General features: G+C 68.0%; 223 protein-coding genes, 3 tRNA genes and 1 riboswitch. Of the genes, 127 read left to right on the top strand and 99 right to left on the bottom strand.

The window, feature by feature from the left end:
• Nucleotides 1–208: 208 nt before the first annotated feature.
• Nucleotides 209–550, bottom strand: coding sequence for a hypothetical protein (locus ACSGDB_RS14000; RefSeq protein WP_434995473.1), 342 nt, complete (start codon nucleotides 548–550; stop codon nucleotides 209–211).
• Nucleotides 551–660: 110 nt separating this feature from the next.
• Nucleotides 661–1,194, bottom strand: a complete 534-nt coding sequence (locus ACSGDB_RS13995; RefSeq protein ID WP_434995472.1) for a hypothetical protein — start codon at nucleotides 1,192–1,194, stop codon at nucleotides 661–663.
• Between the two features lie 613 nt (nucleotides 1,195–1,807).
• Between ACSGDB_RS13995 and ACSGDB_RS13990 the strand changes: the two genes are divergently transcribed.
• Nucleotides 1,808–1,972, top strand: coding sequence for a hypothetical protein (locus tag ACSGDB_RS13990; protein ID WP_434995471.1), 165 nt, complete (start codon nucleotides 1,808–1,810; stop codon nucleotides 1,970–1,972).
• An 82-nt stretch (nucleotides 1,973–2,054) separates the two neighbouring features.
• A complete protein-coding gene (locus ACSGDB_RS13985; RefSeq protein WP_434995470.1) occupies nucleotides 2,055–2,537 on the top strand; it encodes a hypothetical protein in 483 nt (160 codons plus the stop codon).
• Nucleotides 2,538–2,702: 165 nt separating this feature from the next.
• Here the strand turns inward: ACSGDB_RS13985 and ACSGDB_RS13980 are convergent, their stop codons facing one another.
• Nucleotides 2,703–3,872 (bottom strand): IS30 family transposase, encoded by a 1,170-nt coding sequence (locus tag ACSGDB_RS13980; RefSeq protein ID WP_434995469.1) that lies wholly within the window; start codon nucleotides 3,870–3,872, stop codon nucleotides 2,703–2,705.
• 217 nt (nucleotides 3,873–4,089) lie between these two features.
• On the opposite strand from ACSGDB_RS13980, the gene ACSGDB_RS13975 reads away from it, so the two are divergent.
• Nucleotides 4,090–4,419 carry an antibiotic biosynthesis monooxygenase family protein gene (locus ACSGDB_RS13975; protein WP_434995468.1) on the top strand — a complete coding sequence of 110 codons (330 nt, stop codon included), beginning with the start codon at nucleotides 4,090–4,092 and terminating at the stop codon, nucleotides 4,417–4,419.
• On the opposite strand, the gene ACSGDB_RS13970 is transcribed toward ACSGDB_RS13975, so the two are convergent.
• Complete coding sequence (locus tag ACSGDB_RS13970) at nucleotides 4,393–5,064, bottom strand: class I SAM-dependent methyltransferase (RefSeq protein ID WP_434995467.1); 672 nt, start codon at nucleotides 5,062–5,064, stop codon at nucleotides 4,393–4,395. The two genes, ACSGDB_RS13975 and ACSGDB_RS13970, sit on opposite strands and share 27 nt — an antisense overlap.
• A 117-nt stretch (nucleotides 5,065–5,181) precedes the next feature.
• Here ACSGDB_RS13970 and ACSGDB_RS13965 point away from each other — a divergent pair, with 117 nt between their 5' ends.
• Nucleotides 5,182–6,630 (top strand): dihydrolipoyl dehydrogenase family protein, encoded by a 1,449-nt coding sequence (locus tag ACSGDB_RS13965; protein ID WP_434995466.1) that lies wholly within the window; start codon nucleotides 5,182–5,184, stop codon nucleotides 6,628–6,630.
• Between the two features lie 13 nt (nucleotides 6,631–6,643).
• On the opposite strand, the gene ACSGDB_RS13960 is transcribed toward ACSGDB_RS13965, so the two are convergent.
• Both ACSGDB_RS13960 and ACSGDB_RS13955 read right to left on the bottom strand, forming a co-directional pair.
• Nucleotides 6,644–7,300 carry a CDP-alcohol phosphatidyltransferase family protein gene (locus ACSGDB_RS13960; protein ID WP_434995464.1) on the bottom strand — a complete coding sequence of 219 codons (657 nt, stop codon included), beginning with the start codon at nucleotides 7,298–7,300 and terminating at the stop codon, nucleotides 6,644–6,646.
• On the bottom strand, nucleotides 7,293–7,970 hold the full coding sequence (locus ACSGDB_RS13955) for a TVP38/TMEM64 family protein (RefSeq protein ID WP_434995463.1): 678 nt from the start codon (nucleotides 7,968–7,970) through the stop codon (nucleotides 7,293–7,295). Before ACSGDB_RS13955 ends, ACSGDB_RS13960 begins: the two co-directional genes overlap by 8 nt.
• A gap of 95 nt (nucleotides 7,971–8,065) precedes the next feature.
• Between ACSGDB_RS13955 and ACSGDB_RS13950 the strand changes: the two genes are divergently transcribed.
• From ACSGDB_RS13950 to ACSGDB_RS13920, 7 genes are all read left to right on the top strand, one after another.
• The gene (locus ACSGDB_RS13950; RefSeq protein ID WP_434995462.1) at nucleotides 8,066–9,322 is read left to right on the top strand and encodes an ABC transporter substrate-binding protein; all 1,257 of its coding nucleotides are present in this window, start codon (nucleotides 8,066–8,068) and stop codon (nucleotides 9,320–9,322) included.
• On the top strand, nucleotides 9,319–10,269 hold the full coding sequence (locus ACSGDB_RS13945; RefSeq protein WP_434995461.1) for an ABC transporter permease subunit: 951 nt from the start codon (nucleotides 9,319–9,321) through the stop codon (nucleotides 10,267–10,269). The genes ACSGDB_RS13950 and ACSGDB_RS13945 overlap by 4 nt, the downstream gene beginning before the upstream one ends.
• 80 nt (nucleotides 10,270–10,349) lie before the next feature.
• Nucleotides 10,350–11,141, top strand: a complete 792-nt coding sequence (locus ACSGDB_RS13940) for an ABC transporter permease (protein WP_434995460.1) — start codon at nucleotides 10,350–10,352, stop codon at nucleotides 11,139–11,141.
• On the top strand, nucleotides 11,138–12,265 hold the full coding sequence (locus ACSGDB_RS13935; RefSeq protein ID WP_434995459.1) for an ABC transporter ATP-binding protein: 1,128 nt from the start codon (nucleotides 11,138–11,140) through the stop codon (nucleotides 12,263–12,265). The genes ACSGDB_RS13940 and ACSGDB_RS13935 overlap by 4 nt, the downstream gene beginning before the upstream one ends.
• Before the next feature lie 184 nt (nucleotides 12,266–12,449).
• Nucleotides 12,450–12,854 (top strand): hypothetical protein, encoded by a 405-nt coding sequence (locus ACSGDB_RS13930; protein WP_434995458.1) that lies wholly within the window; start codon nucleotides 12,450–12,452, stop codon nucleotides 12,852–12,854.
• Nucleotides 12,855–12,979: 125 nt separating this feature from the next.
• Nucleotides 12,980–13,678, top strand: coding sequence for a Crp/Fnr family transcriptional regulator (locus ACSGDB_RS13925; protein WP_434995457.1), 699 nt, complete (start codon nucleotides 12,980–12,982; stop codon nucleotides 13,676–13,678).
• Nucleotides 13,679–13,805: 127 nt separating this feature from the next.
• A complete protein-coding gene (locus ACSGDB_RS13920; protein WP_434995455.1) occupies nucleotides 13,806–14,348 on the top strand; it encodes a carboxymuconolactone decarboxylase family protein in 543 nt (180 codons plus the stop codon).
• Nucleotides 14,349–14,504: 156 nt separating this feature from the next.
• Here ACSGDB_RS13920 and ACSGDB_RS13915 read toward each other — a convergent pair whose 3' ends face one another.
• Nucleotides 14,505–15,962 carry a hypothetical protein gene (locus ACSGDB_RS13915; RefSeq protein ID WP_434995454.1) on the bottom strand — a complete coding sequence of 486 codons (1,458 nt, stop codon included), beginning with the start codon at nucleotides 15,960–15,962 and terminating at the stop codon, nucleotides 14,505–14,507.
• Between the two features lie 185 nt (nucleotides 15,963–16,147).
• On the opposite strand from ACSGDB_RS13915, the gene ACSGDB_RS13910 reads away from it, so the two are divergent.
• On the top strand, nucleotides 16,148–16,885 hold the full coding sequence (locus ACSGDB_RS13910) for a CDP-alcohol phosphatidyltransferase family protein (RefSeq protein WP_434995453.1): 738 nt from the start codon (nucleotides 16,148–16,150) through the stop codon (nucleotides 16,883–16,885).
• Nucleotides 16,886–16,922: 37 nt separating this feature from the next.
• On the opposite strand, the gene ACSGDB_RS13905 is transcribed toward ACSGDB_RS13910, so the two are convergent.
• The gene (locus ACSGDB_RS13905) at nucleotides 16,923–17,747 is read right to left on the bottom strand and encodes an alpha/beta fold hydrolase (protein WP_434995452.1); all 825 of its coding nucleotides are present in this window, start codon (nucleotides 17,745–17,747) and stop codon (nucleotides 16,923–16,925) included.
• A gap of 124 nt (nucleotides 17,748–17,871) precedes the next feature.
• On the opposite strand from ACSGDB_RS13905, the gene ACSGDB_RS13900 reads away from it, so the two are divergent.
• Entirely contained in the window at nucleotides 17,872–18,546 is a 675-nt protein-coding gene (locus ACSGDB_RS13900; RefSeq protein WP_434995451.1) for a haloacid dehalogenase type II, read from the top strand.
• 373 nt (nucleotides 18,547–18,919) lie between these two features.
• Nucleotides 18,920–19,657 (top strand): flavodoxin family protein, encoded by a 738-nt coding sequence (locus ACSGDB_RS13895; protein ID WP_434995450.1) that lies wholly within the window; start codon nucleotides 18,920–18,922, stop codon nucleotides 19,655–19,657.
• 184 nt (nucleotides 19,658–19,841) lie between these two features.
• Here the strand turns inward: ACSGDB_RS13895 and ACSGDB_RS13890 are convergent, their stop codons facing one another.
• Nucleotides 19,842–20,579 carry a mycothiol-dependent nitroreductase Rv2466c family protein gene (locus ACSGDB_RS13890; protein ID WP_434995449.1) on the bottom strand — a complete coding sequence of 246 codons (738 nt, stop codon included), beginning with the start codon at nucleotides 20,577–20,579 and terminating at the stop codon, nucleotides 19,842–19,844.
• A 184-nt stretch (nucleotides 20,580–20,763) separates the two neighbouring features.
• Nucleotides 20,764–21,336, bottom strand: coding sequence for a recombinase family protein (locus tag ACSGDB_RS13885; RefSeq protein ID WP_434995448.1), 573 nt, complete (start codon nucleotides 21,334–21,336; stop codon nucleotides 20,764–20,766).
• A 533-nt stretch (nucleotides 21,337–21,869) separates the two neighbouring features.
• On the opposite strand from ACSGDB_RS13885, the gene ACSGDB_RS13880 reads away from it, so the two are divergent.
• On the top strand, nucleotides 21,870–23,033 hold the full coding sequence (locus ACSGDB_RS13880; protein ID WP_434995447.1) for an ImmA/IrrE family metallo-endopeptidase: 1,164 nt from the start codon (nucleotides 21,870–21,872) through the stop codon (nucleotides 23,031–23,033).
• A gap of 2 nt (nucleotides 23,034–23,035) precedes the next feature.
• Nucleotides 23,036–23,506: a DUF4411 family protein gene (locus tag ACSGDB_RS13875; protein ID WP_434995445.1), complete on the top strand. Its 471-nt coding sequence runs from the start codon at nucleotides 23,036–23,038 to the stop codon at nucleotides 23,504–23,506.
• Nucleotides 23,507–23,511: 5 nt separating this feature from the next.
• Here ACSGDB_RS13875 and ACSGDB_RS13870 read toward each other — a convergent pair whose 3' ends face one another.
• Together ACSGDB_RS13870 and ACSGDB_RS13865 are read right to left on the bottom strand one after the other, a co-directional pair.
• Nucleotides 23,512–24,291, bottom strand: coding sequence for a DUF6602 domain-containing protein (locus tag ACSGDB_RS13870; protein ID WP_434995444.1), 780 nt, complete (start codon nucleotides 24,289–24,291; stop codon nucleotides 23,512–23,514).
• A 159-nt stretch (nucleotides 24,292–24,450) separates the two neighbouring features.
• The gene (locus tag ACSGDB_RS13865) at nucleotides 24,451–25,176 is read right to left on the bottom strand and encodes an SOS response-associated peptidase (RefSeq protein ID WP_434995442.1); all 726 of its coding nucleotides are present in this window, start codon (nucleotides 25,174–25,176) and stop codon (nucleotides 24,451–24,453) included.
• A gap of 330 nt (nucleotides 25,177–25,506) precedes the next feature.
• On the opposite strand from ACSGDB_RS13865, the gene ACSGDB_RS13860 reads away from it, so the two are divergent.
• The 3 genes from ACSGDB_RS13860 (at nucleotide 25,507) to ACSGDB_RS13850 (ending at nucleotide 29,432) form a co-directional block, all read left to right on the top strand.
• Nucleotides 25,507–26,454 carry a hypothetical protein gene (locus ACSGDB_RS13860; protein WP_434995441.1) on the top strand — a complete coding sequence of 316 codons (948 nt, stop codon included), beginning with the start codon at nucleotides 25,507–25,509 and terminating at the stop codon, nucleotides 26,452–26,454.
• Nucleotides 26,455–26,811: 357 nt separating this feature from the next.
• The gene (locus tag ACSGDB_RS13855) at nucleotides 26,812–28,062 is read left to right on the top strand and encodes a hypothetical protein (RefSeq protein ID WP_434995440.1); all 1,251 of its coding nucleotides are present in this window, start codon (nucleotides 26,812–26,814) and stop codon (nucleotides 28,060–28,062) included.
• Complete coding sequence (locus ACSGDB_RS13850) at nucleotides 28,059–29,432, top strand: DUF4041 domain-containing protein (protein WP_434995438.1); 1,374 nt, start codon at nucleotides 28,059–28,061, stop codon at nucleotides 29,430–29,432. Before ACSGDB_RS13855 ends, ACSGDB_RS13850 begins: the two co-directional genes overlap by 4 nt.
• 42 nt (nucleotides 29,433–29,474) lie before the next feature.
• On the opposite strand, the gene pxpA is transcribed toward ACSGDB_RS13850, so the two are convergent.
• The gene (gene pxpA, locus ACSGDB_RS13845) at nucleotides 29,475–30,206 is read right to left on the bottom strand and encodes a 5-oxoprolinase subunit PxpA (RefSeq protein WP_434995437.1); all 732 of its coding nucleotides are present in this window, start codon (nucleotides 30,204–30,206) and stop codon (nucleotides 29,475–29,477) included.
• A 159-nt stretch (nucleotides 30,207–30,365) separates the two neighbouring features.
• Complete coding sequence (locus ACSGDB_RS13840) at nucleotides 30,366–31,874, bottom strand: amidase (protein ID WP_434995436.1); 1,509 nt, start codon at nucleotides 31,872–31,874, stop codon at nucleotides 30,366–30,368.
• 137 nt (nucleotides 31,875–32,011) lie between these two features.
• On the opposite strand from ACSGDB_RS13840, the gene ACSGDB_RS13835 reads away from it, so the two are divergent.
• Entirely contained in the window at nucleotides 32,012–32,788 is a 777-nt protein-coding gene (locus tag ACSGDB_RS13835; RefSeq protein WP_434995435.1) for a FadR/GntR family transcriptional regulator, read from the top strand.
• Nucleotides 32,789–32,852: 64 nt separating this feature from the next.
• Here the strand turns inward: ACSGDB_RS13835 and ACSGDB_RS13830 are convergent, their stop codons facing one another.
• Nucleotides 32,853–33,365, bottom strand: a complete 513-nt coding sequence (locus ACSGDB_RS13830; protein WP_434995434.1) for a helicase associated domain-containing protein — start codon at nucleotides 33,363–33,365, stop codon at nucleotides 32,853–32,855.
• Between ACSGDB_RS13830 and ACSGDB_RS13825 the strand changes: the two genes are divergently transcribed.
• Nucleotides 33,364–33,543, top strand: a complete 180-nt coding sequence (locus tag ACSGDB_RS13825) for a hypothetical protein (protein ID WP_434995433.1) — start codon at nucleotides 33,364–33,366, stop codon at nucleotides 33,541–33,543. The two genes, ACSGDB_RS13830 and ACSGDB_RS13825, sit on opposite strands and share 2 nt — an antisense overlap.
• Here ACSGDB_RS13825 and ACSGDB_RS13820 read toward each other — a convergent pair.
• Complete coding sequence (locus ACSGDB_RS13820; protein ID WP_434995431.1) at nucleotides 33,540–34,259, bottom strand: FadR/GntR family transcriptional regulator; 720 nt, start codon at nucleotides 34,257–34,259, stop codon at nucleotides 33,540–33,542. The genes ACSGDB_RS13825 and ACSGDB_RS13820 overlap by 4 nt on opposite strands.
• A gap of 146 nt (nucleotides 34,260–34,405) precedes the next feature.
• Between ACSGDB_RS13820 and ACSGDB_RS13815 the strand changes: the two genes are divergently transcribed.
• Both ACSGDB_RS13815 and ACSGDB_RS13810 read left to right on the top strand, forming a co-directional pair.
• A complete protein-coding gene (locus tag ACSGDB_RS13815) occupies nucleotides 34,406–34,924 on the top strand; it encodes a gluconokinase (protein ID WP_434995430.1) in 519 nt (172 codons plus the stop codon).
• Nucleotides 34,925–34,964: 40 nt separating this feature from the next.
• The gene (locus ACSGDB_RS13810; protein WP_434995429.1) at nucleotides 34,965–36,365 is read left to right on the top strand and encodes a GntP family permease; all 1,401 of its coding nucleotides are present in this window, start codon (nucleotides 34,965–34,967) and stop codon (nucleotides 36,363–36,365) included.
• Nucleotides 36,366–36,514: 149 nt separating this feature from the next.
• Here the strand turns inward: ACSGDB_RS13810 and ACSGDB_RS13805 are convergent, their stop codons facing one another.
• On the bottom strand, nucleotides 36,515–37,216 hold the full coding sequence (locus tag ACSGDB_RS13805; RefSeq protein WP_434995428.1) for a LysR family transcriptional regulator substrate-binding protein: 702 nt from the start codon (nucleotides 37,214–37,216) through the stop codon (nucleotides 36,515–36,517).
• Between the two features lie 54 nt (nucleotides 37,217–37,270).
• Here ACSGDB_RS13805 and ACSGDB_RS13800 point away from each other — a divergent pair, with 54 nt between their 5' ends.
• The 4 genes from ACSGDB_RS13800 to ACSGDB_RS13785 all read left to right on the top strand — a co-directional run bounded on the left by ACSGDB_RS13800 (nucleotide 37,271) and on the right by ACSGDB_RS13785 (nucleotide 43,610).
• A complete protein-coding gene (locus tag ACSGDB_RS13800) occupies nucleotides 37,271–37,663 on the top strand; it encodes a DUF5997 family protein (protein ID WP_434995427.1) in 393 nt (130 codons plus the stop codon).
• A 102-nt stretch (nucleotides 37,664–37,765) separates the two neighbouring features.
• Nucleotides 37,766–38,569 (top strand): hypothetical protein, encoded by an 804-nt coding sequence (locus ACSGDB_RS13795; protein ID WP_434995426.1) that lies wholly within the window; start codon nucleotides 37,766–37,768, stop codon nucleotides 38,567–38,569.
• Nucleotides 38,566–40,191: a DNA polymerase Y family protein gene (locus ACSGDB_RS13790; protein WP_434995424.1), complete on the top strand. Its 1,626-nt coding sequence runs from the start codon at nucleotides 38,566–38,568 to the stop codon at nucleotides 40,189–40,191. The genes ACSGDB_RS13795 and ACSGDB_RS13790 overlap by 4 nt, the downstream gene beginning before the upstream one ends.
• Nucleotides 40,191–43,610, top strand: a complete 3,420-nt coding sequence (locus tag ACSGDB_RS13785) for an error-prone DNA polymerase (protein WP_434995988.1) — start codon at nucleotides 40,191–40,193, stop codon at nucleotides 43,608–43,610. Before ACSGDB_RS13790 ends, ACSGDB_RS13785 begins: the two co-directional genes overlap by 1 nt.
• Nucleotides 43,611–43,700: 90 nt before the next feature.
• Here the strand turns inward: ACSGDB_RS13785 and ACSGDB_RS13780 are convergent.
• Nucleotides 43,701–43,783: transfer RNA gene (locus tag ACSGDB_RS13780), tRNA-Leu, on the bottom strand.
• Nucleotides 43,784–44,100: 317 nt separating this feature from the next.
• Between ACSGDB_RS13780 and ACSGDB_RS13775 the strand changes: the two genes are divergently transcribed.
• Genes ACSGDB_RS13775 through pknB form a run of 7 tightly spaced genes read left to right on the top strand, consistent with a single transcriptional unit; the run spans nucleotide 44,101 to nucleotide 53,620 of the window.
• The gene (locus ACSGDB_RS13775; protein WP_434995423.1) at nucleotides 44,101–44,841 is read left to right on the top strand and encodes an FhaA domain-containing protein; all 741 of its coding nucleotides are present in this window, start codon (nucleotides 44,101–44,103) and stop codon (nucleotides 44,839–44,841) included.
• Entirely contained in the window at nucleotides 44,838–45,326 is a 489-nt protein-coding gene (locus ACSGDB_RS13770) for an FHA domain-containing protein FhaB/FipA (RefSeq protein ID WP_434995421.1), read from the top strand. The genes ACSGDB_RS13775 and ACSGDB_RS13770 overlap by 4 nt, the downstream gene beginning before the upstream one ends.
• A 2-nt stretch (nucleotides 45,327–45,328) precedes the next feature.
• Complete coding sequence (locus ACSGDB_RS13765; protein ID WP_434995419.1) at nucleotides 45,329–46,963, top strand: PP2C family protein-serine/threonine phosphatase; 1,635 nt, start codon at nucleotides 45,329–45,331, stop codon at nucleotides 46,961–46,963.
• A complete protein-coding gene (locus ACSGDB_RS13760) occupies nucleotides 46,956–48,386 on the top strand; it encodes an FtsW/RodA/SpoVE family cell cycle protein (RefSeq protein WP_434995418.1) in 1,431 nt (476 codons plus the stop codon). Before ACSGDB_RS13765 ends, ACSGDB_RS13760 begins: the two co-directional genes overlap by 8 nt.
• Nucleotides 48,383–49,825, top strand: coding sequence for a peptidoglycan D,D-transpeptidase FtsI family protein (locus tag ACSGDB_RS13755; protein ID WP_434995417.1), 1,443 nt, complete (start codon nucleotides 48,383–48,385; stop codon nucleotides 49,823–49,825). Before ACSGDB_RS13760 ends, ACSGDB_RS13755 begins: the two co-directional genes overlap by 4 nt.
• A complete protein-coding gene (locus tag ACSGDB_RS13750) occupies nucleotides 49,822–51,636 on the top strand; it encodes a protein kinase domain-containing protein (RefSeq protein ID WP_434995415.1) in 1,815 nt (604 codons plus the stop codon). Before ACSGDB_RS13755 ends, ACSGDB_RS13750 begins: the two co-directional genes overlap by 4 nt.
• Nucleotides 51,637–51,670: 34 nt before the next feature.
• Nucleotides 51,671–53,620, top strand: coding sequence for a Stk1 family PASTA domain-containing Ser/Thr kinase (pknB, locus tag ACSGDB_RS13745; RefSeq protein ID WP_434995414.1), 1,950 nt, complete (start codon nucleotides 51,671–51,673; stop codon nucleotides 53,618–53,620).
• Here pknB and ACSGDB_RS13740 read toward each other — a convergent pair.
• The 3 genes from ACSGDB_RS13740 to ACSGDB_RS13730 are packed head-to-tail and all read right to left on the bottom strand — an operon-like array spanning nucleotide 53,617 to nucleotide 55,259.
• Entirely contained in the window at nucleotides 53,617–54,273 is a 657-nt protein-coding gene (locus tag ACSGDB_RS13740; protein WP_434995412.1) for an aminodeoxychorismate/anthranilate synthase component II, read from the bottom strand. The genes pknB and ACSGDB_RS13740 overlap by 4 nt on opposite strands.
• A gap of 3 nt (nucleotides 54,274–54,276) precedes the next feature.
• The gene (locus ACSGDB_RS13735; protein ID WP_434995411.1) at nucleotides 54,277–54,438 is read right to left on the bottom strand and encodes a hypothetical protein; all 162 of its coding nucleotides are present in this window, start codon (nucleotides 54,436–54,438) and stop codon (nucleotides 54,277–54,279) included.
• A gap of 5 nt (nucleotides 54,439–54,443) precedes the next feature.
• Complete coding sequence (locus ACSGDB_RS13730) at nucleotides 54,444–55,259, bottom strand: class E sortase (RefSeq protein WP_434995409.1); 816 nt, start codon at nucleotides 55,257–55,259, stop codon at nucleotides 54,444–54,446.
• Between the two features lie 177 nt (nucleotides 55,260–55,436).
• On the opposite strand from ACSGDB_RS13730, the gene ACSGDB_RS13725 reads away from it, so the two are divergent.
• Nucleotides 55,437–55,685 (top strand): cell division protein CrgA, encoded by a 249-nt coding sequence (locus ACSGDB_RS13725; RefSeq protein ID WP_434995408.1) that lies wholly within the window; start codon nucleotides 55,437–55,439, stop codon nucleotides 55,683–55,685.
• 254 nt (nucleotides 55,686–55,939) lie between these two features.
• On the opposite strand, the gene ACSGDB_RS13720 is transcribed toward ACSGDB_RS13725, so the two are convergent.
• Together ACSGDB_RS13720 and ACSGDB_RS13715 are read right to left on the bottom strand one after the other, a co-directional pair.
• Nucleotides 55,940–56,578: a rhomboid family intramembrane serine protease gene (locus tag ACSGDB_RS13720; RefSeq protein WP_434995407.1), complete on the bottom strand. Its 639-nt coding sequence runs from the start codon at nucleotides 56,576–56,578 to the stop codon at nucleotides 55,940–55,942.
• A 242-nt stretch (nucleotides 56,579–56,820) separates the two neighbouring features.
• Nucleotides 56,821–57,363, bottom strand: coding sequence for a peptidylprolyl isomerase (locus tag ACSGDB_RS13715; RefSeq protein WP_434995406.1), 543 nt, complete (start codon nucleotides 57,361–57,363; stop codon nucleotides 56,821–56,823).
• A 165-nt stretch (nucleotides 57,364–57,528) separates the two neighbouring features.
• Here ACSGDB_RS13715 and ACSGDB_RS13710 point away from each other — a divergent pair, with 165 nt between their 5' ends.
• Nucleotides 57,529–58,464 (top strand): hypothetical protein, encoded by a 936-nt coding sequence (locus ACSGDB_RS13710; RefSeq protein ID WP_434995404.1) that lies wholly within the window; start codon nucleotides 57,529–57,531, stop codon nucleotides 58,462–58,464.
• A 91-nt stretch (nucleotides 58,465–58,555) separates the two neighbouring features.
• Here ACSGDB_RS13710 and ACSGDB_RS13705 read toward each other — a convergent pair whose 3' ends face one another.
• The 12 genes from ACSGDB_RS13705 to dnaA form a co-directional block, all read right to left on the bottom strand.
• Nucleotides 58,556–59,476, bottom strand: a complete 921-nt coding sequence (locus tag ACSGDB_RS13705; RefSeq protein ID WP_434995402.1) for a DMT family transporter — start codon at nucleotides 59,474–59,476, stop codon at nucleotides 58,556–58,558.
• Nucleotides 59,477–59,563: 87 nt separating this feature from the next.
• Nucleotides 59,564–59,636 (bottom strand) — tRNA-Ala (locus ACSGDB_RS13700).
• 39 nt (nucleotides 59,637–59,675) lie between these two features.
• Nucleotides 59,676–59,792 (bottom strand): DLW-39 family protein, encoded by a 117-nt coding sequence (locus tag ACSGDB_RS13695; protein ID WP_434995400.1) that lies wholly within the window; start codon nucleotides 59,790–59,792, stop codon nucleotides 59,676–59,678.
• Nucleotides 59,793–59,830: 38 nt separating this feature from the next.
• Nucleotides 59,831–59,904, bottom strand: a tRNA-Ile gene (locus ACSGDB_RS13690).
• 85 nt (nucleotides 59,905–59,989) lie between these two features.
• Nucleotides 59,990–60,517 carry a DUF3566 domain-containing protein gene (locus tag ACSGDB_RS13685; RefSeq protein WP_434995399.1) on the bottom strand — a complete coding sequence of 176 codons (528 nt, stop codon included), beginning with the start codon at nucleotides 60,515–60,517 and terminating at the stop codon, nucleotides 59,990–59,992.
• Nucleotides 60,514–63,183: a DNA gyrase subunit A gene (gyrA, locus tag ACSGDB_RS13680; protein WP_434995398.1), complete on the bottom strand. Its 2,670-nt coding sequence runs from the start codon at nucleotides 63,181–63,183 to the stop codon at nucleotides 60,514–60,516. Before gyrA ends, ACSGDB_RS13685 begins: the two co-directional genes overlap by 4 nt.
• A 142-nt stretch (nucleotides 63,184–63,325) precedes the next feature.
• Nucleotides 63,326–65,398, bottom strand: coding sequence for a DNA topoisomerase (ATP-hydrolyzing) subunit B (gene gyrB, locus ACSGDB_RS13675; protein WP_434995396.1), 2,073 nt, complete (start codon nucleotides 65,396–65,398; stop codon nucleotides 63,326–63,328).
• A gap of 200 nt (nucleotides 65,399–65,598) precedes the next feature.
• Nucleotides 65,599–66,219, bottom strand: coding sequence for a DUF721 domain-containing protein (locus tag ACSGDB_RS13670; protein WP_434995395.1), 621 nt, complete (start codon nucleotides 66,217–66,219; stop codon nucleotides 65,599–65,601).
• Nucleotides 66,212–67,504: a DNA replication/repair protein RecF gene (recF, locus tag ACSGDB_RS13665; protein ID WP_434995393.1), complete on the bottom strand. Its 1,293-nt coding sequence runs from the start codon at nucleotides 67,502–67,504 to the stop codon at nucleotides 66,212–66,214. The genes ACSGDB_RS13670 and recF overlap by 8 nt, the downstream gene beginning before the upstream one ends.
• Before the next feature lie 10 nt (nucleotides 67,505–67,514).
• Nucleotides 67,515–68,411, bottom strand: coding sequence for a phosphogluconate dehydrogenase (NAD(+)-dependent, decarboxylating) (gene gnd / locus ACSGDB_RS13660; RefSeq protein WP_434995391.1), 897 nt, complete (start codon nucleotides 68,409–68,411; stop codon nucleotides 67,515–67,517).
• A 64-nt stretch (nucleotides 68,412–68,475) separates the two neighbouring features.
• Nucleotides 68,476–69,600 (bottom strand): DNA polymerase III subunit beta, encoded by a 1,125-nt coding sequence (dnaN, locus tag ACSGDB_RS13655; protein ID WP_434995389.1) that lies wholly within the window; start codon nucleotides 69,598–69,600, stop codon nucleotides 68,476–68,478.
• Between the two features lie 486 nt (nucleotides 69,601–70,086).
• The gene (dnaA, locus tag ACSGDB_RS13650; protein WP_434995388.1) at nucleotides 70,087–71,547 is read right to left on the bottom strand and encodes a chromosomal replication initiator protein DnaA; all 1,461 of its coding nucleotides are present in this window, start codon (nucleotides 71,545–71,547) and stop codon (nucleotides 70,087–70,089) included.
• A gap of 414 nt (nucleotides 71,548–71,961) precedes the next feature.
• On the opposite strand from dnaA, the gene rpmH reads away from it, so the two are divergent.
• The 8 genes from rpmH (at nucleotide 71,962) to ACSGDB_RS13610 (ending at nucleotide 77,890) form a co-directional block, all read left to right on the top strand.
• The gene (gene rpmH / locus ACSGDB_RS13645; protein ID WP_022892375.1) at nucleotides 71,962–72,099 is read left to right on the top strand and encodes a 50S ribosomal protein L34; all 138 of its coding nucleotides are present in this window, start codon (nucleotides 71,962–71,964) and stop codon (nucleotides 72,097–72,099) included.
• A gap of 82 nt (nucleotides 72,100–72,181) precedes the next feature.
• Nucleotides 72,182–72,562, top strand: a complete 381-nt coding sequence (rnpA, locus tag ACSGDB_RS13640; RefSeq protein ID WP_434995387.1) for a ribonuclease P protein component — start codon at nucleotides 72,182–72,184, stop codon at nucleotides 72,560–72,562.
• Complete coding sequence (gene yidD / locus ACSGDB_RS13635; RefSeq protein WP_434995987.1) at nucleotides 72,556–72,921, top strand: membrane protein insertion efficiency factor YidD; 366 nt, start codon at nucleotides 72,556–72,558, stop codon at nucleotides 72,919–72,921. Before rnpA ends, yidD begins: the two co-directional genes overlap by 7 nt.
• 2 nt (nucleotides 72,922–72,923) lie before the next feature.
• Complete coding sequence (yidC, locus tag ACSGDB_RS13630; RefSeq protein ID WP_434995386.1) at nucleotides 72,924–73,886, top strand: membrane protein insertase YidC; 963 nt, start codon at nucleotides 72,924–72,926, stop codon at nucleotides 73,884–73,886.
• On the top strand, nucleotides 73,883–74,440 hold the full coding sequence (locus tag ACSGDB_RS13625) for a protein jag (RefSeq protein ID WP_434995385.1): 558 nt from the start codon (nucleotides 73,883–73,885) through the stop codon (nucleotides 74,438–74,440). Before yidC ends, ACSGDB_RS13625 begins: the two co-directional genes overlap by 4 nt.
• Nucleotides 74,433–75,101: a 16S rRNA (guanine(527)-N(7))-methyltransferase RsmG gene (gene rsmG / locus ACSGDB_RS13620; RefSeq protein ID WP_434995384.1), complete on the top strand. Its 669-nt coding sequence runs from the start codon at nucleotides 74,433–74,435 to the stop codon at nucleotides 75,099–75,101. The genes ACSGDB_RS13625 and rsmG overlap by 8 nt, the downstream gene beginning before the upstream one ends.
• A gap of 301 nt (nucleotides 75,102–75,402) precedes the next feature.
• Nucleotides 75,403–76,290: a ParA family protein gene (locus tag ACSGDB_RS13615; RefSeq protein WP_434995986.1), complete on the top strand. Its 888-nt coding sequence runs from the start codon at nucleotides 75,403–75,405 to the stop codon at nucleotides 76,288–76,290.
• Between the two features lie 241 nt (nucleotides 76,291–76,531).
• Nucleotides 76,532–77,890, top strand: coding sequence for a ParB/RepB/Spo0J family partition protein (locus ACSGDB_RS13610; protein WP_434995383.1), 1,359 nt, complete (start codon nucleotides 76,532–76,534; stop codon nucleotides 77,888–77,890).
• Nucleotides 77,891–80,395: 2,505 nt separating this feature from the next.
• Here the strand turns inward: ACSGDB_RS13610 and trxA are convergent.
• The 5 genes from trxA to ACSGDB_RS13585 all read right to left on the bottom strand — a co-directional run bounded on the left by trxA (nucleotide 80,396) and on the right by ACSGDB_RS13585 (nucleotide 85,970).
• Entirely contained in the window at nucleotides 80,396–80,722 is a 327-nt protein-coding gene (gene trxA, locus ACSGDB_RS13605; RefSeq protein ID WP_199278902.1) for a thioredoxin, read from the bottom strand.
• A gap of 27 nt (nucleotides 80,723–80,749) precedes the next feature.
• Nucleotides 80,750–81,772 carry a thioredoxin-disulfide reductase gene (trxB, locus tag ACSGDB_RS13600; RefSeq protein ID WP_434995985.1) on the bottom strand — a complete coding sequence of 341 codons (1,023 nt, stop codon included), beginning with the start codon at nucleotides 81,770–81,772 and terminating at the stop codon, nucleotides 80,750–80,752.
• A 203-nt stretch (nucleotides 81,773–81,975) separates the two neighbouring features.
• Nucleotides 81,976–83,619, bottom strand: a complete 1,644-nt coding sequence (locus ACSGDB_RS13595; RefSeq protein ID WP_434995381.1) for an ABC transporter substrate-binding protein — start codon at nucleotides 83,617–83,619, stop codon at nucleotides 81,976–81,978.
• A gap of 74 nt (nucleotides 83,620–83,693) precedes the next feature.
• Nucleotides 83,694–85,421 carry a murein biosynthesis integral membrane protein MurJ gene (gene murJ, locus ACSGDB_RS13590; RefSeq protein ID WP_434995380.1) on the bottom strand — a complete coding sequence of 576 codons (1,728 nt, stop codon included), beginning with the start codon at nucleotides 85,419–85,421 and terminating at the stop codon, nucleotides 83,694–83,696.
• 69 nt (nucleotides 85,422–85,490) lie between these two features.
• The gene (locus ACSGDB_RS13585) at nucleotides 85,491–85,970 is read right to left on the bottom strand and encodes an NUDIX hydrolase (RefSeq protein ID WP_434995379.1); all 480 of its coding nucleotides are present in this window, start codon (nucleotides 85,968–85,970) and stop codon (nucleotides 85,491–85,493) included.
• Between the two features lie 193 nt (nucleotides 85,971–86,163).
• On the opposite strand from ACSGDB_RS13585, the gene ACSGDB_RS13580 reads away from it, so the two are divergent.
• Both ACSGDB_RS13580 and ACSGDB_RS13575 read left to right on the top strand, forming a co-directional pair.
• Nucleotides 86,164–87,609, top strand: coding sequence for a CCA tRNA nucleotidyltransferase (locus ACSGDB_RS13580; RefSeq protein ID WP_434995378.1), 1,446 nt, complete (start codon nucleotides 86,164–86,166; stop codon nucleotides 87,607–87,609).
• Nucleotides 87,606–88,256, top strand: coding sequence for a histidine phosphatase family protein (locus tag ACSGDB_RS13575; protein ID WP_434995377.1), 651 nt, complete (start codon nucleotides 87,606–87,608; stop codon nucleotides 88,254–88,256). The genes ACSGDB_RS13580 and ACSGDB_RS13575 overlap by 4 nt, the downstream gene beginning before the upstream one ends.
• On the opposite strand, the gene ACSGDB_RS13570 is transcribed toward ACSGDB_RS13575, so the two are convergent.
• A complete protein-coding gene (locus tag ACSGDB_RS13570) occupies nucleotides 88,253–89,428 on the bottom strand; it encodes a DUF418 domain-containing protein (protein ID WP_434995376.1) in 1,176 nt (391 codons plus the stop codon). The two genes, ACSGDB_RS13575 and ACSGDB_RS13570, sit on opposite strands and share 4 nt — an antisense overlap.
• Before the next feature lie 467 nt (nucleotides 89,429–89,895).
• On the opposite strand from ACSGDB_RS13570, the gene ACSGDB_RS13565 reads away from it, so the two are divergent.
• The 4 genes from ACSGDB_RS13565 to ACSGDB_RS13550 all read left to right on the top strand — a co-directional run bounded on the left by ACSGDB_RS13565 (nucleotide 89,896) and on the right by ACSGDB_RS13550 (nucleotide 94,052).
• Complete coding sequence (locus ACSGDB_RS13565; RefSeq protein ID WP_434995375.1) at nucleotides 89,896–90,126, top strand: hypothetical protein; 231 nt, start codon at nucleotides 89,896–89,898, stop codon at nucleotides 90,124–90,126.
• A 186-nt stretch (nucleotides 90,127–90,312) separates the two neighbouring features.
• Nucleotides 90,313–91,560 carry a D-inositol-3-phosphate glycosyltransferase gene (gene mshA / locus ACSGDB_RS13560; protein ID WP_434995374.1) on the top strand — a complete coding sequence of 416 codons (1,248 nt, stop codon included), beginning with the start codon at nucleotides 90,313–90,315 and terminating at the stop codon, nucleotides 91,558–91,560.
• Between the two features lie 30 nt (nucleotides 91,561–91,590).
• On the top strand, nucleotides 91,591–92,361 hold the full coding sequence (locus ACSGDB_RS13555; protein ID WP_434995373.1) for a phosphatase: 771 nt from the start codon (nucleotides 91,591–91,593) through the stop codon (nucleotides 92,359–92,361).
• A 23-nt stretch (nucleotides 92,362–92,384) separates the two neighbouring features.
• The gene (locus ACSGDB_RS13550; RefSeq protein ID WP_434995372.1) at nucleotides 92,385–94,052 is read left to right on the top strand and encodes a formate--tetrahydrofolate ligase; all 1,668 of its coding nucleotides are present in this window, start codon (nucleotides 92,385–92,387) and stop codon (nucleotides 94,050–94,052) included.
• An 80-nt stretch (nucleotides 94,053–94,132) separates the two neighbouring features.
• On the opposite strand, the gene ACSGDB_RS13545 is transcribed toward ACSGDB_RS13550, so the two are convergent.
• The gene (locus ACSGDB_RS13545) at nucleotides 94,133–95,218 is read right to left on the bottom strand and encodes an inositol-3-phosphate synthase (protein WP_434995371.1); all 1,086 of its coding nucleotides are present in this window, start codon (nucleotides 95,216–95,218) and stop codon (nucleotides 94,133–94,135) included.
• Nucleotides 95,219–95,409: 191 nt separating this feature from the next.
• Between ACSGDB_RS13545 and ACSGDB_RS13540 the strand changes: the two genes are divergently transcribed.
• From ACSGDB_RS13540 to ACSGDB_RS13530, 3 genes are read left to right on the top strand one after another with little or no spacing between them, the layout of a single operon-like run.
• Nucleotides 95,410–97,029 (top strand): glycosyltransferase family 87 protein, encoded by a 1,620-nt coding sequence (locus tag ACSGDB_RS13540; RefSeq protein ID WP_434995370.1) that lies wholly within the window; start codon nucleotides 95,410–95,412, stop codon nucleotides 97,027–97,029.
• On the top strand, nucleotides 97,026–98,114 hold the full coding sequence (locus ACSGDB_RS13535; RefSeq protein ID WP_434995369.1) for a lipid II:glycine glycyltransferase FemX: 1,089 nt from the start codon (nucleotides 97,026–97,028) through the stop codon (nucleotides 98,112–98,114). Before ACSGDB_RS13540 ends, ACSGDB_RS13535 begins: the two co-directional genes overlap by 4 nt.
• Nucleotides 98,115–98,149: 35 nt before the next feature.
• Complete coding sequence (locus tag ACSGDB_RS13530; RefSeq protein WP_434995367.1) at nucleotides 98,150–99,589, top strand: phytoene desaturase family protein; 1,440 nt, start codon at nucleotides 98,150–98,152, stop codon at nucleotides 99,587–99,589.
• A gap of 3 nt (nucleotides 99,590–99,592) precedes the next feature.
• On the opposite strand, the gene ACSGDB_RS13525 is transcribed toward ACSGDB_RS13530, so the two are convergent.
• Both ACSGDB_RS13525 and ACSGDB_RS13520 read right to left on the bottom strand, forming a co-directional pair.
• Nucleotides 99,593–99,994 (bottom strand): DUF7793 family protein, encoded by a 402-nt coding sequence (locus ACSGDB_RS13525; RefSeq protein ID WP_434995366.1) that lies wholly within the window; start codon nucleotides 99,992–99,994, stop codon nucleotides 99,593–99,595.
• A gap of 72 nt (nucleotides 99,995–100,066) precedes the next feature.
• Nucleotides 100,067–100,852: a class I SAM-dependent methyltransferase gene (locus ACSGDB_RS13520; protein WP_434995365.1), complete on the bottom strand. Its 786-nt coding sequence runs from the start codon at nucleotides 100,850–100,852 to the stop codon at nucleotides 100,067–100,069.
• Between the two features lie 120 nt (nucleotides 100,853–100,972).
• Between ACSGDB_RS13520 and ACSGDB_RS13515 the strand changes: the two genes are divergently transcribed.
• Nucleotides 100,973–103,252: a putative bifunctional diguanylate cyclase/phosphodiesterase gene (locus ACSGDB_RS13515; RefSeq protein WP_434995364.1), complete on the top strand. Its 2,280-nt coding sequence runs from the start codon at nucleotides 100,973–100,975 to the stop codon at nucleotides 103,250–103,252.
• A gap of 102 nt (nucleotides 103,253–103,354) precedes the next feature.
• Complete coding sequence (locus tag ACSGDB_RS13510) at nucleotides 103,355–104,143, top strand: response regulator (protein ID WP_434995363.1); 789 nt, start codon at nucleotides 103,355–103,357, stop codon at nucleotides 104,141–104,143.
• On the opposite strand, the gene ACSGDB_RS13505 is transcribed toward ACSGDB_RS13510, so the two are convergent.
• The 3 genes from ACSGDB_RS13505 to ACSGDB_RS13495 all read right to left on the bottom strand — a co-directional run bounded on the left by ACSGDB_RS13505 (nucleotide 104,113) and on the right by ACSGDB_RS13495 (nucleotide 106,896).
• Nucleotides 104,113–104,457 (bottom strand): hypothetical protein, encoded by a 345-nt coding sequence (locus ACSGDB_RS13505; protein ID WP_434995361.1) that lies wholly within the window; start codon nucleotides 104,455–104,457, stop codon nucleotides 104,113–104,115. The two genes, ACSGDB_RS13510 and ACSGDB_RS13505, sit on opposite strands and share 31 nt — an antisense overlap.
• 206 nt (nucleotides 104,458–104,663) lie before the next feature.
• Complete coding sequence (locus ACSGDB_RS13500) at nucleotides 104,664–105,695, bottom strand: LLM class flavin-dependent oxidoreductase (RefSeq protein ID WP_434995359.1); 1,032 nt, start codon at nucleotides 105,693–105,695, stop codon at nucleotides 104,664–104,666.
• Between the two features lie 157 nt (nucleotides 105,696–105,852).
• On the bottom strand, nucleotides 105,853–106,896 hold the full coding sequence (locus ACSGDB_RS13495) for an SGNH/GDSL hydrolase family protein (protein WP_434995358.1): 1,044 nt from the start codon (nucleotides 106,894–106,896) through the stop codon (nucleotides 105,853–105,855).
• A 216-nt stretch (nucleotides 106,897–107,112) separates the two neighbouring features.
• Nucleotides 107,113–107,216: riboswitch (glycine riboswitch) on the top strand.
• A gap of 152 nt (nucleotides 107,217–107,368) precedes the next feature.
• Here ACSGDB_RS13495 and gcvP point away from each other — a divergent pair.
• The 4 genes from gcvP to ACSGDB_RS13475 are packed head-to-tail and all read left to right on the top strand — an operon-like array spanning nucleotide 107,369 to nucleotide 113,539.
• Nucleotides 107,369–110,212, top strand: a complete 2,844-nt coding sequence (gcvP, locus tag ACSGDB_RS13490; RefSeq protein WP_434995357.1) for an aminomethyl-transferring glycine dehydrogenase — start codon at nucleotides 107,369–107,371, stop codon at nucleotides 110,210–110,212.
• A gap of 7 nt (nucleotides 110,213–110,219) precedes the next feature.
• The gene (gene gcvT / locus ACSGDB_RS13485; RefSeq protein WP_434995356.1) at nucleotides 110,220–111,353 is read left to right on the top strand and encodes a glycine cleavage system aminomethyltransferase GcvT; all 1,134 of its coding nucleotides are present in this window, start codon (nucleotides 110,220–110,222) and stop codon (nucleotides 111,351–111,353) included.
• Nucleotides 111,350–112,723, top strand: coding sequence for an L-serine ammonia-lyase (locus tag ACSGDB_RS13480; protein WP_434995355.1), 1,374 nt, complete (start codon nucleotides 111,350–111,352; stop codon nucleotides 112,721–112,723). Before gcvT ends, ACSGDB_RS13480 begins: the two co-directional genes overlap by 4 nt.
• 6 nt (nucleotides 112,724–112,729) lie before the next feature.
• The gene (locus tag ACSGDB_RS13475) at nucleotides 112,730–113,539 is read left to right on the top strand and encodes a methylenetetrahydrofolate reductase (RefSeq protein ID WP_434995354.1); all 810 of its coding nucleotides are present in this window, start codon (nucleotides 112,730–112,732) and stop codon (nucleotides 113,537–113,539) included.
• An 11-nt stretch (nucleotides 113,540–113,550) separates the two neighbouring features.
• Here the strand turns inward: ACSGDB_RS13475 and ACSGDB_RS13470 are convergent, their stop codons facing one another.
• Both ACSGDB_RS13470 and ACSGDB_RS13465 read right to left on the bottom strand, forming a co-directional pair.
• Nucleotides 113,551–113,994: a MarR family winged helix-turn-helix transcriptional regulator gene (locus ACSGDB_RS13470; RefSeq protein WP_434995353.1), complete on the bottom strand. Its 444-nt coding sequence runs from the start codon at nucleotides 113,992–113,994 to the stop codon at nucleotides 113,551–113,553.
• 116 nt (nucleotides 113,995–114,110) lie between these two features.
• A complete protein-coding gene (locus ACSGDB_RS13465; RefSeq protein ID WP_434995351.1) occupies nucleotides 114,111–114,944 on the bottom strand; it encodes an alpha/beta fold hydrolase in 834 nt (277 codons plus the stop codon).
• A gap of 103 nt (nucleotides 114,945–115,047) precedes the next feature.
• Between ACSGDB_RS13465 and ACSGDB_RS13460 the strand changes: the two genes are divergently transcribed.
• Nucleotides 115,048–115,776: a response regulator gene (locus ACSGDB_RS13460; RefSeq protein WP_434995350.1), complete on the top strand. Its 729-nt coding sequence runs from the start codon at nucleotides 115,048–115,050 to the stop codon at nucleotides 115,774–115,776.
• 56 nt (nucleotides 115,777–115,832) lie between these two features.
• On the opposite strand, the gene ACSGDB_RS13455 is transcribed toward ACSGDB_RS13460, so the two are convergent.
• The 6 genes from ACSGDB_RS13455 to ACSGDB_RS13430 form a co-directional block, all read right to left on the bottom strand.
• The gene (locus tag ACSGDB_RS13455) at nucleotides 115,833–117,191 is read right to left on the bottom strand and encodes a NosD domain-containing protein (RefSeq protein ID WP_434995347.1); all 1,359 of its coding nucleotides are present in this window, start codon (nucleotides 117,189–117,191) and stop codon (nucleotides 115,833–115,835) included.
• A 73-nt stretch (nucleotides 117,192–117,264) separates the two neighbouring features.
• Nucleotides 117,265–118,257 carry a glycosyl hydrolase family 32 gene (locus tag ACSGDB_RS13450; protein WP_434995346.1) on the bottom strand — a complete coding sequence of 331 codons (993 nt, stop codon included), beginning with the start codon at nucleotides 118,255–118,257 and terminating at the stop codon, nucleotides 117,265–117,267.
• 27 nt (nucleotides 118,258–118,284) lie between these two features.
• Entirely contained in the window at nucleotides 118,285–119,364 is a 1,080-nt protein-coding gene (locus tag ACSGDB_RS13445; protein ID WP_434995345.1) for a LacI family DNA-binding transcriptional regulator, read from the bottom strand.
• Nucleotides 119,365–119,443: 79 nt separating this feature from the next.
• Entirely contained in the window at nucleotides 119,444–120,283 is an 840-nt protein-coding gene (locus tag ACSGDB_RS13440) for a carbohydrate ABC transporter permease (protein ID WP_434995344.1), read from the bottom strand.
• Nucleotides 120,280–121,134, bottom strand: a complete 855-nt coding sequence (locus ACSGDB_RS13435; protein ID WP_434995984.1) for a carbohydrate ABC transporter permease — start codon at nucleotides 121,132–121,134, stop codon at nucleotides 120,280–120,282. The genes ACSGDB_RS13440 and ACSGDB_RS13435 overlap by 4 nt, the downstream gene beginning before the upstream one ends.
• A 226-nt stretch (nucleotides 121,135–121,360) precedes the next feature.
• Nucleotides 121,361–122,704 (bottom strand): ABC transporter substrate-binding protein, encoded by a 1,344-nt coding sequence (locus ACSGDB_RS13430; RefSeq protein WP_434995343.1) that lies wholly within the window; start codon nucleotides 122,702–122,704, stop codon nucleotides 121,361–121,363.
• Between the two features lie 230 nt (nucleotides 122,705–122,934).
• Between ACSGDB_RS13430 and ACSGDB_RS13425 the strand changes: the two genes are divergently transcribed.
• The 14 genes from ACSGDB_RS13425 (at nucleotide 122,935) to dnaB (ending at nucleotide 137,125) form a co-directional block, all read left to right on the top strand.
• Complete coding sequence (locus ACSGDB_RS13425) at nucleotides 122,935–124,617, top strand: ABC-F family ATP-binding cassette domain-containing protein (RefSeq protein WP_434995342.1); 1,683 nt, start codon at nucleotides 122,935–122,937, stop codon at nucleotides 124,615–124,617.
• Between the two features lie 135 nt (nucleotides 124,618–124,752).
• On the top strand, nucleotides 124,753–125,970 hold the full coding sequence (locus ACSGDB_RS13420; RefSeq protein WP_434995341.1) for an MFS transporter: 1,218 nt from the start codon (nucleotides 124,753–124,755) through the stop codon (nucleotides 125,968–125,970).
• 34 nt (nucleotides 125,971–126,004) lie between these two features.
• The gene (locus tag ACSGDB_RS13415; protein ID WP_434995340.1) at nucleotides 126,005–126,994 is read left to right on the top strand and encodes an ATP-binding cassette domain-containing protein; all 990 of its coding nucleotides are present in this window, start codon (nucleotides 126,005–126,007) and stop codon (nucleotides 126,992–126,994) included.
• Nucleotides 126,991–127,836, top strand: a complete 846-nt coding sequence (locus ACSGDB_RS13410) for an ABC transporter permease (RefSeq protein ID WP_434995339.1) — start codon at nucleotides 126,991–126,993, stop codon at nucleotides 127,834–127,836. Before ACSGDB_RS13415 ends, ACSGDB_RS13410 begins: the two co-directional genes overlap by 4 nt.
• Before the next feature lie 156 nt (nucleotides 127,837–127,992).
• Complete coding sequence (locus ACSGDB_RS13405; RefSeq protein ID WP_434995337.1) at nucleotides 127,993–128,940, top strand: ABC transporter ATP-binding protein; 948 nt, start codon at nucleotides 127,993–127,995, stop codon at nucleotides 128,938–128,940.
• A gap of 2 nt (nucleotides 128,941–128,942) precedes the next feature.
• Nucleotides 128,943–129,827: an ABC transporter permease gene (locus tag ACSGDB_RS13400; protein ID WP_434995336.1), complete on the top strand. Its 885-nt coding sequence runs from the start codon at nucleotides 128,943–128,945 to the stop codon at nucleotides 129,825–129,827.
• A 32-nt stretch (nucleotides 129,828–129,859) separates the two neighbouring features.
• On the top strand, nucleotides 129,860–131,182 hold the full coding sequence (locus ACSGDB_RS13395) for a sensor histidine kinase (protein WP_434995335.1): 1,323 nt from the start codon (nucleotides 129,860–129,862) through the stop codon (nucleotides 131,180–131,182).
• The gene (locus tag ACSGDB_RS13390; RefSeq protein WP_434995334.1) at nucleotides 131,130–131,831 is read left to right on the top strand and encodes a response regulator; all 702 of its coding nucleotides are present in this window, start codon (nucleotides 131,130–131,132) and stop codon (nucleotides 131,829–131,831) included. The genes ACSGDB_RS13395 and ACSGDB_RS13390 overlap by 53 nt, the downstream gene beginning before the upstream one ends.
• A gap of 73 nt (nucleotides 131,832–131,904) precedes the next feature.
• Complete coding sequence (locus tag ACSGDB_RS13385; protein WP_434995333.1) at nucleotides 131,905–133,188, top strand: M18 family aminopeptidase; 1,284 nt, start codon at nucleotides 131,905–131,907, stop codon at nucleotides 133,186–133,188.
• 168 nt (nucleotides 133,189–133,356) lie between these two features.
• On the top strand, nucleotides 133,357–133,662 hold the full coding sequence (gene rpsF / locus ACSGDB_RS13380; RefSeq protein ID WP_043442549.1) for a 30S ribosomal protein S6: 306 nt from the start codon (nucleotides 133,357–133,359) through the stop codon (nucleotides 133,660–133,662).
• 60 nt (nucleotides 133,663–133,722) lie between these two features.
• Complete coding sequence (locus tag ACSGDB_RS13375; protein ID WP_434995332.1) at nucleotides 133,723–134,304, top strand: single-stranded DNA-binding protein; 582 nt, start codon at nucleotides 133,723–133,725, stop codon at nucleotides 134,302–134,304.
• Nucleotides 134,305–134,422: 118 nt separating this feature from the next.
• Nucleotides 134,423–134,662, top strand: a complete 240-nt coding sequence (gene rpsR / locus ACSGDB_RS13370; RefSeq protein ID WP_005273147.1) for a 30S ribosomal protein S18 — start codon at nucleotides 134,423–134,425, stop codon at nucleotides 134,660–134,662.
• Nucleotides 134,663–134,677: 15 nt separating this feature from the next.
• Entirely contained in the window at nucleotides 134,678–135,127 is a 450-nt protein-coding gene (gene rplI, locus ACSGDB_RS13365) for a 50S ribosomal protein L9 (RefSeq protein ID WP_104122022.1), read from the top strand.
• Nucleotides 135,128–135,748: 621 nt separating this feature from the next.
• A complete protein-coding gene (dnaB, locus tag ACSGDB_RS13360) occupies nucleotides 135,749–137,125 on the top strand; it encodes a replicative DNA helicase (RefSeq protein WP_043442540.1) in 1,377 nt (458 codons plus the stop codon).
• On the opposite strand, the gene ACSGDB_RS13355 is transcribed toward dnaB, so the two are convergent.
• Nucleotides 137,122–137,544 carry a MarR family winged helix-turn-helix transcriptional regulator gene (locus tag ACSGDB_RS13355; protein WP_434995330.1) on the bottom strand — a complete coding sequence of 141 codons (423 nt, stop codon included), beginning with the start codon at nucleotides 137,542–137,544 and terminating at the stop codon, nucleotides 137,122–137,124. The two genes, dnaB and ACSGDB_RS13355, sit on opposite strands and share 4 nt — an antisense overlap.
• 215 nt (nucleotides 137,545–137,759) lie before the next feature.
• Entirely contained in the window at nucleotides 137,760–138,614 is an 855-nt protein-coding gene (locus ACSGDB_RS13350; protein ID WP_434995329.1) for a DUF2382 domain-containing protein, read from the bottom strand.
• A gap of 426 nt (nucleotides 138,615–139,040) precedes the next feature.
• On the opposite strand from ACSGDB_RS13350, the gene ACSGDB_RS13345 reads away from it, so the two are divergent.
• Both ACSGDB_RS13345 and ACSGDB_RS13340 read left to right on the top strand, forming a co-directional pair.
• Nucleotides 139,041–139,415: a hypothetical protein gene (locus ACSGDB_RS13345; RefSeq protein WP_434995328.1), complete on the top strand. Its 375-nt coding sequence runs from the start codon at nucleotides 139,041–139,043 to the stop codon at nucleotides 139,413–139,415.
• Nucleotides 139,402–139,995 (top strand): cysteine hydrolase family protein, encoded by a 594-nt coding sequence (locus ACSGDB_RS13340; RefSeq protein ID WP_434995327.1) that lies wholly within the window; start codon nucleotides 139,402–139,404, stop codon nucleotides 139,993–139,995. Before ACSGDB_RS13345 ends, ACSGDB_RS13340 begins: the two co-directional genes overlap by 14 nt.
• An 84-nt stretch (nucleotides 139,996–140,079) precedes the next feature.
• On the opposite strand, the gene ACSGDB_RS13335 is transcribed toward ACSGDB_RS13340, so the two are convergent.
• From ACSGDB_RS13335 to ACSGDB_RS13325, 3 genes are read right to left on the bottom strand one after another with little or no spacing between them, the layout of a single operon-like run.
• Nucleotides 140,080–140,808, bottom strand: coding sequence for a DUF3618 domain-containing protein (locus ACSGDB_RS13335; RefSeq protein WP_434995326.1), 729 nt, complete (start codon nucleotides 140,806–140,808; stop codon nucleotides 140,080–140,082).
• A complete protein-coding gene (locus ACSGDB_RS13330) occupies nucleotides 140,805–141,257 on the bottom strand; it encodes a phage holin family protein (RefSeq protein ID WP_434995325.1) in 453 nt (150 codons plus the stop codon). Before ACSGDB_RS13330 ends, ACSGDB_RS13335 begins: the two co-directional genes overlap by 4 nt.
• Nucleotides 141,257–142,132: a hypothetical protein gene (locus ACSGDB_RS13325; protein ID WP_434995324.1), complete on the bottom strand. Its 876-nt coding sequence runs from the start codon at nucleotides 142,130–142,132 to the stop codon at nucleotides 141,257–141,259. Before ACSGDB_RS13325 ends, ACSGDB_RS13330 begins: the two co-directional genes overlap by 1 nt.
• A gap of 276 nt (nucleotides 142,133–142,408) precedes the next feature.
• Here ACSGDB_RS13325 and ACSGDB_RS13320 point away from each other — a divergent pair, with 276 nt between their 5' ends.
• The 4 genes from ACSGDB_RS13320 to ACSGDB_RS13305 all read left to right on the top strand — a co-directional run bounded on the left by ACSGDB_RS13320 (nucleotide 142,409) and on the right by ACSGDB_RS13305 (nucleotide 145,276).
• Nucleotides 142,409–143,290 carry a manganese catalase family protein gene (locus tag ACSGDB_RS13320; protein WP_434995323.1) on the top strand — a complete coding sequence of 294 codons (882 nt, stop codon included), beginning with the start codon at nucleotides 142,409–142,411 and terminating at the stop codon, nucleotides 143,288–143,290.
• Nucleotides 143,291–143,323: 33 nt separating this feature from the next.
• Nucleotides 143,324–143,785, top strand: a complete 462-nt coding sequence (locus tag ACSGDB_RS13315) for a DUF4383 domain-containing protein (RefSeq protein WP_434995322.1) — start codon at nucleotides 143,324–143,326, stop codon at nucleotides 143,783–143,785.
• Between the two features lie 199 nt (nucleotides 143,786–143,984).
• Nucleotides 143,985–145,016, top strand: a complete 1,032-nt coding sequence (locus ACSGDB_RS13310; protein ID WP_434995321.1) for an iron-containing redox enzyme family protein — start codon at nucleotides 143,985–143,987, stop codon at nucleotides 145,014–145,016.
• Nucleotides 145,016–145,276 (top strand): CDGSH iron-sulfur domain-containing protein, encoded by a 261-nt coding sequence (locus ACSGDB_RS13305; protein WP_434995319.1) that lies wholly within the window; start codon nucleotides 145,016–145,018, stop codon nucleotides 145,274–145,276. The genes ACSGDB_RS13310 and ACSGDB_RS13305 overlap by 1 nt, the downstream gene beginning before the upstream one ends.
• A 45-nt stretch (nucleotides 145,277–145,321) precedes the next feature.
• Here the strand turns inward: ACSGDB_RS13305 and ACSGDB_RS13300 are convergent, their stop codons facing one another.
• A complete protein-coding gene (locus ACSGDB_RS13300) occupies nucleotides 145,322–145,627 on the bottom strand; it encodes a MoaD/ThiS family protein (RefSeq protein WP_434995318.1) in 306 nt (101 codons plus the stop codon).
• Nucleotides 145,628–145,640: 13 nt separating this feature from the next.
• On the bottom strand, nucleotides 145,641–146,735 hold the full coding sequence (locus ACSGDB_RS13295) for a WD40/YVTN/BNR-like repeat-containing protein (RefSeq protein ID WP_434995317.1): 1,095 nt from the start codon (nucleotides 146,733–146,735) through the stop codon (nucleotides 145,641–145,643).
• A gap of 200 nt (nucleotides 146,736–146,935) precedes the next feature.
• On the opposite strand from ACSGDB_RS13295, the gene ACSGDB_RS13290 reads away from it, so the two are divergent.
• Nucleotides 146,936–147,382 carry a hypothetical protein gene (locus ACSGDB_RS13290; protein WP_434995316.1) on the top strand — a complete coding sequence of 149 codons (447 nt, stop codon included), beginning with the start codon at nucleotides 146,936–146,938 and terminating at the stop codon, nucleotides 147,380–147,382.
• Nucleotides 147,383–147,493: 111 nt separating this feature from the next.
• Here ACSGDB_RS13290 and ACSGDB_RS13285 read toward each other — a convergent pair whose 3' ends face one another.
• Entirely contained in the window at nucleotides 147,494–147,829 is a 336-nt protein-coding gene (locus tag ACSGDB_RS13285; protein ID WP_434995314.1) for a histone-like nucleoid-structuring protein Lsr2, read from the bottom strand.
• Between the two features lie 164 nt (nucleotides 147,830–147,993).
• Nucleotides 147,994–148,422 (bottom strand): DUF6325 family protein, encoded by a 429-nt coding sequence (locus tag ACSGDB_RS13280; protein ID WP_434995313.1) that lies wholly within the window; start codon nucleotides 148,420–148,422, stop codon nucleotides 147,994–147,996.
• 270 nt (nucleotides 148,423–148,692) lie between these two features.
• Between ACSGDB_RS13280 and ACSGDB_RS13275 the strand changes: the two genes are divergently transcribed.
• Both ACSGDB_RS13275 and ACSGDB_RS13270 read left to right on the top strand, forming a co-directional pair.
• Nucleotides 148,693–151,311, top strand: coding sequence for a LuxR C-terminal-related transcriptional regulator (locus ACSGDB_RS13275; RefSeq protein ID WP_434995311.1), 2,619 nt, complete (start codon nucleotides 148,693–148,695; stop codon nucleotides 151,309–151,311).
• 5 nt (nucleotides 151,312–151,316) lie between these two features.
• Nucleotides 151,317–151,730 (top strand): SHOCT domain-containing protein, encoded by a 414-nt coding sequence (locus ACSGDB_RS13270; protein ID WP_434995310.1) that lies wholly within the window; start codon nucleotides 151,317–151,319, stop codon nucleotides 151,728–151,730.
• 31 nt (nucleotides 151,731–151,761) lie between these two features.
• On the opposite strand, the gene ACSGDB_RS13265 is transcribed toward ACSGDB_RS13270, so the two are convergent.
• Nucleotides 151,762–152,778: a sigma-70 family RNA polymerase sigma factor gene (locus ACSGDB_RS13265; protein ID WP_434995309.1), complete on the bottom strand. Its 1,017-nt coding sequence runs from the start codon at nucleotides 152,776–152,778 to the stop codon at nucleotides 151,762–151,764.
• A gap of 135 nt (nucleotides 152,779–152,913) precedes the next feature.
• On the opposite strand from ACSGDB_RS13265, the gene ACSGDB_RS13260 reads away from it, so the two are divergent.
• From ACSGDB_RS13260 to ACSGDB_RS13235, 6 genes are all read left to right on the top strand, one after another.
• Complete coding sequence (locus ACSGDB_RS13260) at nucleotides 152,914–153,465, top strand: dihydrofolate reductase family protein (protein ID WP_434995307.1); 552 nt, start codon at nucleotides 152,914–152,916, stop codon at nucleotides 153,463–153,465.
• A 29-nt stretch (nucleotides 153,466–153,494) separates the two neighbouring features.
• The gene (locus ACSGDB_RS13255; RefSeq protein ID WP_434995305.1) at nucleotides 153,495–154,373 is read left to right on the top strand and encodes a DUF4031 domain-containing protein; all 879 of its coding nucleotides are present in this window, start codon (nucleotides 153,495–153,497) and stop codon (nucleotides 154,371–154,373) included.
• Between the two features lie 52 nt (nucleotides 154,374–154,425).
• The gene (locus tag ACSGDB_RS13250; RefSeq protein ID WP_434995304.1) at nucleotides 154,426–154,773 is read left to right on the top strand and encodes an iron chaperone; all 348 of its coding nucleotides are present in this window, start codon (nucleotides 154,426–154,428) and stop codon (nucleotides 154,771–154,773) included.
• 250 nt (nucleotides 154,774–155,023) lie between these two features.
• Entirely contained in the window at nucleotides 155,024–155,404 is a 381-nt protein-coding gene (locus ACSGDB_RS13245) for a hypothetical protein (protein ID WP_434995303.1), read from the top strand.
• Nucleotides 155,405–155,664: 260 nt separating this feature from the next.
• The gene (locus ACSGDB_RS13240; RefSeq protein ID WP_434995982.1) at nucleotides 155,665–156,357 is read left to right on the top strand and encodes an ANTAR domain-containing protein; all 693 of its coding nucleotides are present in this window, start codon (nucleotides 155,665–155,667) and stop codon (nucleotides 156,355–156,357) included.
• Between the two features lie 22 nt (nucleotides 156,358–156,379).
• Nucleotides 156,380–157,153, top strand: a complete 774-nt coding sequence (locus ACSGDB_RS13235) for a GAF domain-containing protein (protein ID WP_434995302.1) — start codon at nucleotides 156,380–156,382, stop codon at nucleotides 157,151–157,153.
• A gap of 21 nt (nucleotides 157,154–157,174) precedes the next feature.
• On the opposite strand, the gene ACSGDB_RS13230 is transcribed toward ACSGDB_RS13235, so the two are convergent.
• Together ACSGDB_RS13230 and ACSGDB_RS13225 are read right to left on the bottom strand one after the other, a co-directional pair.
• Nucleotides 157,175–158,239 carry a S1C family serine protease gene (locus tag ACSGDB_RS13230; RefSeq protein WP_434995301.1) on the bottom strand — a complete coding sequence of 355 codons (1,065 nt, stop codon included), beginning with the start codon at nucleotides 158,237–158,239 and terminating at the stop codon, nucleotides 157,175–157,177.
• Nucleotides 158,240–158,367: 128 nt separating this feature from the next.
• Nucleotides 158,368–158,724, bottom strand: a complete 357-nt coding sequence (locus ACSGDB_RS13225) for a hypothetical protein (RefSeq protein ID WP_434995300.1) — start codon at nucleotides 158,722–158,724, stop codon at nucleotides 158,368–158,370.
• A gap of 80 nt (nucleotides 158,725–158,804) precedes the next feature.
• Between ACSGDB_RS13225 and ACSGDB_RS13220 the strand changes: the two genes are divergently transcribed.
• The 6 genes from ACSGDB_RS13220 (at nucleotide 158,805) to ACSGDB_RS13195 (ending at nucleotide 165,599) form a co-directional block, all read left to right on the top strand.
• Nucleotides 158,805–160,166 (top strand): MATE family efflux transporter, encoded by a 1,362-nt coding sequence (locus ACSGDB_RS13220; RefSeq protein ID WP_434995299.1) that lies wholly within the window; start codon nucleotides 158,805–158,807, stop codon nucleotides 160,164–160,166.
• 169 nt (nucleotides 160,167–160,335) lie between these two features.
• A complete protein-coding gene (locus tag ACSGDB_RS13215; RefSeq protein ID WP_434995298.1) occupies nucleotides 160,336–161,205 on the top strand; it encodes a GAF domain-containing protein in 870 nt (289 codons plus the stop codon).
• Between the two features lie 135 nt (nucleotides 161,206–161,340).
• The gene (locus ACSGDB_RS13210) at nucleotides 161,341–162,639 is read left to right on the top strand and encodes a hemolysin family protein (protein WP_434995296.1); all 1,299 of its coding nucleotides are present in this window, start codon (nucleotides 161,341–161,343) and stop codon (nucleotides 162,637–162,639) included.
• 311 nt (nucleotides 162,640–162,950) lie between these two features.
• Nucleotides 162,951–163,562 (top strand): hypothetical protein, encoded by a 612-nt coding sequence (locus ACSGDB_RS13205; protein ID WP_434995295.1) that lies wholly within the window; start codon nucleotides 162,951–162,953, stop codon nucleotides 163,560–163,562.
• Between the two features lie 46 nt (nucleotides 163,563–163,608).
• Nucleotides 163,609–164,001 carry a hypothetical protein gene (locus ACSGDB_RS13200; protein WP_434995294.1) on the top strand — a complete coding sequence of 131 codons (393 nt, stop codon included), beginning with the start codon at nucleotides 163,609–163,611 and terminating at the stop codon, nucleotides 163,999–164,001.
• 47 nt (nucleotides 164,002–164,048) lie between these two features.
• Nucleotides 164,049–165,599 carry an AAA family ATPase gene (locus ACSGDB_RS13195; RefSeq protein ID WP_434995293.1) on the top strand — a complete coding sequence of 517 codons (1,551 nt, stop codon included), beginning with the start codon at nucleotides 164,049–164,051 and terminating at the stop codon, nucleotides 165,597–165,599.
• Between the two features lie 18 nt (nucleotides 165,600–165,617).
• Here ACSGDB_RS13195 and ACSGDB_RS13190 read toward each other — a convergent pair whose 3' ends face one another.
• The gene (locus ACSGDB_RS13190; protein ID WP_434995290.1) at nucleotides 165,618–166,163 is read right to left on the bottom strand and encodes a CGNR zinc finger domain-containing protein; all 546 of its coding nucleotides are present in this window, start codon (nucleotides 166,161–166,163) and stop codon (nucleotides 165,618–165,620) included.
• 88 nt (nucleotides 166,164–166,251) lie between these two features.
• Here ACSGDB_RS13190 and ACSGDB_RS13185 point away from each other — a divergent pair, with 88 nt between their 5' ends.
• The 3 genes from ACSGDB_RS13185 to ACSGDB_RS13175 all read left to right on the top strand — a co-directional run bounded on the left by ACSGDB_RS13185 (nucleotide 166,252) and on the right by ACSGDB_RS13175 (nucleotide 169,668).
• Nucleotides 166,252–167,226: an EamA family transporter gene (locus tag ACSGDB_RS13185; protein ID WP_434995289.1), complete on the top strand. Its 975-nt coding sequence runs from the start codon at nucleotides 166,252–166,254 to the stop codon at nucleotides 167,224–167,226.
• Between the two features lie 95 nt (nucleotides 167,227–167,321).
• Nucleotides 167,322–168,089, top strand: coding sequence for a hypothetical protein (locus tag ACSGDB_RS13180; RefSeq protein WP_434995287.1), 768 nt, complete (start codon nucleotides 167,322–167,324; stop codon nucleotides 168,087–168,089).
• 133 nt (nucleotides 168,090–168,222) lie between these two features.
• Nucleotides 168,223–169,668 (top strand): MFS transporter, encoded by a 1,446-nt coding sequence (locus ACSGDB_RS13175; RefSeq protein WP_434995286.1) that lies wholly within the window; start codon nucleotides 168,223–168,225, stop codon nucleotides 169,666–169,668.
• A 33-nt stretch (nucleotides 169,669–169,701) separates the two neighbouring features.
• Here ACSGDB_RS13175 and ACSGDB_RS13170 read toward each other — a convergent pair whose 3' ends face one another.
• From ACSGDB_RS13170 to ACSGDB_RS13160, 3 genes are read right to left on the bottom strand one after another with little or no spacing between them, the layout of a single operon-like run.
• A complete protein-coding gene (locus ACSGDB_RS13170; RefSeq protein WP_434995284.1) occupies nucleotides 169,702–171,951 on the bottom strand; it encodes a heavy metal translocating P-type ATPase in 2,250 nt (749 codons plus the stop codon).
• Nucleotide 171,952: 1 nt separating this feature from the next.
• A complete protein-coding gene (locus ACSGDB_RS13165; protein ID WP_434995283.1) occupies nucleotides 171,953–172,177 on the bottom strand; it encodes a heavy-metal-associated domain-containing protein in 225 nt (74 codons plus the stop codon).
• Nucleotides 172,178–172,207: 30 nt separating this feature from the next.
• Nucleotides 172,208–172,534: a metal-sensitive transcriptional regulator gene (locus ACSGDB_RS13160; protein ID WP_434995281.1), complete on the bottom strand. Its 327-nt coding sequence runs from the start codon at nucleotides 172,532–172,534 to the stop codon at nucleotides 172,208–172,210.
• Between the two features lie 141 nt (nucleotides 172,535–172,675).
• Here ACSGDB_RS13160 and ACSGDB_RS13155 point away from each other — a divergent pair, with 141 nt between their 5' ends.
• The 6 genes from ACSGDB_RS13155 to ACSGDB_RS13130 all read left to right on the top strand — a co-directional run bounded on the left by ACSGDB_RS13155 (nucleotide 172,676) and on the right by ACSGDB_RS13130 (nucleotide 176,868).
• Entirely contained in the window at nucleotides 172,676–173,335 is a 660-nt protein-coding gene (locus ACSGDB_RS13155; RefSeq protein ID WP_434995280.1) for a DUF305 domain-containing protein, read from the top strand.
• Between the two features lie 125 nt (nucleotides 173,336–173,460).
• A complete protein-coding gene (locus tag ACSGDB_RS13150; RefSeq protein ID WP_434995279.1) occupies nucleotides 173,461–174,114 on the top strand; it encodes a DUF3105 domain-containing protein in 654 nt (217 codons plus the stop codon).
• A 171-nt stretch (nucleotides 174,115–174,285) separates the two neighbouring features.
• Nucleotides 174,286–175,026 (top strand): GAF and ANTAR domain-containing protein, encoded by a 741-nt coding sequence (locus ACSGDB_RS13145; protein ID WP_434995278.1) that lies wholly within the window; start codon nucleotides 174,286–174,288, stop codon nucleotides 175,024–175,026.
• A gap of 228 nt (nucleotides 175,027–175,254) precedes the next feature.
• Complete coding sequence (locus ACSGDB_RS13140) at nucleotides 175,255–176,100, top strand: class II glutamine amidotransferase (protein ID WP_434995277.1); 846 nt, start codon at nucleotides 175,255–175,257, stop codon at nucleotides 176,098–176,100.
• Between the two features lie 143 nt (nucleotides 176,101–176,243).
• Nucleotides 176,244–176,720 (top strand): DUF6325 family protein, encoded by a 477-nt coding sequence (locus ACSGDB_RS13135; protein ID WP_434995276.1) that lies wholly within the window; start codon nucleotides 176,244–176,246, stop codon nucleotides 176,718–176,720.
• 1 nt (nucleotide 176,721) lies between these two features.
• A complete protein-coding gene (locus tag ACSGDB_RS13130; RefSeq protein ID WP_434995275.1) occupies nucleotides 176,722–176,868 on the top strand; it encodes a hypothetical protein in 147 nt (48 codons plus the stop codon).
• Between the two features lie 262 nt (nucleotides 176,869–177,130).
• On the opposite strand, the gene ACSGDB_RS13125 is transcribed toward ACSGDB_RS13130, so the two are convergent.
• Nucleotides 177,131–177,478: a histone-like nucleoid-structuring protein Lsr2 gene (locus tag ACSGDB_RS13125; RefSeq protein WP_434995273.1), complete on the bottom strand. Its 348-nt coding sequence runs from the start codon at nucleotides 177,476–177,478 to the stop codon at nucleotides 177,131–177,133.
• 310 nt (nucleotides 177,479–177,788) lie between these two features.
• Between ACSGDB_RS13125 and ACSGDB_RS13120 the strand changes: the two genes are divergently transcribed.
• The gene (locus ACSGDB_RS13120; protein WP_434995271.1) at nucleotides 177,789–179,060 is read left to right on the top strand and encodes a glycerophosphodiester phosphodiesterase family protein; all 1,272 of its coding nucleotides are present in this window, start codon (nucleotides 177,789–177,791) and stop codon (nucleotides 179,058–179,060) included.
• A gap of 169 nt (nucleotides 179,061–179,229) precedes the next feature.
• Here ACSGDB_RS13120 and ACSGDB_RS13115 read toward each other — a convergent pair whose 3' ends face one another.
• From ACSGDB_RS13115 to ACSGDB_RS13095, 5 genes are all read right to left on the bottom strand, one after another.
• Entirely contained in the window at nucleotides 179,230–180,075 is an 846-nt protein-coding gene (locus tag ACSGDB_RS13115; RefSeq protein ID WP_434995269.1) for an SGNH/GDSL hydrolase family protein, read from the bottom strand.
• Entirely contained in the window at nucleotides 180,065–181,420 is a 1,356-nt protein-coding gene (locus tag ACSGDB_RS13110; protein ID WP_434995267.1) for a UDP-glucose dehydrogenase family protein, read from the bottom strand. The genes ACSGDB_RS13115 and ACSGDB_RS13110 overlap by 11 nt, the downstream gene beginning before the upstream one ends.
• Before the next feature lie 15 nt (nucleotides 181,421–181,435).
• The gene (locus ACSGDB_RS13105) at nucleotides 181,436–182,566 is read right to left on the bottom strand and encodes a glycosyltransferase family 4 protein (protein WP_434995265.1); all 1,131 of its coding nucleotides are present in this window, start codon (nucleotides 182,564–182,566) and stop codon (nucleotides 181,436–181,438) included.
• A 266-nt stretch (nucleotides 182,567–182,832) separates the two neighbouring features.
• On the bottom strand, nucleotides 182,833–183,834 hold the full coding sequence (locus ACSGDB_RS13100) for an NAD-dependent epimerase/dehydratase family protein (protein WP_434995263.1): 1,002 nt from the start codon (nucleotides 183,832–183,834) through the stop codon (nucleotides 182,833–182,835).
• Between the two features lie 126 nt (nucleotides 183,835–183,960).
• A complete protein-coding gene (locus tag ACSGDB_RS13095) occupies nucleotides 183,961–184,977 on the bottom strand; it encodes a LacI family DNA-binding transcriptional regulator (RefSeq protein WP_434995261.1) in 1,017 nt (338 codons plus the stop codon).
• A gap of 121 nt (nucleotides 184,978–185,098) precedes the next feature.
• Here ACSGDB_RS13095 and ACSGDB_RS13090 point away from each other — a divergent pair, with 121 nt between their 5' ends.
• Genes ACSGDB_RS13090 through ACSGDB_RS13055 form a run of 8 tightly spaced genes read left to right on the top strand, consistent with a single transcriptional unit; the run spans nucleotide 185,099 to nucleotide 195,324 of the window.
• Nucleotides 185,099–186,397: an ABC transporter substrate-binding protein gene (locus ACSGDB_RS13090; protein WP_434995259.1), complete on the top strand. Its 1,299-nt coding sequence runs from the start codon at nucleotides 185,099–185,101 to the stop codon at nucleotides 186,395–186,397.
• Between the two features lie 9 nt (nucleotides 186,398–186,406).
• Nucleotides 186,407–187,432 (top strand): carbohydrate ABC transporter permease, encoded by a 1,026-nt coding sequence (locus ACSGDB_RS13085; protein WP_434995258.1) that lies wholly within the window; start codon nucleotides 186,407–186,409, stop codon nucleotides 187,430–187,432.
• The gene (locus ACSGDB_RS13080) at nucleotides 187,432–188,304 is read left to right on the top strand and encodes a carbohydrate ABC transporter permease (RefSeq protein ID WP_434995257.1); all 873 of its coding nucleotides are present in this window, start codon (nucleotides 187,432–187,434) and stop codon (nucleotides 188,302–188,304) included. The genes ACSGDB_RS13085 and ACSGDB_RS13080 overlap by 1 nt, the downstream gene beginning before the upstream one ends.
• Before the next feature lie 9 nt (nucleotides 188,305–188,313).
• The gene (locus ACSGDB_RS13075; RefSeq protein ID WP_434995256.1) at nucleotides 188,314–190,686 is read left to right on the top strand and encodes a beta-glucosidase; all 2,373 of its coding nucleotides are present in this window, start codon (nucleotides 188,314–188,316) and stop codon (nucleotides 190,684–190,686) included.
• The gene (locus ACSGDB_RS13070; protein WP_434995255.1) at nucleotides 190,683–191,939 is read left to right on the top strand and encodes an endo-1,4-beta-xylanase; all 1,257 of its coding nucleotides are present in this window, start codon (nucleotides 190,683–190,685) and stop codon (nucleotides 191,937–191,939) included. The genes ACSGDB_RS13075 and ACSGDB_RS13070 overlap by 4 nt, the downstream gene beginning before the upstream one ends.
• A 45-nt stretch (nucleotides 191,940–191,984) precedes the next feature.
• Nucleotides 191,985–193,514 carry an alpha-N-arabinofuranosidase gene (locus ACSGDB_RS13065; protein WP_434995254.1) on the top strand — a complete coding sequence of 510 codons (1,530 nt, stop codon included), beginning with the start codon at nucleotides 191,985–191,987 and terminating at the stop codon, nucleotides 193,512–193,514.
• Nucleotides 193,511–194,206: a ThuA domain-containing protein gene (locus ACSGDB_RS13060; protein ID WP_434995253.1), complete on the top strand. Its 696-nt coding sequence runs from the start codon at nucleotides 193,511–193,513 to the stop codon at nucleotides 194,204–194,206. The genes ACSGDB_RS13065 and ACSGDB_RS13060 overlap by 4 nt, the downstream gene beginning before the upstream one ends.
• On the top strand, nucleotides 194,191–195,324 hold the full coding sequence (locus ACSGDB_RS13055) for a Gfo/Idh/MocA family protein (protein ID WP_434995252.1): 1,134 nt from the start codon (nucleotides 194,191–194,193) through the stop codon (nucleotides 195,322–195,324). The genes ACSGDB_RS13060 and ACSGDB_RS13055 overlap by 16 nt, the downstream gene beginning before the upstream one ends.
• A 125-nt stretch (nucleotides 195,325–195,449) precedes the next feature.
• Here the strand turns inward: ACSGDB_RS13055 and ACSGDB_RS13050 are convergent, their stop codons facing one another.
• Nucleotides 195,450–196,283 (bottom strand): alpha/beta fold hydrolase, encoded by an 834-nt coding sequence (locus ACSGDB_RS13050; protein WP_434995980.1) that lies wholly within the window; start codon nucleotides 196,281–196,283, stop codon nucleotides 195,450–195,452.
• A 96-nt stretch (nucleotides 196,284–196,379) separates the two neighbouring features.
• Here ACSGDB_RS13050 and ACSGDB_RS13045 point away from each other — a divergent pair, with 96 nt between their 5' ends.
• On the top strand, nucleotides 196,380–196,958 hold the full coding sequence (locus ACSGDB_RS13045) for a TetR/AcrR family transcriptional regulator (RefSeq protein WP_434995251.1): 579 nt from the start codon (nucleotides 196,380–196,382) through the stop codon (nucleotides 196,956–196,958).
• A gap of 53 nt (nucleotides 196,959–197,011) precedes the next feature.
• On the opposite strand, the gene ACSGDB_RS13040 is transcribed toward ACSGDB_RS13045, so the two are convergent.
• Nucleotides 197,012–197,422: a RidA family protein gene (locus tag ACSGDB_RS13040; RefSeq protein ID WP_434995250.1), complete on the bottom strand. Its 411-nt coding sequence runs from the start codon at nucleotides 197,420–197,422 to the stop codon at nucleotides 197,012–197,014.
• Between the two features lie 81 nt (nucleotides 197,423–197,503).
• Between ACSGDB_RS13040 and ACSGDB_RS13035 the strand changes: the two genes are divergently transcribed.
• A complete protein-coding gene (locus ACSGDB_RS13035; protein WP_434995249.1) occupies nucleotides 197,504–197,902 on the top strand; it encodes a winged helix-turn-helix transcriptional regulator in 399 nt (132 codons plus the stop codon).
• Nucleotides 197,903–197,916: 14 nt separating this feature from the next.
• Here ACSGDB_RS13035 and map read toward each other — a convergent pair whose 3' ends face one another.
• Nucleotides 197,917–198,693 carry a type I methionyl aminopeptidase gene (map, locus tag ACSGDB_RS13030; protein WP_434995247.1) on the bottom strand — a complete coding sequence of 259 codons (777 nt, stop codon included), beginning with the start codon at nucleotides 198,691–198,693 and terminating at the stop codon, nucleotides 197,917–197,919.
• 67 nt (nucleotides 198,694–198,760) lie between these two features.
• On the opposite strand from map, the gene ACSGDB_RS13025 reads away from it, so the two are divergent.
• Nucleotides 198,761–199,060 carry a helix-turn-helix domain-containing protein gene (locus ACSGDB_RS13025; RefSeq protein WP_434995245.1) on the top strand — a complete coding sequence of 100 codons (300 nt, stop codon included), beginning with the start codon at nucleotides 198,761–198,763 and terminating at the stop codon, nucleotides 199,058–199,060.
• A 61-nt stretch (nucleotides 199,061–199,121) separates the two neighbouring features.
• Here the strand turns inward: ACSGDB_RS13025 and ACSGDB_RS13020 are convergent, their stop codons facing one another.
• Nucleotides 199,122–200,234, bottom strand: a complete 1,113-nt coding sequence (locus tag ACSGDB_RS13020) for an NAD(P)/FAD-dependent oxidoreductase (RefSeq protein WP_434995243.1) — start codon at nucleotides 200,232–200,234, stop codon at nucleotides 199,122–199,124.
• 91 nt (nucleotides 200,235–200,325) lie between these two features.
• Here ACSGDB_RS13020 and ACSGDB_RS13015 point away from each other — a divergent pair, with 91 nt between their 5' ends.
• From ACSGDB_RS13015 to ACSGDB_RS13005, 3 genes are all read left to right on the top strand, one after another.
• Nucleotides 200,326–200,910, top strand: coding sequence for a helix-turn-helix domain-containing protein (locus ACSGDB_RS13015; protein WP_434995241.1), 585 nt, complete (start codon nucleotides 200,326–200,328; stop codon nucleotides 200,908–200,910).
• Nucleotides 200,911–201,020: 110 nt separating this feature from the next.
• Complete coding sequence (locus ACSGDB_RS13010) at nucleotides 201,021–201,368, top strand: ArsR/SmtB family transcription factor (protein WP_434995239.1); 348 nt, start codon at nucleotides 201,021–201,023, stop codon at nucleotides 201,366–201,368.
• Between the two features lie 8 nt (nucleotides 201,369–201,376).
• Nucleotides 201,377–202,270, top strand: coding sequence for a cation transporter (locus ACSGDB_RS13005; RefSeq protein WP_434995979.1), 894 nt, complete (start codon nucleotides 201,377–201,379; stop codon nucleotides 202,268–202,270).
• Between the two features lie 99 nt (nucleotides 202,271–202,369).
• On the opposite strand, the gene ACSGDB_RS13000 is transcribed toward ACSGDB_RS13005, so the two are convergent.
• From ACSGDB_RS13000 to ACSGDB_RS12975, 6 genes are all read right to left on the bottom strand, one after another.
• Nucleotides 202,370–202,624, bottom strand: a complete 255-nt coding sequence (locus ACSGDB_RS13000) for a hypothetical protein (protein ID WP_434995238.1) — start codon at nucleotides 202,622–202,624, stop codon at nucleotides 202,370–202,372.
• Between the two features lie 60 nt (nucleotides 202,625–202,684).
• Nucleotides 202,685–203,203 carry a GAF and ANTAR domain-containing protein gene (locus ACSGDB_RS12995; RefSeq protein WP_434995237.1) on the bottom strand — a complete coding sequence of 173 codons (519 nt, stop codon included), beginning with the start codon at nucleotides 203,201–203,203 and terminating at the stop codon, nucleotides 202,685–202,687.
• Nucleotides 203,204–203,427: 224 nt separating this feature from the next.
• Nucleotides 203,428–203,700, bottom strand: coding sequence for a hypothetical protein (locus tag ACSGDB_RS12990; protein ID WP_434995236.1), 273 nt, complete (start codon nucleotides 203,698–203,700; stop codon nucleotides 203,428–203,430).
• Between the two features lie 94 nt (nucleotides 203,701–203,794).
• Nucleotides 203,795–204,349 (bottom strand): GNAT family N-acetyltransferase, encoded by a 555-nt coding sequence (locus ACSGDB_RS12985; protein ID WP_434995235.1) that lies wholly within the window; start codon nucleotides 204,347–204,349, stop codon nucleotides 203,795–203,797.
• Between the two features lie 30 nt (nucleotides 204,350–204,379).
• Nucleotides 204,380–204,982 (bottom strand): response regulator transcription factor, encoded by a 603-nt coding sequence (locus ACSGDB_RS12980; protein ID WP_434995234.1) that lies wholly within the window; start codon nucleotides 204,980–204,982, stop codon nucleotides 204,380–204,382.
• Nucleotides 204,979–206,319 (bottom strand): sensor histidine kinase, encoded by a 1,341-nt coding sequence (locus ACSGDB_RS12975; protein WP_434995231.1) that lies wholly within the window; start codon nucleotides 206,317–206,319, stop codon nucleotides 204,979–204,981. Before ACSGDB_RS12975 ends, ACSGDB_RS12980 begins: the two co-directional genes overlap by 4 nt.
• 113 nt (nucleotides 206,320–206,432) lie before the next feature.
• Here ACSGDB_RS12975 and ACSGDB_RS12970 point away from each other — a divergent pair, with 113 nt between their 5' ends.
• Nucleotides 206,433–207,437: an ABC transporter ATP-binding protein gene (locus tag ACSGDB_RS12970; protein WP_434995229.1), complete on the top strand. Its 1,005-nt coding sequence runs from the start codon at nucleotides 206,433–206,435 to the stop codon at nucleotides 207,435–207,437.
• A 37-nt stretch (nucleotides 207,438–207,474) separates the two neighbouring features.
• Entirely contained in the window at nucleotides 207,475–208,251 is a 777-nt protein-coding gene (locus ACSGDB_RS12965; RefSeq protein WP_434995227.1) for a hypothetical protein, read from the top strand.
• A gap of 130 nt (nucleotides 208,252–208,381) precedes the next feature.
• Here the strand turns inward: ACSGDB_RS12965 and ACSGDB_RS12960 are convergent, their stop codons facing one another.
• A complete protein-coding gene (locus tag ACSGDB_RS12960; protein ID WP_434995226.1) occupies nucleotides 208,382–208,675 on the bottom strand; it encodes a DUF4287 domain-containing protein in 294 nt (97 codons plus the stop codon).
• A gap of 185 nt (nucleotides 208,676–208,860) precedes the next feature.
• Here ACSGDB_RS12960 and ACSGDB_RS12955 point away from each other — a divergent pair, with 185 nt between their 5' ends.
• Nucleotides 208,861–210,024, top strand: a complete 1,164-nt coding sequence (locus tag ACSGDB_RS12955) for a glycoside hydrolase family 26 protein (RefSeq protein ID WP_434995225.1) — start codon at nucleotides 208,861–208,863, stop codon at nucleotides 210,022–210,024.
• 123 nt (nucleotides 210,025–210,147) lie between these two features.
• Here ACSGDB_RS12955 and ACSGDB_RS12950 read toward each other — a convergent pair whose 3' ends face one another.
• From ACSGDB_RS12950 to ACSGDB_RS12940, 3 genes are all read right to left on the bottom strand, one after another.
• A complete protein-coding gene (locus ACSGDB_RS12950; RefSeq protein WP_434995223.1) occupies nucleotides 210,148–210,600 on the bottom strand; it encodes a VOC family protein in 453 nt (150 codons plus the stop codon).
• Between the two features lie 239 nt (nucleotides 210,601–210,839).
• Nucleotides 210,840–211,202, bottom strand: coding sequence for a DUF2200 domain-containing protein (locus ACSGDB_RS12945; protein ID WP_434995222.1), 363 nt, complete (start codon nucleotides 211,200–211,202; stop codon nucleotides 210,840–210,842).
• A gap of 457 nt (nucleotides 211,203–211,659) precedes the next feature.
• Nucleotides 211,660–212,676 carry a CPBP family intramembrane glutamic endopeptidase gene (locus tag ACSGDB_RS12940; protein WP_434995220.1) on the bottom strand — a complete coding sequence of 339 codons (1,017 nt, stop codon included), beginning with the start codon at nucleotides 212,674–212,676 and terminating at the stop codon, nucleotides 211,660–211,662.
• Nucleotides 212,677–212,818: 142 nt separating this feature from the next.
• Between ACSGDB_RS12940 and ACSGDB_RS12935 the strand changes: the two genes are divergently transcribed.
• Both ACSGDB_RS12935 and ACSGDB_RS12930 read left to right on the top strand, forming a co-directional pair.
• On the top strand, nucleotides 212,819–214,063 hold the full coding sequence (locus ACSGDB_RS12935) for a sensor histidine kinase (RefSeq protein WP_434995219.1): 1,245 nt from the start codon (nucleotides 212,819–212,821) through the stop codon (nucleotides 214,061–214,063).
• Entirely contained in the window at nucleotides 214,051–214,722 is a 672-nt protein-coding gene (locus ACSGDB_RS12930) for a response regulator (RefSeq protein WP_434995218.1), read from the top strand. The genes ACSGDB_RS12935 and ACSGDB_RS12930 overlap by 13 nt, the downstream gene beginning before the upstream one ends.
• Nucleotides 214,723–214,857: 135 nt before the next feature.
• Here ACSGDB_RS12930 and ACSGDB_RS12925 read toward each other — a convergent pair whose 3' ends face one another.
• Entirely contained in the window at nucleotides 214,858–215,604 is a 747-nt protein-coding gene (locus tag ACSGDB_RS12925; protein WP_434995217.1) for a DUF998 domain-containing protein, read from the bottom strand.
• Between the two features lie 52 nt (nucleotides 215,605–215,656).
• On the opposite strand from ACSGDB_RS12925, the gene ACSGDB_RS12920 reads away from it, so the two are divergent.
• Nucleotides 215,657–216,262, top strand: coding sequence for a TetR/AcrR family transcriptional regulator (locus ACSGDB_RS12920; protein ID WP_434995216.1), 606 nt, complete (start codon nucleotides 215,657–215,659; stop codon nucleotides 216,260–216,262).
• A 118-nt stretch (nucleotides 216,263–216,380) separates the two neighbouring features.
• Here ACSGDB_RS12920 and ACSGDB_RS12915 read toward each other — a convergent pair whose 3' ends face one another.
• The 5 genes from ACSGDB_RS12915 to ACSGDB_RS12895 all read right to left on the bottom strand — a co-directional run bounded on the left by ACSGDB_RS12915 (nucleotide 216,381) and on the right by ACSGDB_RS12895 (nucleotide 219,994).
• Nucleotides 216,381–216,707 (bottom strand): transcriptional regulator, encoded by a 327-nt coding sequence (locus tag ACSGDB_RS12915; protein ID WP_434995215.1) that lies wholly within the window; start codon nucleotides 216,705–216,707, stop codon nucleotides 216,381–216,383.
• Complete coding sequence (locus tag ACSGDB_RS12910) at nucleotides 216,676–217,143, bottom strand: hypothetical protein (RefSeq protein WP_434995214.1); 468 nt, start codon at nucleotides 217,141–217,143, stop codon at nucleotides 216,676–216,678. Before ACSGDB_RS12910 ends, ACSGDB_RS12915 begins: the two co-directional genes overlap by 32 nt.
• Before the next feature lie 636 nt (nucleotides 217,144–217,779).
• Nucleotides 217,780–219,150 carry an APC family permease gene (locus ACSGDB_RS12905; protein ID WP_434995213.1) on the bottom strand — a complete coding sequence of 457 codons (1,371 nt, stop codon included), beginning with the start codon at nucleotides 219,148–219,150 and terminating at the stop codon, nucleotides 217,780–217,782.
• A gap of 83 nt (nucleotides 219,151–219,233) precedes the next feature.
• Nucleotides 219,234–219,500, bottom strand: coding sequence for a YrhK family protein (locus ACSGDB_RS12900; RefSeq protein WP_434995212.1), 267 nt, complete (start codon nucleotides 219,498–219,500; stop codon nucleotides 219,234–219,236).
• Between the two features lie 62 nt (nucleotides 219,501–219,562).
• Nucleotides 219,563–219,994: a hypothetical protein gene (locus tag ACSGDB_RS12895; RefSeq protein WP_434995211.1), complete on the bottom strand. Its 432-nt coding sequence runs from the start codon at nucleotides 219,992–219,994 to the stop codon at nucleotides 219,563–219,565.
• A gap of 460 nt (nucleotides 219,995–220,454) precedes the next feature.
• Here ACSGDB_RS12895 and ACSGDB_RS12890 point away from each other — a divergent pair, with 460 nt between their 5' ends.
• The gene (locus tag ACSGDB_RS12890; protein ID WP_434995210.1) at nucleotides 220,455–220,988 is read left to right on the top strand and encodes a hypothetical protein; all 534 of its coding nucleotides are present in this window, start codon (nucleotides 220,455–220,457) and stop codon (nucleotides 220,986–220,988) included.
• 168 nt (nucleotides 220,989–221,156) lie between these two features.
• On the top strand, nucleotides 221,157–221,687 hold the full coding sequence (locus tag ACSGDB_RS12885; protein ID WP_434995209.1) for a hypothetical protein: 531 nt from the start codon (nucleotides 221,157–221,159) through the stop codon (nucleotides 221,685–221,687).
• Between the two features lie 111 nt (nucleotides 221,688–221,798).
• Here ACSGDB_RS12885 and ACSGDB_RS12880 read toward each other — a convergent pair whose 3' ends face one another.
• Nucleotides 221,799–222,002 (bottom strand): hypothetical protein, encoded by a 204-nt coding sequence (locus ACSGDB_RS12880; protein WP_434995208.1) that lies wholly within the window; start codon nucleotides 222,000–222,002, stop codon nucleotides 221,799–221,801.
• Nucleotides 222,003–222,117: 115 nt separating this feature from the next.
• Nucleotides 222,118–222,352, bottom strand: a 235-nt coding sequence (locus tag ACSGDB_RS12875) for a hypothetical protein (protein ID WP_434995207.1), incomplete at its 5' end; no start/stop codon positions are given.

Raw genomic sequence — 222,352 nt, 5'->3', positions numbered from 1 at the left:
GATGACCGTCGACGATGCCTGCGTGATAACTGACCTCGGAGGTATACCCGATCGCCTTGCGGAGGGGAGCTTCAATCGTTCCGCCACCTGTGTCGTCGCTGTCAGCATCAGCAAAACTCCTGTGAGGTCGGCCAAAAAGAAACGGCAGATCAACGCCGGGGAACCGGCTACTCAGGCATCCCCTGTAGACACCGTCAGGGCAGAAGAATCAAGACCGAGTGGCCGCAGCGGAAACGCTCAAGAAGACCCCTTCAGCAGTGACACGATCGATGTCCTCGGCCGATTCGTACATGTGGTTCCCGAGTCCGGTTCCGTCGATCTCGATGTACCCCAGGCGTAGGAGCCGTTGCCTGCGTTCCGCAGGCAGCGCGGGGCTGTTGTCAAAGACCGACGCGATCGATCCTACGATGCTCCCGGTCGGCTCCGGTTGCTGACCTTCGGCGGTGACCGCCTCCGGGTCTCCCATCTTCACGCTGGCGATCGTGCCGATCTTGTGACCGGAGGCGGTAAAAACGTCCATCCCTTCGCGGACAGATCCGATGGTGTCCATGATGATCCTCTCGACGGTGACGGCCTGCGTCAGGTCCGTTGCTGGTCCTTCCAGGGCTGGAACAACCTCATATGGGGGTTCGCAGTGGTTGTGCGGTGTTGTGGGGGTGTTTAGGTGTCGGAGGCGACGGAGTCGTCGATCTCGGTGGCGTGGACGTAGGTCTTGCCGTCCCAGTCCTCGTAGAGTGCGTCGTCGAGGTCGACGCCGAGGTCCTCCTCGACGGTGACGAGGTCGAAGCCTTCCTTCACGGTCCCTGTGACCGCGACCGTGAGCTCGGTGCTGACCTCGGGCAGATCCTCGGGGTGCACGATCAAAAGCTCATCGACCGTGGTGTCATCGGTCCCGGCGATCGTGAACGCCGTGGGATCGACGACCTCGTTCACATCCGCGGACAGGGTCACTTCCTCACCCACGTGAGAGTCCTGGTCGTCATACCAGGCCTGGTCGTAGACGCCGACGTAGGCGTCGTCGCCCTCGGCGACCTGCTCGTTGTCCTCCTCGGCTGCCTCGTTGACGTCTTCGACGTCGGCGCCCTGCTCGGATCCGGCCGTGTCGCTGCACGCGGCGACGGACAGGATGGCTGCCGGTGCGATCGCCAGGGCTGCTGCCTTCTTCATCCACGTGCTCTTGGTCATTGTTCCCATGACTCCTCCTTAGGATCAGGTGGGGTCCGGCGGCGCCTTCCGGCCCTTCGTTGCGGTTGGGTTGTGTTCTACGCCAGAGCCCACGGTAAGCACGCTTAGAAGCCGGAATGGGGCGATCCGGGCCCATCAAGAGCGTTCGTTGCGAACGCGCAACCGCCCTGTAATCTGGCTGTGATCACCTGACCGGAGTCTGGCAATGAGCCGGGTGCGGCCCGGGAATCCGCAGACCAACAACCGGATCTCGCGCCCGCCAGGAACCCGCACATCGGGCGGTCACGATCGGATTGCGCCGGTTGCCCGACCCACCACACCCTGCGTACCGTCGATGAACAGCACGCTGTCCATTCCTGATGATCGCGTGCAGCTTCCACAGTTCAATGTTCTCCGCGGTGCCGGTGCTGCCCGTGATAACTCATGAAGAGGATTCCGCTGCTTTTCGCCGCGCGGGATGCCCACAAATCCACCGAGGAGGTAGGAGAGTGCGATGTCCACCCAGTCAACCGATACCCCGTCACCGGATCGTCCCCTCGATCAGAACGCAGCACCAGATGATCAGCGATCTCGGAGTGGTCGACGCTCCGGGAGTAGGCCTCACGGCCAGTAGAAAATGCCGGTGGCGATCCTCGTCGGCGCCGCCCTCAGTGCCGTGCTCGCCGCGATCAACGCACTGCAGCTGCAATCCCTCGAGCGCGCCCTGGGCGGGATTAAGACGCCCGACCTACAGCGGCAGGGAACACCAACGACGACAACCCGAAAACAAGGAAATAACGGCATCTGACAGCGGGTGACACGCCACGGGAACCCCGAGCAGAATTCTTGAGCAGACAGATTCCTTTTCACCATTCCTAGGAGGAAACCACATGACGACGCTTTCAGCCAGCACGATAACCAGCACCATGACGCAACGGCCGCAGTTCAGAGTTGCAGCATCGCTCGGCCTCGCCGCAGCTTTGGGCCTGACGGGCTGCTATTCCGCTGCGGAGGAGGACTGGGACGCCATCGCCTCCGGCGAAGACGGTGTGGTCGGTTCCGTCGAACTACGCAGCATCCTTCTGGTCGCATCGCAAGAAGGACAACCCGGGCGACTCCTCGGAACCCTCAACAACGAATCCGGGGAAGCCATCGACGTCACCATCAGTGACGACGACGAAGAAAGGACGATCACGGTGCCGGCCGAAGGCCAGTTCCCCCTCGACACGAACGAAGTCATCTTCGACACTGTAGGCGACGCACCGGGAGCCCTCACCACAGTCACGGCCGCCACCGCCGACGAAACAACAGATCTTCAGATCCCCGTCATGGACGGCACCCTCGAACGCTATGAGCCATACCTTCCTGACTGATGCGTCGGCCGTTCGTCCTGCACCCGCCAACTGCGAACCTGGACGTGACATACCAGAAACCGCCCTGGCCCGGCACGGTGACCCAGGGCTCAGCGTCGACAACGCCGCTGGCGGGCACATCCTGCCACCTCGGCGGTTCAGACGCCGTACGGCGGATTCTGGCGGTCATTGCAACAGGAGGTTTTCGATCAGTTCGATCGGCTTCTGGAACCCTAGTCTTTTCCGTGGCCGGTCGTTCAGTTCCTGTGCGACCCAGTCGAGGTCAGCTTCGCTATGAACACTCAGATCAGTGCCCTTCGGAAAGTACTGCCTTAACAAACCATTCGTGTTCTCGTTGATGCCACGCTGCCAGGGCGAGTGCGGGTCGCAGAAGTAAATCTCGATATCAGCGTCCATCTTCACCCGTTTCCAATCCATCATCTCGGCGCCCTGGTCCCACGTCAGAGAGTGCCGCAACGCCTCGGGCAGGGTCTTGATCTTCCGGGTCAGCGCGTCGCACGTCTGCTCGGCCTTGTACCCGTCGGGCAGGTGGACGAGCATCGTGTAATTGGTGCTCCGCTCCACCAGCGTCCCGATCGCGGACAGGTTCCCCTTCCCGATAATGAGGTCCCCCTCCCAATCGCCGGGTACGGCGCGGTCCTCGACGTCCTTGGGGCGCTCGGAAATGTTGATCATGTCCGGGACCCGGTTCTTACGCTGCCCGGCCTTCCGGCACGGCCGCCTCACCGCCCTGCCGGTGCGCAGGCACGCGGTCAGATCCCGTTGCAGGGCGCCCCGGGACTGCACGTACAGGGACTGGTAAATGGTCTCCGGTGACACCCGCATCTCCGTCTGGTCGGGGAACTGACGTCGTAGTCGCCCACTGATCTGCTCGAGCGAGTACTTCTTCCTCAGATCAGCTTCCACCCTCGCACGCAGACCTACGTTCGTATGCAACTTCGCCGGCTTCGGCCGCGACGCACGCTCGTACGCCAACACGTGCGCGGTCGTCGCCCGGTACGGGACACCGGGCCGGCTGTTCCGGGTCAGCTCCCTGGACACCGTCGACGCTGACACCCCGATGACCGCGGCGATCTGCCGCAACGACTGGCCCTCGGCACGCAGGACCGCGATCTCCTCCCGCTGCGTAAAGGACAGGCACCGGCCCTTCAGATCCCGGCCCCGCCGGGGCCGGACACCCCCGGCCTCGGCCAACACCCGACGCCCGGTCCGCCTGCTCGTCCCGATCGGAACAACAGCACCCGTGATGAACTCACCGGCCTGCATCCCGGCCCAGAACACCTGCAGCAGATCCGGTCTCATCAGGATCGAGTAACCCGCCATATCAACACCCATTCGCTAAGTGTTGCAATCACCGCAAGAACCCAAGGTGCCTTCTCAGGGCGGCTTGGTGTCCTGGGTTACAGAACGCGCCTTCAGCAGGCTCGTAGGGTGGGCTGTTGATCTAAGGCGGGGTACGACCTGTTGGTCGGCCCAGCCTCCCCGTCGGCCGGATCGGACCTGCGGTCGTCGTTCCGGTTCACGGCCCCTATCGATGAAGGAAGTCCTCCCGTTGATTCTTGAACATGCGACGCTGACGATTCACCCCGACGGCCATGAAGCCTTCCTTGCGGCGTATCCGCAGTTGTGGGCGCACCTCATGGAGTCAGCGGGCTGCCGGTCCGTGGACCTGTATCCGAGCGTTGACCGGCAGGACGTGTACCTGTTGCGTGTCGCGTGGGACACCCTTGAGGATCACACGGAACTGTTCCCTGCCAGCGAGCATGGTCGGGCGGTGCTGGCCATCCTGCAGGAGCATGTCGTGTCGGTCGGCGTGGTCCATTTCAGCGGGGTACCGGTCGATCTGTCGTCGTGGTCAGGGGCGACCGGTGCGGATTTGTAGGTGCCCGCCCCGGGCTGATGCCCTGGCGACGTGGGCGCAGTCGCGCTCGAGTCCTTGCCAGGGGTGGGCTGTGATGTCCGCGCCTCCCAGCCGGCACGCGAGGCGCGCCAGGGCAGTCATGCCGGGGATCCGGGTTGTCGGTTCCTGCATGTCCACCACGCAGATCGAACCCGAGGGCCCGGTGAGGCCCTTCATGGTCTCCCAGGCCGCCTCCCACGGGGTCATGAGCGACAATGCGTAGGTCGCCAGGGTGGCATCGGAGAGGGCCTTCCCTCCGTGGGATGTGATGGACGCGCTGAGGGATGCGGTCGAGGAGGTGGTCGCGTCGGCCTCGACGAGGATGATGTTCGCCCACCCGTGGCGGTCCGCTTTTCGTCGGGCCTGGGCGAGCATCTCGGCGCTGCGGTCGATCCCGATGATGGTCCCGGTAGGACCGATCCGGTCTATCAGGTGCGCGAAGTTCAGTCCGGTGCCGCAGGCGAGGTCCAGCACCTGATGGCCCGGGGAGAGGTCCAGGGATCGTATCCCGAGCACCCGGCCCGCACGGTAGACGGGCAGTTCTCCGGAGAGCAGGTCGTAGAACGGCGCGAAGCTGCTGTACTTCTCGGTGGATATCTTGGTGCGTTTCTTGGCGACGGGAATCACCCCCCTAGGACGTGGGTGCCGCGATCGGCACCGGAACGATCAGCTTATGGCTCACGGGGCACCGCTCATCACCCCGGGCACGGACCACGACGGCAAGCGAAGGGTTGAACCAGCATCATGGAAACCAGCAATCAGGTGATCGATCTTCTGGTCGTCGGCGGGGGTACGGCGGGGATCGTGGGCGCCAAGACCGCGTCCCGGCTGGGTGCCCGCGTCGTCTTGGTGGAGCGTGCCCGCACGGGGGGTGATTGCCTGTGGACCGGGTGCGTGCCGTCCAAGACGCTTCTCTCCGCCGCGACTGGGTCCGGCGGGGGCACGGGACCGATAGCAGCCGGCGGAGTCGGTAGCGAGGCTGGCTTTTCCGGTGTCAGGGCCAGGATTGCTTCGGCTATCGCTACGATCGAGCCCGATGATTCGCCGGCGTCCCTGGAAGCGGCTGGGGTGACGGTCCGCCACGGCGTCGCCCGTTTCACCGGGCCCGGCCGGGCAGAGATCGACGGGCAGCAGATCCGCTTCCATCACGCCCTCGTGGCCACCGGCAGCGATCCCGCGGTTCCCCCCATTCCGGGTCTGGACCGGGCGCCGGTCGTAACCTCCGAGACCGTGTGGGATCTGACAGAGCTGCCGCAGCACTTGGTGGTCATCGGTGGAGGGCCGATCGCCTGCGAGTTGGGGCAGGCCTTCGCCCGGCTGGGCGCGTCCGTGGTGATGCTGGTCCGCTCCCGGATCCTTCCCAAGGAGGACGCCGACGCCGCGGATATCGTCCGTTCCAGTCTCATCCGGGACGGTGTGCAGATCGTCGAAGGCGCCACGGTGGAGGAAGTCACCACCCCGGACGGCGCACGGGAAGCGGTGAGCCGCGTCCGGGTCGGTGATGGCAGGACTTTCCCCGCCGACACCATCCTCGTCGCGGCGGGACGGAAGCCCCGTACCGACGGGCTGGGTCTGGACTCGGTCGGTGTGGACCTCGACGAAAAGGGGTATGTGCGGGTCGATCATGCGATGCGGACCTCCAATCCGATGGTCTGGGCGGCGGGTGATGTGACTCCGAATCCGGACTTCACGCACCTGGCCGGCGTGTATGCGAGCACCGCGGCGTCCAACGCCGTCCTGGGAGTCCGTCGGTCCGTCAGCACCGTCATTCCGAGGGTCACCTACACCTCCCCCGAGGTCGCCGCCGTGGGCATCACCAGCGCCCAGGGTGCCAGCCAGCGCGTGTCCACGATCGAGCACGCGCACACGGACCGCGCCATCACCGAGGACCAGATCGACGGGTTCACCCGGCTGGTCCTCGACAAGCGGGGCAGGATCCTCGGCGGCACCATCGTGGGGCCGCGAGCCGGGGAGACCCTCGGCGAACTGACTCTCGCGGTCCACCAGAAGCTGACGACCCGCGATGTGGCCGGGGTGACCCACCCCTACCCGACGTACAACGACGGATTGTGGAACGCCGCGATTGCCGATGCCCGCACGGCCCTTGAGAACCGGGGGGTCCGTACGGCGATGTCGGTGCTGGTCCGGCTTACCCGCTGGCGTGCGACCCGTTCCTCCCTTAGGCGAGGGTGAGGTGCGGGGTGTGTCAGTCGAGGGCGCGGTATCCGGCGAGGATCCGGTGGGCGGCGCTGATGCAGACCAGCACGGCCCAGACCAGGGCTATCTGCCAGGCCAGGAAGGGCAGGATCAGCCACAGGCTGTGCACGATGACGGTCTCGGTTCCTTCGGCGAGGCCGCCCAGGAACGACAGGGACCGGCCGTCGTCGATGGTCCGTCCGGTCTTCTCCGCGATGGAGGAGAACGCGAGGAAGGCACTGCCGTTGATGTAGTAGGCGAACAGGACCAGGAGGAACGGTAACCATGGAGCATCGAAGCCGGCCGTCGCGCCGACGGCGACCCCTATTACCGTCGCCCCGTAGACGACGAAGTCGGCGCAGATGTCCCAGAATCCGCCCTGACCGGTGTCCGACATGTGGCGTGGTGCTCCGGCGTGAACCCGATCGGCGGCCGGGCGGGCGCGGCGCCGGGCCAGTGGCCCGTCGAGGCCGTCCGCCAACCGACACAGGAGCCAGGCGATGAGCGCGGGTACCCACAGTTGTGCTGCTGCCAGCCCGGCGCTGGCCAGACCCAGGACGAGGTTCGCGCCGGTGAGCCTGTTGGGGCTGATCCAGGGCACGTCGAGCAGAGCCGCGGCCCGCTCCAGCGCCGGGGCGAGGAGGCGGCGCAGTCGTGTGTCAAACATGGTGCGGCCCGCTCTTGTGTCGGGCCCGCACCGCGTAGATGATGCCGGCGAGGGTGAGGATGCCGAGGACGCCGGCAGCCAGTGTCGCGGGCCAGCCGAAGTCCAGGCCGTAGGCGCCCAGGGCGAGGAAGCTGACAGTGCCGGGCAGGATGCCGACCATGGTGCCCAGGATGTAGGGCCACCAGCCCAGGGCGGTGAGGCCGGCGGAATAGTTGATGGCAGTGAAGGGCAGGACCGGGACCAGACGCACCCCGACCACCGCGAGGAAGCCGCGCCTGCTGAGAATCTCGTCGACTTTCTGCACCCTGGTCCCGGTGAACTTCTCGACGGCCTCCCTGCCCAGGAGACGTCCGAGCCAGAACGCGGCGGTCGCCCCGAGCAGTGCGGCCCCGTACACGAGCAGCAGGCCGGGCAGGAATCCGAACAGCACTCCTGCCGCGACCGAGAGGACGCTCTTCGGGACCGGGGCGAGGGTCAGTGCCGCGTACCCGAGGACGAAACCGGCCGGACCCCACCACCCGGCCCGCTCGATCAGGGACCGCAGCTCATCGACGTCGGGCAGGGGCAGGGCTACGACGGCGACTGTCGCGGCGATGATGATGACGCCCAGCAGCAGAGCCCGCCGGAGCGGAGTCAGCCACGACTGGCGTGGTCCGGCATCCTGCTGCATGGTCTCCCGCCATAGATCCTCTGGTGCGGCCCGTCAGGGGCCGTACCCGCTTCGAAGAATACTGGAACCCATTCCACCCCAGCCGAGAAGGACCCATGAACCACCGACCCGCTCCCTCCTCCCGCAGCCGCCGGGCCGTAGCTGCCGTGATGGGCGCCGCCGCTGCCCTTGTGCTGGTCTCGTGCGCCGCTGAGCCCGCCGAACCCCCGGCCAGTTTCGGGTCGTTCGACGAGGTCCTCGCTGAGGCTGACGGTCAGACGGTCGATCTGTGGATGTTCGGCGGCGATGCGCAGGGCAACGCCTACGTCGACGACGTCCTTGCTCCTGCCGCAGCCCAAGAGGGAATCATCCTACGTCGGGTGCCTATCACCGACACCGCGGACGCGGTGAACCGGGTCCTGAGCGAGATCCAGGCCGGACGCACGGATGGTTCGGTGGACTTGGTCTGGGTGAACGGGGCGAACTTCAGCACAGGCCGGCAGGCCGAGGCGTGGCGGTGCGACTGGACCGATGTGTTGCCGAACATGGACCTGACCGATCAGGACGACCCGTTGCTGCTCAACGATTTCGGCACACCGGTGGATGGGTGCGAGGCGCCCTGGCATAAGGCGCAGTTCACGTTCTTCTACAACTCCGCGACCGTCACCGACCCGCCGACCACCCTTCAGGGGATCCTCGACTGGGCCACGGACCATCCGGGACGCTTCACCTACCCCGCCCCGCCCGACTTCACCGGGAGCGTCTTCCTGCGCGAAGTGATGCTCAGCGAGGCCGGCGGAGCAGAAAAGGTTCCTCTGGCCTACAGCGAGGAAGCATTCGACGAGCATGCCCCGGCGGCCCTGGACGCCCTGGACGAGGTCGCACCATCCCTCTGGCGTGCAGGCGCCACTTACCCGCGGGACGAACAGGCCCTGAACACCCTCTTCGCCGACGGTGAGGTCGACATCGCCATGACCTACGGGCCCGCGACCCTCACCGACCTGGTGGCATCCGGGGCGCTGCCGGACACGACGAAGGTCCTCACCCTCGGGGAAGGGACGGTGGGGAACGCGAGCTTCCTGGCGATCCCCGCCAACGCCTCCGACCCGGCAGGAGCGATGGTGGTCGCGAACCTTGCCTTGTCACCGGAACAGCAGGCGGCGAAGGCCGACCCGCGCACCTGGGGTCAGTTCCCGGTTCTCGACCCGGCCCGCCTCGACGCCGACCAGAAAGCCCTGTTCGATGACCTGCCGGCCTCCCCGGTGGTCCCTGCCTATGACGAGCTCTCCCGCAACGCCCACGGCGAACTCGCCGCGGACTGGGTCCCTGCACTGGATGAGGCCTGGCGCCAGGCGATCCCGGGCCCGCGATGAACCGCACACCCCCGGGCCATGGGCACCCCCGAGGCGCCGCGTCGGAAGCCGGCACCGACCATCCCGGCAACCGGACCCGCAGCCCCGCCGGTGATGCTGTCGGTGGGCGTGACCTGGCGTCGCGGCGGGCGGTGCTGCTTGCGCTGCCCGCGGTGGTGCCGGTGGTGCTGGTCCTCGGGGTCTCCCTCGTGGCCGCGTCGGCCCAGAGCCTGGGCTTGATGCCGTTCGTCGGCGCGCCGGAGTTCAGTGCCCGGGGGTGGAGGGGATCGTCCGGGGAACTGGGCCGTTCGGTCGCGGTGTCGGCGTATATTGCCGCCGCGTCCACGGTGCTGTCCTCGGCGATCGGCTTCATGATCGCCGTGTATGTCTTTGCCGCACCCCGCATGGGCAGGGTCGTGGCGGTTCTGAGCGCGGCGAGTATTCCTGTGCCTCACCTCATCGGCGCCGGCGCTGTGGGGTTGTGGTTGTCTGATAGCGGGTTCTTGCACCGGTTACTGGGCATGCCGGAGGCGTTCCCGGCCCTGGTCGGCGGGCCCTGGTGGGTTGCGGTGATCAGCGAGTACGTGTGGAAGGAGTCCGCGTTCGTGGCCCTGGTCGTGATCGGCAGCATGTCCCGGTCGATGACGGGCCTGTGTGATTCCGCCGCGACTCTCGGGGCCACAGCGTGGCAGCGCATCATCCACGTCGTGTTGCCCCTGTCGGCGCCGGCGCTCACGGTGTCGGCGCTGATCGTGTTCGTCTACACCTTCGGCGCCTACGAGAGTCCCTGGCTGCTCGGCGCCACGTCTCCGGAGACCTTATCCGTGCGCGCTGTGCGACTGTTCGGGTCGGTGGACTTGGACGCCCGGCCGGAAGCCATGGCCACGGCCCTGGTGTCCGTCGCCGCCGGCGCGGCGGCGATCCTTGCCGGGGTCGCTGTCCTGCGGTCCCGCAGGAACCTGCGATGACCCCCGGGGCGACACAGGTGACACCGCTGCTGACCGGGGTCCCGGCTGCTAGAGGGGACTCGCGCTGGGCCCCGAGGGGTGTGAGCGTGCAGGCCCGGCCGGTGGTGCGGGCCCTCCTCGGGGTCGTGCTGGTGCTTTGGGTCCTCGCGCCGATGCTCCCGATCCTGCTGTGGGCGGTTGCCGGGCAGTGGCGTGCGCCCGCCGTCCTCCCGACGTCGTATTCGTTGGAAGCCCTTGCGTCGTTGGGTGACCGGGCCACGATCGGGGCGGCACTGGCGTCCCTGGGGCTCGGGGCTTCTGTCGCCGTCGTCGCGACGCCGCTGGGTCTGCTGGGTGCGGTGGCCGCCCGGAAGCTATCGGGGCTGCGCGGTCGGGTGGTGGACCTGATCCTGCTCGCGCCCCTGGCGGTTCCCCCGTTCGCCCTGGTGATGGGCGCCAACACGACGCTGCTGCGCCTGCATGTGCCGCCGTTCGCCGGTGTTGTCCTGCTCCTGGCGGTGATCGCGCTGCCGTACACGGCGTTCATGTATCGCAGTGCCCTGGCCTCTTATGAGCGCCTGCTCGATGATGCCGCCCGCACCCTGGGTGCGCGCCCGGCCCAGGTGACCCGATACATCCGGATGCCGTTGCTCGCGGGGGCAACAGCCCGGGCGTTCTTCCTCGCCTTCCTCGTCGGCTGGGGTGATTATGTGGTGACACTGCTGGTAGGGGGCGGGCAACTCACTACCCTGCCGATGCTGCTCGGTGCCGCGGCATCATCCACCGGCAATGAGCAGCTCACCGCTGTCCTCTCGCTGGCTGTCATCGTCCCACCGGTCATGATCCTGGCCGTGCTCGGGTTGCCGGCCCTGACCCGAAAGGCGGCCGCATGAGCTCCGCACTCGAAATCCGCAATGTCTCGCGCTCATTCGGCGCAACGAACGTCCTCCAGGACGTGTCCCTGAGCGTGCCCCTGTCGGGCTGCGTCGGGCTGCTCGGAACCTCCGGCAGCGGCAAGTCGACGATCCTCCGGATCATCGCCGGACTCGAGGAACCCACCGCCGGACAGGTGCTCGTCGATGGACAGGACATGAGAGCTGTTCCGGTCGAGCAGCGCGGGATGGCCCTGGTCTTCCAGAAAGCGCTGCTCTTTCCTCACCTGAACGTGATCGACAACGTGGCCTTTCCCGCGCGCATGGCGGGCCAGCGGCGCGCCGAAGCCCGCCGGCACGCCATGGACTACCTCGAGCTGGTGCAGTTGGCGGACTACGCGCGCAGGCCGGTCGGGAAGCTTTCCGGCGGGCAGGAACAACGCATCTCCCTGGCGCGGGCGCTGGCCCGCAACCCGCGCATCCTGCTCCTCGATGAGCCTTTCGCATCGCTCGACGTGCAACTTCGCGAGGACATGTACGAGCTGATCCGGACCATCCGGGCGCAGCTGGCGCCCACCATCGTGCTGGTCACCCACGACCGGCAGGAAGCATCGATCCTCGCCGACTCCATCGCCGTACTCGACGACGGCCGGATCCTTCAGCACGGCACCGTCCACCAGCTCCACTACCAACCCGCGACGCAAGCGGTGAACCGCCTCCTCGGCGGCCTCAACGCGATCCCCGGCGAGGTGAGCGACGGTCGGCACCACTCGGTCCTCGGTCACCTCCCAGTCCAGGACGACGCCCCCGACGGCCCGGCTCTTCTGGTCGTACGTCAGGAAGCACTCACGCTCATCCCACCCGATGAGTCGGGACCATCAACCCTCAAGGGAGCTGTCTCCGCACTCACGTCCCTCGGCGCCCGCACCCTCGTCCGGGTCACCGTCTACTCCGGCGACTCCAACCCCCCGGCCCCGCCAGCCGGTCGGGGACCGCAGGATCCCGCCGTGGGAGGGGCCAGTACCTGGGATGAGGGGCCGGCGGCCACCCTCACCGTTGACGTCGCAGGGAACCCGCACCTGCTGCCCGGGCAGGTCGTCGGAGTAGGCCTACAGGACAACCGGGGGTGGGCGGTGCCCGCCTGACCGGGACAAGGTTGTGTGTGCCAGATTGCAGAACGCGGTGATGCTCCGGGCCTACCGTCGAAGGACACCAGCGACGAGGAAGGCACCCATCATGACTGCGTCACACAGCACCCCCCGGGCCAGCGGTTCTCCAGAGACCCCTTCCCCCTCAACATCCCCGTCGGCATCATCGGGACCGCCTCCCATGGGGCGGCGCCTTCTCGCAGGTGTTGTGGGTGGGCTCGGCGGCGGCGTCGTGTTCGGGGCCCTCATGGCCATGATGGGGATGCTGCCGATGATCGCGTCCCTGGTCGGTTCCTCCTCGGCGGTCGTCGGGTTCATCGTCCACCTGGTCATCTCGGTGATGATCGGGCTGACCCTCACCCTTCCCGGCGCAAGCCTGCTGACCCGGAGTCTGGTTGTGAGCGCCGTCGTCGGTCTCGTGTACGGGGCCCTGTGGTGGGTGCTCGGACCCCTGCTGATCATGCCGCTGATGATGGGCATGCCGATCCTGACCCTGGATGGGTCCTCGATGATGTCCCTGATGGGCCACCTGATCTACGGGGTTATTCTGGGACTGGTCGCCCACCTCGTCCTCCGGCGCCGGTGAGGCCCATGACACCGGTCGCACCCAGGGCCAAGCAGCGCCTGAATGACACATGCTCGACAACCGTCCTCTCCGCCGCCCGCACCCCGGCGAAAGGATGGGCGCCCCACGAACGGGAAGTAGACCCTTTGACCGAGACCGGCGAACCGTTCAGCTGCCTCAACGCCGTGGACATCTTCGCCGACCTCACCGCTCAGGACATGGCGGATTTGGACCGGATGTCACCGCCGAAACTGTTCAGCAGCGGCGAGCTGGTGTTCAGCCAGAGCCAGCCGGTCGCGGCCCTGTTCATCCTCAAGCAGGGCAGAATCAGGATCTTCCGGGTCGCCGAAGACGGCAAAACCCTCACGATCGCGATCCTGGAACCCGGCGCCGTGTTCGGCGAGATGCTCCTGGTCGGCCAGCAAATGTACGACAACTACGCCGAAGCGATTGAAGACTCGATTATCTGCCAGCTGAGCGCGTCGGACGTCGAGGAGCATTTCCTGTCCAACCCGAAAATCGCGGTGAAGATCTCCCGGCTCCTCGGTCAGCAAGTCGCACGCCTCGAGGACCGTCTGACGGACATGGCGCTGCGCCCTCTCGCCGCACGGGCCGCCTCGACCCTGCTCACCCTGGACGATGCCGCGCCGCGGGGCAGGTTCACGCATTCCCGCTCGGTGAACCTCACTCATGAACAGCTCGCCGGACTCCTGGGTGCCACCCGCGAAGCCACAAGCAAGACAATGGCCGACTTCGCCGCCCGCGGCCTGATCAGGCAAGGCCGCGGACGCATCACCATCAACGACACAGACGGCCTCCGCCGCATCTCCCGCAGCACCTTCTGACCCCCGCCACAAGCGACCAGCCGCACAACGAGCCGGCCCCGCTGACAATGCAGGCTGCCCCGAACCCACCCCAGGCCCGCCCTGCCCGAGTTTTCACCCGCACATCCCAAACAGCAAAGGAATGCCCATGACCCGCATCACCATCCACACCCCCGACACCGCACCCGAAGCCGTCCGCACCGAACTCGGTGCCCTCGCCCAGCAGTTCGGCAAAGTCCTCAACATCCATGGGGCGATGGCCCACTCCCCTGTGGTCCTGCAAAGCTACGTCGCTCTCCAGCAGGTCATCGGCGACTACGGCACCTTCGACGCCCGGACCAGGGAAGCGATCGCCCTCGTCGTCGGAAACGTCGATGAATGCAGCTACTGCCAGTCCGCGCACACCATGGGGGCGAAAGCCGCCGGGCTCACCCTGGAGCAGACCATCGCCATCCGGCAGGGCACCATCGACTTCGATCCGAAACTCGCGGCCCTGCTGGAACTGGCACGCCAGAGCACAGCCAACAAGGGTTCCGTAAAGGATGACGCCTGGCAGGAAGGCCTCGACGCCGGCTGGACCGACGTCGAACTCACCGAACTCTCCACCCACATCGCCCTGAACCTGTTCACCAACTACTTCAACCACCTCGTCGACACCGACCTCGACATCCCGGCCGCCCCGCACCTCTAAAGAGCCGCGCGTGCCCGTGCCGCCCCGTCCCGGAACGGGCACGCGCCCCCTTCCCCCGCCCAACACGCGGCCACCGATCAGCCACCGATCGGCCGCCCGAACGATCCCCACACGGAATCAGCCCGTGGGATCAGCTTGTGGGATCAGCCCGTGGGATTAACCTGTGGGATCAGCTTGTGGAGTTAGCCCCGGAAGAGCCCGGGATGGGCCTGTGGGGTCCTTGACGCGCAGTGGCAGCATCCGGCGCAGTTCCGCGTTGGCTCCCGGGTCCAGGACCGAGTGCTGGGTGCACGCAGGGACCAGCTGACCCGTGTCAGGGTGGCTCATCGTGTACATGCAGGCACCGAGCCGCTCTTGGGCCTCCCGCACCGCGGGCTCGTCACTGGTCTGTCCCTGCAGCATGAGTTCCCAGGCCGGCGCCACGACCTCGGCGTCCATGAAGTTGTGCACCACGAACGTCTTGATTCCCACGGACTGGGTCCGCCAGGCCCGCCAGAGGGCCCGGATTCCGCCGACCCTGCGGATCAGGCGCCGCCCCATCCCCGCGAGGATTCGGGCGTCGGCGGGATGCAGGATCAGCGCCCGCAGGACCTTCACCGCGAGAGTCCCCCGGCTTTGGCCACCGAAGGACATCCCGCCGTGGTGGGCCAGGAGGGTGTCTCGCGCTTTCAGGTCGGCCGGGTCCTCCGGGTCGATGAGGACCGCGAAACGCTCCCGTGCCAGGACGCCGGTGGTGTACCGGTTGCAGCGCGGGTCGCCGAACTGTGTGCCCTGCCAGGGGATTTTCTGCCCGGCGCCTTCCTCGATTTCTTGCCACACCTCATCGATGCCGACGCTCGTGAAGTCCTCCTTCCACCGCCTGTCGTCCCCCATGTAGGCGGCCGGCTGGAAGGAAAGCATGTCGTAGGGCATAGACAGCACCGCGCGTGTCACCTCCGCGACCTCGCCAAGGTTCGACGGCGTCACCGTCATGTTGTGGGCGAGATAGGAGTCGATGCCCTGATCAGCCCGTAGGTCAGTAAACATGTGCGCGAACTGCCGCCGGAACGGATCGAGCTCGGCTTCGCTGCGCGGCCGCGCCGCGCCTCGCCGGCCGCGCATCAGGGAATCGAAATGCGCGGCGAAGGACACCCTGTCGAACCGGCGCTCACCATCGGGGCCGAGGACAACCGCCAACAGGTACTCATAGTCGAAGTCGCCGTGCGTCATCGACATCGGCTCGCGGCCATAGGCGCGCATCATGGTCAGCGCCGCAGCATGGTCCTCCGGGGCAAGCAGACTCACCTCGCCCCCGATGAGCTGCGCGTGCGCCCTCGGACCCCGGATCAGCCGCAGGTACTCCATCTGCCGTTGCACTTCACGGACCGTGTGGTCGCCGTCGATCCGCACCTGGTTGGCGTCCGCGGAGTGATAGCACGGGCTGCAGGTGAGGTTGCATTTGGGGAACACACCGTGGGTACCCTCACACCCGACAGCGCTGCGGCCGAGTAACTGGTTCGGCGTCTTCACGCCTTCCGGGAGGGCTGCCCAGCGGGCGTCCATCGCCGCACGCGCCTCGGGGTGGACAGGGCGCGTGGCAAGTTCAAGGTTCGTCAGGAAACCGGTGATCGTCATGGCTGTCCTCCGCAGGATGAACAGACCGGCTCATGGCGCCTGCTACGGCCGGGTTCCGCTCAGCGTACGCCCCAGCCCCAACCCGTCGCCCGGGACGTGCCGGTATCGGCACGGGATGTTCCATGGCAGGGTCTAGCTCATCCGACGGTAACGGCAGGACAGAGGCGAAGGGCGGTCCAGCACTGGTGCAGAAGCTTCTGGGACGCCTCAGGAAGAATCCGTCTTCGGCCGGAGCGATCGCGCCACGGAGCCGTGCGGCGACCAATGACCTCCTTGCTCAGGCCAAGGACAGCGGCTGGCGCCTGGGCTCGTGGGTGCGGGTCCTGCGGGCGGCCGGGGACCGTTCCATCGATCAGGCCCGCACCCGGCCGCGGGCGCTAGTCGAGGTAACGGTCCTGCATCTTCTGGTCGCCGGGATCGCCGGTCGGCGAGGAACCATGTGGGCCCTCACCACATGGTTCCTCGCCGTGACGCACCTCGGCCTCCTCGAGGACCGTACGTCGCTGGGCCTAGCGAACACCCTCACCCTGCTCAGAGCCAACCTCCCCGCCATCGAGCACGTACTGGGCACGTGGGTGCCGGCCCTGGCGCTGGTCAGCGACTTCGTGGACGGCAAGCTGGCCCGCGCGACCGCCACCGTCAGCTCCTTCGGCCAGTACGCCGACTTCCTCTCCGACACAGCCCTCTGGACCTGGTTCAGCCTGCGGCACGAACCCAGTAGAACCGTGCAGCTGGCAGCCCTTGCGGCCTGGCTGGCACCGGTGATCGTCGTCCTTTCAGGCAGCGTCCTCCGAGGCCGGATGATCGACGTGCCACGAAAATGGTGGTTCAGGCCGGCCGCGACCGTCCAGGTCCTCCTCGGCACCCGAATGGCGCTCCGCTGGCTTCGCTCCCGCCCACTCTCGGATGGGCAGCCCCCTTGACCGGGAAGACGGTTCCCGCTGAGGCAACGGTTCCCATCTAACGGGTGAGGTGCTCGATGATGGCCGCTGCGACGGCGTGCGGGGAGTCCTCGGTCGGAATGTGTTTGCCATCCACGTCCACAAGGTCCGATCCCGGGATCAGCTCGACATAGCGATGGGCGAAGCTGATCTTCTGGAAATCGTCGTCGCGTCCCCACACCAGGCGCGTCGGCAGTGCCAGGTCCTGCAGGGCCGGCACCAGGTCCTGCGTGTAGCTCGGCTCGGCCGCGGCAGCCATCGCCGTCCACGACCGCACCCGTGCCGGGTCCCGCCACGGGGAAAGATAGTCCGCGAGCTCCTCATCCCTTAGTTCCCGCAGCACACTGCCGCGGGTCGAGGCCGTCCGGGCGTCGAGCATGTCCTCGACCGTCGTGGCAGCGCGCACCTGCGGGTCCCGGAATCGCTCCACCGCCGGTACCGGCCAGGAATCGAACATGACCGAGTTCATCAGGACCAGCCTGCGCACCCGCCCGCTGGTGGCGGCGATATGCTGGGCGATCCCGCCTCCGATATCGTGTCCGGCCAGGTCGAACTTCTCCAGCCCCAGGGCATCCGCAGCCTGAAGAACGGTGCGCGCCAAAGCCGGTACGGTTGCCTGCTCCACATTCAGCTCCCCACCACTGCCGCCGAATCCGGGCAGATCCAGCGCGATACACCGCGCCGCTTCCCCCAGGGCAGGCAGCACCGGTTGCCACACCCGGCTCCAGAAGGTGCCATGCAGCAGCAGAAGGGGAATCTCCGACGAGGTCCCGGCGCTCAGGTAGGACAGCATGGTGCCCTCCACGTCGATCCGGTCACGTCGCACTGGATTATTGCTCAGCATGCTGAATAGTGTAGGGGCCTACGTCCGTCCCGACAGCGTCCCCTATACAGCAACCGATAATCATGCGCGAGGACACCGCCAACGCCACCACATCGCTCCCAACGGGGGCTGGAAGGACCAGGGCATGACCATCACACCGTCCGTCATTATCTTCGATGTCAACGAGACTCTCTCCGACATGGGACCCCTCGCAGAGGCCTTCAGCCAGGCAGGCATGCCGGAGTCCCTCACCCGACCATGGTTCGCCGAACTACTCCGCGACGGATTCGCGCTCACTGCGGCAGGCGACAATCCCGACTTCGCTGACCTGGCCAAGGACACCCTCCACCGTCTGCTCACCCAAACCTCCGGCCCAGGAAATTATCAAAGACACGTCGACGACATTATGGGCTCGTTCACGAACCTTGCCCTGCACGCCGATGCGGCCCCCGGGATCACGGCGCTCAGCCGGGTCGCTGACCTCGTGACGCTGAGCAACGGCGCGACCTCCGTCGCGGAGTCGCTGCTCACCCGAGGGGGCGTGCAGAACGAATTCAAAGGGTTCCTCAGCGTCCAGGACGCGCCCCGATGGAAACCAGCCCGCGAAGCCTACGACTACGCAGCCATGGCGACCGGCCACGCCGTCGATGAGCTGCTCCTGGTCGCGGTGCACCCGTGGGACGTCCACGGCGCTCACGCTGCGGGATTGTGCACGGCGTGGATCAACCGTACGGGGGCTAGTTATCCCTCGTACTTCACAGCACCGGACATCGAAGCCGAGGATTTGGTAACCCTTGCAGGCACACTCACCGCACCGTGACGATAAACGGCAGCATCGCCGGCCATCACCATGCACGAGCGGGCACGAGCGGCATGACCTGTCAGAACCAGCACCACCCGATGCTCCGTCGCACAACGACCGGCGCATCAGCCGGCGCCAATCCGTCGCACCCCATTCCGATTTCGCACCGTCACGGCCTCGGATTTCCCTGTCGGGGTCACCGTTCTTTAGGTGTCGGTCGCGCGGATGCGCGACCGACACCTAAAGAACGCGCAACCTGGGGCTGTGTGTTCAAGATTGCAGAGGTGCCCTCAATAAGGCGCCTAGCGTCAGATAGGAAACACGGACGCACCGGGTTCCTTCCGGGTGAGCACCCGAAACGTACCCCCTCCCGCAGATAGGACCTGCCCGAATGACCGACCCTAAAAAGCCCACCCCTGACGACTCGGACTTCAGCGGACTGCGCGCTCTGTTCCTGAACTGCACGTTGAAGCGCAGCCCGGAACTGAGCCACACCTCGGGTCTGATCGACCTCAGCGCCAACCTGATGCGAGACAACGGCGTCCACGTCGATGTCCTGCGCCCCATCGACCACCCGATAGCGACCGGCGTGTACCCCGACATGACCGAGCACGGATGGGACCAGGATGCCTGGCCCGCCATCTTCGAACAGGTCGAGCAAGCCGACATCCTCGTTCTTGCCGGACCCATCTGGCTCGGGGACAACAGCTCGGTGATGAAGCAGATCATCGAGCGCCTGTACGCGATGTCAGGAGTGACGAACGCCCGGGGACAGTACATCTACTACGGGAAGGTCGGCGGCGCCCTGATCACCGGGAACGAAGACGGCGTGAAGCACTGCGCAATGAATATCCTCTACAGCCTCCAACACATCGGGGTCACCATCCCCCCGGCAGCAGACGCAGGCTGGATCGGAGAAGCCGGACCCGGACCGAGCTATCTCGACGAAGGCTCCGGCGGCCCACAAAACGACTTCACGAACCGGAACACCACGTTCATGACCTGGAACCTGCTGCATATGGCGCGCCTGTTGAAATCAGCCAGCGGCATCCCCGCCTGGGGCAACCTCCCCGGTGCGTGGAGCGACGGCAACACATTCGGACTGGAACCTAACCCCGAGTACCGGTAAACCATCCCGCCTAGCCTTCCCCACGCCGCGCGGGCCGCTCCGCCGGGCATGCCAATAGGTCGGCAATAAAAGCCTCAGCGAGCCGGTTGACGTTGGCGTGTCGTGAAGTGTTTCGGCCAACGCATGGACAGTGCCGGATTCCTGATGATGGCGGACGCTTATCCAGCTCACACCCACCAACCGCTTACTTCTTCTGACGCCGGCTGCCGCCGTGCCAGTCCTCCTGCTTCCCGGCACTGTCGGCGTCGACTCCGAGGGCAGGAAGCTGTGGCAGCTCGCGCAGGCTCCGCTTGAGCTCCGCGAACCCAGGGAAGCGTGCCAGAGCGACCACGTGATCCCACAGCTCGGCGGCCGACTCGTCCTCTGGCAGCCGACTGATCACCGGCCCGAAGAACGCCACACCGGCGGGCGGCTCGAAGTGGATGATATGCGTGCCCACATCCTTGCCCGTCAGCGCCAGCGCCTCCTCGGTTTCCCGGCGGATCTCGCCGTCCCACGACTCGTCGTCGAGAGCCTCCGCCAGCGCCAGCGGCAAGCCCACCTCGGCGAGGATAGGCTCCACAAACTCACGCGTCCCGCGCCGCTCCCGCACCTCCCCCTCGACCTGCTGGTTCACCGTGTCCGGGGCAGCCTCGAAGATGTGCGCCCCGAACGCGGCATACAACCCGGTCATCGATTCGCGGCCATGCTCCACACGGGCCCGGGCCGCCACCCGCAAAAGCCGAAGCCCTGCCGTGTGTCCGGCCTCGTATCCCGGGGGAAAGTGCGCGTCATAGTCGACCCCTGAGTTGATCAGACGCAACGAGATGAACCGCCAATCCACCGTGTAATCGCGATGCGCCTGCACCTGGCGCACCCACTTACTGGTCATCCAGGCGAACGGGCAGACAGGATCGAAATAGAAGTTGATGTCAGCGTTCACACGCCCACCTTCGCACCCGCCGATCGCCCCGTCCATCCGAACCGAGGTCAGGCCCCGACGTAGGCACTCGTGCATCTCCCCCTCGCAACGCCCACACCACCTTCAACCGATTCCGGGGCGTAGCTCAAAAATCACGGGTGATGCCACCCGGCGGCCTACCGCGGCCGCCGTGCCGCTGACCCCGTCAGGATGTGTCGTTGGTGTCAATACTGAGATACCGGTACACCGTCGCACGGCTCGAACCGATGATCTTCCCGATATCCGCCGGCGCCAGCCCCTGCGCCTTCAATTCATGGGCACGCTTCACCTTCACATGCTCGGCGGTGACCTCCCGCCGGCCGGCCTTCCGCCCATGCTCGGCGGCCACGGCCATGCCCGCTCTGGTCCGCTCCGCCAACTGGTCCCGCTCGAGCTGCGCGAACGCCGACATCACCGTCAACATGGCCCGCCCCATCGGACCGGTCGTACTGATCCCCTCGGTGACACTCCGGAAATGGACACCCCTCTCTTCGAGGTCATCGATCAGGGCCAGCAGGTTCCGGGTGTTCCGGCCCAATCGGTCCAGCTTCCACACCACCACCTCATCCCCCGCCCGCAGATGATCCAGGAGCCTATCCAGCTCGGGCCGACTCGCCCGCGTCCCGCTCACCCCGTGATCGGTGAAAACCCGGTCGCAGCCTGCCGCCGAGAGCGCTGCATGCTGCAGATCCGCGTTCTGCTCCAGCGTGCTGACCCTGGCATACCCGACACGTCCCACGCCGACTCCTCATACCCTCATCAAAGGCTGCTTTCCTCCTTTTTGAGAATACCCCGAGTGAGACACATTGCTGGGACGCGACGTGGTTGCTTACTCCCCCGCCAACGCTCGAGTTCACCGACCCGGTGGCGAGCTCTACCGTTCGTCCAGTCAAAGGATCCTTTGGTTGGACGCCCGGCGGGCAGCCGGTGGTGCGCACCGGCGCACCTGGAGCGGGTAACAAAACACGTCGCACTCCCCTCAAACAACGATGACGCTTCGCACGCGACTTATGCCCCACCTTCGAGTCTGCCTGCCTGTTGCACAACCAAGCTGTGCTCAACGAGTCGTTCTACGCACCCATCCCTACCGGGGTAAAGGAGCACACCATCTTGGTCAAAGACGTCAGCGGCGCCCGTCACGGTCCTGGGATGGTCTGATGAACCACGATTCGAAGCGCCCTTCCGCATGGCTCCGTCTAGGAGCGACTCGATCAAAACCGACGCGCGGCTGAAACTCGCCAGCGGACATGAAAGCCGCCTAGTATGACCATCATGACCAATGCAATCATTCAAGGGGACGTACTTGAATGGGCACTGGAAGATGCAGGCGTAGATCGCCAGGCAGTGCTGACAGGACTGCATCTCGCACGACGCGGCCCACTCAACGAACATCTCTCAGGCCCAATATCAGTGCCCCTAGATGTCCTCAAACAAATTGCGGAAATCACACACCGTTCAGCCTACTTCTTCGCACTGCCTCATCCTCCTGAGGAGCGAAGAAAGTCAGTAAAGCAGAACTTCCGAGCCCCCTCGTCGAATGACGGCACCCCCCGCCAGCTCAACCCCGAGGAGCGAGCCGCAGTTCGGTTAGCAAACCGGCGTCAAGAAATTGCTTCGAAGCTCAGCCGGGATCTCAATGCAAAACCAGTGGACCTTGCAAAAGTCATCGCGAACAACTCATCCCCTGAACGCGCTGCCGAAAGCGCAGCTACATGGCTTCAGTGGGATCGGCGGCAGCAATACACCGTCTTGAAGAGTAAAAATAAAGTGTTTGTTGCCTTAAGGCAGGCACTTGAATCCCGTGGGATAATGACGAACCTCGTGGCCGTGGAAGGCGACTCCTTCCGTGGATTCTCTCTTCATCACGATTACGCCCCCCTAATTTTCATAAACGCTAGCGTCAAGAGCCCAGCTTCACGGTCATTTACCTTACTACATGAACTCGCTCATCTCATGCGGGGAACCGACAAAGCATGTGACCGCACGGACCTCCAATCCCGGTCAAGCGAAGAGTCATGGTGCAATCGGTTCGCGGCAGCCTTCCTCTTGCCGGCCTCCGACCTATCAAGGTACTTAGAGAAAAACCTGAAGCAAACGTCTGTCCCAGCTGGCGATACGTATGCGCTCAAACGAATTTCCAACTACTTCAAAGTTAGCTGGTACTGCGCCGCTATCCGACTAAAAGAGCTCGGTTACGCTGATAATCGCTTAGTGGATTCCGTCTCTGGCGACTTTCAGGATCCTGAAGAACAAGGTAGGGCACCTGGTAAAACGCGCGCCGAAATCCGAGTTACAGAATATGGATATCGTTTTGCCCGCCTTTTCGGATCCGCTCTCTCAGAGGCCAAGGTTAGCCAATTAGAAGCCCGAAAGCTTTTTCGCTTAAATGGTGCCGAACTCGATCAGTTAATTAAACTCGGACGCGGGGCTGACTAACCGTGCCAACAACTTTTGTTTTGGATAGCTCAACGCTGGCAGCGTTTAACGAGATGCACGAAAACGACGAGACGGTTTTCGATATTCTTAACAAGTGGTATGACGAGGACGCAATAAGGTTCTGCGATCTGGTAAAAGACGAATGTCGAGCCGCCTTTCACTCTGAGAAAATTGCTGTTTGGGTCTCTCCGGCCTACCGCGGCATTCGGTCTAAAGTGCAACTTGCGTTTTCTGACTGCAGTGCCGTCTTGGAGGAGGTTCCCGAGCTTCTCGACGATGACCAAGACGAATCCGAAGCGCAGGGCCTACGCACAATGGCGCTTGCTCTCAAGCTGAGTCGCGAACAGCCAGATGACGTCGTCGTCGTTTCTGCCGAAACCATAATCCTCGAAGATCGGTGTTCCATTCCCGACGCTTGCTCGGCTCTGAACTTGAAATGCATTTCTCCTGCCGATTTTCTTGCAATGCCTTAGTAGCGTTAACTTGCGCTCGGCATTTGAGGGTCCAGACCTACCTTGTAGACGACTCGCTGCTGGTCAACAACCGCTAGGTACGGACCGAGCCACGAAATTTCGGCATGAGACGTTGCGCTAAGTACTTCGAGCGATTGTTTGATGAATGACAGCATTGCGGCCCCGTGATCAACGCGGACCTGCTCACCTTTGGGCTTGCTCACCGGCTTCCAAAAATTTCGGTCATTGATACTCGGAGATCCAAAAGGATAGGACACCTCCTCTCCAGCGGCAGGACGAATGGGCATCTGGATTTCGTACCCACCCTCAACATCGTCATTCCGCAAACCGAACATCGCGGAGTCGTTTACGAGAAAAAACTCTGGTCGATGGTTCTCGGGCAAATCGAAGAACCACTTAGCTATGTTCTGCGGACTACCGCCGGCTTTATGCGCAAAGACGGCCATAACAGGCCTAACCTTCATTTCACTCTTCAGGCCGTTAAACTTACTAACCTTGACGCCTATTTCAGTTACTTCAGAAGAGGTTAAAGTCGTCTTTACCTCAATTGCAAGCAGGATTGACTCAACTGGAAACAGCTTCTCGCTTGTTTGAGCAAACAGCGCCGGGTGAAGTTGATCAGAGACGACAAGAGCGTCGGTCTGTGGTGACACTCCGCCCTCTGAGTCGATCACCTCGCCGTCACAGACGCGCACTGATGCTGGCAGCACTCTGCCAAGCAGATTCCGGAAGGATTCTTCGTTCGCGGAGCCACGTTCCCCGTTATGAGTTATGAGGCCTGCCATGTCCTGCGACTCCTCTCGAAGGCGAGAAGCCACGGCGGACCAGTAGCGCTTTACCTTTTGGAATGAAGGCGTCGATGTTGTCGAGCTAGTCATCTCTTGAACATACTCGGCGGTATCGGTCCAGGCACACCTCTTTGGGGGCCGTCGATCCTCGGTTGATCACTGTGGGTTTTGGTTTGCTTCGATCAGATGTGGACCGTTGTTACGGACCGATCCGACCTGCTTGCCGACAATGCGTGGTATGAGGTTCGGTTCAGGGATGGTGTCGATGAAATGCTGGACCTGGTTTCGTTCGGTCATAGTCGGATCCAACCACTGATCCTGCAGATCCCTGGGCACGATGACCGGCATCCGTTCGTGGATGTGCCCGAGCGCGTTATGGGCGGCCCGGGTGAGGATCGTCGCGGCGACCAGCCACTTGTCCTCGGCGTCCTCGGCCTTGGTGGGGTCGGGCCAGAACTCGTACAGGCCGGCGAATCCCAGCAGCTGGTCCTCGTCCTCACCGTGGAGGTAGTGCGGGGTCTTCGTCCCGTCCTCGTTCTTCTGCCACTCGTAGTAGCCATTGGCCGGGATCAGGGCTCGACGCTTGGCGGCCGCGGTACGGAACGACGTTTTCTCCGTCACGGTCTCGCTTCGGGCGTTGATCATCTTCCCCCCGGCCTTCGGGTCCTTCGCCCAGACAGGCACGAATCCCCAGCGGGCTACTTCGAGGCGACGCACCAGCTCGCCCTCGCGCAGCTGCTCGGACACGAACGGGATTCCCTGCATCGGAGCCACGTTCCACGACGGCTTCAACTCGTCCTGGAACGTCTCGTCCACGCTGAACGCGTCATGAATAGCGGCCTTGTTCCCTGCGATCACGAAGCGTCCACACATGATCGTCATTCTGTCCTAGCGGGTACCTGAGCAGGACTGAGAGGTTGAGGGCTGGTTCGCCTCCTGCCCACATGGGCACGGCACAAGCTCCCCCACGCTCCGCTGCTTTTCCCGCACACATGTGGGCAGCAGAAACCAAAGGGCCCGCCTGCACACGCCCACTACGTCACCGACACAGGTAGCTCACCTCGAGCGAGCGGTGGCCGTGCACAGCCTCTAAAGGTGGCACTACGGCTCACAAGACTTCGACCGATAGCCGGTCAACCAAACTGTCGCGTACCACCTTGGATCCGTGACTCAATAAGGCAAGGAAGCACCGGTATCCGCTTAGATGAAGAGATGACTTCCTCCGCCTGGGACAACCTTGTCATTGAGACACAATTCGCGACAGAGCTGACCGTGACTGGGCTTCGGAGGCTCTGCGCCGTCCCTACGGGTGTTTCATCATGGCCATGGGGGCACCGGGACCTGAACTACGCAGTTCACGTCGGGATGCACTCGTACTCGTCGGGCCTTGAGCGCTTGTGCAAGCTGGCTATTGCTTGCAACGGGTATGCAACCGACGGAAAGTTTCCTAATGTCCGGAAGTACGGACACAAGATCGGCAAGCTGCTCGACGCCGTTGAGAAGCTGCCCCTGCCAGGTGGTGCTCCTCAACGTCAATCGAGCTACCTCGTTCGACCCTCCGATGCCCTCGACCCCAACCTCATGAACATGGTCGAGCGGTTCGCTAGCGGTGCCGGACGGTACGAACACCTCGACTCCCTGTGGAACGACGATGAGATAGCTACCTACAACGCATGGGCTGCACTTGCTGCCAAAGTATCGGTCCCCGAGGAAGTGCGCCGACTGATTTCGCTCAGAGACGCAGTAGCAGACGTCATTGAATCAGAGATGATCGAGCTCGAGCTCGAATCGACCGCAGAGGGTGTGTTGAAGGACCTCGAGCTCCCAATATTCGAGCCATCGGTTGGTGTGGCACTAGGCCTCTTCCGCAAGGTCCGGTGGGTATCCACAGTCCTCGGCACCTCCACTGACTACACCAGCCAGGGTCTTCCCATCCTCAACGAGGTTGTACAGCCAACCTTCGGTCTCCGATCCGCGGACTTCTTCAGCTCCCACATCGCTGGATTCTCCGACGACATGGTTATCGAGGAGGAATTGGGGGCCGCATACGAACGAATTGACGCACGAGAAACAGAAGCGGAAGGCGAGGAGCCCCGCGCGACCGCGATTATCGCCACGACGGAGGCCCCCGGAGGCTCCGCATTTGATGCGGAAGTCTGATCGTCGGCCCTGCCTCGTACTGTCCGGGGGGTGGGCCAGAACAAGAGGTACGCGGCAAACTAGGACGAGTTTGAATCGACGACGATCACGCGCGTATACCTGCGCGGGGTTAGTGTTCCCTCATCCTTGCTCCGGTCTGCCACTGGTCGTGCTTTTTGTGCGCAGGGCACGCAGACTGATCATGGGTCATCCCGCACCCCGCACTCGGACTCACTCGACCTTGCTGGTCAACGGCGCTGTGACAAGAACGCAGGTGGTTCATAAGTTCACTTTGGTCCTGTGTTGGATGCGGGAAAGTCCATCGTGGGGATTCACCCGTTGATAGTGTGGCCAAAGATTTCAATATGGAGGGGACCTGTGGCACGTCGACGAGGATTTTTTGCTGAGATTCAGCACCAGAACAGAGTTGCTGAGCAACGCCAGCGTGCCGCTGCTCGCCAGCAGGCAGCTGCTGTTCGTCAGTATGAGCAGGCGCAGAGGGCTGAACAGCGAGCGATTCTGTCGTTACAGCGTGCTTCTGAAGCTGAACGCAAGCAGTTCGAGAAGGAAGCGGCTGCGGCGCATGTTGCAGCGATGCAGGCTGAGGTTGAGCAGCTGAACTCTGCGCTCACTGACGCGTATGAGCGCGTTGACACTCTTCTCGCTGCAACTCTGCAAGTTGACGACTATGTGGACTTGGAAAGTCTGCGGAGGACAGTCGAGTACCCCTTTTTCGATCGCCAGGATCTACACGAGCTAACTCCTCGCCCGCCGGTGCTGCTTGATCCCGTGGAGCCTGTCTTTCAGGCCCCTCCAGCACCCACTGGGCTGTTCGGGAGGAAGAAGAAGCTCCTTGAACTCCAGATGCAGGCTGAGGAGGCGTTCGGCCGCGCCCATTTCCAGTGGGAGCAGGAGATGCGGAGAATTCCCGATCTGCGCCGCAAAAACGAGGAACAATACGCAGCAATGGAACAGCTGCGTCAACGCGCACTGAACGACGCCATCTCACGTCATAAGGCTGAATGCGCGCGCAGAGACCAAGAAGTTGCGGATCACAACGCTTCAGTCGATCAGCTCATCACTGATCTCAGCTATGGAGTGGTCGATGCTGTGCAGGAGTACATAGGCATCGTTCTTGCCAACTCCGTTTATCCGGAAGATTTCAGCGTCGACTACGATCCCAAGTACGACCCCGACACAGCCGAACTGTCGCTCCGAGTCCTCATCCCAACACCAGAAACCGTCCCCGCCATCAAGTCCTATCGGTATGTGAAGGCTAGCGATGAGATCGTGCCAGTAGCGCTTTCCCAGAAGGATGCTAAAGATCGGTACGCCGGCGTCGTGCACCAAGTAGCACTGCGAACTCTGCATGAGGTTTTCGAGGCGGACCGCCGCGGTCTTGTACAGAGCATCGCGCTCGAGGTTGGGGTCGAAACGGTTAACCCGGCTACCGGGCGGGAAACCTACATTCCCTTCGTCGCGGTCGGAGCGCCGAGGGACTCGTTCACTGAACTAGAACTCTCTGCAGTCGTGCCTTTGGCAACACTTGAGCATCTCGGGGCCGCCGTCTCCAAGAACCCACTGGGCTTAGTACCGGTCAACGGGTCAGGGGTTCGCCGCTCGTCATGACAGCCCCTAGCAACTCACTCATCTTCAACCCGCCGCCGGGCTGGCCTAAACCACCCCGTGGTTGGCGGCCGCCTGCTACCTGGAAGCCGGACCCGGCATGGCCTTCGCCTCCCGAGGGCTGGCAACTTTGGATCGCGGACGGGCCACAAGATTCCACCACGGAGAAATCAGAACCGGATGCTGCGGATGAGCGGCTGGACGTGGTGCCTTTGTCGGAGGAGTCCCGTCTCGCCCAGCTCGAGGCCGAGAACGCATCCCTGCGGCAACAGCTGTCCGACGCCACTGCAATGCCTAGTTCCTATGTCGAACTAGACGACAGCAAGGTGCTGCAGGAGGTAGGGATCTATCGATACCACCATCCCCTGGAGAACGCAGCGGCCTTCCGTGACCGTCTACAGCACATCGAGTCCCGGATCGCGGCACTTGTCCAAGCAGGTGAAGCTATCGTCAAATCAAACTCCTTCACCTTCGACAACTCCCTGGCCAAGGGACGCCGCATGTCCGATGACCTGGCCAAGCTCATGCTTCGTGCCTACAACGCGGAGGCTGACAACAGCATCAGATCCCTCAGGGTCGGCAATGTTGTCACCGCCAAACGCCGGCTTGAAGCGTCACGCGTTGCGATCGCGAAGCTGGGAAATCTGATGGAGATGCGCATCAGCGACCAGTTCCATCAGTTGCGCTTTGAAGAGATCGAGCTGACGGCCGACTGGCTGATGAAAAAGCAGGAAGAGAAGGAAGCCGAGCGAGAAGAACGAGCACGGCTACGTGAAGAAAAGCGTGTTGAACGCGAACTCGCGGAGGACCGTGCCCGACTCGATAAGGAACGCAGCCACATCCTCAACGCCCTCGAAGCAATCCGTGCTTCAGGCCAGGCAGATGAAGATCTAGAGCATCGGCTTGCCGCCATCGATGAAGCAATCACGCAAAACGACTTCCGCGCCGCAAACATCCGCGCTGGTTACATCTACGTCATCTCCAACCGGGGGGCCTTCGGAGATGACGTCGTCAAGATCGGCCTCACCCGCCGTCTCGAGCCCACTGACCGCGTCAACGAGCTCAGCGGAGCAGCCGTCCCGTTCCGCTTCGACATCCACACGTTGTTCTTCTCCGAGGATGCCGTCACCTTGGAAAACGAACTGCACAAACACTTCGCCGCCAGAGCACTGAACCAAGCCAACTCGCGCAAGGAGTTCTTCTTCGCGAGCCCAGCCGAGGTACGCGAGGTACTTCTCGAGAAAGTCGGGAACCTACTCGAGTTCACTGAACACGCAGAGTCCACTGAATACCTCCAGTCATACAACCGTTGGCCCCAGCGTTCGTCGCGGCAGGTCTCAAGTCCTGCTCCGGAAGCAAATCCTCAGCAGTGACGTCATCGGTCTTCATCGTCGCCAGCAGGCGATGTAGCGACCTCAAGGCTGAGTTCTGAGGATCTCGCTGATGATGTCACGGGCGATGCGGGCGTTGGCTGGTGCTGCCGGCAGGTCGGAGTGGATGCACACCGACTCGACGCGGACAGGCAGGTTGTTGCCCGTTGTTGTGGTGACGGATCCTGTGGTGACGGCGGCCCGGAGACGGTCGGCGAGCTCGTCGGGGGTGCGTTGCTTGCCGTGGCGTTCGACGACGACGATCCCGTCGTCCCCGTAGCTGAGGTCGGCGTAGAACTCGGCAACGAAGGGCACACCGCGGCGATGGGCTGTTCGTTCGTGGGCCGTCCCGGGCAGCCCGAGGACCGGGACGTCGTAGTGGAGTGCGACGTCGCAGAGGGCGTCCATCAGGTCCTCGTCGCGAGCCAGCATCCCGTAGAGGGCTCCGTGGGGTTTGATGTGGTGCAGGGATCCCCCGGCCGCGTCGAGGAACCCGACCAGTGCGCCGACCTGATACTGCACCAGGTCTCGGACTTCACTCTTGTCGAGCTTCATTTCGCGGCGTCCGAACCCGACGAGGTCAGGCAGACCGGGGTGAGCGCCGATCGTGACACCGTGTTCGCGGGCCGCGTTGATGGTCTGCCGCATGGTGGTCGGGTCTCCGGAGTGGAAGCCGCAGGCGACGTTGATGGTGTCGACCAGGGGCAGCAACTCTAGGTCGTTGCCGAAGGAGTGGATGCCCAGGGCTTCGCCCATGTCGGCGTTGACCGTAATCATCAAGAAGTCCATTTCTCATGCTGCAGTTCGCCCGTCGCCTGCGTTTGCGCCCTGCACGCGCCAGTCGCAATATCGGGGTATCGGGTAAGGGGACGCGCCGCGGGACCGGTGGGGGGCCTGGTCCCGCGACGCGCGTTTGTGGGGTCGCGCGCGGTGTGGCTAGTGCGCGACGGAATCCGGGAGGTGGCGGTGGCTGGCGACCTGCTCGAAGCCGTGCCCGACCCGGAAGAGGGTGCGCTCATCGTAGGGGCGGGCCAGGATTTCCATCCCGACGGGCAGCCCGGTTTCGGTGAGTCCGGCGGGGATCGTCATCGATGGCATCCAGGTCTGCGAGCCGATCAGGGTGTTCGTCGGGAAGTTCAGGGTGTTCCACTGCGATGAGTCGCATTCCTCCCGCGTGGGGGGCACGACCTGGACGGTCGGGTACACCAGTGCGAGGAGATTATTGGCTCCCATCAGGTTGACCACGGTCTTCATGTACGCCTCGCGTGCCAGGTACGCCGCGTAGAACGACAGGTCCGAGAACGGGTCATCCGGGCCCTCGCTGAGAGCCTCGAGCAGATCGAGCTTCGGGTGATACCGCTTCGACTCCATGATCTCGTCCACGGAATGCATGGGGGCATCTGGCATCCCCGCGAGGAACTGATCGATGTCGTACTTGGACTTGATCGTGTACATCGAGGTGCGGGCATTCCAGTCCTGCAGGTCCGGAATCTCCACGTCCACCAGAATCGCACCTGCTGCCTCCAGCTGCGCCAGGGCGGTTCGCATGACGTCGTTGACCGGGGCGGCGTACTTGTCCTCATCGGAGCCGAAGGCGTTGCGGACGACGCCGATACGGGCACCAAGAATCGCATCAGGCACCAACGCCGACAGATACGACTCCGCCGCCGGGGCGATCTCCGCGGCGTAGGTCAGCTCGTCCTCCGGGTCGAAACCGGTGATGACGTCGAAGACGCGGGCGACGTCGGCGACGCTGCGCCCCATCGGACCGATCGTGTCCTGCACACTCACCAGCGGGTTGCACCCCTTGCGGCTGATCAACCCCGGTGTGGAACGCACCCCCACGAGGTTGCAGAACGACGACGGGACGCGGACGGATCCACCGCAGTCCGTGCCGAGACCGACCGTTGCCAAAGCCGCCGCGATCGACGCCCCCGTCCCAGCGGAGGACCCACCCGGATCACGGTCGAGGTCGTAGGGGTTCTTCGTCAGGCCACTGCGCGAGGAATAGGTGAACCACGACGTCGCCCAGTCCGGCAGTGTCGTCTTGCCCAGGATGATCGCACCGGCTTCGCGCAGCTTACGAATGACGGTGGCGTCCTCGGCGGGCCGGTAGTCGGCAAAGACCTCGGATCCGAAGGAGGTCGGCATATCCGCAGTCTCCAGGCAGTCCTTCACCAGGATCGGAATCCCGTGCAGCACTCCAAGACCCTCCGGGTTGCCGGCCCGCTCCTTGTCCCGCTCGGCGGCCTGCTCCCGGGCATCCGGGGCCAGCGTCACGATGGAATTCAGCATTGGGCCCGCGGTGTCGAAACGCGCCACCCGATCCAGGTAGAAGTCCACGAGCTGCACGGCCGTGAGCTTCCCGGCCCGCATCGCGGCCTGCAACTCGGCGATACTCGCACTCTCAATCTCGAGGTCGAGCCTGCTGTCGGTAGTCTCCATGAGTGTCTCCTTGGACGAGGAACAAGGTGGATGAGGAAGAAGGGTGGACGACGAACAAGCAATCACAACGCAATGTCTGACATTGGAAGTATTACACGCAGGATATGCTGGCGGAAAGACTCTGGATGGAGAGAATTGTGAGTGATTTTGCGCCGACTCCGCTGGAGCGTCGGGACGCGTCCGGTCAGATCGCGCGTCAACTCAGGGAAGCCATTGCCGCAGGTACGTGGAGTCCAGGGGAACGGCTTCCCAGCGAACAGGAACTCGCCGCGGCGTTCGACGTGGCCCGGTCAACGGCCCGGGAGGGCATGAAACTCCTCTCGGCCACGGGTATGGTGACCACCTCGCGCGGCACCAACGGCGGCACCTTCGTCTCCCTTCCCGACGCGGACGAGGTCGCCGTCCAGCTCGGGGACGCGATCCGGTTGTGGTTCAGGGCAGGAAACGTCACCGTTCAGGACGTCGACGAGGCGCGCGCGATCCTGGAACTCCAATGCGTGGACCTGGCCGCCCGCCGACGAACATATGAGGACCTCGACGCGATCCTGCTGCCTGTCGAACGATCCCGCGACCACTCGATGGACATCGCGGACTGGCTCGACCTCGATCTCGAGTTCCACACCGCCATCTGCCGGGCAGCCAAGAACAAGATCCTCGAACTCGCCATGACTGCCGTGCACCTGAGCCGCCCCGCGACCAACAGTGTCTTCGTCGATCAACTCGACCGCTCCACCGTCACCGACCAGCACTACGCCCTGTATCAAGCCATCGCGGCCGGCGACCCAGAAGCAGCGACACACGCCTTCACCGCCCACGTCGATTACCTGGAACAGGTGCGCCTTACAGCACTGGATGACCGCAGCTCATCCTCCATCACCGTCGCGTCCCTCCCCGACATCCGCGAAACCCGGTAACAGCCCACTCCACGATCGTCCCGGCACCACTGGACCATGTGCATTGCTTCGCACATGGAGGAACTCACCCCGGCGAGGAATAACCGGAGTCAACCAACCGGGTTCGTTCACTCTCGCTGCGTGCGGCGTTCCAGCCAGGCAGGATCCCCCTCGAGCCGCAGGAGTCGGTCGAGGCACAACCCCCTTGCACTGCCAGATGCGTTGCCGACCCAGCCATACCGCGAGGACAGTCTCGTCCGGGTGCCGGTCGCGGTCGTAGATCGGGGAACCGACCCACCTCATCCCTGAATTGACGCACTTCGTTGAGGCGTCGATCCCACAGGACGTCGGCGTTACCCCTTCTGGTGCCGATCCACTCCTCCAGCGCATTCAGGGCTTCGATCCGGGCTGGGGTGAGAGTGCCGTCGTCGTGGTTCCTGCGCTGGTTCTCCACCCACCGATACAACACACGCGCCTCGTGGCTGTCGTTCTGCGCCGGGTCCCGGGTAATCTGCCGGTCGACGGCACGGATCACGCGCTTCACCGCGACCCGACACCAGGCGGCGATCACCGGCACGGGCACATCGACGGAGTACATGAGCAGCCACTCCTGCCGGCTCTCGCACCCCCAGCAGGCACTCGTCCCCGGGCACGGTCGGCTCACCCAGCTGCGCGGGAGCTCTCGTCATCACGTCGTCGACGCCTACAACGCGGCCCACCAGCCCCTGCAGGCGTGGCACTGCCTCCCTCGGCTGGCCCCCAGGCAGTACAGCTAGTCGATGGCCTCGCTCACCTCGGCGAGCAACGCTTCCATGCACGCCTCGGCCGTCGGCGCCTCGCCGGCCGCGATCGCGGACGCCACCTGCTCGTGCGTGCGCAGCGCATGCTCCTTCGGATGGTGCGGCATGAGGCCCTGCCGCGTCCGGCCCGAAAGGACCTCGGCGATCACCTCGCGCAGGGCGGCGAACATCTCGTTGCCGCTCGCCTCGAGGACGAGCGTGTGGAACGCGATGTCCACCTCCAGGAACTCCTCGAGCGATCCCGCCTCGCCCAGCCGTCGCAGGTCCGCCCCGAGCGCGGCGATCCGCAGCCGCTGCGCGCCGGTGGCCTGCCGGGCCGCAAGTGCCGCGGCGACGGGCTCGACGGCGCGGCGCAGGTGCGTCAGGGAACGGAACTGGTCTGCCCGTCCCGGGCCCTGGAGCCGCCACCTGATGATCCGGGGGTCGTAGACGTTCCACCGCTCGTGGCCCTGCACCACGAGGCCGATGCGGCGCTTGGGCACGATCAGGTTCATCGACTCCAGCACGCGCATGCAGTCCCGCACCACGGTGCGCGAGACCCCGAACTGCTGCTGCAGGCCCTCGATCGTCAGGCGCGTCCCCTCGGGCAGCACGCCGTCCGCGATGTCCTGGCCCAATGCGTCGATGATCCGCGTGTGGAACACCGCGGCTGCTCCCTCCGGTGATCGCGCGGGTCCTGTCTGCGACGTCATCGTCCTCCTCCCTGCGCCACCGGCCATCCGGCCGACCCCTAACGATAGAGCGATCGGGCATCCCCGAAAAGGTACTACCTTTGATTCGAAAGGTGTTACCTTTATCCGGATCGTGATCGTTCCGCCGCACCGACAAGGGAGTCAGCATGGATGCACAGCCACACCATGTGGTCGTCATGGGTATCTCCGGGTCCGGGAAGACCACCATCGCCACCCGGCTCACCGAACGGCTCGGCTGGGTGTTCGCCGAGGCGGACGACTTCCACCCCGCCGCGAATATCGCGAAGATGACCGCCGGATCGGCGCTCACGGACGAGGACCGCTGGCCCTGGCTGGAGTCCATGCGCGACTGGATGACCCTCCAGGCCCGGGCCGGCCGCAGCACCGTCGTCACCTGCTCGGCCCTGAAGCGTTCCTACCGGGACCTCCTCACCGGAGCAGAGGGCCAGGTGCGGTTCGTGCACCTGCTCGGCGACACCGACCTCATCCTCGAACGCATGAAGACCCGCAGCGGCCACTTCATGCCGGAATCGCTACTGCCCTCGCAGCTCAGCACGCTCGAGCCGCTGGAACCCGACGAGCCGGGCATCAGGATCCAGAACACCGGCACGCCCGACGACGTCGCGACCGCCGTCATCGACCAGCTCGACCTGCCCAGCAACTGACCCACCCCGCCAGATCCGCACCACTTTCAACGGAGAAAACATGCCCATCGAAGGATGGACCCAGAGCCTCACCGCCGGTCCGCTCCTCCTGATCGCCGCAGCAGCGATCCTCGCGCTGCTGTTCCTGATCATCAAGGTCCGCATCCACGCGTTCGTCGCACTGATCCTCATCAGCCTCCTCACCGCCTTCGCCACCGGAATCCCCACGTCGCAGATCGTGCCCGTGATGGTCAGCAGCTTCGGGTCGACGCTCGGCGCCGTCGCGCTGCTGGTGGGGCTCGGCGCGATGCTCGGCCGCCTGGTCGAGACCAGCGGCGGCGCGAAGGTGCTGGCCGACTACCTCATCCGGGTCTTCGGCGAGCACCGGGCACCCTTCGCGCTCGGCGTCGCCTCGCTGATCTTCGGCTTCCCCATCTTCTTCGACGCCGGCCTCGTGGTCATGCTGCCCATCGTCTTCTCCGTCGCCCGCCGCCTCGGCGGCGGCGTGCTGCGCTACGGCCTGCCCGCCGCCGGTGCCTTCTCCGTCATGCACATCTTCGTCCCGCCGCACCCGGGACCCGTCGCCGCCTCCGAGTTCTTCGGCGCGAACGTCGGCCTCGTCATCATGGTCGGCCTCGTTGCCGCAATCCCCACCTGGTACGTGACCTCCTACCTGTACGGCCTCTGGGCCGGCAAGAAGTACGTCCTGCCCGTCCCCGAGCTGCTGGGTACGGCTGACGCGCAGGCCGAGGCGAACCCGCCCAAATTCGGCACCGTCGTCGGGATCCTGCTGCTGCCCCTGGCGCTCATCTTCCTCAACACCGGCCTGAACACCCTGGCCCGCTCGGGTGCCGTGGACGAGAGCGTGACCGAGCAGGGCTGGTTCCAGTTCCTGCGGACCCTCGGGGAGACCCCGGTCGCCCTGCTGATCACCCTCCTCGTGGCGTCCTACGTGCTCGGCCGCCGTCGGGGGATCGACAAGACCGCGCTGGAGCAGACGCTGGAATCGGCGCTCGGCCCGGTCTGCTCCGTCATCCTCATCACCGGCGCCGGCGGCATGTTCGGCGGCGTCCTGCGGGCCAGCGGCATCGGCGACGCACTCGCCGACGTCCTCGGCGACCTCGGCATCCCGATCATCCTCGCGGGCTTCCTGATCGCCGCGATCCTCCGCATCGCCCAGGGCTCGGCGACCGTGGCCCTGACCACCGCGGCGGGCCTCATCTCCCCCGCGATCCTGGCGGGCGACTACAACGGCCTCCAGCTGGCAGCCCTCGTGGTGGCCGTGGCCGGCGGTTCCGTGGTGGCGAGCCACGTCAACGACTCCGGCTTCTGGCTCGTGGGCCGCTTCTTCAACATGGACGTCAAGACCACCTTGAAGACGTGGACCGTCATGGAGACGACGATCGGCGTCATGGGCTTCGCCATCGCCGCGTCCGTCTTCGCCCTCGCCTCGGCGGGCTGACGCACCACGGCGTCATCAGACCGGCCCGTCCCGCATCCGTGCGGGGCGGGCCGTCTGCGGGTGCTCCGGTGCTTCGGTGCGCAGATGTGGTGGGTCACCGCGTGGCACACCCACCACAACTGCGCACCGGGCGGGTTGCTACGGAGGGGTCAGCGCCGTTTCCCGCGGGACCCGGCGGGGCGCGCGGGTTTGCGCGGCGCCGGCTTCCCGGCCCCCTTCTGTGCCTTGGGGTTCCCGGCGGCGGCCTTCTTCGCGGCGGCCTTCTGGGACGCCGTCTTCTTCGGGGCCTCGCGCTGCGAGGGCTGCCGTGAACTCCGGGCCGTGCGTCCGCGCACGATGCCGATGAACTCCTCGACGTCGTCGGACGCGTCATCCACACGCCAGGCGATCCCGATGGTCGTCGCGGGAAGCCCCGGGACCGGGCGGTGGACGGCGTCCTTGCGGGCGTACAGGCGGGCGAGGGACATCGGCAGGACGACGACGCCGGCGCCGGCCGCGGCGACCTCCACGGCCGCCTTCGGACCGCCGCATGCTTCGATGTCGAGCAGGGATTCGCCCTCGAGCTCCGCGAGCGGCACCTCGTCGTAGAGGGACAGCTCGTTGTCGCGCGACATGACCGCGACGGGCTGCTCCTCGTAGAGGGGGATCAGGTGGATCCCGGCGCGCTCCACCGGCAGGCGGACGAAGACGACGTCGTCGGAGGCCTCCAGCAGCGACGTCAGGGCGTCGTCGTGCTGGTGGAGTTCGAGGTTCACCCCGGGATGCCGTTCCCGCCACCGGGCTACCCACTTCCCCGGCGTCACGCCCGGCACGAAGCCGACGGACAGGGTTCTGGGCTGGTCTGCGGGCATCTGATCACAGTAGCGCCTACCGGCGACGGCGAAGCGGACGGTTAAGCTGGGACCATGACTCCCGCGAAGAACCCCCAGACCCTGAAGCCCGCCACGGCGGCCAAGAAACTGGGAATCTACCTGCCCGCCGCCCCCTCCGACTTCCAGGAGACCGACCTGACGCGCGCGGAGTTCAACGAACTGCAGCAGACCCCTCCGGAGTGGCTCGCCGAGCTGCGCCGCACGGGCCCGCACCCGCGTCCCGTCGTCGCGCAGAAGCTCGGCATCTCCAACGGCGGGCTGGCCCGCGGAGGCCTCACCGATCCCCTGACGAGCGAGCAGATCACCGCCCTGCTGCAGGACCCGCCGGAATGGCTGGTCGCGGAACGGGCCACGCAGGCGGCCGTCCGCGCCGAGGCGGCGCGCGTGAAGGAACGCGATGCCGCGCGCAAGGCGCCCGACGCCTGATCACGCACCACACGGGAGAGGGTCCGGTCCGCCGTCCGCAGCCTCGCTCCGGACCGACGCAGGACGATTGACTTATTCGAACACCTGTTCGAATATTGACGAGTGACGCCTCCAGCTGCCGGTTATGCCCTCGACGGGGATGAGCCCTCCCCCGCCATCGGGCCGGCACGCTCGGGGGCGTCCGGTCGTCGGGGGGCCTCCACAGCGGACACCACCCTCGACCTCCAGGCCCGCATCAACAGCATGCAGGCCAGCACGCTGGACTCACGCCGCCTGCCCACGGTTCCGGCCCTCGCGCACATCCTGCCGGGCGGGGGCCTCCAGTCGGGGGGCTCCTACACCGTCCGCAACTCCACCTCCCTGGCCATGGCCCTGCTGGCCGGCCCCTCCTCGACCGGCGCGTGGTGCAGCGTCGTCGGCATGCCGGATTTCAGTGTGGAGGCGGCCCATGGTTTCGGCATCAACCTCGACCGCCTCATCCTGGTCCCCGATCCCGGCTCCCAGTGGCTCACGGTCACGGCGGCCCTCGTGGACGTCGTCTCCGTCATCCTGACCCGGGCCCCGGACCACCTGGCGCCCACGGAATGGGCCCGCCTCAAGGCACGTCTCCGACAGCGCGGGGCGGCACTCATCACCCTCGGCACCTGGAAGCAGAGCGACTCCACCCTCGGCGTGGCGGAGAGCGCGTGGGAGGGCCTCGGTTCGGGATCGGGCCACCTGCGGGCCCGGCGCCTGAAGATCACCGCGACCCAGCCCTCGGGGCGTCTCCGTCACGCCTACGTGGGACTCGCGGACCTGCAGGGCACCGCTCCCGCGACGTCGGGGCCCACCGCCCACGCATCATCCGGGTCCCTTTCCGGACCGGCGTCCACCCTGTTCGAACCACAGCTGATGAAGTCCTCATGACCGCCACCCCACCGGCAGCACCGGCAGCGCCCTCGTCGTCCCCAGCGGCGGCGCCTGCCACCCGGACCATGATGCTCTGGTGCCCCGACTGGCCGATCACGGCGGCCCTGCGCGAGCATGCACTGCCCGCCGACACGGCACTCGTCCTCGTGGACCGGGGGGAGGTCTTCGCGTGTTCCCCGGCAGCACGGCAGGACGGCGTGAGGAGGGGGCTGCGCATCCGGGAGGCCCAGGCCCGCAGCACGGGGCTCGTGTCCCTCCCGTACGACCCGTCACTGGACGAGCGCACCTTCGAGCCGGTGACCGCGGCCGTGGAGACGATCATGCCCGGCGTCCAGGTCCTCCGCCCGGGGCTGTGCGCCATCAGGGTCAAGGGCCCCGCGCGCTACTACGGCGGCGAGCGCGGAGCCGCCGCCGTGGTCTTCCGGACCCTCGCCGCCATCGGCCTCACCGACCTGCGGATCGGCATCGCGGACGGCCCGTTCGCCGCCGAACAGGCCGCCAAGGCCACCGACGAACTGGACGACGACGTCGAGCAGCTGGTCGTCATCCCGGAGGGCGGCTCGCCCTGGTTCCTCGGCAGCTACCCCTTGGAGGTCCTCGAACAACCGAAGCTCACCGTGCTGCTCAAGCGCCTCGGCATCCGTTCCCTCGCGGACTTCGCGGCCCTCAGGGCCTCCGACGTCCGCAACCGCTTCGGCGTCGAGGGTGCGCTCGCGCACCGGCAGGCCAGCGGACTCGACCACCGGGACGTCGTCGCCCGGAAACCCCCACCAGATCTCGATGCCGCCGCGGATTTCGAGCCACCCCTCGCCCGCATCGACCAGCTGGCCTTCGCGTTCCGCACCCGGGCCGGCGAGTTCGTGGACGGACTGCGGGAGGCAGGACTGGTCTGCACGGCACTGCAGGTCCGTCTCTCCACGGAGTCGGGCGAGGTCTCCGAACGCCGGTGGCGGCACCCGCGCTGGTTCGACGCCGACGACGTCGTGGACCGCGTGCGCTGGCAGCTCCAGGGCACCAACGCCTCGGACCACGGCCTTACCTCCGGGATCACGCGGGTCCACATCGTGCCCGACACCGTCGAGGACCTCGCCGACCACGCGGACGGCCTGTGGGGAACGGGACCCGACGAGGGGATCCACCACGGCCTGGCCCGCGTGCAGAGCATGCTGGGCCACGGCGCCGTCCTGACCGGGATCATCGCCGGGGGCCGGCTCCTCGCGGACCGCAGGGTCTTCATCCCCTGGGGAGACGCACCGGCGCAGTCCCCCGCGGCACGGGTCCGGGACCGCACCCAGCCCTGGCCGGGCCGCCTGCCCGGCCCGGCCCCGGCCACGGTGTTCGCCGACCCCGTACCCGCCGTCGTCGTGGATTCCCGGGGCAATCCGGTCGACGTCGATCCCCGGGGACTGCTGACCGCCGATCCCTCCTTCTTCAGCGCCGGGCCCGACGACGATCGACGGGCCGTGCACTCCTGGGCTGGCCCATGGCCGATCGACGAACGCTGGTGGGATCCCGAGGGGCGCGTCCTCAACCGGTTCCAGCTGGTGGACCACTCGGGATCGGCCTGGCTGCTGCTGCTCGAGGACCACGCGTGGTGGGTCGAGGCGAGCTACGACTGATGGGCTGGAACAACCCTCCCATCCCGTGGTCGGACTTCGAACGGGACCTCTCCGACACCCGGCCCGGCGTGCCGCCCGTGGGGGCCGACGGCGGTGACAGCCCCGCCTGGTCACGCAAGCGGCAGCCCTACACCGCCCCCGCCGACCTCCCGGCCCCCGAGGGGCCCGTTGTGCCGTACGCGGAACTGCACGTCCACTCCAACTTCAGTTTCCTCGACGGCGCCTCCAGCCCCGAGCACCTCGCCGAGGAAGGCCGGCGGTTGGGGCTCACCGGCATGGCACTGACCGATCATGACGGGCTGTACGGCGCGGTGCGCTTCGCGGAGGCCGCCGAGAAGTACCCCGGGATCTCGACCATGTACGGCACGGAACTCTCCCTCGGGCTGTCCCGTCCGCAGAACGGCGAGGCCGATCCGGAGGGGCAGCACCTGCTGGTCCTCGCGCGGGGATCGGCCGGCTACCACCGCCTCTCCACCGCCATCACCGAGGCCCAGCTCGACGCGGACGCCGAGAAGGGGAAGCCCCGCTACGATCTCGAGCGCCTCGCGGGGCATGCCGCCGGCCAGTGGATGATCCTCACGGGGTGCCGGAAGGGCGCGGTCCGCTCGGCGCTCGTCGCCGCGGGGGAGTCCGCGGCCGAGGCCGAGCTCCGGAGGCTCGTCGACCTGTTCGGGCGGGAGTCGGTCGCCGTCGAACTCGTCAACCAAGGCAACCCCCTGGACACGGCGCACAACGACGCCCTGAGCGCCGTCGCCGCCCGTGTGGGGCTGCCCACCGTGGCCACCAACAACGTGCACTACGCGACACCGGAGCAACACCGGCTCGCCTCCGCCCTGGCCGCGGTCAGGGCCCGCCGGAGCCTGGACCAGATGGACGGCTGGCTCCCCGCCGCCGGCGCCGCCCACCTGCGCAGCGGGGCGGAGATGGCGCGGCGTTTCCGGGACTACCCGGGGGCGGTGGAGCGCACGGTGGACATCGCCGCGGATCTCTCCTTCACCCTGCGCAGCGTCAGGCCCGGGCTGCCGACCATCGACCTGCCCGAAGACCACACCCAGATGAGCTATCTCCGGAAGCTCGTCTGGGACGGGGCCGACAGGCTCTACGGGAACCGTGCCGATGTCCGGGACCGCATCGAACGCGAACTCGACGTCATCGAGAGCAAGGACTTCCCGGGCTACTTCCTGATCGTCCATGACCTGGTGCACTACGCGCGCCGCAACGGGATCCTGTGCCAGGGGCGGGGATCGGCCGCGAACTCCGCGGTCTGCTACCTGCTGGAGATCACCGCCGTGGATTCCATCAAGTACCAGCTCCCCTTCGAGCGCTTCCTCTCGAGCATGCGCGACGAGGAGCCGGACATCGACGTCGATTTCGATTCGGACCGCCGCGAGGAGGTCATCCAGTACGTCTACCGGAAGTACGGGCGCTTCAACGCCGCCCAGGTGGCCAATGTCATCACCTACCGGCCCAAGTTCGCCGTCCGGGACATGGCGAAGGCCCTCGGGCACAGCCCGGGCCAGCAGGACGCCTGGTCCCGGCAGATCGAACGGTGGGGTGGGCTCGTCGCCAGCAGCGACCACGACATCCCGGAGTCCGTGGTCGGCCTGGCGCAGGAGGTCCTGAAATTCCCCCGCCATATGGGGATCCACTCGGGCGGCATGGTGCTCACCGACCGCCCCATCGGAGAAGTATGCCCGATCGAGCATGGAAGGATGGAGGGGCGGACGGTCCTGCAGTGGGACAAGGACGACTGCGCCTGGATGGGACTGGTGAAGTTCGACCTGCTGGGCCTCGGCATCCTCGCCGCGATCCAGTACAACTTCGACCTCGTGGAGCGGCATTTCGGGGAGAAGTGGGAGCTCCACACCATCCCCAAGGAGGAGCAGGGCGTGTACGACATGCTGTGCTTCGCGGATTCGGTGGGCGTCTTCCAGGTGGAGAGCCGTGCCCAGATGGGCATGCTCCCCCGGCTGCAGCCCCGGCAGTTCTACGACCTCGTCATCGAGGTGGCCCTCGTGCGCCCCGGACCGATCCAGGGCGGTGCCGTGCATCCCTACATCAAGCGGAAGATGGGCGAGGAGGAGGTCCGGTACATCCACCCCGACCTCGAGCCGGTCCTCGAGCGGACCCTCGGCGTCCCGCTCTTCCAGGAACAGCTCATGCAGATGGCGATGGTGGTGGGTGGCTGCTCCGGAGCGGACGCCGACCTCCTGCGCCGCGCCATGGGGTCCAAGCGCGGCGAGGAGCGGATCGATTCCCTCAAGGCCACGCTGTACGAGGGCATGGCCGCGAACGGGATCACCGGCGACGTCGCGGACACCATCTACAACAAGATCCACGCCTTCGCGAACTTCGGGTTCGCGGAGAGCCATTCGATCAGCTTCGCCCTGCTGGTCTATGTGAGCGCCTGGTTACGCCTGCATTATCCCGGGGCGTTCCTCGCCGCGCTCCTGCGGGCACAGCCCATGGGCTTCTACTCACCGCAGACCCTGGTGGCCGACGCCCGGCGGCACGGAGCCGTGGTCCTGCGGCCGGACATCCTGCACTCCGGGGTGCATGCCGACCTCGAGCCGCTCGAGGGCTACGAGCCCGCCGGTGATCCGTCGGCGCGCACCACCGGCCGGGACTGCTGCACGGAGGACGAGCAACCTCCGGTCGGGTACTTCGACCAGGACACACCGTTCGACTCGACCACGCACCGCCGCGACGGCAACTACGCGGTGCGGCTCGGACTGGCCGCCGTCGACTCCGTCGGCGTGAAGCTCGCCGAGAGGATCGTCGCCGAGCGGGATCGCCACGGACCGTACGAGGACATGCCGGACCTCGCACGCCGCACGGGTGCCACCGCGGGCCAGCTCGAGGCCCTTGCGGCGTCCGGCGCGTTCGAGTCGATGGGCCTGAGCCGCCGCGAAGCCCTGTGGAACGCCGGGCCGGCGTCGACCGAGCGCGAGGGCCAGATCAAGGGTACGGCCGTCTACATCCAGCCTCCCCTGATGCCCGAACTCTCGGACCTCGACAAGGTGGGTTCCGACCTGTGGTCCACGGGCATCACCCCCGACGACCACCCCGTACGCCATGCCCGCGCCCGGCTCGAGCGCCGGGACGTCCTGACGGCGCAGGAGCTCAGGGGGTTCGAGTCCGGCCGGCGGATCGAGGTGGCGGGAGTCGTGACGCACCGGCAGCGGCCCGCGACGGCGAGCGGGATCACCTTTCTGAACCTGGAGGACGAGACGGGACTGGTGAACGTCATCTGCTCGGTGGGGGTGTGGCAGCGCCACCGCCGGGTTGCCCGCGAGGCCAGCAGCGTGATCGTCAGGGGCATCCTGGAGCGGTCCCCGGAGGGGATCGTCAACGTCGTGGCGGACCGCATCGAGGTCCTGCAGCTCAGGGCGACCACGAAGTCCCGCGACTTCCGCTGACGGGTCCTGGACCCACCGCGGATGTCGCGGGACGCCGGATACGACGGAAGGGCCCCCGCCGAGCGGGAGCCCTTCCGTGTCGTCCATCTGTGCGCGAGGGGGGATTTGAACCCCCACACCCTTTCGGATACTGGCACCTGAAGCCAGCGCGTCTGCCGTTCCGCCACTCGCGCAATTTCGGGATTCCAACATCTGCACCCGGCAGGTGTTGTGAACAGCAGAGACCAGCATAACGGAGCCCGGCGGCAATTACCTAAACCGCCGCCGAGGCAGGCCCGGCGGCCGGGCACCTCCCAGCCGGCCACGGCACCCGATCGTTAGGACAAAGTAATCCTCGGGACCACTACCTGAAGCCCATTACCGGAGGCTCCAAGTAGTATCGGAGGGAACATGCCCGGCTGGACATTCCCATGACCCTGGCCGGGCCACGTCCCTCAGCACCCTGCTGACCGGGGCTCGGACACCTGTGCGACAGGGGAGGAGGCGGAAGATGGGCATTCTCGACAACGTGGAGCGAGGACTCGAAAAACTGGTCCGCGGAGCCTTCACCACCGGCACCCGCTCCCAGGTGCAGCCCCTCGAGATCGCCAGCGCCCTCCGCAAGGAACTGGACAACCGTTCCCTCGTCCTCGCGCAGGGCCGCACCCTCGCCCCCAACGTCTTCGCCGCCCGGCTGTCCGACTCCGACTTCGACCTCGCACAGCAGTGGGGCTCCGCCCTCGCCGAGGAACTGTGCGACGTCGTCATCGCCCACGTCAACAGCCAGCAGTACAGCCTCCAGGGGCCCGTGCGCGTCTCCTTCGAACACGATCCGGAGCTCCGGGCCGGCGTCTTCGAGATCGATTCCTCGATCGAGAAGCAGACCGCCGCGCCGCGCTCCCCCGGCCCTGCGGCACCCGCACCCCCGCGCCACCAGCCCACCCGGTACCAGCCGATCCTGAAGATGGACGGGCAGCGCTACTCGATCAATTCCGGATCCATCGTCCTCGGCCGCTCCTCGGAAGCGGACATCCTCGTCGATGACACCGGAGTCTCCCGGCGCCACCTCGAGATCCGCGCGCAGGGCGGCCGGATCTACGCCGTCGACCTCGGCTCCACCAACGGCAGCTACGTCAACGGGCAGCGGGTCGTCGGGCAGACCGAACTCACCGACGGGTCCATGATCACCATGGGGCGCTCACGCCTGACGTTCCACCTCCTCCCCTCGCAGGACGGGGCCGGCCACCGATGAGCGAAGCCGGAGAGCTCACCGTCACCCTGTTCCGCTTCGGGTTCCTGATCCTGCTGTGGGTCCTGGTACTCAGTACGGTCGGTGCCCTGCGCCGGGACCTCGCGGTCGGACGGCGCAACAGGGTCGGCGCGCCGACGGCCCGCGAGATCCGCAAGAACCCCGAACTCCTGCAGGAGCCGGCCCCGGCACGCACCGCGGCCCGGCGGCTGGTCGTCACGGAGGGCCCGCTCACCGGTACGACCCTCGACCTCGCGGCGAGTCCCATCCTCCTGGGCCGCGCCCAGGAGGCCACGCTGGTGCTCGAGGACGACTACGCCTCGGGCCGCCACGCCCGCCTCTTCCCGCAGGGCAGCCGCTGGTTCATCGAGGATCTCGGCTCCACGAACGGCACCTTCCTCGCCGGGGCCCAGCTGACGCGCGCACTGCCCGTCGAACCGAACATCCCCATCCGGATCGGTAAGACGGTCATCGAATTGAGGCCGTAGGAGTGCCGCTCGCCCTGAGGTTCGCGGCCCGCTCCGACGTGGGCAAGGTGCGGGCGAAGAACGACGACTCCGCCTACGTGGGCCGGTACCTGGCCGTCGTCGCCGACGGCATGGGCGGCCACGCCGGCGGCAACGTCGCCTCCGCCTCCACCGTCCTCGACCTGGTCCACCTCGATCACGGCGGGCACGACGGCGACGCCGGGACGCACCTGGCCGACGAGATCCAGACCGCGAACTCCCTGCTCTCCGAGCTCGTCGCCACCAATCCGCAGCTCGCCGGCATGGGGACGACGGTCACGGCGATCCTGCTCGAGGGACGCACCCTGCAGCTCGCCCACATCGGCGATTCGCGCGCCTACCGCCTCAAGGACGGCGTCTTCGAGCAGATCACCACGGATCACACGTTCGTCCAGCGCCTCATCGAGGAGGGGAGGCTCCGGCCCGAGGAGGCCGAGACCCACCCCCACAAGAACGTCCTCATGAGGGTCCTCGGCGACGTCGACGCGAGCCCGGAACTGGACCTCGCACAGTTCGACGCCGAGCCCGGCGAGCGCTGGCTGCTCTGCTCGGACGGCCTGAACGCCGTCCTGCAGGACCGCGCGGTGGAGCAGGTCGTGCGCGGGTCGGCGAGCATCCGCGAGTGCGTCGACACCCTCGTCGACCTGACGCTCGCGGGTGGCTCCCCCGACAACATCACCGTCGCCGTCGTCGAGGTCATCGAGGCGGACGACGACGACGCGTCGCCGCCGTCGTCCATCCCCCCGGCCCGGCAGGCCGCGGGTGAGCGCGACACGCCGACCGACCCGGGCGCGGACTCCCACCCGATCGACGGGAACGGCGACCTCCCCGGCGCGGCTATCCGCGCCGACGTCATCCGCCAGGACCTGCTCACGAGACCCCACATGCTCGTGGGATCGGCGGCGCTCGCGACCGAGACGGGCCAGATCCCGATCGTGACCCAGCGGTCCACGGAACGGCGCGCCGCGAAGATGCTGACCCACAAGGCGGAGCCGGAGGTGCCGGAGCGCGCCGAGGACGAGACCCCGGCGGGGAAGAAGCACTGGTTCCTCCCCGCGATCCTCGCCCTCATGACCCTCATCCTGATCGCCGTCGTCGGCCTGGGCTACACCTGGACCCAGACGCGCTACTACGTCGCGGACTCCGAGAACCGCGTGGCGATCTACACGGGCGTTCCCCAGCGGATCGGGCCGATCAGCCTCAGCGAGCTCTACGAGGTGACGGACATCCCCGTCTCCAACCTGCCCGAGTACCAGCGCTCCCAGCTGGCCACCACGCTCCCGGCGGCGAGCCTCGAGGAGGCCGAGCGGATCGTCGGCGACCTGCGCGGTCAGCTGCGTGCCGTCACGTGCGACCCGGCGCCCTCACCGACAGGGTCCGCCTCCGCGCGCCCGACCGCCTCGGCCGGCGCCCCCGCACCCTCCGCCTCGGCGTCCGGATCACCGTCGACCCGCCCGAGCGCCACGGCGTCCGCCGCGCCCTCGGCCTCCCCCTCGTCGTCCTCGGCCTCGGCCTCTCCCTCGTCGGGTCCCGCCGCAGCCGCGTCACCGCAGGCGACGGCGTCCGCCCCGTCGGCGTCATCCCCCGTCCTCGAATGTGAAGGTGCAGCAGATGAGTGATGTCCTGACCGTGCCCCGGTCGCGGCGCAACGTCGAGCTGCTCCTGCTCCTCCTCGCGCTGGCTGTCGCCGTCACCGCCAGCTACCTGGCGGGCGTGGACCGTGAGGAGGCGTTCAGCGAGTTCTTCTGGTCCCAGGCGCTGACCCTCACCATCATGAGCCTGTTCCTCCACATCGTCCTGCGGCTCCGGGCGAAGTATGCCGATCCGCTCATCCTTCCGATCGTGGTCGCACTGAACGGGATCGGCCTGGCCATGATCCACCGGCTGGATCTGTCGGCGATGCAGGCCAACCCGGACTTCACCCCCGTCGCGTCGCAGCAGGTCATGTGGACGGCCGTCGCGATGGGCGCCGCCGCCGCTCTCCTGATCCTGCTGCGGGACCACCGGCTGCTCAGGCGCTTCACCTACATCTCCCTGATCGTCAGCGCCGTCCTGCTCCTGCTGCCGCTCGCTCCGGCACCGATCGGACTGGAGATCAACGGGGCGAGGATCTGGATCTCCGTGGGGGTCGGCACCTTCCAGCCGGGCGAGATCGCGAAGATCACCCTCGCCATCTTCTTCGCCGGGTACCTCTCGACCAACCGGGACCTCATCCTGCTGGCGGGCAAGAAGCTCGGCCCCATCCAGTTCCCCCGCTTCAAGGACCTCGCCCCCATGGCGGCCGCCTGGCTCGTGAGCATCGGTGTCCTGATCTTCCAGCGGGACCTCGGCTCGTCCATCCTCTTCTTCGGCCTGTTCATGGTGATGATCTACGTCGCGACGAGCCGCGTCAGCTGGGTGCTGATCGGCCTGGCCATGATCGGCGTCGGCATCTTCGTGGCCCTCGAACTGTTCAGCCACGTCGCCCTGAGGTTCGATTCGTGGCTCAATGCCTTCTCCCCGGAGGTCTACGGCCGCGCGCCGGGCGGCAGCCACCAGGTGGTCCAGGGCCTGTTCGGCCTGGCCAACGGCGGACTCGCCGGGACGGGCCTCGGCGCGGGACGCCCCGACCTCGTCACCTATGCCAACAGCGACATGATCATCGCGGCCCTGGGAGAGGAACTGGGGCTCATCGGCGTCGTCGCCGTCGTGATGCTCTACGTGCTCCTGGTCTCCCGCGGCATCCGGGCGGCCCTCGGGACGAAGGACGGATTCGGCAAGCTCCTCGCCTGCGGCCTCTCCTTCACGATCGCCCTGCAGTGCTTCGTGGTCATCGGCGGCATCACGCGCCTGATCCCCCTCACCGGACTCACCACGCCGTTCATGTCGGCCGGCGGCTCGTCCCTGCTGGCAAACTGGCTGATCGTGGCCCTGATCCTGCTCATCTCCGAAGCCGCCCGCCGCCCGGCGCCGACGGCACCCATGAAGGACTCCTTCCCCGAAGCGCTCGGGGTCAACGGCAAACCCGTGAAGAAGCGGACCGCGAAGGCGGCGACCCCATGAACCAGGCCATCCGCAGGGCATGGGTCGTAGCCGTCAGCATGTTCGCCCTCGTGCTCGGGTCCCTCACCTACGTCCAGTTCTTCCAGGCCCAGGAGCTGAAGGACAACCCGTGGAACAGCCGCCAGCTGTACCAGGACTTCGGCCGGCAGCGGGGCGCGATCCTGGTCGACGGGCGTGCCATCGCCGAGTCCGTCCCCTCGAACGACGAGTTCAACTACCAGCGCGTGTACAACGAACCGGAGCTGTACGCGCACCTGAGCGGCTACTACTCGCTCTCCCTCGGGTCGTCGCAACTCGAGAAGGCGGAGTCGGAGATCCTCGCGGGAACCAGCAGCTCCCTGTTCTACGACCGGGTGGTGACCCTCTTCTCCGGCGTCGATCCCCAGGGCGCCTCCGTGGAGCTCACCATCGACCCGCAGATCCAGCAGCTCGCCTCCGACCTCATCCCCGACGGTCAGCGCGGCTCGATCGTGGTGATGGAGCCCTCCACGGGCAACATCCTCGCGATGGTCTCCAAGCCGTCCTACGACCCCAACCTCCTCGCGGGGCATGACACGGCGGTCATCGAACAGAACGCGGCGCGGCTCTCGGAGCAGCCGGGCCTCTCGATCTACACCAACCCGGCCACGGAGTCCCTCGTCTCCCCCGGGTCCGTGTTCAAGCTCATCGACGCCGCCGCGGCCCTCGAGTCCGGGGAGTACGACGCCGAATCGGAGATCCCGAATCCTCCCGCGCTCGAGTTCCCCGGCATCGAGTACACCCTGCCGAACTTCGTCTCGGGCGGCTGTGCGAGCAGGTCGACGGCGGACCTCGAGTTCGCGCTGGAGCAGTCGTGCAACACGCCCTTCGCGCAGATCGCGCTGGACCTCGGCGAGGATGCCATCCAGGAGCAGGCCGCGAAATTCGGCTTCGGCGAGGAGATGACCATTCCCACCAACGTGGTCGCGAGTACCTTCCCCTCGGACCTGACGGACCCCGAACTGGCGCAGTCCGCCGTCGGCCAGTTCGATACGCGCGTGACCCCGCTCCAGATGGCGATGGTATCCGCGGCGATCGCCAACGACGGCCAGCAGATGAAACCCCAGCTCGTGAAATCCATCCGGGCCGCGGACCTCGAGCTCATCGAGTCGCCCGAGCCGGAGTCGCTGCGCCAGTCGGTCAGCCGGGACACCGCGGACCAGCTCACGGAATGGATGGTCAACGTGGTGGACAACGGCACGGCCACGGGCGCCCAGGTCCCGGGTGTCCGGGTGGCCGGCAAGACAGGCACCGCGGAATTCTCCGCGACCGGCGACAACGCCTGGTTCACGGGCTTCGCTCCCGCGGACGACCCCCAGATAGCCCTCTCGATCGTGATGGAGAACGTGGACATCCCCACTGGTCAGCAATTGACCTCACCCAGTGCCAAGAGACTCATAGAGGCGGTGTTGAACAGATGAGGCCCACATCAGGCATCACCCTGGGCGGCAGGTTCGAACTGACCGAACGGATCGCCATCGGTGGCATGGGCGAGGTGTGGAAGGCCCGGGACCAGATCCTCGGCCGCGTCGTCGCGATCAAGATCCTCAAGGAGGAGTACTCGGGTGATCCCGCGTTCCTCAACCGCTTCCGGGCTGAAGCCCGCCACACGGCGCTGCTGAACCACGAGGGCATCGCCAACGTCTTCGACTACGGCGAGGAAGGCGGATCGGCGTACCTCGTCATGGAGCTCGTCCCCGGGCAGCCGCTCTCGGCCGTCATCGAGAAGGAACGGGTCCTCTCCCCGGACCGCACGCTCTCGATCGTCGGGCAGACCGCCACGGCCCTCGCCGTCGCGCATCGCCAGGGGCTGGTGCACCGTGACGTGAAGCCCGGCAACATCCTCGTGATGCCGGACACCCGCGTCAAGATCACCGATTTCGGCATCGCCCGGCTGGCCGACCAGGTGCCGCTCACTGCCACGGGGCAGGTCATGGGGACGGCGCAGTACCTCGCTCCGGAGCAGGCGACCGGCCAGCCGGCAACGGGCTCGTCCGACATCTACGCGCTCGGCGTCATCGGGTACGAGCTGCTGGCCGGACGGCGCCCGTTCTCCGGCGAGTCGCAGATCGCGATCGCCCTGGCGCAGGTCAACGACGCCCCGCCGCCGCTCCCGCAGTCCATCCCGCGCCCGGTCCGGGCCCTCATCGGCTCCATGCTGGCCAAGGACCCCGCGGATCGCCCGCGGGACGCCGAGGCCCTCGCACGCGCCGTCGACGCCATCCGCGCCGGTGATATCCGCGCCGCGGAGGCCGCCGTCCCGGGCCTGCTGTCCTTCGCCTCGGACTCCGGCGTCGAAACCGCAGCGATCCCGCGCCAGGACACGCAGGCGACGACGATGGTGCCCGCACCGTCGACGTCGGCCCTCCCCACGGTCGCCGCACCCGCCGCGGCCGGGGCGGCTGCGGGCATCGCCGCCTCGCGGGCCTGGTCGGACGACGGCGCCGATACGCCTCCGCCCGGCGAGCCGGTCCGCGACGAGGACGAGAACCGACGGAGCCCCTGGCTCATCCCGCTGATCGTGCTGCTCCTCCTGGCCCTCGGCGCCATCGCCTTCCTGGTCCTGCAGCCGCTGCTGACCGCTGACGGCGACCCCGCACCGGTGGAGACGAGCGCCTCCGCGACTCCCTCGCCCGCGCCCACCACGCCGTCGCCCACGCCGTCGCCCACCACACCCTCGCCGTCCCCGAGCACGACGGAGGCCGAGCAGGTGGTCATCACCCCGAGCCAGTACCTGGGCCGGCCCGAGGCGGAGGTCTCGGCCGAGCTCGGTGGCCTCGGGTTCCGCGTCGAGACCCAGCGGGAGCCGTCCGCCGAGTACGCCGCCGGGCTCGTGATCGGCGTCGCCCCGGTCGGCGCGCTCAGCCCGGGCGAGACCATCACCCTCACCGTGTCGGCGGGACCCGAACAGGTCACGATTCCCGCGGGGCTGCAGGGACGCACCGAGGCCGAGGTCCAGGCGGTGCTCGTGGACCTCGGACTGCGGCCCGTGAACGCCGGCAGCGAGGAGTCGACGGAACCCGAGGGAACCGTCCTGCGGACCAGCCCCGGACCCGGCGCCGAGGTGCCGGTCGACAGCGAGGTCAGCTACGTCGTCTCGTCCGGCCCTCCCCCCACGCAGCCGCCGGCCCCGCAACCGGAGGCTCCCCCGACGACGCCGGCGACGGCAGCGGCGGCGGCTCCCCAACCGGCGGATCCCACGCCGACGTCGACAGCCACCTCCGGCCCATGACCGGCGGCCGGGGGCGGCGCAGGGAGGCTGCGGCGTGACAACCACCGAGCGCGTCCTGAACGGGCGCTACGAGATCCGCGAGCTGATCGGACGCGGCGGCATGGCCGACGTCTACCGCGGCGTGGACCTGCGCCTCGGCCGCTCGGTCGCCGTCAAGGTGCTGCGCGAGGACCTCGCGCGTGACCCCCTCTTCCAGGCGAGGTTCCGGCGGGAGGCCCAGGCCGTGGCGGGGCTCAACAACCCGAACATCGTGGCGGTGTACGACACGGGCGAGGAGGAGATCCCCGACCGGCCGCAGCACGAGGTGCGGGTCCCGTTCATCGTCATGGAGTACGTGAAGGGCTTCACCCTGCGCGACCATGTCAAGGCCGGCGACCTCACCCCGGAGGACACCGTCGCCTACGTGGCCGCTGTCCTCGGCGCACTCGGCTACAGCCACCGCGCCGGCATCGTGCACCGCGACATCAAGCCCGCCAACGTCATGATCACGCCCGCCGGCTCCGTCAAGGTGATGGACTTCGGCATCGCGCGCGCCATCGCCGATTCACAGGCCACCATGACGCAGACCCAGGCCGTCCTGGGGACAGCGCAGTACCTCTCCCCCGAACAGGCACGCGGCGAGACCGTCGACGCGCGGAGCGACCTGTACTCCACCGGCTGCCTGCTGTTCGAACTCCTCACGGGCCGGCCGCCGTTCATCGGCGACAGCCCCGTCTCCGTCGCCTACCAGCATGTACGGGAGGCACCTCCGCTCGCGAGCAGCCTGAACCCCGAGGTCACCCCTGCCCTCGACTCGGTGCTCGCCAGGGCACTCCAGAAGGACCGCGACCATCGGTTCGTGGATGCCGACGCCTTCCGGAGGGCCCTGCTCGACGCCGGTCGCGGCGTGGTGCTCGCTGCGGCGGAGGACGCCACGGAGACCCTGGACGTCCAGGCGACGCGGGCCCGCCCTGCGGTGGTGGGGGCTGCCGCGGCAGCGGCCGGCGGACCGGGCACCCGTGCCATGGACAGGGTCACCGGTGACGGGCCGTCGGCCGGCGCGGGTGTCGAACCGGCCGGGGACGCCGACGACCGGCTGGACGTCCTGCGGGACCGGGGCGAGCCGGACCAGCGGGCCGAGCGGCACCGCAGGGCCTCCCGGGCCGCCTGGACCACCGTGTTCTTCGCGGCGGTGCTGATCGTGCTCGCCGCCGGCTACTTCGTGGTGACCTCCCTGAACAACCGGCCCGCGCAGGAGGCGACGACGGTCGGCGTCCCCGACCTGGTGGGCATGCCGGAAGCCGATGCGAGGGACGCCATCGTGGATGCGGGCCTCATCCCGTCCACGGACGAGGAGTTCAATGCGTCGGTCGACGCCGGGGACGTCATCTCCTCGGACCCGTCGGCGGGCGCATCGGTCGAGGCGGACTCCCGCGTGAACATCACGGTCTCGCGGGGGCCGGCGAACGTGGTGCTGCCCGAGTCCCTGGCCGGGCTCACGGAATCCTCGGCGCGGGACGCTCTCGAGGACCTCGGGCTGAAGGGTGGTGAGGTCACCGAGGAGACCAGCGCCGCCGTCGCACAGGGCAGGGTGATCACCACGAGTCCCCAGGCCGGGCAGTCCGTACCGGTCGGCAGCGCCGTGGACCTCGTGCTCTCCAACGGACGGGTGACGGTACCCCTGCTCACCGACCTCACGCTCGCCCAGGCGCAGGCCCTGCTCGAGGATCCGGCGGTCCAGCTCCCCTTCAGGGTGCTTGAGCTGGAGAACAGCGTCGTCCAGCCCGGGATCATCACGGCGCAGTCGGAACCGGCACGGTCCGCCGTCGCGCAGGGGACGGAGATCGTCCTCACCATCGCGAAGGCGCCGGCCCCGCCCCCCGTGGAACCGACGCCGGAGCCGACGGAGGATCCGACCGACCCGCCCAGCGACGAACCGGCCGACGAACCGTCCGGACCGCCGACGGAGCCCTCCGAATCACGGCCGACGGAGGACGACGACTAGCTGGACACCTGGCGGGCGATGAGCGGGCTGAGCCCGGCCGACGTCGCCGCTGCGCCCTCGAGGCCCAGGGACTCGAGCCAGTTCCCGAGCATCCGGTACCCGCCCTCCGTGAGGACCGATTCCGGATGGAACTGGACCCCGCACAGCGGGGCGCTCCGGTGCTCGAGACCCATGATGATCCCGCTGGCCGTCCGGGCCGTCACGGAGAGCTCGGCCGGGACGTCGTCGCTGACGGCCGCGAGCGAGTGGTAGCGCGTCGCCGTCACGGGGGAGGGGAGCCCGGAGAAGACACCGGTGGCGTCGTGCTCCACCAGCGAGGTCTTCCCGTGCATCAGCTCGGGCGCGTGGGTGACGGTTCCGCCGTAGGCCTCCGCGAGCGCCTGGTGCCCGAGGCAGACCCCGAGCATGGGCTTGCCGTTCTCGCCGCACCACCTGATCAGATCGACGCACACCCCGGCATCAGCGGGCGTCCCCGGACCGGGGGAGATCAGGACGCCGTCCCGCGCGGCGGCCATCTCCTGCGCCTCGGCGAGCGTGAGGTCGTCGTTGCGGACCACGGTCGTCTCTGCTCCGAGTTCCTGGAGATAGCCGACCAGCGTGTAGACGAAGCTGTCGTAGTTGTCGACGACGAGGATTCTGGTGGTGTCGGCCATGAGCTACGGGGAACCAATCGTTGAGTCGGTGAGCGGGTTGAACTGGGAGACCCAGGGAAACACGAAGAGCATCAGCACGGCGACCGCCAGAAGGGCCAGGATCACGCTGAGGACGATGCGCAGCCACCGCGGCCCCGGGAGGGCCCGGAAGATCCATCCGTACATGGTGACTATCCCCGTCCTGCGGCGCGGGCTACCTGCTCCGCGATCCCGGGCGGAGGTCCCGCGTCCCAGGGACGCCAGGACTCCAGTACCGAGTAAGCAATAATACGCTCCTGCGCCCCGAACCTCGGATTGCAGCTGGTCAGGGTGAGGATGCGGTCCACCGGCTCGGCCCCGGGATCCGTGGGTACCGGCGCGATCACGTCCGCCCGGTCCGGCAGGACGATCTCCGTGTTGCGGAAGACATACGTGTAGTAGCCGTCGCGCGTCTGGACGTAGATCCGGTCGCCCGGGACCAGCGTGTGGATCTGGTCGAGCACCTGCCCGTGTGTCTGGCGGTGCCCCGCGAGGGCGAAGTTCCCGACCGCGCCGGGAGCGCCCGTCCCGGGGTAGTGCCCCAGACCGAGGTTGTCGAGGACGTCGGGGCCGACACCGGCCGTGACCGGTCGTGAGTAGTCGGCACCGAAGCGGGGGATGTAGACGGCCCCGAACGTCCCGGTCAGGCCTGTCTGCGGAAGAACGACGGGGTCGCCGAAATCCTCCGGGCCGACCGCGTCGGCGCCCTGCACCGGGGACGCGGGGGCCTCCGCGATGGAGGGAGCGTCGGAGAAGAACTGCTCGAGCGCCTGGTCCTGCTTGACCCCGGCGTCGATGTTGGTCCACCAGAGCTCCCACCCGACGAACAGCAGGAGGATCACCCCTGCGGTGATCAGCAGCTCGCCGACCACCTGGGCAACCAGCTGGAACGGGGTGCGGCGGCGACGAGACGGCCGTTCCCCGACCGCACGGCCGTGCGGCCGGGCGTCGAGGGCCGACCTGACCATTACCGCTCCTGCCCTGGGGTTGCACGGGTATCGGACGGTTCTTGGCTAGAATCATGGGGATAACCGGGCCGCCGGACGTCGTTCTCCTTCAGGATAGCCTGCGGGTCCGGGCACTCACGGCGGCCGGTACGACCACCGGCGCAGCTGACCCCAGCCGTGCCCTGCCGAGGAGAAACCGTGCCCGAGTCGAAGCCCCGTAAGAGAGCCAGGTCCGCTGCTCCCGCCGTGAAGTCCTCGCAGCCGAAGCCGAACCCCGTCTGGTACAAGCCCGTCATGTTCGGCCTCATGATCGTCGGCCTGCTGTGGATCATCACGTTCTACATCTCCGAATCCCGGTTCCCCGTCGAGGCATGGGGCTCGTGGAACATCCTCGCCGGCTTCGGCATCGCGATCGTCGGCTTCCTGATGACGACCCGCTGGCGGTAGCAGCCGGGCCGGCGTCGACGCCCGAAGGGCGTCCACGCTGTGTACACACGGTGTGCAGAAAGTTATCCACAGCTGTGTACAGATTTGTTGATGGTTCAGGAACTGGCCCGAAATCCCGGGCGAGGCTTATCCACAGCTGTGGAATTACATGTGTGTAAGTTATCCCCGATGTGGATAAGTGGTGTGGACAACTGCGGGAGGGCCGGTGCACAACGCACCGACCCTCCCGAATCCGTCCCGTCCGACGTGCCTCGCTAGAACGGCAGGAGCGAGACTCCCAGCACGGTCAGCAGGACCAGGAGGACGACGACGCCTCCGAGCCCCAGCCACTGGAGCCGCGCCTGCTGCGGACCGCGTGGGACGTAGGCGATCACCGCGGCGCACGCAGCGCCGGCCACGAGCCCGCCCAAGTGCGCCTGCCAGGCGATCGAGGGGATCAGGAATCCCAGGGCGGCGTTGATCGCGATCAGGACGATGATCTGCCGGACATCCCCGCCCCGCTTCCGTTGGACGATGAAGAGCGCACCGAACAGCCCGAACACCGCACCGGACGCGCCGACCACACCCTGTCCGGGGTTCCCTGACAACAGCAGGACGCCGACGGAACCGCCGAGGGCGGAGATCAGGTAGAGGGCGAGGAACCGCGCCCGTCCCAGTGCGGGTTCCAGGACCTTCCCCAGGATGTACAGCGCGTACATGTTGAAGGCGATGTGGAGGAACGACCCCGGTGAATGGAGGAACGCCGCCGTCAGCATGCGCCACGGCTGGGCGGGGACCGCGCCCTCCACTCCGGCGGTGAAGAACAGCGCATAGATGAACGCGCTCGTCATCCCGGGCAGCACCAGCTGCAGGAGGAAGGCCACCAGGCAGATGCCGATCAGGGTGTAGGTCACAACCGTGGTGCCCCCGCGCGCGACGCCACCGAAAGCGGTCCGGTAGACCGGAGCGGCAGCCGCCTGCTCCCGCACGCAGTCCACGCACTGGAAACCGACGGCAGCGGGCCTCTGGCACTCAGCGCACGCGGGCCGCTCGCACCTCTGGCATCTCACATAGCTGACACGGTCGGGGTGCCGGGGGCAGACAGGGGCCTGCTGGCTTCCGGCGTCGGGCGCGGGGACACCGTAGGACATGTGGGTTAGAGCTGTTCCACGGTGATGCTCTTGATGACGACATCCTCGAGGGGCTTGTCGCGCATGTCGGTGGCGATGGAGTTCAGCTTCTCCACGACCTCACGCGACTTCTGATCGGTGACGTCACCGAAGATGGTGTGCTTGCCCTGCAGCCACGTGGTGGGCACGGAGGTGATGAAGAACTGCGAGCCGTTGGTGCCGCGGCCGCCCTGGGTGCCGGCGTTCGCCATCGCCAGCTTGTACGGCTCCTGGAAGGAGAGATCCGGGTTGATCTCGTCGTCGAACCTGTACCCGGGGCCGCCGGTGCCCTGGCCGAGGGGGTCCCCGCCCTGGATCATGAAGTCCTTGATGATGCGGTGGAAGATCGTCCCGTCGTAGAGGGGGGCGTTGCTCTCCTCGCCGGTCTGCGGGTGGGTCCAGGCGATCTCGCCGGTCGCGAGGCCGACGAAGTTCTTCACCGTCTTCGGCGCGTGGTTGCCGAACAGGTTCACCTCGATGTCGCCCTGGTTGGTGTGGATGGTCGCTTTTGCTGTCGGAATAGCAGTCATCAGGCCATTCTTCCACGCGGCATCTGACAATAAGCTGGGGCGGGGCCATTCCGCGCACAGTGAAACGACCGCCCCGGGGGTATCCGGTGCGCCCGACGGATAGCACCCTCTGCCCATGCAACGTAGGCTGATGAAAACGAGTAACCACCCCCCTTGGAGGTTTTTGTGAAGAAGAACGCACGCAGCACCCACGAACTCGAGGAAGGCGTCGCACTCGGACTGGCAGCCGCTGCCGGGCTGGCCGCCGCACGGGACTGGGCCACGCCCCGGGTCGACGCCGCCTACGGATGGGCGAAGCCCCGGTGGGAGAAGGGCATCGAGACCGCAGGCCCGGCCCTCCAGGACACCGTCCGCAAGGCCACGGAGGGAGTCTCCGAAGGCATCGCCGGTGGCATCGCGGTCGTCGCTCCGAAGATCCAGGGTGGCATCGACAAGGTCGGTCCGCGTATCTCCCAGGTCATCGACGACACCACCCCCAAGATCCAGGGCACCCTCGACAAGGCCGCCCCGGCGCTGACCTCGGCGAAGGTCAAGGTCGTCGACGACTACCTGCCGACCCTGTCGACGAAGCTGGGCGAGGCAGCGGACAACGCGTCGCGGTCCCTCGCCTCCACCCATGTGCCGCCCTCCGTCGAGAAGGCCGTCACCAGGATCACGGGTGACAAGAAGGCGGTCAAGAAGGCCCAGAAGCGCCTGGTGGCCGCGACCCTGCAGGCCTCGAAGGACCTGAAGAAGAGCGGGCGACGCAAGAAGGGCAAGGGCTGGCTGATCTTCGGCATCATCCTGAGCGCGGTCGTCGCCGGTGTCGCCGTCTGGCGGGCCTCGAAGCCCGTGGAGGACCCCTGGAAGACGCCGGCCCCGATCAAGGCGACCCCGGCCCCGGTCTCGAGCGAGAAGACCCGTGAAGCGAAGGAGGTCGTCACGTCCATCAAGGAAGCGGCCGATCGCGCCGCGAAGTCGGGCGACGCCGCGACGGGCGCAGCCAAGGACGACAGCAAGAACAAGACCGCTGACGCTGCCCAGACCGTCGCCGACAAGGCGAAGGAAGCAACGCAGGAGGCCAAGTCCTCGACCAAGCCGTCGGACGGCCCCAAGGCCTGACCCGAACCGCAGCACGAAGGAACCCCCAGCCCACCGGCCGGGGGTTCCTTCGTTTCTTATGACCGTCGGTTCATATAACCTCTGACGACTATTACTCGCCGCCCAGCCCGGGCGGATTGGTCATCCCCGGCTCTGCACCGACGGGCGAGAGCCGTGCCTTTCGCCGCTGCTGTCCCCGGATCACGACGGCGAGGCCCGCCAGGATGAGGACCAGGCCGCCGTAGGTCCCGAGGGGCAGCTGCTCGCCGAGGAAGACCGCCGCGAGGATGGCCGCTCCCGGGATCTCGAGCAGGATGATCATGGAGACGACGAGCGGGCTCATGACGGCCAGGAGATGGTTGAAGACGGAGTGGCCCATGATCTGGGCCAGCAGGGTCACGGCGAGGATCCCCGCCCAGGCGGCGGGGCTGAAGCCGACGATGGGTTGCCCCGTGGCAGCGCACAGGGCCAGGAGGATGACGGCGCAGGCTCCGTAGCACAGCGTGGTGTAGGTCCCTGTGGACATGGTCCGCCGGGCAGCCGCTCCGGCCATCTGGTAGACGCCAGCAAGGGCGCCCCCGGCCAGGGCCAGCAGGTCGCCGAGGAGCGCCTCCCGCGACAGCGAGAGATCGAACCCGGTGATGATGACCACGCCGACGAAGGCCACGCCGAGCCCCGCGACGACCGCCGCCTGCGGTCGTGATCCCAGCAGGGCGTTGAAGAGCGCGATCCATGCCACCTGGAGGCAGACGAGGGCCGTGGCGGCGGCAACGGACGTCAGTTTGAGCGCCGTGATGAAGCACGCGAAGTGGAGGGCGAGGGCCACGGCCGCGATGGCGAGCCGACGGTAGTCCTCCCGCGTCAGCGCAGCGAACTCGGCCCTCTTGGACACGGCCGCCGGAGCACCCATCAGCGCGGCACCGAGGAGGTTGCGCCAGAAGGCGATGGCCAGGACGGGCGCCGCCGTGGCAGCCATGATCGGTCCGGACGCCGAGACCCCGATGACACCGAGGATCGAGAGGAAGATAGTCACCCGGCAACTGTAGGGCACCGTGTCGTCCACCCGTCATCTGCCCCCGAACGCGAAAAGTCCCGGCCGATGGCCGGGACTTTTCTTCGGTGGAGGCACGGGGACTCGAACCCCGAACCCCCTGCTTGCAAAGCAGGTGCGCTACCAATTGCGCCATGCCCCCGAAATGAACGTCGTCCTGCCGGCGCGCCGTTCGGTGAAGCTAGACCACGTCGTCCGTCGCACTGCTCCAGACGTTCTTGCTCTTCTCGGAATCCCTCCACCGCTTGTACACGAGGACACTTACGGCAGCCGCTGCTGCGACGAGCAACTTCTTCACGACAGTCTCCTTGCAGTCCCTTGCGGGTGGTGGATCCGTGGGCGTACCAGGACTTGAACCTGGGACCTCTTCGTTATCAGCGAAGCGCTCTAACCGCCTGAGCTATACGCCCCGATGCCTCTTCGGGCCGAGATACGACTTTACAGTAGTGTCTCGGCATTCATCAAATCGCCCGGGGGCGCCGAAGAAGCCGGTCCCTAGTCGTCCGTGAGCGTGACGCCGATACCGCCGACGAGGGTGGACGAGATGTTGTACAGCACGGCCGACAGCATGGCGAGGGCGGTCAGGAGTACGACGTTCACGACGGCGATGATCGTCGCGAAGGAGAGCACCTGCGGCAGGGAGGCGAACTGACGGAGGTCGAAACCGCCGCTCTCGGACCCTGCGATCTCGCGGAGCAGCTCGTTCACGCCGTCGAAGATGCCGGTCAGGTCGAGGACCGTCCAGATCACGAAGGACGCGACGACCGTGACGATCCCCAGCGCGACGGACAGCAGGAAGGACATCTTCAGGACCGACCACGGATCGACCTTGCTGACGAGCAGCCGGGCCTTGCGGGCCTTGGCCTTCGGAGCCGGCTTCACGAGCCCTGGGCGCTGGGCGGGGCGGTTGGCCTGTCCCGCGGGCCGCTGCGGCGGGCGGGCGGGCGCATTCGTCCGCGGCGATCCCCCGGGCGTGCGCACCTGTCCGCTGGACGACCGCGGGTTGGTATTGGCCGAGCTCACTCGTTACCTCCGTATTCGGGCGACTCAGCGTCGGGCTCAGCCGTTTCCTCTGTCGACAACCGTACTTCATCGGCTGTGAACTCCGCAGGATCCTCCTGCGGGGTGACCGTTCCGATCAGGTCCACATCCGGGCTGGCCTCGGTCGGATCCTCGACGAGGCCCTCCTCGACGGCGACGCTGCGCTCACTGTTGCGGGCGACGGCGATGATGCGGTCGGTCTTGTCCGGCTTCGCGAAGATGACTCCCATGGTGTCGCGTCCCTTGGCGGGGACACCGGCCACCGCGGAACGCACCACCTTGCCACCACCCATGACCACGAGGACCTCGTCCTCCTCCTGGACGACGAGCGCCCCGACGAGGTCTCCGCGCTCCTCGGCCAGCTTCGCGACCTTGATGCCCAGCCCGCCGCGGCCCTGCACGCGGTAGTCGTCCACCCTGGTCCGCTTCGCGAAGCCGCCCTCGGTGACGATGAAGACGAACGAATCGTCGGTGACCACGTTCGCGGCCAGCAGTTCGTCGTCTGGGCGGAACTTCATGCCGGTCACACCCGAGGTGGCACGCCCCATGGGCCGCAGGGCGTCGTCGTCGGCCGTGAACCGCAGCGACTGCCCCTTGCGGGAGACGAGCATGATGTCGTCGTCGCCGGACACCAGCTGCGCGGAGACGAGTTCGTCGTTGTCGCGCAGGTTGATCGCGATCACGCCCGCAGTGCGGTTCGTGTCGTAGTCCTCGAGCCGTGTCTTCTTCACCAGGCCGCGCTTGGTCGCGAGGACCAGGTAGGGCGACTGCTGGTAGTCGCGCAGGTCCAGGACCTGGGCGATCGTCTCGTCCGGCTGGAAGGCCAGGAGGTTGGCCACGTGCTGACCCTTGGCGTCCCGCGCCGCCTCGACGAGCTCGTACGCCTTCGCGCGGTACACCCGGCCGAGGTTGGTGAAGAACAGGAGCCAGTGGTGGGTGGTCGTGACGAAGAAGTGCTCGACGACGTCGTCACCGCGCAACTGGGCACCCCTGATGCCCTTGCCGCCGCGGGCCTGCTGGCGGTAGTTGTCGCTCCGGGTGCGCTTGACGTATCCACCGCGGGTGATGGTGACGACCATCTCCTCCTCGGGGATCAGGTCCTCCATGCTCATGTCGCCGTCGTAGCCCATGAGGATCTCGGTGCGGCGGTCGTCGCCGAACTTCGCGACGATCTCCGCGAGTTCGGTACTGACGATGCCGCGCTGCACGTCCTCGGAGGCGAGGATCCGGTTGAACTCCGTGATCATCGACTCGAGTTCGGCGTGGCGGTCCTGGATCTTCTGCCGCTCGAGGGCGGCCAGGCGGCGGAGCTGCATGTTCAGGATGGCGGTGGCCTGCAGCTCGTCGATCGAGAGCAGCTCCATCAACCCGTCCCGTGCCTGGTCCGTCGTGGACGAGGCACGGATCAGGGCGATGACCTCGTCCAGGGCATCGAGGGCCTTCAGCAGACCGCGGAGGATGTGTGCCTCCTCCTCCGCCTTGCGCAGCCTGTACCGGGTGCGGCGCACGATGACCTCGAGCTGGTGGGTCACCCAGTGGCGGATGAACGCGTCGAGGCTGAGCGTGCGGGGCACGTCGTCCACGATCGCCAGCATGTTCGCGCTGAAGTTGTCCTGGAGCTGCGTGTGCTTGTACAGGTTGTTGAGGACCACCTTCGCGACAGCGTCGCGCTTCAGCACGATCACGAGGCGCTGGCCGGTGCGGCCCGACGTCTCGTCGCGGAGGTCGGCGATGCCGCTGACCTTGCCGTCCTTGACGAGCTCCGCGATCTTGATCGCCAGGTTGTCGGGGTTGGCCTGGTAGGGCAGTTCCGTGACGACGAGGCACGTCCGGTTCTGGATCTCCTCGACATTGACGACGGCCCGCATGGTGATGGAGCCGCGGCCCGTGCGGTAGGCGTCCTCGATGCCCTTGTGCCCGAGGATCTGGGCGCCGGTGGGGAAGTCGGGGCCCTTGATCCGCGCGATCAGCGCCTCGAGGAGCTCCTCCTTCGTGGCGTCCGGGTGCTCGAGGTACCACTGGACCCCGTCGGCCACCTCCCGCAGGTTGTGCGGCGGGATGTTGGTGGCCATGCCGACGGCGATACCGGAGGATCCGTTGACGAGCAGGTTCGGGAAGCGCGACGGGAGGATCGTCGGCTCCTGGTTCTTGCCGTCGTAGTTGTCCTGGAAGTCGACGGTCTCCTCGTCGATGTCCCGCACCATCTCCATGGCGAGCGGGGCCATTTTCGTCTCGGTGTATCGCGGGGCCGCGGCGCCGTCGTTGCCCGGCGATCCGAAGTTCCCCTGGCCGAGGGCCAGCGGGTAGCGCATCGTCCAGTCCTGGATCAGGCGCACCAGGGCGTCGTAGATCGCCGAGTCGCCGTGCGGGTGGTACTGGCCCATGACCTCGCCGACCACGCGGGCGCACTTGTTGAACGACCGGTCCGGCCGGTAGCCGCCGTCGAACATCGCGTAGAGCACACGGCGGTGCACGGGCTTCAGCCCGTCGCGGACGTCGGGCAGGGCCCTGCCCACGATGACCGCCATCGCGTAGTCGAGGTAGGACCGCTGCATCTCCGTCTGCAGGTCGACCTGCTCGACACGGTCCGTCAGGACCTCGCCCTCGAGGGGCTCGTCCGGTCCGTTGCCGGTGATCTCGTCACTCATGAATCAGTTCCGTTCGTGAAGGTGGGCCTTGCCTGCCGGCCGGGCTCAGGCGTGAGTGGCTCCGACATTCTGTGTAGGCGCTTCAATATCTGCGAGGAACGAGCAGATTTCGTTGCGCCGGCAGAATGCCGGAGACACACACCTAGATGTCCAGGAAACGCACATCCTTGGCGTTCTGCTGGATGAAGTTGCGGCGGGATTCGACGTCCTCGCCCATCAGGACGGAGAACACCTGGTCGGCGGCCGCGGCGTCGTCCATGGTCACCTGCAGCAGGGTGCGGTGCTCCGGATCCATGGTGGTGTCCCACAGTTCCGTGTAGTCCATCTCGCCGAGGCCCTTGTAGCGCTGGATCCCGTTGTCCTTGGGCAGCCGCTGGTTGTTCGCGATGCCCATCTTGATGACCTCGTCGCGTTCCCGGTCGCTGAACACGTAGTCGTGCTTCGCGTTGGACCACTTGATCCGGTAGAGCGGCGGCTGCGCGAGGTACACGAAGCCGTTCTCGATGAGCGGTCGCATGTAGCGGAACAGGAGGGTCAGCAGCAGCGTCGTGATGTGCTGGCCGTCCACGTCTGCATCGGCCATGAGCACGATCTTGTGATATCGCGCCTTGTCGACGTCGAAGTCCTCCCCGATCCCCGCGCCGAAGGCGGTGATCATGGCCTGGACCTCGCTGTTGCCGAGGGCACGGTCGAGGCGGGCACGCTCCACGTTCAGGATCTTGCCGCGCAACGGCAGGATGGCCTGGGTCTCGGGATTCCGCCCGCGGACCGCGGAGCCTCCGGCGGAGTCGCCCTCGACGATGTAGATCTCGGACCGCGCCGGGTCCTTGGACTGGCAGTCCTTGAGCTTGCCGGGCATGCCGCCGGATTCCAGCAGCCCCTTGCGGCGCGTGGACTCCCGCGCCTTGCGGGCTGCGAGGCGCGCTTGGGAGGCCTGGATCGACTTTCGGATGACGTCGCGGGCCGGCCCGGGATTGCGCTCGAGCCAATCACCGAGCTGGTCGGTGACCACCCGCTGGACGAAGCCCTTCGCCTCGGAGTTGCCGAGCTTCGTCTTCGTCTGGCCCTCGAACTGCGGCTCGGACAGCTTGACCGAGATGACGGCGGTCAGGCCCTCGCGGATGTCGTCACCCGTGAGGTTGTCGTCCTTCTCCTTGATGATGTTCTTCTCGCGTGCGTACTTGTTGATCAGCGTCGTCATGGCCGCACGGAAGCCCTCTTCGTGCGTCCCGCCCTCGTGCGTGTTGATGGTGTTCGCGTAGGTGTGCACGCTCTCCGAATACGCGGACGTCCACTGCAGGGCCACCTCGACGGCCATCCTGCGGTCCGTGTCCTCCGTCTCGAAGGCGATCACGTCGGGGTGGATCACGTCCACGCGCTTGGACGAGTTGAGGTGGCGGACGTAGTCGAGCAACCCGTTCTCGTACAGGTACACCACGGACCGGTGCTTCGGCTCCCCGTCGGTACCCTGCGCACTCTCGACCTCCGCGACCTCCTCGGTCTCCACCGCGTCGACGCGCTCGTCCGTCAGCGTGATGCGCAGTCCCTTGTTGAGGAACGCCATCTGCTGGAATCGTGCGCGGAGCGTCTCGAAGTCGAACTCGGTGCTCTCGAAGATCGAGTCGTCCGGGTAGAACGTCTGCGTGGTGCCGGTCTCGGACGTAGGCTCGCCCTTCCTCAGCTCGCCGACGGGCTTCCCGCCGTCCGCGAAGGACTGCCGCCACACGTGGCCCTGGCGCCGCACTTCCGTCTCCACGCGCTCGGAGAGGGCGTTGACGACCGAGATGCCGACGCCGTGCAGTCCGCCGGAGACCGCGTACCCGCCGCCCCCGAACTTGCCGCCGGCGTGGAGAATGGTCATGACCACTTCCACGGTGGGCCGTCCCTCGGTGGGGTGCATGTCCACGGGGATGCCTCGACCGTTGTCGACCACCTTGACGCCGCCGTCGGCCTGGAGCGAGATCTCGATGTGGTCGCAGTAGCCGGCCAGCGCCTCGTCGACCGAGTTGTCCACGACCTCGTAGACGAGGTGGTGGAGACCGCGTGGCCCGGTGGATCCGATGTACATGCCCGGTCGCTTCCGGACAGCCTCGAGACCTTCGAGCACCGTGATCTCGCTGGCACCGTATGCGTGCTCGGTGGCGGCCTCCAGGATCGGGGACTCGCCGTCGCCTACTTTCACGTCGCTTGCATTCAACTCGTTCTCGTGTGCCACAGGCGTAGACGGCTCCTCAGCTGGATCGACCAAAACAATCTTCCCTATTCTACCCTGCGGAGGGCCGCCGTCCGGCGCGAACACCCCCTCCGCGGCCAATAAACCCACACCAGACCGGACGGCAGTACCATCCGTGAGTCCGGATACGACCATGGGGACCCCGATTGCGCCACAGGCCGCTCAGCGCAGTCGGGTCCGGGTCATCCGTACGTATCCCTCGGGCCCCGACCCTTGACGGAGCGTCCACCCTTGCGCCAGCTCGGAGCGGCGGGGCCGATGACCGACAACCGGGTGACCACTCCCGGGCCGAGCTCGGCCTCGAACCGCTGCAGCACCTGCGGGGTGATGAGGCGCAGCTGGGTGGCCCAGGCCGTCGAATCACAGCGGACCAGCACGGTGTCGGCGTCGAAACTCTCCGGCACGCAGTGCGCCGCGATGTCGGCTCCGACGATCTCGCTCCAGCGCGACAGCACCGATCCGATCGCGACCGGCGATTTCCATCCCCGCTCGGCGAGCATCCGCGAGAAGACGTCGCCCACCCCCTCGGGATCCCTGCCTCCGTAGACCGGCTCGGGTGAGTACCGGCGGCGCGGCGTCTTCGCGGATCGCTTCGATGCCGCCTCCCGGGGCGTGCCCCTGGCCTGCGATGCGCTTCGCAACCGGTTGAGCAGGGCCTGCGGGGCATCCTGGTCGGGAAAGTCCTCGCCGCCGTCGGCCGGTGGAGCCTCGGGTCCCGGTGCGCCTTCGGGCGACCTCCGGCCGGCGCGCGGCGCGTCCGCTCCGTCCGGACGAGAACCAGTCCCGGGCGGCAGGTCAGACATCTATGCCCCCTTCGGCATTCAATCCTGCGGCGGCACCATCCCGGTCGGAGGGCCGGCCCGCAGTCCCCGGAGCGGCGTCGCCTCCCCCCGGGGAGCACTCCGCGATGGCGCCGGGCACCACCTTCAGCTGGCGCCCGGCGAGCCCGGCGGGAATGTCGTCCCCCACCGCGGCGGTGACGAGGACCTGCTCCGCGGACGCTACGATGGCAGCGAGTCGCGTGCGCCGCTGGGCGTCGAGTTCCGCGAAGACGTCGTCGAGGATGAGCACCGGGTCCCCGCCCGGCGTCCGGTCCTCCTCCAGCAGAAGGTAGTAGGACGCCAGCCGGAGCGCCAGGGCCATCGACCAGGTCTCGCCGTGGGACGCATATCCCTTGACAGGCATACTTCCGAGCAGCAGCGCGAGCTCGTCCCGGTGCGGGCCCACGAGGGAGATCCCGCGCTCGAGTTCCTTCTTTCGGTGCCGGAGGAGACCGGCGGTGAACAGCTCGACGAGTTCTCCCTGGTCGAGTTCCGCCAGGCCGTCGTCCGCACCGTTCCGACCCGGCTCGTCGCCGTCGTCCTCGGTGGACGGACCCGACAGCGGTGAGACGCTCGAGAGATAGCCGATGTCCGCCGCCTTGGAACCGTCCGTCAGCTCCTGGTAGGCACGCTGCACGTGGGGCCGGAGCTTGTCGACGAGGAGCAGTCGCGCGGACAACAGCCTGGCCCCGGACTCCGCGAGATGCTGGTCCCATACGTCGAGGGTGGCTTCGTGTGCCGTCGAGAACCGCCCCGCCGCACGAGCCGATTTGAGCAGGGCGTTGCGCTGCTTGAGCACACGCTCGTAGTCCGCCCGCAGCGCCGACTGGTGCGGTAGCAGCGACACCATGACCTCGTCCAGGTATCGGCGCCGCACCGACGGGTCGCCCTTGACCAGGGTGAGATCCTCGGGGGCGAAGAGGACCGTCTTCAGGATCCCTGCGGCGTCCCTGGCGCGCACGGGATTGGACCTGTTGATGCGCGCGCGGTTCCCGGCCTCGGCGTTGATCTCGACTTCCACGCTCGTGCGCTGCGCACCGCGGACCAGTCGTCCCCTGATGATCGCGCGCTCCTCGCCGAAGGCGATGAGGGGCTTGTCGGTGCTGACCCGGTGCGAGGACAGGGTCGCGAGATAGCCGATAGCCTCCACGATGTTCGTCTTTCCCACGCCGTTCGGCCCGACGAAGACGGTGATACCCGGCTCGATGGCCAGGTCGAGCTGCCCATAGCTCCGGAACCCGGTGAGCGAGAGGTGCTCAACGTACACCGGAACGCACTTACTCGGGCTTCGGTTGGGCGGGCCTGACGGCGTGCCCGCCGAACTGGTTGCGCAGCGCCGCGACCATCTTCATGGACGGGGAGTCCTCCTGGCGCGAGTTGAACCGGGCGAACAGCGCGGCGGTGATCGCCGGCGCGGGGATCGAGTTGGCGATGGCTTCCTCGACGGTCCATCGACCCTCGCCCGAGTCCTCGACGTAACCGGCGATCGTCGCCAGGCGCGGGTCCTCCTCCAGCGCCTTGACCACCAGGTCCAGCAGCCAGGACCGGACGACCGTGCCCTTCTGCCACGCAGCGAAAGTGCCGTGGACGTCCTTCACGATGTCCTTGGCCTCGAGGAGTTCGTAGCCCTCCGCGTAGGACTGCATGAGCCCGTACTCGATCCCGTTGTGGACCATCTTGGCGTAGTGTCCGGCGCCGACGTCGCCCACGTGGACGAAGCTCTCGGCGCGTTCACCCTCGGGGCGCAGAGCGTCGAAGATCGGGAGGGCACGGTCGATGTCCTCGTCGCTGCCGCCGGCCATCAGGCCGTAACCGTTCTCGAGCCCCCACACTCCCCCCGAGACGCCGCAGTCGAGGAACCGGATTCCCTGCTGGGCGAGCAGCGCGGCGTGGACCTGGTCATCGGTGAATCGGGAATTGCCACCGTCGATGATGAGGTCGTCCTCGGACAGGAGCCCCGAGAGTTCGGTGATGACGTCGTGCGTGACCGCGCCGGCGGGGACCATCACCCAGATGACGCGGGGGGTGGGCAGGGAGGACACGAGTTCTTCGAGGCTCGGCACGTCGGTGCGATCCGGAGCGCGATCGAAGCCGGTGACCTCGATGCCGTTCCTCCGGAGCCGCTCCCTCATGTTGAAACCCATTTTGCCGAGTCCGACGAGACCGATGTGCATGAACTCTCCTTCTGGTGATGTGACGGCCCGGCCGTCGGCCGGGTATGCCGACCTGATGGTCGGGCTACAGGTTGGGCAGCCGTACCGGCATCAGCAGGTACCTGTAGTCCGCCCGGTCCTCACCGGAGGCGTCTTCCTGGGCCGAGATCACCGCAGGTTTCGGCGGCGAGGTGAAGGAGAACCGCACGTACGGGCTGTTGAAGGCCCCGAGACCCTCACTGAGGTAGTGCGGGTTGAAGGCGACCGTGATGTCGTCGCCGTCGAGGGTGGCTTCGATCGCCTCGGAAGCCTGAGCATCCTCGCCGGTGCCGGCGTCGAGGGTCACCTGTCCTTCGGAGAAGGCGAGGCGGACGGGGGTGTTGCGTTCTGCCACGAGGGAGACCCGTCGTACCGCTTCCACGAGCGTGCTGGTCTGCACGGTTGCGTGGATCGGCGTGGTCGTGGGGAACAGCGACCTGATCTTCGGGTAATCCCCGTCCACGAGCAGCGAGGTGGTGCGGCGTCCGCCGGACTCGAAACCGATCAGTTCCGAGTTGTCGGACAACGCGATGTTCAGTTCGCCGGCCCCACCGAGGGTCTTGGCCACCTCGTTGAGGGTCTTGGCCTTCACGAGCGCACTCGTGGAGATGCCGGGAGTCGACGGTTTCCAGGCGACCTCGCGAAGCGCCAGCCGGTAACGGTCCGTGGCGAGCAGCGTGATGAGATCGTCCTCGATCTCCATCCGGACGCCGGTGAGGATGGGCAGCGTGTCGTCGCGGCTCGCCGCGATGATGACCTGGGAGACGGCCTGGGCGAAGGCGTCCCCGTCCACGACTCCGCTCACCGCAGGGAGTTTCGGGAGTTCCGGATATTCCCCTTCAGGCATAGTCGCGAGATTGAAGCGGCTGTTGCGGCAGGTGAGCGTGACCTTGGAGCCATCGGTGGCGACCTCGACGGGGGCCGAGGGCAGGCTCCGGCAGATGTCGGCGAGGAGTCGTCCCGAGACCAGGATGGTTCCCTCCTCGAGGACCTCGGCAGGAATCTCGAGGCGGGCCGAGATCTCGTAGTCGAAGCTGGCGAGGCTGAGCATGCCGGCTTCTGCCTTGATCAGGAGACCGGCGAGGACCGGGACCGGGGGTCGCGGTGACAGGGAACGAGCGGTCCAGGACACTGCCTCCGCAAGTACATCCCGCTCAACTCTGAATTTCACGGAGCAGTGCCGCCTTTCGCCAGATCAAAAAAACAGCCACCGGCGAATCGCCGGCGGATGGTCGGGTCCGATGCCTGGACGGATGTCCCCACGGCACGGGAACTACAACCCTACTGGGTCAAAGCTTAGCCGGATAGCAGGTCCGCGTAGCAGGGCCTCGGCAGGGGAGGGTGCTGGGCGAGCGGGACGTGGAATGTTATTTGACGAGCTTTTGAAGTTTAAGGTTCGTAGTGTTAATAACTGCTGTGGATTCTGTGGATAACTCTCCTGGCCGGTGGAACCGCGCGGATTTTGGCTGTGGACAAGGTGTGGGTCGGGCCGACGGCCCACAGGCCGGGCCTGTGGGCACGATCCTTGTGATTTAGCGGATCCACAGGTGGGCGGGTGGTTATCCTCAGGCCGGACCGTGATCGTCCCCCGGTTATCCACAGATGTGTCCACACCTGTTAATTACCGCAGCCGTCGACGGCAGGCCCGCCCGGGGGCCTACGCCTCCCGCTGCTTGTGCTTGATCCGGTTGGTGAGTTCGGTGACCTGGTTGAAGATCGCCCGGCGCTCGGCCATGAGCTCGCGGATCTTGCGGTCGGCGTGGATGACGGTGGTGTGGTCCCGTCCACCGAGCTCCTGCCCGATCTTCGGCAGGGACATGTCGGTCAGTTCACGGCAGAGGTACATGGCGATCTGCCGAGCCGTCACGAGGGTCCTCGTCCGCGACTTGCTGCACAGTTCCTCCATGCTGATCTGGAAGTAGTCGGCTGTCTGCGCCATGATCACCGTCGAGGTGATCTCCTGGGCGCCGTCGGCGGAGATCAGGTCCTTCAGGACGATCTCCGCGAGGTTCACGTCCACGGGTTGGCGGTTCAGGCTTGCGAAGGCCGTGACCCGGATGAGGGCACCCTCGAGTTCCCGGATGTTCGTGGCGATCTTGGACGCGATGTACTCGAGCACGTCATCCGGCGCGCTCAGGCTGTCACTGATCGCCTTCTTCCGGAGGATGGCGATGCGCGTCTCGAGTTCGGGGGGCTGGATGTCGGTCAGCAGACCCCACTCGAAGCGGGAACGCATGCGTTCCTCGAACCCGATGAGTTGCTTGGGTGGCAGGTCGGAGGTGATGACCACCTGCTTGCTGTGGTTGTGCAGCGCATTGAAGGTGTGGAAGAACTCCTCCATGGTCCGGTCCTTGCCGGAGAGGAACTGGATGTCGTCGATCAGCAGGATGTCCACGTTGCGGTAGGTCTGCTTGAAGCTCGACCCCTCGTCGTCGCGGATCGAGTTGATGAAGTCGTTGGTGAACTCCTCGGAGTTCACGTAGCGGACGCGGATCCCGGTGTAGAGGTGCCTGGCGTAGTGGCCGATCGCGTGCAGGAGGTGCGTCTTGCCGAGCCCCGAATCGCCGTAGATGAACAGCGGGTTGTAGGCCTTCGCGGGGGCTTCCGCCACTGCCACGGCGGCAGCATGGGCGAAGCGGTTCGAGGACCCGATCACGAAGGTGTCGAAGATGTACTTCGGGTTGAGCCGGCCGAACTCGTGCGAGTTGCTGGGCGGCGTCGGCGACGGTTTGGCTTCACCCTTCGGTTCCGGCGACGGTTGCTCGGCCGGCTCCTGTTCCGGAACGTCCTCGGCGACGGGGGTCAGCTCCGGATCGATGACGAACGCGCACTGGATGTCCTCGCGGAACACGTCGCGCAGCGCTTCATCGAGCGCTCCCTTGAGCTGGGTCTGCAGCACCTCGCGCGTCAGTTCGTTCGGGACCGCGATGAGCATCGTCGTCCCGATCAGACCCTGCGCCTGGGCGAGGACCATGAAGCCCCGCTGACGGGGAGTGACGCGGTCGTCCTGTTCGAGGGTCCGGATGACTTTACGCCAGGAGCTCCCGACGTCGTTTACCTCATCTGTACCCACGAACACCTCTCTTGGCTGTGCTTCCCGTCGAAGACCGTCCGTCATCCACAGAGTTGTGCACATGCCGTGGATAAACGGAGCAGAGCCAAGACTAGAGGATGGAAAGTACAGAAGATAGCGGACTGACGCGGATCCGGGCCCCGCGCCGGGAGCCCGGACCGGGCCCGTCGGGGGTGCGTGTAGGGTGTTTCGAGCACCAGTTGTCCACAGGGCAGTGGATTTCCCGTCCACAGGCCGCTCACGGCGAGTTTGACGCCCATCCGCGCTGTCCCCTACCGTTATGTAGTCCAACATGTCTGCATTTCGCATGCCATCACAGGTGTTCCCGGGTACTAAGAGGCCTCGGGATGTGACAGCTCTCCACGCGAGTGTCGGATGTACACCTTCATCGCGTCAGTCTGTTCTTCCCCCTTGTTGCAATGGGCCGGACGCATCTCAGATCGTTCTGGAGTAACTACAGTGAGCAAGCGGACTTTTCAGCCGAATAACCGCCGTCGTGCCAAGAAGCACGGTTTCCGTCTTCGCATGCGCACCCGCGCTGGTCGTGCCATCCTGTCGGCGCGCCGCGGCAAGGGCCGTACCGAACTCTCGGCATAAGCGGTCCCTCCCTCGCCATGCATCCCTCGGATGATCGCGTCGGCAAGGGTTTCCCTCCCTCGACGAGGATCAGGAAGTCCCCATGCTGCCGATGATCAACCGGGTGAGGACGGCGACGGATTTTGCACGTACCGTACGTTCCGGTGCCCGGTCAGGGCGCCGGAACGTTGTGCTATACGGTGCGAGGACCGAGGAGTCCGCCCCTTCCAGGGTCGGATTCATCGTCGGCAAGAACGTCGGGAACGCAGTCACGCGCAACCTCGTTAAACGGAGGCTGCGCCACTTGGCGGCGGAGTGGGTCGGAACGCACCCCAGTGGGTACGACGTCGTCGTCCGCGCCCTGCCGGCGGCCGCCGAGAGCGACTGGCCGACCCTGACCAAGGATTTCGGGAACGGCGTCTCCACGCTCGCCCGGAAGCTGAAGGACGCTGAACCACCGGGAAGGCGGGGCGGAGTATCGTGAGTGGGATCGCTCTCCGTGCGCTGCGTCTCCTCGTGGGGATACCGCGCCTGGTGGCGATCGGTCTCCTGATCGCGTACCGGAAGGTCGTCTCTCCGTTGTACGGGCCGGTGTGCCGGTTCTACCCGAGCTGCTCGGCGTACGCCCTCGAAGCCGTGACCGTGCACGGATTCCTGCGTGGGACGTGGTTCGCCTCGAGGCGTCTCACGCGATGCCACCCGTGGAACGCCGGCGGCGTGGATCATGTGCCGCCCGGTGGCAGGCATTTCCGCGAGGGCAGCGTGCCAGCGATAGTTGTGTTGAACCACCCGGTGATTCCGGCCGATGACGAGAGCCGCCCCGCGGCCCGAGGAGCAGACTGATTATGGGTTTTTTTGAGACGATCCTGGCGCCGTTCCGGTGGCTCGTGTCGTGGATCATGTTCATGTTCCACGAGGGCTTCACGTTCCTCGGAATGAACCCCGCATCCGGCTGGACCTGGGTGCTGTCGATCGTCGGCCTCGTCGTCGTCATCCGGGCCGCGCTCATTCCCGTCTTCGTGAAGCAGATCAAGGCGCAGCGCGGCATGCAGGCGCTCCAGCCCGATCTCCGCAAGCTCCAGCAGAAGTACAAGGGGAAGACGGACCAGCTCTCGCGTCAGGCGATGACGCAGGAGCAGATGGCCCTGTACAAGAAGCACGGGACGAATCCGTTCGCCGCATGCCTGCCGATCCTGATCCAGATGCCGTTCTTCTTCGCCCTGTTCACCGTTCTCAATGGGATCTCGCGGGCGAGTGAGGACAACGAGGGAATCGGTGCGTTGTCCCCGGAATCCGTGCGGGAGTTCGACGACGCCACGATCTTCGGGGCACCCCTCTCCTCGACGTTCCTCGGCAGCTTCGGTGCCGACGGGAACATCAGCGTCATCATCCTCTCCGTGATCATGATCATCGCCATGACTGCGTCACAGTTCATCACGCAGAAGCAGATCATGGCGAAGAACATGTCGGAGGAGGCCATGCAGAGCCCCTTCATGCGTCAGCAGAAGATCATGCTCTACATCCTTCCGCTGGTCTTCGGCATCGGTGGGATCAACTTCCCCATCGGCGTCCTGGTCTACTGGACCACCACCAACGTGTGGACGATGGCGCAGCAGTTCTACGTCATCCGCAGGATGCCGACGCCCGGGTCGCCCGCTGCCAAGGCACTCGCGGACCGGCGCGCCAAGAAGGGCCTGCCCATGGTGCCGCTCCTCGGGGAGCGGAAGACGGAACCGGCCGTCGAGACGGTCGCGGAGCCCCGTAGCCAGCGTGTACAGCCCCAGCGCAAGAAGAGGAAGAGGCGATGACGGTGGAGAACGAGGACCAGATCACCGGGAACGAGACGGAACCGGGCGACGACGCCGAGGCTCCCTTGGGCGGCAAGGCATCCCGGCTCGACGAAGAGGGTGACGTCGCCGCGGACTACCTCGAGGAACTGCTCGACATCGCGGACATCGATGGCGATATCGACATCGAGGTCCGCAGCGGCCGTACGTACATCTCGATCGTGTCCGAGGACGCATCCGACAGCGGGCTGGGCCTGCTCGTCGGACGCGACGGAGAGGTGCTGGAGGCCCTGCAGGAGCTGACGCGGCTCAGTGTGCTGACAGCCACCGACACCCGGTCGCGCCTGATCCTGGATGTGGACGGTTATCGCGATCGGCGCGGACGCGAGCTGACGAAGGCGGCGCAGGACGCCGTCGAGAAGGTCAAGGAGACGGGCGAGGACCTGGCGCTGGCGCCCATGTCCGCCTACGAGCGGAAGATCGTGCACGACGTCGTCGCCGATCTCGGGTTCGTGAGCGAGTCCGAGGGTGAGGGTCAGGCGCGGCACATCGTGATCTCCCCCAGCGATGACTGATACTCCCCGCCTCGACGCCGGAGGCCCCGAGCCGACGGCCGAGGAACTGTCGGCGGCTTCGGCCGTCTTCGGTGACAGGCTCCACCTCGCCCGCGGTTTCGTGGCCCATCTCGCCACGTCCGGGATCGAGCGCGGACTGCTGGGTCCGAGGGAGGTGCCGCGGCTGTGGGGACGTCACGTCCTGAACTGCGCGGTCGTGGCAGAACTGATGGACACGGATGCGTCGGTCGTGGATGTCGGAAGCGGGGCGGGACTTCCTGGTCTGGCCATCGCGATCGCGCGCCCCGATCTCCGCCTCGATCTCGTCGAGCCGCTCGAACGACGCGTCGTCTGGCTGAAGGAAGTGGTGGACGATCTCGCCCTGGGCAACGTGACCGTGCACAGGGCGCGCGCGGAGGAGATGGTGGGTACGCTCCACGGCGACTACGTCACGGCGCGCGCGGTCTCCGCCCTCGCGACGCTCGCAGGCTGGACCATCCCCCTCACCCGAGCCGACGGACAGGTCCTCGCAATCAAGGGACGCAGTGTTGGCGAGGAGATCGAGAAGGCCCGTAAGGTGATCCGCAGGCTCGGCGGGGGGACGGCGGAGATCGTCTCGGCCGGAGCCGCGATCCTCGAGGAACCCACGACGGTCGTTCGGATACCGGTCCGTCCTGTCTGAGGTCCGGCCCGTTCCTGGCCGTGCCGCCGTCCCGTGCGGTTCGGGTTATCCCGTTACCCTTATAGATAACGACGTCTGGCATGTGAGAGTGAGCTACTGAGTGACCATCAAGGACGCCCCCGCGAAGAAGTCCGAGCCACAGCTCGCGTCCGCGCGAGCCCTCGCTGTCGGGATGCGCGAGATCCAAACCGATGCGTTTGCAGATCCGGCGAACACCGGTGTTGTTTCACGTGAAACTCCCGCCGCCGTCGATGCCGTTGGGCCCACGTCGACGAAGAAGGCGACCAAGGGGAAGAGCGTGATGGAGGCGATGGATGATTCCTCCCCCCTCGGTCGAGAGCTCGCCAGCGAGACCAGACGTCGCGAGAAGCTGATGGGCAAGGAGCTGCCCCGGCCGACCAGCACGCGCATCATGACCATCAGCAACCAGAAGGGCGGGGTCGGCAAGACCACGACGACGGTCAACATCGCCGCGGCTCTCGCCACCGCCGGACTGCAGGTGCTGGTGATCGACATCGACCCCCAGGGCAACGCCTCCACCGCCCTGAACATCGATCACCACGCCGACGTCGACTCGATCTACGACGTCCTCATCGACGACGTCCCGCTGGGCGATGTGGTCGCCGTGTGCCCGGATGTCCCGAATCTCATCTGCGCCCCGGCCACGATCCATCTTGCCGGTGCGGAAATCGAGCTCGTCTCCCTCGTTGCACGCGAGCAGCGGCTCCGCCGGGCCATCGATGTGTACGCGCAGCAGCGTGAAGCGAACGGCGAACCACGCCTCGACTTCGTCTTCATCGACTGTCCTCCGAGCCTGGGCCTCCTGACGCTGAACGCCTTCGTGGCCGCCAAGGAGGTGCTCATCCCGATCCAGTGCGAGTACTACGCGCTGGAAGGGCTCAGCCAGCTCCTCAAGAACATCGAGATGATCCAGAAGCACCTCAATGCCGATCTGGCGGTCTCGACAATCCTCCTGACCATGTATGACGGGCGTACCAACCTGGCAGCCCAGGTAGCAGCCGAAGTGCGCGAGCACTTCCCCCAGCAGGTGCTGAAGGCGGTGGTTCCGCGCTCCGTGAGGATCTCGGAGGCGCCGAGCTACCAGCAGACCGTCATGACCTATGACCCCTCATCCAGTGGTGCCCTCTCCTACCAGGAAGCTGCGGCAGAGATCGCATCACGGTCCTGACCAGGGCCGATCACCGGCCCACCGGGCCCGCAAGACGTAGACCCGGAGTTCTGCTCCGAATCGTGGAAGGAATGATATGGCGGAAAAGCGGCGTGGCCTGGGACGCGGACTGGGTGCTCTGATTCCCAGCGCCCCCGCTGAGGAGATCCACGAGCAGAGCGAGGTCGAACCCGCACGGGTCAAGCCGCCGGTTCCGGACTCCGACGGCGGGACAGCACCCCGGAAGCAGGCGGGAAGGCCGGTGGATCTCTTCTTCGAACGGGTGACCGAGGACGACGTCGCCGAGCAGCCGCGGTCCTACTCGTCGGCGCTGCGTAGCGGGATCAACAAGAACGTGCTCGACGCGCAAACGAAACGAGTTGCAAAGGGTGCGCCGAAGAAGAGCACGACCAGCGCGCCGGCTGGGCGCGGAGCGCCGGCCACCCGTAACAGGAAGTCGACGGCGTCGGCTCGCTCTGCTGGGACCGATGCGACCGTTCCGGACGACGTCCTCCCGCAGGCTGGGCAGCCGACCCCTGCACCGTCCGTCCCCGCTCCCGTCGAAGGGGCGGGCGCAATATCGTCGCCCCCGGCAGGCGCCGGGCAGACGGCCGAGGAACTCAAGGGCTCGTCCGGATTGCCGGAATCCCAGGATTCGTCCGAGTCGGACACTTCAAACCCCGCCAAGGGCGCGCCTGATACCGATGCATCCGCGTCGACGGTCGACGTTTCACGTGAAACGCGCGATTCGTCGCCCTCGACCCCGGCTGACAGTGCGCCTGCCCAGGATGGCCTCGTAGCGGTACCTGGAGCCACGTTCGCCGATCTGTCGCTCGACAGCATCCACCCGAATCGCCGGCAGCCCCGCGTCGAGTTCAACGAGGACGAACTGGCGGAGCTGGTCCACTCCATCCGCGAGATCGGGGTGTTGCAGCCCGTGGTCGTCCGGCCGTCGAAGGAAGAGGGAGACGCCCCCTACGAGCTCGTCATGGGTGAGCGACGGCTCCGGGCATCTCGCGAGGCAGGGATGGACACCATCCCGGCGATCATCCGCTCCACGCTGGATGACGATCTCCTGCGCGACGCCCTCCTCGAGAATCTGCATCGGAGCGCACTCAATCCCCTCGAGGAGGCTGCGGCGTACCAGCAGCTGCTCGACGATTTCGGGTGCTCCCATGACGAGCTGGCCGGTCGGCTCGGGCGTTCCCGGCCGCAGATCTCCAACACATTGCGGTTGATGAAGCTGCCGCCGCTCGTGCAGCGTCGTGTTGCCGCCGGGATCCTTTCCGCAGGGCACGCCCGCGCGCTGCTCGGACTGGCGGATCCCGCGGAGATGGAGAAGCTCGCGCAGAGAATCGTCGCCGAGGGACTGTCGGTGAGGTCCACCGAGGAGGTCGTGGCCCTGAGCGGAGGATTGAGGCGAGCCAGCAAGCCCTCCGCCCCGAAGGATGGTGCGCGCCACGAGCGGCTGGACTACCTTGCGACCTCCCTCTCCGACCGCCTGGACACCAATGTAAAGATCACACTCGGCGCAAAGAAGGGTCGTGTAAGTATCGAGTTTGCCAGCGTCGATGATCTCAACCGGATCATCGGCGTACTGTCGCCCAGCAAGGACTCGTAGAGGGCAACCGGAGCTAAGAGGGGACCGTTTCACGTGAAACGGTCCCCTCTTTGTTTATAGGGGGCGTTTGCGCCGGGCGGATGTCGCCGGGTCAGGATGCACTCCAGAGGCGTCACGTGGCCAGCGGTGATCGATGCCTGCCTGCACGAGCCCTCCGGCCGGTCCGGGGATGGCGGCGCGGATACATATCAATGAGTGGCCCCATGCCAGGCGGCCCGCGGCGTGGTGCCTCACGCCGTGTGTAGCAGTCGCGCGGCCCCGGCGTCTGACACATGTAGCGCCAGCTTGAGAGAACCCGCGCTGCCGCTGTATAGCACGCCAACCGGGTTGCGCCAGTGTACTTTTGCCGGTCGACCGCGGTCGGAGTCGGCGTCAAGGACTGCCCTGACTCCTGCTTTGGAGTGGACACCCGGGCTGGCAGACAGCTACTACCTAGCGGTGGATTGTCGCGAGGACTTGGTTTCACGTGAAACTACGAGCCCACGGTCGGGTTCGCTCTGGTCCTTTCGCGGCCCTTTAGGCTGGGAAGACTCCTACGGCCGAACCGTTTCTCGACAGGATCATGGATTCCTTCTTTTAGGCCCCCGGCTGGGCGACGGACTCGCTGGTCCGCGTAGAAGCGCGGCTCCATTGGTAGACCGTGCGAAAACGGCTGAAGAGTCCCACGCGTAGGATCCCGTCCTGTTGCGTCCGAGAAGCCGGCGTTCCCGAATGTATGCTCACCGAGGGTACCCAGTGTCATCGAGCATGATGCGCACAGAGATCTCATGCTGATGAGCCGCACGTGCACGATTGGCCAGAAGCGGATCGTTTCACGTGAAACACAGACGGGTTACGTCCAGCCAACGTTGCCGCTGACGCTGGCCGGACGGTTGACCGTCAAGCGTCGAGGGTCGAGGGTCGAGGGTCGAGGGTCGAGGGTCGAGGGTCGACGGTGGACGGTAGAGGGTAGACGGTTGACGGTCGAGCATTGAGCGTTGAGCGTCGACGGTAGAGCGCGGGTCGCGGGCTGCAGATCGCAACAGGCTGACTAAGGACTGCAGATCGCACCCGGCTGACTGATCACCCTTCACCCCTACTGTCGACCGCGGATCCCTCCTGGCGGCGTAGGAATGTCGACGTTTCAGTGCTGCGTTGGGACGGCTTGCCGCCCGGGGCTGGCAGCGTCTACAGGACTATCGAGGAACAGAGGTGCGGAGCGCGGGGGCGCGACGGCGTGACCGCGCACGCTGCGTCAGTGAAGCTGTTGGTCATGGGAGACGCCGCCGTGGGGCACGCCGTGGAGGCATCGGAGGCTCGATCGCGCGCGCGTGTGCTGTCTTTGGGCTCGGAGCAAGACGTTTCACGTGAAACGATGGGCGCCGGTCGTGCAGGTCACGCTCGTCTCTATCCGATTAGTAGAGCCTGACGCGTGCAGCTCAGGAAGGAGCTGTGCCGATTGCCGAACTGAAGGGAGCGAGAAATCCTCCGGGCACGGGGGTGCCGGCCGTCCTCATGAATGGCAATAGATCGCGCGTGTTGGAGCCCGCACGTCCTGCAACGCGTTGTTCCACGTGGAACACGACCGGCGGTTTCTCCTTTCGAGCTCTATTAGAAAAGCGGTGCGCCGGAGTGTGGCCCTAGAATTCGATGAACTGGTAGCACGCGACACGGGCGTGGTCCGGCGATGTCATCTCGAAAAGGAGAGAGGTCGAGCGTCGAACTGAGAGTAGAGGTGTCGCTCACCAGGGCTGTGGCTGCTGCAATACCGGGGGTGCCGGCGGGTTGCGGGCGTCACTCATATCGGCCGGCCTCGCGGCACGGGTAGTGCCGTGCACCGCGCTTGACCGCGGGGCTGAGGAACAGAGGGTCTGCGCACGATTACTGCTGCAGCCCGCCGGGTGGTACCAGGGTTGGCTACACGATTGAATCAAACGATCCAATATGTCAGCCTCGGGATCCGACGGATAATCGTTGAGTGCGGAACGCGGGTCTCATCATCCGCGCCGCACTGAAGCGAAGAGCCCAAGCGAAGAGCGGGATGCTATTTTCTGTTGCCTACTAGTCCGGCTGCCGACTCGCAGCGCGGTGAGGTGATCCGTCCGCACGTTCGCCGGAGAACGGGCGGGGACTCGGCGGCCGGGCGACCCAGCCGGGAGAACCGGGGAGAAACTGTTGCGGCCCCCTCGCCTGGGACAGTTCTGCACCGGACGTTTCACGTGAAACGTGCATTGGACGGGCGGGATCGTCCGGTGCTGATCAATTCCGCCTTGCCCTCGGCAAGCCCTCGACGAGGACGGAGAGCGCCCCGGGAATCTCTGATCGGATCGCGAGGACGACCGGTGCGGAGGGGTGACCTGGGGAGCACTTGCCTGACCCCTCCCTAGGATCCTGGAACCCGGGTGGGAGGCCCCCGGCATCAAGCACCCGCGCCATACGGTGGCCGTCGTCGGCGATCATCCCGATCGAGTACACGACAAGAGGGGCCCGTCGGACGGATCCGACGGGCCCCTCTTCCACGCTTTCTCAGTTGATGAAAGCGGCGAACTCCTGCTCGAGGACCTGCTTCGGCTTGGCCCCGATGGAGGTGGCCGCGACCTCGCCACCCTTGAAGACATACACAGCCGGGATCGAGGTGATGCCGTACTTCGCGGCGATGGCGGGATTGTCGTCGACGTTGACCTTCACGACGTCGACCTTCTCGCTGTGCTCAGCAGCGATGTCGTCGAGGATCGGCGAGAGCATGCGGCAGGGGCCGCACCACTCGGCCCAGAAGTCCACGATGACGGGCTTGCTGGCCTGCAGGACGTCGGCGTCGAATGACGCGTCCGTCACATCCTTTGCGTTGCTCATTCTGTTGCTCCTTGGGTTGTTGATCGATCAGAGGGTGGCTGATTCGGAGACAGCTTCGGCCGGAGGGGTGGGCACCGTCGCCCCGGTGAGCACGGTGCTGACCGTGTCGGCCAGGTAGTGCTCCACATCGAGGGCGGCGACGCAGCCGCTGCCCGCTGCCGTGATCGCCTGGCGGTAGGTGGGATCAATGACGTCGCCTGCCGCGAACACCCCCGCAAGCGAGGTCTTGGACGTACGGCCCTGGACGGCGATGGTTCCCTCGTCCGTCAGGCTGAGCTGATCCTTGACCAGGTCCACGCGCGGGTCGTTGCCGATGGCAACGAAGATTCCGGTGACGTCGAGATCGCTCGTCGTCCCGTCGACGGTGCTCGCCACTTTGACCCCGGTGACCTTGTCAGCGCCGTGGATCCCGACGACCTCGGAGTTCCACAGGAAGCGGATCTTCTCGTGGGCGAAGGCACGATCCTGCATGATCTTGGACGCACGAAGGCTGTCGCGTCGGTGGATGACCGTCACGGAGCGGGCGAACTTCGTCAGGAACAGGGCCTCTTCCATGGCCGAGTCTCCGCCGCCGACCACGGCGATGTCCTGGTCCCGGAAGAAGAACCCGTCGCAGGTGGCGCACCAGCTCACTCCGTGCCCGGACAGCCGCTTCTCGTCGTCGAGCCCGATCTCGCGGTACTCGGACCCGGTGGAGATGATGACCGCGCGGGCGAGGAATTCCTCGCCCGTGGCGATGGTGAGCTTCTTGACCTCGCCGGAGAGCTCCGCGGAGACCACGTCCTCATAGAGGATCTCCGTGCCGAAGCGACGTGCCTGCTGCTCGAACTGTTCCATCAGCTCCGGGCCCATGACGCCGTCCGGGAAGCCGGGGAAGTTCTCGACGTCGGTGGTGTTCATGAGCTCACCGCCGGCCTTCACCGAGCTGGCGATCATGAGGGGCTTGAGGTTGGCGCGGGCGGTGTAGACCGCAGCGGTATACCCCGAGGGCCCGGACCCGACGATGATGACGTCGTGGATCTTGTGCTCACCATCGGAGGCATCTGCCACGGGTGTTTCCAGCTGGACCTCGGTGTGGGTTGTCACGTTTCCGGAAGACCTTCCTGTCTTTTCCTGCACTGATGCGGTGGTGCCGAACGCATTCCGCGGACACCTCCTCCAACGGGCCTGGAGGTGCCGTTATTCCGTCGAGGCGGGGCGCCGGAACGCGTCCGGGTGCGCGATCCGCAGGACCACGAACTGCGCGCCGTGGATCAGCTGACCTCGATCTCGGCGATCCTGAGCCCGAAGGGGAACTGGGCCTGGATGTTGGAGAGCCGGGGCAACTGGGTGAAATTGATGATCACGTACTGTCCCGTGACGGGACCGTCCGCGCCGGCGGGGATGGGAAGGCTCGCCGTCGGCGCGGTGAAGCCTCCCTGCGCGATCTGCTCGGCGCCGTCGAGCGTGGGCTGGTCGTTGACCAGGACGGAGAAGGTGCCGCCGGCTGCGTTCAACTGGTCGATGGTGACCTGGGTGATGGTGGATTCTTGCTCCAGCTCGACGACGAGAGCCAGGTTCGTGGCGAGTCCGCCGAAGGTGTCGCTCGCATACACCTGGTTTCCCCAGAACGTCGCAGGATTCCCATCGATGATCAAGGGCAGCGTGTTGTCGTTGCCGGCGTCGAGCCCGGGGTTGTCCGGCACGAGGCGGGTGATGCCCGCGATCACCGGACTCGCCGCGGCAGGTGCCGGCTCCGCCGTCGGTGCGGCCGGAGCCGTCGTCGGGGCCTCGGCAGGGGCGCTCGTGGACTGGACGGGTTCGTCCTCCGCGACGGGGCTGCTCCCGCCGAAGACGGACCCGAGATGCGTCGTCGCCAGGACGACGGCGACGACCAGGACGACGGCGAGTACCACCCCGACGAGGATCCGGCGGAAATTGCGTCCCTGGCCGTCGCCGTCGTCGTAGTCGTCCCGGTCTGCCCGCTGCGTCTCGTACTCGTCCTGATCATGGTGACCGGACGTGTCGTCGTCGGTGTCGCTGTAGGCGGACAGCGGGAACAGCGACGCGAGCCGGCCGGTCTGCCGCGGCTCGGAGGAAGGTCCGCCGGCGGAGCCCGGTCCGGTGCCCGAGGCCGTCCCGGCCGCCGTGGCGGCGCCGCCGGCGAGTCCCGCTCCCGTCGCGGCGCCGGCCGCGACGGCAGCGGGGCTCAGGCGCTCCGGCCCGTTCCCGTCGGTGGAACCGTCGCGCGGCTCCTCCCGGGACCCTGCGGCCGTGGCACCGCCCGGCCGCCGGCTCGGCATGGGCGGGACGCGATGCGTGGACGCCCGATGCTCGTTCGGGGGCTGCGCGGCGATCGGCTCGGCCGGGACGGGCGTCAGGTCCGACGTGTCGTCCTCCTGCGGATTCCCTCCGCCGCGCCGTCCGAAGCGCTGAGCCAGACCGGTCAGGAGCGAGGGGCGCCAGGGGCGGTGGTCGTAGTCGTCGTAGTGGTCGTCGTCCTCGTCCTCGTAGGTCTCCGGTTCCGTCGAGCGCGGCCGGCCGAAGATCTCCGACCCGAGCGTGTCGGTGAAGAACGGTTCGATGTAGGACGCCTCGGGGGCCGGTGCGTCCTGCTGGACGATGAGATCGAGCATGTCGGCGGCCGGTGCGCGATTGGTCACCAGGTAGGTGCCGGAGTCGGTGATACCGAGGTCGAGGACCTGGATGTTGGCGTCCCGGTCTCCCGTGGCCAGTTCGCGGGCACTCGTGGCCACCTGGCCGGCGTTGTCGACCGAGGCGACGAGGATGCTGACGGGCCGGTTGAGGACCTGGTCGACGCCGTCGAGCACGAGGTCCTTCTCAGCAGACGCCAGGACGTAAGCGGTCACCTTGTACCGGCCGCCCAGCACTGAACCGACGTCTACTGCTTCTGGCACGTGTTCCTCCCCGGAAACGCTGGCTGATTTTGTCCCATGCTACCGGTCGGTCGGTCCGTTTCCGGGTTGGCAGGTCAGGCGCGGCCCCGCCGGAAACGTGCAAGGAGCGGGTCCGTGAGCTCGGTGAGTTCGGTGACGCGCAGCAGTTTCAGCATCACGAGGTACACGGCGAACATGAGGGTCCCGCCGATCGCGAGCACCACGAACGCGTTCAGTTTCGACTCCCAGAGGAAGCCGTCCGCGCTGTAGCCGCCGAACGCCCAGCACAGCACGGTCCCGACGACGGCGGCCACGATCCCGGCGAGGGTGAGGCGGACATGGACGTCGAAGACGTGTCCGGCCCCGTAGGAGCCGATCTTCCGGGTGAGGAACACATGGCTGACGACGACGGCGATCACGTTGCCGAGGGAGTAGGCGACGGCGAGGACCGGCACGATCAGCTGCGGGTCGAACGTACTCGCGACCAGGGCGAAGCCGACCCCGACGACGGACAGGATCACCTGGATCCTGAGAGGTGTCCTGACGTCCTCGCTGGCGTAGAAGACACGGTTCAGGAAGAAGTTGGCGCTGAGGAACGGGGCGCCCACGGCCAGGATCGCGATGATCACGCCGTTGATGGCCGCGCTCTCCGGGGACTCGCTGAAGAGGACGCCGAGGGGTCCGGCGAACGTGAGCAGCGCCGCCGCGCCGAAGACCGTGGCCACGCCGATGACGCGCAGGCCCTGCGACAGGGTGGCCCGCACCGTCCGCAGGTCGCCGTCGGCGTGCGCCGACGAGAGCTGGTTGAACATGACCGTGGCCAGCGACAGCGCGATCACCGAGTGCGGCAGCTGGTACACCATGGCGCCGAACTCGAGGTTGGTGGAGCCCGGGATCTGCACGGGCGGGTCCTGGGCGAGGAACCTCTGACGGGCATCGGAGGCGATGGTCGCGACGCGCAGGTTCACGAGGTAGAGGCCGTTGCCGATGAGCATCGTCACGATCGTGACCGACGCGAGCTTGCCCGTCCGGCCGAGGCCCGTGCCACGGATCCCGAACTTCGGCCGCAGTCCCAGGTTCAGGCGCTTCAGCGGGACGAACAGCACGAGCGCCTGGATCACGATGCCCAGCGTGGTGCCCCCGGCCAGCAGCGCCGTGTGCTCCATCGTCCACGTCTCCGGCCGGTGCTGTTCCGCCTGCTCACCGCCCATGAGCGCGATGAAGACCACCAGGAAGGCGATGGACACCAGGTTGTTCACCACGGGCGCCCACATGTACGGGCCGAACGACCCATTGGCGTTGAGGATCTGACCGGTCACCGCGTAGATGCCGTAGAAGAAGATCTGCGGCAGGCACCAGAAGGCGAATGCCGTGGTGAGGGCGAGGTTGGCCCCCGTGAAGCTGGTGGTCACGCCGACGATGATCGGCGCGGCGAGGGTCACGAGGACGGTCAGCACGAGGAGGGCCGCGGCAGTGAGGGTCAGGAGCCGGCTGACGAAGTCCGCCCCCCGGTCCGGTTGCCGGCTGGCGCGGATGATCTGGGGCACCAGGACGGCGTTGAACACACCCCCGGCCAGCATCAGGTACAGGAAGTTGGGCAGGTTGTTGGCCGACGTGAACAGGTCCGAGACCTGACCCGTGGCACCGATCGCCGTCGCCAGCAGGGCAACGCGCACGAGGCCGAGGACCCGCGACACGAGGGTACCGGTGGCCATGATCGCACTCGCCCGGGCGGTGGAGCCGCCGCGGGGCGCCGAGGGATCGTCGCGGACCGGGTGACCGGGCTCCTGCAGGGGTACCGAGGCTGTGTTCGTGTCAGACATCGCTCCCCATCGTCTCACCGATGGGACGACGACGGCGTGCCGCCCGCATGCCCCGGTAATGCGGCGGAGTCAGAGGTGGCCGGGCAGGACCTCGCGGGCGAGGTCGGCGATGCGCCGTTCGTTGGGGAAGGACAGGCGGCGACCGAGATCCTGGAGGGGCACCCAGGCGACGTCCACCGCCTCGTGGTCCGGATCGTTCTCGATGGTGAGGTGTCCGCCCGTACTGATCAGCAGGTAGTGGTGGACGGTCTTGTGCACGCGGTGGCCACTGACCGTGAACCAGTAGTCGATGCTGCCGAGCGTGGCGACGATCCTGCCCTCGATGCCCGTCTCCTCGGCGATCTCCCGGACGGCCGCTTCCTCGTTGTTCTCCGAACCCTCGGGGTGCCCCTTGGGCAGGCACCATTCGAGGCGTCCGCCGCGGTTGAGGCGGGCGATGATGGCGACGTCGAGGGTCTCCTTCGACGCGTCGACCACGATGCCGCCCGCGGACACCTCCTCCACCGTGGGCAACTGGTGCTGCACGGCAGGCATACCCGTGGTTCCCATTGACACAGTCAACGGGGTGCGCTTCGGAGCACTTGGAACGGGTCGGTCCATGCAGACCACTCTAACGATCTTTTGGGCGGGGGCGATGACGGACCGGCCTGCCATCGGCCGGCCTCCACCGCGGCGTCACGGCGCCGTGCGGCCCGCTCCGCGGTGTGGGAAACGGGATCCGATCTGGCACCCTTAAGGGACTATGGCGCACCTGCTGGACACCTCGACCCTCACCGCACCCCTGCCTCCCGTCGTCCTCGAGATGGGCGGGCTCTTCGACGCCGCGGGTCACGAGCTCTCGCTCGTCGGGGGTCCGGTCCGGGACCTCTTCCTCGGCCGGATGTCTCCGGACCTGGATTTCACCACCGACGCCGACCCGGATTCGATCCTCGCGGTGGTCCGGCGGTGGGCGGACGCGTACTGGGAGATCGGCCGGGCGTTCGGCACGATCGGCCTCCGCAAGGACGGCCACCAGATCGAGATCACCACGTACCGCGCCGAGGCCTACGATCCGTCCTCGAGGAACCCGACGGTCGCCTTCGGCACGAACCTCCACGACGACCTGGGGCGCCGCGACTTCACGATCAACGCCATGGCCCTCCGGTTGCCGTCCCTCGAACTCGTCGACCCGTTCGGCGGCGTCCGGGACCTGCACGCCGGCGTCCTGTGCACGCCCGGCACGCCGTCGTCGTCGTTCTCCGACGACCCGCTGCGCATGATGCGTGCCGCGCGCTTCGTCTCCCAGCTGGGGTTGGCTCTCGCTCCGGAGGTGACGGAGGCGATGACGCGCATGGCCGAGCGGATCTCCATCATCTCCGCCGAGCGCGTACGGGACGAGCTGGTCAAGCTCGTCCAGGGCAAGGCGCCCGACGCCGGGATCGACCTGATGGTGGAGACCGGCCTCGCCGAGCACGTGATGCCGGAGGTATCCGCCCTGCGGCTGGAGACGGACGAGCACCACCGCCACAAGGACGTCTACCAGCACTCCCTCACCGTCCTGCGCCAGGCGTGCACCCTCGAGTCGGGTGAGGACGGCCCCGTCCCGGGACCCGACGTCGTCCTGCGCCTGGCAGCCCTCCTGCACGACATCGGCAAGCCCGCGACCCGCAGGTTCGAGCCCGGCGGTGCCGTCAGCTTCCGGCACCACGACGCCGTCGGCGCGAAGCTCGCCGCGAAGAGGCTGCGGGCGCTCAGGTTCGACAACGACACCATCAAGGCCGTCGCGCGCCTCGTGGAACTGCACATGCGGTTCTACGGCTACGGCGAGGCGGGCTGGAGCGATTCGGCCGTCCGCCGCTACGTGAGCGACGCCGGGCCCCTGCTCGAGCGGCTGCACCGCCTCACGCGCTCCGACGTCACCACCCGCAACCGGCGCAAGGCCGAACGGCTGGCGTTCGCCTACGACGATCTGGAGGCGAGGATCGCCGCGCTCGCGGACCAGGAGGAACTGGCCTCGATCCGCCCCGACCTCGACGGCGAGCAGATCATGGCGCTGCTCGGTGTCCGCCCCGGTCCCGTGGTGGGTCGCGCCTACCGGTTCCTCCTCGAGGAGCGGATGGAGAACGGCCCGCAGGACCCGGCCGATGCACGGATCAAGCTCCTCCAGTGGTGGAGCGAACAGCCCGAATCCCAGGAGAGCACCCCATGAAGCCGTTGTCAGGCGCCGCCGCCCCGGATCTCACCCCGTCCGGGACGCCCCTGCCCCGCCTCTGGCTGCTCCGGCACGGCGAGACGGAGTGGTCGAGGGACGGGCGCTACACGGGCCTGACCGACCTGCCCCTGACCGGACACGGGGAGGAGCAGGCACTCGCCGCCCGCGAGCACCTCCAGGGCGTCGACTTCGACCTCGTGATGACCTCCCCCCTGCAGCGTGCGGTCCGCACGGCCGAGCTCGCGGGTTTCCCGGACGCCGCGGTGCTGCCCTACGCCCACGAGTGGGACTACGGCGACAACGAGGGGCTGGTCAGCGCGACGGTCCGTGAGGACAATCCCGGCTACCTGATCTGGAACGACGGCGCGCCGAACGGCGAGACGCTGGCCCAGGTGGCGGAGCGGGCGGACCGCGTCATCGCCCGCGTCCAGGCCGGGTGCGGCACCGACGCCGACCGGGACCCGGGGGCGACGCCCGTGGAGAATGCGCTGCTCGTGGCACACGGCCACTTCCTGCGGATCGTCGCGGCCCGCTGGCTGCAGCTCAGCGGCATCGAAGGCCGCCGTTTCGTCCTCGGCACGGCCGCGGTCTGCGCGCTCGGCTGGGACAAGCACACGCCCGCCATCGTGCACTGGAACCTCTAACCGCCGTCGGGCCCGGCCGGAGGCCCCGATGGGCGCCGTGACGATCCTCGGACGAAGCGCCGGAGGGCCCACTCGAGCGGTCCGGTCCGGTACCTCGACAGGATGAGGCTGCTCGCGGCGGCCTGGGCGGCGAAGAGCACGACGACGACGACCACCACCATCACGGACGGGAGCCGGTCCATCAGGCCCCATCCGTAGCCGGTGAAGACGAGGCACAGCACGGCGGACTGGGCGAGGTAGTTGCTCAGGGACAGGCGGCCGGCCGGAGCGAGGACCGCCGTGACGGCGCGCCCTCCGCGTGAGCCCAGCACCAGCAGGAGGGACGCGGCGTATCCCACGGTCACCAGCGGTGACGCCACCACCGAGATCCCGGTGCCCAGGACGGACGCCGCACTGCCGCCGCCCCACACGTCGAGGCCGGCCGAGCAGGCCGAGCCGGCCAGGCCGAGCGGAAGCGCGAGCACGACGACGCGCCACAGGACCTTGCGCGGAGGCACCTCGGGCCGGAGGACGCCCAGCATCGCCAGGGCGGACCCCGCGAAGAAGGCCGCGAGGGCCAGCGGCCCCTGGAAGAACAGGACCGATGGAAGGACGACGCCGTAGGTCGCCGCATTGGCGGCGAGCGCATCGGCGGGGGACGCCGTCGGCCCGACCCGCGCGGCGGAGGCGTCGGTGCCCGCGGGGCCGAGCAGGAGCACCGCCACGACGACGAGGAGCAGGGCCATCCCCAGCGTGATCCCGGCCGCGAGGCCGAGGCGTGCACGCGGCGCGCTGGACGCGGCGGCGGCCAGGATCGCCCCTGCCAGCGCGTAGGTCAGGAGGATGTCGCCATAGAAGAGTGTCAGCCCGTGAACGACGCCGAGGACCGCGAGGAAGACGAGGCGCCGCGTCGCGAGCCGTTCCCGCTCCGCGCCGGCCGTCGCTGCGAGGACGACGGACCCGTAGCCGAACAGCAGCGAGAACAGCAGGTAGAACTTCCCCTCGAAGAACATCACGACGGCGAACCTGATCAGGCGGTCCGCCCCTGACACGGTGGACGGGTCCCGACCTCCCGCCAGATGGGAGGAGTCGGCGAAGAACCACACATTGACCATGAGGATCCCGAAGAGTGCGAATCCCCGCAGGGCGTCGACCTGCGCGACGCGGGAGCTCGCTGCCGTCCGTCCCGACATCCGATTCCCCCTATTCGCAAAATTTCCGGACAAATCGACCCGAAGGGCTATGCGTGTGCATATTCCATACGGTAGCTTTGTTCTCGTGCCATTGGGTCTTCCCAACTCGAACAGTTCCCTGCCGGAACCACGCGGGACCCTTCGGACGCAGGACCCTGGATCACTCGACGGAACGGAGGTGGAGATCGTGAATACCATGCTCGGCGGAGCCTTTGCCCGCCTCACCGATCCCGCCTTCGTCATCCGTCTCCATTAGGAAGCCTGCGCACCGGCGGTAGCCGGCTGACCCAGTATCACCCCGTGCCCGTGCGCGGCTTCCCCTCCTCTTTTTCTCAGGCAATGCCATCCGTGGCTTGTTTTGCCGAATTCCGTCCTGCCGAAAGTTCGTCATGCCCAATTCCCGGCCCATTCCTGCCCAATTCACCGACAATTCTTCCGTGATATCCCCGGTCCACGGTGAATTCATCATGACCGGATCGCTGACCCCTGTCCCGGACGTGCATCCGGCACAGGACCTCCAGGGTGTGCCGTCGCACCCGATGCCCGGCTTCCAGCACAGGAAGGAGGTGCGACGCATGCTGAGGAGATGGGGGAACAGCCTGTCCCTGTGGGGGAGGATCTGGGTCAGCCGCCCCCGTGACCCGTGGGAGGCGACGCAGCGGTTCACGCTGCCCCAGCACACCACCTACATCAAGTGACCGGCGCAGCCGTGCCGCGCCGACCGCACCGGGCGATCAGATCAGCGATCCCGGGTGCGGTCGGCGGCGGTCGGGCGCCCCGGCGCGTGTCCCTGCCGGTTCCCGGAATGAGGGGCACGAACGAGGCGTTATAGGGTCGTGAGGTTACGCGACCGGCCTTCCCGCTCCGGTCGGAAGGGAGATGGTGTGTCCGGCGTCAGGCGCGTGGCCATGCTGTCCCTGCACACCTCGCCTCTCGAGCAGCCCGGCACAGGGGACGCGGGCGGCATGAACGTCTACATCAGGAGCACGGCCCTCGAGCTCGCCGACGTCGGGATCGACGTCGAGATCTTCACCCGGGAAGCCGGTGAAGGACGCCCCCGGCGCGAGGTGCTCGCCGACGGCGTCGTGGTCCACCACCTCGATGCGGGACCCCGCCGCCCCATCCCCAAGGAAGCACTCCCCGGGCTGACCGACACCCTCACCGACGCCATCACCGAGGTCGCCGATCTCCTCGCGGACGGCCACTTCGACGTCCTGCACTCCCACTACTGGGTCTCCGGGATGGTGGGTCTCGCGCTCAGCCGCGAGATGAACCTGCCGCTGGTCCACTCCATGCACACCATGGCGAAGGTCAAGAACCTGCGCATGAGGGCGCTGAGCGCCCCGGAACCGGACGAGCGGATCGCCGGCGAGGAGGAGATCGTGGCAGGAGCGGCCCGGCTGATCGCCAACACGAGCACGGAGGCGTCCGAACTCATCTCGCTCTACGGGGCCGGCCCGGACCGGGTGGACGTGGTGGCTCCGGGCGTGGACCTGTCCACGTTCCACCCGGGCAACAGGGCCGCTGCGCGCGCCGCGCTGGCCTTCCCGCCGGAACAGTTCCACGTGGTGTTCGCGGGGAGGATCCAGAAGCTCAAGGGTCCACAGGTCCTCGTGGCCGCGGCCGCGGAACTGCGTCGCCGGCGGCCGGACATCCCGCTCGCCGTGAGCATCCTCGGCGCGGGAAGCGGCCCCGAGGCGCTCGCCCTCCAGCCCCTCATCGACACTGCCGGCCTCACCCGGGACGTGCGCCTGTACCCGCCCGTCACCGCCTCCCATCTCGCCCAGTGGTTCCGTGCCGCGGACGTGGTGGTCATGCCCTCCTTCAGCGAATCCTTCGGCCTCGTGGCGCTGGAGGCGCAGGCCTGCGGCACCCCGGTAGTCGCCGCCAACGTCGGCGGGCTGCCGCAGGCGGTGAGCGACGGGCGCAGCGGCCTCCTCGTGGACGGCCACTCCGCGAGCGACTGGGCGGATGTCCTGGAGCGACTGCACGACGACACGCACCTGTCGGAGACGCTGGGGCGCGGGGCCGCGTCCCATGCACTGGCGTTCGGCTGGCAGCGCACGGCCCTCCTGACGGCCCAGAGCTACCGCTCCGCCGTCGAGCGTTTCTCCACCGCGACCGCCCGCTGACGCCCCGCCGATGCACCCTAGGATGGAAGCGTGAATCCCGTTGAGCTCGCCGCCTACCTCGACTCCGTTCGCATCACCGGGCTGGTGGCCACGCCGCGGCAGGACAACCTGAAGCACCTGCGGCTCTTCCTCGAGCGCAACGAGCACCTCGAGTTCGGCGTGGAACACACCCGGGACTGGACCTACGACGAGCTCTTCGATCTCATGCACGAACGCGTGGGGACGAGCCCCGACCGGAACCACACCGAGGGTCAGGACACCATCGACGCCGGGAAGTGCGTCGATGCCCTGGACCGGTTCGCCGACCGGCTGGGGGCATCCGCCCGCCGGAAGGAGCGGATCCTCTTCGCGACGGGCCATCCGGCGGGCCTGCTCCCCGTCCATGCGGCCTTCGCGCGGGCTGTGGCCGCCGCGGGTGCCACGGTGGTCCAGGTTCCGGAGGGACGGCCGTTCGGCGCCGGTGACATCCGCCAGGTGTTCGGCGTCCTCGTGTGGCACCAGCACGGCGGACTCATGCACACGCACTACCCCGAGCCGATGCGCCTGAGCCTGGACACGCTCACCGGCGCCGGACTCGAGCTGCCGGACCTCGTCGTGGCCGATCACGGCTGGGCGGGCCACGCGGCGAGTGCCGGGCTGCCGACCCTCGGGTTCGCCGACTGCAACGACCCCGGGCTGTTCGTCTCGGAGGCGCAGGGCCAGATCGACGTCGCCGTCCCGCTCGACGACAACGTGACCCCGGGACTGTACGAGCCCCTCATCGACTACGTGCTCGGTCGGGCAGGCCTCCCGCGGGCCTGATCCGGCGCTGATAGGTTGGGCGCATGAGCGATCTTGAGATTGCCCGCGCCGCCGCGGTCAGGCCCATCGAGGCCATCTCCGACGCGGCAGGCATCCCGCGCGACGCCCTCGAGTTCCACGGCCGGTACAAGGCGAAGATCGACCCGCGCCTGCTGCCCGACGACGGCCGCGCCCCCGGGAGGGTGGTCCTGGTCAGCGCCATGAGCCCCACCCCCGCCGGTGAGGGGAAGTCCACCTGCACGGTGGGGCTCGCCGATTCGCTCGCGAAGGCGGGGCAGCGCGTGATGATCGCGCTGCGCGAGCCCTCCCTCGGCCCCGTGCTGGGCATGAAGGGCGGCGCGACCGGCGGCGGCTACTCCCAGGTGCTGCCGATGGACGAGATCAACCTGCACTTCACCGGCGACTTCCACGCCATCACCTCGGCGAACAACGCGCTCGCCGCACTGATCGACAACCACATCCACCAGGGCAACGAGCTCGGCATCGACCCGCGCCGCATCACGTTCAAGCGGGTCCTCGACGTCAACGACCGCGCCCTGCGCGAGGTGGTCATCGGGCTCGGGGGCCCCACCCAGGGAACACCCCGCCAGGACGGCTTCGACATCACCGTGGCCTCCGAGATCATGGCCGTGTTCTGCCTGGCCGCCGACCCCGCGGACCTGAAGGAACGCCTGGGGAACATCACCTTCGGCTACACCTACGACCGCCGGCCGCTGACCGTCCGGGACCTCCGGGTGGAGGGGGCACTGGCACTGCTGCTGAAGGACGCCCTCAAACCGAACCTCGTCCAGACCATCGCCGGGACGCCGGCCCTCGTGCACGGTGGTCCCTTCGCGAACATCGCGCACGGCTGCAACTCGGTCATCGCCACCCGGACCGCCCGCCGCCTCGCGGACATCGTCGTCACGGAAGCCGGCTTCGGCGCGGACCTCGGGGCCGAGAAATTCATGGACATCAAGGCCCGGGTCGCGGACCTCGCCCCCGACGCCGTCGTCATCGTCGCGACGGTCCGCGCCCTCAAGATGCACGGCGGGGTCGCCAGGGCCGACCTCGCGCAGCCCGACATCGATGCGCTCCGGGACGGGACCCCGAACCTCCTGCGCCACGTGCGGAACATCGAGAAGTTCGGGATCCCGCCCGTCGTCGCCATCAACAGGTTCGGCACGGACTCGCAGGAGGAGCTCGACTGGCTGCTCTCCTGGTGCGCCGGCGAGGGGATCGCCGCCGCCGTCGCCGACGTGTGGGGCCAGGGCGGGGGAGGCCCCGGCGGGGATGCGCTCGCGACCGAGGTCCTCGCGGCCCTCGAGCGGCCCGTCACGTTCTCCCACCTCTACCCGCTCGACCTCCCGGTCGAGGAGAAGATCCGCACCATCGTGCAGGAGATCTACGGCGCCGACGGCGTCGAGTTCTCCGTCCCCGCCCTGCGCCGGCTGAAGGAGATCGAGGCGAACGGGTGGTCGGGGCTGCCCGTGTGCATGGCGAAGACGCAGTACTCCTTCTCGGACGATGCCGGTCTCCTCGGCGCACCCAAGGGGTTCACCGTCCACGTCCGGGACCTCATCCCGAAGACCGGTGCCGGGTTCATCGTCGCGCTCACCGGATCGGTGATGACCATGCCCGGGCTGCCGAAGGAGCCGGCAGCGCTCCGCATGGACGTGGATGCCGACGGCAACGCCGTCGGGCTGTTCTGACACCGGGGCCCCCGGGCCCGACGCACGGGAGGCCGGGACGGTGATCCGTCCCGGCCTCCCGTGCGTCCGTATACGACCTGTCAGCGCTCGATGTCGCCGCGGATGAAGGCCTCGACCTTCTCGTGGGCGACGTCGTCGGCGTACTGCTCCGGCGGGGACTTCATGAAGTAGCTCGATGCCGAGAGGATCGGTCCGCCGATCCCGCGGTCCAGGGCGATCTTCGCCGCGCGGATGGCGTCGATGATGACGCCGGCCGAGTTCGGCGAGTCCCAGACCTCGAGCTTGTACTCGAGCGACACGGGGGCGTCACCGAAGTTGCGGCCCTCGAGGCGGACGAACGCCCACTTGCGGTCGTCGAGCCAGGCGACGTAGTCCGAGGGGCCGATGTGCACGTCGTTCGCCCGCAGCTCGGCCTTGACGTTGGAGGTGACGGCCTGGGTCTTGGAGATCTTCTTCGACTCGAGACGGTCGCGCTCAAGCATGTTCTTGAAGTCCATGTTGCCGCCGACGTTCAGCTGGTAGGTGCGGTCCAGCGTGACGCCGCGGTCCTCGAACAGCTTCGCCATGACACGGTGCGTGATCGTCGCGCCGATCTGGCTCTTGATGTCGTCACCGACGATCGGGACCCCGGCCGCGGTGAACTTGTCCGCCCATTCCTTGGTGCCGGCGATGAACACGGGCAGGGCGTTGACGAACGCGACGCCGGCGTCGATGGCGCACTGCGCGTAGTACTTCGCGGCGTGCTCCGACCCGACGGGCAGGTAGCAGACCAGGACGTCCGCCTTGGCGGCCTTGAGCTGGGCGACGATGTCGACCGGCTCCTCGTCCGACTCGACGATGGTCTCGCGGTAGTACTTGCCGAGCCCGTCCAGGGTGTGTCCGCGCTGGACGATCACGCCGGTGGGCGGCACATCGGTGATCTTGATCGTGTTGTTCTCGCTGGCGCCGATGGCTTCCGCGAGGTCGTGGCCCACCTTCTTGCCGTCGACGTCGAATGCCGCCACGAACTGCACGTCCCCCACGTGGTACTTGCCGAACTCGACGTGCATCAGGCCGGGAATGGCCCCCGTCGCATCCGCGTCGCGGTAGTAGTGCACGCCCTGGACCAGCGACGCGGCACAGTTGCCGACTCCAATAATTGCCACGCGAATGGGGTTCTGTCCCACAGTTCTCCTCGAAAGCCCGATGAATATGCCCCGACCGTCATCGCCTCGGGAGCGGTGGGCAGGGAATGCCAGTGTACGTTCAGTTTCCAACGCGGACGGATGCCGCCTCATTCCTCGATCGCGGTCGCGGGTGCGAACGCGTGTCCTGAACCGCCGCGCATCCACCGGTGCGCGGCGGTTAGGCTCGGGGGATGACCTCGGGCACGGGCCGGCGCGGCCCCCACCGCATCAGCGTCCCGAGCCGGTCCGATCCGGCCCTGCGTCCCCTGGTCGAAGGCATCGGGGGCCCGCTCGGGAGACGCACCGATCCCGGCCGGATCTCGCCGGGCTGGTTCACGGTGCAGCGGGTGCTCATCCTGATGACGGTCTGCTCGGCCGTCCTGGCCGTCGTCGCCAAGAACCCGTGCCGCGTCGAGGGGTGGTCCTCGCCGGACTACTTCTACCGCGCCTGCTACTCCGACTGGACCGAGCTGTACCAGAGCCGGGGTTTCGGGGAGGGCGTCCTGCCGTTCATCACCCCCGGCGCGCTGTTCGAGTATCCGGTGCTGCTCGGGCTGCTCGCGTCCGGGACCGCGGTTCTGGTGGACCTCGTCGCGGGCGGAGCGGCCGCGACGGCCTCCCGCCTCTATTTCGACGTCAATGCGGTCCTCCTCGCCGGGGTGTGGATCCTGACGGTCCTGTCGACCCTCCGCCTTGCCGGCCGGCGTCCCTGGGACGCTGCTGTGGTGGCCACGGCGCCCGTCATCGTCCTGTCCGGCACCATCAACTGGGACCTCTGGGCGGTGCTGCTCGCCACCGCCGGGATGCTGGCGTTCGCGCGTGACCGCCCGGTCCTGGCCGGGATCCTCTGGGGACTCGGCGCCGCGGTGAAGCTCTACCCGGTCCTGCTGCTCGGGGCGGTGCTGGTCCTGGCCGTCCGGACGGGGCGCTACCGGCCTCTCCTCGGTGCTTCGACCGGGACGCTCGCGGCATGGCTCGCCGTGAACCTGCCGTTCCTGCTGCGTGATCCGGCGGGCTGGGGCTATTTCCTCACCTTCTCGGAGACGCGCGACGCCGGTTTCTCCTCGGGCTGGTACGTCTACAACGCGCTCGCGCGCCGCGTCGGGGCCGCCACCCTCACCCCGGACGCCATCAATGCGGGCGCCGCCGTCCTCTTCGCGCTCGCCTGCGTGGGCATCGCGGTCCTCGCCCTGCGGGCGCAGCGCCGTCCCCGGCTCGCCCAGCTGGCCCTGCTCATCGTGGGTGCGTTCGTCCTCTGCAACAAGGTGTACTCGCCGCAGTACGCCCTCTGGCTCGTCCCGCTCGTGGCACTGGCGGTCCCACGGTGGCGAGTGGTCCTCGTCTGGCAGCTCGCGGAGATCCTCCACTGGGCGGCGGTCTGGCTGTACTTGGGTGGAATGACGAGCGGGGGCCCCGCCGAGAACAACCTGGGGCTCGGGACCTACTCTTGGGCGGTCCTCGCACACATGCTTGCCACGGCATACGTCATGGGGGTGGTGATCCTCGAGATCCTCGCACCGCACGACGACGTGGTGCGGCGCCTCGGCGTCGACGACCCCCAGGGCGGACCGTTCGACAGGATGCAGGACCGCTTCACGCTGCTTCCGCGCCGATCGTCGCCCCGGCGCCGGATCGCGGCGGGTCCGCGGACGGCGACGGATCCGGTGGGGGCTGCTCCGTTAGGCTTGCAGGACCGCGTGGACGCGATCGCCGTCGGCCGGCGGCGGGAACCCCCGGCCGGTGGACACCCGGACCCGCAGCGCACCCGATCATCGACCAGTGCAGGATCCCCAGTGAGAGACCCCCAGTGAACGCAGCACTCCTGACCTACAGCCCGCTCGACCGGCAGGCGTTCGACGCCCTCGCCGCCGCGCACCCCGCGGTGCTGATCCCGCTCGAGCAGACCCCGGACTGGGCCGACTTCGAGCGGGCCCTCGGGCGCACGCCGCTGGGCATCTGGGCCTATCGGGACGCCGCGGGCACGCTCGTCGCGACGGCCGGCTACGTGCACGTGGTGCGCCGCTTCCGGGAGTCCGTCGTCGTCGTCAACGGGCCGGTCTGGTTCGTGGAGCGGACGCCCGCGGCGGAGCGCCTGCTGATGGAGACGGTGCGCCGGCAGTTCCGCGACCACCCGACGGTGCACCCGCTCTACGTCCGCCTGCAGGTGGCCACCCTGCAGGCCCCCGCCACCGGTCCCATCGAGCACGGCTGGTACGAGCGCGAGATCGTCGTCGACCTCACGCCCTCCGAGGCCGAGTTGCTGAAGAGCTTCAGGCCGAACGCGCGGAACAGCATCCGGCGCGCCCAGCGCAACGGCATCGAGATCCGACATATTCACCGAGAGGAATGGAAGCGCGTCTTCGCGACCGAGCTGTACCCGATCATGCGGGAGACCGCGGAACGCGATGGCTTCGAGTCCTTCGACTCGTCCTACTACGAGACCCTGCTGACCGTCCTCGGAGACCACCTCCGCCTCCTCGTCGCCTATCGCGACGGGCACCCGCTGAGCTGGCTGATCACCACGGAGTACCGCGGCTACGCCGTCTACTATTTCGCCGGGAGCACGCAGGCGGCCCGCAGTACCTTCGCCCCCTACCTGCTCCTGTGGGAGGCGTTCAGGACGCTCAAGGCCGCAGGGAACACCGCGTGCGGACTGACGGGCATCGAGAGCGAGAACTACCCCTCACTGGCGAACGTCACGACGTTCAAGCGGAACTTCTCGAAGAACGTGGTGGTGGTACCCACCACCTACGACGTTCCGCTCGATGCGCGCCGCTATGCGGTGGTGGTCTCGCTGCTGGCGGCGCGGCGCAGGGGACCGGCCGCCGCACGGCGGGTCGCCGGGCGCGTGGCCGGCGTGGTCCGCCGGCGGGGCCGGACGGGCGCGGAGGCCTGACCGGCGGGGACCGCCCCCGCCGGAGAGAGGAAGCCATGGTTGATGTCGAGGTCGTCGGCGCCGGTCCCAACGGACTCGCGGCCGCCGTCGTCATGGCGCGTGCGGGCCTGTCCGTGCGGATCCACGAGGCCGCGCCGACCATCGGCGGCGGGTCCCGGTCCATCGAGCTCATGCAGCAGGACCACCTCCACGACTTCTGTTCGGCCGTCCACCCGATGGCCCTCGCGTCGCCGTTCTTCCGGTCCTTCGAGCTGAGCCGCCGCATCGGGTTCGCGGTCCCCGAGGTGTCCTTCGCCCACCCGCTCGACGGCGGACGGGCCGGCGTCGCCTACCGCAGCCTCGCCAGGACGGTCGAGGGCCTCGGCGCGGACGGGGAGGCGTACCGGCGGCTCCTGGAGCCGCTCAGCGACCGCGACCGGGACGTCCTGGCGTTCACCCTCAACCACGTGGTGCGCGTCCCGAAGAAGCCGGAGGCGGCCGCGCGGTTCGCGCTCGCTGTCCTCGACCAGGGGCTGCCGTGGTGGAACCGCCGCTTCAGCACCGACGAGGCGAAGGCCCTCGTCACGGGTGTCATGGCGCATCCCGTGGGCACCCTGCCCTCGCTGACCGGGGCCGGTGCGGGCCTGGTGCTGAACCTCCTGGCGCACACCGTGGGCTGGCCCATCCCCGTCGGCGGATCGCAGTCCATCGCCGACGCCCTGGCGCTCGACGTACGGCAGCATGGCGGGCAGATCGTCACGGACAGCAGGGTCGGAACACTCGCGGAGGTGTCGGACGCGCGGGTGGTGCTGCTCGACGTGGCCCCGAAGACCTTCCAGCGCATGTCCCGGGGGCGCCTCCCGGCCGCCTACGAGACGGCCCTGAACGCCTTCACGTACGGCAACGCCGCCTGCAAGGTGGATTTCATCCTGTCGGGGCCCGTCCCCTGGAGCCACCCGGAACTGCACCGCGCCGGGACCGCGCACCTGGGCGGGACGCGGGAGGAGATCGCCGCCGGCGAGCAGCAGGTCAACCGCGGCATCCACCCGGACAGCCCGTACGTGCTGCTCTCCCAGCCGTCGTCGTTCGACCCGACCCGGGCCCCCGAGGGCCGGCACACGCTCTGGACCTACTGCCACGTCCCGCGGGGTTCGACGCGGGACATGGCGGAGGCGGTGACCGCGCAGATCGAGCGGTTCGCGCCCGGCTTCTGCGACGTCGTCGTGCAGAGCCACACGACGACCGCGAGCGAGCTCGAGGGCTACAACGCCAACTACGTGGGCGGCGACTTCAGCAGCGGGGCGGTGAACCTCCGCCAGATCGTCGCCCGGCCCTTGCCGTCCCTCCAGCCGTGGGCGACACCGATCAAGGGGGTCTACCTCTGCTCGCAGTCCACGCCGCCCGGCCCCGGGGTGCACGGCATGGCGGGGTTCAACGCGGCGCGCCTGGCGCTGCGGCGCGAGTTCGGGCTGGGCGTGCCGGCCCTCGGGCTGTGACCCTCAGGCGCTCTCCGGACGCTCCTGTGCACCGCTCGTGGCCTGCAGCCAGGCGACCGCGAGGTGGCGCGAGGTGAAGAACCGCGTGGGACAGGGCGGGGAGTTCACGCCGAGGAAGAAATTGGCGATCATCCTGTCGACGGGGGACGAGCCCAGCAGGGCTATCCGCGACGCCGCGCAGGGGATGGCGAACACTGCCCGGGCCTCGCGCGTCACCGTCCGCGTGGTCTCCATGTCCACCAGCATGGGGTGGCCCTCCGCCCCGGCAAGGGTGTTGACCGCCAGCATGGCGGCCTCGGCGTCGGCGGCGGTGATGGTGCAGTCCCGATCCCACTCCAGGTGAAGGATGCCGTTCGGCAGGAGATCCAGGCCCGCCTTGCCGCCGTCGATCCGTTGTGCGGGCATGCGCGCCTCCTCAGCAGACCGCTGATGCCTCCCGGACCGGCCGGCCCGGGATCCACCCCGTGAGACCGAGGATCAGCGAGTCCCCATCGTAGCGAAATATCCGGGGATGCCCGTGGTCCCGTCGCCGCCCATCGGCACGGCCTCGATGGTCACCGGCCCGTCGGCCACCACCTGCCAGGCCTCCCCGGGGAACGCCGCGCGGCGTTCCTCCGCGCCGAACCGCCCGGGCACCGGAATACCGCCGATGGCCTTGCGCAGCGGAGGCGGGATGCTGCCCGGGGCGGCACCGAGGCTCTGCATGTAGGAGAGCGGGTTCCCGCGGTAGTCCGTCTCCGTCAGGAGCACATGCCCCCGCCGTCCCACGACGGAGTGCAGGGTCTGCGCCAGCTGGAGGCGCTGCGGGCCCCGCAGCACATGGAACACGCCACGGACGAACACGTTCATGTCCCCGAACTCCTCATGCAGGGCGGGGCCCGTGGCGGGGTCGGTCAGGTCGACCGTGCGGAAGGAGACGTCGGGGGCGTCCCCGGTCTCCTGCCTGGCCCGCTGCACGGCACTCTCCGCGATGTCGACGCCGACGGCGGCAGGGAAGCGGGGCGCCAGCCAGCGCGTCCACCGCCCGTTCCCGCAGCCGACGTCGAGGACGGGGAGGGAGAAGTCCATGGAGGCCTCCATGGCCCGCGCGTACTGCTCCGCCTCGCGGCCGATGTCCGTGTCCCAGAGCACCTCGCCCTGCGTGCCGGTCGCGCGGACCCCGCTCCAGTAGCCCTCCCATGCCCTCGCCGGGTCCCGGGGAGTGTGCCGCGCCAGGAGCGCCACCTCGGGCACCATCAGGAGTTGACGGATGATTCGCAGCATACGTCGAGGGTACAGATGGGCCGTCCACAACAGGACCACCCAAGGATTTCCACAGGATGCGGCGAAGGAGGGGCCGATCGGCCGACCGGGCGCGGCGGCCTGCCTATGCTGGCTCGTGCCATGAACGCCATGGCCACCAGGGAGGACGGACACTCGATGCGGCGGAACACGCCCCGCGCCGCCGACACGGACCGGGACGAGCTGCGGGGCACCGCACGGGTCCTCACCGCCGTGATGGTGGGCCTGCTCACCGTCTACACCGCGGGCCTCCTCGTGGGGGACCCGGAGACCTTCGAGCCGCTCTCCGACGGCTGGCTCTGCATCCTGACCGAACTCGCCGCCGTGGCCCTGTGCATCGGCGCCGTGGTGCGGACCCGCGGCACCGAACCGCAGGTGCTGCTCGGTACCGGGGCCGTCGTCGCCTACACCGCCGGCGACGCCTACTACGTCGCATCGCTCGGGGGTGCCGACTCCCTCGGGTTCACCTCCCTGGCGGACGTGCCCTACCTCGCGTTCTACCCGCTGATGCTCGGGGCCCTCGCGGTGGTGCTCGTGCGGAAACTGCGTGGTCTCCTGTGGCCGGTCCTCCTGGACAGCCTCGTCGGAGCGCTCGCCGCAGCCTCGCTCATGGCTCTGCTGCTGGCGCCGATCCTGCAGACCGGCACCGCCGGAGGGACGGTGTTCGAGGTGGCCGTCACGGTCGCGTACCCGCTCCTGGACCTGCTGGTGGTCACGGTGGTGGGCGGGATCCTGGCGGCGAAGGGCCTCGACATCGGGCCGCGCTGGCCGGTCCTCATCGCCGGGATGATCCTCTTCTCCGCCGCCGACGTCGCCTATGCGCTCGGTCTGGAGGACTACAGCGCCGGTTCGATCATCGATGCCGGCTGGGTGGCCGGGGTGGTGGCCGTGGCAGCCTGGGTGGACGGCGCGGCGGGAACCGGACCGGGGCACAGGAGCCGCGGCGTCCCGGAGCTCGCCGCACCCCTGGTGTCCACCGCGTCCGCACTCGCGGTGCTCGTGATCGGCTCCCAGCTGGACATCCCGCTACTCGCGGTGGTCTTCGCGGCCGCCTCGCTGGGCCTGGCGTCGGTGCCCCTCGCCTTCCGGAACCGCATGCTCGTGGCCCTGGCCCGGACCGACGAGCTCACGTCACTGCCGAACCGCCGTGCGCTGTTGACCGATGTCCCCGACCGCCTCGCCGGCGGCGGTGCCGGTGCGCTGTTCATCATCGACCTCGACCGCTTCAAGCACGTGAACGACGCCCTCGGGCACGACGTCGGGGACGCGCTGCTCGTGCAGGTCGGACGGCGCTTCCGGCGGCAGCTGGGCCCCGGCGACCTGCTGGCGCGCCTCGGCGGGGACGAGTTCGCCGTCTTCCTCGCCGACGCGACGGAGGACGAGGCCGTCGCGACGGCGCAGCGGCTGGGCGCCGAACTCGCCAGCCCCGTGGAGATCGACACCGCCGCACTGCAGGTGAGCGCGAGCATCGGGATCGCCCTGACGCCCCGGCACGGCACCGACATCAGCCTGCTGATGCGCAAGGCCGACATCGCCATGTTCCGGGCGAAGACGCAGCGTACCGGCTTCCACGTGTACGACACCACGGACGACGACGACGGCGAACTGCGGCTGCGCACCGTCCAGGAGATCCGCACGGCGCTCGCGGGGGACCAGTTCGAGCTGTACTACCAGCCCAAGTTCCGCCTGGCCGACCACGCGATGACCGGCGTCGAGGCCCTCGTCCGCTGGAACCACCCCACCCGCGGTCAGCTGCCTCCGAGCGCGTTCCTGCCACTCGCCGAGGAGGCGGGCCTGATGCCGCAACTGTCCTCGCTCGTCCTCCGCAGGGCCGTGCGGCGCGTCGCCCGCTGGCGCGCCGAGGGACTGGACGTCGTCGTGGCCGTGAACATGTCGGGCTCCTGCATCCTGCCGTGCCTCCCGCACGAGATCCTCGGCCTGCTCGAGCAGCACGACGTGCCGCCGTCGTGCCTCATGCTCGAGATCACCGAGGACGTCCTGATGTCCACACCGACCGGGACCGCCGGGATCCTCGCGCAGCTGAGGGCCGCGGGCGTGCAGATCTCGATCGACGACTTCGGCACCGGGTACAGCTCCCTGGCCTACCTCCGGGACCTCCCCGTCGACGAACTGAAGCTCGACCGCTCCTTCGTCACGGCGATGGGCGGCGACGCGCGGGCCGGCGCGCTCGTCGGGTCGATCATCGACCTCGCGCACAGCCTGGACCTCCGCGTTGTCGCGGAAGGTGTCAACGGCGAGGCGACCCGGGAGGAACTGCTGACCCGGGGATGCGACTACGGGCAGGGCTTCCACCTCGCCATGCCGCTCCCGGGGCCCGACGTCGGGCCCTGGCTGGCAGCACGCCTGGCGGTGAGTCGCTGATGGCAGCGATCCTTCGGCGCCGACGCGGGAACCGACCGGAAAGTGCGCAGCACGGGTCCGATGCACTCGGTCCCTGCATCGAGATCTGGCAGGGTGTTAGCCATGACGACTGACCCCGACGCGCGTGTGGCGCTCATCATCGAGGACGACGCCGATGTGCGCCAGTTGCTGGTCATGACGCTCGGCATGAGCGGCTTCACCACGATCGAGGCGGAGAACGGGCGCCAGGGCGTCGCCCTCGTGCGGGAGCGCAGGCCGGACCTCGTGACGCTCGACCTGAACCTGCCCGACATCGACGGCGTGGAGGTGTGCCGCCAGATCCGCCCGCTGACGGACGCCTACGTCATCATGATCACGGCCCGGCAGGACGAGATCGACCGCCTCATCGGCCTCGAGATCGGGGCGGACGACTTCGTGGTGAAGCCGTTCAGCCCCCGCGAGGTCGGGGCCCGCGTGAACGCCATGTTCCGCCGTCCGCGGACCACCGTGCGGAGCATCTCCCAGCCGCTGCTCGACGCGGAGGCGGGGGACCGGACGCCGACGTCGGTCACGCCCCCGGCCGCGCCGGAACCGCCGGAGGGGGTGCTGACCCACGGATCGCTCACCATCGACACCGAGGGGCGGATCGCCCTGCTCGACGGCGTCGAGGTGCCGCTCACCCGGATCGAGTTCGACCTGCTGGCCACGCTCGTCTCCGGGCCCCGCAGGGTCTGGCAGCGCGAGACCCTGCTCTCGCGTATCTGGGGCGACGGCTGGGTCAACGACCAGCACCTCGTCGAGGTGCACATCCGGAACCTGCGGAAGAAACTGGGCGAGGACACGAAGGCACCGCGGTTCATCCGGACGGTGCGCGGCGTCGGCTACCGGATGATGCCGCCCAACGCCGACTGAAAGTCGGTCGCGAGGCTCCGCAGCCGGGCGACCTCCGCCCCGTACCGGGCGGGCTCTCCGACGCTCTTCAGGGCGGTGGACGACGCCTCCGCGAGCCGGCATGCGCCCACCATGGCGGCGCTGGCGTGGAGGCTGAGCAGGGCGACGACGGCGTCGTCCGTGGCGTGGGCGGCGAAGGCCGTCTCCACGGCGTCGATCCGTCGGGGGAGCATCGTGGCGAACAGCTGCAGGAATTCCAGGGCACCCGGCGGGTCGGAGAGTTCCTCTCCGAGGTTCTCGAGTGTCCGCCGGTCGAGCGCGGGAAGCTGTGCCACGTCGGTCCTGTCGGTCGCTGGTCAGGAGCGGCTCCCGGTCGAGCTGCCCGCCGGCTCCGGTGGACGGACCGGAACCGGCGGGAGGACCGCGGAGGAGTGTGCTCCTGGGTTCCACTCTGACCGGCGCCGTTCAAACAGGCCGTGGTCGAAGTGCGAAGGAAGACCGAAGAAAAGGCGAAGACCGGCTCGTCCCGGACGGGGTCCGCCTAGGCGAGCAGCTCCCGGACCATCGGGATGACCTTGGTGCCGTAGAGCTCGATGCTGTGCATGAGTTTCTCGTGGGGCAGCGGCCCGGCGCTGTACTTCAGGTCGAACCGGTCGATCCCCAGCGTCCGTGCCGTCGCGGCGATCTTCCGCGCGACGGTCTCCGGTGAGCCCACGTAGAGGGAGCCGGAGTCGGCCTCGTGCTCGAATTCCTCGCGCGTCGTCGGCCCCCAGCCGCGCTCGCGGCCGATGCGGTCGCGCATGATCCGGTTGTCCGGCCACAGTTCCTCCCGCGCCTGCTCGTCCGAATCGGCGATGTAGCCGGGCGAGTGGACGCCGATGGGCAGCGTGGGCCGGCCGAGCTGGTTCAGGGCCCGGTGGTAGAGATCCACGTAGGGGGCGAACCGTGCCGGGTCGCCGCCGATGATCGCGAGCATGAGCGGCATGCCGTACCGGGCTGCCCGCACCACGGATTCCGGGCTGCCGCCCACGCCGATCCACGTCTTCAGGTGCCCGCCCTCGGTCTTCGGGTAGACCTCGTGGTTCGTCAGGCCCGGGCGGGTGCTGCCGGACCAGGTGACGGGCTGCTCGGTGATCAGCTTCGAGAACAGGTCCAGCTTCTCCTCGAACAGTCGCTCGTAGTCGGAGAGTTCGTACCCGAAGAGGGGGAAGGACTCGGTGAAGGACCCCCGCCCGAGGATGACCTCCGCCCGTCCCTGCGAGGCGGCGTCGAGCGTGGCGAACCGCTGGTAGACCCGCACGGGATCGTCGGAGCTGAGGACCGTCACGGCCGACCCCAGGCGGATGCGCGTCGTCTGCCCGGCGATCGCCGCGAGCACGGTCTCGGGCGCGGAGATGGCGAAGTCGTCGCGGTGGTGCTCGCCGAGACCGATGAAGTCGACACCCACCTGGTCGGCGAGGACCGCCTCGGCAATCACGTTGCGGATGACCTGCGGGTACGGGACGGGCGTGCCGTCCTCACCGCGGGTGACGTCCCCGAAGGTGTCGAGTCCGAGTTCCAGTTCGCGTGCCATGTGATGCTCCCGTGGTCGGTGTCCGGGCCCACCATGGGCCTGCTGATGGAACCCGCTGTCCCCGGCGCTTATTCCATGCAAACGCATCTATCGGGCGTGGCCCCGTCCGCCGCGGCGTCGGCCGGGCAGCGGCTCCGCGGCGGTACTGCCCGGTGAGCTACCGCCGACCGTGCTGCAGGACCTCCGCCGCGCGGTCCGCCCGGGCGATGCTCGCCGGATCGGCGAGGTCGACGCCGGCCCGTGCCGCCGCGGCCCGCGCTGCCGGCGACGTGAGGTCGGGCAGGACGAAACGCTCCGGGACGATCCGGGCATCCTGCGCGGCATGCGCACGCTGGTCCCGGGCCAGTGCGGGACCGGACCGTTCTGCGGCCTGCAGCGTCGCCGCGGTGACGGCCAGCGGGGCGCCGGTCAGCGCCGGGCCGACCAGGGGCGCGTAGCCGGCGGCATGGCCCGAGCGGTTGGGATGGTACGAGTCCGAGATGGGGCTGGAGAGGCCGTTCAGCCATTCGACGTCGTCGCACACCGCGTGCCCCTCGAACACGGCGGACGGGTCCCGGAAGGTGAATCCCGCCGCAGCAGCGGCCGTCGCCGTCGTCCGGTTGAGCAGGTCCGCCGTGGCGTTGAGGCGTGCCTCCTCCGTGGGTGAGAACCAGGTGGCCGCGTTGCAGTCCTCGCCGTTGAAGATCCGCGGGTACCCGGCCACGGTGACGGACGCCTGGGGCGCCCGGGTGCGGATCTGGTCGTACAGGGAGCCGAGACGCCCGGGGAGCTGGCCGGTGATGATGGCCTGGGCGCGGTCGATGGCCGCGGTGCAGTTGCTCATCCACGCGGGCTTGGCGCACTCGGTCAGGACGGCGACGAACGCGGCGTCGTTCCCGCCGACGCTCACGGACACGTACGACGTCGCCGGCGTCAACGCGCCCAGCTGAGCGGCCGCGACGTCGCTGATGGTGGCGCCGGAGCAGGCGCGGAAGTCCAGGGCGTACCCCCGGGCGCTCGCGATGAGGGCGGGGAACGCGTGGACGGAGCGCTGGCAGGTCGTCCCGTCCACCAGGTAGGCGCGCGTCCCGGTGCCCGAGGAGTACGAATCGCCGAGGGCGACGTAGGAGGCGGGCGCTGCCGTGGCCGGCGCCGCCGGCACCACGACGGCGGCGAGCAGGGCCAGGGAGGCGAGGGCGGAGCGGAGGCGCGGAATCGTCATTGATACTCCTGATGCGGATGAGACTGTCGTGGTCACGCTAGCCCGGAGGTGTCCGGCAGGGGGCGTTCCCGACGGCGTCATCCGCGGCACTCTTCCGCCGGAGCGGGGTGACGGGTAGGGTGCCGCCCCGGCGGCCGCGCCCTTTGCCTCCGCTCCGGCGCGCGCGGTAGGCTGTGGGGCGGCTCACATGCAGCGCCACCCAATTGAATACGCCACCGATCTGCAGCGGGAGAGTTCTGCTGGTGACCCACACACCGGCAGGCGCCGTAGGAGCAAATCCTCCCCAGGAATCTCTCAGGCGAAGGTACCGCTGCGGCTAGGCAACTCTGGAAAGCAGCCCGGACGGCGTCCGTGCTCACCGACGGTGCAAGCAGGCACGGAGCCTGCGGAAACTCTCAGGTCCCCTACAGAGCGGGGAGGAATCCGACCAGGCCCGCGCGCCCGCGCACCTCATCCGACGTACGGAGTTCCCATGACTGCCTCCCCCGACATCGCGTCGACCTTCGCCGACCGCCATATCGGCCCCCGCACCTCGGACGCCGGGCGCATGCTCGAAGTCCTCGGCTACCCGAGCCTCGACAAGCTCGTGGATCTGGCGGTCCCGGCCAGCATCCGACTCAAGGGTGCGCTGGACCTCCCGGGGGCCCTGAGCGAGACCGAGGTCCTGGCGCAGCTCCGCCGGATCGCGGGCCGGAACAGGACCGCGGTGCAGATGATCGGCCAGGGCTACTTCGACACCGTCACGCCCCCGGTCATCCGACGGAACGTCCTCGAGTCGCCGGCCTGGTACACGGCCTACACGCCCTACCAGCCGGAGATCTCCCAGGGCCGCCTCGAGGCGCTCCTCAACTTCCAGACCATGGTCCAGGACCTCACGGCCCTCGACATCGCCAACGCCTCGCTGCTCGACGAGGCCTCCGCCGTCGCGGAGGCCGTCCTCCTCATGCGCCGATCCGGGAAGAACAAGGGCCGCACGGTGATCGACGCCGATGCCCTCCCGCAGACCGTCGCCGTCGTCCGCGGCCGCGCCGAGGCCCTCGGGTTCGACGTCGAGGTGGCGGACCTCTCGGCGGGCCTGCCCGACGGCGACATCAACGGCGTGGTCCTCCAGCAGCCCGGCGCCTCCGGCGCCCTGCGCGACCAGACGGCCGTCATCAGCGCGGCGAAGGAGCGCGGCGCCCTCGTCACGGTCGCCGCCGACCTCCTCTCCCTGACCCTCATCACGGCGCCGGGAGAGCAGGGCGCCGATATCGCCGTCGGGTCCGCGCAGCGCTTCGGCGTCCCGCTCTTCTTCGGCGGCCCGCACGCTGCCTACATGGCGGTGCGCAAGGGCCTCGAGCGGATGCTGCCCGGCCGCCTCGTGGGCGTCTCGAAGGACGCCGACGGCGCCCCCGCGTACCGTCTGGCGCTGCAGACCCGCGAGCAGCACATCCGCCGCGAGAAGGCCACGAGCAACATCTGCACCGCGCAGGCCCTCCTGGCGATCGTCGCCTCGATGTACGCCGTCTACCACGGGCCGGAGGGGCTCACGGCGATCGCGCGCACCGCCCACCGGCGCGCCGTCGCCCTCGCCGCGGCGCTCGAGCACTCGGAGGCGACGGTGGTGCACGCCGCGTTCTTCGACACCCTCCTGATCCGGGTCCCCGGCAGGGCCGCCGAGTTCGCGGACGCGGCCGAGGCCGCGGGCTACAACCTCCGCCGCGTCGACGCCGACCACCTCGGGATCTCCTGCGACGAGACGACGACGCCGGAGCATGTCGCCGCCGTCGCCGCCGTCTTCGGCGGTACCGTCGGGGAGAGCGCGGGCGAGCGCATCCCCGCGGACCTGCACCGGACATCCGCGTTCATGACGCACCCGGTGTTCTCCCTGCACCGCTCGGAAACGGCGATGCTGCGCTACCTGCGCCGGCTCTCGGACCGGGACCTCGCCCTGGACCGCACCATGATCCCCCTGGGCTCCTGCACCATGAAGCTCAACGCGACGGTCGAGATGGAGTCCATCTCCTGGCCCGAGTTCGCGTCCATCCACCCGTTCGCGCCGGACAACCAGACCGAGGGGTGGCGCGAGCTGATCACGGACCTCGAGGACCGGCTCGCCGAGATCACCGGGTACGCCCGCGTGTCCCTCCAGCCCAATGCCGGCTCGCAGGGCGAGCTCGCGGGCCTCCTCGCCATCCGTGGCTACCACCGCTCGCGCGGGGACGAGAACCGGACCATCTGCCTCATCCCGTCCTCGGCCCACGGCACCAACGCGGCGTCCGCCGTGCTGGCGGGCATGAAGGTGGTGGTCGTGGGGACGGCGGCCAACGGCAACATCGACCACGACGACCTCCTCGCGAAGATCGAGCAGCACGCGGCGAACCTCTCCGCGATCATGATCACCTACCCCTCCACCCACGGGGTGTTCGAGGAGGACGTGCGCTGGGTCTGCGAGAAGGTCCACGAGGCCGGCGGCCAGGTCTACATCGACGGCGCGAACCTCAACGCGCTCGTGGGGCTCGCGCAGCCGGGCGAGTTCGGCGGCGACGTCTCCCACCTGAACCTCCACAAGACCTTCTGCATCCCGCACGGCGGCGGCGGGCCCGGCGTCGGCCCCGTGGCCGTCGCCGCGCACCTCGCGCCGTTCCTCCCCGGTGACGCGAACCGGGACATCGCGACGGACGGCGGAGAGGGTGGAGCGCCGGTCTCCGGGTCCATGTACGGCTCCGCGGGTGTCCTGCCGATCTCCTGGGCGTACATCGCGCTCATGGGCTCCGAGGGCCTCACCAGCGCCACGGCGCACGCCCTGCTCGCCGCGAACTACGTCGCGGCCCGCCTGACCGAACACTTCCCCGTGCTCTACACCGGGGTGCAGGGCCTCGTGGCCCACGAGTGCATCCTGGACCTCCGCCCGCTGACGGCGGCCACCGGGGTCACGGCCGAGGACGTCGCCAAGCGCCTCATCGACTACGGGTTCCACGCCCCCACGCTGTCCTTCCCCGTCGCCGGGACCCTGATGGTCGAGCCGACGGAGTCCGAGGACCTCGCCGAACTGGACCGCTTCGTCGACGCCATGATCGCGATCAGGGGTGAGATCGACCGTGTGGCGTCGGGCGACTTCAGCCTCGAGGAGAGCCCGCTCCGGCAGGCACCGCACACCGCGCGCGCCCTCGTCGCCGACGACTGGACGCAGGCCTACCCGCGCGAACTCGCCGCGTACCCGTTGCGCTCGCTGCACCACGACAAGTACTTCCCGCCGGTGCGCAGGATCGACGGCGCCCACGGCGACCGCAACCTCATCTGCTCCTGCCCGCCCATCGAAGCCTTCGAAGACTAGGAATCCCATGAGCGAGCAGAGCAAGCACACGGCCCTGTACACCCGCCACGAGGCGCTCGGGGCGTCCTTCACCGACTTCGGCGGGTGGCAGATGCCCCTGAAGTACCGGAGCGAACTCGAGGAGCACCATACGGTCCGCCGGGCCGCCGGGCTCTTCGACCTCTCCCACATGGGCGAGATCCTCGTCAGTGGCCCCCAGGCGGCCGCCTTCCTCAACTACGCCCTCGTCAGCAACCTCGCGGTGATCGCCGTCGGGAAGGCCAAGTACTCGTTGATCTGCACGGCCGACGGCGGGGTGATCGACGACCTCATCACGTACCGGCTCGCCGAGGACTCGTTCCTCGTGGTGCCGAACGCCTCCAACGCGGACGCCGTCGCCGAGGAACTGCGGCAGCGCGCCGCGGGCTTCGACGTCGCCGTCGAGGACCAGTCGGACACCACGGCCCTCGTCGCCGTGCAGGGCCCCACGGCCGAGGCCGTCCTCCTGGACCTCGCGCGCCCCGAGGACGCGGCGACCATCCGGGACCTGAAGTACTACGCGGCCGCCGAGGTGGAACTCGCGGGACTCCCCGTCCTGCTGGCCCGCACCGGGTACACGGGGGAGGACGGCTTCGAGATCTACGTCGGCACGAGCTTCGCGGTGCGCCTGTGGGACGCCGCCCTGGCGGCCGGTGCCGCCCACGGACTCCTGCCCTGCGGCCTGGCGGCCCGTGACTCGCTCCGCCTGGAGGCCGGCATGCCGCTGTACGGGCATGAACTCGGCCTCGACACGAACCCCTTCGAGGCCGGTCTCGGCCCCGTCGTCAGCATCAAGAAGGCCGACGACTTCGTGGGCCGGGACGTGCTCGAACCCCTCAAGGCCATCGAGCCCGCCCGTCGCCTCGTCGGTCTGCGCGCCGTCGGGCGCCGTTCCGCCCGCGCCGGGTACGACGTCGTCGTCGACGGCACCACCGTCGGGACCGTCACGTCCGGACTGCCCAGTCCCACCCTCGGCTACCCGATCGCCCTCGCCTACGTCGACGCCGCGCACGCCGCCGTCGGCACCGAACTGCAGGTGGACCTCCGCGGCCGTCCGGAGCCCTTCACCGTGACCCCCACGCCGTTCTACCGGCGTGAGAAGCCCGCCGGTGCACCGCAGTGACCATCAGCGCCTTCGACCTCTTCAAGATCGGGATCGGCCCGTCCAGCTCACACACCGGCGGCCCGATGACCGCCGCCTACCTGTTCACCGACCGGCTCCGCGCGGAGGGACTGCTCGACGGCGTGCACCGCGTGCAGGTCGACCTCTTCGGCTCGCTCGGCGTGACGGGCCACGGCCACGGCACGGTGAAGGCCGTGCTGCTGGGTCTGGAGGGCGACCAGCCGCATCTCGTGGATGCCACCTCGGCGGACGCCCGCGTGGCCTCCATCGGCGAGTCCCGGTCCCTCTGCCTCGCCGGTGAGCTCCGGATCGCCTTCGATCCGGAGACGGACGTGCTGCTGCATCGCCGCCAGCGCCTGGATTACCACACCAATGGCATGCGATTCTCGGCATACACCGGCGAGGGAGTAGTTATTCTTTCTCGGGAATACTTCTCGGTCGGGGGCGGATTCGTCCTGGACGAGGACGAGATCGGCTCGGAGACCGCTGCCGTGGAGCCCATCCCGGTGTCCCACCCGTTCGACACCGCGGACCAGCTGCTGGACCTCTGCCGGCGGACCGGTTCGTCCTTCTCGGACGTCGTCCTCGCCAATGAACTCGCCTGGCGATCGGAGGCCGAGGTCAGGGAGGGGCTGCTCGGGATCTGGTCCGTCATGCAGGACACCATCCGGCGCGGCACGACCACCGGCGGCATCCTGCCCGGCGGTCTGGGTGTCCGGCGCAGGGCTGAACGGCAGCGCCAGCTGCTCGAGAGGGTCGACGATCCGACCGACCGCCTCGGCACGATGGAGTGGGTGACGCTGTTCGCGCTGGCCGTCAACGAGGAGAACGCCGCCGGCGGCCGCGTCGTCACGGCACCCACTAACGGCGCGGCGGGCATCATCCCGGCGGTGCTCAAGTACTACGTGGACTTCGTCCCGGGGGCCGACGACGACGGCGTGGTCCGGTTCCTGCTCGCGGCGACCGCGATCGGCTCCCTGTTCAAGAAGAACGCGTCCATCTCCGGCGCGGAGGTGGGCTGTCAGGGCGAGGTGGGATCGGCGTGCGCCATGGCCGCGGGAGCGCTGGCCGAAGTGCTGGGCGGCACGCCGGAACAGGTGGAGAACGCCGCCGAGATCGGGATCGAGCACAACCTCGGCCTGACGTGCGACCCCGTGGGCGGGCTCGTGCAGATCCCGTGCATCGAACGGAACGCCGTCGGGGCGATGAAGGCCATCACCGCCGCGCGGATGGCCGTCCGCGGGGACGGGCAGCACCATGTCTCGCTCGACGTCGCGATCAAGACCATGCGCGACACCGGCGCCGACATGATGGACAAGTACAAGGAAACCGCGCGCGGGGGACTGGCCCTGAACGTCGTGGAGTGCTGAGCATCCGTGCCTGACCTGCCGGTCCGGATCGAGGTCGTCCCCGGCGCCGGCCTCGAGGACCGGCTCCGGGCCCACCTGCCCGCCCCCGCCGTCGTCACCGTCACCTGCCTGCCGCACCACGGCCCGGGCGAGACCGTGGACACCGCGGTACGGCTCGCGGAAGCGGGCTACACCGCCGTCCCACACCTGGCCGCGCGTTCGGTGGCCGGCCGGTCCGACCTCGCCGGGTATGTCGCGCGGTGCATGGATGCGGGGATCCGGGACGTCTTCGTGATCGGCGGGGACGCTGCCGACGCCGCCGGACCCTACACGTGGAGCGGGCCGCTCATGGAGGATCTCGCGGACCTCTCCGGCGGGACATTGCGCCAGGGCGTCGCGGTCTACCCCGAGGGGCATCCAGCCAGCACGGACGAAGAGCTTCTGGGGACGCTGCTCGCGAAGCAGGGTCTGGCGTCTTGGGGTGTCACGCAGCTCTGTTTCTCCCCGGACACCCTGCGCGCCTTCGTGCCGCGGCTGCGTCGCGAGGGGGTCACGCTGCCGGTGTGGGCGGGCGTCCCCGGACCGGTCCGCGTCGGCCGCCTGCTGCGGCTGGCCGGCACGATCGGGGTGGGACAGTCCCTCGGCTTCCTCCGGCGCTCGGCCGGCGGGGCCGAGACCGGGTCCGTGGTCCGGCAGCTGCTGTCCTCGGCGTCCTACGACCCTGCACCGCTGGTGGCGGCGCTCGACGGCGCGGGCTATGAGGGGATCCACCTGTACAGCTTCAACGACCTCGCAGGGCTCGCGCGATCAGGCCTGGCACGGCCGCACCGTGCGTGATGTCGAGGTCGTCAGACGGCGGTGACGACGGGCTTCTGCCGCTGCGGAGCGAGCTCCCCGATGATGCCGCGCAGGAGCCTACGGAGCTCGACGGATTCCAGCCCCTCACCGATCATCAGCGACCGCTCGATGTCCTCGGCCTTCGCGAGCGCCTCGATGCCGGCCTGGGTGATCGTGATGCGCTGGCTACGGCGGTCGACGCTGTCACGGATGCGGGAGATGAAGCCCTGGCGCTCGAGCTTCTCGATGGTCTTGCCGATCGTCTGGGCCTGCACGTGCACGGCGAGCGCGAGCTTGGCACCCGTCATGGTGCCCGTACGGGACAGTACGCCGAGGGTGGTGTAACCCGCATGGGTGATCCCGATGTCCAGCAGCCTCTCGTTCCACGCGTGATCCACGAGGCGTGCGGCGGTGGTGAGGAGGCGGCTGGTCGACCACTCTTCCAGTTCAGACATGCGATCTTCCTCCCGAAGACTTGGGGACACCCGTTGGTGCTGGGCCGCGCCGGCGAGGCGTGGTGTCGTCGCAGCCGATCGGAGGTCCGGGGACGGGATCGGCTGCCTTGTATCCACTATGCGCTGTGATGTTCAAGTTTTCCCGACGTCTCCTCCGAAGCTTCAGGCAAGAAAGTCGTGGAGGTCGTCCGCCCTCGCGTGCTAAAGGCGACGATCTCGGCCGCGACCCGGTCCGCCGCAGAATGCTGCACCACGTGCGGCTGGCCGGGGATCTCCACGAGTTCGCCGTCCTGGGCGCGCGCGACGAGCTCCTCGCACCACCGTCGTCGTGCCACGAGGTCCCGCCCGCCCCGCATCACCAGGACCGGGCACTGGAGGCGCTCGACGGCGCGCTCCAGCGGGTAGTCCATCATGGGGCGCACCTGGCGCAGGTACCAGCGCGTCCCGGTCTGCAGATAGTCCCGGCCCACGATCAGGTTGGCGGACGGGCTCTCGCGCAGCGTGTCGTGGGCGAGGGAGACGGCCTGCTGGAAGACAGTGCGGCGGAGCCGGTCCACCACCGGGCCGATCAGGACGACGCGCTCCGCCAGGGTCGGCGACTGCAGGGCGGCCTCCGTGACGAACTGCACGCCCATCGAGTGGCCGATCAGCGTGCACGAGCGGATACCGAGCAGACCGAGCGCTTCGACGATCAGGGCTGCATGGTCCTCGACGCTGAGCGGTGTCCGCGGCCGCGGGTCCGGCCCGTAGCCGGGGAGGTCCACGGCGTGCACGACGGCGTCGGCCGCGAGTTCGGCCCGCAGCCGGTCGAGGTAGTGGTGGGTCATGCCGAGTCCGTGCACGAGGACATAGGGGGCGCGCGGCGAGCCGGGGGACACGGGCCCCGGGGTGGTGCGGATTCGGAGGGTGAAGCGTCCCACCTGGACGGTCCGGAGCGTGGTCGGCTGCATCCGGGCAGTTTACGGCCACTTCTCGGTACTGCCTCGCGTGCGGCTCCCGGGGGCCGGGAAATCCTGGCCCCCGGGCGGCGGCATTCTGTGAAAGTCTTGATTCATGTCCGATGCCCCCTCGCAGCGCTCCGCGCTCGTCGTCGAGGACGATCCGGACATCCGCGCGTTGCTGGCGACGACCCTCCGCATGAACGGATTCGCGGTCCTCGAAGCGTCCACGGGGTTCGAAGGCCTGGCCGTCCTGAAGGAGCACCGGCCGGATCTCATCACCCTCGACCTGAATCTGCCGGACCTCGACGGCGTCGAGGTCTGCCGTCAGTGCCGGGCCGTCAGCGACGCGTACATCGTGATGGTGACCGCCCGGCAGGACGAGATCGACCGGCTGATCGGGCTCGAGATCGGCGCGGACGACTTCATCGGGAAGCCGTTCAGCCCGAGGGAGTTCTCGGCGCGCGTGTCCGCGATGTTCCGCCGCCCCCGTACCGGGCAGCCCGAGCGCTCCGAGGCGCCGCGCGACGACCTGCTCCGGCACGACGGGCTCACCATGGACGTAGAGGGGCGCATCGTGACCCTGGCGGGCCGGGAACTGGCGCTGACCCGCATCGAGTTCGACCTGCTCGCGACGCTCCTGGCCGGCCCGCAGCGCGTCTGGACGCGGGAAGCCCTCCTCGACCGCGTGTGGGGGGACGGATGGAGCCAGGACCACCACCTCGTCGAGGTGCATATCCGCAACCTGCGCAAGAAGCTGGGCGAGGACATGAGCAACCCGCGCTTCATCCGTACGGTCCGCGGCGTCGGCTACCGGATGATGCCGGCCGGCGCGGGGCGCTGAGCCCCACCACCGGAACGCCATCCCGCGGTCGAGCACCAACCGGTGTTCCACGGAGGTCAGGAACCGACTTGTGCCGCGCCCCACGCACCGATTGTGGGGGTGGCCCTGACGGCGTTGACGGTCCTGTCCGCGAGGATCTCGGTGTCGTTGCCGGAATCGAGGATGGTGTTTCGTGCGGACCCGGGGTCGACCAGGACCGTCGTGACAGCCCGGTCGTCCGAGTTCTCGGTTGTCAGCAGGGCGTCGACCTGTGCCTCGAAGCAGGACTCGCTCGACGCGGCACGGACGTCAAGCGACACCGCATGGTTGGTGGAGACGAAGTTGCCGGTCCCGGTGTTGAGCCGGATGATCACCGGCGTCGCGCCCGCCGGCCGGAGGTCCCGGGTGTCGATGACCTGGGAGAAATGGTTGCCGATGATCGAGTTGTTGCTGCCACTGATGGAGAGGAGTCCCTCGAGGTCGTCGCGGCCGTTGTCCACACCCTGGAAGGGCGTCCAGGGTTCCTGGTCCCGCAGGAAGTGGTTCGTGGCGACGAGGTTCTCGGAACTGTTCTCCCCGAGGATCAGCATGCCCGGGTAGAACGAGTGCAGGCGGTTGTTGGTGACGCTGGAACGCGTGACGCCACTGAGGTGGACGCTGCTCGCGCCCCGGGGGAAGACATTGTTCGCGGTGATGAGGAGTCCGCCGTGGTTCTCGGCGTAGATCGAGTGGCCCCTGGGGCCCGCCCCGATGAGGTTGTCGGTGATCTTCGAGGCCTGCCCCCAGCCGCGCAGCTCGATGCAGCTCCCACATTCGGCGATGAAGTTGTCATGGACCGAGAGCGCGTCTGCGTTGTGGATCGTGAGCGCGTTCTCGAGGTAGATGAAGCCCATGCCGTTGATGCGGAACGAGTCGTTGGCGCTGGCGACGTGGATGCCGGTCTTGCCGTTGACGTAGGTGTTCTCGGCCGGCACGTCCGATCCGTCCGCGGTGAAGTGCAACCCGTCGATGCAGAAGTCGACGAACTCGACCGAACTGATCCGCGGGCTCCCGCTCCGCTCGACGTGGAAGGCGGCGCCCCGGGAGCCTGGCCGGTCGAGGGGGAGGTCCACGATGACGCGGCTTCCGCCGGGCCACAGCTCATGGAGGTCCGGCCATTCGTCCGTCAGGGCGTTGAATCGGATGCTCGAGGACGTGAAGCCGTGTCCCATGCCCTGGATCCGAAGGAAGCTGATGTCGATCACCACCTGCGTGCGCAGGTGGTAGTCACCGGGCGGGATGGTGATCACCGCGCCGGGCTTCCCGCCGTCGTTGGAATCGGGGTCGGTCTGCCGGGCCTTGATGTCGGCGATGATGCTGTTGAGCACCGCACCGATGTCCTCGGAGGCGTTCCCGACCGGCCATGTGGTCACGTCGTAGCAGTTGTCGCTCGTCATGGGGTCTTCCCTCTGTTGTGTCGTGGTCGGTCGTTCGTCATGCCGGCGGCGAGGGCGCGCACCATCAGCGGCGCTACCGACGGACGACGTCGACGTATCGCCGATCTTCCGCAGGTGGGTGATGGGCACCCGTCAGGGTGAGTCTGCCGTCGACCCAGGACACCGGTTGCGGGTCGGTGATCCTGCCCACGAAAGCGCCCGCATCATCGGTGTTCTCGAACGCGAGCATCTGCCACCGGCCCGAGCGGTCCTGGATGAGCCGTCCTACGTAGAGGGACTGGTCGGCCACGAGGTACGCCTCCGTGATGTCGAACGGCCCGACCGGGCCCGGGGCGTTGACGGCCCAGATTCCGCCGCGTTCCTGCGCTGTCTGCCGTTCCGTGGCCAGCTCGGATCCGAGGCAGGAGAACAAGAGCACGGTCTGCCCGTCGATCACCTCGGCCTGCAGGACCTCGAGTTGCCCGAACCCGCTGTCGGGGCGGCTGAGCGGAGGGAGGACCTCCCAATGCGTCAGGTCGGGGGAGAACGCGTGCCCGACGACACCGCGCTGGTCGGGGCCACCCGCCGCGGCTCGTGCGGTGATGAGCATGTCCCACCCGGCGCCGTCCGCACTCCGGGCGACCCAGGGGTCGCGCCATGCCTCATCGGGCCATGAACGCTCGGCCAGTTTCTCGTAGTGCGAGCTGTCCGCCTCGAGCACCAGGTCCGTGCGGGTCCAGGTGAAGAGATCGGCAGAGGTGGCGCTGCCGATGCGCTGGATGAGTCCCTTCCCCTCCCGGTTCACACCGGTGTAGAACATGTGCCACAGTCCGGCGTCGTCGCGGACGATGGAGCCTGTCCAGGTGGCGAGGTCGTCGAACGCAGGTCCGTCGGATGGCACGAGGGCGTCGGCGTGCTCCTCCCAGGTGTACAGGTCCGTGGAGGTGGCGTGACCGATGGAGGCGCGCCAGTGCCGGCGGTCGGGGTCCTGCAGGGCCCGGGAGGCCTTGAGGAAGAAGAGGTGGTACCGGTCGCCGTCGTCGGCGAACCAGAAGTCCCACACCCAGGAGGAGCGTAGTTCGAACATGGGTGTCCCTATCTGATCGGTCTGTATCTAGTCGGTGAGTGCGGCGTCGCTGCCGCCAGGTGGTGAATCGTGGGGAGGTGCGACGGAGTCGCGCCGGACGAGCGGGCAGGCGAGGATCGTGGGTTTGTCGGCGAGGAGCTTCTCCTCGTCGTGGCCCTCGATGAGCCGGATGAGCGTCTGGACGGCCCAGGCTCCCATCTCGTAATGGGGGAGGGCGACGGTGGTGAGGCCCGGGTGCAGCCCTTCGGCGATGAGGGTCTGGTTGTCGAACCCGACCACCGACAGCTGCCCGGGGATGCTGAGCCCGAGTTCGTTGGCGGCCCGGTAGGCGCCCATGGCCATGCGGTCGTTGTAGCAGAACAGGGCCGTGGGGCGGCCATCGCGGGCCAGGAGTTCCATCGCCGCCTTGTATCCGCCTGCTGCCTCGGACTCCTGCGCCGCAACAAGGCTCGGATCATAGGTGATGGCTGCTGCCCGAAGGGCGTCCCTGTAGCCCTGGAGGCGCCCGTGGGTGGCGGGGACGTCGTCGGTGTTGGTGACGAACCCGATGCGGCGGTGTCCGGCGTCGACGAGCGCTGTGACGGCTGTCCGGGCGCCCCCTTGCTCGTCGGGGATGGTGCAGGGGACGAGCCCGGTCCTGTCCGTGGAGTCGATGAGGACGGCCGGGATCTCGAACAGACGCGGGGGCAGGGAGACGGCGCGGTGGTACATCGTCGCGTACAGGATGCCGTCCACCTGGCGTTCGAGGAGGGCATCGACGTCGCGCCTCTTGGACTGCGTGTTCGCGTCCTTGTCCGTGTTGATGATGACGAGGGTGTAGTCGTGCTTTCGCGCTGTCTCCTCGGCTCCCTTGATGATCATGCCGGCGTGCGGCGTGGTCGCGATGTCCTCGCTGAGCAGGCCGATCATCGCCGAGCGCTGGGTGCGCAGGCTCTGGGCCATCCGGTTGGGCCCGTACCCGAGACTGGCGGCGGCGTCCCGCACCTTCTTGCGGGTCTCGTCGCTGGCCCGGGCGTGGGGGGTGTCGTTGAGGATGTGCGACACCGTGGTCACGGACACTCCTGCTGCCGCTGCGACGTCCCGTATGCCGACCGTCTTTCGTGCCATGTGCGTCCCCTGTCGTAGTGGTGCTGATGCTATGCCGTGGTCCCGGTGCGAAGGCCGCCTGTGCAGCGGCCGCCCGGGCTCAGCCCTTGACCGCGCCGAGGGTGAGACCGGCGACGATGTGCCGCTGGAGGACCAGCGTGAGCAGGACCACGGGGATCGAGTACAGGGCAGCGAGGGCGGTCATGGAACCCCAGTCGAGGCCGAACTGGGTCTGGAAGTTCGCGATGACGATCGGGGTGGTCTGGGCCCTGACCGCGGTCAGGAGCAGGGAGAAGAGGAACTCGTTCCACGACGCGAGGAACGCGAAGATCGCCGTCACCGCCACGCCTCCGGAGACGACCGGCAGCACCACCCGGCGCAGCGCCCCCAGGCGGCTGCAGCCGTCGATCTTCGCCGCCTCGTCCAGTTCGTCCGGCACCGCGTCGAAGAAGCTCGTCATGAGCCAGATCGACAGGGGCAGGGACAGCGTGGTGTGCGCGATGGCGAGGGCGAACGAGGTGTCGGCGATCCCGAGGTCCCGGAACAGGGAGACCAGCGGGACGCCGACGACGATCGCCGGGACCATCCTGCAGACCAGGGCGACCAGGATGAAGACCTGCCCACCCGGGGTCCGGTACCGGGTGATGGCGTACGCCGCCGGCACCGCGAGGACGAGGGAGATGACGGTGCTGAGTGCCGCGGTCACGGTGCTGTTGATGAAGGAGGCGACCACGCCCTCGCGTCCGAGCGCGGTGGCGTAGTTCTCCAGCGTGAACTCGGAGCCGAAGACCGTCGCCGGCACGGCGATGGTCTCCAGGGGGGTCTTGAAGGAGGTCAGCAGCAGGTAGACGAAGGGGAAGCCGTAGAGGACGGTGACCACGACCAGCAGCACCCACAGGATGGTGCGGGCGGTCTTCCCGCGGACGACGAGGCCGTTCATGAGCGATCACTTCCTGGGCGCCAGATGGCGTAGACGGCGACGACGGCGACCAGCAGCATGCCCAGCAGGTACATGGTGCCCATGGCGCTGGCGAGGCCGGGATCGCCGAAGCGTACGAGGGTCCGGTAGACGAGCAGGGACAGCGTCTCGGTGCTGCCCTGTGGCCCGCCGTTGGTCTGGATGAGGATGATGTCGAACGCCCGCGCGGCGTCGATCCCCCGGATGATGAGGGCGACGGCGATGACCGGCCGCAGCAGCGGCAGGATGATCCTGATCAGGATGGTGGGATAGCCGGCGCCGTCGATCCGGGCCGCCTCCAGCAGCTCTCCCGGGACGTTCTGCAGACCCGCGAAGAGGATCAGGGTGATGAACGAGGTGGTCAGCCAGATGTCCGGCAGCGCCACGGAGAACAGGGCGATGTCGGGGTTGCTGAGCCACTGGATCTGGTCGGTCCTCTGCAGGATCCCGACGCGGCGCAGCAGTTCGTTGAGGATGCCGAAGTTGTCGATGAGCAGGAAGCGCCACAGCAGGCCGGCCACCACGGGCGCGATCATGAGCGGATACATGAAGATCGTCCGGAAGACCCGCGATCGGTCACCCAGCGCCGAGAAGAGCAGGGCCACCGCCAGACCGAGCGTGAACTCCAGGGACACGACGATCACGGTGTACACGAGGGTCCGCCACGCGGCGCCGGTGAACGCGTCGGAGGCGAGGGCTGCCGAGTAATTGGCGAGTCCGATGAACTCGCGCCCGCCGCCGAAGGGCTCGATGGCGTAGAAGCTGTCCCGGACGAACTGCACCAGCGGCCAGCCGACGAAGACGGCGAGGAATGCGACGGCGGGGAGCATCATCAGGGCGGCGAACCGCTTGTCGGTGAGGCCCTTCTTCCGGCGGGCCGGAGGAGGGGCGGCCGGCGACGACCCTCTGCTGGACGGGTCGGACGCCCGGCGTGACGGGGTCGGAGCCCGCTGATCGGTTGCGTGCACGAGGTGAGCCTTTGCTGGGAAGAATGCGGAGGCGGGGCTGTGAAGCGTGGGGCAGTGGTGGCGGGCCGAGGGCCCACCACCACTGCGCCGGTTACTGGACGATGGCTTCGATCTGCTCTTTGGCGTCGTCGAGCAGCTGCTGGTTGTCGGCGCCCGGTTCGAGGGCCTTCTGCAGCATCGGGATGAGCGCCGAGTCGACGATCTCCTGCCAGTTCTCCGTCGCGGGCCGCGGCTTCGTACCCTCCGCCGAGAGTGTCTCCACCAGGGCGTCGAAGTGCTCGTAGCCCGGCTCGCCCTCGTACTCCTCGAACGCCGAGACGCGGGCGGCCAGGCCCAGCGACGAGTCGATGCCCATGGCGTTGTTGTCGTAGGCGAACTGCAGGAACTCGTTCGCTGTCTCCTGCTTGTCCGTGGTCTTCGGGATGGACAGGTACCAGGGTCCGGGGACGCCGGCGACGCCGCCCGGCCCGCCGATCATCGGAGCGGCACCGATCTTCCCGGCGACCGGTGAGTCCTCGGGGGTCTGCGGGTAGGCGTGGGCCCAGAAACGCATCATCGCCGTCTCGCCCTGGTAGAACAGGTTCTGCGCGCCGGCCCAGTCGATCTGCGCGGCCCCGGGAGGGGAGACTTCCAGGTCGTTGTTGAGGCCCACATAGAAGTCGAGGGCTGCGAGGTGGTCGGCGTCGTTGACGGTCACCTCTCCCTCGGGGCTCAGGACCATGTTCTCCGCGCCGGACTGGGAGACGGTGGCGAGCCATTCGGTCTCTACGGCGCCCTTGACGTCGGTGCCGTAGAGGTCGATTTGCCCGTCACCGTCGGTGTCCCTGGTGAAGAACTTGGCGACGTCCTCATACTGCTCCCATGTGGTCGGAGGGGCGAGGTCGTAGCCGTACTCGTCCTTGAAGGCCGACTTCTCGGCCGGGTCCTCGAACAGGTCGGTGCGGTAGAAGAGGATCTCGGAGTTGGTCCAGACGGGCATGCCGACGAAGTCCTCCCCGACCTGCGCCTCCTCGACCAGGGCCGGGAAGAGATCCGATTTCACCTCGTTCGTGAACATGTCGTTGAGGGGTGTCACGGCGTCGGCGAAGGTGGACAGCCAGATCGCATCGAGGGCCGCCACGTCGAAGGACGTGCTGCCCGAGGAGAACTCCGTGTTGAGTCGGTTGTAGAGGCCCTCGTAGGGGAGCTCGACGAACGTGACGTCCGTTCCGGTTTCCTCCGTGAACTTCTCCGCGACGCCCGTGAGCTCGGCCTTGCCGCCCGCTTCGACCAGGACCGTCAGGGACTCGGAGCCCTCCGCGGACTGCTGCCCGCCACCGCCGGCCCCGCACCCGGCGAGGGTGAGGGCGGACAGGACGGCTGCTGCGGACAGGAATGTCTTCGTGGTGCTGCGTGCTGCTGCGCCGGACGGGCGCCGGATGGCGAGGTGCTGCATGACAGGGACTCCATTCTGAGCTTCATTGCTAGGGGTGTGACAAAACGTTTTGCCAAAACGTCTTGGCGGTAAGAGTAGGGAGATAAACCAGCAGCGTCAAGACCTGAAGATCTTCATCGTCGGGAATCTGCACGGACGGGACGCCTCGCATCCTGGACGAAAGGGGGGAAACCAACCGAGGTCCCTCCGACCGGCGGCGCCGGCTTGTCGTCGGATGAAACACTTGGGACGTGGCACATCTCGACGTATCCGGTATCGACTACTTCCTCTCCGACGGCAGGCAGCTGCTCAACGGGGTCGCCTTCAAGGTCGGCGACGGCCACAAGACGGCCCTGATCGGCCCGAACGGCACGGGCAAGACGACCCTCCTGCGCATCGTCGCCGGGGACCTGTCGCCCGACGAGGGTGCGGTCAGCCGGTCGGGGACGATGGGCATCATGCGGCAGTTCGTCGGTCAGGTGCGCGACGACTCGACCGTCCGCGACCTCCTCGTCTCCGCGGCGCCGCCCGTGCTCGCCGCCGCCGCGCAACGCATCGACGACGCCGAACTCGCCATGATGGAGGCCGACGACGAGCCGACACAGATGAAGTACGCGCAGGCGATCGCCGACTGGGGTGACGCGGGGGGCTACGAGCTGGAGACCACGTGGGACGAGGTCACGATGGCGGCCCTCGGTGTCCCCTTCGACCGCGCGCAGTACCGCGCGGCGTCGTCGCTCTCGGGCGGGGAGCAGAAGCGGCTCGTGCTGGAGGCCCTGTTCTCGGGTCCCGACGAACTCCTGCTCCTGGACGAGCCCGACAACTACCTGGATGTTCCCGGCAAGCGCTGGCTCGAGGCGAAGCTGCGGGAGTCGAAGAAGTCGGTGCTGTTCGTCAGCCACGACCGCGAGCTGCTCGCCAACGCGGCAACCCGCATCGTGACGCTGGAACCCGGGGTGCTCGGGGCGTCGTCGTGGACCCACGGCGGCGGGTTCGGGACGTACCTGAAGGCGCGCGAGGACCGCAACGCGCGGTTCGAGGAACTGCGCAAGCGCTGGGACGAGGAGCATCTCAAGCTCAAGGAACTCGTCAACATGTACAAGAACAAGGCGGCGTTCCGCTCGGACATGGCGAATCGGTACCACGCGGCGCAGACGCGGCTGGCGAAGTTCCTGGAAGCCGGCCCGCCGGAGGCCATCCCCCTCGAGCAGAACGTGTCGATGCGCCTGGCCGGCGGACGGACCGCCAAGCGGGCCGTCGTCGCCCAGAAGCTCGAGCTCACGGGCCTCATGAAGCCCTTCAGCAGCGAGATCTGGTTCGGGGACCGGGTCGGGGTGCTGGGCTCCAACGGCTCGGGCAAGTCGCACTTCCTGCGGTTGCTCGCCGCCGGCGGGACCGATCCGGACAAGGAGCACCAGCCCGTGTCCGACGTCGACATCGCCGCCGTGCCGCACGAGGGCTCCGTGAAGCTGGGGGCGCGCATCCGCCCCGGGTTCTTCGCGCAGACGCACTCCCGCCCGGACCTCCTGGGCCGGACCCTCGTGGACATCCTGCACCGGGGCGAAGAGCACCGCTCGGGGCTGGGCCGGGAGGCCGCGTCCGCCGTGCTCGACCGCTACGGGCTCGCCGCGCAGGCCGAACAACCGTACGACTCCCTGTCCGGCGGCCAGCAGGCCCGGCTGCAGATCCTGCTGCTGGAACTCTCCGGCGCCACCCTCCTGCTGCTCGACGAGCCCACGGACAACCTGGACCTCCATTCGGCGGAGGCTCTCGAGCACGCCATCGACGCGTTCGAGGGGACGGTCATCGCCGTGACCCACGACCGCTGGTTCGCCCGGAGCTTCGACCGCTTCCTCGTCTTCGGATCAGATGGCAAGGTCTACGAGACGAAAGAGCCCGTGTGGGACGAGGCCCGGGTCGTGCGCTCCCGGTAGGACGCATCGTCCACACGTCCTCCACACGTTGTCCACAGGGTTGTCCCCAACCGGTGGATAAGTAGCGGCCGACCCGGGGAGACGCGCGGACGACGCGTGTTTGGCATGCGCTGCGGTGCACCCTACGGTTGCAGCATGAAGTCCTCCGTCCGAGCCGCCATGCTCGCCACCTACGCGATCTTCGGACTCAACGGTCTCGTGTTCGCGAGCTGGGCCGCCCGGATCCCGGCCGCCTCGAGCACCCTCGGGCTCGGCTCCGGCCAGACGGGGACCCTCCTGCTCATCGGGGCCATCGGCTCGGTGCTGTCCCTGCCGCTGGCGGGCCTCGCCGCCGCGCGCTTCGGCACCGGCAACACGGTCCGTCTCGGGGGGACCGCGGCGGGGGTGGCCGCCATCGCCGTCGCGCTCGGCCTGCTCACCGTGTCGGTGCCGGTGGTCGCCGTCGGACTGTTCCTGTTCGGGAGCGGCATCGCCCTCTGGGACGTGGGTCAGAACATCGAGGGGGCCGACGTCGAACGCCGGGTCGGGCGGACCATCATGCCGCGCTTCCATGCCGCCTTCAGCGGCGGGGCCTTCGTCGGTGCCCTGATCGGTGCGGGACTGTCCGCGCTCGACGTCGCGCTCTCCACGCACCTCGTCGCGGTCGCCGTCCTCAGCCTCGCCGTGTCGCTGTGGACGCCCCGGTATTTCCTGCCCGAGACCGGCGGCGGCGAGGCTGCCTCCGGCACGGAGCCGGAGCGGCCCCGCAGCAGGGGCCTCGGCGCGTGGGGTGAGCCCCGGACGCTGCTGATCGGTCTCGTGGTGCTGGGCGCGGCGCTGACCGAGGGTGCGGCCAACGACTGGGTGGCGAAGGCCACCGTGGACGGACTGGGGACCACGGAAAGCACCGGCGCCGTCATGTTCGCCGTCTTCGTCGCCGCCATGACCGCGCTGCGCTTCGTCGGCGGTCCGCTCATCGACCGGTTCGGCCGGGTGCGGGTGCTCCAGGCCGGTCTGGGCTCCTCCCTCGCAGGGCTCGTGCTGTTCGTCGTCGCTCCGTCCGTCCCGCTGGCCGCCGTCGGAGCGGTCCTGTGGGGCGCGGGAGCGGCCCTCGGATTCCCGATGGGCATGTCCGCAGCGGCGGACGAGCCCGAGCACGCCGCGGCGCGGGTCTCGGTGGTGTCCACCATCGGGTACACGGCGTTCCTCGCCGGTCCGCCGCTCCTCGGCTTCCTCGGCGACGCCGTCGGGATCCGCACGGCGTTGCTCGCCGTCGGGGTCGCCGTGCTGGCATCCTTCCTCGTCGCACCGGTCGCCCGCGAGCGGACCCCCGCGACCGAAGCATTGCGGACAAGTCCTGACCGAATCCCCTAGGACGCATTCAGGACGAGGTCCTACGCTGTTCTGCATGGCGATCATCGAGGCAGAAGGTCTGAAGAAAACCTATTCGTCGAAGAGCGGCCCCGTGCATGCACTCGACGGCATGGATCTCTCCGTTCCCCAGGGGACGGTCAAGGCCCTACTGGGGCCGAACGGTGCGGGGAAGACCACCGTGGTCAAGATCCTCACCACCCTCATCCAACCGACGGCGGGCACGGCCCACATCGACGGCATCGACGTCCGCCGCAACCCGAAGGCGGCGCGCCGCATCATCGGCGTCTCCGGCCAGTACGCGGCCGTGGACGAGAACCTCACCGGGCTCGAGAACCTCGAGATGGTGGGCCGGCTGTACCACCTCGGAAATCGGGAGGCGCGACGCCGGGCGCAGGAACTGATCGACCAGTTCGAGCTGACGGAGGCCGGCAACCGCCCCGTCAAGGGGTTCTCCGGCGGCATGCGACGTCGGATCGACCTGGCCGGCGCGCTGGTCATCAACCCGAAGATCCTCTTCCTCGACGAACCGACCACGGGGCTCGATCCCCGGAGCCGGATCTCCCTGTGGGGCATCATCAAGGACCTCGTCAAGGACGGCACCACGCTGCTGCTCACCACGCAGTATCTCGAGGAGGCGGACCAGCTCTCGGACGACATCGCGGTGATCGACGGCGGCCGGACCATCGCGGAGGGCACCTCGGACCAGCTGAAGGCGCAGATCGGAGGGCACCGCGTGGTGGTGTCGCTCGTGGAGGCCGCCGACGCCGGCGCCGCGAGGGAGATCCTCGCGCGCCACGGTGAAGGCGCGCCCGTCGTCGGCGACGACGGGCGGAGTATCGAGGTGGCCGTCACCGAGGGCCCCCGGGCCCTCCAGTACATCCTCTCCGACCTCGGGGAGGCGGGCATCAGCCTGCATGACGCCGGCATGCGGCGCCCGAGCCTCGACGACGTGTTCCTGCAGCTGACAGGACACCGCGCGGAGGAGGCCGACCAGCCGGCATCCCAGAAGGAGACAGCAGCATGAGCGTCCTGGCACCCGAGGAACGGCGCACCGCCGCGGACCGGCCGTCCGACCTCGCCATGTGGTTCTCCGACGGGTGGACCATCACGAAGCGGAACCTCATCAAACTGAAGCGCTCACCCGACATGCTGGTCTTCGCCGTCCTGCAGCCCATCATGTTCGTGCTGCTGTTCAGCCAGATCTACGGTGGCTCCATCCAGGTGGAGGGCAGCGACTACACGCAGTACCTGATGGCCGGCATCTTCGCCCAGACGGTGATCTTCGGCTCCACGTTCTCCGGCTCGGCGATGGCCCAGGACCTCAAGGACGGCATCATCGACCGCTTCCGCACCCTGCCCATGAGCCCGTCGGCGGTCCTTGTCGGCCGGACCAACAGCGACCTCGTGCTCAATACGCTGTCCGTGACGATCATGATGGGGACCGGCTTCCTCGTCGGCTGGCGGATCAACACCTCACTCAGCAGTGCCCTCGCCGGCGTGGGCCTGCTGCTGCTCTTCTCCTACGCGTTCAGCTGGGTCATGGCACTGCTGGGCATGTCCGTGAAGAGCCCGGAGGTCATCAACAACGCCTCCTTCATGATCCTGTTCCCGCTCACCTTCATCTCGATCGCCTTCGTGCAGTCCCAGAACCTGCCGGGGCCGCTCGAGACGTTCGCGAACTGGAACCCGGTCTCCGCGCTGGTCCAGGCGGTCCGTGAACTGTTCGGCAACACCGGGACCGTCCCGACCCCCGATGTGTGGCCCATGCAGAACGCCCTGCTGACGGTGCTGATCGGGGCGGCGCTCATGCTCGTGGTCTTCGTCCCGCTCTGCGTGCGGAAGTTCGCGTCGATCAGCAGCCGCTGACGGGGCCGGGATCCCGCCGCCGGGTCGTCCTTAAGAGGTACTGCTCCGCTCCGCCCGGTCATCCCTGGGGGCGGTGACCCGCACCCGCCCCGGGCCTATCGTTGATGAGGGGACCGCGCCCGCGGCAGCCCGGACAAGCACGCAAAGGACGCAGCCATGATCGAGGCACAGGCCCTCTCGAAGCGCTACGGCGCGAAGACGGCGGTCGACGCCGTCTCCTTCACCGTCCAGCCCGGCAAGGTCACCGGCTTCCTCGGCCCGAACGGTGCCGGCAAGTCCACCACGATGCGCATGATCGTCGGGCTCGACAACCCGACCGGCGGGCGCGTCACCGTCAACGGGCGGCCCTACGCCCAGCACCGGGCACCGCTCCGGGAGGTGGGCGCGCTCCTGGACGCGAAAGCCGTCCACACCAAGCGCTCCGCCTACAACCACCTCCGGGCCATGGCGGCGACGCACGGCATCCCGAACAGCCGGGTCAGGGAGGTCATCGAGCTCACCGGACTCGGACCGGTGGCGAAGAAGCGGGTCGGCGGGTTCTCCCTCGGCATGGGCCAGCGCCTCGGCATCGCGGCGGCCCTCCTCGGCGATCCCCACACGGTCATCCTGGACGAGCCCGTGAACGGCCTCGACCCGGAGGGCGTGCAGTGGGTGCGCCACCTCGCGAAGGGGCTCGCGTCCGAGGGGCGGACGGTCTTCCTGTCCTCGCACCTCATGTCGGAGATGGCGCTGACCGCGGACCACCTGATCGTGATCGGCCGCGGCCGCATCATCGCCGACGCCCCCATCCAGTCCATCATCGACGGACAGGGCAAGGCCCGGGTCAGGGTGCGGGCGGACCGGCCCCAGGACCTGCTCGGCAGCCTCGCCGGGGAGGGCGTCAGCTCCCAGGTGCTCGAGCCCGAACTGGTCGAGATCACCGGGGTCGAGCCGCGCCGCATCGCGGAGGTCGCGCTCCGGGAGCGTGTCCTCGTGTACGAACTCACGCCCCTTCGGGTGTCCCTCGAGGACGCCTACATGGAACTCACCCAGACCGAGGTCGAGTACCACTCGCACGCCCTGCCCGGCGCCGGCGAGACCCCCGCACTCGTGGAAGGACGCTGATCATGGCAACCTCGACCCCTCCCGCCCCCGCCCGGCAAACGCACCGGCAGGAAGAGGCCGGTCCCGGCGTGAACTTCGGCCGCGTCCTGAAGTCCGAGTGGATCAAGGTGACCACCGTCCCCTCGACCGTCATCCTGATCGCGTCCACCGTCGTCGTGATGATAGGACTGGCGGCCCTCTTCGCCTGGGCGCTGTCGACGTCTGCCGAGGCGATCCAGTCCGCCGAGGTGCCGCCGGAGTTCCAGGGACCCACCGAGGGGCCGAACAGCCTTGCAGGCCAGGCTCTGACGGCGCCGTCGTCGGGCCTCGTCTTCGGCCAGCTGCTCATCGCATCGCTCGCGGTGGTGCTCATCGCCTCGGAGTGGACCACGGGGATGATCCGCTCCACCATGGTCGCCGTGCCGAAACGCACTCCGGCCCTCCTGGCCAAGACGGCGATCGTCGCGGTCGTCTCCTTCGTGGTGGGATTCGCCAGTGCCCTGATCTCCTATCTCGTTGCACAACCCATCCTCCGGGGACAGGACCTCGACTTCGCGCTCACCGATGACGGCGTCCTCGCGAGCGTCGTCAACTCCGGTACCTTCCTCGCACTCGTGGCGGTGATCTCGATGTCCATCGGCACCCTGCTGCGCAACACGGCGGGAGGCGTGGTGACGGCGGTCGGCATCTTCTTCGTCCTGCCGATCATCGTGCAGCTCATCTCGGGTCTCGCCGACTGGATCCCCGATGCAGCACGCTTCCTTCCGGGCGAGGCTGGGACGCAGATGGTCGCCGTGATGGTGGAGGACGACGCGCTGACCCAGCTCCAGGGCGGCCTGGTCATGGGGGTCTGGGCGCTCGTGCTCCTCGTCGTCTCCCTGCTCGTCACCAAGAAGCGGGATGTCTAGCACTCCCCGCCCGGCGTCGGTGACGCGCCCCGATGACTGACAGACCCTTGGTGGGGGAGACCGCGGAGCGAACGGCCGCGGTCTCCTTCACCGAGCTCAATGCCCGCCGGCTGGGCCCGTTCCGGCGGTTCTTCCGCGGCCATCCGCGTGCCATGGACGCCGTCGTCGTCGTGGTGTTCCTCCTGTTCGCCTTCCCCAACGCGCTGTTCGTCGTCCTCGACGACGAGAACTGGCTCGGCGTGGCCGGGGTGGCGCTGGCCGCCGCGGCGCTGGCGTTCCGCCGCGACCGGCCGCTGATGGTCCTCGCGTTCGTCGCTGTCCTCGACATCCCCATCAGCATCCTGACCGAGGGTGCCGGGAGCACCGGCGTGGCGACGATGTTCGCCCTCTACACCGTGGCCGTGGCCTACCCGCTGCGGCAGGCGCTCGCCGCCGCCGTGGTGGCGACCGTCCTGTCGGTGAGCGCCCTGTTCCTCATCCCGATCAGCACCTTCGGCGACGCACCGGGCGTGATCTGGCTCCTCAGCGGTTTCGTCGTGATGTTCCTGTCCATCGCCGTCGGCGCCGGCGTCACGGTGCGTCGGGACCGCGACCACGAGAGCGTCCTGCGCGAGTGGGCCGCCCGGAACGCCGAACTGGCGTCCGCCGGCGAACGCAACCGGATCGCGCGGGAGATGCATGACGTCGTCGCCCATTCCCTGACCGTCATGGTGGCGTTGTCCGACGGCGCCGCCGTCGTCATGAAACGCGATCCGGAGCGCGCGACGGCGGTCCTCGGCGAGTTGTCGGCCACGGGTCGCACGGCCATCGCCGACATGCGCCGCGTGCTCGGTGTCCTGCGCGCCGAGGCCGTGAGCGGGTCGCTCGAGCCGCTCCCGGCGTCGAGTTCACTGGCGCAGCTGCTGGACGGCTTCCGTGCTGCGGGACTGCCACTCAGGGTGACGACGACGGGGCCCATGCTGCCGGGCGATCCCGCCTTCCAGCTCACCGTGTACCGGATCCTGCAGGAGTCCCTGACCAACGTCCTGCGCTACGGCAAGGGCGTTACGCTGGTCGACGTCATGATCGCCCGGACCGGGGACGCGGTGGAGCTGCGCGTGGCGGACGACGGCCGCGGCACCATGGGGCCCGTGACCTCCCTCGGCTCCGGCCAGGGCATCGCGGGCATGCGGGAGCGTGCCGCCATCTACGCGGGCACCGTCGAATGCGGCCACCGCCCCTCGGGTGGCTGGCTCGTCGAGGTGCGGCTGACCGCCCCGGACGCCGCCGGCGGACCGGACAACCGACAGGGGGAAGAGAAGGATGACCGCGCAGCACAGCACGCCGGCCAGGCCCATCAGGGTTCTGCTCGCTGACGACCAGCCGCTCCTGCGGATGGGCTTCCGGCTCATCCTCGAGGGCGAGCCGGACCTGGAGATCGTCGGTGAGGCGTCGACCGGGGCCGAAGCCGTCCGGCTCACCGCGGAGTGCGCGCCGGACGTGGTGTTGATGGACGTCCGGATGCCGCAGGGGGACGGCATCGAGGCGACGCGGCAGATCACGTCCTCCGGGTCGTGTGCGCGCATCATCATCCTGACGACCTTCGACCTGGACGAGTACGCCTTCGCCGGCCTGCAGGCGGGCGCCTCGGCGTTCCTGCTCAAGGACGTGGCACCCGAGGGGCTGGTGCACGCGGTGCGCGTCGTCGCGAGCGGGGACGCCGTCGTCGCACCGCGCGTGACGCAGCGGCTCCTGGAGACCTATGTGCGGTCCCTCCCGCCGGTGCAGCGGACGACGCCGCCGGACCGACGCCTGGCCGAACTGACGCCGCGGGAACGGGAAGTGCTCGAGGCGATCGCCGAGGGCCTGTCCAACGCCGAACTCGCGGCCCGGTTCTTCCTGTCGGAAGCGACCATCAAGACGCACGTGCGGCGGATCCTGACGAAGCTGGAGCTCAGGGACCGCGTGCAGGCCGTGGTCTACGCCTATGAGAACGCGATCGTGGTGCCCGGGCCCGCGCACTGATGCCCGGCGTCACCGCGTCCCGGTGCGCCCGGACGCGGGCGTCGGTGACGGCGGTATCTGGTTGAATCGGGGGATGAGCCCAGCACCCGCGCACATCCAGGACCTCGGAGCCTATGTCTCGGCGTCGCCGTCGAGCTTCCACGCCGTGGCGGAGGCCGGACGCCGTCTCTCGGCCGCAGGATTCCGCCGCCTGGCGGAACAGGACCCCTGGGAGGGTGGCGCCGGCAGCTTCTTCGTCCTCCGCGACGGCGCCCTCATCGCGTGGACCGTGCCGACGGCGGCAGGTCCGACGACGGCCTTCCACATCCTCGGGGCGCACACCGACTCGCCGTCGTTCAAGCTCAAACCACGACCCACCACCGGGAAGCACGGCTGGCTGCAGGCCGGCGTCGAGGTGTACGGCGGGCCCCTGCTGAACTCCTGGCTGGACCGCGAGCTCGCGCTCGCCGGCCGGCTCACCCTCCACGACGGCACCGAGCACCTCGTCTCCACCGCGCCGATCCTGCGCTTCCCCCAGCTCGCGATCCACCTCGACCGCGCCGTCAACGACGGCCTGACCCTCGACAAGCAGCGCCACATGAACCCGGTCTGGGGCCTCGGCGATCCCGCGGGGGCCGATCTCCTCGGACTCCTCGCCGCGGGAGCGGGCGTCGACCCGCGCGAGGTCGGCGGGTTCGACGTCGTCGTCGCCGATACGCAGGACCCCCGCGTCTTCGGCGCACAGGACGAATTCTTCGCGTCCGGGCGGCTCGACAACCTCTCCTCCGTGCACGCAGGGCTCGCGGCGATCATCGGGACGTCGGCCGAGGGGGCCGAGCACGGGCCGATCGCGGTCCTCGCGGCGTTCGACCACGAGGAGGTGGGCAGCGGCTCGCGGTCCGGCGCGAGCGGTCCCTTCCTCGAGGACATGCTGCTGCGGATCTCGCTGGGCCTCGGGGCCGGGACCGAGGAGCGGCTGCGGGCCCTCGCGGCGTCGTTCTGCGTCTCCGCCGACGCCGGTCACGCCGTGCATCCCAACTACGCGGAGCGGCACGACCCGGCCAACCAGCCCATCCTCAACGGTGGCCCGCTGCTGAAGATCAACGCCAACCAGCGGTACACCACGGACGCGCCCGGCGCCGCGTACTGGGCGGCACTCTGCCGCGCAGCGGGCGTGCCGTACCAGGAGTTCGTGTCCAGCAACGTGATGCCGTGCGGTTCCACCATCGGGCCACTCACTGCCACCCGGCTGGGGATCCGGACGGTCGACGTCGGGGTACCCCTGCTGTCCATGCACTCGGCGCGTGAACTCTGCGGCGTCGACGATCCCGGGTACCTCGCGGAGGCCGTCGGCGCGTTCTTCCGGGGCGGCCGGTAGGGCGCCTGCCTGCGAATTCGCCCCGTCCGGTCCGTCCGGTAGGATTGGGGACGTCTGTGCCAGAGCCAGTCACCGGTCAGTACCGGGGACGGCGGCCGGACCAACGCAAAAGAACCTCCTGTTGCGGAAAGACCGCGACCGCTCAGCCCAGAGGAGGTGGGTTCACACATGCGTGCATATGAATTGATGGTAATCATCGACCCCGACGTCGAGGAACGCTCCATCGACCCAACACTCGAGAAGTTCCTGAATGTCGTCCGCAACGGCGGCGGCACCGTGGACAAGGTGGATATCTGGGGACGCCGGCGCCTTGCGTACGAGATCCAGAAGAAGACCGAAGGCATCTACGCCGTCGTCAACTTCACCGCGACCCCGGCCGTGGCTTCCGAGCTCGACCGCCAGCTGAGCCTCAACGAGACGATCATGCGCACCAAGATCATCCGCCCGGAGGAGCAGAAGGTTTCCGCCGAGTAATCTCGGTAGATCCCTCATCCATCCACCCCGCCCCGGCGGGAAGGAACTCAAGGAGGCACCATGGCAGGCGAGACAGTCATCACGGTGGTCGGCAACCTCACGAACGACCCCGAGCTGCGGTTCACACCGTCGGGATCGGCGGTTGCCAACTTCACCATCGCGTCCACTCCTCGTACGTTCGACCGCCAGACCAACGACTGGAAGGACGGCGAAACGCTGTTCCTCCGGGCGTCGGTGTGGCGTGAGGCTGCGGAGAACGTCGCCGAGACCCTGACCAAGGGAACCCGCGTGGTTGCCCAGGGTCGACTCAAGTCGCGGTCGTACGACACCAAAGAGGGCGAGAAGCGCACCGTCATGGAACTGGAGGTGGACGAGATCGGTCCATCCCTGCGCTACGCGTCCGCCAAGGTCACCCGCACCCAGCGCTCCGGCGGCGGGAACAGCGGTGGCTTCGGCAACTCGGGCAATTCCGGTGGCGGCTTCGGCGGCAATTCCGGCGGTTCGAACTCCGGCTCCGGCTGGGGTGGGGGCCAGCAGTCCCAGCAGCCCGCGGATGATCCCTGGGGTGCCCCTTCGGGAGCACCCTCGGGCGGAAACTCGCAGGGTTGGGGCAACGGCCCCGACTCGGAGCCTCCCTTCTAGGCACCCTCCAGGCAGGGGTTCCGCTCCCGGAACTCCTGCCGCAGTCGCCGACAGGTGACTGGCACGTCCCATCCCGCAGAATCGTTCTGCGGGCTCCACCATACAAAGGAGCACCACGATGGCTAAGGCTGAACTCCGTAAGCCCAAACCAAAGTCCAACCCCTTGAAGGCCGCTGACGTCACCGTCATCGACTACAAGGACGTAGCCCTGCTGCGTAAGTTCATTTCCGATCGCGGAAAGATCCGTGCCCGTCGCGTCACCGGCGTGACCGTCCAGGAGCAGCGCAAGATCGCTCAGGCAATCAAGAACGCCCGCGAAGTCGCCCTCCTGCCGTACTCCGGCGCCGGCCGCGGCTAGGGAAAGGGACACACTATGTCGAAGCTCATTCTGACCCAGGAAGTCACCGGACTCGGTGCCGCAGGCGACGTCGTCGAGGTGAAGAACGGTTACGCACGTAACTACCTTCTGCCCCGCGGTTTCGCCCTGATGTGGAGCAAGGGTGGCGAGAAGCAGGTCGAGTCGATCAAGGCTGCCCGTTCCGCCCGCGAGCACGCATCGCTCGAGGACGCCCAGCGCCAGGCCGCCGCCCTGTCGGCGAAGCCCGTCACCCTGACCGTCAAGGCGGGCGGCTCCGGCCGCCTGTTCGGTACGGTCAAGGCCGACGACGTCGCGAAGGCCGTCGAGGCCGCAGGCCTCGGCACGATCGACAAGCGCAAGGTCGAACTCCCCGCCCACATCAAGTCGGTCGGTTCGTACCAGGCCAACGTCCGTCTCCACGAGGACGTCGCTGCAGTCATCGATCTGGACGTCGTCGCAAGCTAGCACGCCGGACGGTCGACTCAGGAAGCCCCTGCCTCACGGCGGGGGCTTCCTGCCGTTGAGGCCGGATGATCGTCGATCCGTTCGAGGGTGCATGGTCCCTGATCCATACGCGCCGGCGACTGCCTCCGGGCGATCCGCGACACCCCGAGAGTGCATCGCACGGTATATGCCGCGGTCCGGCGCGGATCGCCGCGGGTCCTGGTCCTCCGCAAGGGTGTTGGTGCCGGCATATACGGAGTCTGCCGCAGGATCCACCGTGTCCGCGGCGTGGTTGTCAACAGCAGTCCTGTGGATGACCGAGGTCTCACCAGCAATATCGATCCACAGGGCGGGGACAACGTTTCCGCAGGTCAGAGCACCTTTTCTTGTCAAAACTCTTTCTTGTCCACAGGGTTGTCCCCATCCTGTGCACAAGACACGCCGTGCAATCCACAGCTTATTCACACTTACCCACACCCCCTGTTGATGCAGCGCTTTGCGGTGTTCCGGGAGGGGGCTAGCGTTGCGACAGATTCCCGAAAGTGAGGGTGTCGGGTGATAGGCCTGTTCCTGTCGGACCCCGCCCCGGGTATCCGGTCGACGCCCCGGCGCGACCGCTGACAGTACGAGAAAGGCCCTTCCGTGTCCCTGGCACATGCAGACTCATCATCGGACACCCGGAGCCCCGAATTCTCGCGCACCCCGCCCCAGGATCTCGTGGCGGAGCAGTCGGTCCTCGGCGGCATGATGCTGTCCAAGGACGCGATCGCCGACTGCGTCGAGGTGCTCCGTGGCCTGGACTTCTACCGGCCGGCCCACGAGAGCATCTACGAGGCCATCATCGACCTCTACGGTCGGGGTGAGCCGGCCGATGCCGTCACGGTCTCCGACGAGCTCACCAAGCGCGGTGAGATCTCCCGCATCGGCGGCCCGGCCTATCTCCACACGCTGATCCAGTCCGTTCCGACGGCCGCCAACGCGGGATTCTATGCCGAGATCGTCCGGGAGCGGGCCGTCCTGCGTCGGCTGGTCGACGCCGGCACCAAGATCGTGCAGCTCGGCTACTCGAACGACGGCGAGGTCGATGATCTCGTGAACGCTGCGCAGGCCGAGGTGTATGCGGTAGCCGAGCGCCGCACCGCGGAGGACTACGTGGCGCTCAAGGACATCATCGAGGGTACGGTCGACGAGATCGAGTCCGCGGGGCACAAGGGTGAGGGCATGACGGGTGTGCCCACGGGATTCTACGAACTGGATGAGCTCACGCAGGGCCTCCATGGCGGCCAGATGATCGTCGTCGCTGCCCGCCCCGCGATGGGCAAGTCGACGTTCGCCCTGGACTGGGCCCGATCGGCCGCGATCAAGCACAACATGACCACGGTCTTCTTCTCCCTCGAGATGGGCCGCAACGAGATCGCCATGCGCCTCCTCTCCGCCGAGGCCACCATCGGCCTGCAGGACCTCCGCAAGGGCACGATCAAGGACGAGCAGTGGGGGAAGATCGCCACGACGATGGGGCGCATGAACGACGCGCCGCTGTTCATCGACGACAGTCCGAACATGTCGCTGATGGAGATCCGGGCCAAGTGCCGGCGGCTGAAGCAGCGTCACGACCTCAAGCTCGTGGTGCTGGACTACCTGCAGCTCATGTCCTCCGGCAAGCGGGTGGAGTCGCGCCAGCAGGAAGTATCGGAGTTCTCACGCGCCCTGAAACTCCTGGCGAAGGAACTGAACGTGCCGGTGGTCGCCCTGTCGCAGCTGAACCGCGGATCCGAGCAACGGACGGACAAGCGCCCGCAGGTGTCGGATCTGCGCGAATCGGGATCGATCGAGCAGGACGCCGACATGGTCATCCTGCTGCATCGCGATGACGTGTACGACAAGGAGTCCGCGCGCGCGGGAGAGGCCGACGTCATCGTCGCCAAGCACCGTAACGGCCCCACCAAGACGCTGGTCGTCGGGTTCCAGGGCCACTATTCGCGGTTCAACAACATGGCCGCGGACGGCGGGGGCTACTAGTCCTTCTTGGGTCCGAGTTCCGCGATGACCGTCTTGAGGCGGTTGCGCAGGTCCTCGGACGCGAGGCCGTCCTCGGCCATCAGGTCGTGCTCGATGTTCTTCGCCCGCTCCAGCGCCTTCAGGCCGGCGGACGTGATCGTGATGCGCTGGCTGCGGCGGTCTGCCGAGTTCCGCAGCCGCGTGACGAGACCGCGCTTCTCGAGGCGGTCCAGGGTGCGCCCCACGGTCTGGGCCTGGACGTGGACGAGCTGGGCGAGGCGCACCCCGGTGAGGGTGCCCTCGCGTTCGAGGACTCCCAGGGTGGTGAGTCCGGCGTGGGTGATGCCGATACCCAGGAGCTTCTCGTTCCAGGAATGCTCGACGATGCGGGCTGCTGTGGTCAGCAGCCGGCTGGTCGACCAATCGTTCAATTCCGGCACGATTGCGTGTCCTTCCCCTTGGTCATCAGCGGCGGATCCGCCCGTTCCTGCTACGTACTGTGAACAACCATACCCGAAATGCGCAGCATGCTTACTATAATCCCCGCGCTGGGGGCCGATATCACATCCGTCGGCAGCTACGGGAGGCCGGCGGGCACGACCAAATGACAGGAGGACCCGGGGCGGTGCCCCGGGTCCTCCTGGCTCAGCACATGCTAGAGGTTGTTGCCCCGGCGGGTGCCTTCTTCGCCGTCGACGTCGATCTGCTCCTTGCGGACTTCCTCGCTGACGGTCTCGTCGGTGGTGACGGTCTCCTTGTCCAGGCGCACGCGCTCGACGGGGACCGCTTCCTTCTCGACGACGGGGCGCTCGGCGTGGAGGGTCACTTCGTGCTCCTCCTCGCTGATGGCCGGGCCGCCGAGTGCGTCGCCACGGTTGGCGTCCGTGATGGGCTCGCGCTCCACGCGGACTTCCTCGCGGCTGACGGGGACGGTCTTCGTCACGTTCTCGGTGGTGACGTACTTGCGCATGCGGGCACGCCCGGCTTCGCGGCGTTCCGTGCCGACGTGGAGCTGCTCCTCCGACCGCGTCATGGCATCGTCCGTGGTGGGGCCGGAGGTGTCGTGCCCCACGGTTCCACGGGCGTCGTCGTGGTCGGCGTGGCGGCCGCGGGTGTCGGTGTCGACGTCACGGTCGTTCAGGCCTGCGGTGCCCGTCGTGGTGCGGGTCGTGTCGGTGTAGTCGCTCGTGCCGCCGCCGATCTCGTAGTGGCGGTAGAGGCGATCCTCTTCCTCCGGGCTGAGGTTGCCGTCGGACTCGATGCGCGGGGCATCCTTCACCTGGTGCTTGGTGTAGGGGACCCGGACGTCGTGGCCCTCGACGTCGGCACCCTGGAGGGGCACGAAGGACTCGGAGGTGCCGAACAGGCCCGTCTTCGCCGTGACCCAGCTGGGCTCGCCGGTCTGGTCGTCGAGGTAGACCTGACCGATCGAGCCGATCTTCTCCCCGTCCGAACCGAGCACGTTGCCGCCGTTGCCGAGCATGGTGTCGATGTTTTCCTGAGTAATCATTTCCGTCTCCTTCTGAGTAATCTCACTGCGAGGGTATGGATTTCTCGGCTGTACGTTCCACCGGGAGGTTCCACCGGGGGCCAGGGCCCCCGAGACCACCGGCCTCTAGAGTAAGCACACTTAGTACCAAATGGGAAGCAGGCTTAGCGTTCGCGCCGGATCCGCCTGCGCCGTGGGTCGTCCTGTCGGGGGAGTGTGCCGACGCACGGCTTTCCCCGGGGGCGGTCGCTTCCGTATGATGGGCGAAGGTCCAGCCACCGGCCTACACCCTTCGAGTCGACCCCTGCGTGCGATGCGAAGGATCCGCTGCAGTCGTCAGGCTCGAGCGCCGGCAGGCCATTTCTCGACCCCCGATGACCCAGCGTCATCCTCAGCACCCGTCGCCCTGCTGCCGGCCGATTCGCCGAGCCCTGTGAAAGGGTACTCATGCCAGCATCACGTCCCCCCTACATCAATGAGGTCATGGTCGCCGCTGCGGACCTCGAGAACGCCGAATTCGAGCGCGACCGCCTGGTGATCGCCTGCGGCGAAGCCATCCGGCAGGCTCTCGCCACCGGCCTCACCCACGGGGAGATCGGATTGGCCGCCAACCTCACGGAGGTCGAGGTGAGACGCCTCGCGGAGGCTCCCGCCGGCGCCCCCGATGGCCTCGGCGGCCTGCCGTGCCCGCCCGTCGAGATCCAGGAGGCCTCGCTGATCACTCTCGATCCGTCGCTGGCGCACGGGTCGGACCGCAGCGGGGAACGGAAGTTCATCGACCTGACCGCGGACGCGGTCGGGGAGCCGGATGCCGCGATCTGATGCCGTGACCGGTGCGACAGCGAGCCGGGACAGGGCTGCGTTGCTGATCATCGACATGCAGAACGCCTTCTTCGAGGACGAAACCCTCGCAGGGCAGCAGGAGCGTCTCGTGACGGCCTGCAACGACCTGATCGACGCCGCACGCAGCGGACGCTCTCCCGTGATCCTGGTCCGGACCGAGCACCAGCGGGACGGGTCCACCTGGACCCGGTCCATGCTCGACGACGGCGAGGGCTTCATCTTCCACGGCAGCCGGCAGGCCGACTTCGTCGCGGACCTCCACGCGGGAGGGCTCGACGTCGTGACGAAGACCCGCGACAGCGCATTCTTCGGCACCGATCTCGCCGCGCGCCTCCGCAGCGCAGGTGTGGATCACCTCGTCCTCGCGGGGGTGTCGACGCACAGTTGTGTCGCGCAGACAGGAGCGGACGCCTTCGCCCACGACTTCCGGGTGAGCTATGCGCGCGACGCGCTCGGCAGCACGAACGAGCAGTACGCCGACGCGATGCTGGAGATCGTCTCCATGGAGTACCGCCAGCCCGTCCTCGACCGGGGGCAGGCGCGGGCGCTCTTCGCCTGAGGCGCGGGACCCGCCCGGGCGGACAGATGACAGCGGTGGCCATCGGATCGTATCCGATGGCCACCGCTGTCTGCGCGTGGACAGCTAGCGCTGCTGCACGTTCTGCTTGGCGTCCTGGGCGCTGCCCTTGACGTCGCTGGCGGCCTGCTGGCCCTCGCCCTTGACGTCCTTGACGGCATCCTGGCCCTCGTCCTTGACGGTCTGCACGGAATCGGCGGCCGATTCCTTCACCGACTGCACCGCTTCCTGAGCGGGTTCCCGGACCTCCTCGGCAACCTGCTTGGCCGCCTCGGTGACCTTGTCCTTGAGCGGGGCCACCTGCTCCTTGAGCTGCGAGGCCGCCTCCTGCTCCTTCTGGCTGGCAGGGATGAGCGAGCCCACGAGGAGCCCGGCGCCGAAGGCGATCAGGCCCGCCGCGAGGGGGTTGCCCGCGGCCTTGTTCGTGAGCTGGCCGGGTGCTCCCTGAACGGTGTGGCCGGCCTGGTGCAGCCTGTCACGCGCGGAGTCGGCGGCCGAGTGCGCGCTGCCGAGACCGCTGTCGAAGCCGGTGCCCGTCTTGTCCTTGGCGTGCCCGGCCTTGTCCTTGACCGAGTCCGTGACATTCCCGGCAGTGCCGAGCACGGAATCCTTGACGTCTTCGGCTTTACCCATGACGGTCTCCTTCACGTTGCTGAAGCTGTGCTTGACCTTGTCGGTCTGGCGCTGCGCAATGTTCGCCGGGTTCACCTTGTCGGCGATGGCGTCGACGTCGGTCCCCAGTTCGAGACGGGTGCGTTCGATATCTGCGCGGATTTCATCTGGCGTCTGGCTCATCGTGTGTGCTCACCTGGTTTCAGTGTCGACGGGATTTCCTTGACGGTCTCCGCTGTCTGGGGGAGACCCTTGACCTGCTTCATTTCCTTCTTGCCCATCAGTGCCAGCACTGCGGCGATGACGCCCCAGAGGACGGCCACGATCACCGCGGCCCAGCCGAGGGACATGATCTCGCCCAGCCCCCACATGAGGGCCAGTGACAGGAACAGGAGGACGAAGTGGCCACCGACGGCTGCGCCGGCGAACATGCCCGCACCCTTACCGGCGTTCTTCGCCGACTCGGTGGCCTCGGCCTTGGCCAGGGCCACTTCCTGGCGCATGAGCGTGGAGAGGTCCTTCGTCACCTCCCCGAGCAGTTCGCCCACCGATGCGTCGGCGGAGCGCTGCTCGGCCTCGGTCGGCAGGGGTGCGGCGGCCTGGTGGGCGCCGCTCGTGTATGCCTCAGCCATCAGCGCAGACCCCCGTCGTTCGGCAGGGTGCGCACGGGGGGAGTGCCGGGCGCGATGGTCGGGTAGTCGTCCGTCGGGTCGAAGAAGGCCGGGTTGGAGCCGGCGACGTGCTGTCCGCCGGTCGTCTCGCCGAGGCCGGCGGAAGCGGGGGTGCCGCTGTAGGCGTCCGAGTCGACCTGGCTGTATCCGGCGTAGGTGCCCGTCGTGCCGGTACGGGCGGAGGAGAAGTCCTGGCCCCGACCGGTGGTGCCGGCCGAACCGCTGGTGTCCTTGGTCCCGCGGGTCAGACGGCCGACGACGAGGCCGGCGCCCGCCGCGATGGCGAGGAAGGTGCCCGGCTTGCGGCGGGCGTAGGCCTTGACGTCCTCGAGGATGTCCGAGGCGTCGCGGTTCTCGAGCCAGCTCGCGGTCGATCCCGCACGCTGCGATGCCTGCTGCACCAGGCCCGAGACGAAGTGGTTGTCGGACTTGTCAGCCATCGACCGCAGTTCGTCGGAAACGCCACGAATGCCCTCGGTGAGCTTCTGCTGCTGGGTCCCGGCCTGGCTCTTGACCTCGGACGTCACGGTGCCGAGAAGGTTCTTCGCCTGCGCGCCGGCCTCGGCTGCGACGTTCTTCGCTTCCGAGGCGGCGGTCCCGGCAACGTCCTTGGCGTCGGCGGCGGCGGTGCCGGCGACGTTCTTCGCCGCGTCCTTGCCGTCCTGGCCCACCTTCTTGGCCTGGTCCTTCGCTGCGGACTGCTTGGAATCGCCCGAGTGGGTGCCACCGGTGAACTCCGTGGTGCCCAGCTCGTGGGTGCCGAGGTCCGCGGTGGACGACTCGGGCCCGGTGGTGGAGGGAACCAGGGGATCCTGCGGCCAATTCTGCGTAGTCATGGTTGTTCCTAACGTTGATATTGCCCTTACAGCGGATGCTCCATCGTGTTCTCGATGCGATGGTCCGGCGGTTCGTGCTGGACTTGTTCTTGAAGCTAAGCATGCTTAGCTTCAATCCCGCAAGCTCTGTGTCCAGAAATGAGCGGAAAACACAAGTAGGCTTAGCATCGTACTGAACGCGCCGACGCGCCGCTAGCGTCGACACGAGGGGACTTCCAGCGGTCGCTTCCCGAAGGAGCGGGTTCACCCGGAGGCCCCACGCCGAAAGGAGACCCCGTGTTCTTCCACAAGCAGGAACTCCAGTACAAGGCCAGCCCTGACAAGCCCGACGCCGTCTACGCGCGCAAGCTCCAGGAGGTGCTCGGTGGTCAGTACGGTGAGATCACCGTGGCCCTGCAGTACAGCTTCCAGGCCTGGAACGCGCACATCCCGGGCAAGTACCGGGACCTCCTCTTCGGGATCGGGGCGGAGGAGTTCGGCCACGTCGAGATGCTCGCCACGATGATCGCCCAGTTGCTCGAGAAGGCGCCGCTGGGGATCACCGAGGACGCCGTGCAGTCCGACCCGGCGATCGCCGCCGTCGTCGGCGGCACGGACATGCAGCATGCGATCGTCGCCGGCGCCGGGGCGCGGCCGGTGGACAGCATGGGCAACCCCTGGCAGGGCAGCTACGTGACGGCCAGCGGCAATCTCCTCGCGGACTTCACGGCCAACGCGAACGCCGAGATGCAGGGCCGGCTCCAGGTGGCGCGGCTGTACCACATGACCGACGACCACGGGATCCGGGACATGCTCTCCTTCCTCCTCGCCCGCGACACGATGCACCAGAACCAGTGGCTGGCCGCGGCCCGGGAGCTGCAGGAGTCCAGGATGGAGGAGCTCCCTGTGCCGAGCAACTTCCCCCTCAAGAAGGAGGAGCGGAGCGTCTCCTACCAGTACCTGAACTTCTCCGACGGCACGGCGGCCTCGGAGGGCAGCTGGGCCTCCGGTCCCACGCCCGACGGCAAGGGCGAGTTCACCTACCACGACGGCCCCACCACGAGCGCTCCGATGCCACCGGCCACGCACCCCGATGCGCGGTTCTACGGGACCACGGAGATCCCGAACACCGTCGAGAAGATGGCCGGAACCCTGCAGGACGAACTCAACCGCGAATAGACGTTCGCGGTCCACCCAGAGAAAGGCAGTCCCATGACGAACACGAACAACCGCACGGTGGACGCCGGTCGTACCACCCTGCAGCGCGCCGCCCAGGCGGTGGGCGTCGTCTTCCTGCTGGTCGGCATCCTGGGCTTCATCCCGGGGATCACCTCCAACTACAGCAGCATGATGGTCGCCGGACACCAGTCGGAGGCGCTGCTGCTCGGCATCTTCCAGGTGTCCATCCTCCACAACATCGTCCACCTGCTCTTCGGGGTCGCCGGTCTGGCGATGGCGAGGACCGCCTCCGGTGCCCGCACCTACCTGCTGGGCGGCGGCGTCGTCTACGCGATCCTGTGGATCTACGGACTGATCATCGACCAGCAGTCGGCCGCGAACTTCGTGCCGGTGAACAGCGCCGACAACTGGCTGCACTTCGTGCTCGCCGTCGGCATGATCGCCCTCGCGCTGATCCTGAGCCGCGACACCCGGACGAGCGCCAAGCGCGTCTGAGCCGTCCTTCCTCCGGGAGGGACGACACGCCTGAACGGCATGAACGACGACGCCGGATGGGCGGAGCCTCGGGGTTCCGCCCATCCGGCGTCGTCGCATGCCGGCAGGTACCGCGATCCCGTATCGCCGCAGACGCGAAGTATGCTTAGTATCATGCCCCGGACCCTCGGGGTACACCCGACCATCGAAGAGGTCCTCGATGAAACAGCCCTCGCCGCGCGGTGAACTCAGCGCGCTCGTCCTGTCCGTTCTCGCCGGCACCGTGGAGTCCGGGCAGGCCGCCCTCGCCCGGCTCGACGTCCTCGCCGCCGACGCGGTGTCCCGGACACCGGACATCCTCCAGGACGACGACCTCCAACTGTCCCTCTTCTGCCTGTACGAGCTGCACTACAGCGGCATCGACGGGGCGGGTGGCGACTGGGAGTGGGATCCGGACCTCCTGCGGGTCCGCCATCGCCTCGAGGTGGCTTTCGAGGGGAGGGTGAGGGACGTGACCGTCGTGGGAGCCCTCCCCGAGCCCACGAGCGAAGCGGTCTGCGCGGAGCTGTTCCGGATGACCGGTGAGGACGGCGGACCCAGCATGTCCCGCTTCGCGGCCAGGACGGCGACGCAGGACCAGCTGCGTGAGTTCCTCGTGCACAAGTCGATCAGCCAGTTGAGGGAAGCCGATCCGCACACCTTCGCGATCCCTCGCCTGTCCGGCCGTTCGAAGGCCGCGCTCGTGGAGATCCAGGCCGACGAGTACGGCAACGGCCTGCTGTCGCGCATGCATTCGGAGCTCTTCGCCCGGTCGATGCGCGGGGTCGGCCTGGACGACACCTATGGGGCTCACCTGGATGCGGTGCCGGCGATCACGCTGGCGTCCAACAACCTGATGTCGCTGTTCGGGCTCCGCCGCCGGCTCCGGGGTGCCAGCGTGGGACACCTCGCCGCCTACGAGATGACCTCCTCCCAGCCCAACCGCCTGTACGCCCGGGGCTTCAAGCGTCATGGCTACGGCGCCGACGTCACGGAGTACTTCGACGAGCATGTCGAAGCGGATGCCGTCCACGAGCAGGTCGCCGGACGGGACATGGCCGGCGGCCTGGTGGAGTCGGACCCGCGCCTGCTCGAGGACGTCCTGTTCGGGGCTGCCGCCGGCCTGGCGATCGACACCCTCATGACCGTGCACATCATGGACGCCTGGGAAGCGGGACGATCGTCGCTGCGGCCCGTGGCGGTGGCGGCCTGATGGCCGGGGACAGCGCGGCAGAAGCCTCCGAGGCGCGCGCCGACCACCCGCTGAACTCCGGCCCGGCCGCCCCCGTGTCCGTGGTGGCGTGCCCCGACGGTCCGCTGCTCGTCCGGGGCGACTTCACGCTCCTGGGCGCGGACGGGGAGGAACTGCCCCGCACACGGCGCACCGTCGCCCTCTGCCGGTGCGGGGCGTCGGTGCTCAAGCCGTACTGCGACGGCTCCCACAAGCTGATCGGATTCCGCTCCGAGCCGTGAGCCGTCCCGTCCGTTCCCGGACTGCGGCACGGCTGGGCCGGAACCCTAGCCGCCGGCCACGGACTGCATGATCATGACCGTCGCGCCGGCCGGGACGGCAGTGGCGAGGCCGTCCAGCCGGCGTACGTCCTCGCCGTCGACGTAGATGTTCACGTACCGTCTCAACGCGCCGGTCTCCTCGCGGATCCGCTGGTCGAGCAGGGGGCGTCCCTCGCCCAATCCGTCGAGCAGCGACGCCACGTCGCCGCCCTCGGCCACGCTCATGCGGACCGCGCTGCGCCCGTCGACGTAGGGGCGCAGGAGCGTGGGGATGAGGACGATGACGGAGGGCGCGGGGGGCGTCGTCGGCACGGGAACCACACCCTCAGCCGGGCAGGACGGCGGCGCGCACGGAGAGTACGTCCGGCAGATGGCTCGCCACTTCCTGGAAGGTGCGTCCCTCGTCCACGCTCGCGTAGACGGACCCTCCGCGGGTCCCGAAGTAGACGCCGGCCACCTCCGCGGTGTCGACGCAGGCGGCATCGCGCAGCACCGCGTTGTACTCCCTGTCCGGCAGTCCGGCGCCGCTGCCTTCCCAGGTGGCTCCGCCGTCGTCCGTCCGGTGTACCTGCAACCGGCCGTCGGGCGGGATGCGCTCGCCGTCGGCCTTGAGCGGGATGACCCACGCCGTGCCGCTCCGGTGCGGATGCGTGAGCATGACGAAGCCGAAGTCGGCCGGGAGGCCGTCGGCGATGGACTGCCAGGAATCACCGCGGTCGGTGCTCGCATAGACACCGTGGTGGTTCTGGGCGAACAGGCGGTCGGGGTCGACGGCGTCGCGCGCCACCTTGTGCACGCACTGGCCGAACTCAGGGTCGGGATCCGGGAGGAAGTACGCACTGATGCCCTGGTTGCGGGGTTCCCAGGACGCCCCGCCGTCGTCGGACCGGTACACGCCGCCCGTGCTCATCGCGACATGGAGCGTGTCGTCGGCCGGGCTCGGCAGGACGGTGTGCGCGGCCGCGCCGCCGAAGCCGGCCCCCCATTCGCTGCGATGCGGGTGGTCCCACAGGCCGCGGTTGAGAGCGAACGTGGTCCCGTGGTCGGTGGATCTCCAGACCGAGATCGGCTGGCATCCGGCCCACACCACACCGGGGCGGGACTCCGCGTCCGGCTGGATCTGCCAGATCCGCTCGAGGGCGGCACCGTCCTCCTCCCCGAAGCGGATGCCGCCCTCGACGGGTTCGGCCCAGGTCTCGCCGAGGTCGTCGGAGTGGGCGATGCAGGGGCCGAAGTGCCACGACATCCGGCCCGCGAACAGGCGGGTACGTCCACCCCTCGTGTCGATCGCGACGCTCGGGATCTCCTCCATCAGGAACATCGGCCCGGTCAGCGTCCATTGCCGTCGATCCGTGCTCGACGCGAGCCACAGGCCCTTCTTCGTGCCGATGGCGAGGAGCGTCGTTCCTGGTGCTGGCATGGTGTCCCCCGGTGCATGAGAGCGGCCCGACGGACCGCGCGTGTGATGCATGTCACTTGGGACCCTGCCATCGGCCACTCGTTTTGTACAGGGCCGGCTACCTCTTTTGCCGGCACTCCCGGGAACGGGTCGCGGCCCTGTGCCACAGTGGAATGGTGCGGTCGCTGGGGAGCGGATATCACGTCCACCTGGAGGCACCGATGCGTCAGATCGAGCTTGGCGACACCGCGCCGTCGCGGCTGTGCCCCGGTCCCGGGCATTCACCTTCCGCTCATCGACACTGCATCGGGAAGCACTGCGTCGAGGTGAACGACGGACTGCTCCGTCTCTGGTGGGCGCCGGACTCGCGCGTCACGCTCGCCGACGTCCTGGCTGCGTATGAGGGGATCCGCCGCCTGTCCGACGGATACGTCCTGCCGCTGGCCGTATATCTGCAAGGGATGGGCGGGATCGCGCCGGCCGCCCGGATGATCATTCTCGAATGTTCCCTGACGTCGCGCACGGCCTTTGTCGGCACAGGTCCGGTGGACCGGGTCATCGCCGCATTCCTGGAGCACGCGCGGTCGGAGACCCACTATTTCGAAAACGCCTCCGAGGCCGAGGCCTGGGCCCGTGGCCTATCCTCCGGGACGCGAATGTCGGGTTAGTCGCGGTCTTTCCCGGCACCGGGAGGAACGGCGCAACCCGCGTAGCGGAGTCCGCCACGAGAAATGCACCCCGGGCGTGCCGGCCGGCAGCACCCGGGGTGCGAGATCACCTCAGTGGCTCTCGTTGTAAGCGTCGATGATCGACTGCGTGATCCGCCCCCGCGAACTGGGATTGAACCCGTTCTCCTGCGCCCACTTGCGGATCTGCTGTGTGTCCTCGCGCTTCGAGCGGGAGGATGCCGATTTCTGGCCGGTGGATTGCTGCCTGCCGGAGGAGGCCTTGCGACCCTTGTCCACGTAGGTGGACAAAGCAGAGCGCAGCGATTCCGCATTCTGTGTCGTGAGATCGATCTCGTAATCCATGCCGTCCAGGGCGAAGCGCACAGTCTCCTGTGCTTCTTCACCGCTGAGGTCGTCGACCAATTGCACCTGTACCCGCTGGGCCATCATTTTCTCCTGTGTCGTCCGAAGTCCAGATAATCAGCCCCATTGTCTCGACTATAACCCGGCAGCGGCTGCGGGCGGAAGAAATTCCGACATTCCCAATTCGGACGTTATTGCACGAAAGTCAATTTCGACCCGCGGGCGTCGGTGTGCTATTCACGGGCTGGTCAGGTGGCTGCGGCGCCGTCGGCCCTGAACGCCCGGACCACCGCGTCGTGCGGCACGCGCTCGTGGAGGCGGGTGACACCGCCTTCGTCCTGGATGCGTTCGGACAGTCGACGGGCCCAGCGGTGCTCGAGGACGAGCAGCAGGCCCACCTCCCCGTTGTCGACGGAGCCGGCCGCGAGGGCGACGTCCCGGTCGCTGAGCAGGGTCAGCGGCGACGGGTGGGCCAGCAGGTTCTGCAGAGGGGCGGGGAGACCCTCGTCGACGTCCGCGAAGGACACGGTGCCGTCGGTCGCGCGGGCGATCATCACGATGTCGATCAGGGCCACAGCGCCGCTGTCGAGGGCTTCGTGCAGTGCGTCCACCGCCCAGAGGCTGCCGTCGAGGGTCGGCGCCGAGAAAACCAGGACGTCCACGGGGCCTATTCTCATGACTCCCCTCCCCGCCCGGCCGTCTCCTGTTCGTCCCTGCACCCGCTCCTGCACCCGCCGCTACTGCAGCTGATGCAATCCTCCGCCGGCTCCGACCGCGGATCGTCACCCGGGTGGGGTGACCGACCGGCAGGCCGGGGGACTTTGGACTCAGGCCGAAATCCTCGCGGGGGTGAACCCTTGGAGGTGGGCGCCCTCCGGTCGACTTTGCCTCACCCTGCTGCACGGGCGAGTCCGCGACAGGATTACCGCGCCGGAGAGGTGGCACGCATGAACATCATCATCAGGGCCAAGACGAGCGTCCCCGGGGCCGGTGTGCACGAGCTGGACCGCCCCAGGCTGATTGCAGGTCTCGACGCGTTCAGGGATGCCGGGTGCCGCGCCCTCACCATCGGCGCCGCCGCGGGGTCGGGGAAGACGACCCTTGCCGCTCAATGGGCACGGAAGCGGGTGGCTTCCGGGGATCACGTCGCATGGGTCTCCCTCGATCCCTCCGACGACATTCCGGAGCGTTTCTGGGGCCTCGTGACCGAAGCACTCGAACCCTCCGGCGGTCCGACGCGGGGCCACTGGACCTCACCCCCGCCGACGTCACCCGTTGCGCGGATCGGCTGGCTCGAAGCCGTCCTGGACCACGCGGGCGCGGAAGCCGTGAATTCCGTGCTGGTCCTCGACAATTGCGAGTACCTGCGCGACCCCGGGCTGCTCCTCGAGCTGGACTACGCGGTCCGGCGTGCGCCGCAGGGGTTCACCGTGGTCCTCTCCGGCCGCCAACTGCCGGAGCTGCCCTCGTTCTACCGGCTGGACCTCGACGGCGCCCTGGGGCGGGTCGCGCAGGAGGAGCTGATGCTGCAGCGGCGCGAGATCACGCGGTTGTTCGCCCCCGCGTGCCCCGACGTGGGCCTGCTTCTCGACGCGACCGAGGGGTGGCCCGCCGCCGTCGCCCTCGCCCAGGCGATGGGAGGTGACGACACCCCGGCTGCCGCCGTCACGCAGGAGCCTGCCTACCTTGACCGGCTGTGCGGGCAGCTGTTCCCGTCCTTCCCGGAGGAGGTCCGCACCGCACTCTCCGTCATGGCGCTGATCGAACCCTGCACCGTGGACGACCTGTGCAGCGCGCTTGCGAGTACGGACGCACCGCGCCTGTTCGACGCCGCGGTCCGGACCTCCGGACTCGTCGTGCCCGTGGCCCCCGGGTCCTTCCGGCTGCATCGGCTGTTGTCCCGCTGGCTCCTGGGCGGGGGATCGGACGCGGCCGCGATCGACCGCCCGCTCGTGCACGCCCGGATGGCGCGGCGTCGCCTCCGTCAGGCGCGGCACGCGGAGGCGCTCGCCCATGCTGGAAGGGCCGGTGACGCCGGACTGCTGCGTGACGTCGCCACCGTCTCGGGCCTGCACCTGTTGTGGAGTAACGACCTCGCGGCCCTGGGCTCCGTCCTGGATGACCTGATCACCGTCGAATCGGTGGAGCTCGGACTGCTCGGCGGCCTCCTGTCCCTCGCCAAGGGCGATCCGGGGGGCGCCCGGCTCGCGCTCGAACACGTCGACCAGGTGGATCAGCAGGGCGACCTCACCGCACCGTTCAGTGCGCTGCGCACCGGGCTCGAGGCGCACCTGATGGTGGCGCGGGGGCGCCCGGAGGACGCTGTCGAGCACCTGCGAGGGGTGCGCGTGACGGATCTGGCACCCGATGTCGGGCTCTTCGTGTCGAATGCCCTCTCGGGCGCGCTGATCGCAGCGGCCCGCCTGGACGAAGCAGCCGACGCCTCGCGGACGTGCGTCGCGACCGCCGATGAGCGGGACAACCCGGGTGCACGGCTGGACGCCCTGATCAACCGTGCGGCACTCGCCGCGGCGATGGAGGACTTCACGCCCGCGGCCCGCGATGCCCGGTCCGCCGTCCGGATGGGGGAGCAGCAGGGGCTGCGCTACAGTCCGCGGCTCCGGTCGGCCCACCTCGTCATTGCCTGGAGCGCGTACCATCGGCTCGACGACATCACCGCGCGCTTCCACAACGCCTTCGTGTTCAGTGCGGCACCGACCCCGCCGATGGTTGCGCACTCCGCCGCGAAGCTCCGGCTCATGCTGTCCTTCGCCTCGTCGGCGAAACCGGTCGAGGTGGCCGCGGCGCTGCTGGACAGGATCCGCTTCGACCTGGCACACGGCGCGCTGCCGCAGGACCTGGCCGTGTGCTCGCTGCAGGTCGCCGAGATGATGCTGTCCCTGCGCCGGGTGGACGACCTCGCGATGCTCAAGGTGGATCTGCGCAGATTCCAGGGCATCAGCGGGGAGTTGCAGGTCATCTCCGTCTGGGAGCACCTGCTCGCGGGACAGCTGAACCGCTCGCGGCAGCTGCTGACCCCCGTGACCTCCGAGTACGTGAAGTGCCAGAGCAAGGTCGGGATGACGGCCGCCCTCGCGATGCTCGCGCGGTTGGAGCTGCTCGAGAACCGTCCGTTCAAGGCCAGGGAGGCGCTGGACCGCGCCCTCGCCCTGGCCGCCGAGCGGGGGTCGGTGCGGGGACTCCGCTTCGCCGGCGAGAGTGTGCGGGCCGCGCTCGAAAGGGACCGGCACCATTACCCCCGCTTCGCGCGGGAGGTGGACCTGGTCGTCAACCAGCGGCGTCGGCCTGTCCAGGAGATCGCCGGCCCACCCCTCACCCCGCGGGAGATCGAACTCGTGGCGCTCCTGCCGACCTTCGCGACCGTCGACGAACTGGCGCTGGATCTGCAGATCTCCACGAATACGGTCAAGACGCACCTCCGCGGCATCTATCGCAAGCTGGGGGTCGGGACGCGGCGGGAAGCCATCGCGGCGGCCGACAAGCTCGGACTCCTGGCGCCCACGCCCGCACCGCTGCGCGTCCTGCGCAGTGCATTGGCACGTTGATCACCGTGGACCCCAACCTCTGGGACATCATGTGGGCGGTCTTCGCCGCGGCCGTCTTCGCCGCCTACATGGCCTTCCTCGTCATCGTCCTCATCGACATGTTCAGGAACGAGTCGCTCTCCGGCTGGTCACGCACCGCCTGGGTGGTCCTGCTGGTCCTCCTCCCGTTCCTGGGATCGCTCGCCTACCTGTTCGCCCACGGCCAGACGATGGCGTTGCGCAACGCCCGGGGCTACCGGCCCGATCCGGGCACCACGGGCGCAGCCCACGATCCGACGGCGCAGGTCGCCTCCGCGAACGAGCTGCTGCGCCAGGGTGCCATCACGCAGGAGGAATACGAGCACCTGAAGCGGCACTCCCTCCGGGAGGCATCCGGGACATTCCCGACCGATGCCCCACCCGGCCCGCAGGGCGGCTGATCGCTGCGGGAGACGGCGGTTCGACCGCGTCCTACTCCTCGGCGGACGGACGCTCGTCGATGACGGCGGGCAGGCCGAAGGCCTCGAACAGCTCCGGGTAGAGGAAGTTGTGGTGGCCGATGATGCGCTCTCCGTCGGTCTCGATGACCTGGATGGCCCACGGCTTCCACAGGCCGGGCTCCACGACATGGTAGTTGGCGAACCCGCCGGCACCGTTGACGCCCAGCGGGATCAGGCGCCCACCCCTGCAGACGCTGCCCTCGCCGACGAACCAGGCGCGGACGTCCGCCGGCCCGGACAGCCAGAGGGGGAACGGAGGCATGGACAGGACGACGTCGTCCCGCAGCAGCGAGACGAGCAGGTCCATGTCGTAGGCCTCGAAGGCCCTCAGGTACCGGGCGAGCAGGAGCTTGTGCGCAGGGTCTTCGAGGGGCATGCGCGGTGCGGGTGCCCGGTCGGCCATCGTCCTGCGCGCACGCTGGAGGGCGCTGTTGACGGACGCCGGCGTGACCTCGAGCAGTGCCGCGACCTCGGCCGCCGACCAGCGCAGCACCTCGCACAGGATCAGGGCGCTGCGCTGGAGAGGCGGAAGGTGCTGCAGGGCCGCCACGAACGCCAGGCGCACGGTGTCGCGGACCTCGGCGACGGCGGCGGGGTCGCCCGAGGTGTCGATCACCCGCTCGTCGGGGATCGGCTGCACGAAGACGCCCTCGGCGAGGGGAGCGCCCAGCACGGCGTCGGCGGTGCGCGTCGACGGGCCCAGGTCCATGGGCCGGGCGCGGCGCTGGGGGCTGCGGAGCATGTCGACGCAGACGTTGTGGGCGATCCGGAAGAGCCACGTGCGCAGCGTGGACCGACCGCCGAAGGCATCCTTGCGGGACCAGGCCTTGAGCATGGTCTCCTGCACCGCGTCCTCGGCCTCGGAGGCCGCCCCGAGCATCCGGTAGCAGTACCCGGTCAGTTCCCGGCGCGATGCCTCCAGGAGCTGCTCGAACGGCGCTGTCCCGGAGGCTGCGTCCTGCACGGGAGGGGAGGTGGACGGCTGCATGCCCCGAGCCTAGCCACGGCTACCCGCGACCGGGAGGGACGAGCCGGAAATTCTTTCCGCGGTCGATGACTCCGGGCCGGCCGCACCGTCTACCGTGAGACCACGTCCCGGCGAATCCCCCACCAGGAGCACCTCATGCGCAGACTCACGGCAGGCCTCTTCTCCTCCGTCGACGGGGTGGTCGAAGCCCCCCACCTGTGGCAGTTCGACAGCTTCGACCCGGAACTGGGTGCCGGCATGAACACGATGATCGAGCGGGTGGACACCGTCCTGCTGGGCCGGCAGGGCTACCAGGAGTGGGCCGAGTACTGGCCTCGGGTGGACGCCGCCGATCCGTTCGGCAGCTTCATCACGCCGGTACGGAAGTTCGTGGCGTCGCGCACCCTCGACGGTGAACTCGGCTGGACGAACGCGTCCCTCATGACCGCGCCCCTCGAGGAGTTCGTCGCCGACCTGAAGGGGACCGAGGGAGGGGACATCGCCGTCTGCGCCAGTGTCTCCCTCGTCCGGCAGCTCCTGTTCGCCGGGCTGCTCGACTCGCTGATGCTCATGATCCATCCCGTGGTCGCCGGTGCGGGCCGCCGCCTGTTCGAGCCGGGGGACCCCGTCACCCGGCTCGAGCTGCAGGAGACGGCGGTCACGAGCAGGGGCAACATCGTGGCCTCCTACGGCCTCCGCAGCGCCTGAGCCGCAGGGACGCACCTAGACTTCTGGTCATGGCCGTCCTGATCGATCCTCCGACCTGGCCCGCGCACGGAACCGTGTGCTCCCATCTGGTCTCGACGTCGTCACTCGAGGAACTCCATGCCTTCGCGGCGGCGGCAGGCATCCCGCGCCGCGCCTTCGACGAGGATCACTACGACGTCCCGGCCAGGCGGTACCGCGACCTCGTCGCGCAGGGTGCGCAGGAGGTCGCCGGGGCGGACCTGGTGCGCGCGCTGCTCGCCAGCGGCCTCAGGGTCCCGGCCCGACGGCGGGCGCCCAAGCTGCGCGCGGCGTTGATGAGCCGCTGGGAGACGCTCCTGCCGGAGACTCCGGGTCTCGGCGGGGAGCTGCTCGACCGCTGGGCCGAGGCGCACCGCGAGTACCACACCCCCGCCCACCTGCTGGCGGTCCTCGAGGCCCTGGACCTGCTGCTGGATCCTGCCGACGAATCCCTGCGCGGCGTCGTGCTCCTCGCGGCCTGGTTCCACGACGCCGTGTACGCGGGCAGTGCCGGCGCCGACGAGCGTGCGTCCGCGTCCCTCGCCGCGCGGCGCCTGCGCGGCATCGTGCCCGACGGCGCCGTCCGGGACGTCGAGCGCCTGGTCCTCCTGACGGCGACACACGACCCGGTGCAGGACGACCGCGCCGGCCACCTCCTGTGCGACGCCGATCTCGCGGTGCTCGCCGGCGCCCCGGAGGACTACGCCCGCTACGCTGCCGCCATCCGCGCCGAATACCGGCATCTACCCCGGGACGTTTTCACCGACGGGCGGCGTGCCGTCCTCCAGCGCCTCCTGACGCTCGAGCCCCTGTACCGGACGGCGAGGGCCCGGTCGGAGTGGACGGGGCGGGCGCGCGCGAACCTGGAGCAGGAGCTCGGGTCACTCTGACCCCGAGCCATGGGCCCTGGTCCGGCCCGGGCCGGACCCCTACGATCGCCGCATGGGATCCGTGGAGGACGCACTCGCCGCGCTGGACGCTCCGGTCCGGGAGTGCCTGTGCGCCGTGGTCGCGACAGCCCGGAGTGCCCGGCCGGACGCCGTCGACGGCGTGAGCTACGGTCTGCCCGCCCTCATCCTCGCCGGGAAGCCCCTGCTCGCCGTCGCCGCCACAGCCCGGCATCTCGCGCTGTACCCGTTCTCCCCGACGGTGATCGACGCCGTGGCGCCGCGGCTCGACGGCTTCTCCCGGTCGCGGGGCACCGTCCGCTTCACGGTCGATCATCCGCTCCCGGAGGAGCTGGTCCGGGACATCGTGCTCCTGCGCGGCCGCGAGATCGAGGGCTCGTAGCAGCGCACCGAGCCGGGGCGCAACCCCACCCCGGCGGAGGGAGACCGCTTTTCCGGCCGCGCATCCGATGCCACCATGAATGGATCGAGGATGACCGGCACCGCACGCCGGCCCCGTCCAGGCGGCCAGGAAGCCGGCCGCGCGGGAGCCTCGTCCCATCGCCGTCCCGGCGGTGGCCGATCGGCTTCCAGCCTCCGTCCGGGCCACCCGAAGGAATCTGCCAATGCAAGGTCTGCACACCCATACCGCGATGAGACACGCTGATCTCCCCCTGTTTCTGGTCTTCGACCACTTCCAGAACCTGGGCGGCGCCGTCGACCCTCTCGAGGTCGAGGGCTACCTCCACGGGCTGATGACGCTGCCCCCGGGCGATCGCGACGCGGTGACGCAGGCCGTGAACGAACTGCTCGACGATCTCGAGGCGACGGGCCACCGGGTCTGCTGCCGTGCGCCCTACGGTGCCGTCGACGGCGACGCCCTGATGCGCGCCGCGCTCGCCTACCCGTCGTGCAGGGTCCCCGCGCGCGGCCGGTGGCGACGGCCGCTCACCACGCCGGGCCGCCCCGCCGCGTCGGGTGGACGCCGGCCTCAGGGGCTGTCGTCGCTGCCGCCCCTGCGTCGGGACCGCTGACGCCCACCACAGAGTGATGTCGGCATCACGAGGACAGCGGTGTTCGGGGCTCCCCGTCGGTGCAGGTACGCCCGGGCGCGCGCCCCTGCCGTGACGGCGCCCGAACCGATCTTCTGTGGGTACTATTCTCTTGGTCGTTTAGCAGCAGGCGGCTTTCCACCTTCCCCGTGCCCGGCATCACGCGTGCCCGACAGGGGGTTGATGCAAAGGTTTGCCTGTTGGTCGGTTATCAGAAAGACAACGCTCCCGGAGTGCCGGGCATGCTGCAGGACATGGTCCTGGACAGCGACGACGTCGAGGAGTTCCTGACGAAACTCGTCACCGTCGCCGGTCGCAGCCTCTCGGCCGACGACGAGGTCCTGTGCGGCGTCACCCTGCTGCGGGCCCGCACAAAGACCACCGTCGCGAGCAACGGCCCGGCAGCCCAGAAGCTGGATGAGGTCCAGTACGAGTACGACGACGGTCCCTGCCTGCGCGCCGCACGCGAGGGCTCCGTGCAATACGTGTGCGATTTCCAGGCCGACGAACGCTTCCCGGAGTACAGCCGGGCGATCGCCGGGTACGGGATCCGGTCGGCTCTGGGCGTGCCCATCCCGCTCGAGGGCGCTGCGACGGCGGCCCTCAACTTCTACTCGCCGCTGGTCGACGCCTTCACGGAGGAATCCATCGCCGCCGCGTGCGCCTTCGCGGAGGAGGTCTCCACCTCGCTCCGTCTCGCGGTGCGCATCGCCGAACTGACCCAGTCCACCGCCGACATGCGCGCCGCGATGCAGAGCCGCACCACGATCGACCTCGCCGTCGGCGTGATCATGGGCCAGAACCGGTGTTCCCAGGATGCTGCCATGTCCATTCTCAAGGCGGCCTCCAGCGCCCGGAACATCAAGCTGCGCGACGTCGCCGCGTCGGTCCTGCAATCCCTGGGTCAGGGGCCGGCGAAGCTGCATTTCCAGTAGGCGGAGGGACCGGGGGGCGACCATGACCGAGCGGGCACTCATCAACGACGCGATGCGGCGATCCGGTCTGTCCACCGCCGAGGTGTGGATCCAGTACTTCGCGCTGGGCGGGTCGCTGTCGCAACTCGAGGTGGAGGCTTACGTCGAGGGTCGCATCGATCTCCCTCCGCTCGAACGGGAGATCCTCGCCGAGGCCGCGCAGGAGGGCCTGTGCCTCGATCCGCCGAGGGCCGACCCCCGGCGGGACGACGCCACCCCGTCCTTCATCCGGGCCCTGGGCGCGGCCGGCGCCGTCTTCCTCGAGGCCGAGGCGGCGGAGCGCGGGCGCCTCGATGCGCTGGAGCAACTGCACCTCCTCGACACCCCCGCCGAGGAGCGGTTCGATGCCATCGTGCGCCGGGCGGCGGACCGCTTCGGGTGCGAGATCGCGACCCTGGCCCTCATCGCGCAGCACCGCCAGTTCATCAAGTCGGCGGTGGGCGGGGCGCACCAGGACCTCGATCGGACGCAGGTGTTCTGCAACGCGACCATCCGGTCGACGGGCGCGCTCGTCCTGACCGACACCCTCGAGGACGAGCGCTTCCGGAGCCACCCCTTCGTCGCCGGCGCACCGCACATCCGCTTCTACGCCGGCTACCCCCTGCGGGGGCCGGGAGGCTGGCTGGTCGGGACGATCTGCGTCATGTCCCTCTCGTCCCGCCCGTTCACCGAGTCGGACCACCGGGACCTCGAGGCCCTCGCGCAGGAGATGCAGCACGAGGTGTATCCGGGCTGGAAGGCCTGGAATCTCCTCTGAGCCCGGGACAGCGGGCCGGCGTCAGGAGCCCGGCGGCCGATCGGCGAGCGTCACGTCCACCGTCTGCGTCTCGGAGCCACGCTGCACCTCGACCGGGACCGTGTCGCCCGGATCGTACTGGCGCAGCGTCGAGAGGAGGTCCTCTGCGGTGGCTATCTCCTCGTCCCCGATCCTCGTGATGATGTCGCCCGGGCGGATGCCGGCGTCGTCGGCCGGCCCGCCCTGCGGGACGGACAGGACCACCGCGCCCGTGGCGTCCTCGAGATTCAGCTGTTGGGCGATCTGGGGTGTGATCGGGCCCGGGACGACCCCCATGAACGCGTGGTCCGCGGTGCCGTCCTCCCGGAGTTCCTCCGCCACTTCGGTGGCCACGGCGGCGGGGATCGCGAAACCGAGGGCGACGGCGCCCTGCGAGGGCGGGATGTAGGCCTCGCTGATGCCCATGATCTCGCCCTGCCCGTTCACCACGGCGCCGCCGGAGTTGCCGGGGCTGATGGCCGCGTCCGTCTGGATCAGATCCACCAGGGACTGGCTCGTGGCCGCCGAGCCGGGGATCTCCCTGTGCAGCCCGGAGACGATGCCGGACGTCGCGGTGTTCGCGAAGCCGAGTGGCGAACCGATGACGACGGCGAGCTCGCCGATGCGCGGCAGCTCCTCCCGGAAGGTCGCGGCCGGCAGGTCGCTGCGATCGGCCTGCACGAGGGCCAGATCGGTGACGGGGTCCGTGGCGTCGACCGTCCCGGACACCCGCTGACCGTCGGCGAAGGCCACCTCGACCTCCTCGTTGCCCCGGACCACGTGCTCATTGGTGAGAATGAGCCCGTCCCCCGTGTAGATCACGCCGCTGCCGAGTCCCTCCTCGGTGAAGATGGTGACCACCGAGGGCTGGACCGCCGCGACGATGTCCGGGATGCCGAGGTCCTGCCCGACCCCCGGCCCGCCCCCGCTGGAGTCGGCGCCCTCGCCCTGCGTCTGCGTCGGGGCATCGGGGGCGTCCCCGCCGCCGTCCGTACAGCCGGTCACGGCCAGCAGGAGCGCGCACAGCAGGGCCGGCAGGGGAGCGGGGGTCCCGGTTCTCCGCGTCATGAGTGGGTCCTCTCTGCAGTCGACGGCCACCCGGCAGGCCCCGCCCGGTCGCTGCCTGACACGCTATGGAGCACCGCAGCCTCTCACAAGGGCCGAAAGAGCCCGTTGCGGCAGAGGGGATCCCCGGATCAGGAGCGCCCGTCGGTGCCCTGGTCCCGTCGGCGCAGCGGATTCTCACGCCAGTCCGCGCGGTCGGAGGGATCCGGGCCGTATCCGGGGCGCAGCAGCGGCTCGTCGGGGTCGTCCTCCGGGTTCGCCCCCCGGGGTGCGCCCGCGCGGTGGGTGAGCCAGTACCCCCAGCCGATGCAGGCCGCGGCGGCGAGGATGATCAGGAACCCGATGGCCAGGAGGAGCGGTGCCTCCGTGGGCGCGGGCGTGCCCGTGGAGTCGGCCCGGGCGAAGTCCGAGACCGCCTGGGGGACGAAGAGGGTGCTGACGAACAGCAGGCCGAGGCCTGTCAGGTACTGCTTGACGCCGAGTTTCATGATTTCCCTGGGTGTCCTTGCGGGCGGATCGCGGGCACTTCCAGCTTAGGCGCTGGCGTCCCTGCCCCTACGCTGGACGGGTGGACCGATCCCTGCCCAGCAACCGCCGGCTCAGCGGCAGTATCCTCCGGCTCGCCGTCCCGGCGCTGGGCGCCCTGATCGTCGAGCCGCTCTTCCTGCTCGCCGATGCCGCGATCGTGGGGCGCCTCGGCGTCGAGGAGCTGGCCGGGATGGGGCTCGCCTCCACGGTGCTGCAGACCGCCGTCGGTCTCATGGTCTTCCTCGCCTACTCCACCACGCCGGCCGTCGCACGTCTGCTCGGCGCCGGACGCCTGCCGGAGGCGCTCGCCGTCGGGCGCGACGGCGTGGGCCTTGCCGTCGCGCTCGGGATCGTCCTGTCCGCGCTCGGCTGGGCCACCGCGCCACAGCTCGCATCGCTGATGGGTGCCGACGGGGCGGTGCACACCTTCGCCGTCGACTATCTCCGCTGGTCGATGCCGGGGCTGACCGCCATGCTGGTGGTGCTCGCCGCGACCGGCGTGCTGCGCGGGCTGCAGGACACACGCACGCCGCTGATCGTCGCGGGCGCGGGGTTCGGCGTCAACATCGTGCTCAACTACCTGCTCGTCTACGGCGCCGGGATGTCCGTGGCCGGGTCCGCGCTCGGGACGAGCCTCGCCCAGTGGGGCATGGCGGCCGTCTACCTCGGCATGATCGTCCGCGCGTCCAGGAGGCAGCGGGTGCCCCTGAGGCCGTCCCTGCGCGGCATCCGGCGCACGGTCGGCGTCGGATCGTGGCTCATGCTGCGTACGCTGTCGCTGCGCGTGGCGATCCTCGCGACGGTGTTCGTCGCGACCGCGCAGGGGCCGCTCGGCCTCGCCTCGCACCAGCTCGTCATGACGGTCTTCACGTTCCTCGCCTTCGCCCTCGACGCCCTCGCCATCGCCGCGCAGGCCCTGATCGGCAAGGAACTCGGGTCCGGGAACCGGCCGCTCGCGGCGGCGCTCACGCGGCGCATGATCACGTGGGGCGTGGCGTTCGGCGTCGTCACAGGGTGCGCGCTCGCCGCCGCGGCGCCGTTCGTAGGGTGGATCTTCACCGCGGATCCGGCGGTCCAGGCGGCGTTCGCGGCCGGCCTGTGGGTGCTGGCCGCGTTCCAGCCGGTCTGCGGCCTCGTCTTCGTGCTCGACGGCGTCCTCATCGGGGCGGGCGACGCGCGCTACCTGGCGATCGCCGGCGTCGTGAACCTGATGGTGTACCTGCCGCTGCTCGGCCTCGTGGGGATGGCGGACCTGACGGGCGGAGCCGGCATCGTCTGGCTGTGGCTCGCGTTCGGTGGCGGCTACATGCTGGCGCGCGCGGCGACCCTGGGGTGGCGGATCCGCGATGATCGCTGGATGGTGACCGGGGCGACGCGCCGCGCGGTGGCGCGGGAGGTATAGCCCCTGCCCTGATCCTGTCGACCTGGCCTGGTCGGTCCTCGCCCCCCGCCCGGTTGTCCACTTCGGCTCGCAGGCCGGGCGCGACGCACGCGCATCGGGTGCAGGGGCTAACGTGAGGGATGACCGGCGGTCGTCCGGCCGACACGGGCATTCTTGGGGGAGCGGCATCATGATCAGCGAGGACGTGCAGCAGTGGATGGCTGTCCAGGCCCTCCGGACCACGGATTTCGATGCATCGTCGGTATGGGACACCTACGCGGGTCTCGGCGGCGCGTGCGACGTCCAGGAGGTGGTCACCTACTTCGAGGGCGGGGGCACCCTCCCTGCCCCGGATCGCGACCTGGTGGCCCATGCGCTGAACGAGATGATCGACGACGCCGGGCTCGCGGTGGACGGCGCCCACTACAGCACCGATGAGATCGCGGACGGGTCCGGTTTCGGGGACAACCTCCGGGTCCTGGAACTGGATCCCGACGGGCACAGGTTCGACCGCCCTGCCGCGACCGCGCCGTACGGGATCGCCGGGGACGGTGAGGACATCGACGGCGTCTCGGAGCAGGAGGACGACGACGAGTACCGGCGATGCCAGGCCCTCTACGAGACGGGGCTGCTGGACATGGGGGCCGAAGACCGCTTCGATCGCTACACGAAGCGGGCCCGCGAGCATTTCGGCGTGAGCTCCTCCTCGATCGCGCTGATCACCGAGGACCGGCAGGTCATCAAGTCCGTCGCGGGCCCGATCGGACAGGACCTCCCCCGGGAGATCGCCCTCTGCGCTCGCACCATCGAAGCCCCCCAGGCCCTGGTCATCACGGATGCCAGGACCGACCCCGAGTACCGTGAGCATCCGCTCGTCGTCGACGGCCCCCGTATCGGCTTCTACGCCGGCTACCCGATCACGACCGCCGACGGATGGCGGATCGGGACGCTCTGCCTCATCGACGACCGCCCGCGGTCCTTCAGCGACGACGACGCGCTGTACCTCCAGCGCATGGCGCTGGACCTCCAGATCGAGATCTGGGTCGGCCCCACCGGCTGAGACGCCGGGTGCCGCCGGGTCGACCGCACTGCATCTTCTTTCCTAGAGTGGACTCATGACTCGCTCTTCCGAGACCTCGTCCGACTGCGATAGACCCGGCGCCCGGCGGCTGCCGGGCACGTCCGGAAGCGTTCGATGAGCGGAGAGCTGCTGGTCAACATCGCGCTGGTGGTGGTGTTCGTCCTCATCGGTGGCGTGTTCGCCGCGACAGAGATGGCCTTGGTGACGCTGCGCGACAGCCAGGTCAACGCGATAGCGCAGCGGGGCAGGCGGGGCGAGAAGGTCGCCGCACTCGCCCGCAACCCGAACAGGTTCCTGTCCGCGGTGCAGATCGGGGTGACGGTCGCCGGGTTCGCCTCGGCCGCCTACGGAGCCGCGTCCATCGCCCCGTCCGTCGCGCCGCTGCTGGTCTCGCTCGGCTTGAGCGCATCGGCCGCACTGACGGTCGCCACGATCCTGCTCACACTGGTGGTCGCCTACCTGTCGCTCGTGCTCGGCGAGCTGGCACCGAAGCGGCTCGCGATCCAGCGCAATGCCCAGTTCGCGTATGCGGTGGCACCGGTCCTGAACGGTTTCGCGCACCTCATGCGGCCGGTGATCTGGCTGCTGTCCGTGTCCACGAACGCGGTGGTCCGGCTCCTCGGCGGGGACCCGAACCAGCGGAGCGAGGAGATGACGGAGGAGGAACTCCGCGACATCGTGACCACCCACGAGGGACTGCCCGAGGACGAGCGCCGCATCCTCGACGACGTGCTCTCGCTCCGTGACCGGCAGATCAGCGAGGTGATGCGCCCCCGGCCGGAGGTGGTGGCCGTCAACAGCGGCCAGTCCGTCGCTGAGGCCATCGCGCACATCGAGGGGCTACCGTTCTCCCGCTACCCGGTCGTGGATCAGTCCATCGACGACATCACCGGATTCGTGCATGTCCGCGACCTGTACGACGCCGCGTCCCAGGATCCGGACGCACCCCTGGAGCAGGTCCTCCGCCCGATCCCCTACCTGCCCGCGACCGCCCGGGTCCTGCCGACCCTCACGAAGCTCCGTGCGCGGAACACCCACATCGCGGTCGTGATCGACGAGTACGGCGGCACGGACGGGATCGTCACCCTGGAGGACCTCGTCGAGGAGGTCGTCGGGGAGATCTTCGACGAGTACGACACCGACGCGGCGCCCCTCAAACTGGCGGAGGGCGGAGGCGTCGTCGACGGCAGGCTGAACCTGCAGGACTTCGCCGAGGCCACCGGCATCGACCTGCCGCGCGGGACATGGGACACGGTCGCCGGTTTCGTCCTCGACCGCCTCGGCCGGCTCGCGGCGGAGGGGGACATCGTGGAGGTCGACGGCGTCACGCTCCAGGTCACGAGCATCGACCGGCGGCGTATCGCGGAGCTCCTCGTCATACCGCCGGACGCTCCGGCATCGGACGACCGCTGAGTCCTTCGTGCCGAAATCCCTCCGGGGCCGGCTGCTTGACGACCGGAGGGACTCCCACGTTCGTGCACGAGGCCCGTCGGTGTAGTCCGGCTGAAGCCCGCGGACGGATCCGAGGACGGCGTCGGGGGTCGTCCAAGTATGTGCGTCCGAGCAGTGGGTATGCCCGGCAACCCCCATCAAGATCTGCCGTGTTTAACCCTGCGAAAGCTGGTACGGGATCCTCCGGCGGTGCCGACCGGGAGGCGGTGCAGGACTAAACTTGGGACACGCCGGAGACCGCCCGGCCCCGCAATCCTCCAGAGAGGCCCCCGATGGCTGCCGCATCGCCCGCCCCGGCCGTCAGGCCCGACCCCGCCGAGTTCACGGTGTGGAAGCCGTTCCTGGCGCGCGCCGTGGTCAGCGGCGTCTTCGGCCTGATGACGATCTTCTGGCTCGAGCCCTCCACCCTCTCGATGTGCATCATCGGCGGGTCGTACTTCCTGGTGCTCGGCGCCGTGTATCTCTGGACGCACCGTATGGCGCACTGGGGGAAGCGGTTCGGAGTGCCTGCGGCGATCGGCGCCGCAGCACTCCTCGGGGCCGGCGTGGTCAGCCTCGCCCTCCGCACCGACGCGGGCTTCGCGATCGCCGGTGCCGTCGCGCTCGTCGTCGCGGGAGCGGCCGAGCTGGTCCGGGGGCTCGCCGGGCGCGGGCACGTCGCGGCGCGGGACCTCGTGGTCGTCGGCGCCGTCGGCCTCGGCACGGGCGGCATCCTGCCGTTCGTCGAGCCGCTCGGCGCACACGCTCTGCTCGGTGTCACCGGTGGCGGGGCGCTGCTCACCGCCGTCGTGCTGGGCATCGCGGCCCTGAGCTACCGGCACGATTCAGCGCTCAGCGCACCCCGGCGCTCCGGAACCCAGGGCGCGCCGGACCCCGTAAGCTAGGGGCTCTACGCTTCGTAGAAGATTCGCATCACCGGAAGGAGTGCCCGTGGCCAAGCGCCAGCCGGGGAAACCCACCCAGGGACGGTTCCGCTACGGCATCAAGGCGCCCCTCGTCTTCTCGGCTGCCCTGGCCGTGGTGGCCGGGGTCGCCACGGCGATCTTCGCCACGGGCGGCGGATCCAACGAGCTGCGGATGGGCCTGGGCCTGACGGCGGCCGGCATCGCCTTCATCGTCTCCCTCGTGATCTGCGCGATGCTCATGATGGCGGAGACCCCGAATGCCGAGCACCTCAGTCAGGGCTCCGGGGTCAACCGGTCCTCCGCGCGGCCGGACCCCAAGGGTCCGTCCGCGAAGGACCCGGCGGCGCAGGGTCCCTCCGCTTCCGGCAGCGACGACCGGCCCCGGTACGGGGAGCGCCTGCCCACGCAGGATTCCTGACCGGAACGCCTGCCGCCCCTGCTTGACGGCGCTGTTAGCCTGCCCCCATGGGCGACGATGCGCGGGCATTCATCAGGGACTTCGGCACGATGGTGCGCCTCGCGCAGGAAGCGCAGCCGCACCACGCCCGCGGGAGGGAGCTCGTCGAGACCCTCGCAGCGCACCTCGACGCGGACCCGGGCAGCCTCCCGGTGGTGGTCGAGGAGGTCCCGGCACACCGTTTCGTGGACGCTGACATCATCCTCTCGGCGCTGACCCGGCAGGGACGGTGCGTGGGGATCGGCGGCGGTGACCAGCGGCACCACATGTCCCTCGGCGACATGATCCAGCAGTCGGAGCTGTACCCCAACTTCCCGCTGTCCCAGCCCGACTACGCGAACCTGCCCGTCGGCCCGGACGAGCAGCGGCAGGCGATCGCGCTCGGTCTCCGCCTGTTCCACCGCGAGGGCGTCCCCGTCGCTCTTCTGCAGCGCAGGGCCGAGCCCCGGTACGGCCGGCAGGTGGCCTCCCTGGAGGTCCTGTGCGCGGACTCCGACGCCGTCACCGGCCTGCTGGCCGAGTTCCGACGGCGGATGCAGCGCGAGAGCGTGATGAAGGGTCAGGTCCTGTCGCTGACCACCGAGGACTTCGGGCCGAGCGCCGCCGGGATCACCTTCCACCGACGCCCCACCCTGGCGGCTGCCGACGTCATCCTCCCGGACGGCCTGCTCGAGCGCGTCAGTGAGCACGCGCTCGGTATCGCGTCGCACCGCGAGTCGCTCGTCGCGGCCGGCCAGCACCTCAAACGCGGCATCCTGCTGTACGGTCCCGCCGGCACCGGCAAGACCCACACGGTCCGGTACCTGCTGAGCGCGAGCGAGGGCACCACGGCGATCATCCTGTCCGGCGGCACCCTCGCCCACATCGCCGAGGCGGCCCGGACGGCCCGCGCCCTGCAGCCGTCGATCGTCGTCCTCGAGGACTGCGACCTCATCGCCGAGGACCGCAGTTTCGGTCACGGGCCGCAGCCCCTGCTGTTCGAGGTGCTCGACGCCATGGACGGGCTCGACGACGACGCCGATGTCACGTTCGTCCTGACCACCAATCGCGTGGACATGCTGGAGCGCGCGCTCGCGCAGCGTCCCGGGCGTGTCGACCTGGCCGTCGAGGTGCCCCTGCCGGCCGAGCACGAGCGCGCCGAACTGCTGCGGCTGTACGCGCGGCACCTGCCGTTCGGTGCGGAGGCCATCGGATCCGCCGCGGGCAGCACCGCCGGCACCACGGCGTCCTTCACGCGGGAGCTGGTGCGCCGGACCGTCCTCGCCGCCGCGCTGCAGGGCGAGCCCGTGGCGGACGTCCACCTGCTCGCCGCCGTGGACGGGCTGATGGCCGACGACGCGTCGCTGACCCGGAGCCTGCTCGGCAGCGGCGGCCCGGAGCCGGCCGTGGACGTCCCGGTGTCACGTGCGGCGTCGTTCGGGTGGGGGCCGGGTGCGGCGTCGTACGCGGCCGCCCAGCAGGCCCCATCGGGCCCGGGGTTCGCCGACGGCGGGTATTCGGAGGACGGCTTCCCCGATGACGGCGTGGAGGACATCGGCGGCATCGACGGCAGGGCGTGACCGCCGCGGGGCCGCCGGTCAGGCGGTGCTGGCCTTCCGCGCACGGTACGCCTTCACGTGCGTGCGGTTCGCGCAGTTGCCGGTGTCGCAGAAGCGCTTCGAGCGGTTCCGGGTGAGATCGAGCACCACTCCGTCGCAGTCCTCGGCCGCGCAGGAGCGCAGCCGGTCCAGCTCGTGCCCACGGATGACGTCGGCGAGGGCCATGGCCGCCTCCGTCGCCATCCGCTCCTCGAGCGGGGCCTCCGGCGCGGTGGCGTGGAGGTGCCAGTCCCACTCGTCGTGTCGGACCAGCTGGGGGAGCGCGTTCGCCCGGCGGAGGATCCCGTTGACGAGTCCGACGGCGTCCTCCTCCTCGGCGAACCAGATGACCTCGAGTTCGGCACGCAGCGCGCGCACCGCCCTCAACTCGGCGTCGGTGTGGGTGCGGGATCCGCTGAACCGCTGCTCCTCGAGGAACCGGTCGAGCCCCTCGGGCGTGGCCAGGGGGTCGAGGTCATCCTTCGCGGTGTTGATCAGGGCTGCGGCGGAGGCGAGCGCCACCTCCGTGTCATAGGTGAAAGACATGTTGACTCCTGACATCGCGCCGGTCTAGTGTCACGACCATAACCACTCGTCACCCCTGACACCAAGCATCGAACCGAAGGGAGAGGTCGTGTCCCTGCGTCCCGCCGCCGGCCTCTGGATAGCGCTCGTCTCCGCCGCGACATTCGGCGTCTCGGGCCCGTTCGCGAAGTCCCTGCTCGAGATCGGCTGGAGCCCCGGCGCCGCCGTCGGGCTGCGGATCGGAGGTGCCGCCGTCGTGCTGCTCGTCCCCGCGCTGATCGCCCTGCGCGGGCGCTGGTCCACCCTGCGCGGCAACGCGCTGACGATCGTGATCTACGGGACGACGGCGATCGCGCTCTGCCAGCTCTTCTACTTCAACGCCGTGCAGCGCATGTCCGTCGGGGTGTCGCTGCTGCTCGAGTACCTCGCCCCCGTGCTGCTCGTCGGATTCCTCTGGCTGCGCTCGCGGAAGGCCCCGCACGCGCTGACGATCATCGGGTCCGGAACGGCGATCCTCGGGCTCCTGCTGGTGCTCGACCTGGCGGGCGATGCCCGGCTGGACCCCGCCGGCGTGCTGTTCGGTCTCGCCGCCGCCGTCTGCCTCATGGTGTTCTTCCTGATGTCCGCGCGGGTGGACGAGACCCTGCCGCCGATCGTCATGGCCGGCGGCGGCATGGTGGTGGCGGCCGGCACCATCCTGGTGCTGGGACTGACGAACATCATGCCGTTCCGGTTCGTGTTCTCCGACGTCCGGCTGGCCGGGGGCACCTACAGCTGGGTGGTCCCCGTGGCCGTCCTCGTCCTCGTCGCGACAGTCGCCGCCTACGTGACGGGCATCCTCGCGGCGCAGCGCCTCGGCTCCAAGGTGGCGAGTTTCGTGGCCCTCACCGAGGTGATGTTCGCGGTGCTCGCGGCCTGGCTCATCCTCGGTGAGCTGCCCCGGCCCGTGCAGCTGGTCGGCGGGCTGCTGATCGTCGTCGGCGTGGTGTGCGTCCGGGTGGACGAGGTGCGGTCGGCGCCCGGAGGCGGGCTCGAGGCCGCGCTCGACCAGCCCAACCCCGTCGAGCCGCTGCCGCGCCCATAGGTGGTCCGGGAACTCCCGCCCCGCCGTCGTCGGTTGAACCTTTCGTGGCGCCGGCTCTTCCGGCTGCTGCCGGACAACGGGAGGACGCGCACGACGTGGACAGCACAACAGGACAGGGCCGGGGACGCCGGGGCAGGACGCGCCGGCTGCTCCCGGGTCTTCTCCTCCTCGTCGTGCTCGCGGCCACGCTCGCCCTCGTGATCCCCGGCCTGCTGAGCGGCCTGCGGGCCGCAGGCGGCCCGGTGCTCGGGGGAGCGGAGTGCACGGTGACGACGTCGGAGGGGCAGGTGGGGCTCACCCGGGACGAGGCGCAGCGGGCGACGACGGCGGTGGCACTCACGGCGCGCGGGGTGCCGGCCCCGGACACCGCCGGGATCGACGCGGCGGCCCTGCAGCGGCTCGCGGAGGGGCCGGCCGACGACGCCGGTCCCGTCCTGGCCTGCCGCGGCTCGGGGGCTGCCGACCTCCCGGTGCAGGAGCTGACGGCCACCGGCCTCACACCCCGCGCCCAGGAGGTCCGCGACGCGCTGGCCGGGGTGTTCGGGGAGCAGAGCCTGGGCGGGTTCGCCCCGGGCGGCGTCGGGCAGGGGCACGGGGCGGAGTCCACGCACTACGACGGCCGGGCGATCGACGTGTTCTTCCGCCCCGTGACCGAGGAGAACCGGCGCGCCGGGTGGCAGGTGGCCCACTGGCTCGTCGCCCACGCCGAGGACCTCCACATCCAGTACGTCATTTTCGACGACCGGTTCTGGAGCGACCACAGTTCCCGGGCCCAGTGGGGCAACTACGACGCCCCCGCGCCCGCCAACGAGATCCTCCGGCACCTCGACCACGTGCACGTCGACGTGCACCGCGGCGGCTGACCGGGCAGGTGCGGGCCGCCGCGGCGGGCGGGCAGATCCGTGGGAACGCCGCACCGGGTCTGGGCCGCCGCGCCGTGTGCACGGTGGGTCCGCACCCTTCAGGCCGTCGCCGCCCGTCAGTACACTGGGCCGCATGACCGGGCAGGATCCGGCCCCGGAAGGGGCCGCTGCGACCTCCCAGGACGGCGCGGCACCCCGCGACGACGTGACCGCGCGCCCGCCGCGGGCCACGCCCCTCCGCAGTCCGGCCGAGCGGAACCGCACCTTCCTCGGCATCCTGGTGAACACCGGGCTCGCGAACATCACCACGAGTTACCTCTGGTTCGCCCTGACGTTCTGGGCGTACCTGGAGACGCGCAACGTGATCGCCACCGGCGTGATCGGCGGTGCGTACATGCTGCTGATCGCCCTCTCCAGCATCAGCTTCGGCACGTTCGTGGACCGCTACCGCAAGCTCTCCGTCATGCGCTTCGCGGGCGGTGTCACCCTGGTGATGTACGCGCTGGCCGGCGGCGTGTTCCTGGTGACGCCCGCGGCCGACCTCCTCGACCTGCAGCAACCGTGGTTCTGGGTCTTCACCCTGATCATCCTGATCGGTGCGGTCGTGGAGAACCTGCGCAACATCGCGCTCTCCACGACCGTGACCATCCTCATCGAGCCAAACCGGAGGGCCAACGCCAACGGGCTGGTCGGCATGGTGCAGGGCCTCATGTTCATCATCACCTCGGTGCTCTCCGGGCTGTCGATCGGGCTGGTCGGCATGGGCTGGACCATCGTCGTCGCCCTGGCCCTGACGGCGCTCGCCTTCGCCCACCTGCTCGCGCTGCACATGCCCGAGGAGGTGCGCGCGGCGGCGTCGGACGCGCAGGGCGGGTTCGACCTGCGCGGCTCCGTCGCCGCGGTCCTCGCGATCTCGGGGCTGTTCGCGCTCATCATCTTCTCCACGTTCAACAACTTCGTGGGCGGCGTCTACATGGCGCTGATGGACCCCTACGGCCTCGAACTGTTCACCGTGGAGCTGTGGGGGACCTACTTCGCCCTCGGTGCCACCGGGTTCATCCTGGGCGGCCCGCTGATCGGCAAGTTCGGCCTCGGGTCCAACCCGCTGCGCACGATGCTGGTCGCGGTGGTCGTGATGGGGGTGATCGGTGCGGTGTTCACGCTCCGGGAATGGGGATGGCTGTACGTCCTCGGCATCTGGCTCTACCTGGTGCTGGTGCCGTTCGTCGAAGCCGCGGAGCAGACCGTCATCCAGCGGGTGGTCCCCCTGCCCCGGCAGGGACGCGTGTTCGGCTTCGCCATGGCGTTCGAGTCCGCGGCGGCGCCGGTCACCGCGTTCCTCATCGCGCCGATCGCTCAGTACTGGATCATCCCGTACGCACGCTCCGCGGAGGGCGCCTCCCGTCTGGCCCCCCTCCTGGGCGAGGGGACCTCCCGCGGCATCGCACTCGTGTTCCTGGTGGCAGGGATCATCCTCATCGCCGCCGCCCTGCTCGCCTTCCTCACGCCGGTCTACCGCCGGGTGTCGGCGTCCTACGCGCGCTCCGCCGCCGAGACCCCTGCGGCCGCGGCACCGTGACGCGCAGTCACGCGCTGCACCGCGGCCGGACGGCTACCGTCCGAAACGCCGCAGCCGCAGCGAGTTCGCGACGACGAGCACGGAACTCGCGGCCATGGCCGCCCCCGCCAGCATCGGGTTGAGCAGGCCGAGCGCTGCGACGGGGATGCCGACGGCGTTGTAGAAGAAGGCCCAGAACAGGTTCCCCTTGATGGTGCGGAGCGTGCGGCGGGAGAGTTCGATGGCCTGCGCCACCTGCTCCAGGCTGTTGCCCATCACCGTGAGGTCCGCTGCCTCGATGGCGACATCCGTGCCCGACCCCATGGCGATGCCGAGGTCCGCCTGCGCGAGCGCCGCGGCGTCGTTGACGCCGTCACCCGCCATGGCGACGGTGGCCCCGCCGGCCTGCAGTTCCCGCACGGCGTCCACCTTGCCCTCGGGGGAGACCCCCGCGCGGACGTCGGCCGCGTCGATCCCCACCGCGGCGGCCACCTGCAGGGCGACGACCCGGTTGTCCCCGGTGAGCAGGACGGGCCGCAGACCGAGTTCGCGCAGCCGGGCGATCGCGGCCGCCGAGCCGTCCTTGACGGTGTCGGAGAGCGTGATGAGGCCGACGACGTCGTCCCCGATCGCCACCCAGACCGCCGTCCGCCCGGCGTCCTCCGTGGCCGTGAACGTGGACCGCTGGTCCTCGGACGGCCGGATCCCATGATGTTCCAGCCACCCGGCGCGCCCCACGGTGACGACGACGTCGTCGACCTCGCCGCGCACGCCGCCTCCGGGCGCGCTCGAGAAGGCCTGTGCCCCGGGCAGCCGGCCGCCGACCGTGGCGTGCTGCGCGATGGCCTGTGCAATGGGGTGCTCGCTCGCGGACTCCACGGCTCCGGCGACGCGCAGGAGGTCCTGCGCCGGCACCGCGCCGAGCACGACGACGTCGTCCACCGCCATGGTGCCCGTGGTGACGGTGCCGGTCTTGTCCAGCACGATGGTGTCCACGGTGCGGGTGTCCTCGAGGACCTGCGGGCCCCGGATGAGGATGCCCAGCTGGGCGCCGCGGCCGGTGCCGGTCAGGAGCGCGGTCGGAGTGGCGAGGCCGAGCGCGCACGGGCAGGCGATCACCAGCACGGTCACGGACGCCGTGAAGGCCGCGTCGAGGTCGCCGGTCAGGACCATCCACAGCACGAACGTCAGGACCGCGATCCCCAGGACCACGGGGACGAAGACCGCGCTGATGCGGTCCGCGAGCCGCGCGATGCGCGCCTTCCCGCTCTGCGCCTGGCTGACGAGCCGCCCCATCTGGGAGAGCACGGTATCGGAGCCCACACGCGTCGCCTGCACCACGAGCCGGCCCGAGGTGTTGATCGTTGCACCCGTCACGCTGTCGCCGGGGCCCACCTCGACGGGGATGCTCTCGCCCGTGAGCAGGGCGGTGTCCACCGCGCTGTGCCCCTCGGTGACCGTGCCGTCGGTTGCGATCTTCTCCCCCGGCCGGACGACGAACGCGTCCCCGGGGATCAGCGCGTCCGCGGGCAGCATGACCTCGGTCCGCTCGCCGTCCACCGAGCGCAGCACGCGCGCCTCCTTCGCACCGAGGCTCAGGAGCGATTTCAGGGCGTTGCCGGCGCGCTGCTTGGCGGACGCTTCGAGGAAGCGCCCGAGCAGCAGGAAGGTGACGACGACGGCGGCCACCTCGAAGTAGAGGGAGTGCTCGGTCATGTCCATGCCAGCCATGCCCGCGTGCTGCGTCAGGGCCGGGTCGGCGAAGAGCTGCCCGGCCGAGAACAGGAACGCCGCGGTGACGCCGATGGAGACGAGCGTGTCCATGGTGGAGGAGAAGTGCCGTGCATTGATGGCGGCCGCGCGGTGGAACGGCCACGCGGACCACGTCACCACCGGCAGGGACAGCGCGAAGACCACCCAGCCCCAGTTCGCGAACTGCAGCCCGGGGACCATGGAGATCAGCAGTACCGGGACGGACAGGACGGCGGCGACGACCAGGCGGGCGCCGAGGCGCGAGGGCGCGTGATCGTGCGCGTCCCCCTCCGGGTGCTCGGGGTGGACCACGTGAGCGCCGTAGCCCGTGGCCACCACCGTGTCGATCAGGTCCTGGTCGCTGACGGTCGCGGGCACCCGGACCACGGCGCTCTCCAGTGGCAGGTTGACGCTCGCCTCGACGCCGTCGAGCTTGCCGAGCTTCCGCTCGACCCGCCCGACGCACGATGCGCAGGTCATGCCCTGGATGGAGAGCTCGACGACGCGATGCTCCTGCTCGGTGCCCCGGGCGGGGGCCTCCCGCGTGACCATGTCAGGACCCGGCGGGCACCACGGTGTAGCCGGCCTCGGCGACGGCGTCGTCGATCGAGGCGGCATCCAGCGGTGTGGAGGAGGAGATGGTGGCGGTGGAGGTGCCACCGTTGACGAGTTCGACGTCGACGGTCTCGACGCCGGGCAGTCCGGACAGCTCGCTCGTCACGGCGCTGACGCAGTGGCCGCAGGTCATGCCGGTGATGTTGACGGTGGTGGTGGTCATCATGTTCTCCTCGGTGGGTGGTTGATCGGTCTAGCGCAGGAGGCGGCCGATGGCGGCCGCGGCCTCCTGGACCTTCTCCTGCACGGCATCGTTGTTGCCGGAGAGTTGGGAATCCTGGGCGGCGCCGACCACGCAGTGCGCGATGTGCTCCTCGAGCAGTCCCATCGAGACGGCGTGCAGCGCCTTGTTGACGGCCGCGACCTGCGTGAGGATGTCGATGCAGTACTTGTCCTCCTCGACCATCCGCGCGATACCGCGCACCTGGCCCTCCACGCGCCGCAGCCGTTTGAGGTAGGCGTCCTTGTCGGCCGTGTAGCCGTGCTGCGCGGTGTTCTCCGCGTTCGTCCCGCTGGTCATGAAGTGGCTCCTCGCATACGGTTCACGATACCCTTGGGGGGTATAAGCGGCCAAGTCCCACCGTTATTCCTGCGTGGAGGAAACGCCCAGCAGGATGCCCTACGGTGGCTGACCGGAACACTATTCGACCCAAGGACATCCATGACCCTCTCGCTGCCGGGCTGGCAGAAGCGAGTTCTCCTGGTCCTCGCCGGGATCGCCGTCGTCGCACTGTTCGGTCTTGCCTTCACCGCGGGCCGCGTCTCGGCCGGGCCCTCCTATCCGGACGCCGACAGCGCTGATGCGGGGTTCGCCCGGGACATGCAGGTGCACCACAACCAGGCCGTGGAGATGTCCATGATCGTGCGGGACAACGTCGAGGACGAGACCCTCCGCTCCATCGCCTACGACATCGCGCTGACCCAGCAGCAGCAGGCGGGGCAGATGTACGCCTGGCTCGAGGAGTGGGGGCTGCCGCAGAGCGACCCCCAGCCGCGCATGGAGTGGATGGCGGACGCGGGAGACCATGGCGGGATGGACATGGGGTCGGGGGCCGAGGCCGGCTCCATGCTCACCCCGGACGGACTCATGCCGGGCATGGCGACCGAGGCGCAGCTCGACGAACTGCGCGCCGCGCGCGGGGAGGACGCCGAGCGCCTGTACCTGCAGCTCATGATCACCCATCACGAAGCAGGCGTGGACATGGCCGCAGCGGGCGCCGAGCTCGCGGAGACGGAGCAGGTGCGCACGCTGTCCACGAAGATCCAGTCCGGCCAGCAGGCCGAGATCAACCTCATGCAGACCATGCTCGACGCCCTGTAGCGCCGCCTGCCCGGCCGCCCCGCAGGGCGGTTCAGGGACGGACGGCACCCGCCGGTACATTTGGTTCCGGCGCTCACCGACCAGCGGCGACCGCCGCAGCCACCCCAGCACCGGAGGACAGCTCGTTGAACAAGAAACGGTCTCAGGAGAACCAGGACCGCCAGGCGCGCCTGGCCGCCATCCAAGCCCAGCAGCGGGCGGGTGAACGCAAGCGCAACGCCCTCATCTTCGGCGGGATCGGCGCGGTCATCCTGGCGATCATCATCGCGGTGACCCTGGTCATCGTGAACCAGGTGCAGGACACCCGGGAGCGCGAAGCCCTGGCGTCCCAGCCGATCGAGGGGGTCCAGGAGTACCCGGACGTGACGTTCGAGCACGTGGACGGACCCGTGGAGTACGAGCAGTCGCCGCCCGTCGGGGGGGACCACAATCCCATCTGGACCAACTGCGGCGTCTACACCGAGCCCCTCCCCAACGAGAACACCGTCCACTCGCTCGAGCACGGTGCCGTCTGGATCGCCTACGACCCGGAGATCGGCCAGGCCGAGATCGACAAGCTGACCGAACTGGTCGGGTCGCGCTCCTACGTGCTGCTCAGCCCCTTCCCCGACCTCGAATCGCCCGTGGCCGCCAGCGCCTGGGGTCTCCAGCTCGAGGTCGACTCCGCTGACGACCCCCGTCTGGCCACCTTCCTCACCAAGTACATCCAGGGCGAGCAGACCCGTGAACCGGGGGCGGCCTGCTCCGGTGGCCTGACGCCCGCGGGCCTCGCCTCGTAGGCACGGACCACCGAGGACGGCGCGGCGGGGCCACGGTCCTGCGGCGCCGTCGTCGTTCCATGCCACATCACCGTTTTCACCAGATCCGTTGCCCCGGGCGGTGGGCACTCCGGTACCGTTGCGAGGTGGGCCGCGCATCGGCGGCCCGAAGGACCGGAAGGTATCCCTGTCGTGACCGACCAGCAGATTCTCGGTGAACTGTCCCTGCCCGGCATGCTGCAGGACATGGTCCTGGACAGCTCGGACATCAACGAATTCCTCGACGGCCTGGCGCGGCTCGCTGCGGACACCCTGTCCGGCCCGGACAGGAATGTGATGTGCGGTGTCACCCTGCTGCGCAGCCGCTTCACGGGGACGGTGGCCAGCAGCAGTGAACAGGCGAAGCTCATGGACGAGGTCCAGTACGCGTTCGACGACGGACCGTGCATCCGGGCCGCCCGGGACGGGCAGGTCTACAGCGTCGACGACTTCCTCCAGGAGGAGCGCTTCGGCGACTACACGGCGGCCATCGCCGGGCACGGCATACGGTCCGCCATCGGCGTGCCCATCCCGCTCGACGGCCACGCGGCCGCCGGACTGAACCTGTACGCGGCGCGGCCGCACGCGTTCGACGACGACGCCATCGCCGCGGCGGTGCAGCTCGCCACCGAGGCGTCCAGGTTCCTCCGCATGGCGGTCCGGGTGGCCCACCTCACCGACACCGGCGAGCACCTGCGGGCCGCTATGAGCTCACGCACCACCATCGACGTGGCCGCGGGCATCATCATGGGCCAGAACCGGTGCAGCCACGAGGCGGCCATCACCATCCTGAAGGCCGCGTCCAGCGGACGGAACGTCAAACTGGCGGAGGTCGCCGCCGCCGTGATCACCTCGATCGGCCAGCAGCTCCCGGAGACACACTTCGTCTCCTGATCCGGCGTGCTTCGGTGTGCCTGATCCAGCGTGCGCCTGCGGGTCCTGCAACGGGACGACCGCCCCTCCGCCCGCTGGTCGAGGTCACCCCGCGGGGGTGACGCGCCGCGCGGGGGCCGGCTCTGAGGATAGGGACGGACGTCTCCAGCATGACCGGGACGGTGGAGGCGGACCGGTGAACCGGCTCCGGCCCGGTCGGCACTTCCCGCCCGACCCGAAGGAGACGACATGTGTCGTTGGCTAGCGTATTCAGGTTCCCCCGTGCGCCTGGAGGACCTCCTCTACAAACCCACGAACTCCCTCGTCATGCAGAGCAAACGCTCCCGCATGGGAGCCGAGACCACCAACGGGGACGGGTTCGGCGTCGGCTGGTACGGTAACGGGCCCATTCCCGGCGTCTTCCACAGCACGGAACCCGCCTGGCACGATCGCAACCTGCGTGAACTCGCCGGGCATGCCGTGGCGGGCCGGATCTTCGCCCATATCCGCGCCACGACCGGCACCGCCGTGCAGCAGACGAACTGCCACCCGTTCCGCCACGGCCGGTGGCTCTGGATGCACAACGGGGTGCTCACGGACTTCCCGAAGGTGAAGCGCGACCTGGCCATGGCCGTCGAGCCCAGCCTCTATCCCGAGATCGAGGGGTCCACGGACTCGGAGCTGTTCTTCCATCTCGCGCTCAGCTTCGGCCTGGAACGGGACCCGCGGGCCGCCGTCGCGCAGGCGGTGGGGCTGATCGAGGACACTGGTCGACGCCACGGCATCGACTACCCCATCCAGATGACCGTCGCCACCACCGACGGCGACACCACCTGGGCGTTCCGCTACTCCAGCGAAGGCAACTCGCGATCGCTCTTCCACAGCAGCGACATCGCGACGCTCCGCCATCAGTACCCGGACCACCCCCTGCTCCACGAACTCTCGGACGATACGCGCCTGGTGGTCTCCGAGCCCCTGGGGGACCTCCGCGGCGCGTGGCGCGAAGTACCGGACGCCACGTGCGTCGTCGTGCACGGGGGCGAGCAGGAGATGTATCCGTTCACGCCGGAGCTCCCGGTCGCCGCGACCGTCTGAGGCGCCCCGGGCGTCCGGCCGCCGGTCGCAGGCACGCGGCGGTCACCCCGGGTGGGTGACGCGTCGCCTGCGGCCCGCGCACAGGATGAGACTGCGGCGGTCCGTCGGACCGCCCATGACACTGAGAAACGGAGGTCGCCAGCATGGCTGAGACGTTGGATGAACTAGGGCCGGTGGACTGGCTCGTCGTGGAGTTCCCCGGCCCCGACTTCGGCAAGGGCCAGATAGCCCCGATCCTGGACGACCTGGTGAACCGTGACCTCATCAGGATCCTCGACATGACCTTCCTCCGGAAGAACGCGGACGGTGCGCTCGAGACGGCGGAGATCTCCGACCTCGACGAGTCCGAACTCGGCGCGGTGCGCATGGCCGAGTCCGACCTCGCGATGGTGCTCTCCGAGCAGGACGTCATGGACCTGGCCGAGACGATCGAGCCCGGCCACTCCGCCGCAGTGCTCGTCTGGGAGAACCAGTGGGCGGCACCGTTCGGTTCGGCCGTCCGCAAGGCCGGTGGACAGCTGGTGGCCAGCGGTCGGATCCCGACCCAGGCCGTCATCGCCGCCTTCCAGGCCGACGAGGCCGACGCGCAGTCAGCCGAAGACCTGAAGGAAGGAGCCTGACATGCCACTCGCAGCTCGACGCAGGCGCAGGACCGCCGCCGCCGTCGGTGGGGCCATCGTCGTCGCCCACGGAATCAACCGTCGCGGGGACCGCCGGGAGGATCGGAGGGACGACCGCAGGGACCGGCGCGAGGACCGCCGCGACTGACACCGCGGCCGTCATCACTCGTAGTACCCCGCGGATGCCCTGTGCGGTGCACACGACCCTTCCGGGTCAGGCGCACCGTACGGGGCGTCCGCTTGCCCACGTCTGTGGGAGCGTCCGCCCGGCAGGACCCGATGGACACGGGGGCACGCCGTATGGATCCCCGACGTCTTCGCCCGGCGGGGCAGTCCCGCCGCCTGGACCGAAGGCCTCCTGCTGGCCGCTGACCGTCATCCCCCGGCCCTGACCCCGGTGGGGGAAGACTTCAGTGTGCCGCGTGATAAGCGTCGACGATGGACTGGGAGATTCGGCCGCGTGCGCTGGTGGAATGTCCGTTGTCCTGCGCCCACTGGCGGATCCGCTGCGTTTCTTCGCGCTTGGACCTACTCGAGGTCGGCCCTGCTGATGCGGTGGCTTTGCCGCCCTGTGCGCGGCGGCCCGTGGCTTTACGGGCTTTTTCCGCGTATTCGGTGAGGGTGGCACGAAGTGTCCGGGCATTCTCGGTAGTCAGGTCGATCTCGTACTCGGTGCCGTCGACGCCGAATCGGACGGTTTCCTGGGCGGCTTCTCCGGTGAGGTCATCGACGAGTTCGACCTGTACGCGCTGTGCCATTATCTGGTGACTCCTGAAATTGTTGACAGTGAATTACTGAATCCCCGGTGGTCGATTCTATCGCAGGACGAATATGTCCTGCACGTGCGCGCATTACTCGAATACCACTAACCCATTACCTGTGGCCCTCGGCGAGTTGATTATCAGCCGATGCGTGTCACCCGGCCGGGACACCTCGGGAGTTGTTACTCGAGGTAACGGTGACTTTCACTGGTCGTTCATCCTCCATTGGGGGGCGGGTCGGTCAGGGACGCTTGGCTCGAGGTGAGCGGTCATCGCTTGCGTGTCCTCGACCTGAAGGGATCCACCCATGCCTCGTCTTGCCAGTTCCGCCCGTCCAAGCCGTTCGACTACTGCAGCTGCCGCCGTCGCGGTCGGGCTCTCGTTCCTCGCTGTTCCCGCTTACGCCGTCCCGGTGGGTGTGGTCACCGAGGCGGTAGAGGAGCCCGACCCCGCCCGTGATGGCAAGCACCAGGCTGGTCCGGTCCTGGTGGGGCACCGGGGCGCGGCGGGGACGGCGCCGGAGAACACGGTGGCGGCGTTCAAGGATGGCCGGGCCTCGGGTGCTGACTTCTTCGAGATCGACGTGCAGCTCAGCGCCGACGGTGTCCCGTTCCTCTTCCACGACAACACCCCGGCTCGTACGACGAATGTCGAGGAGGTCTTCCCCGGCCGCGCGGGTGACCCGATCACGTCCTTCACGTGGGCCGAGCTCCAGCAACTCGACGTCGGTTCGTACTTCGACGGCCGCTTCATCGGTGAGAAGATCCCGCATCTCGACGATGCCGCAAGGGTGGCCACCCGCACCACGGGCGTGTACATCGAGATCAAATCGCCGGTGAACTCGCCCGGCATCGAAGCACTGGTGGCCGAGGAGCTGAGTACCGATGCCGCGTGGCGGAAGCTGGTCGACGCGGACAAGGTGCAGGTGCTCGGCTTCGACGAGTCCTCCAACCGCAGGTTCGCCGCGCTCGCACCGGACGTGGAGTTGCAGCAGCTCACCGGTGGGATCCCGGGGTCCGAGGTGCTGGCCGAGTGGGCCACCTTCGCGGACTCGGTCGGGGCGAACTATCGTGGCCTCACTGCCGCCGATGTCGCGCGGGTCCAGGACGCGGGCCTGGTGATGGGCGTCTACACCGTGAACTCGCCGGAAGCCGTGCAGTCTGTCGTGGATCTCGGCGTCGACGTCGTGACCACCGACTTCCCGATCCAGAACAACCGCTACCTGCGCGGGATCCCGGTCTTCCCGGGGGCGGCCGTGGAGATCAGCGGGGCCGTGAACAACCCGGCGGGCGATGACGTCCTGCCCGACGCCGGTGAGTACGTGAGCCTGCGTAACGTCTCCGCTTCCGCGGTGGACGTCAGCGGATACTTCCTCCGGGATGCTGCGAACAACATCCTGCGCGTGGGCAAGGGCTACGTCCTGCAGCCCGGTGGTGAGCTGCGCGTCCACACCGGTCCGGGCACGAACACACCGACTGCCTACTTCAACGCGATGCCCGCCTCGGTGCTGAACAACACCGGGGACTCGCTGGGGCTGTGGACGCCGGAGCTGCGTCTGGTGGACGTCTACGCTAACTGACGACCCGCACCAGCGGACTCGGCGGGTCCCGGTCGAAGCCACTTGAGCCTCCGACCGGGATCCGCCGAGGCCCTGGGCGGGAACCCCACCCGACCCGCCAGGCCAGTGCAAGTACTTGTTCCAGGCTGGTATTCGTCGTGTGCGGCGGACGATCGCCCTGTCGGAGATGTCACTTCCCGGGTGCGTCGTGGACGGCGCGGGATTTCACCAGTCGGCGGAGGCCACCCTTGGGGGGAACCAGGACCGGCGCGGGCCAGCGGGGCTGCAGGGTGTCGCCAAGCGTCACGCCACGGATCTTCCGGTGGACGAGGGGTATCACCCAGTCATTGACCCAGCGGCGCTGTGCCCGTTCCCACTGCAGCAGGGTCTGCGATGGTGGTGGCTGCCAGTCGAGCAGGTTCATGGAGTGTCCGACGCCCAGGATGTCCAGGACCCGGGATGCAAGGTACTTGTGGCCGGCCTTCGACATGTGGAGGCGATCCGGCGCCCACATGCGCGGATCGCGGTACGCCTCGAAACTCCAATAGTCGACGAGGACGGCGTCGTACTGATCCGCGATGCGGCGGACGCCGTCGTTGTACAGATGATTCCGTCGTCGGAAGACCCGTAGAGCCGGGGTGACGTCGACGTCGTACCCGGTGAAGAGGAGCAGCGTCGCTCCGGTTCCCGAGAGGGTTGCGACCAGTTCCTCGTACTGCTGGAGCACGTCGGTGATGCTGGTTCCCGGGTCGAGGACGTCGTTGCCACCGGCGTAGAGGGTGATGAGGGTGGGGTTCATGGCCAGAGCCGGTTCGAGTTGCTCTGCCATGATCTGCCGCAGGCGCTTGCTGCGGATCGCCAGGTTCGCGTATTCCCAGCCGGGCCGGTCCTTGGCCAGCTTGTCCGCGACCCGGTCGGCCCAGCCGCGGACCCCGTTGGGAAGAAGCCTGTGGGGGTCCCCGACGCCCTCGGTGAATGAGTCGCCGAGGGCCACGTACCGGCCGGCCGGCCGGATCGCGCTCGGATCAGACCGCAACGTTCGCTCTGACGGTACCCGCCGTGGTGATGCTGCCGGCGTGGCGGCCGATGCCCCGGTAGTCCCACCCGGCGGAGCGCCAGGCGTTGGACGGGAGGGCATTGCGTCCGTCCAGGATTGCTCTGCGGGAGACCACTGCCGCGGTATCGCTGGGATCGAGTGCACGATACTGCGGCCAGTCCGTGAGCAGGATCGTGAGTTCGGCCCCGCGCAGTGCCTGCACAGTGTCTGCCTCGAAGTGCAGCTGCGGGTAGTTCAGGCATGCGGTGGGAAGGGCCTGCGGATCGGTGATGGTCACCGCGGCGCCGGACCGGGCCAGCTGGAGCGCGATGTCGATGGACGGTGAGTCCCGGACGTCGTCCGTGTGCGGTTTGAACGCGGCGCCGAGAACCGTGATCCGGCGTGCCGACAGGGCCCCTCCGCACATGTGCCTGGCCAGGTCGTGGATCCGCCGCCGCGCCTCGGTGTTCATGTCATCCACCAGGCCCAGCAGTGCCGCGAGGGAGTGGGCGTCGGCGTCATGGGCCTGGGCGCGAAGTGACCGGATGTCCTTGGGCAGGCAGCCGCCACCGAACCCCGCACCCGCGTTCAGGTATTTCCCACCGATGCGGGGATCAAGGCCGATCGCCCCGGCCAGCGCCGAGACGTCAGCACCGACTCCGTCGCAGATCTCGGCGATCCCGTTCATGTAGGAGACCTTCAGCGCCAGGAAGGCGTTCGCCGCCGACTTGGCCAGCTCCGCCGTCGTGAAACCGGTGACGAGGCGGGCAACGCCTGCCGCCAGCAGCGGCGCGTACACCTCGTCCAGGACTCCGGCCGTACGGGCTCCGGCGGCGCCCTCCGCGACCCCGTAGATGAGCCGGTCCGGGTGCAGGGAATCGTCGACGGCGGTGCCCTGACGGAGGAATTCGGGGTTCCAGGCCAGATCGGCGCCGGTCCCGGCAAGCAGTCGCCGGAGCGTTGCACTCGTGCCCGCGGGGACGGTCGATTTGCCGGCCACGACCGAGCCCTCGCGGAGGTGCGGGGCCAACGCTTCGACGGCGGAGAAGACGTGGGTGAGGTCGGCGTGATGAGTGGTCTTCTGCTGCGGCGTGCCGACGCACAGGAAGTGGACATCGCAGTCGGCGACCTCGGCGACGTCCGAGGTGAACCGAAGGGTACCGGCCCGCCGACCGGCGTCGAGCAGCGGGGTGAGGCCGGGTTCGAAGAACGGTACGCCACCGCAGGAGAGCTGGTGGATCCTGTCCCGGTCGGTGTCGACGGCGGTGACGTCGTGGCCCAGTGCGGACAGGGCTTCTGCGTGGACGGTTCCGAGATAGCCGCAGCCGATCACAGATATTCTCATGGGGTTTCTCCTAGGTCACAGGCGGAGCAGGGCATGGTCGGAGATGGTCTCCTCGTAGTGCTGGATGAGCGCTTCGCAGAGCACGGGCCAGGTCCGTCCCTGGACGCTCGCCAGGGCAGCCGCCGAGAACGCGGCGCGTTTCGCGTCGTCGCCCACGAGGTCGATCACCTGGTGGCGCAGCTGCGCGAGGTTCCCCGGGTCGTACAGCCAGCCGGTGCGGGACGGGTCCACCAGATCGACGGGTCCACCCCGCCCCGTGGCCACGACGGGAACACCGGAGGCCATGGCCTCCTGGATGGTCTGGCAGAAGGTCTCCAGCTCGCCGGGGTGGATGAACAGATCCAGGCTGGCGACCGCGGTGGCAAGGTCCTCCCCACCGAGGAACCCCGTGAAGTGTGCAGTGGGGAGGGCGGACTCGAGATCCGGGCGGAGGGGGCCGTCACCGATGATCACCAGGCGGGTGTTCTCGATGCCCTCCAGGGCGCGCAGGTCATCGACCTGCTTCTCGGCGGCAAGCCGGCCCACGTACCCGAGCAGCTTCTCGCCGTGTGGTGCGGTGCCCGCCCGGAAGGACCGGCTCCGCTTGCCAGGATGGAACCGGGAGGTGTCCACGCCGCGCCGCCACACATGGATGTGCGGGATGCCGTGTGCCTGAAGCTGTCGTACCGCGGATGTCGAGGGCGCCAGGGTGCGGGTCGCACCGCAGTGGATGTTCTCCACCCTCTGCCATGCCCAACTCTCCAGCAGGGGCAGCCCGTAGCGCGCTGTGTACCCGGGGATGTCCGTCTGGTAGACCGCGACCACCGGGATGCCGAGGCTCGTGGCCGCGCGCAGGGCACGCCAGCCCAACTCGAACGGGGAGGCGAGATGAACGATGTCCGGTGCGAAGTCGGCCAGGATCCGCCGAACCTTGCCGACACCCCCCACGGCGACGCGCACGCTGCTGTAGCCCGCCAGGGGAACGGACGGCAACCGCACGACGCGGACCGTGTGATGCACACCGGATTCATCACCGGCCGCGCTCGCGGGTGCGATCACCAGCACCTGGTCCCCACGGCTACTGAAATGGTCGAGCATTCTCTGGATCGAGTGGGTGACCCCGTTCACGGTCGGCAGGAAGGTCTCGGCGACAATCACAATCCTCACGCGAATCACCCTCCCACCCGCGGTTGATCACACGGTGTCGGGCAGGCATCCGGCCACGGACCCGTCGATGAACGGCAGAACACGGTGAGCCCGGTGTGCACTGCACACCGGGCTCGCATCCCACCGCCGCTGCGGGGGACGAACTCTGTCTGTTCTCTTGTCTTGCCTGGCCGACATCACCGACGTAGAAGCGGTCATGCGCTGAAACACGGGCCTCGTGGGGTCGGTCTCATGCACACGAAACTGCTGGGAGCGCGGCCGGGGTGTCAGAGAGGACGCGGGGCGTATGCGTCGGCGAGCCGGTCCATGAGGGCGTCCATGGGTGCATTCACTGTTCGGCGTGCCGGGTCCGCGTCATGCCAGGCGATCATTTCGCGCGCGCCCTGACTGAAGGGAATGCTGGCGGTGAATCCGGGAACGAGTGAGCGGATTTTCGTATTGTCGAAAATCATCGTATGGGACTTGTCGCCCAACAGGCCTGCGCCCCACTCGGGGTCGGCTTCGGCGATTGATTCTGACGCGACATGGATCAGGGCGGGGTCCGGGACGCCGGCAGCTGCCGCGACCAGGGTATAGATCTGGTTCCACGAGGGTGTCTCCTGGCCGGTGATGTGCACCGCTTCACCGATCGCGGAGGTATTCCCCAGCAAACCTGTGAAACCTCGTGCGAAATCACGGCTGTGGGTGATCGTCCACAACGAGGTTCCGTCTCCGGGCACGATGACGGGTCGCCCGGCGCGCATGCGTTCGACAACTGTCCATCCCCCGTCGAACGGGATCAGCGTCTCGTCGTAGGTATGGGAGGGGCGGACGATCGTGATGGGAAATCCCTCCTCGCGGTAGGCCGCAGTAAGGAGGTCCTCGCAGGCGATCTTGTCACGCGAACACTCCCAGAAGGGATTCTTCAACGGGGTGGATTCCAGTACGGGCATATGTGTAGGCGGTGTCTGATATGCCGAAGCGGAACTGATGAAGACGTATTGTCCGGTGCGTCCGGCGAATATTTCGATGTCCTGCTTCACCTGCTCCGGAGTGAAATTGACCCAGCTGACGACGCAGTCGAAGTTGTGACCGGTGATGGCGTCGAGGACGGCCTGCTTGTCCCGGGAATCTGCGACGAAGGTGGTGACGCCCTCGGGCGCCGGACGCAGGTCGCTGATCCCGCGGTTGAGCAGATAGACGTCCATGCCTGCTTCTACCGCCTGTTTCGTGCAGGAGGCGCTGATGATTCCGCTACCGCCGATGAAGAGTACTTTCAAGCCCTGCATGGTTTTCTCCTGGTGGTTCGTTCGACCCCGCCCGCTGTGATCTCGCCAACCATACGCCGCGGAAAGAGCGGAACGGGGATGACCAGGGCGCGGTCGCGACTCCAGCTGTCATCCGCCGGTGCCCCATCAGTCCGCAGCCGGCGCGGCGGTACTGTCGCGGACGACGAGCCGCGTTGCGAGGTCCATCCGGGGGATGGTCTTGAGGGTGCTCTCACTCATGCGGATCACGAGCCGCGCCGCTTCCTCCCCCATCGCCGTGAGCGGCTGATGCACGGTTGTCAGCGCAGGGCTGGACCACTGAGCGAGCTGCAGATCGTCGTAGCCGACGATGGACAGATCCACGGGCACCCGGAGCCCGAGGGTTCTGGCGGCCTCGATGACACCGAGTGCCTGGAGATCGCTTCCCGCGAAGATCGCTGTGGGACGGTCGGGCAGCGTCAGGAGTTCGAGAGCGATGCTGCGGCCACCGTCGACCCGGAAGTTGCCGAACCGCACGAAGCGTTCGTCGATCTCGATACCGGCCGTGTTCATGGCGGACCGGTATCCGTCGACGCGGGCGAAGGAGCACATCATGTCGTCGCGACCGGTGATCGCTGCAATCCGTGTGTGTCCCAGTTCGATGAGATGGCGAGTGGCGACGAGGCCTCCGGACCAGTTCGCCGACCCGATCGCCGGGACGTCCGGGGCCGGATCGCCGGCCGGGTCGATGATCACGAACGGAATGGCACGGGATTGAAGGGTTGCCTTTGCTTCGGCCGCGAGATCGGCGAAGACGAGCACCACCCCGACCGGGCGTCGGCGGAGAACCCCGGTGATCCAGGCCGAGGACGGGGAATGGCGGTCACCCGACTCGGTGAGTACGACGCTCAAATCGTTGGCACGGGCGACATTTTCGACGCCCCGGATGATCTCCATGGCCCAGGCTGTCTCGAGTTCAGGGAACACGAGCTCGATCAAGGAGTCCCTGTTGGGCAGGCCAGGGCGTCGTTGGTACCCGTGCTTGTTGAGGAGCTCTTCGACCCTCGTCCGCGTCTGCGCGGACACGTCCGACCGTCCGTTGAGGACCTTGGAGACCGTGGAGAGCGAGACCCCGGCCTCATCGGCCAATTCGTTGAGTTTGACCTTGCGACTCGAGTCGATCATGAGGATCCAATCCTTATTCATCACGGGAAACACTTGCGTCTCACCGGGGCGCCACTGTTACGCTCACCACACACTATGCGTCTTCGGCGAAAATGTCGAAACTTTCGAGAGGTGTTCAACGATGAACAAGCACAGCATGAAGAAGCTGCTGACCGTTGGGGCGGCGACGGCAATCGCCCTCGGCGGTCTGTCGGCGTGTGGCTCCGACGGTGGAGCAGCAGAAGGCGGCGACGTCACCATGACGTTCTGGCACAACTCGACGACGGGCGCCGGCAAGGCGCACTGGGAGGACACGGTCGCAGCGTTCGAGGAGGCGAACCCCGGCGTCACGATCGACATCCAGTCCATCCAGAACGAGGAGATGGACGGGAAGCTCCAGACGGCGCTGAACTCCGGCGATGCACCCGACATCTTCATGGCGCGCGGTGGCGGCAAGCTTGCGGATGTCGTTGCGGCCGGACAGGCCATGGACATCACGGATTCCATCGACGACGCCACCAGGGCCGCTGTGCCCGAAAGTGTGTTGGACGCCTTCGCGGTCGACGGCAAGATCTACGGAATGCCGACCGCCTTGCTGCCCGGCGGCATCTACTACAGCGAAGACCTCTTCGCCGAAGCGGGCGTCGAGGGAACACCGACGACCCTCGACGAGCTCGGTTCTGCCGTTGACAAGCTCAAGGGTGCAGGGATCGACCCCATCGCCGTCGGCGCGAAGGATGCCTGGCCTGCAGCGCACTGGTACTACTTCTTCGCGGTTCGCGCCTGCTCGCAGGACGTTCTCAACACGGCCGCCGAAACCATGGAGTTCGACGACCCGTGCTGGCTGGAGGCCGGCAACAACCTGCAGGAATTCGTCGACACGGAGCCGTTCAACAACGGATTCCTCACCACCTCGGCGCAGCAGGGTGCGGGTAGCTCGGCTGGACTCCTCGCCAACAAGAAGGCAGCCATGGAGCTGATGGGGGCATGGAATCCCGGTGTCATCGCTTCGCTGACTCCTGACGAGAAGCCTCTGGCAGACCTGGGCTGGTTCCCGTTCCCCGAGGTCGACGGTGGCGAGGGTGAGCCCGGCGCCATGATGGGCGGCGTCGACGGATTCACGTGCTCCGCTCAGGCCCCGAAAGAAGAGTGCACCGCGTTCCTGAACTTCTTCATGCAGCAGGAGCACCAGGAAGGCTACGCGGAAGCGTTCCAGACGATCCCCGCCAACCAGGACGCCCAGGCGGCTGTGACCGACCCGGCCCTCCAGTCGATCCTCGAAGCGTACAACGACGCACCGTACGTGACGGTGTGGCTCGACACCCTGTTCGGACAGAACGTCGGAAACGCGCTGAACAAGGGTGCCGTCGACCTGTTCGCCGGTCAGGGCACGGCTGAGGACATCGTCTCCGCTCTGAACGACGCAGCGGCCAAGGGTTAGCAGCAGATCATGATTGAACCTGCAGGGGGTGCTCCGTTGTTGACGGACCAGCAGCCGCCGCGGGGCACGGTTACGGCAGGGGATGGCGCTCGCGCGGCGTCCCCTGCCGCGCCGCGGCCCAGACGGCGTCCGACGGACTGGCGCAAGCGCCTCGAAATCACCCTTCTCGCCGGGCCGGCGATCGTCGTCTTCGTCAGCTTCGTGATCTTCCCGGTCGTCCTCGCCGGCTACTACGGTTTCTTCCGATGGAAGGGCTTCGGGCCGGCTACCGACTTCGTCGGTTTCGAGAACTACATGATCATCTTCCAGGACAGCGCATTCCACGATGTGCTGCGCCACAACGGGTTCATCCTGGTGCTCTCCCTGGTCCTCCAGGGACCCATTGCGATCGTCCTCGCGCTCCTGCTCAACCAGAAGATCCGTGGCCGCTCGCTGATCCGCGTGCTCATCTTCGTCCCGTACATCATCTCCGAGGTCATCGTCGGGATCGGCTGGGGTCTCATGCTGCAGACGTCCGGTTCCGTCAATGGGCTGCTCGAGAACATCGGGTTGGGAGCTTTCCAGAGAGACTGGCTCTCTGATCCGAGTATCGCCATCTGGTCCCTGATGGTGATCATCTCGTGGAAGTACATCGGCTTCGCCGTCATCCTCTTCCTCGCCGGCCTGCAGAGCATCCCGGACGAATTGTTCGAGGCGGCCGCGATCGACGGCGCCAGCTACTGGCAGATCCAGCGCACCATCACGCTGCCGCTCCTCGGGCCGACCGTGCGGATCTGGGCGTTCCTGTCGATCATCGGCTCGCTGCAGTTGTTCGACCTGGTCTTCATCATCTGGGGCCAGTACGTGGCTTCGACTGCCGGGACCTCGACCATGGCGACCTACATGGTCGCCAACGGGCGCACATCGGGCAACTTCGGCTACGGCAGTGCTGTCGCCGTCGTCATGTTCCTGATCTCCCTCGTCATCGCATTGATCTACCAGCGGTTCGTTCTTTCACGCGACACGGCCGGTGCCCTCACAGAAGGAAAGAAGTGATGACTGTTCTCGAAGCTCCCGCGCGCCTGCACAAGAAGCGTCCACCGAGTGACCGCCAGCAGTGGGGCAGCCCGGCGACCTACTTCATCGCCTTCGTCTTCATCGCACTCTGCCTCGGACCCGTCATCTACATCATCCTCGGCGGGTTCCGCGACAACTCGCAGATCACCAATTCGCCCGCGGGATTCCCGGACCCGTGGAACTTCGACAATTACGCCGAGGTGCTCGCGAGTCGCACCTTCTGGCAGCAGGTCGGCAACTCGGCGATTGCCGGGATCGCCACGACCATCGGTGTGGTGATGCTCGGCCTGATGGCGAGCTTCATCCTCGCGCGATACAGGTTCGCCGGTCGCGGAGCGATGTATTCACTCTTCGCCGCCGGGCTCATGTTCCCGATGACCGTGGCGATCACGCCGCTCTACATCCTCGTCAGGGACCTGGGCCTGATGAACAGCCTGGCCGGCGTGATTCTCCCGCAGATCGCCTTCGGCCTGCCGGTGACGATCATCATCCTGGTGCCGTTCCTCAAGGCCATCCCCGACGAAATCGAAGAGGCGGCGTCGATCGACGGCACCAGCCGGCTGGGCTTCTTCTTCCGGATGGTCGTTCCCCTGTCGCTGCCGGGCGTGGTGACGACGGGCATCCTTGCCTTCGTGGCGAGCTGGAACAGCTATCTACTGCCGCTGTTCATTCTCGGTGACCAGGCGACGTACACCCTGCCGCTCGGCGTCCAGGCGTTCGCTTCGCAGTATTCGGTGGACACGGCGAAGGTACTCGCCTTCACCTCACTGTCCATGATTCCGGCACTGATATTTTTCACGCTGTTCGAGCGTCGCATCGTCGGCGGACTCACCGGCGCCGTCAAAGGTTAGGACTTCCCCTTGAGCACCACGATATCCACGACGACCACGCCGGCATGGCACGACGTGACCGCATCCGCTTCCGACCGCGTCGAGGCACTCCTCACCGAGCTCACGCTCGAGGAGAAGATCGCCCAGCTGTTCGGCGTCTGGGTCGGCGCGTCCAATGAGGGCGGGGACGTTGCGCCGCATCAGAACGACATGGACGACGTCGTCGACCTCGATGCGCTCCTGCCGAACGGGCTCGGCCAGTTGACTCGGCCGTTCGGATCGGCTCCGGTCGACCCGGCGCTGGGGGCGCTGTCCCTCCTCCGCAGCCAGCGCCGGATCGCGGCATCCAACCGGTTCGGCATCCCGGCTGTTGCACATGAAGAGTGCCTTGCCGGCTTCGCCACCTGGGGGGCGACCGCCTATCCGGTGCCCCTCGCCTGGGGGGCCTCGTTCAATCCCGGACTCATCGAGCGGATGTCACACCGCATCGGGTCCGACATGCGCTCGGTCGGCATCCACCAGGGCCTTGCCCCGGTGCTCGACGTGGTGCGGGATGCGCGCTGGGGTCGCGTGGAAGAGACCATCGGTGAGGACCCGTATCTGATCGGCACGATCGGAACGGCGTACGTCCGTGGCCTCGAGTCCGCAGGGATCGTCGCGACTCTCAAGCACTTCGTCGGATACTCGGCGTCGAAAGCCGGCCGGAACCTCGCGCCGGTCTCGGTCGGTCCGCGTGAACTCGCTGACGTGCTGCTCGTCCCCTTCGAAATGGTCATGCGGGACGGCAAGCCGCGTTCGGTCATGCACTCCTACACCGACATCGACGGCGTGCCATCCGCGGCTGACGAGTCGCTGCTCACAGGAGTCCTGCGCGACACCTGGGGTTTCGACGGCACCGTCGTGGCCGACTACTTCGGGATCGCCTTCCTGAAACTGCTCCACGGCGTCGCGGATTCGTGGGGGGAGGCCGCTGCTCTCGCGCTCACCGCGGGCGTGGACGTCGAACTGCCGACGGTGAAGACCTTCGGTGCGCCGCTGGCTGAGGCGGTCCGGTCGGGCGACCTGCCCGAGGCGGTCATCGATCGCGCCCTCCGGCGTGTGCTGCGCCAGAAGGTCGAACTCGGACTGCTCGATCCCGACTGGGATGCCACGCCCGAAGCGCTGCGCAACGTCGACGTTGACGACGCGGAAGGCATCCGCGGCACCGTCGACCTGGACAACGCCGGTAATCGGGCGGTCGCCCGCGAGATCGCCGAACAGTCCATCGTGCTTGTGAGCAACGATGGGACCCTCCCGCTCGCCGCCCCACGCCGGATTGCCGTCGTCGGGCCGACGACCGACGACCCCTTCGCCGTCCTCGGCTGCTACTCGTTCCCCGCGCACGTCGGCGTGCAGCATCCCGACACACCCCTCGGCATCGAACTGCCCACCCTGCTCGAGAGCCTCCGCATCGAGTTTCCCGAAGCCGACATCGAATACGTGCCGGGCACGACGATCGACGGAGGGGAAACCGCCGGCATCTCCGCAGCGGTGGATGCTGCAACGCGGGCGGACGTCGTCATCGTCGCCCTCGGCGACCGGGCCGGGCTTTTCGGCCGCGGCACCAGTGGTGAGGGCTGCGACGTCGAGTCGCTCCGTCTGCCCGGTGCCCAACAGGACCTTCTCGACGCCGTCCTGGCAACATCGACCCCTGCGGTCGTCACTCTGCTCGCGGGACGACCGTACGCGCTGGGATCCGCTGTCACGGGCGCCGGCGCGATCGTGCAAGCGTTCTTCGCAGGAGAAGAGGGAACCGCCGCGCTCTCCGGCGTCCTCTCCGGACGTATCAATCCGAGCGGACGCCTGCCCGTCAGTATCCCCGCCTCAGAGGGGACGCAGCCGTCCACCTACCTGGCTGCTCCCCTGGCGCGATCCAACGGAGTGTCGAGCATCGACCCGACCTCGGCCTTCGCCTTCGGGCACGGGATCGGGTACACGACCTTCGAATGGAGCGCAGGCCAGCACGGGCCGGGTACGGTCGGGGTCGACGGCACGGCGACCCTCGGCCTCCGTCTCCGCAACACCGGGGACCGTTCTGGGACGGAGATCGTCCAGGTCTACGTCCACGATCCGGTCGCGTCAGTGGTGCGCCCGGTGCAGCGTCTGGTCGGTTTTCAGCGCGTCGACCTGGAGCCGGGCGAATCCGTCGAGCTCTCGATACACGTTCCCGCAGATGTCACCGGCTTCACCGGCCGACACGGTGAGCGGATCGTCGAACCGGGAGAGGTCGTCCTCGGACTCGGAGCGTCGAGCACCAACATGCGGATCACGCACTCGGTGCAGCTCTCCGGTGACGCCCGCGTCGTGGGCTTCGACCGGGCTTTCCACCCGAGTTTCAGCGAGATCGCACGGAACGCCTCATGAGTGTCGATCACCGCCGGGTGACCGCGCAGGTCACCGTGCTGGACGCCGTCGGCAACCCTGTGCGCAACGCGGATGTCACTGTCGAACAGCAGCGTCATGACTTCGCTTTCGGCAACATCGGTTTCGACTTCATGCCGCTCGCCAACGGGGAGACCGCGCAGGATGCCGCGGCGGAACCTGTCTTCGGCGGGGCAGGGCTCGCCGGCCTGCCGGAGCTGGAGACGATGTGGCTCGGCCTCTTCAACACCGCGACCCTTCCGTTCTACTGGCGGGGATTCGAGCCGACCCGTGGCAAGCCCGACACCCGAAGGCTTCTCCGGACCGCCTCGTGGTTCGCCGAGCACGGAGTGACGCTGAAGGGGCATCCGCTCACCTGGCACACGCTCGCGCCCGAGTGGCTCACCGGTCTACCGGTAGCGGAGATCGAGCGACTGCAACGCGAGAGGATCCGCCGCGAGGTGACCGACTTCTCCGGGGTCATCGACACGTGGGACGCCATCAACGAGGTGGTCATCATGCCCGTGTTCACTGCGGAGGAGAACGGCATCACCCGGCTTGCGCAGAGCATCGGTCGCGTGCCCATCATTCAGCTCGCGTTCGAGGAAGCCCGCGCCGCGAACCCTTCGGCGACGCTCGTCCTGAACGACTTCGACCTGTCGAGCGACTACGAAGCTCTGATCGAGTGCGTGCTCGACGCGGGGATCGCTGTGGACGCGATCGGCCTGCAGACGCACATGCATCAGGGGTACTGGGGAGAAGAGACCATGCTCGCGATGGTCGACCGATTCGCCCGCTTCGGGCTGCCCCTCCATCTGACCGAGACGACTCTGCTGTCGGGGCACCTCATGCCGCCGGAGGTCGTCGACCTCAACGACTATCAGATCCCATCCTGGCCATCGACGCCCGAGGGCGAGGCCAGGCAAGCGGACGAGATCGTCCGTCACTATCGCTCACTCGTGGGCCACCCGGCCGTGCAGGCCATCACATACTGGGGGTTCACCGACGACGGAGCGTGGCTCGGCGCGCCGGGCGGGCTTGTCCGCGCCGACGGCACGCCGAAACCCTCGTTCGACGCACTGCGGTCGCTGGTCAAGGGCGAATGGTGGCTGCCGCGAACGTCGATGCGCACGGATGATGACGCACGCTTGTCGATCACGGGATTCTTCGGTGACTACGTGGTCACGCGCGACGGTCAGAGTGCGCCGTTCTCGCTCTCGCGGGAGCGTGAAACGGACACCGTCCGAATCCGCTGACTCCGGCGTGATCGCGCCACACCTAACTATGGACAGGATCATGTTGTGACCGATGCCCGTATTGTCATCGAGCGTTCGGCGGTCGTCGCACCCCTGAATCGCAGGATCTTCGGTTCGTTCGTGGAGCACCTCGGCCGGTGTGTGTACGGCGGGATCTACGAGCCGGATCATGCGACCGCCAACGAGGACGGGTTCCGGCTCGACGTGGTCGAGTTGGTCAAAGAGCTCGGCTCGACGACGATCCGCTACCCGGGCGGCAACTTCGTCTCCGGCTACCGGTGGGAAGACGGCGTGGGCCCACGCGATCAACGCCCGGTACGCCGTGACCTCGCCTGGCATGCCCTGGAATCGAACCAGGTGGGCATCGACGAGTTTGCCCGCTGGTGCAAACTCACCGGATCCGAGTTGATGATGGCCGTGAACCTCGGGACCCGCGGGATCGACAGTGCCCTCGACCTCCTGGAATACGCCAACCACCCATCAGGAACGGCACTGAGCGACCAACGGGTCGCCAACGGTGCTGTGGAGCCCTACGACATCCGCATGTGGTGTCTCGGGAACGAGATGGACGGACCCTGGCAGACCGGCTACATGAGCGCCGACGCCTACGGTCAGATCGCTGCCCGCACTGCACAGGCCATGAAAGCGGCGGACAAGACCCTGGAACTCGTAGCCTGTGGATCCTCCGGCTCCTCGATGCCCACCTTCGGCGACTGGGAGCGCATCGTGCTCGAACACGCCTATGAACACGTGGACTACATCTCCTGCCACGCGTACTACCAGGAGCGCGGCGGCGACCTCGATTCCTACCTCGCCTCGTCCTTGGACATGGAGTACTTCATCCAGGCCGTTGTCGCCGCCGCCGATCACGTCAAACACAAGCTGCGCAGCGACAAGACCATCAACCTGTCCTTCGACGAGTGGAACATCTGGTACCTCGACGAGCACCAGGCTTCCGGCGAAGTCGACGACCAGTGGACTTATGCGCCCCGCCAACTCGAGGACGTCTACTCCGTCGCCGATGCCGTAGTGCTCGGCAACCTCCTGATCACCCTGCTCAAGAACCACGACCGAGTCGCGTCTGCGTCCCTGGCGCAACTCGTCAACGTCATCGCGCCGATCAGAACCGAACCGGGTGGTGCTGCATGGCGCCAGAGCACCTTCTTCCCGTTCTCGGTCACATCACGCCTGGCCCGAGGTGAAATCCTCCGCCCAACCATCGAGGTGGACACCTACGAGACCTCCGTCTACGGCCGCGCGCCCCTCGTCGACGCCGTGGCGACAATGGATGTAGGGGCCGGCTCGTCGGCGGTGTTCCTCGTGAACCGCAGCCGGACCGAATCGATCGAAGTCTCGATCGACGTCACCGATCTCGACGCCACCACGATCACCGAGGCGCTCACCCTGCACGATGACGACGTCTATGCGAAGAACACGTTCGAGGACCAGAACCGGATCGGCCTCAAACCACTCGACGACATCTCGCTCGACGAAGGGACGCTCACGGTGACACTGCCGCCCGTGTCATGGTCAGCCATCAGCCTCGATCAACCGACCACGGAAGAAGCACCATGAGCAGCAAGGAAGCCCTCGTCGTCCGGGGCGGATGGGACGGGCACCAGCCCGTCGAAGCCACGGACCGATTCATCCCGTTCCTCCGGGAGCACGGCTTCACCGTGCGGATCGAGGGGTCCCCGAAGATCTACGCCGACGCGGACTACTTGCAGACCGTGGACCTGATCCTCCAGTGCAACACCATGAGCACCATCGAGAAGGACGAGTTCGCGGGACTCCGGGCGGCGGTCGAAGCGGGGACGGGACTGGCCGGCTGGCACGGCGGGATCGCCGACTCCTATCGCAACGAGTCGGACTACCTCCACCTGATCGGCGGGCAGTTCGCCTGCCACCCCGGCAAGCACCCGGACGAGCGGATCGGCGAGCAGTCCGACAACTACGTGCCGTACCGCGTCACCATGCTCCCGGTCGCCGCGGAACACCCCATCACCCAGGGAATCGGGGACTTCGACCTCGTGACGGAGCAGTACTGGGTCCTCGCCGACGACTACATCGACGTGCTCGCGACAACGACCCAGGCGGTCCGCGAGTGGGACCCCTGGCACCGTCCCGTGACATCCCCCGCCATCTGGACCCGCCAGTGGGGCAAGGGCCGTATCTTCGTCTCGACCCCGGGCCACCGCGTCGAGATCCTCGACGACCCGAACGTCCGCACCATCATCGAAAGGGGTTTGCTGTGGGCGAGCCGCTGAACGTCGGAATCATCGGCTGCGGAGCGATCGTAGCCCAATACCTGAAGACCCTGCCGGCCCTGCCGTCGGTGAACCTCCGGGCCGTCGCCGACCTGGATTTCGGCCGCGCCGAGGCCGTCGCGGCGTCCCAGGACGGTGTGCGCGCGCTGACCGTGGACGAACTGCTGGCCGACCCCGGAATCGACACCGTCCTGAATCTCACGATCCCCGCGGCGCATGCGGAGGTCGCCACCCGTGCGATCGCCGCCGGCAAGAACGTCTACGGGGAAAAACCCCTGGCGGCGAACACGGACGAAGCCAGAGAAGTCCTCGCGGCCGCCGCGGAGGCCGGGGTCCGCGTGGGATGCGCACCGGACACCGTCCTCGGCACGGGCATCCAGACCGCCCGCCATGCCATCGACAACGGATTGATCGGGCGACCGATCTCCGCGACCGCCACCATGGTCACCCCCGGCCACGAGCGGTGGCACCCCGATCCGGACTTCTACTACGTCCCCGGAGGCGGGCCCCTGTTGGATATGGGCCCCTACTACGTCACGGCGCTGGTCACGCTCCTGGGCCCGGTCACCTCCGTGATCGGCGTCGCGAGCCACACCCGCTCGGAGCGGACCATTGGCAGCGGCCCGCGGGAGGGCCAGACCGTACCCGTCTCCATCGACACGCACGTCACCGGCGTCCTCGCCCACGCATCAGGAGCCCTCTCCACCCTCGTGATGAGCTTCGACGCCGTGCAGTCGCGATCCTCCAACATCGAGATCCACGGCGAGCAGGCCAGTATGACGGTCCCCGACCCGAACTACTTCGACGGGGAGGTGTCCGTGTGCAGTCTCGGAACCAGGGCGAATGACAAGGAGATCGGGTGGGACATCCTTCCCATCAGCGCCGGTTACCTCGACGCGGGTAGGGGCTACGGACTCGCCGACATGGCACTGACGCCGCCCGGTGAACGGCACCGAGCCAGCGGGGAACTCGCCTACCACGTCCTCGACATCATGGAGTCTCTCCTGAAGGCGGCGGCCGAGGGCGCCTCGGTGCCGGTCCTGAGCACCGCGGAACGGCCCCCGGCGGTCCCCCTGGTCTCGCTGACGGAGCCGGTGCCCGCCAGGGCGGACGCCTAGTCACCGCTCGGTGGGTTGGTCGGTGCCTGTGTCCTCGTCCTCCCGTACGCGCGGGTTCTCCGATCCGGTCACGTCGCCGAGAGGGGCGCCGAGGTCTGAGTCGACGCCCCTCGTGGCTTCCGGGTCTACTTGGCGAGGAAACGAAGCAGGATCTCGTTGATCTCGGCGCCGTGGGTCCAGAGCATGCCGTGCGGGGCGTCCTCGATCTCGACGTACTCGGCCGAGGGCAGGCGCTTGGTGAACTCGCGGCCGGTGGAGTCGATCGGGAGGATGCGGTCGTCGGTGCCGTGCACGATCAGGGCAGGGACGGTGACCTTCTCGACGTCGTGCCGGAAATCGGTCAGCCAGGAATCGACGACGGCGAACGACGCGTACCAGGAGGCTCCCGTGGCGACGTTCCAGGCGTTGCGCAGTGCTTCCTCGCTGAGGCGGTTGCCGAGGAAGTTGTCCGTGTTGAAGAAGTCGTTGTAGAAGTTCGTGAACCAGGCGTACCGGTCCTCGATGGCGGCGCTCCGGATGCCGTCGAACACCGAGGCGGGGACGCCGGTCGGGTTGTCGTCGGTCTGCAGCAGGAACGGCTCGAGGGAGGCGAGGAACACGGCCTTCGCCACGCGGGCCTCCCCGTAGGTGCCGATGTAGCGGCCCACTTCGCCGGTTCCCATGGAGAAGCCGACGAGCACGGCGTCACTGAGGTCGAGGGTCTCGAGGACCGTGTTCAGATCCGCTGCGAAGGTGTCGTAGTCGTAGCCCGTCGTCGGCTTGCTCGACTGTCCGAAGCCACGGCGATCGTAGGTGATGACGCGGTAACCGGCGGTGAGGAGCGCCGCGGTCTGCTTTTCCCACGAGCCGCCGTCGAGGGGATAACCGTGGATGAGGACGACGGGCTGTCCCGTGCCGTGGTCCTCGTAGTAGAGCTCGATGTCCGTGCTGTTCTCGGTGCCGACCTTGATGAAGCCCATGTGCGTGGTCCTTGTCTCGAGCGGGGAGAACGTTCGTTCTCCCTCGGTGATCACATCGTATAGAACGATCGTTCTCCTTACAAGTAGAATGGGCCCATGAGTATTTCCGAGGTCCGTACCCGCATCGTCGCCACCGCTGACGAGCTCTACAACGCCAAGGGGATCCAGGCGGTCGGCATGGATGAGTTGCGCACTGCTGCCGGCGTCTCGCTCAAGAAGCTCTACCAGGAGTTCCCGTCGAAGAGCAGCATCGTCATGGCGGTGTTGGAGCGTCGGCACCGGTCGTGGACGGAGGGCCTGGCCGCGGAGGTCCGTGCAGCGGACAGTCCGCGGGCGCGGCTTCTGACGGTCTTCGACTTCCTGGCACGGTGGTTCGGTGAGGACTCGTTCCGCGGCTGCGGCTTCATCAACAGCTTCGCCGAGCTCGGCGCCGTGAGCCCGGAGGTCGCCGAGTACGCACGGAAGCACAAGGAGTCCTTCCAGCACTACGTCGGGGATCTGGCCGAGGCGGCGGGGGCGCCGCCATACCTGGCACCGCAGCTGTCCATCCTCGCCGAGGGCGCGCAGACGACGGCGGCGATCGCCGGTTCCCCGGAGGCGGCAGGTCAGGCGCGCTGTGCCGCGGAGGTGCTCATCGACGCCGCGCTGCGGGAAAGGGCAGGGCGTGTGGCCTGAGGGGGGTCGGGCCCCTCGTGCACAGCAGAGCCGAACGTCACGATCCGGTGGTGTCACTCGAGGACGGCAGTGGCCTCTACCTCGACGAGCACGTCGGGTTCGAAGAGGTGGTCGACGCCGATGAGTGATGCGGGGGGCATCGGGAGGGGTAGGCCGACTTCGTCCGCTACTGCACTGACGCCTGACATGAACGCCTCGATCTTGTCGGGACTCCAGTCGGTCACGTAGAAAGTGAGACGAACGACGTCGTCGAATCCCGCCCCGGCGCTCATCAGGCCCCGGTGGGTGTTGCGAAGGGCGTGGGAGACCTGGCCGGCCAGATCGCCAGGGGCCACTGGAGTCCCGTCGGCTGTCCGGGCGGTCTGGCCGGCGATGTGCACGTGACGGGTGCCGGTGGCGATGGCGACGTGGTGATAGGGGACGGGCTGCATGAGCGTCGCGGGGGAGGAAAGGTGGATGGTCATCGGTAGCTCCTGGGTGCGAATGGCTGGTATCCAAGAGATACTCGATGGGTGGAAGTGCCTTCAACGAAACCAGGTCTCGTGATGGATACCAGCAGCTCAGCGTCGGAGCGGTTCGAGACCGACGCTCCGCACCGAGACCTCCTTGATCAAGTGCTCGACAAGTGGTCTCTTCTGGTCCTCAACGAGCTGTGTGAGCGGCCGTTGCGCTTCAGCGAACTGAGGCGCATCATTCCGGCGGTGACGCAGAAGTCGCTCACTGCGACGCTGAGGCGACTCGAGCGCAATGGCATCATCGAACGCGTTGTCCTCGGCACCCGCCCCGTGATGGTGGAGTACAGGATCACCCCGCTGGGCAAGACCCTGCGGCCCCCGGTCGAGGCAATCCTTGAGTGGGCTGCCCGGCAGATGCCACTGATCGAGCAGGCCCGTCGCCGCTTCGACGATGAACTCGACGGCCCGGACGGCGGAACGTCACGCTGAGGAGCGACCCTTCCTCAGTCTCGCGTGGGGAGGGTGAGGATCTCGGCTCCGTCGGTCGTGATGGCGATCGTGTGCTCGCTGTGCGCGGTACGGCATCCCGTCGCGCTGCGAAGCGTCCACCCATCGGGATCGGTGACGAGCTCGGCTGTGTCCGCCATGACCCAGGGCTCGAGGGCCAGGAGAAGGCCCGGGCGTAACGTGAAGCCGCGGCCCGGCCGGCCCGTATTGGTGATGTGGGGGTCCTGGTGCATGGTCGATCCGATGCCGTGACCGCCGAACTCGGTGTTGATCGGATAGCCCGCCGCGCTGAGAACCACGCCGATGGCGTGGGAGATGTCGCCTGTGCGAGCCCCCGGCATTGCGGCCGCGATACCGGCGCTCAGCGCCCGTTCGGTTGCATCGATCATCGCAAGGCTCTCTGCCGGTGCAGAGGTGCCCACGATGAAACTGATGGCTGCGTCCGCAGCGATCCCCCGCAGTGAGACGGCGAGGTCCAGTGTCAGCAGATCACCGTCAGCGAGGGTGTAATCGTGAGGCCGTCCGTGAAGGACGGCGTCGTTCACCCCTGTGCAGATGTAGTGCCCGAACGGCCCCCGCCCGAAAGGCGGCGCGTAGTCGACATAGCAGGACTGCGCGCCCGCCTCGACGATCATGTCCCGGGTCCACCGATCGAGGTCCAGAAGGTTCGTGCCTACGGTGCTGCGGGTCTTCATGGTCTGGAGGATGTTCGCCACAAGTGCCCCCGTGTCTCTCGCCCGGGAAACCTCCGCGGGAGTCAGAATCTCGATCACAGAAGCATGCCTCTCTCATTGACCAATTGTTATACCGGTAAGACTATCCCGGTATTATAATCGTGTCATGGTCAGACTGCCTCACACTCCTGCCGACATCGAGCGCGGGGAACGACTCGGCGCACTCCTGCGGCGCACCAGGGCGGATCGTTCCATTCTTCACATCGCCTTGGCAGCAGGTGTGTCGCCGGAGACCCTTCGAAAGATCGAGACCGGGCGGGTGGCGACTCCGGCGTTCTCGACGATCGCCGCAGTCGCCGACGTCCTCGGTCTCTCCCTCGATGCCCTGTGGGCCGAAGTCAACACCCCGGAAAGCGACGATTCTGTGGGGTCGGATCAGAAACTGAGCGCGAGGTTGGCCTCGTGACCTACGTATTCCACCAGCTCCACGGATGACCAGCCGGCCTCCGTCCTAGCAGCCGCGCCGCTCAACCAGCACCGCGTACCTCTTCCCGACGCTTCGACCCGGTGGACGCGGAGGCGCCCATGGCCGAACCGTCGTCCATCCCATGGCGCCGGACACCGAGGACGCGCTCCGAGACGCCGGCCTCGGACGATGCCGAGAAGGGTCCGCGGTATCCATCGAGGGCCCAGGCGGTCTCCTCGGCGACCAGGTCGGCGTTGATCGCTGCACCTGCGATGGTGCCTTCGGCGGCGGCGACGACCACCTGGGCAGAGAGATTCGAGACATTACCCGCGACGTATACCCCGGGTACCGCGGTGGACCCCATCGGCCCCTGGGCGATCGAGTGTCCCATGCCGGACGGGTGATCCTGGGGCTCGAGACCCAGCGGTTCGAGCAGACCCCCGCGGGCCTCCATCCGCGTCCCGACGGCGAGGGCATCCAGGTCGAAGGTCCGCCCTCCCCGCAGTGTCAGCCCGGTCAGGACCCCGTCCAGCTGGTCGACGGAGGCGACCGCGCCGTCCACCACCCGGACCGACCGGGCGGCCAGGGTGTCCCACTCCTCGTTCGTCGGGGTCACCGTGTCATTGAGGAACAGCGTGATGTGCTCCGACCACTGCCGGAACAGGAGCGTCTGGTGGATGGACATCGGGCCCGTCCCGAGGACGCCGATGCGCTGCGCGCGGATTTCGTACCCGTGGCAGTTCGGGCAGTGCACGACGCCGGACCCCCACTGCTCGCGCAGACCGGGAATCGCCGGCATTTCGTCCGCGAGGCCCGTAGCGAGGAGCAGGCGCCGCCCGATGACGGTCCGCCCGTCGGCGAGGAGCGCCGAGAATCCGTCGGCGACGCGCCGGACCTGCGTGGCCTCGGCGCGGACGAGCGTCGCTCCGTAGGTTTCGGCTTCGGCGCGACCGGCTGCGAGCAGCGCCGCGGGGCCGATGCCCTCGCGGGTCAGGAACCCGTGGACGCCCTGGGCGGGGGCATTGCGCGGTTGCCCCGAGTCGAGGACGACGACGGAGCGGAGGGCGCGGCCCAGCGTGACCGCTGCGCTGAGGCCCGCGGGTCCACCGCCGATGACGACGACGTCGTACCGCTCCCGCAGGGTGTGATGAAGGGTGTGATCAAGGGGTGGCATGGTGGTTCTCCTTCTGGTGTGGCGATGCTCCAGCTTCGGATGACTCCCACACAAACGGCAATCTATCTTGCCGGTATGGCAAGATTGGATCATGACTGCAGACCTGGAAGCGGTGCTCGATGCCGTCGGCCCCCGCCTCCGCGCCCTGAGGGTGCAGCGCAGCCTCACGCTCGGCGATGTGTCCTCGGCGTCCGGGATCTCCGTGAGCACGCTGTCACGGCTGGAATCCGGCCGACGGCGCCCGAACCTCGAGATCCTCCTGCCAATCGCTCGGGTGTACGGGGTACCGCTCGACGATCTCGTCGGAGCCCCGCCGACCGGCGACCCCCGTATCCACCTCCGCCCCATCGAGTACCACGGGGTCACCGCCATCCCACTCACGCGCCGTCCCGGGGGCATGCAGGCGTTCAAGATGGTGCTCGACGGGAAGGCGCGCGGCACCGAACCGGATCCGCAGATCCATGAGGGCTACGAGTGGCTGTACATCCTCAATGGCTCCCTCCACCTCGTCCTCGGCGCCAACGACTTCGTGCTCGGGCCGGGCGAGGCTGCCGAGTTCGACACCCGCACCCCCCACTGGTTCGCGAGTGCGGACGGGAAGCCCGTGGAGTTCATCAGCCTCTTCGGGCGGCAGGGCGAGCGGATGCACGTCAGGGCTCGGCCGAAGCGCACCTAGGCGTGTGACTGACGGAGGTCTATGACAGGGGTGGCGAGCAACGCGCCCTGCGGCCTCAGTGGTACCTCGAACTCCTTCGGTTGGTACACGGGAATCTGTACTGTTGGGGGATGGACACTCTTACTCATCACTCGGTGCTTGCCCTGTTCGGGTACGCCTTGTCGGATCCGGTGCGGGCTCGGGTCCTGTTGGCGCTGCGGGACGCACCGTCGTACCCGGGTGAGCTGGCCGAACTGGCTGGGGTGAGCAAGCAGCGTCTATCGAATCACCTGACCTGCCTGCGGGGTTGTGGGCTGGTCGTCGCCGTTCCTGAGGGTCGGCGGGTACGGTACGAGCTCGCGGACCGGAAGCTCGGTGACGCCCTGACCGCGCTGCTCGACGTCGTGGTCGTCAGCGAGGCCGAGTGCTGCTGCACCGCCCGGGAGAACCATGTCGACGGGAAGGTCTGTTGTGGATGAGCACTCCTATGTCACCCGCACCGGTGCCGTTGGCGCCCTCGACCCCGGTTCCAAGCACAGAGCGGCGTGCGGTCCTGTCCCGGCGGATCCGACTCTTCGTCGCCGCCACGATCACCTACAACATCGTGGAAGCCGCGGTCGCGATCAGCGCCGGCATTGTGGCGTCCTCGAGTGCCTTGATCGGCTTCGGGCTGGACTCGATCGTCGAGGTGCTGTCCGCGGCAGCCGTGGCCTGGCAGTTCGCCGGCCGCGATCCGGAAGGCCGAGAGAAGACCGCACTACGGCTGATCGCGTTCTCCTTCTTCGGTCTGGCCGCGTTCGTGACCGTCGACGCCGTCCGCACCCTGCTCGGTGCGTCCGAACCCCAGCACTCGCTGGTGGGCATCGTCCTGGCGGCGGTGAGCCTGGCGGTCATGCCTGTCCTGTCGTGGGCACAGCGCCGGGCCGGCCGGGAGCTCGGGTCACGCTCCGCCGTTGCGGACTCCAAGCAGACCCTGTTGTGCACCTACCTGTCCGGTGTCCTGCTGGTCGGTCTGCTGCTCAACAGCACCCTCGGCTGGTTCTGGGCCGACCCGATGGCCGCCCTCGTCATCGCCGCCGTCGCCATCAGGGAAGGCCTCGAAGCGTGGAGGGGTGACTCCTGCTGCGCACCATCGTCCGCATACCTCGACGCCGACAAGAGCGGTGACACGGGCGGGAGCACCGTGAGTGGTGGCGCGGGCTCGTGCTGCAGCAACGACGCCGTGACAGGCCCAGCGGTGACTCCCTCGAGAGCCCCTGAGGGAGCTTCGCGACTCGGCCTGACGTCACGCCCCGCCGAGCACAGCGCTACCACGAGCACTACAGAAGACGCAGCATCGAGAACAGCTGACGCGTCCTGCGCCTGCTGCACACACGGCTAGGGCCTTCGAGCAGCGTTCTGTTGCTGAGGGTTCGTGGCAGTGTCGATGCTGTTGCGTCGTGGGGTGCCGCGGCCGTCTCTGACCCGGAGTGGTGCTGCGTCAGGGGGCGGTGTCTTCCTGGGAGGCGTCGAGGTCGTACTCGGCGGTGGTCCCGTTCGTGCTGTAGGGCGCCATGAGGCGCGGGGGGAGTTCGTCGATCAGTTCGTTGACGGCGTGGGCAACGAGGTCGCGTTCATGCGTGGGCAGTTCTATTGATCCGTTGAGGTAGGCGTCGATCTCGAACTCGCCGGCGGTGCCGGTGAAGCTGAAGTAGCGCAGCCAGACGGAATGGAGGGGCAGCGCGGACTCTTCCATGGCCTCCCGGGTAGCTCGGGCTTGCGCATGAGGGTTTTCAATGGCCTCCATGGGTGGCTCCTACTGGTCGGTCATTCCGCTGACGATTTCCCTCGCAACAGCGTCCAGAGGCTTGTTTTCTCCGCGGGAGGCGGAGAGCAGGGCTGCCAGGGATTCCTCCGGGCTGAGATTCATCCGCTCGATCAGCACCCCTTGCGCCCTGGAGATCATGTCCCGGTTGGCGAGGGCTTCCACCAAATCGGAGTTCAGCCGCTGGGCTGCTTCCCGGTCCCAGATGTTCCCGAGCAGGACGGCCGCGGGTGCGGCCAACCGCTCGATGAGGAAGACCACCGCAGGGTCATCGAAAGCGTCGGCGTCGGGGGAGTACACCTTGATGGCGCCGATGTGCCTCCCGTCGGTGGTCAGGGGGGGGGCGCTCAGGACGGAGCGCAGGGGCAGGCCCTTCACGGACGCGATCCACTTCGGCCAGCGGGTCTCCTGCCGGGTGTCCCGAATGATGATGGGGCGCTGCTCCGCCCAGGCGCTCAGGCATGGTCCCTGGCCGAGCGTGTACTGAAGTTTGTCCGCCTGCAGCACCATGGGGTCGGTGGCCCCCGCACTGTCCCGCCGTCCAACATGCTCCGATCGGCTCCGAGGCCGGTCCGTTCCCTTGAGCCCGGATCATTCGGAGACGAGGTGGGCCGGCCCGGGGCGGACCCATGGCAGCGTACGCGCTCGTGCTGGTCGAGTCGTCGAGCGAGACACTTGTCCTGTCCTGAGGACAAGTGCGACGTCCTCTTCGGTCAGGAAAACCGCAAGGCCGCTCAGCCTTCCCGGCGGTTCCGTGGCCGGGCGTACCGGCCGGCGAGGTCAGTCAGGGCGAGCGTAGTGATGATGATCGATACCGCCATGGCGGCCAGGACGATATAGAGCCCGGTGAGCAGCGCCATGAATGAACTCGCATCGGCCAGGTATCTGATCTCGCCGATTCCTCCGACCGCCCAGAACACGGTTACGGCGATGACCGCGATGATGGACGGCAGCGCCCCCCGATTGTCCTTGAGCCAGTCATTGCTCTGCGCTTTGTCGGTCCCCATGAGTGCCATGGTCCACGCCCCGCTGACACGATCACTAGGGACTAACGACACGGACCGGGATGGTCGAAGTGGGTTCCGGCTGAAGATGTGAGCGTTAGGGGCGATCGATGCGGTACACGTAGTGCAAGGGGTCGTCCACCGGGTTATCCGGAGACATGGGCCCTTCGGCGATCCGCTGCAGCCCCGCCTTCTCAAGAGCCCGCCACGAGGCCCTATTCGCGGCCACCACGGCGACAAGCACAGCGGGGGCGGCCGGGTAATCGCTCCAGGTGCTCTGGACCGCGTGGGCGAGCATCCGTGAGCCGAGCCCGCGACCGCGCAACGCGGGATCAGCGATGAGGTAGTCGAGTTCGACGGCGCCCTCCGGTACGTCGACGAGCGTCTGGAACTCGGCACGGTCCTCGGGGTAGTCGTGGATCACTGAGCGCTGCAGCAGCCCGAAGGGGCGGCCGCTGAGCGACACGATCAGGTCCTCTCCTGGTTCCTCGCCCCGCACGCTCGGTCCGAAGTCACGCTCGACGGCCTGAATCGTGTGCTCGTGGTTCCACCACCGCGAGACTTGCGGCTCACCCAACCACTCGGCCAGTAGGGCGAGGTCGGCGTCAGCCAACGGACGCCAGGTCAGAAGACCGTCATCGATCTCTCCCATACCAATAGTGTAAGGAGAGTGCCGGGTACCTCAGATCCAGCCCTGTTCCCAGGCCAACGTTGCGGCCTCGTGGCGTGAGGTCGTGTCGAGCTTGGTGATCGCGGAGGACACGTAGTTTCGGACCGTGCCCGGGGCCAGGTGCAGCTCACGGGCGATCGTCTGCAGGCTGGCGCCGTGCCGGCTGTGGCGCAGGACATCCAGTTCTCGGCTGGTGAGCGGGCATGATTCGCCGGAGAGGGCGCTGGCCGCGATGTCCGGGTCGACGTAGCGGCGGCCTGCGGCGACTTCCCGGATGACGTTCGCCAGCTGGTCGGCGGGGGTGGATTTCGGGACGAAGCCGGACACCCTGCTCGCCAGCGCGCGGCGCAGCACGCCGGGCCTGGCGTGCCGGGTGACGATCACCACGCGCGTGGCGACCGTCCGGAGGATTTCCTCCGCTGTGTAGATGCCGTCGGTTGGTGGCATCTCGAGGTCCAGAACGCACACGTCGGGGGCGTACTCCTTCGCGAGGCGCACGGCGTCGGTCCCGTTGTCCGTGCTCGCCACCACCTCGATGTCCGGTTCCAGCCCCAGCAACGCCACAAGTGCGCCGCGGATGAGGTGCTCGTCATCGGCGAGGACCACCCTGATCACAGCCGGCTCCCGCGGAGATCCGACGCGTCTTTGAGGGTTCCGTTGGAAAGCGTGCCCACGTCCGCTGGAACGACGAAGGACGTGCTGTCCCCCGGAGCCGAGGGCCCGGGCGTGCGGGCGGTGAGCTGGAAGAGGCCGTCGTCCGACCGGGCCTCGATGCTTCCGCCGATGGCTTCGAACCGCCGGCGGAGCCCGTCGATGCCGGACCCATCCGGTCGGGTGTCGGCGTCGCTGCGCATGCCGTCGTTGGTCACGGTCAGGACGGGCCGGTGGCCGGCGCGGGCGAGGCGGAGGGTGACGGTGGTCGCCTCGCTGTGGCGGAGAACGTTGGTGGTGGCTTCACGGATCACGAGGCCGAACAGGGTCCTTTCCTCGGGCGGCAGCGCTCCGGCGTCGACCTCCACCGAGCATTCGATGCCCGCGGCGCGGAGGACTTCTGCGGCATTGGCCGCCTCGGCGGCGAGGGACACCGTGCGGTACCCGTGCACGAGGGCGCGGGTGTCCTCGAGTGCGGTCCGGGCCAGTTGCTGCGCCTCGGTGATGTGGACACGGGCCGCCTCGGGATCGACGTCGAGCAGTCGGCTTGCGAGTTCCGTCTTCAGCGCGATCACCTGAAGGTGGTGACCCTGGATGTCGTGCAGGTCCGCGGCGAACCGCAACCGCTCCTTGGTGACAGCGAGCTCGCCGGAGGTGCGGCGGCTGTCATCGAGGCGCAGCACGATGTCCCACCACCAGATGCTCGCCACGAACAGCGCTGGCGTCATCAGCGCCCAGACCGCCAGGGCGTATACGGGGCCTCCCTCCCAGGACGATCCGCCGATGCTCTGCCCGAGCAGGAGGCCGAGCGGACCGTGCGCGAGGAGGACGGCCAGTCCGACGCCGAGGATGGCCCACCGGGCGCGTCGGTCGACGACGACGGCCACCGCGTTGCACGCCAGCCAGAGCGGGACGGCCGCTACCCACAGGGTGTGCGCCTCAGCGAGCCCGACGAACCAGAGCACACCAGCCGGCAGCAGCAGCCCCAGGCTGTAGTGGCGGGCCGGGAGTCCACCACCCAGCCCGGTTCTGAAGAACCAGCAGTAGCGCATCAACGCTACCGCGGACGCCGACGCGAGCAGGAGGATCACGAGATCGAGCACTTGCGTGCCGTCCTGGCCGGCATCGAGCATGAGCAGGGTCGCGATCGTGCTCATGAACAGGGCCCACGCCGCGGTGGTCCCGACGGTGTAGCGCCAGGTCGCACGGACCCCACGGCCCATCTCCGGTACAGCCTTGATGCCCTGGTCCTTCGTCGTCTCCCGGTCCCGGGTCCTGCCTCGAGCAGTCAGAAGCGCCATGCTTCCCATCGTAGATGGATGACATTTGTCACGGTCCCGAGGTGGGAACCACAGCGTGGGGTGGTGACGGGCGGCCACTGACGCCTGCCGGGCCGGCTGGTGAGGATTGAACCATGACCACATCACCGAGCACCCAGGCATTCCCGTCCAGGCGCGGACATCGAACCGCTGATGGAGCGCCGGCCGACACCATCGCGGTCTCGGCCGAGGGCTTACGCTGCGCCTACGGCTCGTACGAGGCCGTCCGTGGCATCGACCTGTCCATCCGGAACGGAGAGTTCTTCGCCCTGCTCGGCACCAACGGTGCAGGCAAGACCACCACCATGGAGACCCTCGAGGGGCACCGTCCGGCGACCTCCGGTCGGGTGTCGGTGCTGGGCGGCGACCCCCACCGGGACAGGGCCTCGATCCGGCCCCGCCTCGGGATCATGCTGCAGGAGGCCGGGTTCGCCGACGACCTCACCGTCGAGGAGACCTGCCGCCTCTGGCTCCGCCTCTCGGCGGCCCCGCGGTCCAGGAGTCAGGCCCAGACCATCGCCACCGGACTGGAGGTCCTCGACCTCACGGCGAAGGCGACCACGCGCGTCAAGATGCTCTCGGGCGGCCAGCGGCGCCGCCTCGACCTGCTCCTCGCAACCGCCAACGAACCGGACCTCTTGTTCCTCGACGAACCGACCACGGGCCTCGACCCGGAGTCCCGGGAACGGACCTGGGATCTCGTCCAGGGCCTGAACGACGCCGGGACCACGGTGGTCCTCACCACCCACTACCTCGAGGAGGCGGAACGCTATGCGGACCGCCTCGCGATCATGCACGACGGCCGGATCGCCGTGGAAGGCACCCTTCCGGAGGTGCTGGGGCGTGAACCGTCGGTGATCTCCTTCGAGGTGGAGGCGTCCGTCGACGTCCTGCAGCTCGGAAGCCTCGGGCTGTCCCCCGATTTCACTCCGACCCCCGACCGGACCCGGGCGAGCGTGCACTCCATGGACCTCCAGCAGGATCTCTGGACGCTCCTGTCCTGGGCGGAAGGCAACCGCATCCGTCTGGACCGCCTGTCCGCCTCGGAGGCCTCGCTCGCCGCGGTCTTCCGCCGGGTCAGCAACGGCGATGCAGCCTAGCCCCCTCCGATCCGCCAGCCTCCGACAGGAAGATCCCATGAGCACCCTCGCGCAGAGCCCTCAGACCACTCCCCGCAGTCCCTCAGCCGCAAGCCGCATCACCTCCATCGCCCTCATGGAGCTGCGCATCATCTTCCGGAACAAGACGGTGCTCGCCGGTGCCGTCCTCATGCCGATCGCCATGGCCGTGTACTTCTTCTACTTCGGCGCGGAGCAGATGGTTGATCCTTCATCGACGGCGGTCATGGCGGGCTTGACCCTCATGGCCGTCGCCCTGCTCGGCGTGTACCTGACGGCGACGACGACGATGGCGACACGGCGCGAGGAGCTTTTCCTGAAGCGGCTGCGCAGCGGTGAGTCCTCCGACGCCGTCATCTGGCTCGGCATGCTGGTACCGATCGTCGCCCTCGTCGCCGGGCAGCTGGCCGTCATCGCAGTCGGGTTCGGCATGGCGGGGATGGACGCTCCCGCACGGCCGCTCGTGGTGCTCGGCGCCGTCCTCGGCTTCCTCGCCCTCTGCGCGACGGCGGGCATGCTCACGAGCATCTACACGCCGTCCGCTGCGGCCGCGCAGATCACCACCCTCCCCTTCTTCGCGGTGGTCTTCGCGTCCTTCTTCTGGACCGCCTTCGACGACGGCTTCGAGACCTTGTCCCGGCTGACCCCGGGCGGTGCCCTGCAGGCCCTTCTCATGACCGGATGGGGCGCCACCGACCTGGACCTGACGGTGGCGGGCGCCGCCGCCGCTCTCCTGGCCTGGATCGTGGTGCCCTACCTGATCGCTGCAAGCCGCTTCCGGTGGGAGAAGCGCTGAACCCCGGGTACGACGAAGCCCGTCGCCCGGCGTCGGGCTTCCAGGGCTGCTTTCTCAGGGGCGCGGGTTCGAGGTGGCGCCGGGAGCCGGTGTGGTGGGTACGGGGTATGCCGTGCCGAGTGTAGGTCGGTCAGTATCCCTCGGGTTTTGTGGCGACACCCTCCAGCCACAGGTGATCCTTGGCGTCGCTGTGGCTGTTCGCCGTGCCGACGTGTTTGGTGCCGATGCTGTTGCCTTTCGTGATGACGTGAACGATGGCCATGCCGTGGCCTCGTCCGAGTCCGTAGTCCTCCGACAGCCAGGTGAGGATGGGCGCTGCCTTGGTTCCGGGGCCGAAGCCGCGCTCATGCGCGATCTCGATCAGCCGGCGCGGGGTGAGCCCCGTCTTCTTCTCGACCGCGTCGAGGTAGGCCTGGAACGACATCGATGTCCCCTTTCTTCAAGCCAGTGTGGCGCTTCCGGTGGGAGTTCGCCAGCCGATCCCTGCGGCGGAGCACATTCCCTGGACGACCGGCCCCCGGGGTCTGTGGGGTCAGCGTTGTCGCAGGAGTGGGTGAAGTTCCGCCCAGTATCGGCGGGTGGGCGAGGCGTTGCCCGTACATTGGGGGCGTGGTCTCAACCGTCGCGCGCCTGATCATGGTGCTTCTCGTCCTGTTCCTGTGCGCCTGCAACATCAATCCCAGGGCCGCTTCCTGCGAACCCATCGACGGGCGGAGCCTCGCCCCGGAGGACGGGACGCTGATGGGCGTGAACCTGGAATGGGGCAGGGAGACCCTCGCCGAGTACTCGGAGAAGCTTGGGGAGCGTCCCGCGGTCGCCGTGACGTTCGCGGACTTCCCGTTCGATGAGGAGGATCCGGACCTGATCGCGTCTGCCGCGGAGCAGGTGCGGCAGGACGGCGGGATCCTGCTGCTCACCCTCGAGCCGATGGGGGGACTCGAGGCGGTCACCGGGGACCACGCGAAGGACCTCGCCGGCATGCTCGCGGATTTCAACGTCAACGGCGTCCCGGTCATCGTGCGTTTCGCCCACGAGATGAACGGGTCCTGGTACCCGTGGGGCCAGCAACCCGCCGAGTACATCGCGGCGTTCCGCCGGGTCGCGGACGCCGTGCACGCGGTGGCGCCGGGGTCGGCGATGATGTGGGCGCCGAACTACGCCGGCGGTTACCCGTTCGCGGGCGGTCAGTACGAGTCCGTGCCCGCAATGCCCGGGTTCGCAGCATTGGACACCACCGGGGACGGGGCCCTGACTCCCTCCGATGACCCGTACGCCCCCTACTATCCGGGCGACGACGTCGTGGACTGGGTGGGCATGTCCCTCTACCACTGGGGCAACACCTACCCCTGGGCGGAGAGCGAGATGCCGGAGGCCGGCAAATTCGTGGACCAGCTCACCGGCACCTACAACGGGAAGAACGGGGACGATTCCATGCTGCCGGACTTCTACGCCGAGTACGCCGTCGGCCACGGCAAACCCGTGGCCATCCCGGAGACGGCCTCCCTCGTGCAGGCCGACATCGGCGAGTTGCGGGCCCTGAACATCAAGCGCGCCTGGTGGGAGCAGGTCTTCGACTCCACCGTGCACGAGCGGTTCCCGCAACTGAAGATGGTCAACTGGTTCGAGTGGAACAAGATGGAACCCGAGGTCGGTGCGCCCGTGGACTGGACCGTCCTGGAGGACCCCGCCATCCGATCCGAATTCACCCGGGCACTACCGAACTGGTATCGCTTCGCCCCGGGCCCCGCTGCCTGCGGAGAACCACTCGCCTGAACACATACCCACCCCCACCGCCGCAGGGAATCCGCCATGGAAGATTCCTCAGCGGACGGTCGGGTCCCGGCGTTCCTTGTTGGGGGCCAGCCGTTTGCGATGCGTCAGCCGAGGGGATGCGGCTCAGCTATGCGTCGTGTTCTTCCGGATCTCCTCCATGCTCAGCTCCGGTGCGCCGCCGGCCGCCGCCTTCGGGTCCATCCACACGAAGTCCCAGTGGTGGCCGTCCGGGTCGTCGAAGCTCTTCGAGTACATGAAGCCGTGGTCTTGCTCCCCGGCGGGCGTCGCGCCCGCTGCGAGGGCCTTCGCGTGAATGTCGTCGACCTCTTCTTTGCTCTCAGCGCTGAGGGCGAGCTGGACCTCGGTTGAGGTGGTGGCGTCGATGATCGACTTGCTGGTGAATTCGGCGAAGAACTCTCGCGTGAGGAGCATCGTGGTGATCGTGTCGCTCATTACCACGCTGACGGCATTCTCGTCGCTGAAGCCCTCGTTGATGGAGTACCCGAGCGATTCGAAGAACGTTCGGGATCGCGCGAGGTCATCTACGGCCAGGTTGATGAAGATCGTGGTGGGCATTGGAACGACCCTTCTCTTGGGGCGCCGGTGGCCCGCCGCCACCGATCGTCACTGCATGATGGTGAGGGCACGGCAGCATTGTCAACCGATTGAGAGCAGCGGTGTGGTTCGGCCGGGGCCCGCGATCCTCAGTTTCTGGGACCTTCTTCAGCTGTGTGCGATCATTTCCGCCTGATGCGATTCGACCACATATGGCCTCCGCTGGGGAATCTGTCAGCGGGCGAGTGGCGGGGCAGGGGTCAGCATCGCAGGATCTTCTCGGTGGTCTTGCCTCGGGCCAGTTCATCGACCAGTTTGTCGAGATAGCGGACTTTCTGCATCACGGGGTCTTCGATGTCTTCGACCCGCACTCCGCACACGACGCCGGTAATCAGTGGGGCGTTGGAGTTCAGGTGTGCGTCGGCGAAAAACGCCTCGAACGAGGTCTCCTGCGCCAAGTGACGCTCGAGGTCGGCGTCGGTGAAGCCGGTCAACCACGTGATGACCTGGTGCAGCTCGGCTTTCGTTCGGCCTTTTCTTTCCACTTTCGCGACGTAGTGGGGATACACGGCAGAAAACGGCATGCGGTAGACCCGGGTCAGGGTCTTCTCGTCCGTCTTCATGCGGGAATCTTACCGTCGGTCGGCGAATTCGGTTCGGCGTCGGGGGTTTGTTTCTCTCCGTTATTGCTCGAGCGCGGCTCGTAGGAGGTCAATGGCTCTCGGTCCAACTCCGTGAAGGCCCGCGAGGTGGTCAAGACCGATGCGCTGTGCATCATCGAGGCGTACCTCCGCCTCCGCCAGGGCTCTGGCGGCTGGAGCGCCGATGGCTGGAAGAGGTCGCAGTGCGTCCATGGCGTGAAGAATACGCTCCTCTGACCGCCCTGCCGATAGGTGTCTTGAGCACGCGTCGACACCCTCGCGTACCCGTCAATTTGCCCACGCCACTCCGATGCCTCGATCAGGACCAGAGACTGTCTCGCAACCAAGCTCCGAGTCACGAATTGCCAGCCCCACTTGAAAGACATGGCAGCAAGACGGGCGAGGATCAGGCGGGAGAGGGGTGTTGTCGGGTCCGTTGTCAGGCGTGCGGGCCGGGGGCGGGGACGCACCACCAGGTGCGGCGTCGGGTGATGAGCGCCGTGTAGGTCAACGTCAGCCCGATCGAGAGTGCGACCGATGCCGGGGGGATGTCGGTGGCGTTGAGGTCGGTGAGGCCGACCGCGCCGAAGCCGAAGGCGAGGCAGTTGCCGATGATGTGCAGGCCGATGGCGGCCTCGAGGCCTCCGGTGCGCCAGGTCAGCCAGCCGGCGGCGACGGCGAAGACGGCGATGTCTACTTGTGCGACCCAGCCGTACTCGTGGCCCAGGACGAACAGGGGCACCGGTAGCAGGATGGCCCAGGCCGGGTGCCGCAGCCAGGACCCGATGGTCTGCATGAGGACGCCGCGGAACACGTATTCCTCGGCGGCGGCCTGGAACGGCACGACGAGGAACGCCACTGCGAGCATCCAGCCGCTGCGTTGGGTCCAGATGGCCGTCGCCCCCGCTGTGCCAGCGCCGGTGAAGGCCATGTCGGTGAAGGTCACGCCGAGGGTGAGCATCAGGTGCAGTCCCGTGGCCATGCCCAGGCAGCGTGCCAGCAGCCCCCAGCGCAGTCGCCCGCGGGCCGAGGACACCGACCCCGCCGGTCGCCATCCGCCGATACGTACCCCGACCAGCGCCGCCGGAAGGCCGATCGCCAGCATCAGCAGGGTCAGCAGTGCCGCGACGGGGTTGTTCATGTCCAGGAGGGCTGATGGGTCCATGGCTGCGTCGATGCCGGCGCCGAGCGCGGGGTCGATGGCGGAGGCGATCAGGGCTGCCACCACGAGGGCGAGCAGCAGCAGGCCGTACGTCACTGCTGCGACGGCGAGTGTCAGCAGGGGCCGCCACCACCGGTAGGAGGGGTATGAGCGGGCCAGCCGGTGATACGGCAGGACCGTAGCCGTATCGGTGCCGGCGGAGGGACGGGGGCATTGTCCCGTCAATGCCATAACGGCCGCGGCAGGCGCAGCGGTGGTGTGGAGGATGGAGGCGGGGGAGTGGGGTGTGCTCATGGGTTCAGCGTGGTCGCAGGCGGTACGGCCCGGTATCGGTCATCGGTGCACTCCACGGTCCGGGAGGATGAATCCGGGTTCATCCTCCCGGACGACAGTCACGGTGTCCGCTTGTTCATAGGCTGGGGGAATGATGACCTGGTTGCGCCGTCCGTTCTGGCGTCTCGGCGGCACGCTGACGGTGGCGCTGCTGGCCGGACTGCTGATTCTCGTGCTGGTGCGTGGTAGCTCCTTGCCGGAGGATCCTGCTGCGGTGCCGGAGGCCGACGCCTTGCGCCTGTCGTTACTGCTGTTCGGGGACCTGGTGGCCGGTCTGCTCGCGGTGGCTGTCCTCCCGTTCGCGGTGCGGCCCCTGGACGGCGGCCGGGACGTGCCCGGTAAGGGTAACGGTGACAGTGCCCGGGCCGGGGATTCGCGCTGGGCGCTGGCGGCCGGGGTCGTGGTAGTGGCCACCACGGGAGTGTCGACCATGGCGGTCCCGGCCAGTCTGATCGTGCTGGTCTCCTTCGCCTCCCGTCGCCCCGTCAGCTGGTTCGCGGCGAGCACGGCGATGCTGACCTTGGCGGCCTGGGTGAACATGGCTGTGGTGGAACCCGGGGACCCGGTCCCGCTGTGGGCGCTGCTGCTCCTGGCGCTGGGCGTGGCCGGCGTGGCGGGTCTGATCGGTGTCGCCCGGCGCTCCCGCCGTGCCCTGGTGCACTCGTTGCGGCTGGAAGCGGCCGGTGCCCGCCGTGAGCGTGATGCGCATATCGAGCAGGTGCGCGCGGCCGAGCGCACCCGGATAGCCCGGGAGATGCACGATACCCTCTCGCACCGGCTGAGTCTGATCTCCGTGCACGCCGGGGCCCTGGAGTACCGTCCCGATCTCGATGCCGAGACAGTTCACCGGACCTCACGGGTGCTGCGCGAAACGGCGCGCACCGCCTCCCAGGAGCTGCGCACCGTGCTGACGGTGCTGCGCGAGGACGGGCAGGGATCCTCTCCCGACCCCGGCCTGCCGGCACTCGAGGACCTCGTCGTCGCCGCCCGTGCCGCCGGAACCGCCGTCGAGCTCGGCGGAAACCTGACCGAGGAAGCCGGGCCGGTGCCCGCGGTGACGTCGCGCGCCCTGTACCGGATCACTCAGGAATGCCTGACGAACGCACGCAAGCACGCCCCGGGGCAACCGGTGCGGATCGGGGTGCACGGAAACCTACGCGAGGGCATCACATTGACCGTCACCAACCCGCTCTCCGCGGCAAACACGTCGGGGCAGGATTCGGGGACCGGTCAGGGGTTCGGGCTGATCGGTGTGGCGGAACGGGTGGAGCTGCTCGAGGGGCGGCTGCGCCTCGAATCCACGGCCGGCGCCTTCATGGTGACAGCATGGCTTCCATGGCAGAACTGACCGGCACGATCCGGGTCCTCCTCGTCGACGACGAGTCTCTCATGCGCACCGGGCTGCGGCTGATCCTCGACGGCGCCGCCGGCATCGACGTCGTCGGCGAGGCCGCCGACGGCGCCGACGCGGTGCGCCAGGCGTCCCGACTGGCCCCGGATCTTGTCCTCACCGACATCCGCATGCCCGTCTGCGACGGGATCGACGCCACCCGGCGACTGCGCCACGCCGCGACCTCTCCCCGGGTTCTCGTACTCACCGCCTTCGACACCGATGACTTCATCCTCGATGCCCTGGACGCCGGCGCCGACGGGTTCCTCCTCAAGGACACGCCGCCCGACGAGCTCGTCCACGCGGTCCGGCAGGCTGCGGCCGGCACCATGACGATCGCACCATCGGTGCTGCGCCGGCTCGTCAGCGTCGCCACCCGCCGCGGACACCGCACCACCACCGTCGATCCGCTGGCCGGCCTCAGCGACCGCGAACACGAAGTCGCCGAACGGGTCGCCGAGGGCCTGTCCAACGCCCAGATCGCCCAGGACCTGTTCCTGTCCGTCCCGACCGTCAAAACCCACATCGGACGGATCTTCACCAAACTCGGCATCGACAGCCGCGTGCTCCTGGCAATCCGGGTCCTCGAGAGCCGCCAGAACTCCTCCGCACGGTGATCCGGTCCGTTCACCGGGTGGTGCCGCTGAGCACCCGGACGTGGCCCGACGGACGGGATCACCCGGTTCTTGCTGGCGCCCTCCGCCGGTTGCCTGGTAGGAGCCGATGAGGGGGCTGAGGGGGACAGGCCGTGGTTACGGGTTCGCCGGGCTGATCGGGGTGAGGGGCTCGGGGGTGGTGCGCCGGGGGTCCGGCGCGGAGCCGTCGTTCCGGGGTGCAGTGCTGCGGTGGACGCCCAGTGGTGTGGTGAGGAGGATCAGGCCCAGTGCTGCGCCCCACAGGGTGAGTGTGTCGAAGGCGAGGCGCTCGGTGATGCCGAGGCCTAGGACTAGTGATGGTCCGCCGCTGATGGCGTCGATGAACAGCACGAATCCGGCAATCGACGCTACGAGGCACGTCCAGGTGAGGATGGAGGCGCGCCGTGGCGCGGTGCTGCCTCTGAGCACGGTCGCGAGGAGGAGCATCCCGGCCCATTGGGCTGCGGCTTGGGCCAGGGCAGCCGCGTCGTGACCCTCGGGCTGCACATCCCAGGGCAGGATCCCGACCACCGCCACGAGAAGGCCGCCCACCAGAAGGAAGAACATCGCGGCGCGTCCGGTCCGTCGCCTCGGCCACACGGACCAGAGGAAGACCGCTCCCGCGGCCAGTAGCAGGCCGTTGGCGACGGTCGCGCCGTTGGCCAGAAGGTGCGCGGGGGAGCAGATGTATCGCTCGACGCGGGTGCCGGCGTCGGAGATGCCGCAGGAGGTCACCCCGAGATCGCTGATGAGGTTCGCTGACCACGAGTACGGGCGCGGCCACAGCGCGGCGGCAAGTATCTGCGCCGGGAACGTCAGCAGGCAAAGAACCCAGAGCGTGGCGCCCCAGCGCAGTCGTGTCATGCCGGAAGCATACAATACGAACGTATTGTTCCGGTGCGGGTAGCCTCGGTTCATGACCTCCGCGGGCGCGCAGCGCATTCTGACAGCCGTGCAGGACATCCTGGTCGAGCGGGGCATTGAGGACGTGACGATCCGCAACGTCGCCACGGCCGCAGGCCTCTCGGTCGGTGCAGTGCAGCATCACCACAGAACGAAGGACGACCTGATCATGGCGGCCATGGACGAGGTCTCCAGGAATTTCATCGAGCGCGTGCAATCGGTTCTGGACCCAGGGGTGCCGGCGCGGCAGAGCCTGGGCGCGGTGTGCAGGATACTGGGCGGCGTGGACGATGAGTCCAGGACTTCGTCGGTCATCTGGCTGGCGTACGCCGCGAAGGCGACCACCAGCAGCGCAGTCGCAGGCGCCCATCAGACGTCCTGGTGCCTGATGGAGGAAGCAGTGACCACGCTGCTCCAACGGTGGAATCCGAGCCTCACCCGTGATGACGCCGCCGGCCTCATGGCACTGCTCGATGGACTGGCCATCGCCAGGGCCACCGAAACCGACCGCATGACCGCGGATCGGGCCCAGCGACTCATCGACCAACACCTCAGCAGGCTCGAACCCGCCTCCCCCTGGGCCAAGCCGGCAGGGCAGGGGCGGGTAGCGCAGAGATGACTTGAGTTGATGGGGGTTGCGGCTGCGTGAGGGTTGCACCGAGCATCCTGTCCCATGCGTCCGGGCACGTCCCCGACGCTCATGCGCGGGTCAGTGCAGGGTTTCTGGTCGGGGCGCGTCAGGGGGCGCCGGCGATGTCCCGCAACGCTTGGAGGTGCCCGTCGAACGCTGCCCTGCCGGCCGGGGAGAGGGAGAGCCACATGACGCGCCGTGCGTCTCCTCGTTCCGCGGATGCCGTCTTGTCGGAGACCACGTAACCGGCTGCGACCAGGGTCTTCACGTGCTTGGACAGGCTGGCGTCCGAAACCTCCAGGGCATCCCGGAGTACCGCGAAGTCGAGGCGGTCGACGGGTCGCAGGAGCCCGCAGATCCGCAACCGCATCGGTGCGTGGATGACGTCGTCAAAGCGCGCCTCACCCACGGCGAAGGTTCCGGGCGGCGCCACGATACGCCACCCCCGCCAGCCACGTCGTAAGACCGAACGCCTTGGCGCTGGTGAGGATCACGGCCCAGTGCAGACCGAAGGACACCAGAGCCAGCGAGATACTGAACAACATCAGGCAGCCGGCCACGATCCCGGCCACAGCCACCCCGGCCTGCGGGCCCATGCTCCGGAACCGGATGCCGGTCTCCCGCTGGATCAGATAGACGATCACGAGCACCACCGCCAGCGCCAGGAGACCTGCCGCCGGCGGCTCGTAGTCCTCCCCGGGAGTTGTCCCGGCAGCTGCGCCGACCCACCACGCCGCCACCGCCCCGAACCCCGCCAGAAGCGCCCAGGGAACCCGGATGCCCTCTGCGAGTCGGGCCCGATCGGCCGAAAGCCCGCGCAAGGCATCCACGGCTTCACCACGGGACGGCCCCTGTGAGTTAGTTTCCATGACGGAAAGACTAAGTCTTTCTTTCCATGATGGCAACAGACGTGGTGGCGAGAGACCAGCGCGAGAACCTGCAGAGGCGGTCTGCACCAGCTCGTCCCTGAGTGGCGCCGGGTACGCTCAGCGGGCTGCGGGTTCCGTTCAGGGTGAGGGGATGGCTGTGATGGGGGATGCGCTTGGGGCTGATGGTCTGTTGGTCGGGCACGGCGACACTCACCTGCAATGATGTGCGCTCCACCTCCACTGTCGTAACGCTTTCATCAACGGCCGGGCACGGCGTCGTCGTCCGGACTGCCGGCCGGGGATCGTGGGTGACCAGGACGATCGTCGTACCTGCATCGGCGTGGGTTCCAGATACGGCGGGACAGCCCATCGGGCATCACCGGGTTCAGACACGGGACACGGACCCTCCGCCGTGGCCGACCGGGTACCACCATTGAACGTCTCTTGCCCACCGATCCGGAGTCCTGATGAGGATGGTCCTGCCCCGGGCTAAGTTCTCATGCACCAGCGATGTGCCCTGGACTTTTGCCTTCAGTGCCCTGACCGGCGGCGCTTCCGTGGAAGCAGGTTCCTGGACGAGGGCGTTTCGGCCAACCTCGCACGCCGCAATATGAGCCCCGTTGCTGGGGACCCCGATCAAGAGTGCTCGGGCGTTCCATGCGGGCTGCGGCGGCGCATTAGAACCCACTGGACGGTGATGAGGATGACGGCAGTGACTGCGGTGATGGCCAGGGTGAGCGGGTCGGATTGCGCCTTGAGGATCAGGAACGGAACCAGGACGGCCAGGTCCAAAAGGATCGCGACGACCGGGACCCAGGGTTTCACCTCGATGTCGTGTCGGAGGTGCCGGATGATGCCCCAGTGGATGGCGATATCCATGGCGAGGTAGAGGATCGCTCCGAGGGAGGCGATCTGGGAGAGGTCGAAGAATGCGGCCATGACGATCGCCAGCCCCGCCGTGATGAGCAGCGACTGGTGCGTGGTGTGGTGTGGAAGGCCCGGTGCCTGACCCATGTCGTGGAGCATGTCGTAGAGCTTGGACACGGAGAACAGGCTCGCGATCAAGCCGGAGAGTGTGGCGATGACCGCGATGATGACCGTCAGTGTCACCCCGAGGGACCCGAAGGCCGGTTCGGCGGCCTCCGCTAGGGCGTAGTCCCGGGCCTCGACGATCTCGGGGATGGTGAGGCTACCGGTGACGGCCACGGTGATCAGGAGATACAGCGCGGTGCACAGACTGATCGCGATCATGATTGATCGTCCGATGTTGCGTTCCGGCCTCCGGAGGTCGGCGCCCTGATTCGTGATCGTGGTGAAGCCCTTGTAGGCGAGGATGCAGAGGGTGACACCGGCCAGGAAACCGAGCCACCCGGATTCGGGCGGCGTTTGCTCGGACGCCGTGAAGAGCCTGCCCAGGGATGACATTCCGGAGGCGAGGAGCCCGCCGATGGCCAGGACCGCGATCCCGATGATCTTCAGGGATGCGGTGATTGTTGCCGAGCGTTCCACCCACTTGTTGCCGACCAGGTTCACGATCGCCGCCGCCGCGATCGCCAGGACGGCCAGGATCCCCACCAGGAGGGCGGAGTCCTGCAGCCCGAAGGGCCTGAGCAGGTAGGTGCCGAAGGTCCGTCCGAGCAGGCTCTCGGCGAGAATCATCGACACATACATGAACAGCGAGAAGGAGCCTGCGATCACCCAGGGGCCGTAGGCGGCCTTGAGCAGCATCGCGATTCCGCCGGAGGACGGGTTCGCTGCCGAATAGCGGATGTAGGAGTAGGAGCTGAAGCCGACGACGACCGCTCCGGCGAAGAACGCCCACGGGACCCAGCCGCCGGCCAGTTCCGCGACCTGCCCGACGAGGGCGAAGATACCCGCGCCGATCATGACGCCCGTACCGAGGGCGACAGATCCGACGAGGGAGAGCTTCTGGTCGTCACGGTCGTCGGCGTGTTCATCCGACGTGTGTGTCTTCGCATGGTCTGACCGGGGGTTCGTTGTCATCATGCTGACCTTCCTGCATCCCGCCGGATGCGTTCGTCGTCGAATCGGCGGGTCCGTCGAGCCGGGTGGCTCGGGACCGGCGGAGTTCAGTAGTCGTTGGAGTTGGCCGTCCTCGATACCGAGGTGATGTGGATGCTCCTGCTCAGGCGGATGACAGGTCGGATCAGCAGTTCGATGGATCCTGCGAGGAACAGCCACGTCCCTGCGGTCGCGGTGCTTTCGTTGAAGAACAGGAGGCTGCCGACGATGAACCAGACGGCGATCAGGACGTCGTTGAGGATCGAGAGCGTCTCGTACCGGTTGTGGAGGATGAGCTCCCTACCGCCCAGGTTCAGATCCAGGTCTTTCCCCATCAGGGTCTCCTCTCCAACGTCGTGTTTTCCCGCCAGCCGGTGCAGGACGAACGGCCGACGCGTCAGTCAGGAAGGTATGGCTCATAGCGCTCGAGGGTGCCGTCCATGACGGGGATCTGAAGATCTGTCGTTTCGTCGGCGGTGGCGGCCGTGACTGTGGTGAGGGCTCCCGGTGCGTCGCCTACGGTGTCGAAGATGACTTCGTTCGTGTCGAGAGGGAACTGGCCTTCGGCCGGCACCGTGATCGTCGCTTCTTCGTCGTCGTCACTGATGGTGACGTCGATGGTTTCCCCTGATTCGTTGTTGAAGGTTCCGAGGAGTCGCCCGGGTTGTCCTTCTTCCGATGCAACCAGAAGGACGCTGCGTAGCTCGACGGATCCGACAACACCGTCTTCGCCGGAGGCGATGGCATCCCAGTCCTCCTCCGCGCTGGACGAGCAGCCGGTGAGGCCAAGGACGCTGAGGATGGTGATCGAAGCGGTGGCCCCGGTCATCCTGAATCGGCTGTTGTGAGTGCTTGGTGAGGGAGGCATTGCGATCTCCAATTCGATTCGTCGGGCTGCTGGGGTGGGCTCTCGCTGCGTGTCGGGAAGGTCGTGCCGCAGTTCGATACCGGACGGGCCTACTGACGACGGTATGCAGATTCAACCGCCGGCGACAACCGGTACCACCTGGACGTGGGGTACCCGCTGCTGCTTGCGTTTACCGCCGTTCCGAGGTGGTCAGCGACCGGCGGTATCAGGTTTTTCTCAGGTCGTGTCGGCCGGGCAACGGGACGGACACGGTTCCGTAACGCCCCTCGGGGCTCGGTCACAGGCGGGTTACGAGACCTTCCGGGCGGTTGGAGATCGGCTTCTAAGCATGCTTACCGTTGAGGCAGGCGTAGAACACAACCCAACCGCACAGAAGGGCCGGAAGGCGCCGCCGGACCCCACCTGATCCTGAGGAGGAGTCATGGGAACAATGACCAAGAGCACGTGGATGAAGAAGGCAGCAGCCCTGGCGATCGCACCGGCGGCAGTCCTGTCCGTCGCGGCGTGCAGCGACACGGCCGGTTCCGAGCAGGGCGCCGACGTCGAGGACGTCAACGAAGCAGCCGAGGAGGACAACGAGCAGGTCGCCGAGGGCGACGACGCCTACGTCGGCGTCTACGACCAGGCGTGGTACGACGACAGCGAGTCTTACATCGGCGAGGAAGTAACCCTGTCCGCGGATGTGAACGAGGTCATCGATCCCACGGCGTTCACGATCGCCGGGACCGACGACACCACGGTCGACGAGCTCTTGATCGTGCACCCGGAGGACCTGCCCGAGGTCAGCACCGAGCTGACGGTCGCCGTCACCGGCACCGTGAAGGAGGGCTTCGACCTCGTCACCGTCGAGGAGGACCTCGGCGTCGACCTCGACGACGCACTCTACGAGGACTGGGACGGCAAGACCTACGTCCACGCCACCGAGATCGACGACTCCGTCGCCTCCGACACCTAAACGCCCCTTCCGCACGAGCCGGTAACACCGCACGAACCGCGTTGCGGCTGCGGCCAACCGGTCTTGATCTTCCTGCCCCTGACGGTGTCTGCGGGGGATGCTTGAGTAGCCGGTCCCCCGGCGTCGATCTGCCGTTTCTTCTCGGCCACCCTCACAGGAGCCTTGCTGATGCTGATCGCGACGACACAGGTGGCGGAACGATCGACGCTCCCCTCCGCAATACGGTCGGGCATGCCGCCGAGGTCAGTTATCACGCGGGCATCGTCGACGATCATCACAGCGGTGGTCACGGCCGTGCTGCTGGGAGGGTGCGGCAGCGCGCCTTCCCAGCAGGGCATCGGCCGTGGAACGCAGGTGGCAATGGGCCAGGTCCAGGGAGTCGACCTGAAACTGGTGACTGAAGCAGCGGGTGAACCGGCCCGGATCCTGGGCACCCTGATCAATACAGGAACGACCCCCGTTGAAGTTGTGCTGCGCGATGGCGATGACACCGCCACACTGACCATTGAAGCCGAGGACACCTTCCGGTTCGCGGAGAATCCGACGATTTTCACTACGACGGACGGTGGCATCGGAGACACGGTGTCGATGCTCATCAGCGTCCCGGTCACTGCCAGCGAGGAAGCCGCTGCAGTGCCCGTATACGAGGGTGATCTCGGAGGCTACTACGACCGGACGCCTCAGGCCCCTGAATCCTGACCACCAGCACCATGCGCTCAACTACCGGAACGGCAGTCATCCATGCGAGATCGCATGGGTGACTTCGCCGCCTGCTCTCGCCGTTGGCGGGGCGGCCTCATGGTGTTCGGGCTACTGAGGTTGGCCGGGTGCGGCACCCCGGAGGCCGCCGACACGCAGTCCTCCTGCGCCGACCAGCAGGTAGGCGTGGTCGGCCTGCGGGACATTGTTCTCGTCACCACGAACGAGGGTGGCAGGCAGAATGCTGGGGTCAGTCGTCAATGACTCCACGGCACCCGTCGAGGTGATGATCAGCGACGACGACGATTCGCTCACCGTCGTCGTTCCGGCCCATGGGAGCTACTCGTTCGCCGCACTGAAGCCTGGGCGCCTCGATTCAGCGCCAGAGCGAGGCCGGAGAGGGCGCCACCCGCAACGCCTGATCCCCGTGCTACTCCGCGGCTGTATCCGTGCCGATGTCCTTGGGTCGGTTGGCGCCGCTCAGTATCGCCTCCGTCGGAGGGGTGAACGGGTCGCCGACGTGCATGCCTGGGATCTGGCGCATGAAGGCGGCCCAGGAGGGGGCTGCGATGAGGGAGCCGTCGACTTCGGGGTAGATCTTGCCGCCGATCCTCAGGCCGCTGAGGGAGGTGTTGCCTTCCTTCCAGTTCCCGATCCAGCTGGCG

Origin of the sequence: Arthrobacter sp. Ld5, assembly GCF_051172775.1 — a bacterium.
In the GTDB taxonomy this organism is placed as follows: domain Bacteria; phylum Actinomycetota; class Actinomycetes; order Actinomycetales; family Micrococcaceae; genus Arthrobacter_D.
The sequence above is the reverse complement of the archived record's forward strand: the minus strand, read 5'-3'. Positions and strand labels throughout refer to the sequence as shown.

Coding starts and splice junctions, on each gene's coding strand:
- ACSGDB_RS14000 (WP_434995473.1), bottom strand. CDS start 550: ATGGACACCATCGGATCTGTCCGCGAAGGGATGGACGTTTTTACCGCC.
- ACSGDB_RS13995 (WP_434995472.1), bottom strand. CDS start 1,194: ATGGGAACAATGACCAAGAGCACGTGGATGAAGAAGGCAGCAGCCCTG.
- ACSGDB_RS13985 (WP_434995470.1), top strand. CDS start 2,055: ATGACGACGCTTTCAGCCAGCACGATAACCAGCACCATGACGCAACGG.
- ACSGDB_RS13980 (WP_434995469.1), bottom strand. CDS start 3,872: ATGGGTGTTGATATGGCGGGTTACTCGATCCTGATGAGACCGGATCTG.
- ACSGDB_RS13965 (WP_434995466.1), top strand. CDS start 5,182: ATGGAAACCAGCAATCAGGTGATCGATCTTCTGGTCGTCGGCGGGGGT.
- ACSGDB_RS13960 (WP_434995464.1), bottom strand. CDS start 7,300: ATGTTTGACACACGACTGCGCCGCCTCCTCGCCCCGGCGCTGGAGCGG.
- ACSGDB_RS13955 (WP_434995463.1), bottom strand. CDS start 7,970: ATGCAGCAGGATGCCGGACCACGCCAGTCGTGGCTGACTCCGCTCCGG.
- ACSGDB_RS13950 (WP_434995462.1), top strand. CDS start 8,066: ATGAACCACCGACCCGCTCCCTCCTCCCGCAGCCGCCGGGCCGTAGCT.
- ACSGDB_RS13945 (WP_434995461.1), top strand. CDS start 9,319: ATGAACCGCACACCCCCGGGCCATGGGCACCCCCGAGGCGCCGCGTCG.
- ACSGDB_RS13935 (WP_434995459.1), top strand. CDS start 11,138: ATGAGCTCCGCACTCGAAATCCGCAATGTCTCGCGCTCATTCGGCGCA.
- ACSGDB_RS13930 (WP_434995458.1), top strand. CDS start 12,450: ATGGGGCGGCGCCTTCTCGCAGGTGTTGTGGGTGGGCTCGGCGGCGGC.
- ACSGDB_RS13920 (WP_434995455.1), top strand. CDS start 13,806: ATGACCCGCATCACCATCCACACCCCCGACACCGCACCCGAAGCCGTC.
- ACSGDB_RS13915 (WP_434995454.1), bottom strand. CDS start 15,962: ATGACGATCACCGGTTTCCTGACGAACCTTGAACTTGCCACGCGCCCT.
- ACSGDB_RS13905 (WP_434995452.1), bottom strand. CDS start 17,747: ATGCTGAGCAATAATCCAGTGCGACGTGACCGGATCGACGTGGAGGGC.
- ACSGDB_RS13900 (WP_434995451.1), top strand. CDS start 17,872: ATGACCATCACACCGTCCGTCATTATCTTCGATGTCAACGAGACTCTC.
- ACSGDB_RS13895 (WP_434995450.1), top strand. CDS start 18,920: ATGACCGACCCTAAAAAGCCCACCCCTGACGACTCGGACTTCAGCGGA.
- ACSGDB_RS13880 (WP_434995447.1), top strand. CDS start 21,870: ATGACCAATGCAATCATTCAAGGGGACGTACTTGAATGGGCACTGGAA.
- ACSGDB_RS13870 (WP_434995444.1), bottom strand. CDS start 24,291: ATGGCAGGCCTCATAACTCATAACGGGGAACGTGGCTCCGCGAACGAA.
- ACSGDB_RS13865 (WP_434995442.1), bottom strand. CDS start 25,176: ATGACGATCATGTGTGGACGCTTCGTGATCGCAGGGAACAAGGCCGCT.
- ACSGDB_RS13860 (WP_434995441.1), top strand. CDS start 25,507: ATGACTTCCTCCGCCTGGGACAACCTTGTCATTGAGACACAATTCGCG.
- ACSGDB_RS13850 (WP_434995438.1), top strand. CDS start 28,059: ATGACAGCCCCTAGCAACTCACTCATCTTCAACCCGCCGCCGGGCTGG.
- pxpA (WP_434995437.1), bottom strand. CDS start 30,206: ATGATTACGGTCAACGCCGACATGGGCGAAGCCCTGGGCATCCACTCC.
- ACSGDB_RS13840 (WP_434995436.1), bottom strand. CDS start 31,874: ATGGAGACTACCGACAGCAGGCTCGACCTCGAGATTGAGAGTGCGAGT.
- ACSGDB_RS13825 (WP_434995433.1), top strand. CDS start 33,364: ATGAGCAGCCACTCCTGCCGGCTCTCGCACCCCCAGCAGGCACTCGTC.
- ACSGDB_RS13830 (WP_434995434.1), bottom strand. CDS start 33,365: ATGTACTCCGTCGATGTGCCCGTGCCGGTGATCGCCGCCTGGTGTCGG.
- ACSGDB_RS13820 (WP_434995431.1), bottom strand. CDS start 34,259: ATGACGTCGCAGACAGGACCCGCGCGATCACCGGAGGGAGCAGCCGCG.
- ACSGDB_RS13815 (WP_434995430.1), top strand. CDS start 34,406: ATGGATGCACAGCCACACCATGTGGTCGTCATGGGTATCTCCGGGTCC.
- ACSGDB_RS13810 (WP_434995429.1), top strand. CDS start 34,965: ATGCCCATCGAAGGATGGACCCAGAGCCTCACCGCCGGTCCGCTCCTC.
- ACSGDB_RS13805 (WP_434995428.1), bottom strand. CDS start 37,216: ATGCCCGCAGACCAGCCCAGAACCCTGTCCGTCGGCTTCGTGCCGGGC.
- ACSGDB_RS13800 (WP_434995427.1), top strand. CDS start 37,271: ATGACTCCCGCGAAGAACCCCCAGACCCTGAAGCCCGCCACGGCGGCC.
- ACSGDB_RS13790 (WP_434995424.1), top strand. CDS start 38,566: ATGACCGCCACCCCACCGGCAGCACCGGCAGCGCCCTCGTCGTCCCCA.
- ACSGDB_RS13785 (WP_434995988.1), top strand. CDS start 40,191: ATGGGCTGGAACAACCCTCCCATCCCGTGGTCGGACTTCGAACGGGAC.
- ACSGDB_RS13775 (WP_434995423.1), top strand. CDS start 44,101: ATGGGCATTCTCGACAACGTGGAGCGAGGACTCGAAAAACTGGTCCGC.
- ACSGDB_RS13770 (WP_434995421.1), top strand. CDS start 44,838: ATGAGCGAAGCCGGAGAGCTCACCGTCACCCTGTTCCGCTTCGGGTTC.
- ACSGDB_RS13760 (WP_434995418.1), top strand. CDS start 46,956: ATGAGTGATGTCCTGACCGTGCCCCGGTCGCGGCGCAACGTCGAGCTG.
- ACSGDB_RS13755 (WP_434995417.1), top strand. CDS start 48,383: ATGAACCAGGCCATCCGCAGGGCATGGGTCGTAGCCGTCAGCATGTTC.
- ACSGDB_RS13750 (WP_434995415.1), top strand. CDS start 49,822: ATGAGGCCCACATCAGGCATCACCCTGGGCGGCAGGTTCGAACTGACC.
- ACSGDB_RS13740 (WP_434995412.1), bottom strand. CDS start 54,273: ATGGCCGACACCACCAGAATCCTCGTCGTCGACAACTACGACAGCTTC.
- ACSGDB_RS13735 (WP_434995411.1), bottom strand. CDS start 54,438: ATGTACGGATGGATCTTCCGGGCCCTCCCGGGGCCGCGGTGGCTGCGC.
- ACSGDB_RS13730 (WP_434995409.1), bottom strand. CDS start 55,259: ATGGTCAGGTCGGCCCTCGACGCCCGGCCGCACGGCCGTGCGGTCGGG.
- ACSGDB_RS13715 (WP_434995406.1), bottom strand. CDS start 57,363: ATGACTGCTATTCCGACAGCAAAAGCGACCATCCACACCAACCAGGGC.
- gyrA (WP_434995398.1), bottom strand. CDS start 63,183: ATGAGTGACGAGATCACCGGCAACGGACCGGACGAGCCCCTCGAGGGC.
- ACSGDB_RS13670 (WP_434995395.1), bottom strand. CDS start 66,219: ATGTCTGACCTGCCGCCCGGGACTGGTTCTCGTCCGGACGGAGCGGAC.
- gnd (WP_434995391.1), bottom strand. CDS start 68,411: ATGCACATCGGTCTCGTCGGACTCGGCAAAATGGGTTTCAACATGAGG.
- dnaA (WP_434995388.1), bottom strand. CDS start 71,547: ATGACGGACGGTCTTCGACGGGAAGCACAGCCAAGAGAGGTGTTCGTG.
- rnpA (WP_434995387.1), top strand. CDS start 72,182: ATGCTGCCGATGATCAACCGGGTGAGGACGGCGACGGATTTTGCACGT.
- yidC (WP_434995386.1), top strand. CDS start 72,924: ATGGGTTTTTTTGAGACGATCCTGGCGCCGTTCCGGTGGCTCGTGTCG.
- ACSGDB_RS13625 (WP_434995385.1), top strand. CDS start 73,883: ATGACGGTGGAGAACGAGGACCAGATCACCGGGAACGAGACGGAACCG.
- rsmG (WP_434995384.1), top strand. CDS start 74,433: ATGACTGATACTCCCCGCCTCGACGCCGGAGGCCCCGAGCCGACGGCC.
- ACSGDB_RS13615 (WP_434995986.1), top strand. CDS start 75,403: ATGGAGGCGATGGATGATTCCTCCCCCCTCGGTCGAGAGCTCGCCAGC.
- trxA (WP_199278902.1), bottom strand. CDS start 80,722: ATGAGCAACGCAAAGGATGTGACGGACGCGTCATTCGACGCCGACGTC.
- murJ (WP_434995380.1), bottom strand. CDS start 85,421: ATGTCTGACACGAACACAGCCTCGGTACCCCTGCAGGAGCCCGGTCAC.
- ACSGDB_RS13585 (WP_434995379.1), bottom strand. CDS start 85,970: ATGGGAACCACGGGTATGCCTGCCGTGCAGCACCAGTTGCCCACGGTG.
- ACSGDB_RS13580 (WP_434995378.1), top strand. CDS start 86,164: ATGGCGCACCTGCTGGACACCTCGACCCTCACCGCACCCCTGCCTCCC.
- ACSGDB_RS13575 (WP_434995377.1), top strand. CDS start 87,606: ATGAAGCCGTTGTCAGGCGCCGCCGCCCCGGATCTCACCCCGTCCGGG.
- ACSGDB_RS13570 (WP_434995376.1), bottom strand. CDS start 89,428: ATGTCGGGACGGACGGCAGCGAGCTCCCGCGTCGCGCAGGTCGACGCC.
- ACSGDB_RS13565 (WP_434995375.1), top strand. CDS start 89,896: ATGACCGGATCGCTGACCCCTGTCCCGGACGTGCATCCGGCACAGGAC.
- ACSGDB_RS13550 (WP_434995372.1), top strand. CDS start 92,385: ATGAGCGATCTTGAGATTGCCCGCGCCGCCGCGGTCAGGCCCATCGAG.
- ACSGDB_RS13540 (WP_434995370.1), top strand. CDS start 95,410: ATGACCTCGGGCACGGGCCGGCGCGGCCCCCACCGCATCAGCGTCCCG.
- ACSGDB_RS13530 (WP_434995367.1), top strand. CDS start 98,150: ATGGTTGATGTCGAGGTCGTCGGCGCCGGTCCCAACGGACTCGCGGCC.
- ACSGDB_RS13525 (WP_434995366.1), bottom strand. CDS start 99,994: ATGCCCGCACAACGGATCGACGGCGGCAAGGCGGGCCTGGATCTCCTG.
- ACSGDB_RS13520 (WP_434995365.1), bottom strand. CDS start 100,852: ATGCTGCGAATCATCCGTCAACTCCTGATGGTGCCCGAGGTGGCGCTC.
- ACSGDB_RS13515 (WP_434995364.1), top strand. CDS start 100,973: ATGAACGCCATGGCCACCAGGGAGGACGGACACTCGATGCGGCGGAAC.
- ACSGDB_RS13510 (WP_434995363.1), top strand. CDS start 103,355: ATGACGACTGACCCCGACGCGCGTGTGGCGCTCATCATCGAGGACGAC.
- ACSGDB_RS13500 (WP_434995359.1), bottom strand. CDS start 105,695: ATGGCACGCGAACTGGAACTCGGACTCGACACCTTCGGGGACGTCACC.
- ACSGDB_RS13495 (WP_434995358.1), bottom strand. CDS start 106,896: ATGACGATTCCGCGCCTCCGCTCCGCCCTCGCCTCCCTGGCCCTGCTC.
- gcvP (WP_434995357.1), top strand. CDS start 107,369: ATGACTGCCTCCCCCGACATCGCGTCGACCTTCGCCGACCGCCATATC.
- gcvT (WP_434995356.1), top strand. CDS start 110,220: ATGAGCGAGCAGAGCAAGCACACGGCCCTGTACACCCGCCACGAGGCG.
- ACSGDB_RS13470 (WP_434995353.1), bottom strand. CDS start 113,994: ATGTCTGAACTGGAAGAGTGGTCGACCAGCCGCCTCCTCACCACCGCC.
- ACSGDB_RS13465 (WP_434995351.1), bottom strand. CDS start 114,944: ATGCAGCCGACCACGCTCCGGACCGTCCAGGTGGGACGCTTCACCCTC.
- ACSGDB_RS13460 (WP_434995350.1), top strand. CDS start 115,048: ATGTCCGATGCCCCCTCGCAGCGCTCCGCGCTCGTCGTCGAGGACGAT.
- ACSGDB_RS13455 (WP_434995347.1), bottom strand. CDS start 117,191: ATGACGAGCGACAACTGCTACGACGTGACCACATGGCCGGTCGGGAAC.
- ACSGDB_RS13450 (WP_434995346.1), bottom strand. CDS start 118,257: ATGTTCGAACTACGCTCCTCCTGGGTGTGGGACTTCTGGTTCGCCGAC.
- ACSGDB_RS13445 (WP_434995345.1), bottom strand. CDS start 119,364: ATGGCACGAAAGACGGTCGGCATACGGGACGTCGCAGCGGCAGCAGGA.
- ACSGDB_RS13440 (WP_434995344.1), bottom strand. CDS start 120,283: ATGAACGGCCTCGTCGTCCGCGGGAAGACCGCCCGCACCATCCTGTGG.
- ACSGDB_RS13435 (WP_434995984.1), bottom strand. CDS start 121,134: ATGATGCTCCCCGCCGTCGCATTCCTCGCCGTCTTCGTCGGCTGGCCG.
- ACSGDB_RS13430 (WP_434995343.1), bottom strand. CDS start 122,704: ATGCAGCACCTCGCCATCCGGCGCCCGTCCGGCGCAGCAGCACGCAGC.
- ACSGDB_RS13420 (WP_434995341.1), top strand. CDS start 124,753: ATGAAGTCCTCCGTCCGAGCCGCCATGCTCGCCACCTACGCGATCTTC.
- ACSGDB_RS13415 (WP_434995340.1), top strand. CDS start 126,005: ATGGCGATCATCGAGGCAGAAGGTCTGAAGAAAACCTATTCGTCGAAG.
- ACSGDB_RS13410 (WP_434995339.1), top strand. CDS start 126,991: ATGAGCGTCCTGGCACCCGAGGAACGGCGCACCGCCGCGGACCGGCCG.
- ACSGDB_RS13405 (WP_434995337.1), top strand. CDS start 127,993: ATGATCGAGGCACAGGCCCTCTCGAAGCGCTACGGCGCGAAGACGGCG.
- ACSGDB_RS13400 (WP_434995336.1), top strand. CDS start 128,943: ATGGCAACCTCGACCCCTCCCGCCCCCGCCCGGCAAACGCACCGGCAG.
- ACSGDB_RS13395 (WP_434995335.1), top strand. CDS start 129,860: ATGACTGACAGACCCTTGGTGGGGGAGACCGCGGAGCGAACGGCCGCG.
- ACSGDB_RS13390 (WP_434995334.1), top strand. CDS start 131,130: ATGACCGCGCAGCACAGCACGCCGGCCAGGCCCATCAGGGTTCTGCTC.
- ACSGDB_RS13385 (WP_434995333.1), top strand. CDS start 131,905: ATGAGCCCAGCACCCGCGCACATCCAGGACCTCGGAGCCTATGTCTCG.
- rpsF (WP_043442549.1), top strand. CDS start 133,357: ATGCGTGCATATGAATTGATGGTAATCATCGACCCCGACGTCGAGGAA.
- ACSGDB_RS13375 (WP_434995332.1), top strand. CDS start 133,723: ATGGCAGGCGAGACAGTCATCACGGTGGTCGGCAACCTCACGAACGAC.
- rpsR (WP_005273147.1), top strand. CDS start 134,423: ATGGCTAAGGCTGAACTCCGTAAGCCCAAACCAAAGTCCAACCCCTTG.
- rplI (WP_104122022.1), top strand. CDS start 134,678: ATGTCGAAGCTCATTCTGACCCAGGAAGTCACCGGACTCGGTGCCGCA.
- ACSGDB_RS13350 (WP_434995329.1), bottom strand. CDS start 138,614: ATGATTACTCAGGAAAACATCGACACCATGCTCGGCAACGGCGGCAAC.
- ACSGDB_RS13345 (WP_434995328.1), top strand. CDS start 139,041: ATGCCAGCATCACGTCCCCCCTACATCAATGAGGTCATGGTCGCCGCT.
- ACSGDB_RS13340 (WP_434995327.1), top strand. CDS start 139,402: ATGCCGCGATCTGATGCCGTGACCGGTGCGACAGCGAGCCGGGACAGG.
- ACSGDB_RS13335 (WP_434995326.1), bottom strand. CDS start 140,808: ATGAGCCAGACGCCAGATGAAATCCGCGCAGATATCGAACGCACCCGT.
- ACSGDB_RS13330 (WP_434995325.1), bottom strand. CDS start 141,257: ATGGCTGAGGCATACACGAGCGGCGCCCACCAGGCCGCCGCACCCCTG.
- ACSGDB_RS13325 (WP_434995324.1), bottom strand. CDS start 142,132: ATGACTACGCAGAATTGGCCGCAGGATCCCCTGGTTCCCTCCACCACC.
- ACSGDB_RS13315 (WP_434995322.1), top strand. CDS start 143,324: ATGACGAACACGAACAACCGCACGGTGGACGCCGGTCGTACCACCCTG.
- ACSGDB_RS13310 (WP_434995321.1), top strand. CDS start 143,985: ATGAAACAGCCCTCGCCGCGCGGTGAACTCAGCGCGCTCGTCCTGTCC.
- ACSGDB_RS13305 (WP_434995319.1), top strand. CDS start 145,016: ATGGCCGGGGACAGCGCGGCAGAAGCCTCCGAGGCGCGCGCCGACCAC.
- ACSGDB_RS13295 (WP_434995317.1), bottom strand. CDS start 146,735: ATGCCAGCACCAGGAACGACGCTCCTCGCCATCGGCACGAAGAAGGGC.
- ACSGDB_RS13290 (WP_434995316.1), top strand. CDS start 146,936: ATGCGTCAGATCGAGCTTGGCGACACCGCGCCGTCGCGGCTGTGCCCC.
- ACSGDB_RS13285 (WP_434995314.1), bottom strand. CDS start 147,829: ATGGCCCAGCGGGTACAGGTGCAATTGGTCGACGACCTCAGCGGTGAA.
- ACSGDB_RS13280 (WP_434995313.1), bottom strand. CDS start 148,422: ATGAGAATAGGCCCCGTGGACGTCCTGGTTTTCTCGGCGCCGACCCTC.
- ACSGDB_RS13275 (WP_434995311.1), top strand. CDS start 148,693: ATGAACATCATCATCAGGGCCAAGACGAGCGTCCCCGGGGCCGGTGTG.
- ACSGDB_RS13265 (WP_434995309.1), bottom strand. CDS start 152,778: ATGCAGCCGTCCACCTCCCCTCCCGTGCAGGACGCAGCCTCCGGGACA.
- ACSGDB_RS13260 (WP_434995307.1), top strand. CDS start 152,914: ATGCGCAGACTCACGGCAGGCCTCTTCTCCTCCGTCGACGGGGTGGTC.
- ACSGDB_RS13255 (WP_434995305.1), top strand. CDS start 153,495: ATGGCCGTCCTGATCGATCCTCCGACCTGGCCCGCGCACGGAACCGTG.
- ACSGDB_RS13250 (WP_434995304.1), top strand. CDS start 154,426: ATGGGATCCGTGGAGGACGCACTCGCCGCGCTGGACGCTCCGGTCCGG.
- ACSGDB_RS13245 (WP_434995303.1), top strand. CDS start 155,024: ATGAGACACGCTGATCTCCCCCTGTTTCTGGTCTTCGACCACTTCCAG.
- ACSGDB_RS13240 (WP_434995982.1), top strand. CDS start 155,665: ATGCTGCAGGACATGGTCCTGGACAGCGACGACGTCGAGGAGTTCCTG.
- ACSGDB_RS13235 (WP_434995302.1), top strand. CDS start 156,380: ATGACCGAGCGGGCACTCATCAACGACGCGATGCGGCGATCCGGTCTG.
- ACSGDB_RS13230 (WP_434995301.1), bottom strand. CDS start 158,239: ATGACGCGGAGAACCGGGACCCCCGCTCCCCTGCCGGCCCTGCTGTGC.
- ACSGDB_RS13225 (WP_434995300.1), bottom strand. CDS start 158,724: ATGAAACTCGGCGTCAAGCAGTACCTGACAGGCCTCGGCCTGCTGTTC.
- ACSGDB_RS13215 (WP_434995298.1), top strand. CDS start 160,336: ATGATCAGCGAGGACGTGCAGCAGTGGATGGCTGTCCAGGCCCTCCGG.
- ACSGDB_RS13210 (WP_434995296.1), top strand. CDS start 161,341: ATGAGCGGAGAGCTGCTGGTCAACATCGCGCTGGTGGTGGTGTTCGTC.
- ACSGDB_RS13205 (WP_434995295.1), top strand. CDS start 162,951: ATGGCTGCCGCATCGCCCGCCCCGGCCGTCAGGCCCGACCCCGCCGAG.
- ACSGDB_RS13195 (WP_434995293.1), top strand. CDS start 164,049: ATGGGCGACGATGCGCGGGCATTCATCAGGGACTTCGGCACGATGGTG.
- ACSGDB_RS13190 (WP_434995290.1), bottom strand. CDS start 166,163: ATGTCTTTCACCTATGACACGGAGGTGGCGCTCGCCTCCGCCGCAGCC.
- ACSGDB_RS13175 (WP_434995286.1), top strand. CDS start 168,223: ATGACCGGGCAGGATCCGGCCCCGGAAGGGGCCGCTGCGACCTCCCAG.
- ACSGDB_RS13170 (WP_434995284.1), bottom strand. CDS start 171,951: ATGGTCACGCGGGAGGCCCCCGCCCGGGGCACCGAGCAGGAGCATCGC.
- ACSGDB_RS13165 (WP_434995283.1), bottom strand. CDS start 172,177: ATGACCACCACCACCGTCAACATCACCGGCATGACCTGCGGCCACTGC.
- ACSGDB_RS13160 (WP_434995281.1), bottom strand. CDS start 172,534: ATGACCAGCGGGACGAACGCGGAGAACACCGCGCAGCACGGCTACACG.
- ACSGDB_RS13155 (WP_434995280.1), top strand. CDS start 172,676: ATGACCCTCTCGCTGCCGGGCTGGCAGAAGCGAGTTCTCCTGGTCCTC.
- ACSGDB_RS13140 (WP_434995277.1), top strand. CDS start 175,255: ATGTGTCGTTGGCTAGCGTATTCAGGTTCCCCCGTGCGCCTGGAGGAC.
- ACSGDB_RS13135 (WP_434995276.1), top strand. CDS start 176,244: ATGGCTGAGACGTTGGATGAACTAGGGCCGGTGGACTGGCTCGTCGTG.
- ACSGDB_RS13130 (WP_434995275.1), top strand. CDS start 176,722: ATGCCACTCGCAGCTCGACGCAGGCGCAGGACCGCCGCCGCCGTCGGT.
- ACSGDB_RS13125 (WP_434995273.1), bottom strand. CDS start 177,478: ATGGCACAGCGCGTACAGGTCGAACTCGTCGATGACCTCACCGGAGAA.
- ACSGDB_RS13120 (WP_434995271.1), top strand. CDS start 177,789: ATGCCTCGTCTTGCCAGTTCCGCCCGTCCAAGCCGTTCGACTACTGCA.
- ACSGDB_RS13110 (WP_434995267.1), bottom strand. CDS start 181,420: ATGAGAATATCTGTGATCGGCTGCGGCTATCTCGGAACCGTCCACGCA.
- ACSGDB_RS13100 (WP_434995263.1), bottom strand. CDS start 183,834: ATGCAGGGCTTGAAAGTACTCTTCATCGGCGGTAGCGGAATCATCAGC.
- ACSGDB_RS13095 (WP_434995261.1), bottom strand. CDS start 184,977: ATGATCGACTCGAGTCGCAAGGTCAAACTCAACGAATTGGCCGATGAG.
- ACSGDB_RS13090 (WP_434995259.1), top strand. CDS start 185,099: ATGAACAAGCACAGCATGAAGAAGCTGCTGACCGTTGGGGCGGCGACG.
- ACSGDB_RS13085 (WP_434995258.1), top strand. CDS start 186,407: ATGATTGAACCTGCAGGGGGTGCTCCGTTGTTGACGGACCAGCAGCCG.
- ACSGDB_RS13080 (WP_434995257.1), top strand. CDS start 187,432: ATGACTGTTCTCGAAGCTCCCGCGCGCCTGCACAAGAAGCGTCCACCG.
- ACSGDB_RS13070 (WP_434995255.1), top strand. CDS start 190,683: ATGAGTGTCGATCACCGCCGGGTGACCGCGCAGGTCACCGTGCTGGAC.
- ACSGDB_RS13060 (WP_434995253.1), top strand. CDS start 193,511: ATGAGCAGCAAGGAAGCCCTCGTCGTCCGGGGCGGATGGGACGGGCAC.
- ACSGDB_RS13050 (WP_434995980.1), bottom strand. CDS start 196,283: ATGGGCTTCATCAAGGTCGGCACCGAGAACAGCACGGACATCGAGCTC.
- ACSGDB_RS13045 (WP_434995251.1), top strand. CDS start 196,380: ATGAGTATTTCCGAGGTCCGTACCCGCATCGTCGCCACCGCTGACGAG.
- ACSGDB_RS13040 (WP_434995250.1), bottom strand. CDS start 197,422: ATGACCATCCACCTTTCCTCCCCCGCGACGCTCATGCAGCCCGTCCCC.
- ACSGDB_RS13035 (WP_434995249.1), top strand. CDS start 197,504: ATGGATACCAGCAGCTCAGCGTCGGAGCGGTTCGAGACCGACGCTCCG.
- ACSGDB_RS13025 (WP_434995245.1), top strand. CDS start 198,761: ATGGTCAGACTGCCTCACACTCCTGCCGACATCGAGCGCGGGGAACGA.
- ACSGDB_RS13020 (WP_434995243.1), bottom strand. CDS start 200,234: ATGCCACCCCTTGATCACACCCTTCATCACACCCTGCGGGAGCGGTAC.
- ACSGDB_RS13015 (WP_434995241.1), top strand. CDS start 200,326: ATGACTGCAGACCTGGAAGCGGTGCTCGATGCCGTCGGCCCCCGCCTC.
- ACSGDB_RS13010 (WP_434995239.1), top strand. CDS start 201,021: ATGGACACTCTTACTCATCACTCGGTGCTTGCCCTGTTCGGGTACGCC.
- ACSGDB_RS13005 (WP_434995979.1), top strand. CDS start 201,377: ATGTCACCCGCACCGGTGCCGTTGGCGCCCTCGACCCCGGTTCCAAGC.
- ACSGDB_RS13000 (WP_434995238.1), bottom strand. CDS start 202,624: ATGGAAGAGTCCGCGCTGCCCCTCCATTCCGTCTGGCTGCGCTACTTC.
- ACSGDB_RS12995 (WP_434995237.1), bottom strand. CDS start 203,203: ATGGTGCTGCAGGCGGACAAACTTCAGTACACGCTCGGCCAGGGACCA.
- ACSGDB_RS12990 (WP_434995236.1), bottom strand. CDS start 203,700: ATGGGGACCGACAAAGCGCAGAGCAATGACTGGCTCAAGGACAATCGG.
- ACSGDB_RS12985 (WP_434995235.1), bottom strand. CDS start 204,349: ATGGGAGAGATCGATGACGGTCTTCTGACCTGGCGTCCGTTGGCTGAC.
- ACSGDB_RS12975 (WP_434995231.1), bottom strand. CDS start 206,319: ATGGCGCTTCTGACTGCTCGAGGCAGGACCCGGGACCGGGAGACGACG.
- ACSGDB_RS12970 (WP_434995229.1), top strand. CDS start 206,433: ATGACCACATCACCGAGCACCCAGGCATTCCCGTCCAGGCGCGGACAT.
- ACSGDB_RS12965 (WP_434995227.1), top strand. CDS start 207,475: ATGAGCACCCTCGCGCAGAGCCCTCAGACCACTCCCCGCAGTCCCTCA.
- ACSGDB_RS12960 (WP_434995226.1), bottom strand. CDS start 208,675: ATGTCGTTCCAGGCCTACCTCGACGCGGTCGAGAAGAAGACGGGGCTC.
- ACSGDB_RS12950 (WP_434995223.1), bottom strand. CDS start 210,600: ATGCCCACCACGATCTTCATCAACCTGGCCGTAGATGACCTCGCGCGA.
- ACSGDB_RS12945 (WP_434995222.1), bottom strand. CDS start 211,202: ATGAAGACGGACGAGAAGACCCTGACCCGGGTCTACCGCATGCCGTTT.
- ACSGDB_RS12940 (WP_434995220.1), bottom strand. CDS start 212,676: ATGAGCACACCCCACTCCCCCGCCTCCATCCTCCACACCACCGCTGCG.
- ACSGDB_RS12930 (WP_434995218.1), top strand. CDS start 214,051: ATGGCAGAACTGACCGGCACGATCCGGGTCCTCCTCGTCGACGACGAG.
- ACSGDB_RS12925 (WP_434995217.1), bottom strand. CDS start 215,604: ATGACACGACTGCGCTGGGGCGCCACGCTCTGGGTTCTTTGCCTGCTG.
- ACSGDB_RS12920 (WP_434995216.1), top strand. CDS start 215,657: ATGACCTCCGCGGGCGCGCAGCGCATTCTGACAGCCGTGCAGGACATC.
- ACSGDB_RS12910 (WP_434995214.1), bottom strand. CDS start 217,143: ATGGAAACTAACTCACAGGGGCCGTCCCGTGGTGAAGCCGTGGATGCC.
- ACSGDB_RS12905 (WP_434995213.1), bottom strand. CDS start 219,150: ATGATGACAACGAACCCCCGGTCAGACCATGCGAAGACACACACGTCG.
- ACSGDB_RS12900 (WP_434995212.1), bottom strand. CDS start 219,500: ATGGGGAAAGACCTGGATCTGAACCTGGGCGGTAGGGAGCTCATCCTC.
- ACSGDB_RS12895 (WP_434995211.1), bottom strand. CDS start 219,994: ATGACCGGGGCCACCGCTTCGATCACCATCCTCAGCGTCCTTGGCCTC.
- ACSGDB_RS12890 (WP_434995210.1), top strand. CDS start 220,455: ATGGGAACAATGACCAAGAGCACGTGGATGAAGAAGGCAGCAGCCCTG.
- ACSGDB_RS12885 (WP_434995209.1), top strand. CDS start 221,157: ATGCTGATCGCGACGACACAGGTGGCGGAACGATCGACGCTCCCCTCC.